This is a genomic window from Rhizobium sp. BK289 (assembly GCF_014193575.1).
GTDB classification, from domain to species: Bacteria; Pseudomonadota; Alphaproteobacteria; order Rhizobiales; family Rhizobiaceae; genus Rhizobium; species Rhizobium tropici_C.
Window position 1 is genome coordinate 57313 of record NZ_JACHZO010000005.1, and the last position, 222462, is coordinate 279774.

Annotated in this window: 225 protein-coding genes, 1 tRNA gene and 2 pseudogenes (2 of these 228 cut by a window edge); 114 read left to right on the plus strand and 114 right to left on the minus strand. The window is 61.2% G+C overall.

The features are described 5' to 3' along the window. Nucleotides 1-1427 carry the 3' portion of a phenylalanine--tRNA ligase subunit beta gene (gene pheT, locus FHT84_RS11080; protein ID WP_183762253.1) on the plus strand. Its footprint begins 997 nt before the window's first position, so only the last 1427 of its 2424 coding nucleotides appear in the window; the start codon falls outside the window, past its left edge; it ends in the stop codon at nt 1425-1427. A 263-nt stretch (nt 1428-1690) separates the two neighbouring features. Here pheT and FHT84_RS11085 read toward each other — a convergent pair whose 3' ends face one another. The 4 genes from FHT84_RS11085 to FHT84_RS11100 form a co-directional block, all read right to left on the minus strand. Continuing rightward, entirely contained in the window at nt 1691-2050 is a 360-nt protein-coding gene (locus FHT84_RS11085) for a nuclear transport factor 2 family protein (protein ID WP_015338486.1), read from the minus strand. A 94-nt stretch (nt 2051-2144) separates the two neighbouring features. Next, a complete protein-coding gene (gene pbpC / locus FHT84_RS11090; protein ID WP_113251303.1) occupies nt 2145-4232 on the minus strand; it encodes a penicillin-binding protein 1C in 2088 nt (695 codons plus the stop codon). Nucleotides 4233-4241: 9 nt separating this feature from the next. Continuing rightward, the gene (locus tag FHT84_RS11095; RefSeq protein ID WP_183762257.1) at nt 4242-9764 is read right to left on the minus strand and encodes an alpha-2-macroglobulin family protein; all 5523 of its coding nucleotides are present in this window, start codon (nt 9762-9764) and stop codon (nt 4242-4244) included. Nucleotides 9765-10018: 254 nt separating this feature from the next. Beyond that, nucleotides 10019-11014, minus strand: a complete 996-nt coding sequence (locus FHT84_RS11100; protein WP_113251305.1) for an aldo/keto reductase — start codon at nt 11012-11014, stop codon at nt 10019-10021. 131 nt (nt 11015-11145) lie between these two features. Here FHT84_RS11100 and FHT84_RS11105 point away from each other — a divergent pair, with 131 nt between their 5' ends. Continuing rightward, complete coding sequence (locus FHT84_RS11105; protein ID WP_095433686.1) at nt 11146-12039, plus strand: LysR family transcriptional regulator; 894 nt, start codon at nt 11146-11148, stop codon at nt 12037-12039. Between the two features lie 144 nt (nt 12040-12183). Continuing rightward, nucleotides 12184-12801: a hypothetical protein gene (locus FHT84_RS11110; protein WP_113251306.1), complete on the plus strand. Its 618-nt coding sequence runs from the start codon at nt 12184-12186 to the stop codon at nt 12799-12801. Here FHT84_RS11110 and FHT84_RS11115 read toward each other — a convergent pair. From FHT84_RS11115 to FHT84_RS11130, 4 genes are all read right to left on the minus strand, one after another. Continuing rightward, a complete protein-coding gene (locus FHT84_RS11115; RefSeq protein ID WP_112343546.1) occupies nt 12791-13234 on the minus strand; it encodes a GNAT family N-acetyltransferase in 444 nt (147 codons plus the stop codon). The two genes, FHT84_RS11110 and FHT84_RS11115, sit on opposite strands and share 11 nt — an antisense overlap. Nucleotides 13235-13248: 14 nt before the next feature. Then, on the minus strand, nt 13249-14199 hold the full coding sequence (locus FHT84_RS11120; protein WP_112343547.1) for an aldo/keto reductase: 951 nt from the start codon (nt 14197-14199) through the stop codon (nt 13249-13251). 104 nt (nt 14200-14303) lie between these two features. Beyond that, entirely contained in the window at nt 14304-15302 is a 999-nt protein-coding gene (locus tag FHT84_RS11125) for a helix-turn-helix domain-containing protein (RefSeq protein ID WP_113251308.1), read from the minus strand. Next, the gene (locus FHT84_RS11130; RefSeq protein WP_112343549.1) at nt 15299-15868 is read right to left on the minus strand and encodes an isochorismatase family protein; all 570 of its coding nucleotides are present in this window, start codon (nt 15866-15868) and stop codon (nt 15299-15301) included. Before FHT84_RS11130 ends, FHT84_RS11125 begins: the two co-directional genes overlap by 4 nt. 317 nt (nt 15869-16185) lie before the next feature. Here FHT84_RS11130 and FHT84_RS11135 point away from each other — a divergent pair, with 317 nt between their 5' ends. Further along, on the plus strand, nt 16186-17172 hold the full coding sequence (locus tag FHT84_RS11135) for a Gfo/Idh/MocA family oxidoreductase (RefSeq protein ID WP_183762260.1): 987 nt from the start codon (nt 16186-16188) through the stop codon (nt 17170-17172). A 66-nt stretch (nt 17173-17238) separates the two neighbouring features. Here FHT84_RS11135 and FHT84_RS11140 read toward each other — a convergent pair whose 3' ends face one another. After that, entirely contained in the window at nt 17239-17625 is a 387-nt protein-coding gene (locus FHT84_RS11140) for a GtrA family protein (protein WP_183762262.1), read from the minus strand. Beyond that, a complete protein-coding gene (locus tag FHT84_RS11145; protein WP_183762265.1) occupies nt 17622-18635 on the minus strand; it encodes a glycosyltransferase in 1014 nt (337 codons plus the stop codon). The genes FHT84_RS11140 and FHT84_RS11145 overlap by 4 nt, the downstream gene beginning before the upstream one ends. 242 nt (nt 18636-18877) lie before the next feature. Here FHT84_RS11145 and FHT84_RS11150 point away from each other — a divergent pair, with 242 nt between their 5' ends. Beyond that, nucleotides 18878-20716 (plus strand): hypothetical protein, encoded by a 1839-nt coding sequence (locus FHT84_RS11150; RefSeq protein WP_183762268.1) that lies wholly within the window; start codon nt 18878-18880, stop codon nt 20714-20716. Nucleotides 20717-20742: 26 nt separating this feature from the next. Here the strand turns inward: FHT84_RS11150 and FHT84_RS11155 are convergent, their stop codons facing one another. Then, a complete protein-coding gene (locus FHT84_RS11155; RefSeq protein WP_112343553.1) occupies nt 20743-20970 on the minus strand; it encodes a homogentisate export protein in 228 nt (75 codons plus the stop codon). A 238-nt stretch (nt 20971-21208) separates the two neighbouring features. Between FHT84_RS11155 and xseA the strand changes: the two genes are divergently transcribed. Both xseA and FHT84_RS11165 read left to right on the plus strand, forming a co-directional pair. Beyond that, nucleotides 21209-22822, plus strand: a complete 1614-nt coding sequence (gene xseA, locus FHT84_RS11160; protein WP_112343554.1) for an exodeoxyribonuclease VII large subunit — start codon at nt 21209-21211, stop codon at nt 22820-22822. After that, complete coding sequence (locus FHT84_RS11165; RefSeq protein WP_183762271.1) at nt 22822-23412, plus strand: NAD(P)H-dependent oxidoreductase; 591 nt, start codon at nt 22822-22824, stop codon at nt 23410-23412. Before xseA ends, FHT84_RS11165 begins: the two co-directional genes overlap by 1 nt. A 75-nt stretch (nt 23413-23487) precedes the next feature. On the opposite strand, the gene FHT84_RS11170 is transcribed toward FHT84_RS11165, so the two are convergent. From FHT84_RS11170 to FHT84_RS11190, 5 genes are all read right to left on the minus strand, one after another. Next, nucleotides 23488-24741, minus strand: a complete 1254-nt coding sequence (locus FHT84_RS11170) for an aminopeptidase (RefSeq protein WP_183762274.1) — start codon at nt 24739-24741, stop codon at nt 23488-23490. A 96-nt stretch (nt 24742-24837) separates the two neighbouring features. Further along, nucleotides 24838-25311, minus strand: coding sequence for a Cys-tRNA(Pro) deacylase (gene ybaK, locus FHT84_RS11175; protein WP_112343557.1), 474 nt, complete (start codon nt 25309-25311; stop codon nt 24838-24840). Between the two features lie 26 nt (nt 25312-25337). Then, entirely contained in the window at nt 25338-25565 is a 228-nt protein-coding gene (locus FHT84_RS11180) for a toxin-antitoxin system HicB family antitoxin (protein ID WP_112343558.1), read from the minus strand. A 1-nt stretch (nt 25566) separates the two neighbouring features. Further along, nucleotides 25567-25992 (minus strand): putative toxin-antitoxin system toxin component, PIN family, encoded by a 426-nt coding sequence (locus tag FHT84_RS11185; protein WP_183762277.1) that lies wholly within the window; start codon nt 25990-25992, stop codon nt 25567-25569. Nucleotides 25993-26041: 49 nt separating this feature from the next. Beyond that, complete coding sequence (locus FHT84_RS11190) at nt 26042-26395, minus strand: ArsC family reductase (RefSeq protein WP_183762280.1); 354 nt, start codon at nt 26393-26395, stop codon at nt 26042-26044. Between the two features lie 155 nt (nt 26396-26550). On the opposite strand from FHT84_RS11190, the gene FHT84_RS11195 reads away from it, so the two are divergent. After that, nucleotides 26551-27072 carry a MarR family transcriptional regulator gene (locus FHT84_RS11195; RefSeq protein WP_183762284.1) on the plus strand — a complete coding sequence of 174 codons (522 nt, stop codon included), beginning with the start codon at nt 26551-26553 and terminating at the stop codon, nt 27070-27072. A 290-nt stretch (nt 27073-27362) separates the two neighbouring features. Here the strand turns inward: FHT84_RS11195 and FHT84_RS11200 are convergent, their stop codons facing one another. From FHT84_RS11200 to FHT84_RS11210, 3 genes are all read right to left on the minus strand, one after another. Continuing rightward, the gene (locus FHT84_RS11200) at nt 27363-28424 is read right to left on the minus strand and encodes a succinylglutamate desuccinylase/aspartoacylase family protein (RefSeq protein WP_183762287.1); all 1062 of its coding nucleotides are present in this window, start codon (nt 28422-28424) and stop codon (nt 27363-27365) included. A 120-nt stretch (nt 28425-28544) separates the two neighbouring features. Continuing rightward, nucleotides 28545-29726, minus strand: coding sequence for an MFS transporter (locus FHT84_RS11205; protein ID WP_112343827.1), 1182 nt, complete (start codon nt 29724-29726; stop codon nt 28545-28547). Nucleotides 29727-29985: 259 nt separating this feature from the next. Then, a complete protein-coding gene (locus tag FHT84_RS11210; protein WP_183762290.1) occupies nt 29986-30960 on the minus strand; it encodes a quinone oxidoreductase in 975 nt (324 codons plus the stop codon). Nucleotides 30961-31018: 58 nt separating this feature from the next. On the opposite strand from FHT84_RS11210, the gene FHT84_RS11215 reads away from it, so the two are divergent. Then, nucleotides 31019-31933: a LysR family transcriptional regulator gene (locus FHT84_RS11215; protein ID WP_246698525.1), complete on the plus strand. Its 915-nt coding sequence runs from the start codon at nt 31019-31021 to the stop codon at nt 31931-31933. An 89-nt stretch (nt 31934-32022) separates the two neighbouring features. Beyond that, nucleotides 32023-33675: a SulP family inorganic anion transporter gene (locus tag FHT84_RS11220; protein ID WP_183762293.1), complete on the plus strand. Its 1653-nt coding sequence runs from the start codon at nt 32023-32025 to the stop codon at nt 33673-33675. 9 nt (nt 33676-33684) lie between these two features. Here the strand turns inward: FHT84_RS11220 and FHT84_RS11225 are convergent, their stop codons facing one another. Continuing rightward, a complete protein-coding gene (locus FHT84_RS11225; RefSeq protein ID WP_112343564.1) occupies nt 33685-34296 on the minus strand; it encodes a 2'-5' RNA ligase family protein in 612 nt (203 codons plus the stop codon). A 229-nt stretch (nt 34297-34525) separates the two neighbouring features. Here FHT84_RS11225 and FHT84_RS11230 point away from each other — a divergent pair, with 229 nt between their 5' ends. Both FHT84_RS11230 and FHT84_RS11235 read left to right on the plus strand, forming a co-directional pair. After that, complete coding sequence (locus tag FHT84_RS11230; RefSeq protein ID WP_162737052.1) at nt 34526-34663, plus strand: hypothetical protein; 138 nt, start codon at nt 34526-34528, stop codon at nt 34661-34663. A 139-nt stretch (nt 34664-34802) separates the two neighbouring features. Beyond that, nucleotides 34803-35366 carry a methylated-DNA--[protein]-cysteine S-methyltransferase gene (locus FHT84_RS11235; RefSeq protein WP_183762295.1) on the plus strand — a complete coding sequence of 188 codons (564 nt, stop codon included), beginning with the start codon at nt 34803-34805 and terminating at the stop codon, nt 35364-35366. Nucleotides 35367-35402: 36 nt separating this feature from the next. Here FHT84_RS11235 and FHT84_RS11240 read toward each other — a convergent pair whose 3' ends face one another. From FHT84_RS11240 to FHT84_RS11250, 3 genes are all read right to left on the minus strand, one after another. Then, nucleotides 35403-35954: a GNAT family N-acetyltransferase gene (locus FHT84_RS11240; protein ID WP_169644159.1), complete on the minus strand. Its 552-nt coding sequence runs from the start codon at nt 35952-35954 to the stop codon at nt 35403-35405. Between the two features lie 88 nt (nt 35955-36042). Next, on the minus strand, nt 36043-36546 hold the full coding sequence (locus FHT84_RS11245) for a hypothetical protein (protein ID WP_183762298.1): 504 nt from the start codon (nt 36544-36546) through the stop codon (nt 36043-36045). A gap of 48 nt (nt 36547-36594) precedes the next feature. Beyond that, nucleotides 36595-36936: a hypothetical protein gene (locus FHT84_RS11250; protein ID WP_183762301.1), complete on the minus strand. Its 342-nt coding sequence runs from the start codon at nt 36934-36936 to the stop codon at nt 36595-36597. A 137-nt stretch (nt 36937-37073) separates the two neighbouring features. On the opposite strand from FHT84_RS11250, the gene FHT84_RS11255 reads away from it, so the two are divergent. Together FHT84_RS11255 and FHT84_RS11260 are read left to right on the plus strand one after the other, a co-directional pair. Beyond that, nucleotides 37074-37985: a LysR family transcriptional regulator gene (locus FHT84_RS11255; protein WP_183762304.1), complete on the plus strand. Its 912-nt coding sequence runs from the start codon at nt 37074-37076 to the stop codon at nt 37983-37985. A 233-nt stretch (nt 37986-38218) separates the two neighbouring features. Beyond that, nucleotides 38219-38659, plus strand: a complete 441-nt coding sequence (locus FHT84_RS11260) for a hypothetical protein (protein ID WP_112343568.1) — start codon at nt 38219-38221, stop codon at nt 38657-38659. Nucleotides 38660-38888: 229 nt separating this feature from the next. Here FHT84_RS11260 and FHT84_RS11265 read toward each other — a convergent pair whose 3' ends face one another. Both FHT84_RS11265 and FHT84_RS11270 read right to left on the minus strand, forming a co-directional pair. Continuing rightward, entirely contained in the window at nt 38889-39581 is a 693-nt protein-coding gene (locus FHT84_RS11265; RefSeq protein ID WP_183762307.1) for a class I SAM-dependent methyltransferase, read from the minus strand. Between the two features lie 146 nt (nt 39582-39727). Further along, complete coding sequence (locus FHT84_RS11270; RefSeq protein ID WP_183762310.1) at nt 39728-40549, minus strand: helix-turn-helix transcriptional regulator; 822 nt, start codon at nt 40547-40549, stop codon at nt 39728-39730. Nucleotides 40550-41215: 666 nt separating this feature from the next. Between FHT84_RS11270 and FHT84_RS11275 the strand changes: the two genes are divergently transcribed. After that, nucleotides 41216-41560, plus strand: a complete 345-nt coding sequence (locus FHT84_RS11275) for a lipase family protein (RefSeq protein WP_183762313.1) — start codon at nt 41216-41218, stop codon at nt 41558-41560. Between the two features lie 163 nt (nt 41561-41723). Here FHT84_RS11275 and FHT84_RS11280 read toward each other — a convergent pair whose 3' ends face one another. Further along, nucleotides 41724-42446, minus strand: coding sequence for an SDR family oxidoreductase (locus FHT84_RS11280; protein ID WP_169644168.1), 723 nt, complete (start codon nt 42444-42446; stop codon nt 41724-41726). A 23-nt stretch (nt 42447-42469) separates the two neighbouring features. Here FHT84_RS11280 and FHT84_RS11285 point away from each other — a divergent pair, with 23 nt between their 5' ends. After that, nucleotides 42470-43540 carry an AraC family transcriptional regulator gene (locus tag FHT84_RS11285; RefSeq protein WP_246698526.1) on the plus strand — a complete coding sequence of 357 codons (1071 nt, stop codon included), beginning with the start codon at nt 42470-42472 and terminating at the stop codon, nt 43538-43540. Here the strand turns inward: FHT84_RS11285 and guaA are convergent. The 3 genes from guaA to FHT84_RS11300 all read right to left on the minus strand — a co-directional run bounded on the left by guaA (nt 43503) and on the right by FHT84_RS11300 (nt 46267). Then, nucleotides 43503-45065, minus strand: a complete 1563-nt coding sequence (guaA, locus tag FHT84_RS11290) for a glutamine-hydrolyzing GMP synthase (protein ID WP_069611063.1) — start codon at nt 45063-45065, stop codon at nt 43503-43505. The two genes, FHT84_RS11285 and guaA, sit on opposite strands and share 38 nt — an antisense overlap. 102 nt (nt 45066-45167) lie before the next feature. After that, entirely contained in the window at nt 45168-45809 is a 642-nt protein-coding gene (locus tag FHT84_RS11295; RefSeq protein WP_183762316.1) for a 5'-methylthioadenosine/S-adenosylhomocysteine nucleosidase, read from the minus strand. Then, nucleotides 45806-46267 (minus strand): PaaI family thioesterase, encoded by a 462-nt coding sequence (locus FHT84_RS11300; protein WP_112343573.1) that lies wholly within the window; start codon nt 46265-46267, stop codon nt 45806-45808. Before FHT84_RS11300 ends, FHT84_RS11295 begins: the two co-directional genes overlap by 4 nt. A 162-nt stretch (nt 46268-46429) precedes the next feature. Here FHT84_RS11300 and FHT84_RS11305 point away from each other — a divergent pair, with 162 nt between their 5' ends. Beyond that, on the plus strand, nt 46430-47506 hold the full coding sequence (locus FHT84_RS11305; RefSeq protein WP_112343833.1) for a DUF2252 family protein: 1077 nt from the start codon (nt 46430-46432) through the stop codon (nt 47504-47506). A gap of 17 nt (nt 47507-47523) precedes the next feature. Here the strand turns inward: FHT84_RS11305 and FHT84_RS11310 are convergent, their stop codons facing one another. After that, entirely contained in the window at nt 47524-48327 is an 804-nt protein-coding gene (locus tag FHT84_RS11310) for an alpha/beta hydrolase (RefSeq protein WP_112343574.1), read from the minus strand. Between the two features lie 386 nt (nt 48328-48713). On the opposite strand from FHT84_RS11310, the pseudogene FHT84_RS31430 reads away from it, so the two are divergent. Beyond that, nucleotides 48714-48842: pseudogene (locus FHT84_RS31430) on the plus strand (GntR family transcriptional regulator); the annotation flags it as partial. 17 nt (nt 48843-48859) lie between these two features. Here FHT84_RS31430 and FHT84_RS11315 read toward each other — a convergent pair. The 9 genes from FHT84_RS11315 to FHT84_RS11355 all read right to left on the minus strand — a co-directional run bounded on the left by FHT84_RS11315 (nt 48860) and on the right by FHT84_RS11355 (nt 59313). Continuing rightward, nucleotides 48860-49945, minus strand: coding sequence for a DUF1513 domain-containing protein (locus FHT84_RS11315; protein ID WP_183762319.1), 1086 nt, complete (start codon nt 49943-49945; stop codon nt 48860-48862). Nucleotides 49946-49950: 5 nt separating this feature from the next. Beyond that, nucleotides 49951-51162 carry an imelysin family protein gene (locus FHT84_RS11320; protein ID WP_246698527.1) on the minus strand — a complete coding sequence of 404 codons (1212 nt, stop codon included), beginning with the start codon at nt 51160-51162 and terminating at the stop codon, nt 49951-49953. Next, nucleotides 51162-52721, minus strand: a complete 1560-nt coding sequence (locus tag FHT84_RS11325) for a di-heme oxidoredictase family protein (RefSeq protein ID WP_183762322.1) — start codon at nt 52719-52721, stop codon at nt 51162-51164. The genes FHT84_RS11320 and FHT84_RS11325 overlap by 1 nt, the downstream gene beginning before the upstream one ends. Nucleotides 52722-52764: 43 nt before the next feature. Continuing rightward, nucleotides 52765-54051: an imelysin family protein gene (locus tag FHT84_RS11330; RefSeq protein ID WP_112343578.1), complete on the minus strand. Its 1287-nt coding sequence runs from the start codon at nt 54049-54051 to the stop codon at nt 52765-52767. Nucleotides 54052-54249: 198 nt separating this feature from the next. Further along, nucleotides 54250-55539, minus strand: coding sequence for an RsmB/NOP family class I SAM-dependent RNA methyltransferase (locus tag FHT84_RS11335; RefSeq protein WP_112343579.1), 1290 nt, complete (start codon nt 55537-55539; stop codon nt 54250-54252). Between the two features lie 211 nt (nt 55540-55750). After that, nucleotides 55751-56119: a septal ring lytic transglycosylase RlpA family protein gene (locus tag FHT84_RS11340; protein WP_169644179.1), complete on the minus strand. Its 369-nt coding sequence runs from the start codon at nt 56117-56119 to the stop codon at nt 55751-55753. 395 nt (nt 56120-56514) lie between these two features. Beyond that, on the minus strand, nt 56515-57387 hold the full coding sequence (locus FHT84_RS11345) for an SDR family oxidoreductase (RefSeq protein WP_112343581.1): 873 nt from the start codon (nt 57385-57387) through the stop codon (nt 56515-56517). After that, nucleotides 57387-58544: a tRNA epoxyqueuosine(34) reductase QueG gene (gene queG, locus FHT84_RS11350; protein ID WP_183762325.1), complete on the minus strand. Its 1158-nt coding sequence runs from the start codon at nt 58542-58544 to the stop codon at nt 57387-57389. Before queG ends, FHT84_RS11345 begins: the two co-directional genes overlap by 1 nt. A 76-nt stretch (nt 58545-58620) precedes the next feature. Beyond that, nucleotides 58621-59313: a glutathione S-transferase family protein gene (locus FHT84_RS11355; protein WP_112343583.1), complete on the minus strand. Its 693-nt coding sequence runs from the start codon at nt 59311-59313 to the stop codon at nt 58621-58623. Between the two features lie 148 nt (nt 59314-59461). Here FHT84_RS11355 and FHT84_RS11360 point away from each other — a divergent pair, with 148 nt between their 5' ends. Further along, nucleotides 59462-60262 (plus strand): undecaprenyl-diphosphate phosphatase, encoded by an 801-nt coding sequence (locus tag FHT84_RS11360; RefSeq protein ID WP_112343584.1) that lies wholly within the window; start codon nt 59462-59464, stop codon nt 60260-60262. A gap of 70 nt (nt 60263-60332) precedes the next feature. On the opposite strand, the gene FHT84_RS11365 is transcribed toward FHT84_RS11360, so the two are convergent. The 7 genes from FHT84_RS11365 to dnaN all read right to left on the minus strand — a co-directional run bounded on the left by FHT84_RS11365 (nt 60333) and on the right by dnaN (nt 65478). After that, complete coding sequence (locus FHT84_RS11365) at nt 60333-60497, minus strand: hypothetical protein (protein ID WP_169644184.1); 165 nt, start codon at nt 60495-60497, stop codon at nt 60333-60335. A gap of 289 nt (nt 60498-60786) precedes the next feature. Then, nucleotides 60787-61767, minus strand: coding sequence for a complex I NDUFA9 subunit family protein (locus FHT84_RS11370; RefSeq protein ID WP_113251314.1), 981 nt, complete (start codon nt 61765-61767; stop codon nt 60787-60789). Between the two features lie 112 nt (nt 61768-61879). Then, on the minus strand, nt 61880-62167 hold the full coding sequence (locus FHT84_RS11375; RefSeq protein ID WP_075856622.1) for a DUF1330 domain-containing protein: 288 nt from the start codon (nt 62165-62167) through the stop codon (nt 61880-61882). A gap of 27 nt (nt 62168-62194) precedes the next feature. Further along, complete coding sequence (gene pyrF / locus FHT84_RS11380; protein WP_169644189.1) at nt 62195-62887, minus strand: orotidine-5'-phosphate decarboxylase; 693 nt, start codon at nt 62885-62887, stop codon at nt 62195-62197. A gap of 1 nt (nt 62888) precedes the next feature. After that, the gene (locus FHT84_RS11385; RefSeq protein ID WP_183762328.1) at nt 62889-63476 is read right to left on the minus strand and encodes a histidine phosphatase family protein; all 588 of its coding nucleotides are present in this window, start codon (nt 63474-63476) and stop codon (nt 62889-62891) included. 19 nt (nt 63477-63495) lie between these two features. Then, entirely contained in the window at nt 63496-64089 is a 594-nt protein-coding gene (gene pmtA / locus FHT84_RS11390; protein ID WP_112343587.1) for a phospholipid N-methyltransferase PmtA, read from the minus strand. A 270-nt stretch (nt 64090-64359) separates the two neighbouring features. After that, a complete protein-coding gene (gene dnaN, locus FHT84_RS11395) occupies nt 64360-65478 on the minus strand; it encodes a DNA polymerase III subunit beta (RefSeq protein WP_112343588.1) in 1119 nt (372 codons plus the stop codon). A gap of 252 nt (nt 65479-65730) precedes the next feature. On the opposite strand from dnaN, the gene rsmI reads away from it, so the two are divergent. The 6 genes from rsmI (at nt 65731) to FHT84_RS11425 (ending at nt 71489) form a co-directional block, all read left to right on the plus strand. Continuing rightward, nucleotides 65731-66639 (plus strand): 16S rRNA (cytidine(1402)-2'-O)-methyltransferase, encoded by a 909-nt coding sequence (rsmI, locus tag FHT84_RS11400; RefSeq protein WP_169644195.1) that lies wholly within the window; start codon nt 65731-65733, stop codon nt 66637-66639. Continuing rightward, on the plus strand, nt 66632-67012 hold the full coding sequence (locus FHT84_RS11405) for a YraN family protein (RefSeq protein WP_169644197.1): 381 nt from the start codon (nt 66632-66634) through the stop codon (nt 67010-67012). The genes rsmI and FHT84_RS11405 overlap by 8 nt, the downstream gene beginning before the upstream one ends. Nucleotides 67013-67114: 102 nt before the next feature. Further along, entirely contained in the window at nt 67115-68110 is a 996-nt protein-coding gene (locus FHT84_RS11410) for an endonuclease/exonuclease/phosphatase family protein (RefSeq protein ID WP_169644199.1), read from the plus strand. A gap of 96 nt (nt 68111-68206) precedes the next feature. Then, entirely contained in the window at nt 68207-68710 is a 504-nt protein-coding gene (locus tag FHT84_RS11415) for a cupin domain-containing protein (RefSeq protein ID WP_183762331.1), read from the plus strand. Nucleotides 68711-68817: 107 nt separating this feature from the next. Further along, complete coding sequence (gene gshB / locus FHT84_RS11420; protein WP_112343592.1) at nt 68818-69765, plus strand: glutathione synthase; 948 nt, start codon at nt 68818-68820, stop codon at nt 69763-69765. Nucleotides 69766-69956: 191 nt separating this feature from the next. Then, nucleotides 69957-71489 (plus strand): YifB family Mg chelatase-like AAA ATPase, encoded by a 1533-nt coding sequence (locus tag FHT84_RS11425; protein ID WP_183762333.1) that lies wholly within the window; start codon nt 69957-69959, stop codon nt 71487-71489. A gap of 94 nt (nt 71490-71583) precedes the next feature. On the opposite strand, the gene cysK is transcribed toward FHT84_RS11425, so the two are convergent. Then, complete coding sequence (gene cysK, locus FHT84_RS11430; RefSeq protein WP_112343594.1) at nt 71584-72552, minus strand: cysteine synthase A; 969 nt, start codon at nt 72550-72552, stop codon at nt 71584-71586. Nucleotides 72553-72687: 135 nt separating this feature from the next. Then, nucleotides 72688-73305: a LysE family translocator gene (locus FHT84_RS11435; RefSeq protein WP_183762336.1), complete on the minus strand. Its 618-nt coding sequence runs from the start codon at nt 73303-73305 to the stop codon at nt 72688-72690. A 129-nt stretch (nt 73306-73434) separates the two neighbouring features. Between FHT84_RS11435 and FHT84_RS11440 the strand changes: the two genes are divergently transcribed. The 3 genes from FHT84_RS11440 to FHT84_RS11450 are packed head-to-tail and all read left to right on the plus strand — an operon-like array spanning nt 73435 to nt 75269. Continuing rightward, entirely contained in the window at nt 73435-73992 is a 558-nt protein-coding gene (locus FHT84_RS11440) for a cysteine hydrolase family protein (RefSeq protein WP_183762339.1), read from the plus strand. Between the two features lie 24 nt (nt 73993-74016). Then, nucleotides 74017-74649, plus strand: coding sequence for a LysE family translocator (locus FHT84_RS11445; protein ID WP_183762342.1), 633 nt, complete (start codon nt 74017-74019; stop codon nt 74647-74649). After that, nucleotides 74649-75269: a hypothetical protein gene (locus FHT84_RS11450; protein WP_183762345.1), complete on the plus strand. Its 621-nt coding sequence runs from the start codon at nt 74649-74651 to the stop codon at nt 75267-75269. The genes FHT84_RS11445 and FHT84_RS11450 overlap by 1 nt, the downstream gene beginning before the upstream one ends. Nucleotides 75270-75299: 30 nt before the next feature. On the opposite strand, the gene FHT84_RS11455 is transcribed toward FHT84_RS11450, so the two are convergent. After that, nucleotides 75300-76214, minus strand: coding sequence for a DMT family transporter (locus tag FHT84_RS11455; RefSeq protein WP_113249837.1), 915 nt, complete (start codon nt 76212-76214; stop codon nt 75300-75302). A gap of 108 nt (nt 76215-76322) precedes the next feature. Between FHT84_RS11455 and FHT84_RS11460 the strand changes: the two genes are divergently transcribed. After that, nucleotides 76323-76787 carry an Lrp/AsnC family transcriptional regulator gene (locus FHT84_RS11460; protein ID WP_183762347.1) on the plus strand — a complete coding sequence of 155 codons (465 nt, stop codon included), beginning with the start codon at nt 76323-76325 and terminating at the stop codon, nt 76785-76787. 9 nt (nt 76788-76796) lie between these two features. Here FHT84_RS11460 and dut read toward each other — a convergent pair whose 3' ends face one another. Continuing rightward, the gene (gene dut / locus FHT84_RS11465) at nt 76797-77267 is read right to left on the minus strand and encodes a dUTP diphosphatase (RefSeq protein WP_169644209.1); all 471 of its coding nucleotides are present in this window, start codon (nt 77265-77267) and stop codon (nt 76797-76799) included. A gap of 91 nt (nt 77268-77358) precedes the next feature. On the opposite strand from dut, the gene FHT84_RS11470 reads away from it, so the two are divergent. The 3 genes from FHT84_RS11470 to tsaA all read left to right on the plus strand — a co-directional run bounded on the left by FHT84_RS11470 (nt 77359) and on the right by tsaA (nt 80632). Next, complete coding sequence (locus FHT84_RS11470) at nt 77359-78942, plus strand: peptide chain release factor 3 (protein ID WP_112343600.1); 1584 nt, start codon at nt 77359-77361, stop codon at nt 78940-78942. A gap of 110 nt (nt 78943-79052) precedes the next feature. Next, nucleotides 79053-80078 carry an iron ABC transporter substrate-binding protein gene (locus tag FHT84_RS11475; RefSeq protein WP_183762350.1) on the plus strand — a complete coding sequence of 342 codons (1026 nt, stop codon included), beginning with the start codon at nt 79053-79055 and terminating at the stop codon, nt 80076-80078. 23 nt (nt 80079-80101) lie between these two features. Continuing rightward, on the plus strand, nt 80102-80632 hold the full coding sequence (gene tsaA, locus FHT84_RS11480; RefSeq protein ID WP_183762353.1) for a tRNA (N6-threonylcarbamoyladenosine(37)-N6)-methyltransferase TrmO: 531 nt from the start codon (nt 80102-80104) through the stop codon (nt 80630-80632). A gap of 33 nt (nt 80633-80665) precedes the next feature. Here the strand turns inward: tsaA and FHT84_RS11485 are convergent, their stop codons facing one another. Next, nucleotides 80666-80860 (minus strand): TOBE domain-containing protein, encoded by a 195-nt coding sequence (locus FHT84_RS11485; protein WP_183762356.1) that lies wholly within the window; start codon nt 80858-80860, stop codon nt 80666-80668. Nucleotides 80861-80867: 7 nt separating this feature from the next. Beyond that, nucleotides 80868-82382 carry a choline-sulfatase gene (gene betC / locus FHT84_RS11490; RefSeq protein ID WP_183762359.1) on the minus strand — a complete coding sequence of 505 codons (1515 nt, stop codon included), beginning with the start codon at nt 82380-82382 and terminating at the stop codon, nt 80868-80870. Nucleotides 82383-82543: 161 nt separating this feature from the next. On the opposite strand from betC, the gene FHT84_RS11495 reads away from it, so the two are divergent. After that, nucleotides 82544-83446, plus strand: a complete 903-nt coding sequence (locus FHT84_RS11495) for a LysR family transcriptional regulator (RefSeq protein ID WP_183762362.1) — start codon at nt 82544-82546, stop codon at nt 83444-83446. A gap of 10 nt (nt 83447-83456) precedes the next feature. Here the strand turns inward: FHT84_RS11495 and otsA are convergent, their stop codons facing one another. Further along, nucleotides 83457-84833, minus strand: coding sequence for an alpha,alpha-trehalose-phosphate synthase (UDP-forming) (gene otsA, locus FHT84_RS11500; protein ID WP_183762365.1), 1377 nt, complete (start codon nt 84831-84833; stop codon nt 83457-83459). Between the two features lie 51 nt (nt 84834-84884). Next, entirely contained in the window at nt 84885-85679 is a 795-nt protein-coding gene (otsB, locus tag FHT84_RS11505) for a trehalose-phosphatase (protein WP_183762378.1), read from the minus strand. A gap of 663 nt (nt 85680-86342) precedes the next feature. Between otsB and FHT84_RS11510 the strand changes: the two genes are divergently transcribed. After that, nucleotides 86343-87158 (plus strand): class II glutamine amidotransferase, encoded by an 816-nt coding sequence (locus FHT84_RS11510; protein ID WP_183762381.1) that lies wholly within the window; start codon nt 86343-86345, stop codon nt 87156-87158. Here the strand turns inward: FHT84_RS11510 and coaBC are convergent. Continuing rightward, a complete protein-coding gene (gene coaBC / locus FHT84_RS11515) occupies nt 87145-88356 on the minus strand; it encodes a bifunctional phosphopantothenoylcysteine decarboxylase/phosphopantothenate--cysteine ligase CoaBC (RefSeq protein WP_183762384.1) in 1212 nt (403 codons plus the stop codon). The genes FHT84_RS11510 and coaBC overlap by 14 nt on opposite strands. A gap of 214 nt (nt 88357-88570) precedes the next feature. On the opposite strand from coaBC, the gene FHT84_RS11520 reads away from it, so the two are divergent. Continuing rightward, nucleotides 88571-89017, plus strand: a complete 447-nt coding sequence (locus FHT84_RS11520) for an ester cyclase (RefSeq protein ID WP_183762740.1) — start codon at nt 88571-88573, stop codon at nt 89015-89017. A 151-nt stretch (nt 89018-89168) separates the two neighbouring features. On the opposite strand, the gene FHT84_RS11525 is transcribed toward FHT84_RS11520, so the two are convergent. Beyond that, nucleotides 89169-89933, minus strand: a complete 765-nt coding sequence (locus tag FHT84_RS11525) for an SDR family oxidoreductase (protein ID WP_169644233.1) — start codon at nt 89931-89933, stop codon at nt 89169-89171. 119 nt (nt 89934-90052) lie between these two features. Between FHT84_RS11525 and FHT84_RS11530 the strand changes: the two genes are divergently transcribed. Then, on the plus strand, nt 90053-90958 hold the full coding sequence (locus FHT84_RS11530) for a LysR family transcriptional regulator (protein WP_183762388.1): 906 nt from the start codon (nt 90053-90055) through the stop codon (nt 90956-90958). On the opposite strand, the gene FHT84_RS11535 is transcribed toward FHT84_RS11530, so the two are convergent. Further along, nucleotides 90959-91834: a LysR family transcriptional regulator gene (locus FHT84_RS11535; protein WP_183762391.1), complete on the minus strand. Its 876-nt coding sequence runs from the start codon at nt 91832-91834 to the stop codon at nt 90959-90961. It abuts the gene before it with no gap. Between the two features lie 98 nt (nt 91835-91932). Between FHT84_RS11535 and FHT84_RS11540 the strand changes: the two genes are divergently transcribed. The 5 genes from FHT84_RS11540 (at nt 91933) to FHT84_RS11560 (ending at nt 94925) form a co-directional block, all read left to right on the plus strand. Continuing rightward, the gene (locus tag FHT84_RS11540) at nt 91933-93216 is read left to right on the plus strand and encodes an MFS transporter (protein WP_183762743.1); all 1284 of its coding nucleotides are present in this window, start codon (nt 91933-91935) and stop codon (nt 93214-93216) included. 14 nt (nt 93217-93230) lie between these two features. After that, the gene (locus FHT84_RS11545; RefSeq protein WP_183762394.1) at nt 93231-93617 is read left to right on the plus strand and encodes a VOC family protein; all 387 of its coding nucleotides are present in this window, start codon (nt 93231-93233) and stop codon (nt 93615-93617) included. Nucleotides 93618-93707: 90 nt separating this feature from the next. Continuing rightward, a complete protein-coding gene (locus FHT84_RS11550) occupies nt 93708-94049 on the plus strand; it encodes a metalloregulator ArsR/SmtB family transcription factor (protein WP_112343615.1) in 342 nt (113 codons plus the stop codon). Continuing rightward, complete coding sequence (locus tag FHT84_RS11555; protein WP_112343616.1) at nt 94033-94515, plus strand: SRPBCC domain-containing protein; 483 nt, start codon at nt 94033-94035, stop codon at nt 94513-94515. The genes FHT84_RS11550 and FHT84_RS11555 overlap by 17 nt, the downstream gene beginning before the upstream one ends. 5 nt (nt 94516-94520) lie before the next feature. Beyond that, on the plus strand, nt 94521-94925 hold the full coding sequence (locus tag FHT84_RS11560) for a GFA family protein (RefSeq protein ID WP_183762397.1): 405 nt from the start codon (nt 94521-94523) through the stop codon (nt 94923-94925). Here FHT84_RS11560 and FHT84_RS11565 read toward each other — a convergent pair. The 11 genes and pseudogenes from FHT84_RS11565 to ubiE form a co-directional block, all read right to left on the minus strand. Beyond that, the gene (locus tag FHT84_RS11565) at nt 94922-95326 is read right to left on the minus strand and encodes a type II toxin-antitoxin system VapC family toxin (RefSeq protein ID WP_169644246.1); all 405 of its coding nucleotides are present in this window, start codon (nt 95324-95326) and stop codon (nt 94922-94924) included. The genes FHT84_RS11560 and FHT84_RS11565 overlap by 4 nt on opposite strands. After that, on the minus strand, nt 95323-95565 hold the full coding sequence (vapB, locus tag FHT84_RS11570; protein WP_112343619.1) for a type II toxin-antitoxin system VapB family antitoxin: 243 nt from the start codon (nt 95563-95565) through the stop codon (nt 95323-95325). The genes FHT84_RS11565 and vapB overlap by 4 nt, the downstream gene beginning before the upstream one ends. A gap of 65 nt (nt 95566-95630) precedes the next feature. Next, nucleotides 95631-96305 (minus strand): hypothetical protein, encoded by a 675-nt coding sequence (locus FHT84_RS11575; RefSeq protein WP_183762400.1) that lies wholly within the window; start codon nt 96303-96305, stop codon nt 95631-95633. Nucleotides 96306-96428: 123 nt separating this feature from the next. Next, nucleotides 96429-98090: a urocanate hydratase gene (locus FHT84_RS11580; protein WP_183762403.1), complete on the minus strand. Its 1662-nt coding sequence runs from the start codon at nt 98088-98090 to the stop codon at nt 96429-96431. Between the two features lie 254 nt (nt 98091-98344). Beyond that, nucleotides 98345-98674 carry a TfoX/Sxy family protein gene (locus FHT84_RS11585; RefSeq protein ID WP_037149213.1) on the minus strand — a complete coding sequence of 110 codons (330 nt, stop codon included), beginning with the start codon at nt 98672-98674 and terminating at the stop codon, nt 98345-98347. Nucleotides 98675-98784: 110 nt separating this feature from the next. Continuing rightward, nucleotides 98785-99906 carry a DUF917 domain-containing protein gene (locus tag FHT84_RS11590; protein ID WP_183762406.1) on the minus strand — a complete coding sequence of 374 codons (1122 nt, stop codon included), beginning with the start codon at nt 99904-99906 and terminating at the stop codon, nt 98785-98787. Next, nucleotides 99875-101184: pseudogene (locus FHT84_RS11595) on the minus strand (Zn-dependent hydrolase). The gene FHT84_RS11590 and the pseudogene FHT84_RS11595 overlap by 32 nt, the downstream one beginning before the upstream one ends. After that, nucleotides 101184-102566 (minus strand): amidohydrolase family protein, encoded by a 1383-nt coding sequence (locus tag FHT84_RS11600; RefSeq protein ID WP_183762422.1) that lies wholly within the window; start codon nt 102564-102566, stop codon nt 101184-101186. Before FHT84_RS11600 ends, FHT84_RS11595 begins: the two are co-directional and overlap by 1 nt. 27 nt (nt 102567-102593) lie before the next feature. Beyond that, nucleotides 102594-104177: an aromatic amino acid lyase gene (locus tag FHT84_RS11605; protein WP_169644260.1), complete on the minus strand. Its 1584-nt coding sequence runs from the start codon at nt 104175-104177 to the stop codon at nt 102594-102596. A gap of 205 nt (nt 104178-104382) precedes the next feature. Further along, on the minus strand, nt 104383-105957 hold the full coding sequence (ubiB, locus tag FHT84_RS11610; protein WP_112343625.1) for a 2-polyprenylphenol 6-hydroxylase: 1575 nt from the start codon (nt 105955-105957) through the stop codon (nt 104383-104385). Between the two features lie 62 nt (nt 105958-106019). Further along, a complete protein-coding gene (gene ubiE / locus FHT84_RS11615; protein ID WP_112343626.1) occupies nt 106020-106796 on the minus strand; it encodes a bifunctional demethylmenaquinone methyltransferase/2-methoxy-6-polyprenyl-1,4-benzoquinol methylase UbiE in 777 nt (258 codons plus the stop codon). A 245-nt stretch (nt 106797-107041) separates the two neighbouring features. On the opposite strand from ubiE, the gene mutM reads away from it, so the two are divergent. The 4 genes from mutM to dnaA all read left to right on the plus strand — a co-directional run bounded on the left by mutM (nt 107042) and on the right by dnaA (nt 111634). Beyond that, the gene (mutM, locus tag FHT84_RS11620) at nt 107042-107932 is read left to right on the plus strand and encodes a bifunctional DNA-formamidopyrimidine glycosylase/DNA-(apurinic or apyrimidinic site) lyase (RefSeq protein ID WP_183762426.1); all 891 of its coding nucleotides are present in this window, start codon (nt 107042-107044) and stop codon (nt 107930-107932) included. Between the two features lie 40 nt (nt 107933-107972). Next, nucleotides 107973-108746, plus strand: coding sequence for an enoyl-CoA hydratase (locus FHT84_RS11625; RefSeq protein WP_112343628.1), 774 nt, complete (start codon nt 107973-107975; stop codon nt 108744-108746). A 192-nt stretch (nt 108747-108938) separates the two neighbouring features. After that, nucleotides 108939-109214 carry a 30S ribosomal protein S20 gene (gene rpsT, locus FHT84_RS11630; RefSeq protein ID WP_004108374.1) on the plus strand — a complete coding sequence of 92 codons (276 nt, stop codon included), beginning with the start codon at nt 108939-108941 and terminating at the stop codon, nt 109212-109214. An 869-nt stretch (nt 109215-110083) separates the two neighbouring features. Continuing rightward, entirely contained in the window at nt 110084-111634 is a 1551-nt protein-coding gene (gene dnaA / locus FHT84_RS11635) for a chromosomal replication initiator protein DnaA (RefSeq protein WP_169644266.1), read from the plus strand. Nucleotides 111635-111724: 90 nt separating this feature from the next. Here dnaA and gcvA read toward each other — a convergent pair whose 3' ends face one another. Then, a complete protein-coding gene (gene gcvA / locus FHT84_RS11640) occupies nt 111725-112621 on the minus strand; it encodes a transcriptional regulator GcvA (protein ID WP_183762429.1) in 897 nt (298 codons plus the stop codon). A 156-nt stretch (nt 112622-112777) separates the two neighbouring features. Between gcvA and FHT84_RS11645 the strand changes: the two genes are divergently transcribed. Next, the gene (locus tag FHT84_RS11645) at nt 112778-113701 is read left to right on the plus strand and encodes a DMT family transporter (RefSeq protein WP_183762432.1); all 924 of its coding nucleotides are present in this window, start codon (nt 112778-112780) and stop codon (nt 113699-113701) included. Between the two features lie 105 nt (nt 113702-113806). Here the strand turns inward: FHT84_RS11645 and hemW are convergent, their stop codons facing one another. From hemW to rph, 4 genes are all read right to left on the minus strand, one after another. Continuing rightward, entirely contained in the window at nt 113807-114982 is a 1176-nt protein-coding gene (gene hemW, locus FHT84_RS11650; RefSeq protein ID WP_183762746.1) for a radical SAM family heme chaperone HemW, read from the minus strand. Between the two features lie 36 nt (nt 114983-115018). After that, nucleotides 115019-115663: an RdgB/HAM1 family non-canonical purine NTP pyrophosphatase gene (gene rdgB / locus FHT84_RS11655; protein WP_183762435.1), complete on the minus strand. Its 645-nt coding sequence runs from the start codon at nt 115661-115663 to the stop codon at nt 115019-115021. A gap of 11 nt (nt 115664-115674) precedes the next feature. Continuing rightward, nucleotides 115675-116091: a VOC family protein gene (locus tag FHT84_RS11660; protein ID WP_183762438.1), complete on the minus strand. Its 417-nt coding sequence runs from the start codon at nt 116089-116091 to the stop codon at nt 115675-115677. Between the two features lie 213 nt (nt 116092-116304). Next, a complete protein-coding gene (gene rph / locus FHT84_RS11665) occupies nt 116305-117021 on the minus strand; it encodes a ribonuclease PH (RefSeq protein WP_015338597.1) in 717 nt (238 codons plus the stop codon). 171 nt (nt 117022-117192) lie between these two features. Here rph and hrcA point away from each other — a divergent pair, with 171 nt between their 5' ends. Then, complete coding sequence (gene hrcA, locus FHT84_RS11670; protein WP_112343634.1) at nt 117193-118281, plus strand: heat-inducible transcriptional repressor HrcA; 1089 nt, start codon at nt 117193-117195, stop codon at nt 118279-118281. A gap of 23 nt (nt 118282-118304) precedes the next feature. Here hrcA and FHT84_RS11675 read toward each other — a convergent pair whose 3' ends face one another. Further along, complete coding sequence (locus FHT84_RS11675; RefSeq protein WP_183762441.1) at nt 118305-118739, minus strand: GFA family protein; 435 nt, start codon at nt 118737-118739, stop codon at nt 118305-118307. Nucleotides 118740-118950: 211 nt separating this feature from the next. Here FHT84_RS11675 and grpE point away from each other — a divergent pair, with 211 nt between their 5' ends. Further along, nucleotides 118951-119592 carry a nucleotide exchange factor GrpE gene (gene grpE, locus FHT84_RS11680; protein WP_112343636.1) on the plus strand — a complete coding sequence of 214 codons (642 nt, stop codon included), beginning with the start codon at nt 118951-118953 and terminating at the stop codon, nt 119590-119592. Between the two features lie 90 nt (nt 119593-119682). Here grpE and ptsN read toward each other — a convergent pair whose 3' ends face one another. The 6 genes from ptsN to lptC form a co-directional block, all read right to left on the minus strand. Continuing rightward, nucleotides 119683-120147, minus strand: coding sequence for a PTS IIA-like nitrogen regulatory protein PtsN (ptsN, locus tag FHT84_RS11685; RefSeq protein WP_015338601.1), 465 nt, complete (start codon nt 120145-120147; stop codon nt 119683-119685). Between the two features lie 88 nt (nt 120148-120235). Beyond that, nucleotides 120236-120811: a ribosome-associated translation inhibitor RaiA gene (gene raiA / locus FHT84_RS11690; protein WP_106996445.1), complete on the minus strand. Its 576-nt coding sequence runs from the start codon at nt 120809-120811 to the stop codon at nt 120236-120238. A gap of 250 nt (nt 120812-121061) precedes the next feature. Further along, a complete protein-coding gene (rpoN, locus tag FHT84_RS11695) occupies nt 121062-122621 on the minus strand; it encodes an RNA polymerase factor sigma-54 (RefSeq protein WP_112343637.1) in 1560 nt (519 codons plus the stop codon). Nucleotides 122622-122815: 194 nt separating this feature from the next. Then, a complete protein-coding gene (lptB, locus tag FHT84_RS11700; protein WP_112343841.1) occupies nt 122816-123595 on the minus strand; it encodes an LPS export ABC transporter ATP-binding protein in 780 nt (259 codons plus the stop codon). Nucleotides 123596-123641: 46 nt separating this feature from the next. Continuing rightward, nucleotides 123642-124292 carry an LptA/OstA family protein gene (locus tag FHT84_RS11705; RefSeq protein WP_183762444.1) on the minus strand — a complete coding sequence of 217 codons (651 nt, stop codon included), beginning with the start codon at nt 124290-124292 and terminating at the stop codon, nt 123642-123644. After that, nucleotides 124289-124975, minus strand: a complete 687-nt coding sequence (lptC, locus tag FHT84_RS11710; protein ID WP_183762447.1) for an LPS export ABC transporter periplasmic protein LptC — start codon at nt 124973-124975, stop codon at nt 124289-124291. The genes FHT84_RS11705 and lptC overlap by 4 nt, the downstream gene beginning before the upstream one ends. A 323-nt stretch (nt 124976-125298) precedes the next feature. Here lptC and sppA point away from each other — a divergent pair, with 323 nt between their 5' ends. The 3 genes from sppA to FHT84_RS11725 all read left to right on the plus strand — a co-directional run bounded on the left by sppA (nt 125299) and on the right by FHT84_RS11725 (nt 127086). After that, entirely contained in the window at nt 125299-126255 is a 957-nt protein-coding gene (sppA, locus tag FHT84_RS11715; RefSeq protein WP_112343640.1) for a signal peptide peptidase SppA, read from the plus strand. A 26-nt stretch (nt 126256-126281) separates the two neighbouring features. Next, entirely contained in the window at nt 126282-126587 is a 306-nt protein-coding gene (locus tag FHT84_RS11720) for an integration host factor subunit beta (RefSeq protein WP_004120746.1), read from the plus strand. Nucleotides 126588-126753: 166 nt separating this feature from the next. Beyond that, complete coding sequence (locus FHT84_RS11725) at nt 126754-127086, plus strand: lipopolysaccharide assembly protein LapA domain-containing protein (protein WP_183762450.1); 333 nt, start codon at nt 126754-126756, stop codon at nt 127084-127086. Here the strand turns inward: FHT84_RS11725 and FHT84_RS11730 are convergent. After that, complete coding sequence (locus FHT84_RS11730; protein WP_112343642.1) at nt 127078-127536, minus strand: N-acetyltransferase; 459 nt, start codon at nt 127534-127536, stop codon at nt 127078-127080. The two genes, FHT84_RS11725 and FHT84_RS11730, sit on opposite strands and share 9 nt — an antisense overlap. A 36-nt stretch (nt 127537-127572) precedes the next feature. Continuing rightward, nucleotides 127573-128025: a carbon monoxide dehydrogenase subunit G gene (locus tag FHT84_RS11735; RefSeq protein WP_112343643.1), complete on the minus strand. Its 453-nt coding sequence runs from the start codon at nt 128023-128025 to the stop codon at nt 127573-127575. Between the two features lie 184 nt (nt 128026-128209). Here FHT84_RS11735 and FHT84_RS11740 point away from each other — a divergent pair, with 184 nt between their 5' ends. The 5 genes from FHT84_RS11740 to FHT84_RS11760 all read left to right on the plus strand — a co-directional run bounded on the left by FHT84_RS11740 (nt 128210) and on the right by FHT84_RS11760 (nt 134115). Beyond that, the gene (locus FHT84_RS11740) at nt 128210-129286 is read left to right on the plus strand and encodes a class I SAM-dependent methyltransferase (protein ID WP_246698531.1); all 1077 of its coding nucleotides are present in this window, start codon (nt 128210-128212) and stop codon (nt 129284-129286) included. Then, on the plus strand, nt 129283-130134 hold the full coding sequence (locus tag FHT84_RS11745) for an RNA methyltransferase (RefSeq protein ID WP_183762456.1): 852 nt from the start codon (nt 129283-129285) through the stop codon (nt 130132-130134). The genes FHT84_RS11740 and FHT84_RS11745 overlap by 4 nt, the downstream gene beginning before the upstream one ends. A 9-nt stretch (nt 130135-130143) precedes the next feature. Next, on the plus strand, nt 130144-130662 hold the full coding sequence (lspA, locus tag FHT84_RS11750; RefSeq protein ID WP_183762459.1) for a signal peptidase II: 519 nt from the start codon (nt 130144-130146) through the stop codon (nt 130660-130662). 55 nt (nt 130663-130717) lie between these two features. After that, nucleotides 130718-133006 (plus strand): PAS domain-containing hybrid sensor histidine kinase/response regulator, encoded by a 2289-nt coding sequence (locus FHT84_RS11755; RefSeq protein ID WP_183762462.1) that lies wholly within the window; start codon nt 130718-130720, stop codon nt 133004-133006. A gap of 269 nt (nt 133007-133275) precedes the next feature. Next, nucleotides 133276-134115 carry a GNAT family N-acetyltransferase gene (locus FHT84_RS11760; RefSeq protein WP_246698532.1) on the plus strand — a complete coding sequence of 280 codons (840 nt, stop codon included), beginning with the start codon at nt 133276-133278 and terminating at the stop codon, nt 134113-134115. Between the two features lie 6 nt (nt 134116-134121). Here the strand turns inward: FHT84_RS11760 and FHT84_RS11765 are convergent, their stop codons facing one another. Then, nucleotides 134122-135531: an adenylate/guanylate cyclase domain-containing protein gene (locus FHT84_RS11765; RefSeq protein ID WP_112343649.1), complete on the minus strand. Its 1410-nt coding sequence runs from the start codon at nt 135529-135531 to the stop codon at nt 134122-134124. A gap of 67 nt (nt 135532-135598) precedes the next feature. After that, a complete protein-coding gene (locus FHT84_RS11770) occupies nt 135599-137887 on the minus strand; it encodes an NADP-dependent malic enzyme (RefSeq protein WP_183762465.1) in 2289 nt (762 codons plus the stop codon). Nucleotides 137888-138000: 113 nt separating this feature from the next. Between FHT84_RS11770 and mutS the strand changes: the two genes are divergently transcribed. The 20 genes from mutS (at nt 138001) to trmB (ending at nt 160043) form a co-directional block, all read left to right on the plus strand. Next, on the plus strand, nt 138001-140742 hold the full coding sequence (mutS, locus tag FHT84_RS11775; protein WP_183762468.1) for a DNA mismatch repair protein MutS: 2742 nt from the start codon (nt 138001-138003) through the stop codon (nt 140740-140742). A 28-nt stretch (nt 140743-140770) separates the two neighbouring features. After that, on the plus strand, nt 140771-141064 hold the full coding sequence (locus tag FHT84_RS11780) for a hypothetical protein (protein WP_169644336.1): 294 nt from the start codon (nt 140771-140773) through the stop codon (nt 141062-141064). A 149-nt stretch (nt 141065-141213) separates the two neighbouring features. Beyond that, nucleotides 141214-144129 carry a [protein-PII] uridylyltransferase gene (locus FHT84_RS11785; protein WP_112343653.1) on the plus strand — a complete coding sequence of 972 codons (2916 nt, stop codon included), beginning with the start codon at nt 141214-141216 and terminating at the stop codon, nt 144127-144129. Then, the gene (murJ, locus tag FHT84_RS11790) at nt 144126-145727 is read left to right on the plus strand and encodes a murein biosynthesis integral membrane protein MurJ (RefSeq protein ID WP_112343654.1); all 1602 of its coding nucleotides are present in this window, start codon (nt 144126-144128) and stop codon (nt 145725-145727) included. The genes FHT84_RS11785 and murJ overlap by 4 nt, the downstream gene beginning before the upstream one ends. Before the next feature lie 268 nt (nt 145728-145995). Next, nucleotides 145996-146388 carry a VOC family protein gene (locus FHT84_RS11795; RefSeq protein WP_112343655.1) on the plus strand — a complete coding sequence of 131 codons (393 nt, stop codon included), beginning with the start codon at nt 145996-145998 and terminating at the stop codon, nt 146386-146388. A 111-nt stretch (nt 146389-146499) separates the two neighbouring features. Continuing rightward, nucleotides 146500-147564, plus strand: a complete 1065-nt coding sequence (trpS, locus tag FHT84_RS11800; protein WP_112343656.1) for a tryptophan--tRNA ligase — start codon at nt 146500-146502, stop codon at nt 147562-147564. A gap of 75 nt (nt 147565-147639) precedes the next feature. Next, nucleotides 147640-148131 carry a universal stress protein gene (locus tag FHT84_RS11805; RefSeq protein ID WP_112343657.1) on the plus strand — a complete coding sequence of 164 codons (492 nt, stop codon included), beginning with the start codon at nt 147640-147642 and terminating at the stop codon, nt 148129-148131. 116 nt (nt 148132-148247) lie between these two features. Beyond that, nucleotides 148248-148814 (plus strand): NifU family protein, encoded by a 567-nt coding sequence (locus FHT84_RS11810; protein ID WP_112343658.1) that lies wholly within the window; start codon nt 148248-148250, stop codon nt 148812-148814. Nucleotides 148815-148838: 24 nt separating this feature from the next. Continuing rightward, nucleotides 148839-149495, plus strand: a complete 657-nt coding sequence (tsaB, locus tag FHT84_RS11815; protein WP_112343659.1) for a tRNA (adenosine(37)-N6)-threonylcarbamoyltransferase complex dimerization subunit type 1 TsaB — start codon at nt 148839-148841, stop codon at nt 149493-149495. Nucleotides 149496-149497: 2 nt separating this feature from the next. After that, entirely contained in the window at nt 149498-149992 is a 495-nt protein-coding gene (locus tag FHT84_RS11820) for an N-acetyltransferase (RefSeq protein ID WP_183762471.1), read from the plus strand. Between the two features lie 122 nt (nt 149993-150114). After that, entirely contained in the window at nt 150115-150543 is a 429-nt protein-coding gene (locus tag FHT84_RS11825) for a Fur family transcriptional regulator (RefSeq protein ID WP_112343661.1), read from the plus strand. Nucleotides 150544-150573: 30 nt separating this feature from the next. Next, the gene (locus FHT84_RS11830; RefSeq protein WP_183762474.1) at nt 150574-151371 is read left to right on the plus strand and encodes a 1-acyl-sn-glycerol-3-phosphate acyltransferase; all 798 of its coding nucleotides are present in this window, start codon (nt 150574-150576) and stop codon (nt 151369-151371) included. 61 nt (nt 151372-151432) lie between these two features. Next, nucleotides 151433-152845: a tRNA (N6-isopentenyl adenosine(37)-C2)-methylthiotransferase MiaB gene (gene miaB, locus FHT84_RS11835; RefSeq protein WP_183762479.1), complete on the plus strand. Its 1413-nt coding sequence runs from the start codon at nt 151433-151435 to the stop codon at nt 152843-152845. 30 nt (nt 152846-152875) lie between these two features. Beyond that, the gene (locus FHT84_RS11840) at nt 152876-153928 is read left to right on the plus strand and encodes a PhoH family protein (RefSeq protein ID WP_113249827.1); all 1053 of its coding nucleotides are present in this window, start codon (nt 152876-152878) and stop codon (nt 153926-153928) included. A gap of 19 nt (nt 153929-153947) precedes the next feature. After that, on the plus strand, nt 153948-154454 hold the full coding sequence (ybeY, locus tag FHT84_RS11845; protein ID WP_183762494.1) for an rRNA maturation RNase YbeY: 507 nt from the start codon (nt 153948-153950) through the stop codon (nt 154452-154454). A 25-nt stretch (nt 154455-154479) separates the two neighbouring features. Continuing rightward, complete coding sequence (locus FHT84_RS11850; protein WP_169644369.1) at nt 154480-155652, plus strand: hemolysin family protein; 1173 nt, start codon at nt 154480-154482, stop codon at nt 155650-155652. 78 nt (nt 155653-155730) lie between these two features. Further along, nucleotides 155731-157332, plus strand: coding sequence for an apolipoprotein N-acyltransferase (lnt, locus tag FHT84_RS11855; RefSeq protein ID WP_112343667.1), 1602 nt, complete (start codon nt 155731-155733; stop codon nt 157330-157332). 151 nt (nt 157333-157483) lie between these two features. Further along, complete coding sequence (locus FHT84_RS11860) at nt 157484-157903, plus strand: helix-turn-helix domain-containing protein (protein WP_112343842.1); 420 nt, start codon at nt 157484-157486, stop codon at nt 157901-157903. 188 nt (nt 157904-158091) lie between these two features. Beyond that, a complete protein-coding gene (gene metK / locus FHT84_RS11865) occupies nt 158092-159345 on the plus strand; it encodes a methionine adenosyltransferase (protein ID WP_112343668.1) in 1254 nt (417 codons plus the stop codon). Then, entirely contained in the window at nt 159342-160043 is a 702-nt protein-coding gene (gene trmB / locus FHT84_RS11870; protein ID WP_112343669.1) for a tRNA (guanosine(46)-N7)-methyltransferase TrmB, read from the plus strand. Before metK ends, trmB begins: the two co-directional genes overlap by 4 nt. Nucleotides 160044-160205: 162 nt before the next feature. Here the strand turns inward: trmB and FHT84_RS11875 are convergent, their stop codons facing one another. Both FHT84_RS11875 and FHT84_RS11880 read right to left on the minus strand, forming a co-directional pair. Then, nucleotides 160206-160463 carry a DUF1150 family protein gene (locus FHT84_RS11875; RefSeq protein WP_112343670.1) on the minus strand — a complete coding sequence of 86 codons (258 nt, stop codon included), beginning with the start codon at nt 160461-160463 and terminating at the stop codon, nt 160206-160208. A gap of 157 nt (nt 160464-160620) precedes the next feature. Next, a complete protein-coding gene (locus FHT84_RS11880; protein WP_112343671.1) occupies nt 160621-161052 on the minus strand; it encodes an Hsp20 family protein in 432 nt (143 codons plus the stop codon). Between the two features lie 230 nt (nt 161053-161282). Between FHT84_RS11880 and FHT84_RS11885 the strand changes: the two genes are divergently transcribed. Beyond that, complete coding sequence (locus tag FHT84_RS11885) at nt 161283-162227, plus strand: nucleoside hydrolase (RefSeq protein WP_183762497.1); 945 nt, start codon at nt 161283-161285, stop codon at nt 162225-162227. Nucleotides 162228-162290: 63 nt separating this feature from the next. On the opposite strand, the gene FHT84_RS11890 is transcribed toward FHT84_RS11885, so the two are convergent. The 3 genes from FHT84_RS11890 to FHT84_RS11900 all read right to left on the minus strand — a co-directional run bounded on the left by FHT84_RS11890 (nt 162291) and on the right by FHT84_RS11900 (nt 167011). Continuing rightward, nucleotides 162291-164636: a methyl-accepting chemotaxis protein gene (locus FHT84_RS11890; protein WP_113249847.1), complete on the minus strand. Its 2346-nt coding sequence runs from the start codon at nt 164634-164636 to the stop codon at nt 162291-162293. A gap of 193 nt (nt 164637-164829) precedes the next feature. Beyond that, nucleotides 164830-165729, minus strand: a complete 900-nt coding sequence (locus tag FHT84_RS11895) for a ribokinase (protein WP_112343673.1) — start codon at nt 165727-165729, stop codon at nt 164830-164832. Between the two features lie 103 nt (nt 165730-165832). Further along, on the minus strand, nt 165833-167011 hold the full coding sequence (locus FHT84_RS11900; RefSeq protein WP_183762500.1) for a DNA recombination protein RmuC: 1179 nt from the start codon (nt 167009-167011) through the stop codon (nt 165833-165835). A gap of 186 nt (nt 167012-167197) precedes the next feature. Between FHT84_RS11900 and def the strand changes: the two genes are divergently transcribed. The 6 genes from def to arsC all read left to right on the plus strand — a co-directional run bounded on the left by def (nt 167198) and on the right by arsC (nt 170680). After that, nucleotides 167198-167713, plus strand: coding sequence for a peptide deformylase (gene def, locus FHT84_RS11905; RefSeq protein ID WP_112343675.1), 516 nt, complete (start codon nt 167198-167200; stop codon nt 167711-167713). 66 nt (nt 167714-167779) lie between these two features. Next, nucleotides 167780-168040 carry a plasmid stabilization protein gene (locus FHT84_RS11910; protein ID WP_112343676.1) on the plus strand — a complete coding sequence of 87 codons (261 nt, stop codon included), beginning with the start codon at nt 167780-167782 and terminating at the stop codon, nt 168038-168040. 15 nt (nt 168041-168055) lie between these two features. Then, nucleotides 168056-168475, plus strand: coding sequence for a type II toxin-antitoxin system VapC family toxin (locus FHT84_RS11915; protein WP_183762503.1), 420 nt, complete (start codon nt 168056-168058; stop codon nt 168473-168475). Nucleotides 168476-168547: 72 nt separating this feature from the next. Next, nucleotides 168548-169495, plus strand: coding sequence for a methionyl-tRNA formyltransferase (gene fmt / locus FHT84_RS11920; RefSeq protein ID WP_183762506.1), 948 nt, complete (start codon nt 168548-168550; stop codon nt 169493-169495). After that, nucleotides 169495-170301 carry a tRNA pseudouridine(38-40) synthase TruA gene (gene truA, locus FHT84_RS11925; RefSeq protein WP_112343679.1) on the plus strand — a complete coding sequence of 269 codons (807 nt, stop codon included), beginning with the start codon at nt 169495-169497 and terminating at the stop codon, nt 170299-170301. The genes fmt and truA overlap by 1 nt, the downstream gene beginning before the upstream one ends. After that, nucleotides 170279-170680, plus strand: a complete 402-nt coding sequence (gene arsC, locus FHT84_RS11930; RefSeq protein WP_183762509.1) for an arsenate reductase (glutaredoxin) — start codon at nt 170279-170281, stop codon at nt 170678-170680. The genes truA and arsC overlap by 23 nt, the downstream gene beginning before the upstream one ends. Before the next feature lie 9 nt (nt 170681-170689). Here the strand turns inward: arsC and FHT84_RS11935 are convergent, their stop codons facing one another. From FHT84_RS11935 to dapD, 3 genes are all read right to left on the minus strand, one after another. Then, on the minus strand, nt 170690-171289 hold the full coding sequence (locus FHT84_RS11935) for a hypothetical protein (RefSeq protein ID WP_112343681.1): 600 nt from the start codon (nt 171287-171289) through the stop codon (nt 170690-170692). After that, nucleotides 171276-172469, minus strand: a complete 1194-nt coding sequence (gene dapE, locus FHT84_RS11940; protein WP_183762512.1) for a succinyl-diaminopimelate desuccinylase — start codon at nt 172467-172469, stop codon at nt 171276-171278. The genes FHT84_RS11935 and dapE overlap by 14 nt, the downstream gene beginning before the upstream one ends. 158 nt (nt 172470-172627) lie before the next feature. Next, on the minus strand, nt 172628-173485 hold the full coding sequence (gene dapD / locus FHT84_RS11945; RefSeq protein WP_113249815.1) for a 2,3,4,5-tetrahydropyridine-2,6-dicarboxylate N-succinyltransferase: 858 nt from the start codon (nt 173483-173485) through the stop codon (nt 172628-172630). A 214-nt stretch (nt 173486-173699) separates the two neighbouring features. On the opposite strand from dapD, the gene FHT84_RS11950 reads away from it, so the two are divergent. Beyond that, complete coding sequence (locus FHT84_RS11950; RefSeq protein ID WP_112343684.1) at nt 173700-174572, plus strand: LOG family protein; 873 nt, start codon at nt 173700-173702, stop codon at nt 174570-174572. Between the two features lie 62 nt (nt 174573-174634). Here FHT84_RS11950 and FHT84_RS11955 read toward each other — a convergent pair whose 3' ends face one another. Both FHT84_RS11955 and FHT84_RS11960 read right to left on the minus strand, forming a co-directional pair. Then, complete coding sequence (locus FHT84_RS11955) at nt 174635-175270, minus strand: calcium-binding protein (RefSeq protein WP_113249814.1); 636 nt, start codon at nt 175268-175270, stop codon at nt 174635-174637. A 113-nt stretch (nt 175271-175383) separates the two neighbouring features. Beyond that, complete coding sequence (locus tag FHT84_RS11960) at nt 175384-176088, minus strand: pyrimidine 5'-nucleotidase (RefSeq protein ID WP_113249813.1); 705 nt, start codon at nt 176086-176088, stop codon at nt 175384-175386. A gap of 217 nt (nt 176089-176305) precedes the next feature. On the opposite strand from FHT84_RS11960, the gene FHT84_RS11965 reads away from it, so the two are divergent. Next, nucleotides 176306-177076, plus strand: coding sequence for an isocitrate lyase/phosphoenolpyruvate mutase family protein (locus FHT84_RS11965; RefSeq protein ID WP_183762515.1), 771 nt, complete (start codon nt 176306-176308; stop codon nt 177074-177076). 48 nt (nt 177077-177124) lie between these two features. Here the strand turns inward: FHT84_RS11965 and argB are convergent, their stop codons facing one another. Then, nucleotides 177125-178012 carry an acetylglutamate kinase gene (argB, locus tag FHT84_RS11970; RefSeq protein WP_112343688.1) on the minus strand — a complete coding sequence of 296 codons (888 nt, stop codon included), beginning with the start codon at nt 178010-178012 and terminating at the stop codon, nt 177125-177127. 291 nt (nt 178013-178303) lie between these two features. Here argB and FHT84_RS11975 point away from each other — a divergent pair, with 291 nt between their 5' ends. The 3 genes from FHT84_RS11975 (at nt 178304) to FHT84_RS11985 (ending at nt 180220) form a co-directional block, all read left to right on the plus strand. Further along, nucleotides 178304-178843 carry a sigma-70 family RNA polymerase sigma factor gene (locus FHT84_RS11975; protein ID WP_113249811.1) on the plus strand — a complete coding sequence of 180 codons (540 nt, stop codon included), beginning with the start codon at nt 178304-178306 and terminating at the stop codon, nt 178841-178843. Next, nucleotides 178840-179553: an anti-sigma factor gene (locus FHT84_RS11980; RefSeq protein ID WP_113249810.1), complete on the plus strand. Its 714-nt coding sequence runs from the start codon at nt 178840-178842 to the stop codon at nt 179551-179553. Before FHT84_RS11975 ends, FHT84_RS11980 begins: the two co-directional genes overlap by 4 nt. Nucleotides 179554-179662: 109 nt before the next feature. Then, complete coding sequence (locus FHT84_RS11985; protein ID WP_183762518.1) at nt 179663-180220, plus strand: fasciclin domain-containing protein; 558 nt, start codon at nt 179663-179665, stop codon at nt 180218-180220. A gap of 74 nt (nt 180221-180294) precedes the next feature. Here the strand turns inward: FHT84_RS11985 and yihA are convergent, their stop codons facing one another. Next, nucleotides 180295-180954 carry a ribosome biogenesis GTP-binding protein YihA/YsxC gene (gene yihA / locus FHT84_RS11990; RefSeq protein ID WP_183762521.1) on the minus strand — a complete coding sequence of 220 codons (660 nt, stop codon included), beginning with the start codon at nt 180952-180954 and terminating at the stop codon, nt 180295-180297. Between the two features lie 119 nt (nt 180955-181073). On the opposite strand from yihA, the gene FHT84_RS11995 reads away from it, so the two are divergent. Further along, on the plus strand, nt 181074-181382 hold the full coding sequence (locus FHT84_RS11995; protein ID WP_183762524.1) for a hypothetical protein: 309 nt from the start codon (nt 181074-181076) through the stop codon (nt 181380-181382). Nucleotides 181383-181452: 70 nt separating this feature from the next. Here FHT84_RS11995 and yidC read toward each other — a convergent pair whose 3' ends face one another. From yidC to rpmH, 3 genes are read right to left on the minus strand one after another with little or no spacing between them, the layout of a single operon-like run. Further along, on the minus strand, nt 181453-183255 hold the full coding sequence (gene yidC / locus FHT84_RS12000; protein WP_112343695.1) for a membrane protein insertase YidC: 1803 nt from the start codon (nt 183253-183255) through the stop codon (nt 181453-181455). Next, on the minus strand, nt 183255-183656 hold the full coding sequence (gene rnpA / locus FHT84_RS12005; protein WP_112343696.1) for a ribonuclease P protein component: 402 nt from the start codon (nt 183654-183656) through the stop codon (nt 183255-183257). The genes yidC and rnpA overlap by 1 nt, the downstream gene beginning before the upstream one ends. Before the next feature lie 25 nt (nt 183657-183681). Further along, nucleotides 183682-183816, minus strand: a complete 135-nt coding sequence (gene rpmH, locus FHT84_RS12010; RefSeq protein WP_041677194.1) for a 50S ribosomal protein L34 — start codon at nt 183814-183816, stop codon at nt 183682-183684. A 419-nt stretch (nt 183817-184235) separates the two neighbouring features. Between rpmH and FHT84_RS12015 the strand changes: the two genes are divergently transcribed. The 3 genes from FHT84_RS12015 to FHT84_RS12025 all read left to right on the plus strand — a co-directional run bounded on the left by FHT84_RS12015 (nt 184236) and on the right by FHT84_RS12025 (nt 188136). Beyond that, the gene (locus tag FHT84_RS12015; RefSeq protein ID WP_183762527.1) at nt 184236-186245 is read left to right on the plus strand and encodes a methyl-accepting chemotaxis protein; all 2010 of its coding nucleotides are present in this window, start codon (nt 184236-184238) and stop codon (nt 186243-186245) included. 198 nt (nt 186246-186443) lie between these two features. Then, nucleotides 186444-187934, plus strand: coding sequence for a HAMP domain-containing sensor histidine kinase (locus FHT84_RS12020; RefSeq protein WP_246698533.1), 1491 nt, complete (start codon nt 186444-186446; stop codon nt 187932-187934). 125 nt (nt 187935-188059) lie between these two features. Next, nucleotides 188060-188136: transfer RNA gene (locus FHT84_RS12025), tRNA-Arg, on the plus strand. A 253-nt stretch (nt 188137-188389) separates the two neighbouring features. Here the strand turns inward: FHT84_RS12025 and FHT84_RS12030 are convergent. Beyond that, complete coding sequence (locus FHT84_RS12030) at nt 188390-188830, minus strand: MarR family transcriptional regulator (RefSeq protein ID WP_113249802.1); 441 nt, start codon at nt 188828-188830, stop codon at nt 188390-188392. Nucleotides 188831-188891: 61 nt separating this feature from the next. Between FHT84_RS12030 and FHT84_RS12035 the strand changes: the two genes are divergently transcribed. Continuing rightward, the gene (locus tag FHT84_RS12035) at nt 188892-189335 is read left to right on the plus strand and encodes an SgcJ/EcaC family oxidoreductase (RefSeq protein ID WP_183762530.1); all 444 of its coding nucleotides are present in this window, start codon (nt 188892-188894) and stop codon (nt 189333-189335) included. Nucleotides 189336-189428: 93 nt separating this feature from the next. On the opposite strand, the gene FHT84_RS12040 is transcribed toward FHT84_RS12035, so the two are convergent. Together FHT84_RS12040 and FHT84_RS12045 are read right to left on the minus strand one after the other, a co-directional pair. After that, nucleotides 189429-190985 (minus strand): MDR family MFS transporter, encoded by a 1557-nt coding sequence (locus FHT84_RS12040; protein ID WP_183762534.1) that lies wholly within the window; start codon nt 190983-190985, stop codon nt 189429-189431. Further along, nucleotides 190982-191431 carry a MarR family transcriptional regulator gene (locus tag FHT84_RS12045; protein ID WP_113249799.1) on the minus strand — a complete coding sequence of 150 codons (450 nt, stop codon included), beginning with the start codon at nt 191429-191431 and terminating at the stop codon, nt 190982-190984. The genes FHT84_RS12040 and FHT84_RS12045 overlap by 4 nt, the downstream gene beginning before the upstream one ends. 147 nt (nt 191432-191578) lie before the next feature. Here FHT84_RS12045 and FHT84_RS12050 point away from each other — a divergent pair, with 147 nt between their 5' ends. Further along, nucleotides 191579-192052 carry a BA14K family protein gene (locus FHT84_RS12050; RefSeq protein WP_113249798.1) on the plus strand — a complete coding sequence of 158 codons (474 nt, stop codon included), beginning with the start codon at nt 191579-191581 and terminating at the stop codon, nt 192050-192052. A gap of 47 nt (nt 192053-192099) precedes the next feature. On the opposite strand, the gene FHT84_RS12055 is transcribed toward FHT84_RS12050, so the two are convergent. Then, nucleotides 192100-193026 (minus strand): oxidoreductase, encoded by a 927-nt coding sequence (locus FHT84_RS12055; RefSeq protein WP_112343703.1) that lies wholly within the window; start codon nt 193024-193026, stop codon nt 192100-192102. A 226-nt stretch (nt 193027-193252) separates the two neighbouring features. Between FHT84_RS12055 and FHT84_RS12060 the strand changes: the two genes are divergently transcribed. The 5 genes from FHT84_RS12060 to FHT84_RS12080 all read left to right on the plus strand — a co-directional run bounded on the left by FHT84_RS12060 (nt 193253) and on the right by FHT84_RS12080 (nt 198773). Continuing rightward, complete coding sequence (locus FHT84_RS12060) at nt 193253-193900, plus strand: methyltransferase domain-containing protein (protein ID WP_183762535.1); 648 nt, start codon at nt 193253-193255, stop codon at nt 193898-193900. 59 nt (nt 193901-193959) lie between these two features. After that, nucleotides 193960-194604 (plus strand): TetR family transcriptional regulator, encoded by a 645-nt coding sequence (locus tag FHT84_RS12065; RefSeq protein WP_183762536.1) that lies wholly within the window; start codon nt 193960-193962, stop codon nt 194602-194604. Nucleotides 194605-194815: 211 nt separating this feature from the next. Next, nucleotides 194816-195697, plus strand: coding sequence for an aldo/keto reductase (locus tag FHT84_RS12070; RefSeq protein WP_183762538.1), 882 nt, complete (start codon nt 194816-194818; stop codon nt 195695-195697). A gap of 552 nt (nt 195698-196249) precedes the next feature. Continuing rightward, entirely contained in the window at nt 196250-197554 is a 1305-nt protein-coding gene (locus tag FHT84_RS12075; protein ID WP_183762541.1) for an alpha/beta hydrolase, read from the plus strand. A gap of 181 nt (nt 197555-197735) precedes the next feature. After that, a complete protein-coding gene (locus FHT84_RS12080) occupies nt 197736-198773 on the plus strand; it encodes a 4-hydroxyproline epimerase (protein ID WP_169644382.1) in 1038 nt (345 codons plus the stop codon). Between the two features lie 204 nt (nt 198774-198977). Here FHT84_RS12080 and FHT84_RS12085 read toward each other — a convergent pair whose 3' ends face one another. Both FHT84_RS12085 and FHT84_RS12090 read right to left on the minus strand, forming a co-directional pair. Beyond that, nucleotides 198978-199412 carry an RbsD/FucU family protein gene (locus FHT84_RS12085; protein WP_113249791.1) on the minus strand — a complete coding sequence of 145 codons (435 nt, stop codon included), beginning with the start codon at nt 199410-199412 and terminating at the stop codon, nt 198978-198980. Continuing rightward, entirely contained in the window at nt 199396-200643 is a 1248-nt protein-coding gene (locus FHT84_RS12090; protein ID WP_113249790.1) for an ROK family transcriptional regulator, read from the minus strand. Before FHT84_RS12090 ends, FHT84_RS12085 begins: the two co-directional genes overlap by 17 nt. A gap of 246 nt (nt 200644-200889) precedes the next feature. Here FHT84_RS12090 and FHT84_RS12095 point away from each other — a divergent pair, with 246 nt between their 5' ends. The 6 genes from FHT84_RS12095 to FHT84_RS12120 all read left to right on the plus strand — a co-directional run bounded on the left by FHT84_RS12095 (nt 200890) and on the right by FHT84_RS12120 (nt 207105). Continuing rightward, entirely contained in the window at nt 200890-201915 is a 1026-nt protein-coding gene (locus FHT84_RS12095; RefSeq protein WP_183762544.1) for a sugar ABC transporter substrate-binding protein, read from the plus strand. Nucleotides 201916-202093: 178 nt separating this feature from the next. Next, nucleotides 202094-203158 carry an ABC transporter permease gene (locus FHT84_RS12100; protein WP_113249789.1) on the plus strand — a complete coding sequence of 355 codons (1065 nt, stop codon included), beginning with the start codon at nt 202094-202096 and terminating at the stop codon, nt 203156-203158. Further along, on the plus strand, nt 203134-203943 hold the full coding sequence (locus FHT84_RS12105) for an ATP-binding cassette domain-containing protein (RefSeq protein ID WP_183762547.1): 810 nt from the start codon (nt 203134-203136) through the stop codon (nt 203941-203943). Before FHT84_RS12100 ends, FHT84_RS12105 begins: the two co-directional genes overlap by 25 nt. After that, a complete protein-coding gene (locus FHT84_RS12110; protein WP_113249788.1) occupies nt 203940-204572 on the plus strand; it encodes a nucleoside triphosphate hydrolase in 633 nt (210 codons plus the stop codon). The genes FHT84_RS12105 and FHT84_RS12110 overlap by 4 nt, the downstream gene beginning before the upstream one ends. Before the next feature lie 142 nt (nt 204573-204714). After that, the gene (pyrC, locus tag FHT84_RS12115; RefSeq protein ID WP_112343714.1) at nt 204715-205755 is read left to right on the plus strand and encodes a dihydroorotase; all 1041 of its coding nucleotides are present in this window, start codon (nt 204715-204717) and stop codon (nt 205753-205755) included. A gap of 198 nt (nt 205756-205953) precedes the next feature. Then, complete coding sequence (locus FHT84_RS12120; RefSeq protein ID WP_113249844.1) at nt 205954-207105, plus strand: GGDEF domain-containing protein; 1152 nt, start codon at nt 205954-205956, stop codon at nt 207103-207105. A 41-nt stretch (nt 207106-207146) separates the two neighbouring features. On the opposite strand, the gene FHT84_RS12125 is transcribed toward FHT84_RS12120, so the two are convergent. Further along, nucleotides 207147-207626 carry an anthrone oxygenase family protein gene (locus tag FHT84_RS12125; RefSeq protein ID WP_183762550.1) on the minus strand — a complete coding sequence of 160 codons (480 nt, stop codon included), beginning with the start codon at nt 207624-207626 and terminating at the stop codon, nt 207147-207149. A 2-nt stretch (nt 207627-207628) separates the two neighbouring features. Between FHT84_RS12125 and FHT84_RS12130 the strand changes: the two genes are divergently transcribed. The 4 genes from FHT84_RS12130 to FHT84_RS12145 all read left to right on the plus strand — a co-directional run bounded on the left by FHT84_RS12130 (nt 207629) and on the right by FHT84_RS12145 (nt 210328). Further along, nucleotides 207629-207784 carry a hypothetical protein gene (locus FHT84_RS12130; RefSeq protein WP_183762553.1) on the plus strand — a complete coding sequence of 52 codons (156 nt, stop codon included), beginning with the start codon at nt 207629-207631 and terminating at the stop codon, nt 207782-207784. Nucleotides 207785-207856: 72 nt separating this feature from the next. Then, a complete protein-coding gene (locus FHT84_RS12135) occupies nt 207857-208507 on the plus strand; it encodes a TetR/AcrR family transcriptional regulator (protein WP_183762556.1) in 651 nt (216 codons plus the stop codon). A gap of 124 nt (nt 208508-208631) precedes the next feature. Next, nucleotides 208632-209330, plus strand: a complete 699-nt coding sequence (locus FHT84_RS12140; protein WP_183762558.1) for an orotate phosphoribosyltransferase — start codon at nt 208632-208634, stop codon at nt 209328-209330. A gap of 71 nt (nt 209331-209401) precedes the next feature. Further along, nucleotides 209402-210328 (plus strand): carbohydrate kinase, encoded by a 927-nt coding sequence (locus FHT84_RS12145; protein ID WP_183762560.1) that lies wholly within the window; start codon nt 209402-209404, stop codon nt 210326-210328. A 143-nt stretch (nt 210329-210471) separates the two neighbouring features. Here FHT84_RS12145 and pgi read toward each other — a convergent pair whose 3' ends face one another. Beyond that, on the minus strand, nt 210472-212097 hold the full coding sequence (gene pgi, locus FHT84_RS12150; RefSeq protein WP_183762562.1) for a glucose-6-phosphate isomerase: 1626 nt from the start codon (nt 212095-212097) through the stop codon (nt 210472-210474). Between the two features lie 172 nt (nt 212098-212269). After that, the gene (locus tag FHT84_RS12155) at nt 212270-213967 is read right to left on the minus strand and encodes a long-chain fatty acid--CoA ligase (RefSeq protein ID WP_183762564.1); all 1698 of its coding nucleotides are present in this window, start codon (nt 213965-213967) and stop codon (nt 212270-212272) included. A 350-nt stretch (nt 213968-214317) separates the two neighbouring features. Here FHT84_RS12155 and FHT84_RS12160 point away from each other — a divergent pair, with 350 nt between their 5' ends. Next, on the plus strand, nt 214318-214710 hold the full coding sequence (locus FHT84_RS12160; protein ID WP_112343721.1) for a PRC-barrel domain-containing protein: 393 nt from the start codon (nt 214318-214320) through the stop codon (nt 214708-214710). 60 nt (nt 214711-214770) lie between these two features. On the opposite strand, the gene FHT84_RS12165 is transcribed toward FHT84_RS12160, so the two are convergent. Then, entirely contained in the window at nt 214771-215166 is a 396-nt protein-coding gene (locus tag FHT84_RS12165) for a VOC family protein (RefSeq protein ID WP_112343722.1), read from the minus strand. A gap of 177 nt (nt 215167-215343) precedes the next feature. On the opposite strand from FHT84_RS12165, the gene FHT84_RS12170 reads away from it, so the two are divergent. Continuing rightward, a complete protein-coding gene (locus FHT84_RS12170; protein ID WP_183762566.1) occupies nt 215344-215727 on the plus strand; it encodes a YciI family protein in 384 nt (127 codons plus the stop codon). A 47-nt stretch (nt 215728-215774) separates the two neighbouring features. Here FHT84_RS12170 and FHT84_RS12175 read toward each other — a convergent pair whose 3' ends face one another. The 4 genes from FHT84_RS12175 to FHT84_RS12190 form a co-directional block, all read right to left on the minus strand. Next, on the minus strand, nt 215775-216524 hold the full coding sequence (locus FHT84_RS12175) for an ABC transporter permease (protein WP_112343724.1): 750 nt from the start codon (nt 216522-216524) through the stop codon (nt 215775-215777). Next, on the minus strand, nt 216521-217468 hold the full coding sequence (locus FHT84_RS12180) for an ABC transporter ATP-binding protein (protein WP_183762568.1): 948 nt from the start codon (nt 217466-217468) through the stop codon (nt 216521-216523). The genes FHT84_RS12175 and FHT84_RS12180 overlap by 4 nt, the downstream gene beginning before the upstream one ends. Next, nucleotides 217465-218631, minus strand: coding sequence for an ABC transporter permease (locus tag FHT84_RS12185; RefSeq protein ID WP_183762570.1), 1167 nt, complete (start codon nt 218629-218631; stop codon nt 217465-217467). Before FHT84_RS12185 ends, FHT84_RS12180 begins: the two co-directional genes overlap by 4 nt. 121 nt (nt 218632-218752) lie before the next feature. Next, nucleotides 218753-219661 (minus strand): ABC transporter substrate-binding protein, encoded by a 909-nt coding sequence (locus tag FHT84_RS12190; RefSeq protein WP_112343727.1) that lies wholly within the window; start codon nt 219659-219661, stop codon nt 218753-218755. Between the two features lie 444 nt (nt 219662-220105). Between FHT84_RS12190 and FHT84_RS12195 the strand changes: the two genes are divergently transcribed. From FHT84_RS12195 to FHT84_RS12205, 3 genes are all read left to right on the plus strand, one after another. Further along, nucleotides 220106-221332: a LysR family transcriptional regulator gene (locus FHT84_RS12195; RefSeq protein WP_112343728.1), complete on the plus strand. Its 1227-nt coding sequence runs from the start codon at nt 220106-220108 to the stop codon at nt 221330-221332. Nucleotides 221333-221421: 89 nt separating this feature from the next. Then, on the plus strand, nt 221422-221655 hold the full coding sequence (locus FHT84_RS12200; protein WP_112343729.1) for a hypothetical protein: 234 nt from the start codon (nt 221422-221424) through the stop codon (nt 221653-221655). A 233-nt stretch (nt 221656-221888) separates the two neighbouring features. Further along, the gene (locus tag FHT84_RS12205; RefSeq protein WP_183762573.1) at nt 221889-222275 is read left to right on the plus strand and encodes a hypothetical protein; all 387 of its coding nucleotides are present in this window, start codon (nt 221889-221891) and stop codon (nt 222273-222275) included. An 81-nt stretch (nt 222276-222356) separates the two neighbouring features. Here the strand turns inward: FHT84_RS12205 and FHT84_RS12210 are convergent, their stop codons facing one another. Continuing rightward, nucleotides 222357-222462, minus strand: partial view of a putative quinol monooxygenase gene (locus FHT84_RS12210; RefSeq protein ID WP_285166269.1) — the 3' end only. 278 nt of this gene lie beyond the right edge of the window; 106 of the gene's 384 nt are visible here — the last part of the coding sequence; the start codon falls outside the window, past its right edge — the gene reads right to left on this strand; it ends in the stop codon at nt 222357-222359.

The following is a 222462-nucleotide window of genomic DNA, read 5'->3' on the forward strand; positions in this document are numbered from 1 at the left end:
TGATCGAATCCGCACTCTGGGACCCGATGAACATCGCCAAGACCGGCCGCAGCCTCGGCATCATCACCGATGCGCGCTATCGTTTCGAGCGCGGCGTCGATCCGGAATATATGGTGCCTGGCCTTGAGCGCACGACGGAACTGGTGCTTGCCTGCTGTGGTGGCACGGCCGCTAAGGCCCGCGTCGAAGGCTACAAGGGCTATGAGGCCAAGGTCATCGATTTCCCGCTGTCGGAAGTCAAGCGCCTGACCGGCCTCGACGTTTCGGCCGATGAGAGCAAGTCGATCCTGACGAAGCTCGGCTTCTCGGTCTCGGGTTCCGGTGAGCGCATTTCCGTTGCCGTGCCCTCCTGGCGTCCGGATGTCGATGGCAAGGCCGACCTCGTCGAAGAGATCATGCGCATCCACGGCGTCGACAATATCAAGCCGCAGCCGCTGGCAAGCCACACCGCTGTGAATGGCAAGATCCTGACGACGCTGCAGATTCGCACGCGCACCGCCAAGCGGGCGCTCGCTGCGCGCGGCATGCTGGAAGCGGTCACCTGGTCCTTCATCTCGGAAGATCAGGCCAAGCTCTTCGGCGGCGGCTCCAACGCGCTGAAGCTTGCGAACCCGATCGCCGCTGATATGTCCGACATGCGTCCCTCGCTGCTGCCGGGTCTGCTGTCGGCGGCGCAGCGCAATGCCGACAAGGGCTATGGCGACGTCGCGATCTTCGAAGTCTCCGGCACCTATGAAAACGATACGCCTGAGGGCCAGCGGCGCGTTACCGGCGGCATCCGCCGCGGCACGGCAACGCTTGCCGGCGCCGGCCGCATGTGGTCGAACGCCACCAAGGGCGGCGGCAAGCCGGTCGATGTCTTTGACGCCAAGGCCGATGCTCTCGCCGTCCTCGAGGCCTGCGGTCTGCCGATGGGCAATATCCAGATCGAGCAGGGCGGCCCGGCCTGGTACCACCCCGGCCGCTCCGGCACCATCAAGATGGGTCCGAAGGTCGTGCTCGGCTATTTCGGCGAATTCCATCCGAAGACGCTGGAATCGCTCGACGTGTCGGGCGCTCTCGCCGGCTTCGAAGTCTATATCGATGCCATGCCCGAACCGAAGAAGAAGGCGACCCGCACCAAGCCGGCGCTGGAGCTTTCCCCCTTCCAGGCGGTCAAGCGCGACTTCGCCTTTGTGGTCGACAAGTCGGTGGAAGCCGGAGCGATCATCCGCGCTGCCGCCGGTGCCGACCGCAAGCTGGTCACCGGCGTCAATGTCTTCGACATCTTCGAGGGCGCATCGCTCGGCGAAGGCAAGAAGTCCATCGCCATCGAAGTGCAGATCCAGCCGGCCGAGCGTACGCTGACCGACGAGGATTTCGAGGCTTTGACCCAGAAGATCGTGTCGAACGTCACGAAGTCGACGGGTGGGGTGCTGAGAGGGTAATCGCCGGCTTTCGAGTTCGCGGAGGGTGCGGCCACCCCCCCTCTGTCCCTGTCGGGACATCTCCCCCACAAGGGGGGAGATTGGTAACTCGCGGAATCCTTCCTGCCTCAATCAAATATCGAAGCTGCAGACGCTGAAGCTTTTTAGGTTTGAATGAGCGTGCGACAAACTCCCAACAATCTCCCCCCTTGTGGGGGAGATGTCACGAAGTGACAGAGGGGGGTATCAGAGGCTCGGCATAGATGGAGCCGCCTCGAAACACATCATCGATGCAGATGATACACCTTGTTCACCACACTCCAGCGCCCATCGATCTTCACCAGCGATAGATAGTCCGAAAACCGCATCCCGGCGAATTCGTCGACGACCTTGACGCTGGCTGCATCGCCTTCGATATCGATCAGTTCGATTTCCATCAGCGGTATGGTTCCGGGCGGCGCACTGCCTTCCTCGACGATCGCGGCGATGAATTCATCCCGCGTCATCCATTCCACAGCGCCCTGGTAATTGCCGATGATCGCTGCTCGCGGATGGAAGGCCTTGCGCAGTGCCGGCTCGTTCGCGAATGCCATTCCATCGACATAGAGATGAACGACCGCACGGATTGCCTGCTCTTCCGACATCTCGTCATTCCTCGTTTGAGTTATGCCTAAGATATCATAGACGCCCGCGGCTGACAAAAATGCTGGCGGCGTGATCGCAATGATTTGACAGATATCACTCGACAAAAACCCGCACGCTTGCCGCGCGACCCGCGGCATCGATGACGGTCAGCGTCGAATAGCCGGCGCCATCGGGTGTCCATTGATTGGTGCGGCGGCGAGACATGTCGGGCAGCGGCTTGCCGTTGGCGAGCCAGCGGAACGGCGCCCGTCCACCCTGCAGCTTCAGCGCCAGCGGCATGATCTGGTCGTTGCCGCTGCTGGCGCCGAGATCGACGCGCGCGCCTTCCGGCGGGTAGACGATCTGCGGCGCAGGTTCGCGGCTGGAGGCGGCCAGCAGCCCGGCGGCGGTCACGGAAAAGCGCCGCTGGCTGATCGGCAGCTCGGTCGGCGCGATGCGCACGGCGCCCATGGGAGCGGCAGGGAAGGGAGTAATGGCAACGCCGGATTTCGCAAAGGCCTCGAACAGGATGGGTGCGGCGGAAACATAGCCCGCCAGCCCCGGCACGGCGCCATTGTCCGGACGGCCGACCCAGACGCCGAGCACGTGCGCACCGTCATAGCCGATCGACCAGGCATCGCGGTTGCCGTAGCTGGTGCCGGTCTTGTAGGCGATACCGAGCTGCTTGCTGCCGCGCGGCGCGATGATGTCGGAGAGGATGTCGGTGATGTTCCACACCGCGATCGGCTCCATCAGCGGCTCGCCGTCTATCGACCCCGGCTCGTCCTGAACGCCGTCGCCAATCCGCATCGCCTTGCCGCGATTGGCAAGCGCGGCATAAAGCTGCACGAGATCCTTCAGCGTCACGCCGACGCCGCCAAGCCCGATCGCAAGGCCGGGCGCCTCGTTCGGCGGCAGCTTCGGCTTTACTTCGGCGCGGCGGAAGCGCACCAGCAGCCGCGTGGGACCTACGGCATCGAGCAGCCGCACGGCCGGCACATTCAACGACAGCTGCAGCGCCTGGCGCACGCTGACATCGCCCTGGTAGCTCATGTCAAAATTGCGGGGGCGATAGCCATAGAAATCGGCGGGGCGATCCTCGATGATCGTTTCCTGCGCCACATAGCCCTGCTCGAAGGCAAGGCCGTAGATGAAGGGCTTCAATGTCGAGCCGGGCGAGCGCAGCACGCGGGTCATATCGACCCAGCCGGCGCGCGAGGAATCGAAGTAGTTGGCCGAGCCGACTTCGCCGATGATCTCGCCGGTCTTGGCATCGGCCATGATCATGGCGACCGATACCTTTGGCCCGAGCCGCTTCGCCGCTGCATCGGCAACCGCTTCGAGGCCCTGCTGCACATCACGCCGCAGCGTCGTCTTGTGCTTGATGATGCCGGGCTGCTTGCGCAGTGCCAATTCGGCGATGTGGGCGGCATAGGCCGGCAGCTGTCGCCGCACGGCTGGAATAGGGGAAAGCGAAGCCCGCTCCGCTTCGCCTTCACCGATCACTGTCGCCACGGCGGCGCGCTCGAGCACGCGATGGCGGGCAGCCTGCGCTGCGGCAAGATTGCGGTCCGGCCGGCGCTTTTCCGGCAACTGCGGCAGCGCCACAAGCAGGCCAGCCTGGGCGACTGTCAGGTGTCGGGGCTCCTTGCCGAAATAGGCAAGGCTCGCCGCGCGCACGCCTTCCAGGTTGCCGCCATAGGGTGCATGCGTCAGATAGAGATCGAGGATCTGTTCCTTGCTCAGCCGCCGCTCGATCTGGATGGCACGGACGACCTGCAGGAGCTTCGCCGTCATCGAGCGCTCGGTGCGTGGCTCGATCAGGCGCGCCACCTGCATGGAGAGCGTCGAGCCGCCAGAGACGATGCGGCCATGGGTGAGGAGCTGCAGGAAGGCACGGCCGATCGCCATCGGGTCGACGCCGTGGTGGTCGTAGAAGCGCCGGTCTTCATAGGCGACCAGCACGCGCAGATATTGCGGATCGACATCGGCAACGCCGGTCTTCAGCCGCCAGCGTCCCTCGGGCGTGGCGAAGGCGCGCAGGAGATCGCCATTGGCATCGAGCACCTCGGCCGAGACCACGCGGGCATTGTCCAGCGGCGGCGGATAGGCGCGGTCCGCGGCTTCCAGGCCGAAGACCAGAGCCACCACTGTTGCGGCAGTGGCTCCAAAGCCGATCGCAATCTTCCAACGCGCCTTCATGGCTGCTTCTTACTGCTGGGCGCCCAGCACCTCCATGCGGCCCATCGCCGTGCGGGCCGAGAACTGCGGACGATACATGTCCTCGACGCTTGCGGCCGGATGATCGTAGACGCCTGGGGTCACGGCGCGCACGACGTAGGCAAAGGTCATGTCACGGTCCGCTCCGGAGCCCTGGTCGAAGGCGGCGACAAAGCGATCGTTGCGGAATTCGACATGGGCGGGCTGAATGTCGCTGAGCCAGTCGAAGTTCGACAACTGGGCGCTGTTGACGATGCTCGGATTGTCGATCTCGAAGCCTGCCGGCAGGAGATCGGTCACGAGGATGCGCTGTGGCCAGTCATTGTCCTCGGTCACATGCAGCACGACGACGTAGCGTTCGTTCTGCTGTGCCTGGCTGACATTCGCCTCTTCGCCATCGAGCGTGTAGTACTTGCGCTCGATCTTGAAGCCGTTGCCACCGGCCGGCAATTGCGCGACCGGAGCGGCGACCGTGGTCACGGCAGCCGAGAGCGGCTGGCGCGTCGTGTTGGTCACGGTCAGCGGATGGCCCATCAGCGCATCGCCCGACATCTGCGCCATATAGGTTCCGCTATGGGCGGCGCCGTTGACGTCGAGCGTCAGGCCGTCATCGCCGTTCTGCAGGGCGCGGGCTGCCAGCAGCATCCAGGTCTGTTCCTGGGTGCTGGTATATTTCCGGCTCTGCCAATCCTTGGCGACGACGCTTGCGAGTTCCGGAATGATCGGCGGCACGGGACGGCTTTCGGCGGCCAGCGCCAGCACGGCGGCGCCGTCGCGCAACGACGAGCCGTAATCCGAGCGGACGAAGCTAACCTTGGTGACGGCCGCCTTCTGCGACATCTGCAGCGAGTCCACGAAGATGTTGCGCGAGCGCTGAGCATCCCCATAGAGCGCGAGAGCAGCGGCAAGATGCGCCTTGGAGAGCGGCGTCGGGAAGTCGTTCAGCATCGTGTCCGCATAGTAGCGCAGATCGCTGATCGAGGCCTTCTTGTTGCGCGCCAGCACGTAGAGCGCATAGGCGATCTCGTTGCCGTTATCCTTGACGTTGGTGTTGGCGCTCAGCGCATTCTGGAGGTTTTCGAGCCCCTGCACCATCGCCTGATCCGGCACGTTGTACTTCTGCTCGCGGGCGCGGGTCAGGAAGTCCATGACATAGGCGTCGAGCCAGAGATCGCCCGAGCCCGGGCTCCAGAGACCGAAGCTGCCGGTCGAGGACTGGTAGGACAGTTCGCGATAAATCGAGTCCTGCACGCGCTTCTGGATCTCGGCGTCATCGGCAAGGCCGTTCTTGACCGCCATGTCGCTGAAGTAGAGCAAGGGCATGGCGCTGCTCGCCGTCTGTTCCGCGCAGCCATAGGGGTAACGGCTGAGGCTCATCAGAAGCGCCGGCACATCGAAGGCGCTGGAGCGGCTGACATTGACGCTGACCGAGGCGCCGGGCAGCACACTATCGGCGAGAAGATCGGCATTGACTGTCAGGCTCTTGCCGGGTGCCAGCGCGATGACGCGCCGTTCGGTGACCGGCAGCTGCGACAGGCGAACCGGGATATCGACCGATTGATCGAGCGACATGCCCGAAGCATTCGAGAGCTTGATCGAAACGGTGCCGTCGCCCGGCTGTCCGCCGGTCAGCGGCAGCGTGATGGCATATTTGCCGCCCGTTTCGAGCTTGATCTTCTGCTGGTTGGCGCTTGCATCCACCGTCACGGCGTTATTGCCAGTCACGGCGAGCGTATATTCGCCGGCCGGCGCATCGGTGTTGGCGACATCGAGACGCAGGTTGGCCTTGTCTCCGGGCGCCAGGAACTTCGGCAGGCTGGCGGTGACGACGACGGGATCGCGGATGATGACATCCTGTGTCGCATGACCGACGCCGGCCTTCGACCAGGCGACCGCCATCAGCCGCGCCGTGCCGTTGAACTGCGGAATGTCGAAACTGACATTCGCCTTGCCATTGGCATCGAGCTTGATGGGACCGGAGAAGAAAGCGATCAGCTTTTCCTTTGGCGGGCTTGCTTGTAAAGCCGCCTGTCCGCCGTCGCCGCCGGTGCGCAGCTTGCCAGTCGCGCCGAGCGAGCCATCGATAAGGCGACCGTAGATATCGCGGATTTCGAGGCCGAGCTGGCGCTGGCCGTAATACCACTCATCCGGTGCCGGCGGCTGGTAGCGCGTGAGGTTGAGAATGCCGACATCGACGGCGGCGATCGTGACATAGGCGTCCTCATTGGCGCCCGCGCCGGCGACCTGAAGGCCGATATCAAGCGGCTGACGCGGCAGCGTCTTTTGCGGCGCGTCGATCTTGATCTGCAGCTTGCGCTCGCCCGGATCGACCGGTGCCCATTTGATACCGATGGCGCGCATCGGCATGCGGCTTTCCTGGGCGTCACCAGGGCGGAAGAGGGTAGCCGTCAGATAAGTGCCGGCACCCCAATCGGCCGTGACGGGAACGTCGACTTCGCCGCCCGTCGCGCCGATATCGGCATTGGTGACCGAGATCAGCGTTTCCGAACCGGCAGTCACCATCAGCTGGCCGGCATAGCGCGAGGTCACCTTCAGCTTGGCCGTATCGCCGACATGGTAACTTTCCTTGTCGAGCGCGATCTCGAGCGCGTCAGGCGTTTCCGTCGAGGTGGAAGCGACATACCAGCCGGCATTGAACTCGACGCTCGATTCCGGGCCGTTCGCATCGGCGGTGGAGACTTCGAGACGGTAGCGGCCCCAGGTGACGGGCATGGAAATCGCCGCGCCGTCGGTGGTGGTGTTGACCGTGCCGACTGCCACCTGCTTGGTGGACATGATCGGCTCGAACTTCCAGCTGCTGCCGTCGCGATACCATTGATAATTGCGCTCGACGCTCAGCAGCTTCCAGGTCAGGCCCTGCATGGCCTGCTTCTGGCCATCGGCGTCGACAACGATGACATGGAAGTTGCCGACGGAGTTTTCCCCCAGATCGCCGTCGAATTCCGGCTTGATGCCGATGCGCGGGCCGTCCGCCTTGACGGGCAGGGTCAGCGAGCGCTCGACGGCGCGGCCGCCGGCTTCCTGCATGCGCACGGTGATATTGGCGTTCAGGAGCTGCGTGGTCGAAGGCGTGTCGTTGATGGTGACGTTGAAGGTGGTTTTGCCGTTTTCGTCCAGCGCCTGCAGGTCTTCGAGCGGCACCTGCGTGCTCTCGGCCTTGCTGTCGCCGCCGCTGCTGTCCTCGTCGTCATTGTTGGCGTCTGCCTTGCCGGCACCTTCGTCGGCGAGGCCGAACTGATAGCCCTTGAAGGCATCGCTCTGGCGCGTCGGCTTCAGCGTCACTTCGCCTTCCAGATTGAGGCCGGCCGCCGGTGCGCCATAGAGATAGCGCCCATCGACATTGACGGGCGTCGGCTGGCCGACTTCGATCTCCTTGGCGTCGCTCTTCATGTCGAATTCGATGCGATCCGGCACGAAGTCGTCGACGAGGAAGGTCTGCGAGCCGATGGAGGAACCCTTCGGGTCGGTGTAGATGTTCATCGTCCAGGTGCCGCGCATCGAGGTCTGCTGCAGCGGCAGGTCGACATTATAGCCGCCGAGCTTGCCGCCGTCGGTGACGATGCGGCGGTCCTCGACGCCATCCGGGCGCAGGAAGACGAAGGTGAGCGGCAGGTTTTCGACCGCAGTCGAGCTGACGTCGCGGGCAAGTGCGGAGGCATGCACGGTCTCGCCGGCACGGTAGATGCCGCGCTCGGTCCAAGTCAGCAGATCGATCGCGCCCGGCGCTGTTCGGCCTGATACGCCGCGGTCGGAAAGATCGAAGCCGGCGCGCGTCATGTCGAGGAAGACATAATCCTGATCGCCATTCTCAGCGGTAATGACGGCCGGCGTCATGCCCGCCGTGCCGCGCATCAGGCCGGCGCTGAAGACGGCGCGGCCATTGTCGTCGGTCTTGGCGGTCCCGAGGATTTCATTGTTCTTGGCGAGCAGCTGCAGCTGGATGCCGGCCAGCGGCTTGGCGCTGCCGAGCGAGCGGGCAAAGACATTCAAGCCGTCGGTGCCGGCATAGGTGGTGACGCCGATGTCGGAAACGACGAACCATTGTGTCGCCTGCGGGTCCCATTCATGGCCGCCGCTCTCCGGTGCAACAGCCGTCAGCACATAGACGCCGGGCTTGCGCTTCGGCAGTGCCTCGTCCACAGGGAAGCTGGTCGCGACTTCCTTGTTGAGTTCCTGCTTGATCTCGATGGAGCCCTGCCAGACCAGCTCGCCATTGGTGTCCTGGATGGTCTGGGCGCTGTAGCTGTCCACCTGCGTCAGGAACTGCGAATTGTTCAGAAGCTGCGCGATATTGCGGTCGCCGATACGGTAGAGCTTGAGATTGGCCGTAGTGGCGTTGACCGAAACGATCGGGATGCCGCGGCGCGCGGTCGAAGGCAGGACGAAATTGTCGCCAGTGAAGCGCAGCGAAGCCGTGCGATCCTTGACGTAGATGTCGACATTGACCTGCGAGGCGAGGTTTTCATCCACCGAGGAGGGCAGGCCGGCGCGCAGCGAAATGCGGTAGTGCTGTCCGAATTCCAGACCTTCGACACAGATTTGGTTGTCCTTGGCGTCGACACCCTTCGGCGCAGCGCCGTTGACAGTGACGAAGGGCGTATAGTCGGTGCCGCTCTTTACCAGCTTTTCGGAGAACTGCACGCAGGCGCGCGGCGATGCATTGTCGTTGTCGAGCGTATTGCCCGTCACGCGGAAGCCCTGGCGGGCCAGAAGATCGTTATAGGCTGCCTGGACGGCGGCCGAGCTAACGAGATTGAGGCTTGCCTTGTAGGCGCTGAGCGCCGGACGGTAGTTCTGCGCATTCTTCAGCGCTTCGGCGAGCACAGCCAGCGCATCGGCGCGGCTGCTCGTCGTGCGGGTCAGCTGGTAGCCGTTGAGCGCGGCATAGGCGGCCCGCGTGGCGACAGACGTGTCGTTCGTGATCGTATTGGCGGCGCGCGCCATTTCGATCCACAGATCGCCATTGTCGGGATTGATCGAGAGCGCGCCCTGGAAGGCGTTCAGGGCATCGTTGACATTGCCTGAGGTCAGCTCGATGCGGCCGAGCGCAATCAGGCTTTCGACGCCCTGGCCCTTCAGCTCGTTGCCGAGCGTCAGCGTGTTCTTTGCATCGCGCGCGCTCTGGACGAAATTGTCGGAAAGGAAGGAAAGGGCAGGGGCCGCGCCGATATCCGGCTCGCTGGTGGCGGCCGTTTCGACGATCTTGCCGGCGATCGCGCCGGGAAAGCTGTTGAGCTGGTTGAAGTCCGACTTCATGAAGCACCACTTCACCTTGGGATTGTAGGTGAAGGCCTTGCAGGACTTGTCGCCGATGCAGGAGGCGGAGCACTGATCCAGCGTCACATTCTGCTCGGTGCGCAGATCGAAGCCGAAGTAATCGCCATCCTTCGTGGTGACCACCTGGCGCTTGACGTCTGCGGCGGCCGAAGGGCTCAGAGATGCGAAAGTGGCGAGAAGAAAAGCAGAGAAGCCGATAAACGCGCGCTTAGACATAAGTCCCCCCAACGCTGCCCGTTTTTGATGGCGGCAATCTTCAAATTTCGGACCCGTTTGTCAACCGAGCGTGGAGCGTCAGCATGCGCTTTACGCCTATGACGTTTCGTCTAGATACTTGAAAGAGGCTGCAAATCAGGCGATTCGCATGTTCGGAGAGGCGTCGGTTGCGCTTCACTTTTCTTTTCAATTCCAAAATGACACTGGCCTCAACGGCCAGTGTCTTTGTGAAGGCGCCAGAAGCGGCTCGCTTGTCATATATTCGTCATCGCCAACGCGGCATCTGTATACCGCTTTCCGACGACGATCTCGGGCTTGATGATATCGCCGAGTTCCTTCACCTCTTGCGCGGAGAGGACGATATCGGCAGCCGCGGCGTTCTGCTCAAGATGGTGCAGCTTGCGTGCACCGGGGATCGGCACGATATCGTCGCCCTGATGCAGCACCCATGCGAGCGCCAGTTGTGCCGCAGTGACGTTCTTTTCTTCGGCAAGAGCTTGAAGCCTTGCGACCAGGGCGGCGTTGGCATCGAAATTCTCGCTCTGGAAGCGTGGCAGCGAGCGGCGGAAATCGTCGTCGGCGAGATCCTCCGTCTTGTGGATCGCTCCGGTCAGGAAGCCGCGGCCAAGCGGGCTGTAGGGCACGAAGCCGATGCCGAGTTCGCGGCAGGTGGCGAGCACGTCTTCCTCGGGATCGCGGCTCCAGAGCGAATATTCGCTCTGCACTGCAGCGATCGGATGTACCGCATGGGCGCGGCGGATGGTGGCAGAGCCGGCTTCGGATAGGCCGAGCGTGCGCACCTTGCCCTCTTTCACAAGCTCCGCCATGGCGCCGACCGTATCTTCGATCGGCACATTCGGGTCGACGCGATGCTGGTAGAAGAGGTCGATGACATCCGTGCCAAGTCGCTTGAGGGAAGCTTCGGCGACTTCCTTGACATGCTCGGGCCGGCTGTCGACGCCGATCATCGCCGCCGGGCCACTTTTCGTGAGATCGAGCTTGAAACCGAATTTGGTGGCGATGACAATGCGGTCACGCACGGACTTCAGCGTGCGGCCGAGCAGCTCTTCATTGGTGAAGGGGCCGTAGACCTCGGCGGTGTCGAAAAAGGTGACGCCGAGATCGACTGCGCGATGAAGCGTCTTGACGGATTCGGTCTCGTCGGTGGCGCCATAGGCAAAGCTCATGCCCATGCAGCCCAGCCCAACGGCGGAAACGGTGAGATCCTTACCTAGCCTGCGGGTTTTCATGATGTATTCCTTCTTGAGACGTATGGGAGCGACAGGGGCTCGTGTCCGCTGCCTACGAGTTCAAGTTAGGGTTCCGGACAATGAATGAAAATCCATGCAAATCCTTACAGGTTGTTCTATAATTTAGATCAATGAACAGAACACAACTCTCTCAGCTTGCGGTTTTTGCCGCCGTCGCCGCCCATCGCAGCTTCCGTGCTGCCGGCAAGGAATTGTCGATCGCGCCTTCGGCGGTTAGCCACGCCGTCTCCAGCCTTGAGGAAAGCCTCGGCGTGCGGCTGCTTGCCCGCACCACGCGCAGCGTGCTCCCGACCGAGGAGGGGCAGGCGCTATTGCAAAGGCTGGGGCCGGCACTGGAGGAAATCGATATCGCGCTGGAGGACACGCTTGCGACCCGCGGCCGTCCCGCGGGGACGCTGCGCATCACCGCCCCTCGCTTCGCTTCCGATCTGCTGATGGCCCCGCGTATCGGTGATTTCCTCAATACCTATCCCGATATCACGCTCGAAATCGCCAACGAGGACGGCTTCAGCAATATCGTCAAGGAAGGCTATGATGCCGGCATCCGGCTGGCGGAAAGCATCGAAGGCGACATGATCGCGGTGAAGATCTCGCCGGATATACGCACAGTCATTGCGGGGTCGCCTGCCTATTTCGAGAAGCATCCGAAGCCGCTGCATCCGCGCGATCTCGTCCATCACCGCTGCATCAAGCGGCGATTTACCGATGGCTCGATTTATCGCTGGGAGTTCGAGAAGGATGGGCGCGAGCTGGTCGTTGCCGTTGACGGTCCCCTGATCGTGATCGAGGATCGGCTCGGCGTTTTGGCTGCCCTCAATGGCGCCGGCCTTGCCTATCTCTTCGATATTCGCGTGCAGCAGGAACTGGCCGAAGGCAAGCTCATCCGCGTGCTCGAAGACTGGTGCCCGCCCTATCCGGGCTTCTGCATCTATTATCCGAGCCGCCGCCAGATGCGTCCGGCCCTCAGAGCCTTCATCGATTTCTTCAAATATACCGGGCCTTAGAGCGACTTCAGGAAAAGTGCGCAGCGGTTTTTCGTCCGGAATCGCGCAAAGCAAGGGAACGAAGCGACTGCTGACAGAAATCGGGTGGCGGCAATGCCATAACTCGTCTCGAGTGAATGATGATTTGAGAAGGGAAAAGCAGCGATGAGAAAACCGGGATCGATGAAGGGGCTTGAGGATCTCGGCCGCGTCAGGCTGTCGAAGAACTTCTTCTTTCGCGATTTCCTGCATTCGGAAATATCAGATTTCTATCGTATTCCCAACATTCCCGAGGATCCGGATCTCGCGATCGAGGCCGGTCGCCGGCTCTGCGAGGAATTGCTGGAGCCGCTGGAGGCGACCTTTGGCCGGCTACATATCCGTTCCGGCTATCGCTCACCCGAGGTCAATGCCTTCGGCAACAGGAATGGGTTGAACTGCTCGACCAATCCCCATACCGCCGCGCATCACATCTGGGATATGCGCGATCTCGACGGCTGCATGGGCGCGGCCGTCTGCATCGTCGTGCCTTGGCTGATCGATCATCACAGTCATGAGGGCGATTGGCAGAGGCTCGCCTGGTGGATCCACGACCATCTACCCTATGCATCGCTCTGCTTCTTCCCGAAGCTCTGGGCCTTCAACATCCAGTGGCACGAGCGGCCCAAGCGGACCATTCAGAGCTTTGTCAGCCCGCGCGGCATGCTGACCAAACCGGGCATGGCCAACTGGGAGGGCGACCATTCCGCCCATTACGAAGGCTTTCCGAAGCTTAGAAGCTGATGCGGTAGCGAATATGCCCGTCGCTCTCGACATAGCTGTCGTAAAGCTTGCGGGCGGTCGTATTGCCTTCTTCCGTGTGCCAATAGAGCCGCGCCCAGCCGTTTTTCTTGCAGAGCGCGACGAGATCGTCGAGCAGCGCCCGGCCGACGCCGTGGCCTCTGGCACTTTCATCGACGAACAGGTCTTCCAGATAGCAGTCGGGCGCGCGCACCCATGTGCCCTCATGCGTGAGGCTGAGGGTAAAGCCCTTCACTTCGCCATCGACCTCGGCCACGCGCATGAAGATCGCCGACGCCGGATCGAAGACCCGGCGCCACGTCGCATCGGTGATGTCTGGCGCGACGCTGACGCCGTAGAAGGCCAGATAGCCGTCCCACAGCGCACGCCAGCGCGCTTCGTCGTCGGGTCTGGCGTCTCGGATCGTCACGGTCATCGGCCAGCCTCCGTTTACTTGCCGGCTTCGTCGAGCAGGCGCATGGCATCATCGGAAAGCGAGAGCTTCGCCGAATTGATGAGCGCGTCAAGCTGGCTGAGGCTAGTGGCGCTGGCGATCGGAGCGGTGACGCCGCGTTTGCGCAAGAGCCAGGCAAGCGCGATCTCGGCGGGCTTGGCGCCGGTTTCAGCCGCGATCTTGTCGAGCGCTGCGAGAATCCGCAGGCCCTTGTCGTCGAGATAGGCGGCAACCCGATTCTCGCGTGCCCGTCCCTCCGTATCCGCCTTGGTGCGGTACTTGCCGGTCAGGAAGCCGGCCGCAAGGCTGAAATAGGTGATGACGCCGATCTCTTCCTTGAGGCAGAGATCCGCCAGCGGTCCTTCGAAACTGTCACGAGCGTAGAGATTATATTCGGGCTGCAGCACGTCGTAGCGCGGCAGGCCGGCCTTTGCAGCAGCACTGAGCGAAGCCTGGAGCTGCGTTGCATCAAGGTTCGAGCAGCCGACATGGCGGATCTTGCCCTGTTCCTTCAGCTTGGCATAGGCGGCGAGCGACTCCTCATGCGGCGTCTCGGGGTCCGGCCAGTGCGAGAGATAAAGGTCGATGTGATCGGTCTGCAGCCGCTTCAGCGAAGCCTCGGCCGCCTCGATGATATAGCCGGCCTTGAGGCCCTTCTTGCCTGGCCCCATCTCCGATCCGACCTTGGTGATGATGATGGCCTTGTCGCGCGAAACGCGGCCCTGCTTCAGCCACTTGCCGATAATCTCTTCGGAATCGCCGCCCTTATTGCCCGGAACCCAGCGGGAATAGACGTCGGCCGTGTCGATCGTGTTGAAGCCGGCGTCGAAGAAGGCGTCGAGCAGTGCATAGGAGGTTTTCTCATCGGCCGTCCAGCCGAACACGTTGCCGCCGAAAACGATTGGGGCGACAAACAGATCGGTTCGTCCAAGCTTGCGCGTGTCCATGCTATTTCTCCAGGTCATTTGAAAGATAGACCGGCGAGCGGACGCCGGAGGAAGGGACAAGGCAGGCTATCGGCCTTTCGCGGCGAAGACCACACACAATTTCTTTATTCCGCCGTTGAGCGCCGATAGTGGCTGGGCGGCAGCGCGTTGTATTTCGACCAGACGCGCCGCATATGCCGCGGCGAGGCGAAGCCGGATTTTTCCGCCACGCGCTCCATATCCAGCCGCGAATTGGCAAGCACGTCGCGCGCCAGCGTCACGCGCATCAGATTGACATAGGCCGTCACCGACAGGCCGGCATGCTCCTGGAACAGCCGCGAAATATGTCGTGCACTCATTGCGCCGATGCCGGTAAGCTCGGCAAGCGACCAGCCATGGGCCGGATCGGCCATGATCGCATCCTGAACGCGATGGATGGCAGGGTGAACATGGTTGCGGCCGCTGAGCCAGGGCGAAAGCTGCGGCTCGGCGCCGGTCCTGCGCATATAGACGACCATGTGCCGGGCAATGGTCAGAGCGGTCATCGGTGAAGTCAGCTTGGAGGCGAGGTGCAGCATCAGGTCGGTGCCTGTGGTGATGCCGGCGCTCGAATAGCGATCGCGGTCTTCGACGTAGAGCCGGTTGTCGAGAACCCTGGCCGTCGGAGCAAATTCCCTGACTTCGTCGAGACAGGCGGCATGTGTGGTGCAGGCATAGCCGTCCATCAGCCCGGCGCGGGCGGCGAGCACGGCTCCGGAGCAGATGGTGACGAGGGTGATGCCCGGACGGATCGCCCCGTTCAGCCAGGTCGCGAGCGTGGCGAGTTCCGGCTCTATATCCTCGGCATCGTCGGGCGGCGTGACGCTGCCGGACAGGATGACATAGGCGCCATCGGGAATGTGATCCGGCAATGGTTTGAGATCGGCAAGCGTCAGCCCGACCGAAGTCGTCTGCGATGGCTGGGCAGCGATGAATTGATAGTCGAACAGGACGTCGTCCTGTTCGATATTGGCACGGCGCAGCACCTCCACCGGTCCGGCTACGTCCATCAGCAGCGTATAGGGCGGCAGGAGGACGTAGACGGGAATGATCCGCCGATGGAGGTGCCGGTCGCTTTGGGTCATGCGGCATTCCGGATCGTTGCATCGGCGAGCGCCTCTTCGACCGTTGCGATACGGGCGAAACGGCCCGATAGCACCAGCTCGCTGCGCTTCTTGATATCGTCGGCGCTGAAGACCGTGCCCGAGGCATGCGTCATCGGAAAGGTCAGCGTCGCCTCGGTGACATAGTCGACCTCATAGCCGAGATCGGAGGCGTGCCGGGTCGTCGTCTCGCAGCACTGCTCGGTACGGATACCCGAGACGATCACCTTGCGGATGCCGTTTGCCACCAGCCAGACATCGAGGCCGGAGCCGACGAGTGCCGAATGGCGGCGTTTGTGGAAGACGGCATCGGCCTCGAGCGAGATCTCATCGAGCTTGCGCACATAGCCGCTGTTCAGGCTGAAATGCGCGTCGTTATCCTCGACATGGAAAATCTGGACGATGGGAATGCCTTTCGCCTTGGCGCCATTGATCAGCGCCTGCAGGCGGTCGGTAAAGACCGGCAGGTCGTCCGTTCTCCAGTAGGGACGCTGGCGAAAGGATTCCTGGACATCGATGACGAGCAGTGCGGTATCCGCATGGGACATTTTCGTATCTCCTGTGCTTGAAGGATAGCCGAGATTAGGCGTCGCTTGAAAGCTTCGAAAGCCATCTGGCAGACAGAAAAGGGACAAATACGGACACAGCCTGATGGTCCTTATGCCCTTGGGTTCGTGCCTGCGGGCCGCCTCGGGCGTTGCGCCTTTGGCAAGGGCCGAATAAGATTGGCGTCGATTTCGTCCAGAGCGGAATGCCCCGTTCCGCTTTACCCCACCGTGTTCACAAAGGATCCCGCCGGAAAGGCCGTGTTGCGATCATCGCCATGCGGCCGTCTGCTTCGGGACAATGCTTCAGGAGAGAGATCATGCTGCGTTTCGGAATTCTATCGACGGCCAAAATCGGCCGCGATCTGGTCGTCCCCGCCATTCAGGACGCGGAAAACTGCGTTGTGACGGCCATCGCCAGCCGTGATCTCGCCCGCGCCCGGCAGATGGCAGACCGCTTCTCCGTGCCGCATGCTTTCGGTTCCTATGAAGAGATGCTCGCCTCCGACACGATCGATGCCGTCTATATTCCCCTGCCGACTTCGCAACATGTCGAATGGACGGTCAAGGCTGCCGATGCCGGCAAGCATGTGCTGTGCGAAAAGCCGATCGCCCTCAAGGCGGATGAGATCGACAGCCTGATCGCCGCGCGTGATCGCAACAAGGTTCTGGTGACGGAAGCCTATATGGTCACCTATGCGCCGGTCTGGCGGAAGGTTCGCTCGCTGCTGGCGGACGGCGCCATCGGCCGGCTGCGTCACATCCAGGGCGCCTTCACCTATTTCAACCGCGATGCCGGCAACATGCGCAATATCCCCGCGCTTGGCGGCGGTGGCCTGCCGGATATCGGCGTCTATCCGACGATCAGCACCCGTTTCGTCACCGGCCGCGAACCGCTGCGCATCCAGGCGGTGACGGAGCGCGACCCTGAATTCGGCACTGACATCTACTCCAGCGTCAAGGCAGACTTCGGCGATTTCGAACTGACCTTCTATATCTCGACGCAGATGGCCAACCGGCAGGTCATGGTCTTCCACGGGACCGAGGGCTTCATCGAGGTGAAATCACCCTTCAATGCCGATCGTTACGGCGCGGAAGAGCTGGAGCTGACCAATCGCGGCCATTCGGAATCGCAGATTTTCCGTTTCCCAGACAGCCGCCAGTACAGGCGCGAGGCGGAGGCCTTCGCTTCTGCTGCGCTTGGTCAAGGCGCAGAGGTCGTGTCACTGGAAAGTTCGAAGCTCAACCAGAAGGTCATCGACGCCATCTACCGCGCCAGCGAGAAGGATGGCTGGGAGCCGATCTGAGGGCGGTCCTCATTTTCTGACGCAATTCCGCACGGAAAACCGCTGCGCACTTTTCCTGGAATTGCTTCAGGAATTTTGCCGGTGGCGGAAGACGAAGCGTGAATAGCCGAAGAAGCTGAACGCCGTTGCCGCCGCCGATGCCAGCGTCAGGGCGATGATCGGCCGCAGCGCCGGCTCTGCCATCAGCAACGAGCTGAACAGGGCATAGTTCAAGAGTGCCGAGGTCAGGCCGACCGAACCATAGCGGAAGCCTTCGGCTGCCAGCGACCGGTCGGACCGGCCGAAGGTGAAGTTGCGGTTGATAAACCAGGTGGCAAGCAGCGCACTCGGGATCGAAATGGCACGGCCGACGAAGGGGCCGAAGGGCGTGAACCACAGCAGCAGATGCAGCACGCCGGCGTCGACGATGAAGCCGACGCTGCCGGCGATCAGGAAGCGAAAGAGCTTCTTCATGCAGCCTTGGCCCTTTTCTTCCGGCTTGCCGGTTTTTCAAGCTCCGCCATATAGACCGTCCGGTCGTCGCCGTTTTCACGCGCGGCGGGCTTGGCGAGGCTCATATAGTGGATGCGCAGCTGCTCGGCGCGGGCGCGGGCGACCGAATCGAGGATCAGACCGGCCGTGAACAGCATGAAGGCGATCATTGTCAGTACCATGGAGAGTATCCAGGTCGGCACGCGCAATACCTGTCCGGTATCGAAATACTCGATGAAGACCGGTATGGAGAAGCCGATGCTGAGCTCCATGGCAACGGCGCTCAGGATGCCGAAGAAGGCGAATGGCCGCGTTTCCTTCATCAGCATCGCGAACATCCAGAGGATTTTCCAGCCGTCGCGGAAGGTGGAAAGCTTCGAATGCGAGCCTTCCGGCCGCCGGCCGTAGTCGAGCTCCAGTTCGCTGACGGGCAGCTTCAGCCGCGAGGCATGGACAGACATTTCGGTCTCGATCTCGAAACCGCCCGACACGGCCGGGAAACTCTTGATAAAGCGGCGCGAGAAGGCGCGGTAGCCGGAGAAAATATCGGTGAAGTCGGCACCGAAAATGCTGCGATAGAGCCAGTTGAAGATGCGGTTGCCGAAGGCATGGCCTTGACGCCCGGCATCGCTCTGAACGTTGCGACGGGTACCGACGACCATATCGGAGCCTTCCGTCAGCAGCGTGCGGATCAGCTCTTCGGCGTCCTCGGGCGCATAGGTGCCGTCGCCATCGGCCATGACATAGATGTCGGCCTCGATATCGGCGAACATGCGCCGCACCACATGTCCCTTGCCCTGGCGGCGCTCGCGCACGACGGTCGCGCCTGCGAGCATCGCATGCAATGCGGTGCCATCGGTCGAATTGTTGTCGTAGACGTAGACCGTCGCCTGCGGCAGCGCCTTGCGGAAACCGCGCACGACGTCGCCGATCGTCGCGGCCTCGTTATAGCAGGGCAGAAGAACAGCGATGCTCAGCTTCTCATTCCACATGGTCTTGGCCGGTTGTTCCTACGCGTAAAGTCAAGTTGAGGCCTGATGGACGATCCGGACGAGAGCTTATCCCGCTGGCTGTTAATAAGACCCTATGGTTGCGTAATAAAAATGGCGGCATCCCAGCTCTGCGAAAAACATTATCGTGATGAATTCGGCGGCTCACCGGCGCTTTACTGTTTTTTGATGTGCAGCCGCTAGCGTATCGCCTCGACTATAATTCCAGCATGGGGTTCATCGAGATGGCGCAGAGCTTGGCAATGCCGCCCGAAGCAGCCGGAGCGGCAGGGAAGGCGGTGCCACGGCACTGGTCCCATCCTGCCCTGGTTGCGCTCATCTATGCCGTCGTCGTCATCATCGCGCAGCTCGTCGTTCATCGTCACCTCACGGACTACGTCGGTCCCGACAACGACGATGCGATGCGCCTTGTCGAAGTGCGGGATTTCCTCGCCGGTCAGGGCTGGTTCGACATGATGCAATATCGTCTCGGCCTCGAAGGCGGGACACTGATGCACTGGTCGCGCTTCATCGACCTGCCGATTGCAAGCCTGATCCTCTTCTTCCGGATGTTCTTCTCTCCGGAAGGAGCCGAAGCGGCGGCGCTGACCGTCTGGCCGCTTGTGCTGATCCTGCCGCTGATGTTCTTCATGGGCCTTGCAGGCCGCCGCATCGCCGGCGTGGAAGGCATGCATTTCTCGCTGATCCTGACCTCGCTGTCCGTGCTCATCTCGCCGCGCTTCGTGCCGGGCTCCATCGATCACGACAATGTCCAGCTCGGCCTTGTCGCCCTCACGGTCGCCATGCTCACCGATGAGAGCTATCGGCCACGCAACTTCGCCATCGCCGCCATCGCTCTTGCGATCCAGCTCGGCATCGGTGCGGAAACCACACCCTTCGTCGCAGTCGCCTGCATGTCGGTCGCCTGCCTGTGGGCTTGGAAGGGCGAAGACTTCGCTCCTGCTGCCAAGGCCTTTGCTTTGACGCTGACGATTGCCGTCAGCGCCGCCTTTTTCTCGCTGGTGTCGCCGCGCCTCTATTCGACGATTACCTGCGACAATCTCTCGCTTGGCTTCTATGCCATCACCAGTGCCGGCTGCGTGGGGCTCCTCCTGTCGGCGCTCTTTGCCAGCCGTCTGCCCCGGCCATGGCGCATCGCGGTTTTGCTCGCCAACGGCGCGTTCGTGTTTGCCACCGCCATCGCGCTGGCGCCGCAATGCCTGCGCAATCCGCTTGCCGATCTGGACCCGATGCTGGTGGATCTCTGGCTCAGCAGGGTGACCGAAGCGCAATCGATCTTTTCGATGGCCCGCATTGAGCCGGATACGCTCGGCGTCTTCTATGCGACGGGCTTCCTGGCGATACTCGTGTGTGCATTCCGCATCTTGCGAGGCGACCGATCGGCTCTGCACGTGGTGCTGATGGCTCTGGTCGCCATCAACTGGGTGATTACGCTGGTACAGGTGCGGGGAGCCGAATTCGCCAATCTGCTCGCCATTCCGCCGCTCGTCCTTCTGCTTGCAGAATTGCGACAAAACTACATGGCCGACACAAGAAGCCTGCGTTCGGCGCTGCTTTATGTGATGGCGGTGTTGGCTTCGGTTCCGGCGGTCTGGGCCGTTGGCGGCGCCTTGGCAGGCAAGGGGGGCGTCCATGGTTTTACCGTCACTCAACCCACCAAAGCGGAGGAGACCGCCAACTGCGCCTCGAAGGAAGCGCTGGCGCCGATTGCCCATCTCGAGCCCGGTGTGATTGCCGCCGCCTCCAATATGGGCGCGCCGCTTCTGCGCTTCACGCCTCATCGCACCCTCTCCGGCCCCTATCATCGCGATCCCGACGGAATGCTGACCGAACTACATATCGGACTGGCGGAGCCACAGCAGGCGGAAGCGCTTCTGCGCAACGCAAAGGTAACGATCGTTGCCTTCTGCAAGGGTGATCCGCAGGTGGAGCTTGTGAGTGAGCGTGCTCCCAAGGGCCTCTATGCCCAGCTAAGCGCAGGTGATGTGCCGACCTATCTGGAACCCATTCCGGCACCAGCCAATTCCGACGTTAAGTTCTTTCGCGTCAAGCCGCAGAGCTGAGTGAAATTGAGAAATAGCCACGCGCTTCAGGCGCGGCGATGTTCCACCATGTCGATGGTGACGAGATAGCCGATGAAGCCGAGATTGTAGCCGCCGAGTGCGATGAACAGCGTCGTCAGCGGCGGCGGAACGATCGATGTGGCGACGGCGACCATGAAGGCGATGCTCACCAGTGCCACGCCGAGCAGCGCGCCGATCGTCGAGCGCTGCAGGCCGGCGGCTATTCCGATGATCGTGGCGGTCGCGAATATCATCGCTCCATATCCTCTTTACCAAGAACCAGTTTGCACAGGTTTACGCATGGATGGCTAAGAAAGCCTTTGCCAGTAAGGTTAACGCTTGATGAAGCGATAGGCTCCGCGACCTTTATGGGACACGCAAAGGCGGCGGCAACACCTCAAGTATGCGCACAATCCTGTCTTTCGATCGATTCAGACTTAAGCAGTACGCAGCAGGCTCCGCATTTACCGCGACATCGGGTAGAAGGAGGACATGAGCAGCTTTTTTGAGAATGATTCGCCTTCGAACCTGACGGAATACTCCGTCTCGGAACTATCCGGATCGATCAAACGCACAGTCGAGAATGCGTTCGACCAGGTGCGCGTGCGTGGAGAAATCTCCGGCTATCGCGGCCCGCATTCCTCTGGGCACGCCTATTTCTCCCTGAAGGATGACCGGGCGCGCATCGATGCCGTGATCTGGAAAGGCACATTTTCCAAGCTCAAATTCCGCCCCGAGGAGGGGATGGAAGTCATTGCGACCGGCAAGGTGACGACCTTCCCGGGCTCGTCGAAATACCAGATCGTCATCGAGACATTGGAGCCGGCCGGTGCGGGCGCACTGATGGCGCTTTTGGAAGAGCGCAAGCGCAAGCTGGGCGCCGAAGGCCTCTTCGATCCCGCGCGCAAGCGCAGGTTGCCCTTCCTGCCCAAGGTGATCGGCGTCGTCACCTCGCCGACGGGCGCGGTCATTCGCGATATTCTGCATCGCATCTCCGATCGCTTCCCCGTGCATGTGCTGGTCTGGCCGGTGAAGGTGCAGGGGGATGGCTCGGGCGACGAGGTGGCGAACGCCATTCGCGGCTTCAACGAGTTTGCGCCCGGTGGCCCGATCCCGCGTCCTGACGTGCTGATCGTTGCGCGCGGGGGCGGCAGTCTCGAGGATCTCTGGAGCTTCAACGACGAGGCTGTGGTGCGCGCCGCCGCCGCCAGCGATATCCCGCTGATCTCCGCCGTCGGCCACGAGACCGATTGGACGCTGATCGACTACGCCGCCGACGTGCGCGCTCCGACGCCGACGGGGGCTGCCGAAATGGCCGTTCCGGTCAAAGCCGAGCTGGACGCGCAGCTTGCCAGCCTTGCCGCCCGGCTGCAGGGCGGAATGACGAGACAGATGGACCAGCGACGGCAGGCCGTCCGCGCGCTGTTGCGCGCCCTGCCATCGCTCGACCAGATCCTGGCCCTGCCGCGCCGGCGCTTCGATGAGGCCGCCGCCGGCCTTGGCCGCGGATTGGAGTTGAACACGCTGAACAAGCGCCGCTCTTTCGAGCGCACGGCCTCGCACCTCCGCCCCGATATCCTGTCGAACCGGATCGCTGAGCGCCGCCAGCAATTGAGCGAACGAATGACCCGCGCGGAGCGGACCATCGAGCGCATGCTCGACCGTTCGCGTGCCCGTATCGAACGGGCCGATGCCGTCTTCGCCACGTTGCCATCGCGTCTCGAAGCGCAGACGGGCAGGGCTCGCGACCGCCTCGGCAATCTCGTTCGCCACGCCGATACCGCTATCCGCCATCAGCTGACCCGAGCGCGCAGCGAGCTTACGGCGCAGGAGCGGATCCTGCAGTCGCTCTCCTACAAGAATGTCCTGAAGCGCGGCTATGCCGTCGTGCGTGACGAAGATGACCGTCCGGTCTCGCTGGCGGCGGCCCTTTCGACGGGTGCAGCCATCTCGATCGAATTCGCGGATGGTCGCATCGCGGCGGTTACCGGCGATGATGCCTCCCCGCCGCTATCTTCATCAGCATCAGGCGCTCCGCCTGCGAAGAAGCGGGCGCCCAAGCCGACCGAGCCCGCTGTTCCGCCGAAACAGGGAAGCCTCTTCTGATGCGCATCCTGCTGGTGCTGGCCCATCCGCTGGAGGACAGCTTCGCCGCCGCCGTGGCGAAGGCTGCGCAGGAGACGCTTGCTGCCGGCGGGCACGAGGTCGATCTGCTCGATCTCTATCGCGAGGGCTTCGATCCGCGTCTGTCCGAAGCCGAGCGGCGCGGTTATTTCGACCAGCCCTATGATACCACCGGCGTCGATGCCATCGTCGCGCGGCTGAGAGCGGCCGAGGGGCTGATCCTCGTATTTCCACAATGGTGGTTCAATTTTCCGGCGATCCTCAAGGGCTTCTTCGATCGCGCCTTTGCGCCCGGCGTTGCCTTCACCCATGATCCCGCCGGCGGGCGCATCGTGCCGAAGCTCACCAATATCCGCCTGTTCTGGGCGCTGACGACGACCGGCTCGCCTTGGTGGATCGTGCATCTCTACATGGGCAATCCGGTGCGGCGCCTATTGAAGCGGGGCATTGCCGCCTTCTGTGCCAAGCGGCTGAATTTCCGTATACTGGCCCTGCACGACATGGACCGCGTGAGCGAAGCCGCACGCAAGACGCATCTCGCCCGTATCAGGAAGGCGCTGGCCGCGATCTGATCCACGTTTCCAGCCAAAAAAGATGCCGCGGCAGGGATACCGCGGCACGATTGCATTCAGAGTGTCGGGACCTCGTCAGGCCCACTCGCCCTTGCGCATGACGGGCACGCGCGAGCCATCCGCATTGATGCCATCAATATCGACCTTGTCGGAGCCGATCATCCAATCGATATGGATAAGGCTGGAATTGCCGCCCTGTGCCTTGATCTGTTCAGGGCTGAGCTTGGCGCCGTCGATGAAGCACTTGGAATAGCACTGGCCGAGCGCGATGTGGCAGGAGGCATTTTCGTCGAAGAGCGTGTTGTAGAACAGGATGCCGCTCGCTGAAATCGGCGAGGAATGCGGCACCAGCGCCACTTCGCCGAGCCGGCGGGCGCCTTCGTCGGTGTCGAGCACCTTGTTCAGCACTTCCTCGCCACGCGTCGCCTTGGCTTCGATGATCCGGCCGCCTTCGAAGCGCACCTGGATATTGTCGATGAGCGTGCCCTGATGCGACAGCGGCTTGGTGGAGGAAACATGGCCTTCGACGCGCAGCGCATGCGGCGTGGTGAAGACCTCTTCCGTCGGGATATTCGGGTTGCAGGTGATGCCGTTCTTGGCGGTGGAAGCGCCGCCGTGCCATTCATGGCCATCCGCCAGGCCGACGGTCAGATCCGTGCCCGGTCCCTGGAAATGCAGGGCGGAAAAGCGCTGGCCGTTCATCCATGCCGAACGCTTGTGCAGATTGGCATTGTGCTCCGCCCATGCCGCGATCGGATCTTCGACGTCGACACGCGAGGCCGAGAAGATCGCCTTGGCGAGCTTGGCGACTGCGATCGCTTCCGGATCATTCGGGAAGACCAGCTTCGCCCAGGAGACGTTCGGATAGGAGACGATGTTCCAGTTGGTGTCGAAATTCGAGATCTTTTCCAGCGCCGGCTTGTAGGCGGCCGAATTGGCGCGGTTTGCGCGTGCCACCTTGTTCGGGTCCTGGTTGGAAAGCAGCATCGGATTGTCGCCGGCGATGGCGAGGCGGGCCGTATTGTTGGAGAAAGCCTTGGCCATGCCCTCGTAAAGCCATGTCGCTGCGCGGTCGAAGCTTGCATCCTGGCCGTATTCGTAACGGGCAAGCGTCGTCTCTTCGTCCGAATAGAAGGTGGAGACGAGACCAGCGCCGGCCTTGTAGGCCTCACGCGTGATCAGCCGCACCAGCGGCATCGCCGCCACCGGCGCCGTCATCAGCAGCTCCTGACCTGCCTGCAGCTGCAACCCGACCCTTACGGCTACTTCCGCAAGCTTTTCCAGCTTGGCGTGATCGACGGGATATTGGTGGGGGGAGGCTGATGTCATGGCAGAACCTGCTTGGCTGATATCGAAAGAATGGTCTGAAGACTTAGACCGGTTTGCGGCAAAATTGAAGGCGCTTTGTCCGACCTTGGGAGATCGTCAGGCGATCAGCGGCGCAGCTTTGGCCTTCAGAGCAGCCAATGCATCCTGCGGACTGAGACGCACCTGCAGCCCGCGCTGGCCGCCGTTGATATAGACGTAGGCTTCGGTCATAGCCTGCGCCTCTATGGCCGTCGGCACAAGCTTCTTCTGGCCGAAGGGGCTGATGCCGCCGACATGATAGCCCGTCAGACGCTCGGCATCGGCGGGCTTCATCATGGCCGCCGACTTGCCGCCGAAGGCCGCGGCGAGCTTCTTCATGCTGACTTCGTGATCCGAGGGCACGACGGCGCAGACAGGCTTGCCGTCCACCTCCGCCATCAGCGTCTTCAGCACGCGATGTGGCTCCTCGCCCAGCGCCTCCGCCGCCTGCAGGCCGACACGCTCCGCATTCGGATCGTAGTCATAGGCATGCACGGTGAAGGCGACTTTCGCCTGGGCCAGCACTTGCGTGGCGCGGGTGGTTTTCGACATGAGGCAATATTTCCCGGCGTCCGGTTTTAAGTGCGTTGGGAATGAGCACGATCGAGCTTTTCGAGAATGTCTAAACCGCGAGCTTTGTCACCTTTGGCTGCCCTGAGCCGAAACCGTGTCTCGGCATCGAACTCTGTAAGTGCTTTTGTGGTCAGTTCTTCGAAAAGCTTGTTGAGACTCGTGCCGCGAGATGCCGCAAGAGCCTTCAGCCGTTCGTGCTGATCGTTTGGAAGGCGAATTGTCAGCGTGCTCATGTCAAAGCTTCCTTCGAATAAGGAATTCACCTGCTGTATGAATTTCCAACTGCGGAAATAGCAATTCCGCTTGAGCGAAATCTTTCTTGTTTGCTGTTATCAGCGCTGAAGCGCCGCCACCAACCGCGAGTTCAACCAAATGATTGTCTCCTTCGTCGCGCAAGTTTGGACGCCATAAGTAATATATGGGAGTCCACACGCAGCTTGAAAGGAACGCATCGAGCAGCGTGATGCGCTCTTCTTTTGAGATGAACCGATCATCGAAAAGAACATCTCTTCCGCAAACATCTTCGTATTCGACAAACAAAGCGTTGCTGATCAGCGGAACCAGGCGTTCTTCAAGACAGAGGCGGATGACCTGTCGCGGCGCGCCATCAGCGTTCATGATCGCAGAAACGAAAATGTTAGTGTCAATGACAACCTTCATGGGAATTTGATAGCATATACGCTATCAAATTCAAGGATGTGGCGGCTGATTATGCCTTGCCGAATGCGGCCGCATAAACATCCGGCTTGAAGCCGATGAGCAATTTGCCGTCAACCTCCAGCACTGGACGCTTGATCATCGAGGGCTGCGCCATCATCAACTGAATGGCCTTGTCCTTCGAAAGATCGGTGCGATCTGCTTCCGGCAGGGCCTTGAATGTCGTGCCGGCGCGGTTGAGGACGACTTCCCAACCGGCTTCCTTCGTCCAGCGCTCCAGATGATCCCTGTCGATGCCGGCGGCCTTGTAGTCGTGGAAATCATAGGCAATGCCATGGCTTTCGAGCCAAGTCCGGGCCTTCTTCATCGTGTCGCAGTTCTTGATGCCGTAAATGGTGATCGTCATGGCGAATCCGTCTTTTGCTGTCTGATAGCGCATAGCATGCGGATAAAGGCGGATGAAAGCCGCTCGGATGGGGAAGCGGTTCTCTCGCCCGTTGCAGTTGCCAGCGATAATCGCATAAATATGCAGCATGCATATTTATGGTGCGGGTTGGAAGCATGGCGACGGACAGGGAAATATTGCGGCTGGAAAACCTCTTTGGCGCCACGAGCCTTGCTCTGGTGGACAAGATGGAGAAGGCTTTTGCCGATGAAACCGGCCTTGGCCCAAGCGCGACGGCCGCAATCGTTCAAATCGGCACCGAGCCGGGTCTGACGATCGAGAGCCTGCGGCGGATGATCGCGCTCTCCCATTCCGCCACGGTGCGCCTGGTCGATCAGCTGGTGGCGTCCGGCCTCGTACTGCGGGGCGGCGGCGTCGAGGGAGACAAGCGAGCCCGCGCGCTGGAACTGACAGAAAAAGGCCACCTGCTCTTTGATAGATGCCTCTCCGCCCGCCGGGCCGTCATTCATCGGGCTTTTGGCGTTCTCAGTCCGGAGGAGACGGCCGAGTTCGGCCGCTTGGTCGAAAAGCTGCTTCCGGCCTTGGTCGATCTCGGCGATGACCAGGATGTGGTCTGCCGCGTTTGTGATCAAGGCGTTTGCGACCAGGATCGTTGCCCGATTGCCTTCATGACATAGGCCTGGGATCGGGGCATTGACATTTTCATCATATATATGCAGACTGCATACATATATTTCGAAGGAAGATAGTTGCTGCCTTCGGTGATCTGAACATTGCCTGCATCAACTCGATCGGAGGCATGATCGTGATGGAAAATCGTTCAATGTTTGCCCGGCTAACGAATATGGTACGTGCGTTCCTTGCTGGCGCGCGGTGTCACATTCGCTATTTGGGTGCACTTCTGCGGGAATCAGCGGCGATCGCCTTCACCGTGCGCTGCAAAGTGATCGATCGTCGCTAAAGGAAATCAATCCTCGAGTGTTCCCGGCTTGCGGGTGACGGAGCTTGGTCTGTCCGAGCCGATCTTCATCAGATCGCCGCGCCGACGCACCAGCCGGTCCGAAACACGGGTCACGATCAGGCCTGCCTGTGGCGCGCGGACATCGATAGTCCCGTCCGGCATGCCGGGCTTGGTGATGATGGTCGCCAGCAGGTCACCCTCTTCGACCCGCTCGCCGATATTGCGATGGAAAAGCACGGTGCCGGCTTGTGGTGCACGGATCATCTCGACATTGTCGAGCGGCACGGCCGGGCCATCGAACCCGGCGAGCGTCACGCTTTCGTCCTGCACTGCGCCGCGCGCGGCCAGGAAGCGCCAGAGCCCTGCGGCATCTTCCTTTGCCATCTCGGGATAGACATCGCGGGTGCCGCGCAACTCGACCGTCACCGAAAGCTTGCCCGGCAGTTTCACCTTCTTTTCACCGGGTACTTCATATTTCCACGCGAAACTGACCGCCTCTTCGAAGGCCGAGCTTTCGCCATCCGACAGCAGCACGGCATCCGTTTTCAAGGCGGTTGCAAGGTCTGCCGCCTCCGGCCAGAAGGCCTCGTCAATATAGGCATATTGCAGGGATTCATCGTCGCAATGCAGATCGATCACCAGATCGGCACCCAGCGCCATGTGGATCAGCTGGCGCTTCAGCCGGTCGACAGCGGGATAGCGTTCCAGATTCTCGATGAGGAGATCGCGGTCGCGCAGCGAAATCAGCGGGAAGTCGCGGTTGAAATTGGTGCGCGAGCCCAGGTCGAAGCGGCCCTGCATCTCGCCGAAATGCGATTGGGCCGCGCCGATCGGATTGGCATGCGGCACGACGATGATATCGCTTAGAATGGCGCCTTCGGCTTCCGCTTTCCGAAGCCGCTCACAGAGGAAATGAACCAGCGCCGTGCCGGGCAGCTCCCCGGCATGCAATGCCGCCTGAATGTAGGTTTTCGGCGCATCGGTCTTGCTGCCGGCAAAATGCAGAACCGGCAGGCGCCAGGCAATTCCTGGAGTGTCGCCTTCGATGACAATTTCGGTAACGTTCATGGGCGGTCCTCCTGCGCATTATCATTATAATGAGAGACGCATACCAAGCCTCGACCGCAAGCCGCAACCATTTGTCGTTACGCACGGGAATAAGCATTGGGACGAGCGGCGAAAATGGCGTCAGAGATTGCGATTTCTGCGCAGGCAGGAACTCAGGATCAGGCTGAGCAGGACCGCGCCGACCCCGAAGGAGAAGGGGGCGGCATAGCCGAGATGATCGGCGAACAGGCCGGCGATCGGGCCGGTGCTCCCAAGCGACACGTCGAGGAAGATCGAATAGAGCCCGAGCGCGACGCCGCGGTTCTGTGGTGGGATACGTTCCATGGCCTCGTTGCCGAGCGCTGGAAAGACGGGCGCGAAGCCGGCGCCGGCGAGAGCCGCGCCGATGATGGCAACGGTTGGGGAGGGCGCAAGGGCAAGCGCCGCCAAGCCGATGATCTCGATGACAAGCGAGATGCGCACCAGCGGCAGACCGCCGAAGCGGGCGACTGCCTGCGCAAGGCCCAGGCGCACGCCCATGAAGGCGATGCCGAAAGCACTAAGGGCGAACGAGGCGCCGTCCCAGTTGCGGCTATGGAAAAACAGCGCGACGAAGGCCATGACGACGCCAAAGCCGCTGGAGGCGAGCGCAAGCGCGACGCCGTATGGCGCCACACGGCTCAAGACTTGGCCGGTGCCGATGCCCTTTTCCTTCACGCCAGGAACGGGTGGGCGGGTCTGCGCCAGCAAGAACCCGGCAACCGCAAGGATGATGGTGACGGCACCGATGGCGAAGAAGCCGTATTGCCCCTGTAGCCAGGCGCCGAACGGAGCTGCGAGTGCAATGCCGCCATAGGTGGCGATGCCGTTCCAGGAGATGATGCGGACTGTTTCGCGCGATCCCATCAGGCCGATCGCCCAGGTGATCGCCGCGGTGCTCACCCAGCTTTCGCCGATGCCGAGCGCCAGCCGGCCGGCCAGCAGAAGGGCAAGGCTCGCCGTCGGAACATGGACAGTAAACGTAGAGGCGATCGTCAGTGCGCCGGAAAGCCCATAAGCGAGGAACCCGAGAAAGACCGAGCGGCGCGGTCCATATTGATCGCAGAGCCGTCCGACCTGCGCCCGGCTGACGATGGTCGCGACATATTGCGTACTGACGGCGATGCCGGCCCAGACGACGCCGAAACCGAGGCCGCTGTCGACATAGGTGGGCAGAACCGCAAGCGGAAGACCGATGGCGGCATAGCCGAAGAATGTCAGCGCGACGATCGAGAGGAGGGATAGGGTGGAGGTGGACCGGATGGTCTCGGAGGCAGTGTTCACGGGATATCGCCTGCGGACATCGATGACGATGTCCATGCTGTTTGCCACGAAGGAACGGGTTTGGTATCGGATAGCCATGACGGTGGCGGCCGGAGGGCCATGCATCGCCACGGATCACCGGTATCAGGCAAAAGCAGCCGCGGTCAACGAATTGCTGCCTTGCAGCAAAAGCGATTGACGGGATGAATTGATTGTGCGTGCGAGCCGAAGCCAAGCATTGCGTAAGCGGGGCCGGTTTGCAGGCCCCGCTTGAAAGGCTTCACATCGTCAAGACGACACTCGCCGTCGTTCGCCCCGCCTCGAGATCGGCATGGGCTCTTGCCGCATCCTTCAGCTCGTATTCGGCGCCGATCGGGTTGATGAGCCCGTCCTGCAGCGCCGCCATCAGCGCGGTTGTGCCCTGGCGGTAGAGCTCGGGATCGTTGGCATAGGTCAATACGCTCGGGCGAGATAGGCCAATGGCTCTGGGCGCCGTCAGCTCCTCTATCTGGATCGGCGGAATGGGGCCGGCCGCCTGGCCGAGGCTTGCGACCATTCCGAAAGGACGGACGGCGGCAAGCGTCTGCGACAGCATGGTGCCGCCGATGCCGTCGACGGCGAGATGCACGCCGCGGCGATCGGCGATGCGGCGAGTTTCCTCAACCCAATCCTCTGATGTGTGCAGGAGAACCACATCGGCGCCTGCTTCGTAGGCGAAGCCGGCCTTGGCTTCGGAGCCGACCGTTGCGATGACATTCGCGCCAAGTCGCTTGGCAAGGCGCGTGACGAGCTGGCCGAGACCGCCCGCTCCGGCGTGGACCAGCACCCATTCGCCGGCTTTCACGGGATAGGCCTTCTGCAGCACCATTTGCGCCGTCAGGCCGCGCAGCATCGTGCTGCCGGCAACCCGCTCGCTGACGCCATCGGGCAATTTCACCAGCCGCGTTGCCGAAAGCGTGCGCACCTCGGCATAGCTGCCGAGCGGATGGCCAATATAAGCGATGTGGTCGCCCACCTTCAGGTCGCTGACGCCGGGGCCTAGCGCCTCGACGACGCCCGCGCCCTCGAAACCGAGCACGCTCTGGCCGGGCGGCAGCGGATAGAGCCCGGACCGGACATAGATATCGACGAAATTCACGCCTGAGATGCTTTGGCGGATCCGAGCCTGGCCGGGGCCTGGTTCGGTGACGGGGAGATCGACGGCTTTCATGGCTTCGGGGCCGCCGGGGCCGGTAATGGCAATCGCTAGGGGCATGCGGAAGTCTCCTTTCGGGAGATCTTTGACCACAAACATCGGCCTGAATAAATTCGGTATGAACTCACCGCATCTGTGCAATAATGCACCGATGATCGACTGGCAGGACCTTCTTCATTTCGCCGCCCTGGCACGAACCGGTTCGCTTTCCGCTGCGGCGCGGGAGCTTGGGGTGGATCATGCAACGGTTGGTCGCCGTATTGCCGCGTTGGAGCGTTCGCTCGATCTGCGCCTGATCGATCGGCGGCCGCGCACCTCGCCGCTGACGGCCGATGGCCGCGCCATTGCCGAACTGGTGACGGGAATGGAGGAGAATGTCGAAGCGATCAGGCGCTATTCGAAGAGCGCCGTTGCCGGGCTCTCCGCTGCGGTCAAGGTCAGCGCGCCGCCGTCCATCGCCGCCCATCTTCTCGCGCCGAAATCGGCCCTCTTTCGTGAAGAGCATCCGGACATCACCTTGACGATTGCCGGCGTCACCCGCCGCGCCGCGCTCAACTACGGAGAGGCTGATATCGCCGTGCGCATGACGCGGCCGGAGGAGAGCGATCTCCTGGTCCGCCGTATCGGAGTCATGCGCTTCGGCCTCTACGCCATCCCGGCCGTCGCACAAAGACCCGAGGAGGAGTGGGTTTTCATCGGTTACGATGCGGCGATGGAGCATCTGACGCAGCAGACCTGGCTTCGAAGTCTGCTGGATGGCCGCCCGATCGTGTTTCGCGCCACCGATGTCTTCGGCCAGCTCGAGGCGGCCCGCGCCGGCCTCGGCGTCGTGGCGCTTCCAGCCTTTCTGGGTGATAGCGAAGCGGGGCTGACGCGCCTGCCGGTCGCGGTTCCCTCACCGACGCGGGACCTCTGGCTCGTGACCTATCCTGATCTGCGCCGTTCGCCGGCCATTCGCGCAGTAATGGATTTCGTCAGCGACATCATCGGCCGAAGCTGCCCGTTACGTGGCGGTGCGGAGACAGCCGGCTAAGGCCAGGTTTAGACTGCATTTTCCTATTGCAGGCCGGCGGCGAATCTCTATCCATTAGATAGGTGGGTCATACCTACGGTCGGTGATCGATGACGAAGCTGGGCAGTTGGTTCGTGATGGGCAGGGTGGATCTCGTCGCGGGCATATCGGTTGCAGGCCTGATGCTGCCTGAAGCGGTTGCTTATGCGGGCATTGCCGGCTTGCCGCCGCATCGGGCCATTCTGGCCGGCATTGCCGGATGCCTGGTCTATGCCATATTCGGCCGCAGCCGCTTTGCCATCGTCTCCCCCACATCCTCGTCGGCTGCCATTCTTGCCGCCACCTTGGCGGTGGTGCCGGGCGATGCCACGATCAAGGCGGGCCTTGCCACGGTTGCCGTGGCGCTTGCCGGCATTCTGTTCGCCGTTGCCGGCACCTTGCGCCTCGGCGGCATCACCGGTTTCATCTCGCGGCCGGTCCTGCGCGGCTTCGCGCTCGGGCTGGCGATCACCATCATCCTGCATCAGCTGCCGATCATGGTCGGCGTGCCCGTGCAAGGTTCGAACATTCTCACCTATGCCGCAGCACTCTTCGGCGCGATCCTGCAATGGAATCCACTCAGCCTTGCCGTCGGCGTTGTTGCGCTGGCGGCATTGCTGCTGCTGAAACGGCTGCCGGGCGTTCCCGGCGCCTTCCTCGTGCTCGCCGCCGGTATCCTCGCCTCCCACCTCTTTGGCCTTGAGGGCTACGGCGTCAAGCTGGTCGGCCCTATCGAGATCCTGCCGCAATGGCCGTCGCTGCCGGATGCTGGCTGGGCCGCCTATTCGCGTCTGGTGCAGTTCACCGTGCCGCTCGTCCTCATCCTCTTTGCCGAATCCTGGGGCACGATGCGAGCCTTGGCGCTGCGCTACGGCGAGACGCTGGAAGTCAACCGTGAGCTTCGTGCGCTCGGCGCCGCCAACATCGCCAGCGCCGTTGTCCAGGGCATGCCGGTTGGTGCGGGCTTTTCCGCCGGTTTTGCCAGCGAGGCGGCCGGGGCGAAGACGCGGGCGACCACCGTCTTTGCCGCGATCGGTCTTGCGATCCTGATTGCCTGTGCCGGGCCGCTCGTTGCGCTTCTGCCTGAGCCGGTGCTGGCCGCCGTCGTGATCGCGGCCCTGACGCATGCGCTCGACCCCAGTCCGATCCTGCGCCTGCGCCGCCTGCATCGCGATTTCTACGTGGCGCTGGGCGCGGCCGTCGGCGTGCTGGCCTTCGGCGTCCTCAACGGCATGCTGCTGGCGATCGCCCTTTCGCTCGCCGCCATGATGCATCGCCTGGCCTCGCCTTATATCGCGCGCCTAGGCCGGCTGGACGACAGCCATGACTTCGTCGATATCGGCAGGCATGACGATGCCTCGGAGATACCGGGCATTGCCATCTGGCGCCCCGGTGAGACCCTGTTTTTCGGCAACGCCGATACGATCTTCGGCGAGATCCTGTCGGGCACCGGCGGTGAAACCGGTTTGCGGGCGGTTATCCTCAGCCTGGAGGAAAGCTCCGATATCGACAGTACGGCGATGGACGCCCTCATGGAATTCGACAGCGCCATGCAGCGCAGGGGTCTGCGTGTCCAGTTTGCCCGCGTGCATGACCGCGTCCGCGATCTGATGACGGCCGCCGGTGTTGCCGACGTCGAGCACCGCTGCAGCTTCAGTGTCGATGATGCGGTGGCTGCGGTGATGGCGTCTTCGGCAACCGTTGAACCTGTTCCAAAACCGTAAGCGCCAGATTTAGAACAATGGCCAGTGCCAGACATGGCCGTGTTCGCCGGCGCCCTGGAAGCTGTTGACCAGCGTGAACGTTTTCACTGTCCAGGCGACGGGCTTGTCTAACCTCACTTCGGGAAGAATGCGGTCGCAATAGAACAGCGTCATATGGGGTTGGAACGAGCTGGATATGCGGCTTTCAAAGCCCATGCTTTGCATGGCAGCATCCAATTCCCGACGAAGTGTCGTTAGCCCCTCATTTCCTTCCCTGCACCAGAGTACATATTGACGATTGTTGCCGTTGCCGAATGTGCCCGCCCGATCGAATATCAAGGGAAACGATTTTAGGCAGATGGTTGACCCGGCCTCCAATGCAGCGAAGGTGGCTTCCTCTTGTGAGCGGGAGACAATATCGATGGCATAGATGGTAGCATGGTAGAGATCATGCTTTCTCGCTATGCGCGTCAACCCGTTTCGACGACTTTGGTCGACGGTCATTTCAGCAGTCAATTTAGCGATTTCCGGGTCCGGCAATGCCGCAAAGTAGAGAGCTTGCCGGCGCTTTGGCGGGCTTTTGCCCTTGCGATTAATTGGCGGTTTGCCGAGATCAAATGACAACTGATCCATGTGTTGCATGGCTTCATTCAAAGCTGGCTTGGCTTTGCCTCCTTTTGTTTTCCGATCTCGAAAGCATATGACTCGATGGCTACGATTTCAAGAACAAAACAAGAACATATGGCGGAATCGCAATTCCAAAATTCTGCAATCCTCACGTTAAAAATGCGGATCGAATAAAATGCAGGCCTGATCTGTTCATTCCAAGCGAGGCTTATTCTCCATTCTCTCCAACAGGGAATGACCGTCCATGTTTACCAGAGCCATCTTTTCAGCCTTATTTCTCGCCGTCATCGGGCTCGGCATTTCCGCTTGCTCCACGTCGGGCGATCATAATTCCGGCGGCGGCATGACGCTGAACGCGCCTCCGACTGGCGGTGGATATTGATCCTTCAGCTCGCAATCGCCTTGAAGCCACCCCGCTGTCGCTAAAACAGTGGCAATTGCCGATCTTCGCAAGAATCGGGTTGAATTCGACGCCTCCGAGGACGATTTTCATGACAAGTGGAAACACAGGAGCTTTCGTCATGAATGAGACAAGGCAGAATTACCTGATCTTCGAAACCGCCGGCGGCTTTTGCGGCATCGCCTGGAATGATGTCGGCGTGCTGCGCTTTCAATTGCCGACGAAGGATGCGGCGGCAACCGAACGCCTGCTGCGCCGGCGCCTGTCGAATGCGCAGCCCGGCACGCCGACGCCGGAGATTGCGGGAGTGGTCGCCAAGGTGAAGCGCTATTTTGCCGGTGAGAAGATCGACTTTTCCGATGTCACGCTCGACCTCGGCGATCAGGACGCTTTTTTCACGCAGATCTACGCCGCCGCCCGGCAGGTCGGCTGGGGTCACACGACAACCTATGGAAGTTTGGCCAAGCAGCTTGGCGCAGGGCCGGAAGCCGCGCGCGATGTCGGGCAAGCCATGGCCAAGAACCCGGTGGCGCTGATCATCCCCTGCCATCGCGTTCTGGCTGCGGGCGGCAAGATCGGCGGCTTTTCCGCGCCGGGCGGCTCCAACTCCAAGGCTCGCATGCTGGAGTTGGAAGGCGTCCAGCTGGCACCGCCGAAGCCGGTGCAGCAGTCGCTGGCGTTTTGAGCCGGACGATCGGGTGTACGGCTAAAGCTGCTCGCCTTATTCCTTCGGCCCCTGACGGGCTCGGGAAAACAACAGCGTCTGCTTGTCATTGAGGCGCATTGGCATCGGATCGCCATAGCCGACTTTTTCGGCGACTCGGATCGAGGCCCTGTTATCGGGCGAAATCAGACAGACGCTGCGCTCGAACCGCGGCTGCTCGTCGAGCCAGGCGAGGGCGGCGGCAAGCGCCTCCGTGGCAAAGCCCTTGCCGTGCGCCCATGCCGCCAAAGCCCAGCCGGCCTCGGGAATACCCTTGATCGGCGGCTCCATCACCCGATGAAAATCGGCAAAACCGAGATCGCCTGCATATCGGCCTGACGATTTCTCACGGATTGCCCAGTAGCCATGTCCCAGCAGCGGCCAGAGGCCGTGATAGGACAGCATCCGCATCCATGACTCCCTGGAGGTGGATACGACATTGCCGAAAATATGCTTCACGACCAGAGGGTCGCTCCACATGCCGGCAAGCGGTTCGAAATCATCGAGCGTATGACCCGTGAGAATGAGCCGTTCGGTTTCCAGTCGCGGCGGCGAGAGCGTGGGTTTCATTCAGGTCACTCTTTGGGTTCGGCATCGGGAAATCTGCTGCAGGCGTCCGGCCAGACCTTGCGTCGGTTATTTTTACTCATACACGAAATCATGCCGCTCGTTCCAATGCTCTCTTCCGCCATAGAATTGTGAAGGCGAGACCATGGTTGACAAGCAGCAATGGCACGAAAAGCGCGGGTATATAAATGCCGGCGCCAAAGAGGCCGGGATTTCCGACCCTCGTTATGCCCATGTAGTAGGCGTTCAGAAGATCCATGGTTCCCCAGACATTGAATATCCAGACAATAGGAATAGCGATCGGCCACCGCCAGGAAAGTGCGGCCATTGAAACAAGCGCGAGAACGGCTGCGATGAAATCACCCCATCCGACCTGATAGGCGAAATCTGAACTCAACTCCGAAGATACGATTCCGGATACCAGAAAGTTCATCCCCAGGAACCTGAACGCATGGAAAGCCGCGAGAAGTCTCAACGCCTCATAGCGCGGCACTGCACGTATCGCAGGCCAGACATAGACGTAAGCCACAACCGAACTCGTCAGGAAGGCGCCGGCAACGCTGAGAACGAATGGAAGATTGAAGTCCGGTGGCATGCTGGGATTCCTTTATGTTTGCGGACATGTTTCGACATCTGCGGGTGCTCAGGGATTGGCCATGAGCAGGCGCAGCGGCAAAAGCGGGCCGATTGCGATGTATTCGTGATCCATGAGATTTTGCCTGGCTAAGGGCAGGTCCTCCATGATTGCCTGCGCCTCGGCGACGTCCCTGGAATTCAGCAGGAAGATGGCTCCACGTCCGTCGCCCCGCGAATACCATTCACGAATCTTCCCGCTGAGATAGAGCAGGACCGTCTGCCGGATTTCAGCCGGCATGACGCTCATGACTTGTTCGCGTGTGACGCCCGCCTTCACGGTAAGGATGATCATTACCCCTGTGGTTGCCGGCGAGACGGCCTGTGCCAGGTCAGCGGTTGGATGGGTCATGGAAGCAGCTCCTGTGAGAGTGAGTCAGGAAGCGGCTACAGATCGCTTTCACGGTCTCGTTTCGGCGACGTCCTGAACATAACGCAAACATAAGTCCGCTTTTCACGAGCGACTATTCTCGATAATGTCGACGAGTTATGAAGCAGAACTTCACAGTCAGACAGGGAGCCCTCGATGGCGTCGAGGCCTTCCTGAGTGTCGCCCAGCACCGCAGTTTTCGCAAAGCAGCCGTAGCGCTCGGGGTAACCCCATCGGCGATCAGCCAGGCGGTGCGGGCGCTCGAGGCGCGCATCGGCGCGGCACTTTTCATCCGCACGACGCGCAGTGTCAGCCTAAGCGAGGCCGGCGAGCGATTTCACGCCCGCGCAAAGCCGGCTTTCGAGGAGCTCATTGCCGCCAGCCATGGCGCGCGCGACCTTGGACAGCGACCCGCCGGACTGTTGCGCCTCACGGTGCCGCAGGCGGTGGTGCCGATCCTGCTGGAGCCGCTGATCGCATCCTTTTGCCAAGTCTACCCCGAGATCGAGGTGGAGATCGCCGCCAGCGCGGACCTTGTCGATATCGCCGCCGAAGGGTTCGATGCGGGCATCCGGTTCGGCCAGTTCATCGCCGCGGATATGGTTGCGGTTCGGCTGACGCCGCCTTTCCCCTTCGTGGTCGTCGGCAGCCCCGAATATCTGCGCCGGCAGGGAAGGCCGGAGCGTATCGACGATCTGCGTCAGCATGCCTGTCTGCGCATGCGCCGCTCAAACGCGTCGATCGCGCCCTGGTCCTTTGTCGACAACAACAAGTCGATCGAAGCGATCGTCTCCGGTCCGCTGATCGCCCACGATTTTCCCACCATTCTTGGTGCGGCAGCGGAAGATATGGGGCTCGCGCAAGTGCCCGAGCCGATCGCGGCGAGCCTGGTCAAAGCAGGCAAGCTCGTGCGTGTTCTGGAGCCATTCGCACCCACGGTGCCGGGCATGTTTCTGTACTATCCCAGCCGCCATCAAATGATGCCGAAACTGCGAGCCTTCGTTGACCACATCAAGCGCCGAAAACCTTAGGTTGTGCGGCATCGAGAAAGGAAGACGTCATGCAATATCCGTGGTCTTCCTGGATGGAAGGTAGCGCCATCCCTCACCTTTCCTTCCGGCTATTTGGATAGGTTCTAACGCTTTGTTATTGCCTTGCTTCGGAACTAAAGGTCGTGCGAGATCGTTTATCTTGAACTTTGATGCGACGTTGACGTCGTACCCGGCCGGCTGGGTTAAGCGGCGCTCTTGAGGAGTATCTCACTATGAAGATTTCGTCCGGATTTCGTTCAGTCGCGGTGGCCGCCATTGCCGCTGCGGGAATTGGCTTTGCCAGCGCTGCGCATGCCGACAGCGGCACGATCCGTTTTGCCGTCTACAAGGCGGCTTTCTTCGTCGGTGGTTCCGGAGGGGAGGGCACGCTGACCTTCCATGGCCGGCGCTATCCCATCTCGATCGGCGGCATCTCGGGCGGCCTCGCCTTTGGTGCTTCCAAGACCTATTTCAGCGGTACCGTGCGCCACATTCGCCGCGCCCAGGATGTCAGCGGCGTCTATGGTGCAGCGGGCGGCGGCGGCGCCGTCGGCAAGGGCGCCCAGATGATCGTCATGACCAATGATAAGGGTGCCCAGCTCGAACTGACAGGCCGGCAGGTCGGCCTGCAAGTCAACGCCGATATCAGCGGCATGAGCATCCGGGTAAAGTAAGGGCCACTTAGCTCGCCACTCCCCTGGACGGGCCCGATTTGCTGAATTGGCGATCGGCACGTCCAGGAAAATTACGTGCGGAGCGCTGGTCGTGCTCTATTCCCGTCCCATTGTTTCTTGGCCTCAGAACGCATCGAAATCCAACCGACCTTGCCTCGCGCTCGATATGCCTTGGTTTTGATCAGCGCAGATGTAACGCCGGCAGTTCCGGCGTCGGTGTCTGCGCCGATCATTTCGTCTTGACAGTGAGCTCATTACCGCGTCCCGGATCGAGCGACAGCGAGAGTGAGAGATAACCGTTCCGAGGATCGCGGACATAGTCGATGTAGCCACCCGCCTCCGCGAACGCATTTTCGCCGATGATGATAGCGCCAGGTTTCAGATGAGGCTCCAGCAGCTTCAAGATCGGAAGATAGAGGGTGAAGGCGCCATCGAGCAGTACCATGTCAATGTCGCCGCCGACGCTGGGCTTCAAGGTTTCCCGCGCATCGCCGATCCGAAACTCGACCAGGTCGGCCAGCCCCGCGGCCATGAGGTTCGCCTTTGCCCGCTCGCCCTTGCTGGGTTCGAGCTCGGTGCCGATAAGGGCACCGCCGCCCATATCATGCAGCGCTGCCGCCATATAGATGGCCGAAATTCCCATCGAGGAGCCGAATTCCACGATGCGCTTCGCTTTGCAGCTTCGTGCGGACATATAGAGAAAGTGCCCGAACTCCGGGGAGACGCTAAGGAAATTATCGGCGTAACCGTGATAGAGCCCCGCCATATCCCTGGTTTCCGCCTCGATAACCTGGGTCATCGCCTGTTCGACAGTGCTGGCGTTGCTCTCGAAGGTCTGCATCAACGGAGCATCCGCCGCGTCCGCTTCCTGATGAAGACGTTGAAGAACGTCCGCGATCGGGCCGTTGCTGAGTGAATCCATGTTTCGGGCTCCTTTGAAATGCGCAGCCGAGGCATCGGCGCTGTGTCTCGGAGCCAGCATACGAAATCATCGCCTGACCGCATTCCGCAAACAGGACAATATATTGCGATTTCTGGTCAATCCCTGGGATGGTACGAAGACAGCGATCAGGAGGCGATGCGGCGGTCCGCCAGATACCGCGCGGGCGGCTTGCCCAGGGTCTTGCGGAACATGGTGACGAAGGCGCTGGCGCCTTCGTAGCCGAGATCAAGCGCCACGGTCTGGACCGACGCGCCCTGGTCGAGCCATTGCAGGGCAAGAAGGATGTGGAGCTGCTGGCGCCAACGGCCGAAGCTCATGCCGGTTTCGCGTTTCAGGGTACGGGTCAAGGTCCGCGGGGCGACGGTCATGCGCTGAGCCCACTCCTCGATCGTCGCGCGCTCGGAGGGATCGGTCATCATCGCGGCGGCAATCTTCCGCAGCTTCGCATCTGCGGGCATCGGGAAGTTCAGCTTCTCGACGGGCGCCAGTGACAATTGATCGAGAAGCACGGTGGCGATGCGGCCGTCGGCACCGTCGATATCGTACAGCACAGGCATCTCGGTGACATGCAGCAGCAAACGCTCCAGCAATGGCGAGATCGACAGCGTGCAGCAATGCCGGGGCAGCGCCGGCACCGCACCCGTTTCGACATAAAGGACGTAGACCTCGACATTTCCGGCCATGATCACGCTGTGTGAGACGTTGTCGGGAATCCACACCGCACAACGCGGCGGCACGATCCAGACGCCCTGATCGGCTTCGCATCTGACAACGCCCCGCAAGGTCAAAATAAGCTCGGCTTTCCGATGCTTGTGCATGGCCAACTCCATGCTCTTCGTGACCATGTAGCCGCCGAGGGCGACGACCGCGCGGGGAACATCATCGGGAGCGAAATCGACACCATCGGCAAAGTCGAGGTCGTTTTCCTTGGCACGATAGAATGGCATGTGCGTGACAATCGATTCGAGGGAAGTTGGCTGGATTGGACAATATCAGTCTGCAATTGCGATTTTCAATGCGGGCAGATCCGAGCGCGACGGCTCAAACCACCGCGATCCGTCAGGAATTCGCACGCTTGAATTCCAAGCAGAATTTTGTCGATTCAGAATCGGCCAAGTTTCAGGTACTATCCCCGCCAATCGGTCGGTTCTTGCTGTCTCCACGAGGAAGGGTCGAGACATCCGGGTCGGGAAAAGACCACCAGTCGTGCCTTCAACCCCGACTATATGACCCGGCTGGATAAAAAATCCGCCGCCGGTTAGTATGCAGCTCTCGCCGAATGAGTGGTCAGTTTTCATGCGCGCAATCGCCTTGGCCTGCCTCATCATTATGTTTGTATCGCCGCAAGCCGCAGCAGACCCTGGACGGTTGGTCGAAGCCAAACCCGCTTCAGACGCACCTGCGGGCGCGATAGCCTGGCGCATCCTGTACGAGACAAGCGACAAGGATGGCCGCCCCACGCAATCGACCGCGCTTCTCATCGCCCCCAATACCCCTGCACCACCCGGTGCAGGCCAGTCGTTGCCTGGGCCCATGGGACCACCGGTATCGCGGAAGAATGTGCACCCTCGCTCGGCCCGCATGCCTTTTCATCAATACCCGGGCTTACGCTGATGCTGCACGAGGGCTGGGTGGTCGTCGCCACCGACTATCCCGGCCTCGGGACATCCGGTCCTCACGCTTATCTGGTCGGCAATGCCGCTGGATATGCTGTCCTGGATGCGGTTCGCGCAGCGCAGGGCGTGCCGCGCGTCGGCGCCGGATCGCGCTTTGCCGTATGGGGCTTGTCACAGGGGGCGCACGCGGCCCTTCTTACCGGGCAAGTCGCCGGACGGTACGCGCCTGACCTGCAGCTCGCAGGTGTGATTGCCGCGGCGCCGTCCGCCAATCAGGCATCGAGCTGGATGAAGGACCGGTTTGCGGGCATACCGGCAAAGACGACGTGCCGGGGTCATTGACCAAGCGAGCGCGCCGCGTGCGGTTCGCCAATACCCCTACCCCACTCTATTGTTCAAAACCCAGGTCGATCATTGAATTGGTTTGGCTTTTCTTACCTTCGACGCCGAAAATCGACCCTTGGCACGGTACGCGACTCAACAGCTGCTGTTTGCGCTGAGGGCTTTAGATAAGCACAGCACCGCCATCTACGACTACGGATTGGCCGGTGGCATAGGCATTGCGCATGAACGACAGGTACGCTTCAGCGATATCCGAAGGCTCGCCGATACGTCCCACGGGCAGCTTCCCGGCTGCCGAGCGGAAGATCTGGTCCCGTGCCTCGGATGGAATACCGGACCACAGATCGGTGGCAACCATCCCGGGCGTCACAACGTTGACGCGCAGAGGCGCGAGCTCGAGGGCGAGCGCGCGGGTCAATGATTCGATCGCGCCGCAAATGCTTGCCGCGAAGGCAAAACCTGCCGGCGGCCGCCGGGCCGAGGTTCCGCTCGTCAACACGATGGACCCGCCATCGCGCATGTGTGGCCGCGCCGCCTTCACGGCAGCGACCGCACCCCAATAACGCAATTCAAAAAAGCTGCGCGCAGTTGTCAGATCGATTTCGGCGACGGGCTTGCCGAACGGCAAAGGCTCGCCGGCGGTGAAGACCAGATGGTCGAACGCGCCGAGTGTCGTGAAGAATGCCGAGAGGGACTCCATCGACCTCACATCGACGACCGCACCTGTGGCGGTCCCTTCCGGTAAACGCGTGATGGCGCTCGCGACATTCTCTTGTTGGCTGGAGGCGATGATGACATGAGCCCCTTCATGGACGGCTCCTTGAGCGACCGCAAAGCCGATCCCCCGCGATCCGCCAAGGATCGCGACCCGCTTGTTGTGCAACATGACTTTTCCTTTCGCAGATGCGGATGGATTGCCCGCCAGATGCGGCCCGCCTCTTGAAGGAAAGACTACTTCGATCTAATCATTCGATCGATAATGTATCTTCCATATTAATTTATCAATCGGCCAAAAATTTGGATCCGTTTCTCGACCTCATCCACCTGCTTCGCCCAAGCGCCACGCTCTGGGGCGGAATCGAGGGCTATGGCCGATGGGCCGTGTCGTTCCGCAAACGGGACGACCTGTTGTTCTGCTGGCTGGAGCGCGGCGCCTGCCATTTGATCCGAGCCGATAAGGAACCGCTCCTGCTGCAGGAAGGCGACTTCGTCCTCATCAGAACCGACAAAAGCTTTGTCCTTGCCTCGGACGTCCAAGCTGTTGCTCAGGACAGCGAGGCGATGGTCGCAACCACAGGTAAAACGCTTCTGAGGATGGGTGCAGGCTCGGAAGCGCCTGTGGTATTACGTGGCGGGCGGTTTGTCTTCGACACGGCGAACGAGGGCCTCCTCACCTGGCTAATGCCATCCTTTGTCCATGTCATGCGTGATGACGTCTCCTCTTGGCGTGTTCGCAGTTTGCTGAGTTTGAACCTGTCGGAGTCATCGCAACCGAGAGCCGGTAGCGACTTCGTCATTACGCGTTTGATGGAATTGACATTTGTCGAGATTCTTCGTGGCGCCGTCCCTGACGCAACCCGGGAGCACAGGGGCTTGCTCGCCGGATTGAACGATCCCGTGATAGCCCGGGCGCTGACGGCACTACACGAAGACGCCGCGAAAGACTGGACGCTGGCAGACTTGGCGCGGCTCTGCGGCGTTTCCCGATCCAGCCTTTCCAGCCGGTTCCGCAGCGTCGTCGGCATGGCGCCGATCGGCTATCTTCAGCACTGGCGCATGGCCGTTGCGAAGGATGCGTTGCGTCGCGGTGACAAAACTATTGGGGAGATCGGGCTCGCCATAGGCTTCCTGTCACCAAGCGCCTTTAGCACCGCCTTCACCCGATTTGTCGGCGTCTCGCCCAAGACGTTCGCCGCACGAGAGCGCCAAGCCCCATCCCCCGTCATTCCCACTCGATCGTGCCGGGCGGCTTCGATGTGACGTCGTAGACCACGCGGTTGATGCCGCGGACTTCGTTGATGATGCGGGTCGCGGCGCGGCCGAGGAATTCCATGTCGTAGTGATAGAAATCCGCGGTCATGCCGTCGACCGAGGTGACGGCGCGCAGCGCGCAGACGAATTCGTAGGTGCGGCCGTCGCCCATGACGCCGACGGTCTGGACCGGCAGCAGCACGGCGAAGGCCTGCCAGATGGCGTCGTAGAGGCCGGCCTTGCGGATCTCGTCGAGATAGATGGCATCGGCTTCGCGCAGGATTTCCAGCTTCTCGCGGGTGATGCCGCCTGGGCAGCGGATGGCGAGGCCCGGGCCGGGGAAGGGATGACGGCCGATGAAGCTGTCCGGCAGGCCGAGCTCCTTGCCGAGCACGCGTACTTCGTCCTTGAACAGTTCGCGCAGCGGTTCGACGAGCTGCATCTTCATGCGCTCCGGCAGGCCGCCCACATTGTGGTGCGACTTGATGGTGACCGAGGGGCCGCCGGTGAAGGAAACGCTCTCGATGACATCGGGATAGAGCGTGCCCTGGCCGAGGAAATCGGCGCCGCCGAGCTTCTTGGCTTCATCCTCGAAGGTTTCGATGAAGAGCCGGCCGATGATCTTGCGCTTGGTCTCGGGGTCGGAAACGCCTTCGAGCTCGCCGATGAAGCGGTCGGAGGCATCGACATGGATCAGATGCAGATTGTAGTGCTCGCGGAACATGGCGACGACGTTTGCCGCCTCGTCCTTGCGCATCAGGCCGTGGTCGACGAGGATGCAGGTCAGCTGGTCGCCAACGGCCTCGTGGATCAGTAGCGCGGCAACGGAGGAATCGACGCCGCCGGAAAGCGCGCAGATGACGCGCTTGTCGCCGACCTGATCGCGGATCGCCTGCACCGCCTTGGCGCGATAGGCCGACATCGACCAGTCGCCCTTGATGCCGGCAATGTTATGGATGAAGTTGCCGATCAGCTTGGCGCCATCGGGCGTATGCACGACTTCCGGATGGAACTGCACGCCGTAATATTTGCGCTTCTCGTCGGCGATGAAGGCATAAGGCGCGTTCGAGGACGTCGCGACCACTTCGAAGCCTTCCGGCAGCGCGGTGACACGGTCGCCGTGGCTCATCCATACCTGATGGCGCGAACCGTTCGACCACAGCCCTTCGAAGAGGGCGCAATCCTTGTCGACTTCGAGGAAGGCGCGGCCGAATTCGCGATGGTGGCCGCTCTCGACCTTGCCGCCGAGCTGCATGCACATGGTCTGCTGGCCGTAGCAGATGCCGAAGACCGGAATGCCGCTGTCGAAGATGATCTGCGGCGCCCGCGGCGAGCCTTCGTCCACGGTCGAGGCCGGGCTGCCTGACAGAATTACGGCTTTCGGCTGCAGCCGCTTGAAGCCGGCTTCGGCGGATTGGAAGGGAACGATTTCGCAGTAGACGCCCGCTTCGCGCACACGCCGTGCGATGAGCTGCGTCACCTGGCTGCCAAAATCGACGATGAGAACGGTGTCTGGATGTGCTGTCTGGGTCATGGCGAGCCTTTAATGAAAAGCGCTTTCCCTGGCAATCGGGCAAATCACGCGAGCGGCGATTTTATTGTCCCGATTGTCCTTAATTCTCGTCGTTTCCGGCCTTTAGAACCAGAATACGCCGTCTTCCAGCGCCGTAAACAGCCCATCGACGGCGTAGGATAGTTTGCGGTCGATCACATGCAGATATTCCGTCCAGTCGGAAATGTGCTGCAGATCGACCTTGCCGTCGGAAATGCCCCGCAGGCCGATCAGCGGCAGATCATAGGTCTGGCAGGCGCGCAGTACTGCGAAGGTTTCCATGTCGACCATATCGGTGCCGATGCGTTCATAAGCTTCCGAGCCCGAGACAATATTGGCACCTGTCGAAAGGCTGCCCTCGGCAATGGTCGGGATGCGCAAGGGCAGCTCGATCGTCGCTGGCAGATCGAGGAAAGGCGTGCGGCCTTTTTCGAAGCCGAGCGGCGAGGCATCCATGTCGCGATAGGAAACCGAGGTGATCTGGTAGACCTCCGTCTGCTCCAACTTGGCGGAGCCCGCCGAACCGAGCGACACCACGAGATCGGGCAGGTCACCCTGCGCCTCGAGCTGCGCAAAGGCGCGGGTGAGCGCGATCGCAGCCTCGACCGGGCCGACGCCCGTCATCAGCGGATCGATGCGCGAGCGCAGGAAGGGCCCGTATTCAGCCTCGGCCGCCATGACGAACAGGATCGATTTGCCCGATACCCGCTTCAATTCGAATTTCATCCGCTAATTCCCTCTCTGCCCCGGATGACCATCATCGTTCCCGTCATCGAGGCAATCAGCTTGGCCGGCCCATCACCGATGGCATAGCCGCGCCCGTCGGCGACGATGATCGTCGTGCCGGGCTTGGTGACATCGCCGCGAAACAGGAAGCGCTCGCCGCGCCCGGGCGACATCAGGTTGACCTTGAATTCGATCGTCAGGATCGATGCCGAGGGGTCGATGACGCTGTAGGCGGCAAAGCCGCAGGCCGAATCCAGCGCGGCGGCGATGATGCCGGCGTGCAGTATGCCGTGCTGTTGCGTCAGCTTCATATCGAACGGCAGCTCGATTTCCACCGTGCCATGCTCCACGCGCGTCAACTCCGCGCCGATCGTCGCCATCGCCGCCTGCCGTTCGAAGCTCGTTCGGATGCGCGTTCGAAAATCGCCGCTGGTCCCCGTGTCGTCTGGCCGTGTCATGCCGTCCCCTTTCGCGGGTGCGAAATTGGCACGGAGAGGCCGTTTGGACAAGGGTTATCCGGTGGAAAAGCGGAGGCGTCCCGGCCTGCCGTGCCGACATCGAATTTCCACGATCGGATCGCCATGCTATCCGGAACTGGGATGCTGACGGCGAGGGCGAAGATGACGACGATCCTGCAATCGGTAGCGGCTTATGAAACCTGGATGCGGGCGCAGCTCGGCGCCGATCTGGTGGAAGCGGGGCTGGCGAAGAAGCATAAGCTGATGAAGGCCGACAGCTTCTCTTTCCTGCGCGGAACCTATTGGCGCTGGGCGGAGACCATCCTCGACATTTGCCCCGACCTCAGGAATGCCCCGCAGCTATTGGCGATCGGCGACACGCATCTCGAAAATTTCGGCACCTGGCGCGATGATGAGGGAAGGCTCGTCTGGGGCGCCAATGATTTCGACGAGGCTGCTGTCATGCCCTTTGCGCTGGACCTCGTGCGCCTCGCGACGAGTGCCATCCTGGCGCGCGGCGAAGACGGCCCGACGCCGCGCGTCGTTGCCGACAGCATACTGGCGGGCTATCGCCGCGGCTTGCGGCAACCGTCTCCCGTCGTTCTCGAGCGCGATTACAAATGGCTGCGCAATGCCGTGCTGCTGCCGAATGCCGAGCGCAAGGCTTTCTGGGAAAAATATCGCAATCTGCCGCCAGCGACGGATCCCGTGGCGGAGCGCTATCTCAAGGCACTGCACGAGGCATTGCCGGATCCGGTGACGGCATTCGAACCGAAGCCGCGTCTGGCCGGCACCGGCAGCCTGGGCCGTCCGCGTTTCGTCGCCTATGTCGAATGGCGCGGCGGGCCGGTATTGCGCGAGGTCAAGGCACTGCTGCAATCCGGCTGGTCGTTGAAGCACGATGCATCGGATAGGAATATCCGCACCGGGATCATCGCCGGCGGCCGGGCGCGTTCGCCTGATCCGCGTTATCAGGTCGCCGGAACCCTGCTGGTGCGCCGCCTGTCGCCCAACAGCCGCAAGATCGAAGTCGAAGGCGACGCGCAGGTGCTGCTGTCGCCCGAGATGCTGGATCTCATGGGCTTCGAGATCGCCAACTGCCATGCCAATGATGCGTCGCTCATCCCGGGCGTTCTGGCTGATCTCGATGCGCGTGGTTCGGATTGGTTGCGTGCGGCGGCCAAGGCGGCCACCGTCGCGGTCGGTGCGGAACAAGCCGAATTTGCCAGGAAGGGCTAGGCCGGTAAAAAGATCGATCAATGCCCGGCGGCTTCCACAATCAGATGGGCGATCGTATCGGGATGCGAGATCAGCGAGAGATGGCTGGCCTTCACTTCGATGGTCTTGGCGCCCATGCGCTTGGCCATGAAGCGTTCCAGATCCGGATTGATCGTCCTGTCTTCGGTGGAAACGGCATACCAGCTTGGCTTGCTGCGCCAGGCGGCCTGGGTGGTCTTGCCCGTCAGCAAAGCCTTATGGAAAGGCTCTTGCACGGCGTAAAGCACCTCTGCCTTGGCCTTGGGCAGGTCGCCGGCGAAGTCGCGCAGGAAAGCTTCCTCGGTCAGCCGTCCTTCATCGCCATCGAAGACGATGCCGGCTGATGCCGGTGGTGTCGGATATGTCTTGGCGAGCGCCGTATAATCTTCACCGGCATCCGGTGCGCGGGCTGCGACATAGACGAGCGCCGAAACCTTCGGATGAACGCCGGCTTCGGTGACGAGCATGCCGGAGAAGGAATGGCCGACGAGAACGGTCGGACCGTCCTGGCGATCGAGCACGCGCTGCACCGATGCGACCGCTTCGGGAAGCGTCGTCAACGGGTTCTGCACTGCTGTGCAGTTCAGCCCCTTGGCCTGCAGCCGGGCAATGACCTCGGTCCAGCAGGAGCCGTCCGCGAAAAGCCCATGCGCCAGCACGACGTTGCGAGCCTTCAATGGCACGGACTTAGCCGCGCCGGAGGCCGCAGCCGGATTGCTGGCGGCCATGCCGTGCGTGGAAATGAGGGAGGCGGCGGCGCCGGCAACAATGGCGGTCGAGAAATTCCGTCTGGTCATCATCATGATCGTGATCCTTATGGTGTTGAGATAAATGGGCACCAGAAAGCCGTCCGCGCCGAATGTCGGAACGGTGAAGCTTCTGAAATCTTGTATGTCTCGGAGCGGCATATGACCGAACGCGTGGGTCGAATTTGCCCCATCCTGTATTCCGGTTCAGCGTCGAGCTTTCCTTGTGTACGCAAAAGCGAGGCTGTTGATCGTTTTGTATTCCAAATAGCGTCGTTAGTCAATTATTGGATGCGTAACTGTTGCGTGATTGGTTATTTGTATGCGTAAGCGGTGAAGGCGGATGCTTTTGCATACGGCGCAGGTCGATCTTGGGAAACTCGGAGTGGTGGATGGGCTGCGTGACGCGGCTGGGGATCGCGAGTTGCTGCCCGCCGTATGCGCAGCATGAAACGGCCATCATGCAGGCCATCGCGAAAGGAGGAGGATATGACGTCAGGCGCATGCGAGCGCCCATGCTCAATGCAGCGACGGCGTTGCGGCGCTTCATCGAGGCCGGCGAGCTCGCTTAGGGCAGTTCAGCCACCGATCAGCCGCGGGCGATGCGCACGATGTGCTGGTCCCAGGCGACATCGCTGTGCTCGCCGAGGAAATCGCCTCCATAGGAGGAAACGGCAAAGCCATGGCGGGTCGGCGCGATGCCGGCCGCATCGGCGATGCTCTCCACCCTTAGCACCTTGCCGGTCTTCGCATCGAGCGTCACCGAAGTCCCTTCGATCGGTGAAGTGACGCCAACGAGATTCTCGGTGCGATTGACCGCGATGGCTCCGACATAATTGCCAAGAGCCCGGGTCGTCTCGTCGGGCAGGGCAACGAAGGTCAGGTCCTCGCCCCTCGCGAAATGGCCGACAAGCGGCGGCAGGTCGTTGCGGTGGCCTTCATACTGGCAGGCGAACCAGACCCGGCCGCTGGCATCGATGTCGACATGACGGGTCGAGACCTGGGCATATTGCGACGGTAGCGTGTGCTTCTCGATCAGCCGGCCGCTCGCGGCGTCGATCAGCGTCAGCGACGGTTCCATATGGTCGAGATTGAGCTTGGTGCGGCCGAAATCCGGATGGGTCTCGATGCCGCCATTGGCGACGACCAGGAACCTGCCATCGTCCGAAACCGTCATGTCGTGTGGGCCGACGCCATAGGTCTCGTATTCGCCGATGCGGGCAAAGCGGTTGTTGCTGTCGTAGAGCCCGATGATACCGCGATTATTGTCGAAATCATTCTCGCTGGCATAGAGCAGCCTGCCATCGGGCGAAAACGTGCCGTGGCCGTAGAAATGCCGGCCTTCTCTAGCGGAAATGACGATCGGCTCGGCCTTGTTCCAGGGATCGAAGATCATCGCATAGGTACCGGGCCGGCGCGCAAAAGCGACGGTCTTGCCGGTCGCCTTCGAAAAGGCCATGCCGTGGGCGCGGGCGGGTAGCGCCACCTGATCGATGATACGCCCCTGTTCGGTCACCGTCGCTACGGCAAAGGAGCCGTCAGTGGCGCGGATGCCGGAGGCGTACACCGCATCGGCTCGTTCCAACGCCATCAAGGCCCCCGGCTTCAACGCTGCGAGGAAGGTCAGCCCTGCCGCCTTGACGAAGGTTCTCCGATCGATCATGCTGCTACGCATCGCCTTCAGTCTCCATCTGCGAAGGAAAAGCCGGCTGAAAGGCCGATGGCGCCGCCATACTCGTCGCTGAAGCTGGTGGCGAGATCGCGGCTGACGGAGAGCAGCTTGTCGATCTTGGCGCGTTCCGCATCGTTGCCGATGGCTGCCTCGATATCCGGATTGATCGTCGGTGCTGTAGCCGCGAGTTCGTTCAGCAGTCCGTCGATCTTGGTGGCGACGGCGCGCTTGTCCGATGGCAGCAGGTTTGCCATGTCGGCATTTTCCCAAAGCGTCTTCAGGCCTTCGATGTTACCGGTAAACGAGGCCCAGGTGTTGGCCGAGCGCCAGTAGATCGCCATCTTCGGCCGGGCCGCCGCCGCATCGCCCTTGTAGAAGGTTTCCAGCCGCTGGTCGCGGACATTGGCCGCGCCATGCACGAGGATGCCCAGCAACGCCGTCACGGCCTCCTTGTTGTCCATGAAATCGTCACTGGACTTGCCAGGAAACTTCCAGGATTTCTGCACGCCGTCGGGCGCATCCCATTCGTCGGCGATTTCCTTGGCCGTATTTTCGATATTGCCGGCGACCGCCGCGCCATAGCGGCAGCGGAAACTCTGCTTGTCCTTGCCGAGAATGTCGGAACCGTTGCCGAAGAGCACATATTCCAGCGCCGTCATGCTCATCAGCGCCACGCTCTTGCCGGCGACGGCCTCGACGGTGGTGTCCTGCTCGTCCGCCCTGGCGATCAGCGCCTGCACCTGCCTGAGACCGACGCCCTTGCGATCGGGATAGAAGAGGATGTGCTCGAAGCGGTTCTGTTCGATGATCGGGCCGGTATCGACGATCTCGATGCGCGACCAGTCCTTCACCGTATCGCCGAAGGCGGCTTTAGCGCCGGAAAGCGTCGCGTTCGTGGGGTCGGCGCAAAGCGCCTTCATTGCCGCCGTCAGCTTCGATGCGGAGTCGTGCATGGCGCGGTAGCCTGGGCGGATGACGTCGTCCACCGCCTTCTGCAGAGTGGCCGGCACCGCCGCCTCGTTCAGGCCGGCGCCAGCGGTCGCCGCGTCCTCGGCATGGGCAGGCAGGGCTGCAACGGTAAGCAGAAGGCTGGCGGCCAGAGCAATTCCAGCAAAAATGCGCAGCGGTTTTGCGTCCGGAATTGCGTGAAAACAATGGGACGGAACATTTCGGTGACTCCGTTCAGAGCGGAAATGCTCCGGGCGTTTCCAATGGCGCATCAAAGGGACTCCAGAAAGTTGACGAGGGCTTGCCGGTCGTCCTTCGAAAGACCGGCGAATGCGTTGCGGGCTTTTTCCGCCTCTCCTCCGTGCCAGAGGATGGCTTCGGTCAGCGTGGCGGCGCGGCCGTCATGCAAGTAGGCCTGCCGGCCGCTCACCGTCTGCGTCAGGCCTATACCCCAGAGCGGCGGCGTGCGCCAATCGCGACCGGATGCCACGCCCACCTGCTGCCCATCCGAAAGACCTTCGCCCATGTCGTGCAGCAGGAAATCGGAATAGGGCCAGATCAGTTGGAAGGCCTGCGGGGAGTCCTTGCCATCGCTGCCCTTGAGGTCGTCGCGGGTCACGAATTTCGGCGTGTGACAGGCCGCACAGCCGGCGCTGTAAAATAGTTCCTTGCCATGCAGCACATCGGGAAAGCTCGCCTTGCGGCGAGCCGGCACGGCGAGATTTTCGGAATAGAAGGTGACGAGGGGAAGGACGGGATCCGACGCTTCCGTATCGCCCAGCCGCTTCTGGATGCCGTTCGGCATGACCAGGCAGCGCGGCTCCCTGGACGTGCAATCGCCATAGGCGTCCGGCCGGTCTGGCGTCGAAATGCCGATATCGGCCGAGAAGGCATCCGCCACCTGGTCGCGCACGGTGGCATTCTGCGCCTTCCAGCCAAATCGGCCGAGCGCGATTTCACCTGTGCGATGATCGCGGACGATGGCGGGGCGGCCGCGAATGCCGGTGCCTTTCCTGTCGTCAGGGTCGGCATTGGCAAGGATATCGGCATCCGCAATGGCCTCGATCAAGCCGAGGCCGATCATCGGCGGCGCGATACGCGCTGAAATCGTTGTCGTAGTGTCGAGCGGTCCATAGGCAAGATCGCTCATGCCGTATGTCGGCTTGCGCAACGTCACTGTCTCACCGCCCGCAAGCGTCACCGTCTCCTCGCTATAGCTGAGCGTCACCTTGCCTTCGGCGGCAAGTCCGGGCACGGCGAGATCCTGCAGTTGCGCCCCATAGGTGGAGTCCGGAAAATTCAGCGCGCGGAAGTCCCTGACCGCCTGCTCCTCTTCCGGCGTGACGGCGGTCCGTGCCAGGCGCAGGACCATCGAGGTCGCAGCCGTTCCGGCGGCATCCGGCGCATGGCCGCGGCCGTCCCGGATGTGGCAGCTCTGGCAGGAGCGGGCATTGAACAGCGGCCCCAGCCCATCGGAGGCCTGTGTCGAAGAGGGAGCCGAAACCCAGAGCTTGCGGAAGAGGGCGTTGCCGAGATGGAAATCCTGTCCGCGCTCCGAGCTCAGATTGGCCGAGGGCTGCGAGAAGATATCGCGGCTGACAGGATCGATCGAGGTCAGCGCACCGCCCTGCATCGCTTCATAGGGCTCGGCCTTGGAGAAATCCGTAGTCGCGCGGGTGACGTCGCGCACCCGCTTCAGCTGTTCGGGTGCAAGATCGGTGCGGGTCGCCGGAAAGTCGAGAATGCCGGCGGTGGCCAGCGTGATCGAAAAAACCAAAAAACCCGCAGCGAAGGCGGGCAGCAGGGCGCGGTTGGCCGGAATGCTTGTCATGGGTGTCGGGGTGGCAGCGCGGTGCGCGCTGCCACCGTCCCTATTACTTCTTGAAGACGGCGTTAGGATTGTCCAGGCTGTCCGAACCTTCAAGCTTGATCGTGCCGAGGTCGAGAGCGGCGATGACGCGCTGGATGCTCTTCGTCTGGTCGAGCAGGCCGTCGATGGCCTTCTGAACCGTCGCGTTGCCTTCCTTGTTGCCCTCGCCGATCATCTGGTCGTATTTTTCGACCGTTTCGCCGCGATGCACCAGCGCCTTCATGGCCGCAAGCGTCGTGTCGAGCTTGCCTTCCATTTCCTTGTCGAGCGCCGGATCCTTGGCCTTGACCAGATCGTGCAGCGACGGACCCTTCATCTTGGTGCCGTCGGCGCGGGTGTAGGTGCCGGTATAGGCGGAGGCGATGCCGATCGCGTCGCCATTGTGCTCGTTATAGGTATTGTCGGAGAAGCAATCCTGCTCTTCTTCCGGATCGTGCAGAAGCAGGCCGAGCTTCATGCGCTCGCCGGCAAGTTCGCCGTAGGAGAGCGAGCCCATGCCGGTCAGGATGGCGGTGAGGCCAGCCTTCGGATCCGCTTCGAGATGCTTGGTGGCTTCGCCGTCCGGCTCCCACTTGTCCGTCATGTCCTGCAGGTCGGCAACGAGCAGCGTCGAGGCGGATTTCAGATATTCGGCGCGGCGGTCGCAATTGCCGTGCGTGCAATTCTTCAGATCGTAATCGGTTGCCGGGCGTTCGCCGGCGCCCGCCTTGGTGCCGTGCAGGTCCTGACCCCAGAGCAGGAATTCGATAGCGTGGTAGCCGGTCGCGACATTGGCCTCGACACCGCCCGCCTGATGCAGTGTGCCCGACAGGAATTCCGGCGTCAGATGCGAGGCATCGACATCCTTGCCGTTGATCTTGATCGTCTTGTTGGCGATGACATTGGCGACATAGAGCGCGTTCTCGTCGCTTTCCGTGCCATAGGAGGCGTCGACATAGTCGATCAGGCCTTCGTCCAGCGGCCAGGAATTCACCTTGCCTTCCCAGTCGTCGACGATCGGGTTGCCGAAGCGGTAGACTTCCGTCTGCGCATAGGGAACGCGAGCCTTGATCCAGGCTGCGCGCGCCGCCTTCAGCGTCTTGTCGCCGGGATTGGCGAGCAGGGCATCGATCGCCTTGTCGAGCGCCTTCGCCGTCGTCAGCGAGTCCTGATATTTGGCATGGGCAAGCTCTGCATAATGCTTGAGAACGGCAGCCGGTTCAGGGGCAGCAGCGAGGGCGGGCAGGCCGGATGCGGCAGATGTGGCAACGGCCACCGCAAGCACGGCGCCAAAATTGATCTTAAATTTCATGTTCCTCTCCTGGTGACGGTGGGGGCACCGTCAAAAACTTGGCGTTTTGTGTCATGTATGAAAAATAAACTTGTGTCAAACGCTCTAGTTTAGAATGGTTTTAAGCCGAACCTTGCGGGTTCGGCCTTAAAAACAGAGTGGATTGTTGAGAAGAAGAGGCGTCCGCTCGCCGTCCATCGCGGGCGGATGGATTGAGCCTCATCCCTTCCGCTGCAGGCGGCAGAAGAAGAAGCCATCCGTATCGGTGGAGGCGGGCGTCAGCGTGATAGTCCGGCCGTCGGAAGAATGGGGCCGCGGCATCTCCTTGCCGAACAGCTTTTCCCAGGAATTCAAGGCTTCGACGACCTCGAAATCCGGATTGAGGCTGGCGAAGCGGTTGACCTGCGCCTCGTTCTCCTCGGGCAGGACCGAGCAGGTGACATAGAGCAGCGAGCCGCCGGGGCGGACGAATTCGCCGGCCTGGGCGAGAGCTTCCTGCTGCTGGCTGGTGCGCTCGTCGAGATTCTTCTGCGTGAGCCGCCATTTCGTGTCGGGCCGACGTCGCCAGGTGCCGGTACCGGTGCAGGGCGCATCGACGAGAACCTTGTCGAACTTGCCGCGCAGAGGAAGCAACCCGTTGCGTTCGTCATGCACTTGAACATTGCGGGTCCCGGCCCGCTTCAGCCGCTCGATGATCGGTGCCAGCCGCCGGCGATCGGTATCATAGGCGTGGACCTGGCCCTTATTGTGCATTGCCGCCGACATGGCGAGCGTCTTGCCGCCGCCGCCGGCGCAATAGTCGAGTACTTGGTCGCCTTCCTCCGGCAGGACGAGATCGGCGACGATCTGCGAGCCCTCATCCTGCACCTCGAACCAACCCTTCTGGAAGGAGAGCTCGGCGGTAACGTTCGGCAGGCGCGATGCGCCTTCGCCAGCGGGAATGCGGATGCCGAAGCGGGCGATCTTCGATGCCTGCGCGCCTGCGCGTTCCAGCGCCTTCACGACTTTGGCGCGGTCTGCTTTCAGGGCATTGGCACGAAGGTCGAGCGTGGGGCGTTCGGAAAGAGCCTTCGCCTCGGCAAGCCAGCCGTCGCCGAAGGCGTGCTGGAATGAAGGCTCGACCCATTCGGGGATATCGCCCTGGATGTGAAGCGGCGCGTCTTCGAGCTTGCGGGCCGCAAAGGCGGCCAGATTTTCGGCGCTCGGCGCTTCGGGAGCGAATTTATCGCCCTCAAGCTCGGCGGCCAGCGCCTCGGGTGTCAGTCCCCATTGGCGAAAGAGTACGGCATGTGCAAGCGCCGAGGGGCTGTCGTCACCCATCAGCCAGGCATGGGAAAGCCGCATACGCAGGGCGTCGTAGACGATATTGCCGATTGCGGCCCTGTCGCCGGAACCGGCGAAGCGATGAGCAAGGCCCCAATCCTTCAGGGCGTCGGCCACCGGTCGCTTGCGCGCTTCGATATCGGCAAGAACTTCGATGGCCCCCTGCAATCGGCCGCCCAGACGCATTCACACTCTCCTGCTTGCGCACCGTCCCGAACTCAGCGGAGTTTACCGGGAAGCGTTGCGCCCTATCAAAATAGCCGACACCTCATCAATCCGCACGAAAAATGCACGTGGCGGCGGATTATTGAGACGTCCCAACCGCGTCGTAGCCGCGATTGACGGAGAGAGCAAGCGTCGCGCCGAAATGCCTGACGGATCCGGCTTGATCGAGCGATTACTTCGAGGCGACGACGTCGTAACAGACCTTGGCCGTACCGGAGGCGACCATGCCGATATTCTGTGCGGCGGCGCGGGAGAGATCGAGAACGCGGCCGCGAATGAAAGGTCCGCGGTCGTTGATGCGAACGACGACGCTGCGGCCGTTATGCTTGTTGGTGACCCGCAGGCGCGTGCCGAAGGCGAGCGAGCGATGGGCTGCGGTGAGATTTTTGGAACTCATACGTTCACCGGAAGCTGTTTTGGAACTTCCTCCGTACCATGAGGCGCCTCCGCATCCGGTGGATGCAGATGCCGGTGTCGAAACGACAATAATGGAGGCGGATATAGTTGCGGCGATTGCCAAAGAACGTGCGATTTTCTTCAAACCGATTTTTCCCTCAAGCTATTGAACTTGCGCCCTGGGTAGGCGGCGGGCTTAAATCAGGCCAAAAATGGCGAAAAAGTGCCACTATCGATCACGGAATGTTACAAGCTGTAACATTTGTGATTCAAGGCAAATACTGTGACTAATCAACGGCTTTGCTTGATTGTGGAAAAAACCTAATAAAATCAGTTAAAAATGGAATAAATTTTCCCATACGCGAGGCGCGTTGTCGGAGATCACGAAATTCGGAAAAATAATTTTCCGAATTTGCCATAATTGCTGCCTCATTTGTGCAATTTTAGAGGTCGTTAACCATAAATACGGAGTAAATTGAACTAGGTCAGCCGGCTAAGTAGGAATTTTCGTGCGATTTTTCTCCGCGCGGAGAAGGGCCTTTAGCCGCGCCACCGTCCAGACGACCAGAGCTCGGCAAGCGACATACGATATTCCGGATAGCGGAAGGCAAAGCCGAGTGAACGCAGCTTCTTGTTCGAGACCCGCTTGTTCTCGCCATAGAAGGAGCGTGCCATCGGCGTCAGCTCGGCTGTCTCGAAAGCCTGCTCCGGCGGTGGTTCGACACCCATGAGGCGGGCAGCCTCGGCGACTACATCCTGCGGAGGCGCGGGTTCGTCGTCGGTGACATTATATATGCCGCCTAGCTTGTGCTCGGACAGGAAGCGGGCGCAGGCGCCGATATCCTCGACGCGGATACGGTTGAAGACCTGGTTCGCCTTGATCAGCCGCCGTGCCGTGCCCTTTTCCAGGTTGCAGAAGGCGTTGCGGCCCGGGCCGTAAATGCCGGAAAGCCTGAGCACGGCAACGGGAAGATCGAGCCTGATGCCGACGCGCAGCCAGCCGTCTTCGGCCTCGACGCGCTCGACCGAACGATCCGCGATCGGATGCAGCGACGTCTGTTCGCTGACCCAGGCGCCCTTGTGGTCGCCATAGACGCCGACGGTCGAGAGATAGCAGATCCATTCCAGCTTCGGCATCAGCGCCTTGAGATCGAGCTGCGCCAGCCGCAGCAGCGGATCGCCTGATTTGCCCGGCGCGATCGACTGCACCAGATGCGTCGCGGTTTGCATGGCCTCGGTCAAGGCGGGATCGAGCGTCTCGCCGTCGAAGACGAAGGCCTCGATGCCTTCTTTCGTCAGCAGCTCGGCCTTATCGGCGGAGCGGGTCGTGCCCGTGATGTGAACGCCTGCGCCGGCGAAAGCCTTGGCGATGGCTGTTCCCGAATAGCCGCAGCCGAAAATCATCACATGCATCATACTACTCCCGCCAATGTCCATTCCGCGCGAACCTCTTCGTTCGCTTCGTCGTCCCTTTCTGCCGCAAATGCTCGGAGCTCGCCAGCCGTCATCAGTCGCGACAGCGCCCAGATCGCCATGCCGCGTACGACGGGTGAGGGATCCCCAGCCAGTTGGCGGCATCTCTCGATAAAGGAACGCTCGCCCGAATTGCCGGCCGCGATCAATACATTGCGGATGAACCGGTCCCGGCCGATGCGCTTGACCGGCGAGCCGCTGAAGAATGTGCGAAAGGCCGCGTCGTCCAGATCAAGCAGAAAGGCGATCGACGGTTCCTTCAGATCGTCGCGGGCGACCAGCTTCATTTCCGAAGCGGCGCTTGCGAACTTGTTCCAGGGGCAGGCGGCAAGACAGTCGTCGCAGCCATAGATGCGGTTGCCGATCAATGGTCGTAGCTCAGGATCGATCGGTCCCTTGTGCTCGATGGTGAGATAGGAAACGCAGCGGCGCGCATCGAGCTGGTAGGGCGCAGGGAAGGCTGCGGTTGGACACACGTCGAGGCAGGCCCGGCAGGAGCCGCAATGGTCTATCTCCGGCTCATCGAGCTCGAGATCGGCCGTAGTGAACATCGAGCCGAGGAACAGCCAGGAGCCGAAGGCGCGGCTGACCAGATTGGTGTGCTTGCCCTGCCAGCCGAGGCCGGCAGCCTCTGCAAGCGGCTTCTCCATGACCGGCGCCGTATCGACGAAGACCTTGACGTCCTCCTTCGAGCGCGCGGCAAACCGGGTGGCGATCTCCTTCAGCCGGCCCTTGATGATGTCATGATAGTCGCGGTTTCTGGCATAGACGGAGATTGCCGCCTTGTCCTTCTTCTCCAGGATGCCGCGCGGATCTTCGTCGGGGCCGTAATTGAGGCCGAAGACGACGATAGAGCGTGTCTCGCTCCAGAGCACGTGTGGATTGCCCCGCCGGTCGCGCGTTTCCTCCATCCAGCCCATGGTGCCGTGATGACCCTGGTCGAGGAACTGCCCGAGCCGGACAGCCGCTTGCGGAATGGCATCCGGCCTGGTGATGCGACAGAGATCGAAGCCGTGCGCGCGCGCTTCCTCCCGCAGGAAAGCCGTCAGCGTGCTTCTGCGCTTGTCCGCTTTTTCCGTTTCGCGATCATCGGGCATGTCGAGCCCTCGTCATGGCAATTCCAGGATAAGATGCGTTAGCGGTTTTCCGGCCGGAATTGCGCAAAAAAACGCTCTAGAAATCCAGGTCGGCGTAGTGCGAGACCGGAGTGACACCGCGCACGCGCTCTGCCAGGATCGGGCGGAAGGACGGGCGCGATTTCAGCCGCTGATACCATTCCTTGGCCACAGGCGATTCCGTCCAGTCGATCTCGCCCAAATAGTCTAGCACCGAAACCGAGGCTGCGGCGGCAAGATCGGCATAACTCAGCCGTTCGCCCGCGAGCCACTGCCGCGAGCCCGCAAGCCAGGACAGATATTTCATATGCTGCCGGATATTGCCGCGCGCCATGCGCATCACCTTGGAATCCGGCGCGCCGCCGCCCTGTTCGGCGGTCATCTGCAGCTTGAACACACGCTCGCGCGTGAGCGGGCGGGTGACGTCCTGCTCCATCTTCTGCATGAACCACTCCGTCAGCCGGCGAATCTCAGCGCGCTGGAACGGATCTTCGGCCAGAAGCCGGCGATCCCGTTTCAGCACTCCATGCGTCTCGTCGAGATATTCGGAGATCACGGTTGCGCCACAGAGTGCCCGCATGCTGTCATCGACATACACGGGCAGGGTGCCGGCGGGATTGAGCGCCAGGAAATCGCGTCGCTTTTCCCAGGTCTGTTCCTCGATCAGTTCCGTCTGATAGCCGTATTCGGTCAGGATCAGACGAACGAACCGTGAGGAGGATGACATCGGGTGGTGATACAGCGTCGGCATTGGTACTCGGGTGTTTCTGATTGATGCTACGGAGCTTTTGGTCGCTATTCTGCGGCCCTAGTCATTTGTCATCGGTTGAAGCTATAGGATCTTGGCCTAGTTTGCACAAGCGAATCGGGCCGCCCGGCCGTTTGACAAAGGACACGATATGGCTGAACAAATTATTATCGCGCTGGTTTTGGGCCTTGTGGAGGGGCTTACGGAGTTCATTCCGGTCTCCTCGACGGGCCATTTGATATTGCTCGGACATTTTCTCGGCTTCAAGGAAGCCGCCACTTTCGACGTTTTGATCCAGCTCGGTGCGATTCTCGCCATCCTGCTCGTCTATTTCAATCGGCTCGTTCAGATTGCCAAGGCACTGCCCGTCAGCGTCAAGGCCCGCCATTTCGTTCTGGCCGTCCTGTTCGGCTTCCTGCCGGCCGCCGTCATCGGCGCCCTGGCGCATGATTTCATCAAGACCGTGCTGTTCGACTCGCCGAAGGTCATTTGTATCTCGCTGATTCTCGGCGGCATCGTCCTGCTTGTGATCGACAAGATCCAGTTCAAGCCGAAATACACCAGCGCCTATGAATTCTCCTGGCCGATGGCCATCAAGATCGGCTTCTTCCAGTGCCTGGCCATGATCCCGGGAACCTCGCGCTCCGGCTCAACTATCGTCGGCGCGCTCCTGCTCGGCGCCGACAAGCGCTCCGCCGCCGAATTTTCCTTCTTTCTCGCCATGCCCACAATGGCGGGCGCCTTTGCGCTCGATCTCTGGAAGAGCCGTCACGACCTGAGCATGGATCAGGGGCTGCTGATCGTCGTCGGCTTCTTTACCGCATTCATTTCGGCGCTGTTCGTGGTGCGCGCGCTGCTCGATTTCGTCTCGCGTCGCGGCTACGCGCCTTTCGCATGGTGGCGCATCATCATCGGCGTACTCGGCCTGATCGGTCTTTATACGATCGGCTGAGGCGAATCGCCTGATACCAGGATACCGAAGAGCAGGAAGGCCGGTGAGAACCGGCCTTTTTCGTGCCTGATCAGTTCTGGGAGGACGTGTCGATAGAGCCCGTTGTGCAGGGATCGACGCCGTAGGTCGGCGCACATTCGCCCTTTACCGAGGCGATGCTGCCGCGGGCTACGAAAGAGCCGGCGAGAATCACCAATGCCGCGCACGCAAACAAAAGCGCGATAGACTTGCCCATCGAAAAATGCCTTTCCGCAGAAGTGTGAAGCGCGCCGCGGACCGGTTCATTGTCCAAGCCTGAGACGCGCGGCTGTGTTAGTCAGTGAGATGAGCAATAGCAATAAATGTTCATGTTAAATTTGACGTTAATGCGACTATTTCCGCAGTGCGTCTTTTAGGCAACGCTAAGCTGTGAATGAGAGCGGGATTGCGGGGCACGCAAGCCCTCTGCCGCGGCATTCGAACGACAAAAAAAACACCGCGCGGCGGAGCCGGCGGCGTTTTGAATTCGTTGAGCTGCCGAATCGTCAGGCAGCCTTGCCGGAACCGGTGAACTGACCCTGCGGACGATAGCGGACGAGATAGGACGGCAGCACGGAGATGAGCAGCGTCGGCAACAGGCCGATGCCCTTCAGCGTGCGTCCTTCCGCTTCCGCCTGCTTGGAAACGACGTTGTCGCTCTTCAGCAGCGTGACCTGATCGGAGGTGATCGGCGGCGTAATGAGCGGCACGAGCGAAGCAACCGAGCCGATCAGCGAAGCCAGGCCGAAGGGAATGGAGACGAGCGACTTCTTGCGGTTGATGACGGAAAGCGTGGTCTCGAGACATTCGCGGAAGGACAGCACTTCCGGGCCGCCGAGCTCATAGGTCGTGCCGGCCTTCAGCTTGCCGTCGACGCTGCGGGCAACGGTCTCGGCAATGTCCCCGACGTAAACAGGCTGGAACTTCGTCTTGCCGCCGCCGATCAGCGGCAGGAACGGCGCGGTGCGCGACATGTCAGCGAACTTGTTGAAGAATTCGTCTTCCGGTCCGAACACGATCGAAGGGCGCAGGATGATTGCATCCGGCTTGATCGATAGGATCGCGGTTTCGGCGCGAGCCTTGGTTCGGGCATAGACCGAAGGAGAGTTGGCATCGGCGCCCAGTGCCGAAATATGCGTCAGCGAGGCACCGGCATTGCGGGCGGCTTCCGCAATCGCCTTGGCGCCGAATTCCTGCACGGCGTCAAAGGTGTTGCGGCCGCTTGGGGCAAGGATGCCGACGCAGTTGACGACATGCTGAGCGCCTTCGACCGCGCGGTCGATGGAATTGCGGTAGCGCACATTGGCCTGAACGATCGAAATCTGGCCGAGATTGCCGAGCGGCTGCAGGAAGCCGGCAAGATCGGGACGGCGCACGGCAACGCGAATGCGATAGCCGCGCTTGGCGAGCGCACGCACGACATGCCGCCCGATGAAGCCTGATCCTCCGAACACGGTCACGAGCGGCGGGAGGTTGGACAGGGTCATGGTAGGCTCCTCGAAAGGCTTTGATTGGGCTGATCTGGTTTCGTCTTAGCCGATCCCGGCGCCGAGGTGAAGTGCTATCGCGCTGCGTTGCAGCGTCGCGTTTTCAAAGGGTTTAAACCCCTTCGACGACGACCATTTCTGCATCCGCGACCTGCTGGCGGATTTTGGCGGCGATCTGGTATTCCGGCGAATTGTAGCAATCGACGGCATGCTGCAGCGATGGAAATTCGATGACGACGTTGCGGCCGCGTGCCTGTCCCTCAAGCGGGGTAAACGCTCCGCCGCGGGCAAGGAAATTCGCGCCGTATTTCTCGAAGGCAGGCTTCGCGGCGGCGACATAATCCTTGTAGCGCTCGGGGTCGCGGACATCCACGCGCGCGATCCAATATCCCTTTGGCATGTTTTCCTCCCTGATTGTTGTCGTGGTTTAGAGCGCGGCGTCCATCTCGGCGAGGATGGCGCGGACGGCTTCCTTCGGATCGGCCGCCTTGACGATCGGCCTTGCGACGACCAGATGGCTCGAGCCGGCCTTGATAGCAGCGGCCGGCGTCATCACGCGCTTCTGGTCGCCCTTGTCGCTGCCGGCTGGCCGGATGCCGGGGGTCACCAGCGCCATATCAGGCCCGATGATCTTGCGAACGGCGGCCGACTCCTCCGCCGAACAGACGATACCGCCCATGCCGGCGAGATGCGCCTGTTCGGCCCGGCGCAGCACCAGCGTATGCGGATCATATTCATATCCCGCGGCGATGAGATCGCCTTCGTCCATCGAGGTCAGCACGGTGACACCGAGCAGGCAGAGGTCGGAGCCCTTGGCCGCTTCGACAGCCGCCTTCATGGCTTTCGGATACGCGTGCAGCGTCAGCATCGACATGCCCATCTTGACGATATTCTCCACGCCGGAGGCGACCGTATTGTCGATGTCGAGCAATTTCATATCGAGGAAGATCTTCTTGCCGCTGGCGGCAAGGTCGCGCGCGAATTCCAGGCCGCCGGCAAAGGCGAGCTGATAGCCGATCTTGTAATAGAGGATATCGTCGCCGAGGGCGCCGACCACTTTTTCGGCCTCCTGAAGGTTTGGAACATCCAGTCCAACGATCAAGCGGTCGCGTGCGGTCATCTCAGGCCCATCCCATCCAATCTTCCATGGGTGTCCAGTCGCATGAGACGGCGCGCTTCGCAAGATCGAAACAGAAAAGATTGCCGCCACCCGGCGGCTGATCACCCTGGCGCGCGATCGGCTTTCCCTCCAGATGGCATTTCAGCAGCGTGCCGACGCCGCCATGGCCGACGAAGGCGATCGGCACGTTCGGATCGTGGCGCGCAAGAACGGCCTCGACATTGGAGACGATTCTCGCCTGCGCGTCGATGGCGCGCTCCCAGCCGTTGAAGCTTTCATGCGGGTTGGCGAAGAACCAGTCCGCTGCTTTCTCGAACTCCGGCGGCGCCAGAAAACCTGTGGCACTGCGATCGTTTTCATGCATGGCCTCGATGATCTCGATCGGCGCACCGCTTGCCGCCGCCAAAGCTTCGGCCGTTTCGATCGCCTTGCGTTCGCCGCTGGAGACGATCAGGCTCAGCTTGCTGGCCCAAGGCCGGCTCGCCGCCAGCCGCGCACGCTCGGCGCCAGTGTCGGACAAGCCCCATTGCGGCACCGGCACATTCGGGTCGATCCGCACCTGCGGGTGCGTGACATAAAGAGCGTACATGGATTTCTCAGCGATTGTCTCAGCCGCGGCTATAGACCCAGAGCTGGGCCGGCGGAATATTGCGGACGATGAAATCATAGTGGCGGATATGATAGCGGTCCGGCTTGGCGATAATAGGCGAAACCGGCCCGTAGGAAATCTGCACCACCGGCCGGCCAGGCGGAATGCGGTCCAGCAGGTTTTCCAAAAGCGCGACACGCGCCTTCATGGGAAAATTGAGCAGAGGAATGCCTGAGACGACGGAATCGAAGGTCTGGCCGCGCAGCACGCCAAGCGTCGTATCGAGATCAAAGGCGTCGCCATTGATGAAATGCACGCCGGGATAAAGTTTGACGAGGTGGTTGTAGAAATCGGTCGAGTATTCGATGGCGACGAGGTTTTGCGGCTCGACGCCACGTGCCAGGATCGCCTTGGTGATGGCGCCAGTTCCCGGCCCGAGTTCCAGCACGGGCAGGCCCGATTGCGTGTTGATGACACCAGCCATCTTGCGCGCCGTGATCGATGAGGTGGGAACGATCGATCCCACGGTCTTCGGCCCTTGCATCATGCCCTTGAAGAAACGGATCTCCTCGTCGAACTTCTTGCCCAACCGTTCCTTGAGACGCAGCGCCATGCTCTCCCCCACCAGATGTTACGATCGCGACTTACATACCGCTTCTCTAGGATCTTGCAATGCGATGACGTAAAAACAAGAGAAAATGTCGCAATTCACAAAGGATCAAATAAAAGCGCCCTTGCGTTGCATAAACGCATGAAAGGGCGCTTTGGTTTCGCAGAGCCGGATGATTTCAGGTCGAACAGACCTGAAATCATCCGGCTCTTGAATCAAAAAAGTGGAGCATGATGTCGTCAGAAAACAGCTCACACTTTTCGGCATCATGCTCTACACGCGCATCGGCATCAGCACATAAAGCGCGTCGTCGCCGGCCGTGTCGCGGATGAGCGTCGGCGATCCGGCATCGGCCAGCAGGAACACGGCCGCGTCGCCGGAAAGCTGCGCGGTAATGTCGAGCAGGTATTTGGCATTGAAGCCGATTTCCATCGGATCCATCTCATAGCCGACGGCAACCTCCTCGGTCGCGCTGCCCGAATCCGGATTGTTGACGGTCAGCAGCAGCTGGCCGTCGGATAGTGCCAGCTTCACGGCACGGCCACGCTCGGACGAAATCGTCGAGACGCGGTCGACGGCCTGGGCGAAGGTCTGGCAATCGACCCGCATTTCCTTGTCGTTGTTGGCCGGAATGACGCGCTGATAGTCCGGGAAGGTGCCGTCGATCAGTTTCGAGGTCATGACGATGGAGCCGATCGTCAGGCGGATCTTGGCGTCGGAGACTTCGACGGTGACGATCGCATCCGGCGTGTCCACGAGCTTCTGCAGCTCGCCGACTGTCTTGCGTGGGATGATGATGCCGGGCATGCCTTCGGAGCCGGAAGGGGCGCTGACATCGGCGCGGGCCAGGCGATGGCCGTCCGTGGCGACAGCCCTGAGCTTCAGGTCGCCGCCGCTCTCGATCGTGTGGAAGAAAATGCCGTTCAGGTAGTAACGAGTCTCTTCGGTGGAGATCGCAAATTGCGTGCGGTCGATCAGCATCTTCAGATCCGAAGCCTTCAGCTTGAACGAATGGCTGAAGCTACCGGCGGTGAGATCCGGAAAGTCCGATTCCGGCAGGCATTGCAGCGAAAACTTCGAACGGCCGGAGGCGACCGTCATCGAGCTGCCGTCGGTGTTGGTGGCGAGAAGCACTTCCGAGCCGTCGGGAAGCTTGCGCACGATGTCGTAGAGCAGATGCGCAGGAACCGTGGTGGCGCCGGCCTGTTCGACATTGGCGGGCGTCGCCTCGGTGATTTCGAGATCGAGGTCGGTCGCCTTCATGTCGAGGTTCGTGCCATCGGCCTTGAGCAGCACGTTGGACAGGATCGGGATCGTGTTGCGACGCTCGACCACGCGATGCACGTGGTTCAGCGACTTCAGGAGGTTCGACCGCTCTATTGTAATACGCATGGATGCTACCGCTTTCGACCGTGACTAGCCGGGCGGCCCGAGGCGCCCGAGCGACATGTTTTCGGACAAGGCCCGAAAGATTGGACAGGCAACTTGGCAGACTTCTCCATCCGAATGCAAGAGGCATGGATCAATTGCCAGGCGTCAATTCGCCATTTCGTCGGCAATGCTCCACAGGAATTGCACCGCTCTTGCCGTCCGTGCGCGCCTCGCCCATAAAGGCTGCTTATCCCAAGTGAATTCAGGACCGGCATGAACGAAGAGCAATCAGACGGCGGGACACGCAGTTTCCGCCTGCATAACAATCAGATCCCGGCCCGCCCCCTCGAACCGGCGCTCTATCTGGTCGCTACGCCAATCGGTAATCTCGGCGACATCACGCTGCGGGCGCTGGAAACGCTGGCCGGTGCCGACGTGCTCGCCTGCGAGGATACGCGTGTGACGCGCGTCCTGCTTGATCGCTACGGCATCCAGAACAAGCCCTACTCCTATCACGAGCACAATGCCGACGAGGCCGGCCCGCGGCTGCTGCAGGCTTTGGAGGCCGGCCGCTCGGTGGCGCTCGTCTCCGATGCCGGTACGCCGCTCGTCTCCGATCCCGGCTATCGGCTGGCCGTGCAGGCGATCGAGGCGGGTTATAAGGTTGTGCCCATTCCAGGCGCCTCCGCGCCGCTGGCGGCCCTTGTCGGTTCCGGCCTGCCGAACGATGCCTTCTTCTTCGCCGGTTTCCTGCCCGCCAAGGACAAGGGCCGCCGCGACCGCCTGGCCGAGCTGGCAACCGTCCCCGCGACCCTCATCTTCTTTGAATCGCCGCATCGCATCGCCGCGACCCTTGCCGCCGCCGCCGATGTGCTTGGCGGTGAGCGCACAGGCGCCGTCTGCCGCGAGCTGACGAAGACCTTCGAGGAATTCCGCCGCGGCACGTTGTCCGAACTCGCGTCGTTCTATGACGCCGTCGACAATGTGAAGGGCGAGATCGTCTGGCTCGTCGGCCCGCCCGGCGAAAGCGTTGCGGCAGAGGCCGATGTCGATGCCATTCTCGCCGATCTCTCAGGGACGATGCCGACCGCCAAGGCGGCAACCGAAGCCGCGCGTCTGACCGGCCTGCCGCGAAAGGAGCTTTATCAGCGCCTGCTGGATATGAAGGAGCGTCATGGCTGAGCCGAGGTTTGAGGTTGGCGAAAAGCTCAAACGGCAAAAGGCCTGGCGTCGCGGCCATATGGCCGAATATCTCGCCGCCGCCTTCCTGATGCTCAAGGGCTATCGCATTCTCGCCATCCGCCACCGCACCAAGCTCGGCGAAATCGATATAGTCGCCCGCAAGGGTGATCTCGCCATCTTCGTCGAGGTCAAGTCGCGGCGCGGCGCACAGGAGGCGATCGACGCGGTTTCCTTCTCCTCGCAAAACCGCATCCGTGCCGCGAGCGACCTATGGCTCGCCCGACAGCCGGATTTTGCCCGCCTGTCACAGCGCTATGACATCGTCGCCATGTTGCCCGGCCGCTGGCCGCAGCATTTTCCGGATGCGTTTTGAGCACGGCGTTACAGGACCGTCACAAAATCATCCTATTGCCGAGCGATCAACGCTCGCGATTTTCCCGCCGGCGCGCATCATCTCGTTTCGACAGGCCTTATCATGATCCGCAACATCGTTTCCGCCTTTACCGTTCCCTCACAGGAGGAGCGCAGGGGCTTCGTTTCGCTTGAAAAAACCGCGGCCATTCATGCCGAGAAGCTTGCATCGCTCGCCTGCCTGAATGCGGTGCGCATCGGCGGGGCGGGCGCCAGGATCGAGGCTCTGTCCTTTCCGTTTACGGTCGCGGCCTGGAATCTCGAGCGCTGCCTGTTTCCGGAGGAAAGTGCGGCCAAGCTGCGGGAAACCGGCGCACCGCTGGTGCTGCTGTCGGAAATGGATCTGGGCATGGCCCGCACAGAACAGCGGGATCCGACCACCATCATCGCCGGCGAACTCGGCATGAGCCATGCCTATGGTGTCGAGTTTCTGGAGTTGAGCCTCGGTTCGGAGATCGAGCGCTCTTACTGCCGCGATGATTTCAATGAGAAGGGCTTTCATGGCAATGCCTTGATGGCTTCGGTCGCCCTGAAGGATGCTTTCTTGTTCCGCCTGCCGGGCGAGGCCGTCTGGTTCAACGACAGCAACGAGCAGCCGCGCATCGGCGATCGCTGTGCCGTTGGCGCGATCGTCGAGACCGAGGCGGGTCCGATGGTCGCCGTTTCCGTTCACCTCGAAAGTGTTGCGACCGCTGCCTATCGCGAGCGGCAGATGGCGGCACTGATCGATGAGGTCGAAGCCTTCGCACCCGGCCTGCCGATCCTGATCGGCGGCGATCTCAACACCGGCAACCATACCGGCGGCGATTATTCGACGGATACGCTTTTCGCCATGGCCGAAGGCCGTGGTTTCGAATGCCATGGCGGGCCGCTCGATCAGACGAGCACGCGTCCGAGCCTGATCACGCGTTTCCCTGACCGCGCCATGAAGCTCGATTGGTTTATCACCCGCGGCTTGAAGATCGGCCAAAGCCATCTCGTGTCTTCTCTCAATGGTGAGGGCAAGCCGCTCTCCGACCACGATATGGTCGTATGCACGATCGAAGGCTTTTCAGCCTGATCGCTGCAATCGTTAAAATGCGCTGGGTTTCATGAACCGCGCCGTTACCGCTTCCATGCGATGAGGTCGCAGACGCGCATGGAATTGGGGGATTGCATGGTCTTGAAACTGATGTTGGCGAGCATGGCGGCTTTTGCCGCGCGTGCCGTCCCGGCCGTAGTCGCGCTGCCGCAGTCGAAAAGCTTCGTAGCTGGCGCCAGCAACGAAATGGAAATGAAGCCGTCGCCGATCGAACCCTCCTGGGTTTTGTCGGGTAATCCGGTCGCCCGCATCGCCGAGCATTCGCGCGGGCAGGACGATGCCGCGATGACGGCGTTGTGGGATTGCACCGCTGGCGAGTTCCGCTGGTATTTCGGCTGGGACGAAACGGTGATGATCCTCGAGGGTGAGGTGCATATCACTACGGAAGACGGCGTCGAGCGGACGCTCAGCGCCGGCGATGTCGCCTATTTCGCCGGCGGCACCTGGGCGACATGGCGCATCGATCGCTACCTGCGCAAGGTCGCCTTTCTGCGCAAGCCGTTCCCGAAGCCTCTGACGATGGCTTATCGCCTGCGCAACTTCGTCCGCCAGGGCGGCGCACAGGGTCTTGCCGCCTGAGTGCGGCAGGCCTGTCGAGCAAACCTCCGGCGGAAGCCCTTGAATAGTCGTTGCGTTTGGATGCGGGCCGACCTACATCTGTGCGCAAATCCGAGCGAGGGCTGATTATGGCTGGTATCAAGAATGTTGCGGTCCAGATGGACCATGTGAAAAGCATCAACATTGCGGGTGACTCCACCTTCGCCATGAGCCTCGAGGCGCAGAACCGTGGCTACAAGCTCTTCCATTACACGCCAGAGCGGCTGAGCATGCGCGACGGCAGGATCTATGCCTCCGTCGAGCCGATGATCCTGCGCGACGTCAAGGGCGATCACTTCGAACTCGGCGAACCCGAGCGCGTCGATCTCTCGACGATGGACGTGGTGCTGCTGCGCCAGGACCCGCCCTTTGACATGGCCTATATCACCTCGACACATCTGCTCGAACGCATCCATCCGAAGACGCTCGTCGTCAACGATCCGGCATGGGTGCGCAACTCGCCTGAAAAGATCTTCGTCACCGAATTCGCCGATCTCATGCCGAAGACGCTGATCACCCGCGATCCGGCTGAAATCCGCCGTTTCCGCGATGAAATGGGCGATATCATCCTGAAGCCGCTCTACGGCAATGGCGGCGCCGGTGTGTTCCACTCGACCCGCGACGACCGCAATCTCTCGTCCCTGCTCGAGATGTTCGGCCAGCTCTTCCGCGAACCCTTCATTGCCCAGCAATATCTCCCCGACGTGCGCAAGGGCGACAAGCGCATCATCCTCGTCGATGGCGAGGCCGTCGGCGCGATCAACCGCGTGCCGGCCGAGCATGACGCCCGCTCCAACATGCATGTGGGCGGTCGCGCCGAAGCGACCGAGCTGACAGCGCGCGAGAAGGAAATCTGCAAGCGCATCGGACCGGCCCTGAAGGAGCGCGGCTTCCTGCTCGTCGGCATCGACGTCATCGGCGACTATATGACCGAGATCAACGTGACGTCGCCGACCGGCCTCCGCGAAGTCAAGCGCTTCGGTGGCGCCGATATCGCCAGCCTGCTCTGGGATGCGATCGAAGCCAAGCGATCCTGACCGGCAGTTCCCGCCACGCTTTCAGCTGAATGATCTATTTACCCCCGCATGTCGATAATTTCGACATGCGGGGTGAAATTTTTGTTCGTTTATTGTTCTTGTTTCATTCCTTGTCTTATGCCAGATTGCAACCCGAAGTTTGCTGATCGGGGCACGTAACGGCAAACGGGTTCGGCGACAGGGGATAGGGCATGGTAGCGCGCGTCAGTACGGTGGCGTTTCAGGGGATCGAAGGCGTACCCGTCGAAGTGCAGGTGATGATCGCGCCGGGCAAGGTGCTGATGCATATCGTCGGCCTGCCCGACAAGGCGGTGGCCGAGAGCCGGGAGCGGGTTCAGGCGGCGCTGCACGCCTCCGGCCTTGCCCTGCCGCCGAAGAAAGTCACGGTCAATCTCGCGCCGGCGGACCTGCCCAAGGAGGGCAGCCACTTCGATCTTGCCATCGCGCTTGGGCTGATGGCGGCGCTCGGCGCGATCCCCGCTGATGCCCTGTCGTCCTACACCGTTATCGGCGAACTCAATCTGGATGGCACGATTGCACCCGTTGCCGGCGCGCTTCCCGCCGCGATCGCCGCCAATGCCATGGGCAGAGGGCTGATCTGCCCGGCCGAAAGCGGCCCCGAAGCCGCCTGGGCCGGCAAGGAGATCGATATTCTGGCGCCGCGTAGTTTGATCGCGCTCGCCAATCATTTCCGTGGCACACAGGTCCTGTCACGGCCGGAACCGTCAGTCCGCGCCAATGCCGCCAACCTGCCCGACCTCGCCGATATCAAGGGGCAGGAAAGCGCCAAGCGCGCCCTGGAAGTGGCGGCCGCCGGCGGCCATAATCTGCTTTTCGTCGGGCCTCCCGGCTCCGGCAAGTCGATGCTCGCCTCGCGCCTGCCGTCGATCCTGCCGCCCTTGTCGACGAATGAACTGCTGGAAGTGTCGATGATCCATTCGATCGCCGGTCAGCTTTCCGGCGGCAAGCTCTCGGACCGGCGGCCTTATCGCGCGCCGCATCATTCCGCCACTATGGCGGCGCTCGTCGGTGGCGGCTTTCGCGCTCGGCCAGGCGAAGTGTCGCTCGCCCATCACGGCATTCTGTTCCTTGACGAACTACCGGAGTTTTCGCCGCAGGCGCTCGATGCGCTGCGCCAGCCGCTGGAAACCGGCGAATGCGTCATCGCCAGAGCAAACCACCGTGTCTCCTATCCGGCCGGCATTCAGCTCGTGGCGGCGATGAACCCGTGTCGTTGCGGCATGGCCGGCGAGCCGGGGCATACCTGCGCCCGTGGGCCGCGTTGCGCATCCGATTATCAAGGCCGCATTTCCGGCCCCTTGCTCGATCGTATCGATATCCGCATCGACGTGCCGGCGGTCTCCGCCGCCGACCTCATCCGGCCGACAGCCTCGGAAAGCAGTGCTGATGTCGCGCTCCGCGTCGCCCGCGCCCGCGAACGGCAGCGGGAACGCTTCGAACGAGCCGGCATGAAGGACGTCGCCACCAACGCCCGCTGCTCGACAGCGGTGATCGAAACCATCGCCGAGCCGGATGCCGCCGGCCTGCAATTGCTGCGCGACGCGGCCGAGAAGATGAAATTCTCCGCCCGTGGCTATCATCGCATTCTCAAGGTGGCGCGTACCCTTGCCGATCTCGATGACAAGCCGACCGTCGGGCGCATCCATCTTGCCGAAGCCATCTCCTACCGGATTGCCGGCGAGCGACTGACCGCGCATGCCTGACAATTCGAGACTCTGCAGCACCCGATCGCCTTCAGCCTGCTCAAATAAAAAGGGCGCCGCAGCACCCCTTTCTCAATCAATTACTGCCGTTAACTCAGCCGCCAAGTCCTTCGAACAGCGCCGTCGAGAGATAACGCTCGGCGAAGGACGGGATGATGACCACGATGGTCTTGCCTTCGTTTTCGGGACGCTGGCCGATCTTGATCGCGGCCGTCAATGCTGCACCCGAAGAAATACCGACTGGCACGCCTTCGAGCTTGGCGACGAGCCGCGCCTGCTGGAACGCCTCGTCATTGCTGACGGTGACCACCTCGTCATAGACATGAGTGTCGAGGATCTTCGGCGCGAAGCCGGCGCCGATGCCCTGGATCTTGTGCGGGCCGGGATTGCCGCCGGAGAGAACAGGCGAATCCGTCGGCTCGACAGCGATGACCTTGATGTCGGGCTTGCGGGCTTTCAGAACTTGGCCGACGCCGGTGATCGTGCCGCCAGTGCCGATGCCGGCAACGAAGATATCGACCTTGCCTTCGGTATCGTTCCAGATTTCCTCGGCTGTCGTCTTGCGATGGATTTCCGGATTGGCGGGATTTTCGAACTGCTGCGGAATGATCGCATCCGGCAGGCTCGAGGCCAGCTCTTCCGCCTTGGCGATCGCACCCTTCATGCCCTTCGGTCCCTCGGTCAGCACCAGCTCGGCGCCGAGCAGCGCCAGCATCTTGCGCCGCTCGATCGACATGGTCTCGGGCATGGTGAGGATAAGGCGATAACCCTTGGCGGCGGCGGCGAAGGCGAGCGCGATGCCGGTATTGCCCGAGGTCGGCTCGATCAGCACGGTCCTGCCGGGAGCAATCTTGCCCTGCGATTCCAGGCTCTCGATCATGGCGACACCGATGCGGTCCTTCACGGACGCGATCGGATTGAAGAACTCGAGCTTTGCCAGGAGGTTGGCCTTGACGCCCTTCTCCTTCGCCAGCTTGTCGAGGCGGACGATCGGCGTGTCACCAATGGTCTCGGTGATCGAGGTATAGACGCGGCCGCGACCGGGTTTGCGGGTGTCGGACATGGGTAGCTCTCCCTACGTTTGAATTATGCGGTGACAATAGGATCAAACGCCTGCGGACACCAGAGTGCGCGCCCTTTGTGCCGCATCGGCCGTGAGAAAAGAATCTCCGGGAACCTTTCTCCGGGGATGTTTATTTCACGCGGCACGTGCCGCGATGAAGGCGGCCGTAGCGGCGAGGATGCTGGCCGCGACCCGGTTCAGGATCTGCAGCGCCCTCGGCTTCTTGAGGAAGGTGCGCGCCCGCGACGCCAGCAACATATAGGGCACGAGAACGATCAGAAGGACGACGAAGGTCGCCGCCACCAGCGTCGCATATTCGCGCAGCCCGATGCTGCCGATATCGATCAGGGTCGGCACCAGCGCGACATAGAAAAGCATGGTCTTGGGGTTGCCGAGCGTGACAAGCAGGCCGGAGAGGAAGGACATGCCGGCGCCGTTCGATTTCTTCGCGGCAACGTCGGTTGCAAGCAGGCCCGCTGTCCAGAGCTTCCAGGCGATATAGCCGAGATAAAGCGCACCGGCGATCTTGATGAGGATGAAGACCTCGGTGAAAGTCTGCGCGACAAAGGCAAGCCCGAGAACGACCGCCGTCAGGTAGATGGTGTCGCCGAGCACGAGGCCGAGGCCCATGAAGAAGGTCTCGCGAAAGCCGGAGCCGAGGGCGCGCGCCACGATTGCCGTGATGCCCGGGCCGGGAATGGCCGCCGCGACGAAGAGCGCGCCGCAATAGGCGAGCAGGGATGCGAGCGTCATGACTATTTCCTCCTCAGATGGTGCCTGCTCTATCGCACCACCTTTGCGTTTTCAAGCGATTGCGCTGATGCTGCGAACATACTACCAAGGCGTTGACGACGCGTCGAAACCGCTCTGCCCAAGGATATCATGTCTTCCGCATTGCTCCTGATCGATCTTCAGAATTCCATCCTGACCGGCCTCGGCACGCCGGAGCGTCAGCCTGATATCGATGCTGCGTTGGAGGCTGTTATCGCCAAGCTCGCGGCGCTGAAGCACAGCGCCCGCGCCGCTGGCATTCCCGCCTTCATCGTCCAGCATGACGGCACCCCAGGGCATCGCCTGGCGAAACGCGGCGAAGGCTGGCAATTGCGCCGGGAAATCGCCCCTGAAGCCGGCGATGTCGTGGTGCACAAGACGAGCTGCGATTCCTTCTTCGAGACGGATCTGGAGGTGCGGCTCAAGGGCCGTGGCGTCACCCATCTCATCGTCGGCGGCTGCATGACCCAATTCTGCGTCGATACGACCGTGCGGCGCGCCGTTTCGCTCGGTTTCGACGTCTCGCTGATATCCGACGGGCACACGACGGCGGATATGGGCAAACTGAGCTTCGAAGAGATTGTCACCCACCACAATATGCTGCTTGACGGCTTCGATGCCGGGCCGCATGAAATCAAGCTGGTCGCATCCACCGACATCTCCTTCTGAAGCCCTCTCTCCGCCGGAGTCTCCATGCCGCATCTGACCAGTATCATCACCTTTGCCCTGATCGCCGTCGGAATGGTGGTGACGCCAGGGCCGAACATGATTTATCTGGTGTCGCGGTCGATCTCGCAGGGGCCGGCGGCGGGACTGATCTCGCTTGGCGGCGTGGCGCTCGGCTTCGTCTTCTATATGCTTTCGGCTGCGCTCGGTATCACGGCCTTCCTGTTCGCCGTGCCCTTTGCCTATGACGCGCTGCGTCTTGTCGGTGCGGCCTATCTCGCTTGGCTCGCCTGGAATGCCTTGAAGCCGGGCGGTCGGTCCGCCTTTCAGGTCCGCGATCTCCCAAAAGATGGGCCGCGCAAACTCTTCGCTATGGGCCTGGTGACCAGTCTGCTGAACCCGAAGGTCGCGGTCCTCTATCTTTCGCTGCTGCCGCAGTTCATTGATCCCGCTAACGGCAGCGTCTTCAGCCAATCCGTCATTTTCGGCTTTACCCATATTGCTGTCAGCCTCACGCTCAATTCCATCTTTGCGCTGACGGCCGGCTCCGTCTCGCTGTTCTTCTCAAGCCGCCCGTCCTTCATGCTGGTGCAGCGCTGGCTGATGGGCACGGTGCTGGCCGGGCTCGCCGTACGAATGGCTTTCGAGGCGCAGCGCTGATGCGAGCCGTCATCGTCGGTCTTCTGACGCTCGCCTCGCTCGCAAGCCTAGCGCCGCTCGCTTTGGCGGCAGAGAAGGGAACGCAGACGATCGTCTTCATGCGCCATGGCGAAAAGCCAGAAGCAGGTCTCGGCCAGCTGAGCTGCCAAGGTCTTAACCGGTCGCTTGCCCTGCCGCCGGTGCTCAGCAAGCTCTTCGGCAAGCCTGCGGCGATCTTTGCGCCGGATCCGTCGAAGCGGAAGGAGGATTCAGGCATCTCCTACGACTATATCCGTCCGCTCGCCACCATCGAGCCGACTGCCGTTGCGTTCGGGCTGCCTGTTGATACCAGCTTCGGCTATGAGGACATCGATGATCTGAAAGCCGAGCTGAAGAAGCCAGTCTATGCCGGCAAGCTCATCTTCGTCGCCTGGGAACATAAGCAGATCGTCGATCTCGCCCGCCAGCTGATGAGCGAGAATGGTGGCGATGAAAAAGCAGTGCCGAAATGGCATGGCAAGGATTTCGACAGCCTCTATGTGCTGCACATCGGCGGCAAGGCTGGATCAGGCGCGACCTTCGAGAAGATGGCTGAGGGGCTCGATGGCCAACCGCAGAGTTGCCCGCAGCCGGCTAAGTAAACCTGGAACACCGGCCACATGAGCAGGTGATCATTCGGCGGCGCCTTTGGAAAGATGGTGATTTCTATTCCAGGGCAGGGGGATCGTCCATCCCAGGTTCATGCCGGCGGCAGCCGCGAGGATGATGATCGCGCCGATGACCTGGGCTGCGCCGAGCACATGGCCGAAGGCGAAGCGATCGACCACGATGGCGGCGATCGGATAGATGAAGGATAACGCGCCGGTCAGATGCGTCGGCAGCTTCTGGATGGCGCCGTAAAGCAGCACATACATCAACCCGGTATGGACGACGCCCATGGTGACGAGGATCGACCAGCCGCCGACATCCTGGGGTGCGGCCGAGAAATTGGTGAAGGGCGCCAGCATCAGGATGCCGGTCGAAACCTGGATGAGAGCGATCAGGTGCGGCGGCGTGCCCTTCAACCATTTGGCGGCGATGGCTGCCAGCGCATAGAAGAAGGCCGCGCCCAGCGAAAGCAGGATGCCGATCGTATAACTACCGGTGCCGGCTCCCTCGCTCGGCTTGCCTTCGACGATCACAGCCATGCCGGCAAAGGCGAGAGCCAGCCAGAAGAGCTTGGTGAAGGTGATCCGTTCGCCGAGGAACAATGCGCCGAGCCCCAGCAGCATGAAGGGCTGCGTATTGTAGACGGTCGTGGCAATAGAAATGGAGGCGTGCGAATAGGCGGCGAACAGCAGCAGCCAGTTGAGGACGATGGCAATCCCGCCACCGACGGCGATGGAAAATGTCTTGAGATTGACGATGCCGGGGCGGAGCAGGCCCATGGCAGCGCAGATGACGAGCAGTGTCAGCGCGCCGAAGAAACAGCGCCAGAAGACGACCCCGCTCACCGCCTGTCCGGACATCAGCACAAACCAGCCGATCGTCCCTGAAATCAGCATGGCTGCCGTCATTTCCACTGTGCCGCGTTTTATCTCGTTCATCACCTTGACTCCCATCTATCGGAGCCAATCATATTGCGACGGGAGCATGGATAATATAGATTTATTTAGGCAAGGAAATCTCATCACCTAATTAAGTAAGGCTATATCATGAGCGCCCCTAACGCTTCCCTCAATCTCGACGAGATCGATCAGCGAATGCTCGAGGCATTGGCGCGCAATGCCCGGATATCCTTGAAAGAGCTGGCGGAAGTAGCCGGCCTGTCGTCGCCGAGCGCGGCGGAGCGGCTGCGGCGGCTGGAGGAGCGGGGCATCATCTCGGCCTTCACCGTCGATATCGCGCCGGAGGCGATCGGCTATCCGCTACAGGCGATCGTCCGCGTCCGGCCTTTGCCCGGTCAGCTCCATGTCGTCGAACGGATCATCCAGGAGACGCCGGAATTCATCGAATGCGACAAGGTCACCGGCGACGATTGCTTTATCGGAAGGCTTGTGGTGCGCTCCATGGGCGAACTCGATGGCATACTGGACAAGATCACCGAGCGCGCGGAAACCAACACCTCGATGATCAAGGCGACACCGGTCAAGCGCCGGCTGCCGCCGCTTTCCCGCTAAATTCTTGCGTCAAACGCCGGTCGAGCCGAAACCGCCTGCGCCGCGCGTGGTTTCGCTGATCTCCGCAATCTCGGCGATACGCACTTGCATGACTGGCGCTATGACCATCTGCGCGATGCGCATGCCGCGGGTGATCTCGAACGGCTCCTCGCTGAGGTTGGCCAGCAGCACCTTCACTTCGCCGCGATAGTCGCTATCGATGGTACCGGGAGAGTTCAGGCAAGTGATGCCATGCTTGAAGGCAAGCCCGGAACGGGGGCGGATCTGCGCCTCGAAACCTTCGGGAACTTCGAAAATAAAGCCCGTTGGAACGAGAACCCGATTCCACGGCGCGATCGTCAGCGTCGCACCGTCGTCGATGGCGGCGCGCAGGTCCATACCGGCCGCGCCCTTGGTTTCGTAGGCCGGCAGTTCCAGGCCCTCGCCATGCGGCAGGCGGATGAGGTTCAGGGTCGGAGTGATATCGGTGTGAATGGTCATGCCGCAATAGTTTGCGCTCGAAAGCCGGAGGTCAATTGCATTTAGGACTTTGAGTCGCTAGATACGGCGCCAATTCACAGGATTCACAAGCATGGCCGAAAGTCTCGCCGAGGCGGTCTCCCGCCGCCGCACATTTGCTATTATCGCTCACCCGGACGCGGGCAAGACGACGCTCACCGAAAAGCTGCTGCTGTTCGGCGGCGCCATCCAGCTCGCCGGTGAGGTCAAGGCGAAGAAGGATCGCATGCAGACGCGCTCCGACTGGATGAAGATCGAGCGCGAGCGCGGCATCTCGGTCGTCACCTCCGTCATGACCTTCGAGTATGAAGGCAACGTCTTCAACATCCTCGACACACCCGGCCACGAAGACTTCGCCGACGATACCTATCGCACGCTGACGGCCGTCGATGCCGCCGTCATGGTCATCGACGCCGCCAAGGGTATTGAGCCGCGGACGCTGAAGCTGTTCGAAGTCTGCCGCATGCGCGACATCCCGATCATCACCTTCATCAACAAGATGGACCGCGAAAGTCGCGATCCTTTCGAAATCCTCGATGAGGTCGAAGAGAAGCTGGCGCTCGATACGGCGCCGGTCACCTGGCCGATCGGTCGCTCCAAGACGTTCTGCGGCTCTTATCATCTGGCTGACAATACGGTTCGCGGTTCCGATACCGAGGTCGAGGCGACGAAGGTGAACGGCCCGCAGGCGGTCGCCGACCGGTTGCCGGAAAACGAGCGCCAAGCCTTTATCGACGAAACGGAACTGGCGATCGAAGCCTGCCGCCCCTTCGACCGGGACTCCTTCCTGGAAGGTCATATGACGCCGGTCTTCTTCGGCTCGGCGCTGCGCAATTTCGGCGTTCGCGATCTCATCAATGCGCTCGGTGCATTCGCGCCGCCGCCGCGCGATCAGGTCGCCGACATCAGGACGGTGCACGCGACCGACGACAAGATGACGGCCTTCGTCTTCAAGATCCAGGCCAACATGGACCCGAACCACCGCGACCGCATTGCTTTTGCGCGCATCTGCTCCGGCAAGCTGGAGCGCGGCATGAAGGCGCGGTTGTCGCGCACCGGCAAGCAGCTCGGTCTCACCGCGCCGCAATTCTTCTTCGCCTCGCAGCGCCAGCTCGCCGATACCGCCTATGCCGGCGATGTCGTCGGCATTCCGAACCACGGCACGCTGCGCATCGGCGATACGTTGACGGAAGGCGAATCGCTGGTCTTCCAGGGCGTACCGAACTTCTCTCCGGAAATCCTGCGCCGCGTGCGCCTTGAGGATGCCATGAAGGCAAAGAAGCTCAAGGAAGCCCTGCAGCAGATGGCCGAAGAAGGCGTCGTGCAGCTGTTCTCGCCCGAAGATGGCTCGCCCGCCATCGTCGGCGTCGTCGGTGCCCTGCAACTCGACGTCTTGAAGGAGCGGCTGATGGCCGAATACGGCCTGCCGGTTTCCTTCGAAATGTCGCGCTTCTCCGTCTGCCGCTGGATCTCGGCCGATCAATCCGCCGACCTCGAAAAGTTCGTGACCGCACGCCGCGGCGACATCGCCCGCGATCTCGATGGAGACCCGGTCTTCCTCGCTCAGGACGGTTTCTCGCTGCGCTACGAGGCGGAACGTTACCCGGCTATCAAGATGGCCGCGATCAAGGAATATCATGCCGTCAAGGCGGCATGACCGGTTCGGATGCGTTTCGTTTTGGAATAGTGCCTTCGCGATGTTCCATCCGATATAGCGCTATGCCATAGTGCCGCCCGATGATCTCCTTGATCGGAACAGGCATTTTCATGATGAAATTTCTTGCGGTTCTTGCTCTGGCCTTCGTCGGCCTGATGCCGGTCGCAGCCGAGGCGCGAATCATTACCGATGCGGCCGGACGCACGGTGTCGGTGCCGGACAAGATCAACCGTATTTTGGTGGCCGGGCCACCCGCCGCCGCACTGGTCTATGTGCTGGCGCCGGAAAAACTGGTGGGTTGGGTCCATGCGCCCGATGATGCCGCCAAGGCCTATCTGATGCCGTCCGTGCGATCGCTGCCGACAGTTGGCCGTTTGACGGGCAAGGATGGAACCATCAGCTCGCAGACGGTCGTGGACGCCAAGCCCGATATCATCCTCGATGCCGGCACGGTCGATCCCACCTACAAGGCGTTGGCAGACAAGGTGCAGAGCGAGACGGGCATTCCCTATATCCTCATCGACGGCAGCTTTGCCCGCACAGCCGATACGCTTCGCGACGTCGGCGCCCTGATCGGCGTCGAGGGTCGCGCCAACAAGCTGGCCGATTATGCCGATGCCGAGATCAAGGATCTGAACGAGAAGCTTGCGACATTGCCCAACGATCCGCGCCCGCGCGTCTATTATGGTCGCGGCGCCGATGGGCTGGAGACAGGCCTTTCCGGCTCGATCAATCTGGAAATCCTCGATGCCGTCGGCACGATGAATGTTGCCGCCGCCGCCGGCAAGGGCGGCCTTGCCAAGGTGACCGTGCAGCAGGTCGTCAGCTGGAACCCGGATATCATCATTGCCGAGAGCCCCGCTTTCGCCGCTTCGGTGAAGAGCGATCCGCAATGGGCTGGGATCAAAGCAGTCAAGGACGGCAAGATCTTCGTGCCGCCCTCCTTGCCCTTCGGCTGGTTCGGTTCCCCGCCCGGCGTCAATCGGCTGCTCGGCGTGCGCTGGATGGAGAAGCTCATTTATCCGAAGCTCTTCCGCAGCGATTTTTCCGATGATGTGAAGCAATTCTACCAGCTGTTCTATCAGGTCGATCTGACCAATGATCAGTTGGCAGCGCTATTGAAGGGCATGAAGTAAGCTCTGTAGTCGAGGAGGCATTCATGGTCCGGGAAAACGAAATTCGCGAAAATGAGGTGGCCGTCGAGCCGCCCGCAGTTGTGGATGCCGGTCTCACCTTCATCGGCCGTATTTTCACGCCCTGGACCTCGCGCATGGAAACGCCGCGCCAGGGTCGGCATGATGGCCCCATCTGCCGGATCGAGATCTTCGAGCCTTGGGTGGCGGCGCTGCAGGGCGTGGAAGCCTTCGAGCGGCTGGAGGTTCTCTATTGGTTGGATCGGTCGCGCCGGGACCTCGTGCTGCAGAGCCCGGCCAATAGCGGCAAGGTGCATGGCACCTTCTCGCTGCGCTCACCGGTTCGGCCCAATCCCATCGGTACATCCATCGTCAAGCTGGAAGCGGTCGAGGGGAACGTATTGCTGGTGCGCGGCCTCGATTGCCTGGATGGTACGCCCTTGCTGGACCTGAAGCCGGACCGCACCCTGTTCAAACCGATCGCGCCGCCGCAGCCCGGAGATTTCCAGACCGGCGACGGCGAGACGGCACATTACTGCCGGAAGCGAGATGCTTAGGGCGCGTCATGAAACCGCTCCAAGCTATTGCTATCAGTCCACCGCGACCATGACGTCCGATGCCTTGATGACGGCATAGGCCGAGGAGCCCGTCGTCAGGCCCAGCTCGTCCACGGCCTCGTTGGTGATCGAGGAGGTGACGATCGAGCCGTTGCCGATGTCGATGCGGACATGCGCCGTCGTCGCGTGACCGGCGCGACAATATCGTCCTCTCCGGCGACAGGCCATCGAAATCCTACTCGCCGCGCGGATAGCGCTGGTTCTCTTCCAGCACGTTGAGGTCCATATGGTTGCGCATGTAGCGCTCCGATGCCTTTTGCAGCGGCTGGTAGTCCCAGGGATAGTAGGCGCCGTTGCGAAGCGCGGTGTAGACCACCCATCGCCGTGCCTGGCTCTCGCGCACGGCAGCGTCGAAGCTTGAAAGATCCCAGCGCGCCATGGCCTGCGCCGTCAGCCGGCTCAGCGTTTCCACGTAGGCCGGATCGCCGGCCAGATTGGTCAGCTCCTTCGGGTCGGCGTCGATGTCGAAGAGCATCGGCGGATCCTTCTCGCAAAGGATCAGCTTGTAGCGGCCGTCGCGCAGGCCTACGAGCGGCGCCTCGGAGCCCTCTGCGGCATATTCCATCGGCACGGGACTGCGGCCTCCGGTTCCAAGAACCAGCGGCGTCAGGTCCTCGCCATCGGTCCAGCGGCGCAGCGATGCGATGTCGATGCCGGCAAGGGCGGCGAGCGTCGGCGTCACGTCGAGCGTCGAAACCGGCTGGTCGATCCGCTTCGGCTGCCAGCCGGGCGCTGAGATCATCAGCGGCACGCGGGCGGAACCTTCGAAGAAGTTCATCTTGAACCACAGGCCGCGCTCGCCGAGCATGTCGCCGTGGTCGGAGACGAAGAGGATGATCGTGTTGTCGGCCATGCGGCCGCGCTCGAGCGTGTCCAATATCTCGCCGATCTTCTCGTCGACATAGGAGATGTTGGCGAAATAGCCGCGGCGCGCCCTGCGGATCTGTTCCGGCGTGATGTCGAAGGCGGTGTGGTCGCAGGCCTTCATCAGCCGCTGCGAATGCGGGTCCTGCCGTTCGAAGGGAATTTCGCCGACTTGCGGGTCGAGCGCCGGGCAATCCTCATAGAGATCCCAGAAGCGCCGGCGCGCGACATAGGGGTCGTGCGGATGCGTGAAGCTGACGGTCAGGCACCAGGGCCTTTCGTCTTGGCGGCGGGAGAGATCGTAGAGCTTGCGGGTCGCGTGATAGGCAACCTCGTCGTCATATTCCATCTGGTTGGTGATCTCGGCGACACCGGCCCCGGTGACCGAACCGAGATTGTGATACCACCAGTCGATACGCTCGCCGGGCTTGGTATAGTCCGGAGTCCAGCCGAAATCGGCGGGGTAGATGTCTGTGGTCAGCCGCTCCTCGAAGCCATGCATCTGGTCCGGGCCGACGAAATGCATCTTGCCGGAGAGCGCCGTCTGATAGCCGGCGGCGCGCAGGTGGTGGGCGAAAGTCGGAATATCCGAGCAGAATTCGGCGGCATTGTCATAGACGCGCGTGCGGCTCGGCAACTGCCCGGACATGAAGGAAGCCCGCGCCGGCGCGCAGAGCGGGCTTGCCGTATAGCTGTTGGCAAAGCGCACGGAACGCTTCGCCAGAGCCTTCAGGACCGGAGCATGCAGGAACTCGGCCGGGCCGTCGGGAAAGAACGTCCCGTTGAACTGATCGACCATGAGGATGAGGATATTCGGGCGGGACATGCCGGTGTCTTTCTCGATAATCAGAGGCCGATGGCTGCGAGGCGGCTCATTGCAGGCAAGCGCATGGCGGTGATTCCTTGTTATTGGATTATTTTATTGAACATCACTGGAGTTCCCGCTGTGAAGCAGGCATTTTTCGATAGATGCCAAAAGGAAATTTTATGGTTGAACGTCTCGTCGATCTTGGTTGGCTGCGGATATTTCTGGAAGTGGGCCGCTCCGGCAGCCTCTCCGCCGCCGCTGCAGCGCTTGGCCTGACGCAACCGGCCGTCAGCTATCAGATCCGCCGCATCGAAGAGCAGATGGGCGTATCCCTGTTTCGCCGCCAGCATCGCGGCGTCGAGCTTTCGCCGGAGGGCCGGCGCCTGTTCGAGATCGTCGAAAAATCCGTCGGCAGCGTCGACCATCTGGTGCGCAGTTTCCGCGCCGAGGCGGAACGGCCATCCGTCCGCCTGCGCACGGATTATGCTTTTTCCGCGCTGTGGCTCATTCCGCGCATGCATGCATTCCGGTTGCTTCACCCGGAAGTGGATATCCAGATCGTCGCCACACAGCGGCTGGATCGTGGCGGGCCGGAAAGTGGCGATATCGCCGTCTTCTTCGGCACGCGCAACGAATTCGGTCCTGACGCCACCTTGCTTCTGCCGGAAAAGGTCGTGCCGATCTGCACCAGGGGTTTCGCGGAGCGCCACGGCCCGTTCACTGATCCCTCGCAGCTAGCAGGCACCACGCTCGTCCATCTCGATACGGAGATCCCGTCGCCCTGGTTCGACTGGGAAAGCTATCTTTCTGCCTTCAGCATTGCCCGCGACGCCTATGCCGGCCGCGGCGATCTGCGCTTCAACACCTATTCGCTGGTCGTGCAGGCAGCGCTCAGTGAGCAGGGCGTTGCCATCGGCTGGATGGGCCTTGTCGATTCCCTGCTCTCCGCGCGGACGATGGTGACGGTGGGTCCCATGCTGGAGGCGCCGGAGCGCGGCTATTGGCTGCTGCCACCGGCCGCCGCGAACCCGGAGGCGGAGCAGCTGGTGCAATGGCTGCTCACCGAAGCCGCCACCGGATGATCATCATGGTCTATTCCGCCGTAAGATCGGCAAGAAACGTCTCGCACCAGCGCGATACGTCATTTTCCAGCAGATAATCCATCATGCCGCGCCAGCGCTCCTGCCGCTCCTGTAGCGGCATGTTGATGGCGCGCGCCAGCGCGTTGGCGGTGCCGTCGACATCATAAGGATTGACCAGCAACGCGCCCTTCAGCTTGCGCGCGGCCCCGGCAAAGCGCGATAGCACCAGCACGCCCGGGTTTTCAGGGTCTTGCGCCGCGACATATTCCTTGGCGACGAGGTTCATACCGTCGCGTAGCGGCGTCACGAGCCCGACCTTCGCAAGCCGGTAAAGGCCTGCCAGGATCGGGCGGCTGATCGAACGGTTGATATAGCGGATCGGCACCCAGTCGACCGTCCCGATCGCGCCATTGACCCGGCCCGCCTGTTCGGCAACCGCGTTCTGCATCGCCTCATATTCGGGGACTTCCGAGCGAGATTTCGGCGTGATCTGCAGATAGGTGATGCTGCGTTGGTGAGCGGGGTTGTTGGTGATGAAGCGTTCGAAAGCGTCGATGCGCTGCGTGATGCCCTTGGAGTAGTCGAGCCGGTCGACGCCGAGGATCAGGTCGCGGCCTTCAATGCTTTGCCGCACCTTCTGCACCATGCTGTGCGACGCGGCCCTGCGGGCAAATTCGGCAAAACCCGCCGTCTCGATACCGATCGAGTAGGCGCCGCCGCGAAAATCATGGCCGTGGGCGCTGAAATGGCCGGGACTTCTCTCGATGCCCATCCCCTCGCGCTTCAGGCAGCCCGCAAAGTTTTCAAGATCGTAATCGGTTTGGAAGCCGAGCAGATCGTAGGAGGAAAGGCCACGCATGATCTCCTCATGCACCGGCATGGCAAGCACGACATCAGCCGGCGGCCAGGGAATGTGCAGGAAGAAGCCGATGCGGTTCTTCAAGCCCATCTGCCGCAGCTCCGCCGCAAGCGGAATGAGATGATAGTCATGCACCCAGATGATGTCGTCAGGCTCGATCAGCGGTGCAAGCCGGTGGGCGAAGAAGCGGTTGACCCGGAAATAGCCGGTCATTTCCTTGCGGGCATATTCGGCGAGATCGAGCCGGTAATGGCAGATCGGCCAGAGCACGCGGTTCGCAAAGCCCTGATAATATTCTTCGACATCGGTCTGGGTCAGATCGGTCAGCGCATAGGTGATGTTGCCGTCCTGCGTCATCTTCAGCGGCTCGGGCTCGACGTCGCCGCTCGATTTGCCGGACCAGCCCATCCAGATGCCGCCGCGCTCGGCAAGAGCTGCTTGCAACGCCACGGCAAGGCCGCCCGCAGCTGCTGCACCCTTGTGATCGGGCACGGAAACGCGGTTGGAAACAATGATGAGACGACTCAACGGTAACTTCCTTTCGAGAAGGCTGGGATCGGTGTCGACGTGATCGACTGATTACTTGACGAGCGTTCCCAGCACGTCCCTTAAACGCGCAGGCGAGCCAATGGATGCACGCGCAAGCGTTTTTCCGTTGGCATCGCCGATGCGCACGGATTGGCCGCCGAGACGGTTGGCGGCGGCAAACATCGTCTCGTCGGTCACGTCGTCGCCGATCGCAACCGGGCGGCGCCCTTCGAAGGGCGTTTCGGCAAGAAACGCCTCGACGGCGTATCCCTTGCTGGCATGCGCGGGGCAGATTTCGATCACCATCTTGCCGCGCTGCAGGTTCCAGTCGGAACCGGCTTCCTCCAGATGGCGTTGCATGACCTCGCCGATTTCGGCCTCGTATGCGGGTGCATGCCGGAAGTGAACCGCAACCGCGGCCCCCTTGTCCTCGACGATGGCGCCGGGCCAGGCTTGGGCCTCGTAGGAGATGGTCTGCTTCATTGCTTGGAAGGCTGGCGGAATATGCGCTCGCCGCAGCCGCCCGGCCGCATCACGCCGCTCCGCGCCATGCAGGCCGGCGACAGGAAAGCGGAAGGGCGCGAAAAGGGGATCGACGAATTCGATGGCGCGGCCCGTCACCAGGGCGAGCGCGCCGCCGAGCTGGCGGGAAAGCGCATGCAGCGTGCCGGGCAGATAGTCGGGCACGACGATCGCCTCCGGCCTTTCGGCGAGATCGAGCAGGGTTCCGTCGATATCGAGGAACAAGGCCCAGTCCTGCGGATACAATGAGAGTGCGGTAAGGGCCGGCTCATTCAGCGGCCTCGGTTTGGCTTCACCCTGTTCGGGCCGTTCCTGAGAAGACATGCTGGGTTAGCTAAGGCGCTCTTCCCATTTGGCAAGACAAAAAATAGCAGCTCAAAATCAAAAGGGGCCGCCTTAAGCGACCCCCCATGAGCTTTGGCCCGTAACTGGCCTGAAGCGACGAACGCTTCGGGAAGGTGCTGGTCAGAGCGAGGGCTGCCTCGCAACGTTCACAACCATTTCCATGCCGTATACAAAGACCGAAATCTCACTAGACATTGGATCACCTTCCTTTCGTTACGTTTCAGACAAGCTAAACGTAGCTCAAATTTGACCTGATGCAAGAGGCACGGTCTTGAAGAGCTTCACACTTATTGTCGCAGTGAAATGTGTTGCCCGCCGCATGTCGGGCAAGAGCCCTGCCGCAGCGGCCTTCACAAAGAAAATGTTGCGATGCGAAACGTGAACGGACGAAGCGTCAAATATCTGTCATCTTGCACCGCGCGGCATGGAAAATTAAGACTTTATTATCCATTCCGCATAAACAATCGTCCTAGAGCCGGATGATTTTAGGTCGGCTCGACCTAAAATCTGAATCCGCTCTAGAATCGAAGAAGTAGAGCGTGATGTCGTCCGAAAACCGCCTACACTTTTCGGCATCACGCTCTGGATTTGCCATTCTCCCGCGAGACAGGAACACAGGCGGGAATCGGAGTATTAAGACACATGTGTCGCTGGGCAGCCTATCGTGGAGACCCCCTCTATCTGGAGGAGCTGGTGTCTTCGCCCGCCCACTCCCTGATCGAACAATCCCATTGCGCCACGCGCGCCAAGACGGCGACCAACGGTGACGGCTTCGGCATCGCCTGGTATGGCGACCGACCGGAGCCTGGCCGTTACCGCGATATCCTGCCGGCCTGGTCCGATTGCAATCTGAAGAGCCTGGCGCGGCAGATCCGTTCGCCGCTCTTCCTCGCCCATGTCCGCGCGGCCACCGGCGGCGGCACACGGCGCGACAATTGCCATCCCTTCGTCTTCGAGAACTGGTCCTTCCAGCACAATGGCCAGATTTCCAATTTCGACCGCCTGCGCCGGCCGATGGAAGCCATGCTCGACGACCGGCTGTTCCATGCCCGCAGCGGCACAACCGATTCCGAACTCCTGTTCCTGTTGGCGATGCAGTTCGGTCTTACGACGAACCCGACGGCGGCGATCGCTCAGACCATTGGTTTCGTCGAGGGCTTGTCGCTGCATCTCACGGGCTCGGTGCTGGTGCGCTTCACGGCGGCCTTCTCCGACGGCAAGTCGCTCTACGCCATCCGCTATGCGACAGACCGCAAGGCGCCGACGCTGTATGCCTCGCCTGTCGGGTCAGGCTACTGCCTCGTATCGGAGCCGCTGAACGACGATGTCGATGCCTGGCGCGAGATCCCCGATGGCAGCGCCGTTCTGATCGACGACACGGGCGTCCATGTCACGCCCTTCCAGCCGGAAGAGCATGCCGTCGGAGAGATCCGGACACCGGCTGCTATCCCTGCTTGAACTGTTCCGATATCAGCGCCGCCAGCCGCACCGCCACTTCATCCTTGTCGAGATCGGGCCACTGCTCGACGCCGCCGTGACTGACAATCTTCACGCGGTTTCGTGTACCCCCCATGATGCCGGTTGCTGGCGAGACGTCGTTGGCGACGATAAAGTCGGCGCCTTTGCGTTCGAGCTTCGCGCGGGCATTGCTCTCGACATCCTGGGTTTCGGCGGCAAAGCCGATGACGAGTTTCGGCCGCTGCGTATGGTGGCCGACCGTTTTCAATATGTCGGGATTTTCGGTGAGCGCCAGCGTTGGGATCGATTCGCCCGGATGTTTCTTGATCTTCTGGTCCGATGCGGAAGCGACGCGCCAGTCCGCGACCGCCGCCACCATCACGGCGATATCAGCCGGAAGGGCCGCAAGCACCGCGTCGCGCATCTCATCCGCCCGCTCGACATGGATGACGTTGAGGCCGACCGGATCGGGTATGGTGACCGGGCCGGAGACGAGCGTGACATCGGCGCCGAGCGCAGCAAGCGCCGCGGCGATCGCATGTCCCTGCCGTCCCGACGAGCGGTTGGCGATGTAGCGGACCGGGTCGATCGGCTCATGTGTCGGTCCCGAAGTGACGACCGCCTTCTTGCCGGCTAGCGGCTTGGCGCCGTCGTCCAGCCGACGCTCGACGGCTGCGACGATATCGAGCGGTTCCGCCATCCGGCCAGCGCCGCTTTCGCCGCTCTCGGCCATTTCGCCGGTCATAGGGCCGATGAAGGCGATGCCGTCGCTGCGTAGAGTTTCGACGTTGCGCCTAGTCGCGGGATGGGCCCACATCTTGGGGTTCATGGCGGGGGCTGCGAGGACTGGTCTGTCCGTGGCGAGCAATATGGTCGAGGCGAGATCATCGGCCAGCCCGTTTGCCATCTTGGCGAGCAGATCGGCAGTCGCGGGCGCGATCAGCACGAAGTCGCAGTCGCGCGCCAGCCTTATATGGCCGACATCCTGCTCATCCTGCCGCGAAAACAGATCGGTGAAGACATGGTCGGCGGCAAGCGCGCCGACGGCAAGCGACGTGATGAACTCCTGTGCGCCCGATGTCATAACGGGCCGCACGCTTGCGCCGCGCTCGCGCAGCCGGCGGATGAGATCGAGGCTTTTATAGGCCGCGATACCGCCGGAGATGATGAGGAGGATGCGCTTTCCTGCGAGAACCATGCCTGAACCCGTCGCCTGTTCTTTTGTTCACAAGCCTAAGCCTTTGGCGTGTCATAGGCAATCGGGGCATTGCCATATGATGGTTGTGGGCCACGCTCGCCTCCATTTTCAGCGTGTAATCACGTGGGTCTCACGTCCTTGTCATTTGCGAGTGCCTTCCGTCCCGAACAACACTGAACGCATTAACGATCGAAGGAGTAACGTCTTGAAACTGATGAAAGTCGCTGTCATCGCCCTGCCAGTCATGGCTGCCGCCGTGCCGGCCTTTGCCGAGCGTGCCTATTCGCCACAGGAGCAGAAGAACAAGGAAATCGTTCTGGATTTCTACCAGAAGGCGCTGAACGACAAGGATTTCGACGCGGCTTCCAAATATCTCGGCAAGTACATCCAGCATAATCCTCTTGCAGCCGATGGCCCCGAAGGCCTGCGCGGTTTCCTGGATTACCTGAAGAAAAATTATCCGCAGTCGAAGAGCGAGATCAAGCGCGTGATGGTCGATGGCGATTATGTGATCCTGCGCGTCCACGCCATTCGCCAGCCGGGCGATCGCGGCAGCGCCATCGTCGATATCTTCCGCGTCGAGGACAACAAGATCCAGGAACATTGGGATTCGGTGCAGCCGATCCCCGAGACCTCGAAGAACGACAATACGATGTTCTGAGCGGAGGGGTCGCAAGGGATATAGAATCCACGGCTCATTCAAAGCATTCAAGCAACATGATCCCGCAACCATTTCATATGTTGCGGGATCATGTCCGCGTTCCGATCATCGCCGATGTGGGCGACGATAATCGCGCCGAGAAAAGGCGCCGTCAGGTACGTGTGATCGAAAGGCCACCGTCCACCAGCGAAGCGGTGCCGCTGACGAAGCTTGCGTCATCGGAGGCAAGATAGAGAACCGAGCGAGCGATCTCTTCGGGGCCGGCGACGCGCTTCAGCGCATGCAGATTGGTTATGAAAGCCTGCTTTTCGGCCGTATCGTTCATGTCGCGATACATATCGGTATCGACCGCACCCGGCAGTACGGCATTGACGCGCACATTCTGCGGGCCGAATTCCGCAGCCAGCGTTTGCGTCAGGCCGATCAGGCCGGATTTGCTGGCGGCATAGGCGGCGACGCCCGGGAAGCTGACGGTATGGCCGACAAAGGTCGATGTGAAAATCACGGAGCCACCGCCGTGCTTGATCATTTCGCCGATCTGGTGCTTGGCGGCCAGGAAGGACGCAGTGAGGTTGATCGCCAGCGCTTCGGAAAAGCCTGCCTCCGAAACTTCGGTGCTGGGGCCGGCCTCGCCGATTGTGCCGGCATTGTTGAAGGCAATATCAAGCTTGCCGTAACGCTCGACTGCAAGGGCGACCAGAGCTTTGTGATAGTCTTCCGAGCGTACATCGCCGGCCAATACGGCTGCTTCACCGCCGGCTGCCTTGATCTCGGCGGCAAGGCTTTCCAGCTCTGCCGCGCGGCGAGCGCCGACGACAACCTTGGCACCTTCGGCGGCGAAGAGCTTCGCGGTGACGCGGCCGATACCGGAACTGGCGCCGGTGACGATTGCGACTTTTCCATTCAAGCGGTTCATTGTTCCATCTCCTGTGTGAGAATGTGTCTTTCGGTTTGTCCGATACGAGGAAGATGGCCTTTTCCGATCGTTCGGATTAGTCTTTAAAAAGAGGAATTCGAATTCGGAGTTTCCGAACGATGCTGAAGATCGACGGGATCGTGACGTTCGTGACTGTAGCCGAGGCCGGCTCGATCAGCGAGGCGGCGCGGCGCCTGCGCCTGTCGAAATCCGTGGTCAGCGAGCGCCTGTCGGAAATGGAGAAAGCATTGGGGGCAACCCTGCTTCACCGCACGACCCGCAAGCTGACCCTAACGGAGGACGGCACCGCTTTTCTGCAGCGCGCGACGCGCATCGCGCAGGAGGTTCGTGAGGCGGCGGCCGATCTTGCCGAACGGCGCGGCACGCTGATGGGACCGCTGCGCATCGCCGCACCCGTCACCTTCGGCCGCCTGCATCTGGGGCCGGCCCTCTATCCGTTTCTCGCCGATCATACGGAGATCGAGCTGACGCTCGATCTCGATGATCGTCGGGTCGATGCCGCTTCGGATGGCTATGATGCGATCATACGCCATGGCCTGATCGCCGACTCGCGCCTCGTCGCATGGAAGCTCGCCCGCAGCCGCCGCCTTCTCGTGGCCTCGCCGGATTATCTGAGCCGTCACGGCAAGCCCGCTTCGCTCCCCGATCTTGGGGATCACCGCGGGATTTTCTACACGAATCGCGGCGTCGCGGACTGGCGTTTCGAGCGACCAGAGGGCGCTGTGGTCATCCGTGCGAAGCTGGCACTGGGCGTCAACAATGGCGATGTCCTCCACGATGCAGCGATTGCCGGGCTCGGCATTGCCCTGCTGCCGGCCTTCATTGCCGGGCCTTCGGTGCGGGAGGGGCGCCTCGTCGAGATCGATGTCGGCTACCGCCCGGAACCGGAATTCATCTTCATGGCCCATCCGGAAGGCCGCAATCCCTCGGCCAAGCTTCGAGCCCTCGCCGATCATCTGAAAAAAGCGTTCGGCGATCCACCCTATTGGGAGCGGAACAAATAATTACGCAATCAGGCTCATGAGGTTGGCGATGACGGGCGATCGCTGCGCCTTAAGGCTGGCAAGGCCGAGCCGCGCCACGACGGGCGGCCCATCGATTTGCCGATAGGCGACGCCGTCGAGCTTGATCTGTGCGATCGAAGCCGGAACGATGGAAACGCCCAAGTTTGCGGCGACGAGATTGACGACAGATGGGATCTGCGGCGCTTCCTGCGTCACCACGAGGTCGAAGCCGGCTTCGCGGCAAGCGGCGACGATATCGTCATAGAGGCTGAGCCCCACCATGCGCGGGAAGAGAATGAAGGGCTCGCCCGCGAGCGCCGCAATCGGCACGCGTTCCTTTTTCGCCAGCGGATGATGGGCCGGCAGCGCGATCAGCATCGGTTCGTCGGCAAAGCGTTTCAGGCGTACGTCTCTGGGGTCTTCAAGGCCTGGCCGAATGAAGGCCGCGTCGATCTCACCGCGCATCAGCCGCTCCATCAGCGCATTGGTATTCATCTCTGTGAGCGATATCAGCACTTCCGGCCAGTGCCGCCGAAACTCGCGAATGGTCGATGTGACGATTGTGTTGAAGGCGGAAGAGGCGGTGAAGCCGAGCGACAGGCGGCCGATCTCGCCGCGATTGGCGCGCTGGGCGGCAAGCTTCGCCTTTTCCGCCGCATCGACCGCCATTTTCGCTTCCGCGAGAAAGGCCTCGCCCGCCGCCGTCAGTTCTGCGCCATGCGGTACGCGGTGGAACAGTTGGGCGCCCACCTCGTTTTCCAGGTCCCGGATCTGCTGGCTGAGCGGTGGCTGGCCGATGCCGAGACTGGCCGCCGCACGGGTGAAGTTTCCCGCTTCCGCCAGCGCTAGAAAATAGCGGATATGACGCAGCTCCATCGCTATCTCCAAAAGCTATTAAGATCGCCTGTTCCATATATTGGACTAATGGAGTGGGTCTGGCTAGATTCCAGGGCAAGAAAGGTCAGGTGCCACCGATGTTTCGCGCCGTAAGTCAGCAGCAAACCACTGCGTCCGAAGTTCCTTCCCGCCCCGAATTGACGCTCGTCAGGAACGAGCCGCCAACCGAGACCCGCCAGTTTCTGACGCGCGGCACGCCTGCCTTCCGCCGCGCGACCATTGGGCTGTTTCTCTCCGGTTTCGCCACTTTCTCGCTGCTCTATTGCGTCCAGCCGCTGATGCCGATCTTCGCCGAAGATTTCGGCGTCACGCCGGCAGCAAGCTCGTTATCGCTCTCGCTTTCCACAGGCTTCCTGGCCTTCGCGATCTTCGGCGCTGCCGCTGTTTCCGAAAGCCTCGGCCGCCGCAGCCTGATGTTCATCTCGCTGCTCGGCGCGGCCATCTGTACGATCGTCTGTGCGGTGTCGCCGAGCTGGCATATGCTGCTCGTCGTTCGTGCGCTCGAGGGCTTTCTGCTGGGCGGCGTGCCGGCTGTCGCCATGACCTATCTGGCTGAGGAAATCGAACCGCGCGGCCTCGGCGGCGCCATGGGCCTCTACATCGCCGGCAATGCCTTTGGCGGCATGGCCGGGCGCGTGGTGACCGGTACGATCGCCGAATATCTGAGTTGGCGGCCGGCGCTGGCAACGGTCGGCATTCTCGGCCTGATCGCTGCTATCGGCTTCCTCTATCTCCTGCCGCCGTCGCGCAATTTCACCCCGCGCAAGGGCTTTGATGTGGCCTTCCACCTGAAGGCTTGGAGCGGTCACTTCGGCAATGCGGCGCTGCCGCTGCTCTTTGCCATCGGTTTTCTCGTCATGGGCTCCTTCGTCACAGTCTATAACTATGCCGGCTTTCGTTTGGTCGCTGACCCCTATGATCTCAGTCAGACCGAATTGGGCCTGATCTTCACCGCCTATCTCTTCGGCATCGGCGCCTCCTGGGCGGCTGGTCTGCTCGGCGATCGCATCGGCCATTTCGTCGTGCTGCCGGTGGGCGTGCTGATCGCCGCGCTCGGGGCGGCGGTGACGCTTTCCAGCTCCTTGCCACTGATCATTCTCGGCATCGTTCTGGTGACGATCGGTTTCTTCATGACGCATTCCGTTGCCAGCGCGCTGGTGGGGCGGCTCGCCCATGGCTTCAAGGGGCACGCCTCCTCGCTCTACCTGCTCGCCTATTATCTCGGCTCCAGCATAGCGGGCTCGGTCGGCGGCTATTTCTGGCTTGCCGATGGTTGGAATGCCGTGGTTGCCTTTATCCTCGTCATGCTGGCACTCTGTCTCGTCAGCGCTTTTGCCGTTGCCAGGCTGGCGCGTGGTTGAGTCAGGAGGCCGCCATGATCCGCATCGACCATCTCGATCATCTGGTGCTGACGGTCGCGAGCATTGAGGAGAGCTGCGATTTCTACACCCGGGTTCTCGGCATGGGCATAGAAACCTTCGCAGAGGGCCGCAAGGCCCTGACCTTCGGTAACCAGAAGATCAATCTGCATCGCGCCGGACATGAATTCGAGCCCAAGGCCGAACGGCCGACACCGGGCTCGGCCGATCTTTGCTTCATCAGCACAACGCCTCTGGGTGATGTCATCGCTCACTTGCAAGCTGAAGGCGTTGCGATTGAGGAAGGCCCGGTGCGCCGAACCGGCGCGACCGGCCCCATTCTCTCGGTCTATTTCCGCGATCCGGACCAGAACCTGATCGAAGTGTCCAATATCATTTCCTGAGATTGCGCGGCGGTCGGCGCTTCTTGACACAGCTCGTTGCAGCCTGTAGTAAACCAGTAAGTTAATTAACTTTTTGGTTTAATAAGTCCTATGGATGTATTGAGCATGACCCTCTCGGCCCTTGCCGATCCGACCCGCCGGGCAATCCTGGCGCGGCTGGCGGCCGGCGAGGCATCCGTCTCCGAGCTGGCCGAACCCTTCGACATGTCGCTGGTCGCCGTCTCCAAGCATTTGAAGGTGCTGGAGAAAGCCGGCCTGATTTCGAAGGGCAGGGAGGCGCAGTGGCGCCCCTGCCGGCTGGAGCCCAAGCCGCTCCGGCAGGTGGACGACTGGCTGGAGAGCTACCGGCTATTCTGGAGCGACAATCTCGATCGCCTGGAAGCCTATGCGGCACTATTGCAAAAGGGAGAAAAGAATGACCCCAGCAACTGAGGGCGGCAGCATACGCTCACCGCGCGAGATCGTGCTGACCCGCGAAATCGCCGCGCCGCGCGCTCTGCTGTTTCGTCTCTGGACGGAGCCGGAGCATATGGTGCGCTGGTGGGCGCCCCAGAACATGACCGCGCCATCCGTCTCTGTCGATTTGCGGGAAGGCGGTGCCTGGCGGCACTGCATTCTGACACCGGAGGGCAAGGAATATTGGAGCCATGGCCGCTATCTGGAGATCGTCCCACCCGAGCGCCTCGTCTTCACCTTCGCCTGGGAAAACCAGGAGGGGAGGCCCGAACATCCGATGCAGGTGACCGTCGAATTTCACGAGCGTGGCGAGAAGACGTACCTCGTCTTCCGCAAGGTTGAGCTACCCGACGACACCGAGCTGAAGCTGCAAACCGGCGGCTGGGAACAGGCGCTCGACAAATATGTCGCTTACGCAGAAGCCACCTCAAGGGAAGGATGAGAGTGATGAAGAAGACTTATCACGGAAGCTGCCATTGCGGCGCCGTCGCTTACGAAGCCGATCTCGACCTGCAGGGCGGCACCTTCAAGTGCAACTGCTCGATCTGCAAGAAGAAGCGCAATTGGCTGGCTGTCGCCACACCCGCCGATTTCCGCCTGACCTCGGGCGAGGAGAGCATCGGCGAATATCAGTTCGGCCCGCGCATCCTGCATCACCTCTTCTGCAAAAATTGCGGCATCAGTTCCTTCAACTGGGGTGAAAACCCGGCACTTGGCGGCAAGTTCTATGCGATCAGCATCAGCTGCCTGGACGATGCCACCGACGAGGAACTCGCCTCGCTTCCCGTCGGCTATTTCGATGGCCGCGACGACCGCTTCGATCGTGCACCGGAAGAAACGCGTTATCTTTAGCCGCTCGACGAGGATTCCCAGTCTTCGAAACGTAGATTGGGAACGCGTTCAAACTCTCTGACATTGTGCGTTATCAGGATCAGATCGCGGGCGACGGCTTGTCCCGCGATCAAAACGTCATAGGCACCGATCGGTGTGCCGAGAGAAGCAAGGCCTGCGCGAATTTCGCCGGCCGCACGGGCATCTTCCTTATCGAAATCCAGCGTCTCGAATTGCAAGGCATCGACACGTGCCAGATTGTCGGAAACGCGCTGACCCTTGTAGGCGCCATAAAACAACTCATGTACGACGATGGCCGGAATGGCGAAATCCTGCGGCTTGTGTCTGCGAAGCTCGCTGACGAAGCCGGAATGTCCTTTCATCAGGGCGATGACAGCATTGCTGTCGAGTAGATATTTCACTTGAAGATATCCAGCTCGGGGCGTTGCTGCTCAGCCGGCTCTTCCTCGGTTGCTTCTACGAAGTCTTGATCAACTGGCCCCGTAACAGACTCCAGCCAATCCCAATCTTCGGCGATCGGCTCCAGAATGATTGCTTTTCCCTGCCGGCGGATGCGCACTTCCTCGCCATCGAGCCGGAATTCCTTCGGCAAGCGTACGGCCTGCGAGCGGCCGGACCAGAAGATCTTTGCGGTGTCCATGCCATGGCTCCCTTGAGATATGACATTGATATATAGCATCTCGAGCGCTATTTCAATTCGAGGCGTTATGATCCCGATTTTGTCGCCAGCCAGATGACATGGCGTGCACCAGTCTTACCATTGGCGCGCGTGTTGACCACCTCGGCGGTAAAACCACTGTCGCGCAACCGCCTTGTGAAGCGCTCGTCAGGCCCTGAAGACCAGACCGCGAGCACGCCTCCCGGGCGCAGCGCATCGCGCGCTGCCTTCAGGCCCTGATAGTCGTAAAGGCCGTCATTGGCCTCCGACGTGATGCCATCCGGGCCGTTGTCGACATCGAGCAGGATGGCGTCGTAAGCTGTCTTTCTGGCACGGATGAGCGGACGCACATCGCCTTCGTGGATCGCGACGCGCGGATCGTCGAGACAGCCGTCGAAGACCGTTGCCATCGGTCCGCGTGCCCACGTCACGACAGCCGGAACCAGCTCCGCAACGGTGATCTTGGCGTCCGCACCGAGTTCGCCGAGTGCCGCGCGCAAGGTAAAGCCCATGCCGAGGCCGCCGATCAGGACGTGCGGCGCCTTCCGGCCCTTGATCTTCTCGCAGGAAAGCGTGGCCAGCGCCCGCTCGGAGCCGCTCAGGCGACTGTTCATCAGCTCGTTGGTGCCAAGCATGATGGAAAATTCCTGGCCGCGCTGCTTCAGGCGCAGCTCGCCGCCGCCGGGGATTTTCGCAGTATCGAGCAAGGTCCAGGGGATCACGGGCAAATTCTCCAAAGCAATTCCAGAAAAACTGCGTAGCGGTTTTCCTGGAATTGCATGCAAACAGGTCGTTTCGAATTGCCCGGGACCATAGTCTCTGGAAGCTGCTAAGAACAGACGCGCCTATCCCAAACGGATATAGGGCACATCCTTTTTCGCGACTTCGTCTAGCGCTTCCTCATAGCCGGCATCGGCGTATCGCATGACGCCTAGCGCGGTGTCGTTGGTCAGTGCATGATCGAGCCGTTCGTCGGCGGCAGCCGTGCCGTCGGCAACTACGGTGACGCCGCAGCTCGTCATATAGCCGGCATAGCCGCCGCCGCCGGAGTGGACGACGACGAGATCGGCCATCGAGGAGCAGAGCATCATGGCGTCGATCAGCGGCCAGTCGGCGATGGCGTCGGAGCCGTCCTTCATGCGCTCGGTCATGATGTTCGGGTGTGCCATGGCGCCGGCATCCAGATGGTCGCGCGAGAAGGCGATCGGACCTTTGAGTTCGCCGCTCGCCACGAGCTCATTGACGCGGCGGGCAAGCGCTGTCCGCTCGCCATGGCCGAGCCACGCGATGCGTGCCGGCAGTCCTTCGAAAGGCACGTGCTGACGGGCAAGCTTGATCCAGTTGGTGATAATCTTGTTGTCCGGGAACATGTCCAGCAGCAGATCGTCGATGCGGGCGATATCGCTCTCCTCGCCGGAAAGAGCCATCCAGCGGAAAGGCCCGATGGCACGGCAAAAGAGCGGCCGCAGATAGGCTTCGGTAAAGATCGGAATATCGAAGGCATTGGCGACGCCGCCTTCCTTCGCCTGCGTGCGGATGAGGTTGCCGTTGTCGAAGACTTCGGAACCCTTTTTCTGGAAATCCAGCATGGCCTTTACATGCTCGACGATCGAGGCGCGGCTTGCCGCCATGAGCTGGCCCTGACCGTCGTCGCGCAAGTCCCGAACCTGCTGCAGGTTCATGCCTTTCGGCACATAGCCATAGACGAGATCGTGCGCCGAGGTCTGATCGGTGACGATATCGGGCACGATGCCGCGGCGTGCAATCTCGGGATAGATCTCGGCCGCATTGCCGACGAGGCCGACGGAAAGCGCCCGCTTCTCCTTGACGGCCGCATCGATCATCGCCAGCGCCGAATCGAGATCGGGTGCGATTTCCTGCAGATAGCCGATCTCCTGACGCTTCCTGGCGCGCTCCGCATCGATATCGACGCAGAGGATAGCGGCCCCCGCCATGCGGCCGGCGAGCGGCTGCGCGCCGCCCATGCCGCCGAGACCGGCTGTGAGTACGAAACGGCCGAAGAGATCGCCGCCGAAGCGGCGCTCGGCGATGCGCATGAAGATTTCATAGGTGCCCTGGATCACGCCCTGGCTGCCGATATATTGCCAGGCGCCGGCCGTCAGGCCGCCCCAGCAGATCAGGCCCTTGCGCTGCAATTCGTAGAAGACTTCTGCCTTCGCCCACTGCCCGACGATATTGCAGTTCGCCATGATGACGAGCGGCGCCTTGTCATGCGTGCGAATGAGGCCGATCGGCTTGCCGGACTGGATGAGCAGCGTCTGGTTCTCATCCATTTCGGTGAGCGCCTTGACGATGCCCTTGTGCGCAGCCCAGTTGCGGGCCGCCTTGCCGAGGGCGGCGTAGACGACGAGATTGTCGGGATCTTCGCCGACCGAGAGCACGTTTTCGAGCAGGCGCAGCAGAGCCTCCTGCCGCCAACCCCTGGCACGCAGCTCCGGACCGCCCGGAATGGGGAATTTCGGGTGACGTGGATTGGCTTTCGGCATGATTGCTTTTCCTCTTGTTTGATAGTCTCCCCTTCTCCCCGGCGGGGGTCCGAAGGACGGTCGAGACGAGTGGCTCGACCCCGGTTGGTGGCCCGCCCTTCGGCAGGCGCAGTGTCCGGATGAGGGGGCGATGCGGCACATATCGTCTTCGCGTACCGCTCAGACGTTCGCTCCTTAGTCGCTCACCCCCTCATCTGTCCTGACGGACATCTTCTCCCCGCTGCGGAGAAGAGGAGTGTTCTTCAATACTCATTTCATTTCGGCGGCAGGCCTTCGACGAAGTCCAGCGCGGCCAGAAGCAGCCGCTTGCGCAGCATGTCGTTGCCATAAGCTTCCGGCCCGGCGCGCACCCAGCCCTGCATTGTCCGTCCGCCCATCTGCATGCGGTTGACGTCGTGCTGCTGAACCGCCCAGCTATCGTTGCCCTTGCCGAGGCGGATCAGCATCCCATCTTCGCGCGCGCCGCACAGTAGATGGCCGTTGAGAAGAAAAGCCCAGCCGCCGAACATCCCTTTTTCGCTAAGCCCGGGCCGTGGTCCGAGCTCCTCTCTCAGCAATTCTTCGAGACCTGCGTCACGCGCCATCTGCGCCTCCTGCGCTTTTCAGGCTTTCTTGCCGGCCAGAGCGTGATGCCGAAAAGTGTATGCGGTTTTCGGACGACATCACGCTCTACTTCTTTGTCTCGAGAGCGGATTCAGATTTTAGGTCGAACAGACCTAAAATCATCCGACTCTAGGGCGTATTTGGCGATCTCGATCCCCATGGCCTTTTCGACGGAGGGATAGACCGTTGGGTCGAGCACGCTGGCAGACAGCGGAATGATGTCCATCGGCACATGCAGGATGAAGACCTTCATGCCTTCATGCAGCTGGCCGACGCTCAAAGGTTCGCCTTCCGGCGACAGCGTGGTGATGACGGAGGGGAAGGTTGCCAGCCGCTTTCCGCCGGCATCCTCGACCGCCATGTACTCGTTCATCACATGCATGATGACGGCCTTGTCGCCGCTGCCGACCGTGATGGTGCCGATGTCGAAGGCTTCCTTCGTATAGACGACGTCCTTCTTGGTGATCGTGCCTTCGGCCAGGATATGGCCGCCGGTGGTCTTGCAGATGGCGTCGATGACGGCGCTGCCGCCTTTCTTTTCCGCCTCGATGATCGCCTCGCCGAGCGAAAGCGCCATGGAGATGCCGCCGAGCGCCGCATGCGTGCGGACGTAGGAAGCGCGAAGTGGGTTGCGGCAGGAGGCGATGAAGCCGCCGGACTGGTCGGAGGCCGCACGCAGGATCGGCGAAATCTTTGCCGTCGCGCCCTTCACGACGAGCTCGATATAGCGGTTCTCGGCGCGATTGCCGCCGACGGCGGTCTGGATCATCTGCTCGGGCGAACCGGCCATGCCGATCGAGCCCATATCACCAGTCGGATGGGCACGGATGTCGCCGACCGCGTCCACCACCTTCGTTCCGAGAATGGCCGACGGCAGCCAGCCGTTCAATGTTGAAGACCGGCCATTCTGGCCGATGATCAGGCCGGAAAGCTTTTCGCCAAGCTCGTCCTGCAGGAGTTGCACGGCTTTCACATAGTCGATGCCCTGCATTTCCCACGGAGTGGTGGAGGCCGGCGCGCCGATGGCTGCGGCCGTCGCGATCCAATCGCTATCGTTCAATTCCTCGATCGACACCAGTTCCGGCTTGCCGACATTGACGGCTGCGTAGCCGAGCATGCGGCCATGATCGGCCCAGCCGCCACCGCCTGCTGCGTAAACGGAGCCGCCCTTGACGGCCGCTTCAACATCCTTGGCAACGAGTATGCGTCCCATCGGCTACTCCCGGTTCTGTGTGAGATTCTTGTCCATGTCGCGCACCGCTTCGAAAAGCACGGCGGCACCCATGGCGATGTCGTCATTCTCGGCCCATTCCTCGGCACAATGGCTGCGGCCTTCCTTGCAGGGCACGAAGATCATGGCGGCAGGGGCGACCTTGGCGATCCAGGCCGTGTCGTGGCCGGCGCCGGAGGCCATGCGGCGATGCTTGGCGCCGACAGTCTCGCAGGCGCTCTCGAGCGTTTCGAGCAGCACCGGAGCACCCGGCGTCGGCATATTGTCGGAGACGCGAACCGGCGGGTTGATCGTCACGCCATAATCGGCGGCAATCGTCTTCACCTCATCGTCGATCCAGGCCAGGAAATCCTCCATGTCGCTGCGGATTTCGGCGCGGCCGTCGATCAGGAGCACGACCTTGGACGGCACGACATTGGCAGCATTCGGCTCGATGCGGAATTCGCCGACGGTTGCAGCAAAATGGCCCGGCGTTTTCGCCTGCTCGGCAGCGCGTTGACGAATATCGAGTACCAATTGCGAGGCCGCTACCAGCGCATCCGCACGGCGATCCATTGGCGTCGTGCCGGCATGGTCGGCGCGGCCTTCCACGGTGATTTCGATGCGGGTGATGCCGGCGATCGCGGTGACGATGCCGATGTCCTTATTCTCGGCCTCCAGCACCGGACCCTGCTCGATATGCAGCTCCAGGAAGCCGGCGAGATCCGGCCGCTTCTGGGAGAGCAGCACGGAGGGATCGCCGCCGACTTCGGCAATGCCTTGAGAAAGCGTGCGGTCGCCGCTGACACGGGAGAGCCACGCCTCGGGGATCTGTCCGGTCATGCCGCGGCTGCCGATGCAGGAGACGCCGAATATGCTGACTTCTTCGGCGAGGAAATCGACGATCTCCAGATCATGGTCGAGCTCGATGCCGCGATCCCTAAGGGAGCGCGCGACTTCGAGCGCTGCGATCGTGCCGGCGATACCATCGAAACGGCCGCCATCGGGCACGGTATCGGAATGTGAGCCGACAAGGATCGTGCCGAGGTCAGGCTTGGCGCCGGCGCGCCGGCCGATCAGATTGCCGGCGGCGTCGATGCGGGTCTCAAGTCCTGCCGCCTTCATCCGTGCTTCGATATAGGCACGCCCTTCGAGGAAGAGTGGCGAGAAGGCGCGGCGCGTCCACGGGTGGCCCGGATCGGTAATCCTTGCCAGCGCATCGATATCCTCGGCGATGCGATCGGCGTTTACGGGCAGGTTGTGGCGCTTGGGGTCGGTCATCAGGCTGCATCTCCGGCAAGAATTTGGCGAGGCAAGGGACGGACGAAGCTGCCGGAGCCAGGTTCGGCCAGCACCTTCTGTCCCTCGGTGATCTGCTTGCCTCTAAGATAGGCGGCGGACACAGTCCAGGGCAGGCGAATGCCGTTATAAGGGCTCCAACCGACGACGTTGTTATCGCTGGCCGCCGCGTCATAAACCATTTCGCGCGGTTCCAGCACGACGATATCGGCGTCCTTGCCCGGCGTCAGCGCGCCCTTGATATGGTCGAGGCGGAAATGCTTAGCCGGGTTTTCCGCCATCAGCTTCGCCGCCCAGGTCAGCGGCACGCCGCGCTCCAAGGCTCCCTTGATGAAGAGCGGCACCATGACCTCCAGTCCCGGCACGCCGGAAGCATTCGCCAGCATGTCCGGATTGGTTTTGCGGTTTTCCGACCAGCTGACGTGGTCGGTCGAGACGAGCCAGACATTGCCCTCCGCCACCTTGCGCCACAAGGTTTCCACTTCGGCACGCGGGCGGATCGGCGGATTAATTTTCGCCTTGCCGCCAAGGCGCCGCACATCGTTTTCCTCGTCGAGCGTCAGGTAATGGATGCAGCACTCGACCGTTGCTTGGAAGCCGTCGCGGCGATAGGCGCGGGCGATGTCGTAGCCGCGCCCCAGCGAGCAATGCACGACATGCGCCGGGCAGCCGGTATCCGCGCCCGTTTCGAAGATCGTGTGCATGGCCAGAAGCTCTGTGATAGGCGGACGGGACAGGCCGTGAGCGCGATAGTCGGTGATACCGCTCGCCTTCACCTGCTCCATGTAGGTGCGGACTGCTTCATCATCCTCATTGTGCACACCGGCGGTCAGGCCCGTGGGCGCGATGGCAGCAAAGCAGGCCTCGAGCAGGGCGGGCGGAATGCGGGGAAAGCGCTTGGGATCGGTGCCGAAGGTGGAGAATTTGAAGGCGGAAACGCCGGCCTCGACCATCTCGGCGATACGCGCCGGACCTTCTTCCGGATCGATCGTGCCGTAGAGGGCGAAGTCGACGCGCGATTGCGGCGCGGCATGGTCGATCTTCTTCTTCACCGCTGCTGCCGAGCAGACGAGATTGCCTTCGTCATAGGGCATGTCGACGATGGTGGTGACGCCGCCGGCGGCTGCCGAACGCGTCGACCAGACGAAATCCTCCTGGTCCTTCTGCGAGAGCGAATGCACTTGCGCATCGATCGCGCCGGGCAGGATCAGCGCCTTGCCGAGCAGGTGCCGCTCGCGTGCGGCCGGCGGCACGCCGATGCCGACCTCGGCGATTTTGCCGTCGCGCACGGCGACATAGCCGGCTTCCACGACGCGTTCAGGCAGAACCACGGTGCCTTGCAGAACAAGATCGAAATCGGCCATGTGTATTCTCCCCGCTCGTAGGTTGGTTCAGATGGCAACGGTGTCGCGATAAAGCCGCTCTTCGACCCGCTCCAGCGAGCCGAGCGCGAAGAAATCATCATAGGCGAGGATCGGCTTGTGGGCGATCAGTTCAGAGACGAAGGATTCCGAGCCCAGCTCCTCCTCGATCGCCTCGACTTCGGCCGAAAGGGGACGGTCGACGACATAGAAGTCGGCATGCTTGCGCACGACGTCGTAGAGCATACGTGCGACGCCTTCCGGCTTGTCGCCGAGAATGTCCATCGCTTGGGCCGACAGCAGGGCCTCAAGGGCGGCAAGGCGCTTCAGTGCCCGCATCTGCCGTTCGAAACGTTCGATGACCAGCGGCAGGAAGGCGGCCTCGTCTTCCATGCCGGCCGCAACCACCAGCGACTGTGCCGAGACCGGATTGGACATGGAGAGAACGCGCGAGAAGATCTCGCCGGCGAGCTTGATGATCGGGCCGAAGCCGGTCGCGATCCTGCCTTCGGGTACGAGATTGACAGGCAGGCCGCGCCGCTGGCCGTTGCCGAGCAGGACGCAACGATTGAAGGCATTGCGGGCCGCATGCGCCATGCAGATGACGGCCGCTTCCAGAAGCACGGTGACATCGAGCGGAAGAGAGCCGCCGGAGGTCATCACACGCCCATCGACGATGACCGGGTTGTCGTCCGAGCGGCCGGTGGCGGCCAGAATCTTGTGGCCGGCGGTCAAGAGGTTTTCGATGACGGCACCGAAGACCTGGGCGATCATGCGCAGGCTCAGCGGGTCCTGCACGTGGGTCGCGACCGGCCAGGGCCATTCATCCGAAGCATTGCAGAGCCAGGCGCCGATCAGGGCCTCGCGGGCGGTGCCGACATGGCGCACGGAAATCCATGGATCGCGTGAGGCGCCGAGCGCGCCGGCGGCCATCATGCCGGTCGCGAGCAGCACGCGGATCGAGGCGGCGGCATTGCGGGTCGTCTCGGCAGCGGCGGCGAAGCTGACCGCATTGACGCTGAGCGAGGCCAGACTGTCGCGCGGCATCATCCTGACGGGAGCGATACCGGCGGCATCGAAGGCATCGGCCGCCTGCATGCGGCGGCCGCGATAGACGGCCTCGCCCACGCCGGTCAGAACCGCGCCGATCTGGCCCATCAGTCCGATATCCGCACAACCGATCGAGCCCGTACGCCTGACGACAGGAATGACATCCGCGCTCAACAGCTGCAGATAGGCTTCGATCAGTTCTTGCGAGCATCCGACCTGACCGGTGAGAGCCGTGTTAACCCTGATCGCCATGGCGTTGCGCACCACCGACATGGAGAAGGGCGCCCCGGTGCCGAAATGGTGGGCGCGCACGAGGCCCAGATTGAAGGCATCGAGATCTTCAGGAGACCATTCGACATCTTTCATGGCTCCGACACCGGTCGTGGAGCCATAGACCGGCATGCCCGATTGAATGGTGCTTTCGAGAACGCTGCGTGCCAACCGTATGCGAGCCATGCCGTTTTCCGATGCCGACGGCAGGACGGCGCCCGCTCCGATCCGCACCAGATCGCTGAACCCGAGGGGTTGCCCGCTGAGTTCGATACCGGCTCTCTGACGCTCCATCTTTGCTGTTCTCCTTTTTTACAAGGCTATGCGAGCCTTATCATCAATGGGATATCCCAAATGGCGAACACCTTGATCTGTGCCGGACGACTGATTTTGAGGCGAGCGCGCGCATCGCGCAACTCTATGTTTGCGCGCGCATATGGCTTCCCGCGCCGGCCAACTATTTCGGCCGAGGCGAGAAGAGCATCAGAAGGCTGGGCGATCAGCCGAGGTGCCAGGCGATATAGAGAAGCGTCAGCGCGATCACCCAAAGCGCGAAGCGGCCGGAGCGGCTGTGCTTGGCCTCGGCCTTGCCGATCGCTTCGGCGGTCTGCGGATCGAAACGCAGGCCGTTTTCGCTCATGTGCAGCAGTTCGTGATGGAATTTTTCGGTCTTGGCGGCAATCTCGGGCGCAGCTTCGGCAAGCTTAACGGCTGCCTTCAAACCATCCCTCAGATCGGTCATGATCCGTTTCGGGCCGAGATTGGTGCGGATCCAATCGCCGACGACCGGTTCGGACGCCTTCCACATGTTGAAGCGCGGATTGAGCATGCGCGACACGCCCTCGACCACAACCATGGTCTTCTGCAGCATCACCAGTTCGGGCCGGGTTTCCATGTCGAAGAGTTCCGTCACTTCGAAGAGCAGGGTCAGAAGCTTACCCATGGAGATGGTTTCGGCCGGCTGGCCATGGATCGGCTCGCCGATCGCGCGGATGGCCTGCGCAAAGCTCTCCGTATTGTGATGGGCGGGCACGTAGCCCGCCTCGAAATGCACCTCGGCGACCCGGATATAATCGCGGGTGATGAAGCCGTAGAGGATTTCGGCGAGGAAGCGGCGCTCCTTCTTTCCGAGACGGCCGACGATGCCCATGTCGACGGCGACGATCATGCCCCTGGGATCGACGAAGAGATTGCCAGGGTGCATGTCGGCATGGAAGAAGCCGTCACGCAGCGTATGGCGCAGGAAGGACTGGATCAGTGTATCGGCGAGCGCGTTAAGATCGTGGCCGGCGGCCTTCAGCCCCTCGACGTCGGACATCTTCACGCCGTCGATCCATTCCATGGTGATGACGTCGCGGCCGGTGCGCTCCCAGTCGACCTTCGGAACGCGGAAGCCCGAGTCCTTCTCGGTGTTCTCGGCGATCTCGGAAAGCGCGGCTGCTTCCAGCCGCAGATCCATCTCGACCTTGGTGGTCTGCTCAAGCGTCTTGGTCACTTCCACCGGCCGAAGGCGCCGGCTGGAGGGCATGAATCGCTCCTGCATCCCCGCCACGAGATACATCGCCTTGATATCGTTTGAAAAACGTTGGCGAACGCCAGGCCGGACCACCTTGACGGCGACGCGCTTGCGGCCTTCTGCCGTCTCGATTTCGGCCGGATGCACCTGCGCTATCGAAGCGGCGGCGATCGGTTCACCGAAGCTGACATAGAGGTCCTCGATCCGCCGGCCGAGCGACGCTTCGATGGCCGCCGTTGCCATATCATGCGGAAAGAAGGCCATGCGGTCCTGGAGCTGCGACAGGTCGTTGGCCATGTCGACGCCGACGACATCGGGGCGCGTTGCCAGGAACTGGCCGATCTTCACATAGGAAGGACCGAGCCGTTCGACCGCCTTGGCAAGCCGGTCGCTACGCGCCTGGCTCTTCGCTTTCCTGCGGGCGAAGATGCTGACGAAGGATTTGGCGAGGCTGACGGAGGGCGGCAGCCCTTCCGACGGCAGCGCCATGACCACGCCTTCGCGCACGAGCACCCAGCCGACCCGAACAAGGCCGAAATATGCGCTGAAAGCACTCATATCGTCTCAAGGTCTCGGAACACGGAGGCCATAAGCCGGATCAGATGACTGGATATCATGCTTCAGAGCTTCCAGCCTGAGTGCAGCGCGGCGATGCCGCCGGTGTAATTGGTGAAGCTTACGCGCGAGAAGCCGGCCTCGCGGATCATCGTTGCGAAGTCCTGCTGATTCGGGAACTTGCGGATCGATTCCACCAGATATTGATAGGGCTCTGCCTCGCCTGTGATCGCCTTGCCGAACTTTGGAATGGCGTTGAAGGACCAGGCGTCATAGACGCGGTCGAGCAGCGGCAGATCGACTTCGGAGAATTCGAGCACGAGCAGCCGGCCGCCGCGCTTCAGCACGCGATAGGCTTCCTTCAGCGCGACATCGATATGCGGCACGTTGCGGATGCCGAAAGCGATCGTATAGGCGTCGAAGGAGTTCGGCTCGAAGGGCAATTCCTCGGCATTCGCTTCGACGAAGGTGAGATTGTCGGCAAGCTTCTTCTTTTCTGCGCGTTCGGCGCCGACGGCAAGCATCGAACCGTTGATGTCGAGCACGGTCGCATGCGCCAGCCTATTCGAGGCCTCCACGATGCGGAAGGCGATATCGCCCGTGCCGCCGGCAACATCGAGTATCTTGTAACCGGGATCCTTGCGGGGATTGAGCGCCGCGACCATCGCATCCTTCCAGGCGCGATGCATACCCATGGACATGACGTCGTTCATGACGTCGTAGCGCTTGGCGACCTTGTGGAACACCTCGTTGACGAGGCCCTGCTTTTCGCCATCGGCCACTTCGCGGAAGCCATAGGATGTTTCCATGCCGCCATTGGCGGAGGTGCGGCTTTCTGCCATCGGCTCAACTCCATTACACGACAGCGCCGCGCGTCATATGCGACGCGCAAAGGTCGCTACAGCACTTTAAATCTGCTGCATAATTTATTCCTTAAATCGATTCCGATTTAAGGAATTACACAGTATTGAGCGGCGGACCATAGCGAAATCACGTTTGCCACGCTATCTCATCAGCCTGATCACCGCCGCGATGCCTTGGGCTATAGCTCAGATCATAAGCGGTTGAAACATAAAGATGGATAGCCATGCCGGAATTACCAGAGGTCGAAACCGTCAGACGGGGGCTCGCGCCTTCCATGGAGGGCGCCGTTCTGAAGGAGTTGGAGCTGCGCCGCAACGACCTGCGCTTTCCTTTTCCGATCGATTTCGCCCGGACGGTTGCGGGGCGCGGCATCACGTCGCTGTCGCGCCGCGCCAAATACCTGCTGATCGATCTCGATGATGGCAAGACGATCATCGCCCATCTCGGCATGTCCGGTTCGTTCCGGGTCGAGGCGGGGGCTGGGGCCGGCACGCCGGGAAGCTTCCATCATCCCCGTTCCAAGGATGAGAAGCACGATCATGTCGTTTTCCATCTGGCTGGCGATAACGGCGATGCGCGTGTCATCTATAACGACCCCCGCCGTTTCGGCTTCATGGACATCGTCAGGCGGGCCGACATGGTCAGTCACCCCTTCTTCAGCGATCTCGGCCCGGAACCCACCGGCAATGAACTCGACGCTGATTATCTGGCTAAGCGCTTTGCCGGCAAGGCGCAGCCGCTGAAAAGCGCGCTGCTGGATCAGAAGAACATCGCCGGTCTCGGCAATATATATGTGTGCGAGGCGCTTTGGCGTTCGCATCTGTCGCCGTTGCGCGCCGCCGGCACGCTGGTCACGGATGCCGGCAAGCCGACAGAGACGCTGCGGATGCTGGTCGATGCCATCCGCGAGGTCATTGCCGATGCGATCGCCGCGGGCGGCTCGTCACTGCGCGATCATATCCAGACGGACGGCTCGCTCGGCTACTTCCAGCATTCCTTTTCCGTTTACGATCGCGAAGCCCAGCCTTGCAGTACGCCCGGCTGCGGCGGTACGGTCAGCCGGATCGTGCAGGCGGGACGCTCTTCTTTCTACTGCGCCTCCTGCCAAAGCTGATGGAAGGCCGAAGCTGATTCAAGAGAAAAGGGAGAGACAGGTGGCTTACGAAACCCTCATCGTCGAAATGCATGGGGCTGTCGGCCTCATCAAGCTCAATCGGCCACAGGCGCTGAATGCGCTGAACTCCACCGTGCTTTCGGAGCTGAAGCAGGCCTTTGCCGCCTTTCACCAGGATGATGCCATCGGCGCGATCGTGCTCACCGGTTCGGAAAAGGCCTTCGCCGCCGGTGCCGATATCAAGGAAATGCAGTCGCTCGATTTCGTCGACGCCTACAAGAACGATTTCTTCAGCGGATGGGCTGATATCGCCAATGCCCGCAAGCCGGTTATCGCGGCGGTCAGCGGCTTCGCGCTCGGCGGCGGCTGCGAGGTGGCGATGATGTGCGATTTCATCATCGCCTCGGAGACGGCCAAATTCGGCCAGCCGGAAATCACCCTCGGCGTCATCCCTGGCATGGGCGGCTCGCAGCGCCTGACCCGCGCCGTCGGCAGGGCAAAAGCGATGGATCTGGTGCTGACCGGCCGGATGATGGATGCAGCCGAGGCCGAGCGTTCGGGCCTTGTGGCGCGCGTCGTGCCTGCCGACAAGCTCCTGGACGAGGCAATGGCGGCCGCCGCCAAGATCGCCTCTCATTCCCGCCCATCCGTGCTCATGGCCAAGGAAGCGGTCAATCGCGCTCTCGAGACTACCCTCGAGGAGGGGTTGCGCTTCGAGCGCCGCCTGTTCCATAGCCTGTTTGCCACAGAGGACCAGAAGGAGGGCATGGCCGCCTTCATCGAGAAGCGCAAACCGGAGTTCAAGAACCGGTGAGGCCGAGATTCCGGAATTACGCGGCTTTGGCGAGAATCCGCGTTGACGACGGGGCTCATTCCGGTTATATGCCCGCCACAGTTTGGAAAGCCGCTCTGGTTTTCCGCAATTGCTCCCGCATTGCTGGATGAAGTGGCCGCAAGGCCCGCGCCGCAACGATGGAGTTTTGTTCGAATTCTAAGAGAGGCATACATGGCCAATACTACCTCGGCGAAAAAAGCGACCCGCAAGATCGCCCGCCGCACCGATGTCAACAAGGCTCGTCGCTCGCGCGTTCGCACGTTCGTTCGCCAGGTCGAAGAAGCCATCGCATCGGGTGATGCGGATCGCGCAAAGGCAGCTTTCGTTGCTGCCCAGCCGGAACTGGCTCGCGCAGCCACCAAGGGCGTGCTTCACGCCAACACCGCTTCCCGCAAGGTTTCGCGTCTTGCCAAGCGTGTGAAGGCCCTTTCGGCCCCGACCGCATAACTTTCCATTAACGATTTCGTCGTTAGACTTAAGCCCGGCCCTTGTGCCGGGCTTTTTGGATTCGGCCAAAAAATTGCCGCATTGCCAAAAAAGACCGGCTGTTCATGTCATTGGCGTGACAGAAATATACTTTTAAAAACAAGAGCTTACGGCAGGATATCTCAGCGCTGGGTGATCTGCGTGACGCATTGCCGGCTCACAAGTGAGTCAAGGGATTTTTTATTTTTTTTGTTTTGAAAGCTGTGGGAATCGCGTTTGTCGGGAATCTCTTTGATTCAACAGCGATTCTTTTTTGAAGGGCTTGTGACAGTCAAAAATGGCTTCCAGAGTCAATGGCCGCCTCTTAATTTTGTGTAAAATTCATCGTTGATATCTGCCCGCGATCCTGCCTAAATGCATTTCAACAAGGGGCGCGGATTTCACCTTAAACGGCTTCGGCAAACACCGTCATCTACGGCGGCGTGGGTGGTTTTGTCTCTTGTGACGGAGCAGTTCAGCTCCGTTTTTTCAAACAGTTGACGAGTTAAAGCTGGAAGCGGCAACGCTTGCGGAACGAGGAAGCTTGTCTGTCCTTTGCAGCCGGAGTTAGTGGCGTGGCTGTGGAGAGGGGAGAAAATTGACAGCCATGGGGCAGCGGTCGGAATACGAGGGCCGATCGATGCTCCAGTTGCAGATAGTCGGGTGAAGGCTGCTTGAGAGCGGTTTTCGCCACAGTTTTTCTGTAACGCCCGTTGGCAGGGCATGGCTGATGAACCGGTATGCGGCGCGGCTTGGGACAACGGGCGCGATTGTCATGCTATGGCGAAGAACCTAGGGGCGGCGGTGCATTGCTCTCCCGCCCTATAAGAGACTGTGGAAGGCGGCATTATATGCAGATACATACGAGGGCGACGGGTGCGTTGGAGAATGGGGACAATGCGCAGGCGTTCGGTGCGGTTTGCTTAGAAGCGGCGGGGGAAAAGGGAGACGTGGCGCAAAATAATCTGTTCGAGCGCGTTAGCGCGCGCTTGAAGGCCCAGGTCGGACCTGATGTCTACGCCAGCTGGTTCGCACGGCTCAAGCTCCATTCGGTATCGAAGAGCGTTGTTCGTCTCACGGTTCCGACAACCTTTCTGAAGTCGTGGATCAACAATCGTTATCTTGATTTGATCACCAGCCTGTTCCAGGCTGAGGATGCCGAGATCCTGAAGGTCGAAATTCTGGTCCGCACCGCGGCACGGCAGGGCGCGAAGCCTTGCGCCGACGAGCAGCCTGCGCTGCCGGATCAGGCGGCCGTGGCGCCGATCCGCCGTCCCGCCGCACAGCCGGCGGGCCATGCGGTGGCGCAGGCCGTAAGTGCTGTCGCAGCCGCGCGGCCCGCAACGGCAGGTGCGCCGTTGTTCGGCTCTCCGCTCGATTCCCGCTTCACCTTCGATACCTTTGTCGAAGGCAGCTCGAACCGTGTCGGCCTTGCCGCAGCAAAGACCATCGCCGAAGCGGGTACCGGCGCCGTGCGCTTCAATCCGCTCTTCGTCCATGCGACGGTCGGTCTCGGCAAGACGCATCTTCTGCAGGCGATCGCCAATGCCGCCGTGCAGAACCCGCGCGGTCTGCGCGTGGTCTATCTAACGGCGGAATACTTCATGTGGCGCTTCGCAACCGCGATCCGCGACAATGATGCGCTGACGCTGAAGGACTCGCTGCGCAACATCGACCTGCTCATCATCGACGACATGCAGTTCCTGCAGGGCAAGATGATCCAGCATGAGTTCTGCCACCTGCTGAACATGCTGCTCGACAGCGCCAAACAGGTCGTCGTTGCTGCCGATCGTGCTCCTTGGGAGCTGGAATCGCTCGACCCGCGCGTGCGTTCGCGCCTGCAGGGCGGCGTGGCGATCGAAGTCGAGGCGCCGGATTATGAAATGCGCCTTGAGATCCTCAAGCGCCGCCTCGATGCTGCCCGTCAGGATGATCCGTCGCTGGAAATCCCGGCCGAGATCCTCTCGCATGTCGCCCGCAACGTCACTGCCAGCGGCCGCGAACTGGAAGGAGCCTTCAACCAGCTCATCTTCCGCCGCTCCTTCGAGCCGAACCTGACGGTGGAGCGCGTCGACGAACTGCTGGCGCATCTGGTCGGCTCCGGCGAGCCGCGCCGCGTCCGCATCGAGGACATCCAGCGCATCGTCGCGCGTCACTACAATGTCTCGCGCCAGGAACTGGTTTCGAACCGCCGCACGCGCGTCATCGTCAAGCCGCGCCAGATCGCCATGTATCTGTCGAAGACCCTGACGCCGCGTTCCTTCCCGGAAATCGGTCGCCGCTTCGGTGGCCGCGATCATACGACCGTGCTGCATGCCGTGCGCAAGATCGAGGAACTGATCTCCGGTGACAGTAAGCTGTCGCACGAGATCGAGCTGCTGAAGCGCCTCATCAACGAGTAGGCCCAGCGGTCATCATTGACGGTATATTCTTCGGCCGGCTTCATCGCCGGCCGTTCCTTTTGTACGATCAGGCAGAGCGGAGAAGCACGCCTATGCGGATGGCACCGTGCGGGACACTTCGGAAAACAGCCAGGATCGCAGGGCCGCAATAGCCGGCCGCTCCAATGCGCCGGGCGGATAGACGAGGTGATAGGCGAGCGCGCTCGCAAATCCGATGGGGAAGGGCGCGACGAGCGTACCCTCAGCCAGCTCCTGCTCCACGAAGGACCGGCGCATCAGCGCGATGCCGAGCCCCGCCTTCATGGCGTGATAGGCACCCGTCCCGTCGGTAAAGACCGGTCCATGCATCGCGTCCACGCGCGTCGCACCGGCAGCTTGCAGCCAGAGCTCCCAGTCCCGTCGATAGACATCGTGGATCAGCGTCAGATTTGCCAGAGCGTCGACTTCAGGAGAAGGGCCGAGGGTCGCCGCCGTCTCGGGCGTGCAGACCGGTACATACTCGTCATCCAGCAGCCTTTCGCTCGCCAGCCCCTCGTAGCCGCCGAGGCCGTGGCGGATGGCGATATCTATCCCATCCCGTTGGAAATCCATCATGCGGTGCGAAGCGCTGATGCGCAGGTCGATATCCGGATGCGCTTCCTCGAACCGCCGCAGCCGCGGCACGAGCCAATGCGTGGCAAAGCCGGCGGTACAGGTGACGGTCAGCACCGTGTCCTTCGAGCGCATCGCCAAGGCCGCTGTCGCCTCGCGGATGAGGCGGAAGGCCGTTCGCATCGTCGCGAAATATTCAGCGCCTTCGCTCGTCAATGCGAGGCTGCGGGTCCGCCGCTCGAAAAGCCGCACGCCGAGCGCAGTTTCAAGATCGCGGATCTGCAGGCTGATGGCGCCTGGCGTCACATGCAGCTCGTTTGCCGCCAGTGTCATGCTGAGATGCCGGGCGGAGGCCTCGAAGGCGCGCAGCGCCGAGAGGGATGGCAGTTGATCCATGATAATTGAGCTCAGCTAAATCATGATCTGAAAAAGACTCGTTTGTCAGAGTCCAAGAATAGCGGGATTATTCCAGCAATTCGAAAGGTTGGCAATCATATCGAGATCCGGCCATCGATAAGCAAAACTCAATCGGCAGATGCTGGAGATAATCAGATGTCTCAGAAATCCATGGGCGCAGTCGAATGGAGCATGTTGATGGGGCTGTCCGTCCTTTGGGGCGGCTCCTTCCTGTTCAACGGCATTCTGGTGCGCGAACTGCCGCCCTTCACCATCGTTACCGCGCGTGTCGCGCTCGCCGCCATTGCTCTGCATGTCATCGTGCGCGCCACCGGACATTCCATGCCGAAAGACGGCAAGACCTGGCTTGCCTTCTTAGGCATGGGCTTCCTCAATAATGTCATTCCCTTCCTGCTGATCGTGTGGGGGCAGACGCATATCGCCAGTGGTCTCGCATCCATCCTCAATGCCACCACGCCGCTCTTTGCCGTCGTCGTCGCCCATTTCCTGACGGAGGATGAGAAGATGACTGGCAATCGGCTGATCGGGGTCATCGTCGGCTTTGCCGGTGTGGCGCTGATGATCGGCCCGTCGGTGCTGGCGAGCCTCGGTTCCAACGTACTGGCGCAGCTCGCCGTGCTGGGTGCCGCCTTCAGCTATTCCCTGGCCGGCATATTCGGGCGTCGTTTCCGCCGCATGGGGCTGGCGCCGATCATTCCGGCCGCCGGTCAGGTGACAGGGTCGGCCATCCTGCTGTTGCCGATCGCGCTCTTCGTCGACCGTCCCTGGACGCTCACAATGCCGTCGTCGGAGACCTGGCTTGCTCTTGCCGGCCTAGCCATCCTGTCGACCGCCATCGCCTATATGCTGTTCTTTCGCATCCTTGCGACGGCCGGCGCCACCAACCTGATGCTGGTGACCTTCCTGATTCCCGTCAGCGCGATCCTGCTCGGAGCCCTCGTTCTCGGCGAGAGCCTGCAGCCGAAGCATTTCATCGGCATGGCCCTCATCGCCGTCGGTCTTGCCGCAATCGATGGGCGTTTGCTTACCCTCCCCTTGAGGGGGAGGGTCGGCACGTAAGTGCCGGGGTGGGGTGATCTCGGCAACAACCGAGTCATCATCGCACATACGCGGGTCACCCCCACCCGCCGCTGTGCGGCGACCTCCCCCCTCAAGGGGGAGGTGTCAACAAGCGAGATCGGCGACGACCGAATCGAGAACCAGCATTCCCGCCGGCGTACAGCGCAGGCGGGAATTGCCGATCCGCTCTATGAAACCGTGTTCCAGTAAAAAGGCTTCGCGCTGCGGATCGGGATCGCGGCCGGAAAGCTGCTGCCAGCGGGCGAGATCGACGCCTTCGCGAAGCCGCAGGCCCATCAGCAGCAATTCGTCGGCCTGTTCGTCGAACCCAAGCATTTCCTGGTCGATCATGCCGTGGCCATCGCGCTCGACCATATCGAGCCAGCTCTCCGGCTTGCGCTCGGTGGCCGTCGCCAGCTTCTGCGGCCCTCGGGTCAGGCGGCCATGCGCGCCGGGGCCGATCCCGGCATAGTCGCCATAGCGCCAATAGGTGAGGTTGTGCCGGCTCTCGGCGCCGGGCTGCGCGTGATTGGAAACCTCGTAGGCCGGCATGCCCTCGCGTTCGGTAATCTCCTGCGTCGCTTCATAAAGCAGCGCCGATTGATCGCCATCGGGCACGATCAGCTTTCCGGCCTTGTGCAGGCCATAGAAGGGCGTGCCCTCCTCGATCGTCAGTTGATAGAGCGAGAGGTGATCGACCGCATAGGAGATTGCCTCCTTCAGCTCGCGCTCCCATTCCTCGACGGTCTGGTTGGGGCGGGCATAGATGAGGTCGAAGGACATGCGCGGGAAGATCTCGCGCGCCAGCCTGATCGCCTTCAGCGCATCTTCGACATTGTGCAGACGTCCAAGGAATTTCAGGTCGCGGTCGTTCAGCGCCTGCACGCCCATCGACACGCGATTGACGCCGGCGGCGCGATAGCCGCGAAAGCGCTCCGCTTCGACGCTGGACGGATTGGCTTCCATGGTGATCTCGATACCATCAGGCACATGCCAGGTTTTGGCGATACCATCGAGCACCGCACCGACTGTTTCCGGTTTCATCAGCGACGGCGTGCCGCCGCCGAGGAAGACACTGGTGACGGTCTTCGGGCCGCTGATCATCCGCATCGTCGCCATTTCCTTCAGAAAGGCGGCGGCAAAGCGTTCTTGATCGACAGGCTGGTGGCGCACATGGCTGTTGAAATCGCAGTAGGGACATTTGGCCGCGCAAAAGGGCCAATGCACATACACGCCGAAACCGGGTTCGCCGGTATCGGGCAGCAATTGCGCGCCGTGCATCAGATCCTGTGTGTCCACGATTTCCACGGGATTAGCTTACGCCTCCAGGCAGGTTTCGACAAAGATCTTGAAGGCGCGGGCGCGGTGCGACAGCGCCTGCTCGTCGCCGGGCTTCCAGCCATGCTTCTGCTCGGCGCTCATTTCGCCGAATGTGGTCTCGTAGCCCTTGGGCTGGAAGACCGGGTCGTAGCCGAAGCCCTGGGTGCCGCGCGGCGGCCAGACGACGGTGCCTTCCACTTCGCCGCGGAAAAGTTCGGTATGCCCATCCGGCCAGGCAAGGCAAAGGACGCTGACGAAGCGCGCCGTGCGGCTTTCCGGCGAGGTGGCGCCGGCTTTCTCCAGGGCGGTCTCGACCTTCTGCATGGCCATGGCGAAGTCGCGCGTACCGTCAGGCCTCTCCGCCCAATTGGCCGTATAGACGCCGGGATCGCCGCCAAGCGCATCGATGACCAGACCGGAGTCGTCCGAGAGTGCCGGCAGGCCGGAGGCATTGGCGGAGGCGAGCGCCTTGATCGTCGCATTCTCCTCGAAGGTCGTGCCCGTCTCGTCCGGTTCGATGAAGTTGAGATCGGCGGCGGACTTGGCGGTAAAGCCGAGCGGACCGATGAGATCGCGGATTTCCTGGATCTTGCCGGCATTGTGGCTGGCGACGACGATGGTCTTGGTATCGAGCTTGCGCATGTGCTGTCCTGTCATAGCCCCCAGATGCGGGGTTCGGCGCATTCCAGGCTGTTGCCGGCCGGATCGCGGAAATAGATCGATCGGCCGCCGTTCGGCCAGTGAAAATCGGCTTCGATATCGACACCGGCAGCCTTCAGCCTCTCGGCCATGGCCTCGATATCGTTGCTATCGACACGGAAGCAGACATGGCCATGGCCCTTGGTCCCATGCGGCGGCACGGGCAGGGCGCCCGGTTCGTGCGGCTTGAGCGTTTCTCCGCTGTTGAAGATCAGGAGCACACCTGGCCCACAGCGATAAAAGACATGGCGATTGCCGCCTCGCGATATCTTCTCCAGCCCGAGTATGCCGCCATAAAAGGCTTCGACTGCATCGAGATCGTCCGCATAGAGCGCAGTTTCAAGAACGCCTGTGAGTGTCGCATCGCTCAACGGATCAGCCCCTCACCCTAGCCCTCTCCCCCATGCGGGGAGAGGGGACGACCTCAGGCTCGATCGTCGTCCGATTCCAGCGTGGTGAAGAGGGATAACAAAGGGTGCATCTAGCCCCTTCTCCCCGTCTCGGCGGGGAGAAAGTGGCCACCCATCGATGAACTCGGGGGCCGGATGAGGGGCAGGCTGCACGCTCCGCATTCGTTGATATCCTCAGGCGATGGCCTGCTTCTGCAGCTCCACCAGTTCGGCGATGCCGTTCTTGGCAAGGTGCATCAGCGTGGCGAATTCCTCTTCGCTGAAGGGGGCGCCCTCAGCCGTTCCCTGGATCTCGACGATGCCGCCCTTGCCCGTCATGACGAAATTGGCGTCGGTCTCGGCCGAGGAATCCTCAAGATAGTCGAGATCGATGACAGGCTGATCGGCAAAGATACCGCAGGAGATGGCTGCGATGTGGTCCTTCAGCACGCGTTCCACCTTGACCATGTTGCGGCTTTCCATCCACTTCAGGCAGTCATAAAGCGCGATCCAGCCGCCGGTGATCGAGGCCGTGCGCGTGCCGCCATCCGCCTGGATGACGTCGCAGTCGACGGTGATCTGGCGTTCGCCGAGTTCCTTGAGGTCGACGACGGCGCGCAGCGACCGGCCGATGAGGCGCTGGATTTCCTGCGTGCGGCCGCCCTGCTTGCCCGCGGCGGCTTCGCGCTTCATGCGCTCGCCGGTGGCCCGCGGCAGCATGCCGTATTCGGCCGTGACCCAGCCCTTGCCGCTGTTGCGCAGCCATGGCGGCGTTTTGTCCTCCAGGCTTGCCGTGCAGAGCACATGCGTATCGCCGAATTTCACCAGGCAGGAGCCTTCCGCATGCTTGGAAAAATTGCGCTCGAACGACACCTTGCGCATCTGGTCGGTTTTTCTGCCTGAAGGCCGCATTCCACTCTCCTGAAAGTTCGTTGACCGCTTCTACGACCCACAGCCTGCTTTTGCAAAGGAAAAGCAGGCTGTGAGACCTGTCCGCGCCTCCAGCGGCATTTTCCCTTTTGCCATTGCTAACCGAATGATTATATTTTGCCTAAGGCTCAACGGAATGGATCTGACAGCGAAATGGTATTCACGACATCGTCGGTCTCGGATGTCATTGCTGCACTGGACGAACGCTCCAAGGAAATATTCCGCCGTATCGTCGAAGGCTATCTGGAAAATGGCGAGCCGCTGGGTTCGCGCAATCTCTCGCGCCTGCTGCCGATGTCGCTCTCGCCGGCCTCGGTGCGCAATGTCATGAGCGATCTGGAAGAGCTGGGACTCATCTATTCGCCGCATGTGAGTGCCGGGCGATTGCCGACGCAGGTGGGCCTACGCTTCTTCGTCGATGCGTTCATGCAGGTCGGTGATCTCTCCGCCGAGGATCGGGCCAATATCGACCGGCAGGTGCGCGGCAGCAATCGCGATCAGCCGATGGAATCGATGATGTCGGAGGCGAGCCGGGTGCTCTCGGGCATTTCGCGCGGCGCCGGTCTCGTCATCACCTCCAAGAGCGACCCGGTGCTCAAGCACGTGGAATTCATTCGCCTGGAGCCGACCAAGGCGCTTGCCGTGCTCGTCGGCGATCACGATCAAGTCGAAAACCGCATCATCGAACTGCCGGCAGGCACGACGTCGTCGCAGCTGACGGAAGCCGCCAACTTCCTTAACGCCCATATGACCGGCCAGACGCTGCCGGAGCTGCGGCGGCAGTTGCAAAGTCTTAAGGAAAGCGTGCGCCAGGAACTGGACAGCTTGTCTCATCAGCTGGTCGAGCGCGGCATTGCCGTCTGGTCCGGCGGCGATGACGAAGGCAAGCCGACGCAGCTCATCGTGCGCGGCCACTCCAATCTGCTGGCCGAAATCGGCGGCGCGGAGGATCTGGATCGCCTGCGCCTTCTTTTCGACGATCTCGAAAAGAAGGACAGCCTCATCGAGATTCTCAATCTTGCCGAAAGCGGCCCGGGGGTGCGCATCTTCATCGGTTCGGAAAACAAGCTTTTCTCGTTGTCCGGTTCCTCGCTGATCGTCGCTCCCTATCGTGACGACGATGATCGTATCGTCGGCGCGGTCGGCGTCATCGGCCCGACGCGGCTGAACTATGCCCGCATCGTGCCCATGGTCGATTATACGGCGCAGCTGATTTCGCGGCTGACCCGGCCGGGGATTTGACGAGACGGATCCGACGGTGACGGTCAATCGGCAAGCAGCATCCCAGATCCGCCCATCTCGGCCGGAAGGTCCTTCTGCTTCGGAAGCCCGTCGCCCATGTGCAGCACTGTCGTTTCATAGTTGACGTGCAGCGCCGGCTGGAAATCGAGGCCGGGCAGGATGGCGGCGTAGACATCGGTCACGCCCCATGTCGGATGCTCGGTCAAGAGATGGCCGCCGCAGACCGTGCACCACTTGCGCACGCTCGTCTCGGTTTTCTGGTAGCTGCCGATCTTGTCAGCACCTCTGGTGATGTGAACCGCTTGCGGCGGCCAGAGCGAAAAGGCATTGACCGGGCCTGCCGACCATTCGCGGCAAGAGTCGCAATGACAGTAGCCCATCGCCACTGGCTCGCCATCGACAGTAATTTCGACTGCCCCACAGAAACACTTGCCTGAAAGGGATTTGCCATTAGACATTGATCTCACCCCTCGCTGTGCTGCATCTCAGCATACCACCGGGGAGGAGGGCTGAACAGTCGATGTCTCGAACGGCATTCAAGAGCGGGGAGGCATATTGCCGCCGCCCGCAAAGCCGCGAATTGGCTGTTCTTCTCGACAAAGCCTTGATTTTTTCCGGGCAAACCTCGATATCGGGCACATCCAAAGACCAAGCAATTCGGAGACCGTCATGACCGACGAAACAACAAAAACCGGACCTGACGCCACGGCGGCCGACACGTCAGCGGATTTCGCGCAGGATGCAGCGGAAACCGTTGATGCGGCCGAGCCGTCTCAGCCAGATCCGGTTGAGCTGCTGAAGGCCGAGAACGGCGAACTGCGCGATCGCTACCTGCGCCTTGCTGCCGAGATGGACAACCTCCGTCGCCGCACCGAGCGCGACGTGAAGGATGCGAAGTCCTATTCCGTGGCAAGCTTTGCCCGCGACATGCTCTCGGTGGCCGATAATCTGCGCCGCACGCTGGACGCCATTCCGGCTGAAGCCCGCGCTGGCGGCGACGCCGGCCTGAAGACGCTGATCGAAGGCGTCGAGATGACCGAGCGTTCGATGCTATCGGCCCTCGAGCGCCACGGCGTGCGTCAGCTCGAACCGATCGGACAGAAGTTCGACCCCAATTTCCACCAGGCCATGTTCGAAGTGCCGAACCCTGAAGTGCCGAACAACACGGTCGTCCAAGTGGTGCAGGCCGGCTTCGTCATCGGCGACCGCGTTCTGCGCCCGGCCATGGTCGGGGTCGCCAAGGGTGGGCCGAAAATCGTGGAAAATGCCGAGCAGGGCGCCAACAGCCCGCTGGATGAAAAAGACGCCTGATCTTTCAGAGCGATAGCGAAAAAGACAGAGCCGGATGATCTGAGGTCATCCGGCTCTTATTTTTGCCTTGGTCAGATGCGACGCAGGTCGTCACGCGGCGTTGGATGCCTGCTCCTCGTTGAGGAAGGCGTAGATGGCGGAGGCGGAGTCGGTGGCGCGGAGTTTCGCGACGAGATCCTGGTCCCGCAGAACGCGGGCGATGCGCGAGAGCGCCTTCAGGTGGTCCGCGCCGGCACCTTCGGGCGCGAGCAGCAGGAAGACGAGATCGACGGGCTGATCGTCCAGCGCCTCGAAATCGACAGGCGCTTCAAGGCGCGCGAAAATGCCGGCGATGGACTTGATGCTGGCAAGCTTGCCGTGGGGAATGGCGATCCCGTTGCCGACGCCGGTCGAGCCGAGGCGCTCGCGCTGCAGCACGACGTCGAAGATTTCGCGCTCGGGCAATCCGGTGAGCTTGGAGGCTTTGGCGGCCAACTCCTGAAGCAGTTGTTTTTTGGAATTTGCCTTCAAGGCGGGGATGATCGCATCTTGCTGTAGCAAATCTGCCAATGCCATTCTCTTTATCCTTCGTGTCGCCGAGAACCGATGACGGGCAAGCGGCGGCCAGCTGCCATGATGCGCAGCCGCCGCTTATCTTCTATTCTCAGCCTTTGATATTGGCCGCGTCGATCCAGCCAATGTTGCCGTCCTGACGGCGGTAGACGATGTTCAAGTGTTCGTTGCCGGGGCTGCGGAAGAGCAGCAGCGGTTCGTCGGTCATGTCGAGCGCCATCACGGCAGTCGCCACCGACATGGTCTTCAATTGCTTCGTGCTTTCTGCGACGATCGCCGGTGCGAAATCGGAAGGAACCTCCTCATCGTCGTCCGGAACGCCGTCCATGACGGTATAGGCAACTTCCGCCTGCCCGTTCACATGATTGCCGGCCTGATGGTCCTTGAGTTTGCGCTTGTAGCGGCGCAGGCGTTTTTCGATGCGCTCGGACGCGGCGTCGAAAGCGAGTTGCGGGTCCATGGCTTCCCCTGCGGCATGCAGCACCACGCCGCTGTCGAGATGAAGCTTGCAATCGGCCGCAAAGCGCGAGCTGGACTTCTGCACAGTTACCTGACCCGAATACCCCCCGTCGAAGTATTTCGTCACGGCCATACCGATCTGGTCTTCAATCCGTTGGCGGAAGGAATCACCAATTTCCATATGTTTACCGGAGACACGCACACTCATGGAGTTTCCCTTCTTGTAGTGGTTATTGCGCGTATCAGTTTACGCCAAGCCTCAAGCTCATCCAAGCACTTCACGCAGTCAAAGGCAAATTGCGTATATCGACCGCCTTTTGGATGGTGGGGATAAGTTTCATGGTCGTGCTGTCCTGCAGCGATTGCGGCGGGCTTCTAGCCCTGCCGCTTGCGAAAGTCAACTGCATCTTAACGGACCGTTAGGAGTTTGACATCCTATGGTTGAGGGTGGCCGACCGTCAGAAACCGGAAACTTTGGCCAGCGCCCGCTTTTCCCGGCGCCTTTGAACGGAGGAGGGGATGTTCATGGCTTCCCGGTATTTTGCAACCGTGCGGCGAGCGAGCTCTATCCCGCCCTTCTTCAGCGTATCGACAATATCATCGTCGGACAGCACCGCATCCGGGCTTTCGCTGCTGATCAGCAGGCGGATCTTGTGGCGCACGGCCTCGGCGGAGTGGCTGTCGCCGCCTTCCACGGCGCTGATCGAAACCGTGAAGAAGTATTTGAGCTCGAACAGCCCGCGCGGCGTCAGCATATATTTGTTCGAAGTCACGCGGCTGACCGTGGACTCGTGCATCTTGATGGCGTCCGCCACGGTTTTCAGATTGAGCGGCCGCAGATGGTCGACGCCGTGTACGAGGAATGCATCCTGCTGCCGGACGATCTCGCTCGCCACCTTCATGATCGTCTTGGCGCGCTGGTCCAGGCTGCGGGTCAGCCAGTTGGCATTCTGCAGGCATTCCGACAGGAAGGCATGGTCTTGACTGGTCTTGGAGACGGAGGCGAAATAGGACTGGCTCACCAATACCCGCGGCAGCGCATCGGGATTGAGCTCTACCAGCCAGCTCCCGTCCGCTGAGGGGCGCACGACGATATCCGGCATGATCGCCTCGGATATGTCGGCCTCGAAGCCGCTGCCGGGCTTGGGGTTCAGCTGGCGGATTTCCGCCATCATGTCGAGCAGGTCTTCCTCGTCGACGCCGCAGAGGCGCTTCAGCGTGGCGAAATCGCGCCGGGCAAGCAGCTCGAGATTTTCGATCAGCCGCTCCATGGCGGGATCGAAGCGATCCTTCTGCCGGAGCTGGATTGCCAGGCATTCGCTGAGGGAGCGGGCAAAGACGCCGGGCGGATCGAGCTGCTGCAAGGCATCCAGCACGCGCTCGACGTCGGCAAGCGTCGCACCGAGGCGTTCGGCCGTCTCACCGAGCTCGCCGCGCAGATAGCCACAATCGTCGAGCTGGTCGACGAGATGCTGGGCGATCAGCCGGTCGCCCATGGAAGGCAGCGAGAAGGGGATTTGTTCGTTGAGATGATCGCGCAACGACACCTGGCCGGCGACGAAGTCGTCGAGGTCGTAGCTTTCGCCGGCCTCGCCGCCAGGCATGGATTTCCACTGACTCAGCAATTCCGGCGCGTCGGCGCGCTGCGGAACGCCGTCGTCCGGAAAGACATCGTTGAAATTGGTATCGAGCTCGTCGCTCAGCCGTTTGGCGTTGCCGGTATTGTCGTTTTCGTACCAATCGCTCGCGAGGTCGCCGCCACCTCGTTCGAAGCCATCTTCGCCGTGCGATTCTTCCGAGGCCTCGAAATGATCATCCTTGGCTTCGCGTTCGCCGCTACTGCCTAGATCCTCGTCATTTGACGCAAATTCCAGCAGCGGATTTTTCTCGACTTCCTGCGCAATGAACTGACTCAGCTCGAAATGGGTCATTTGCAGCAACTGAATGGATTGCATCAGTTGCGGAGTCATGACCAGGCTCTGGCTTTGGCGCAGGAAAAGATTGGCCGATAGTGCCATGGCGGACGCAGGACTCCCTTGAACTCCTCGGGATTCCGCGTCTTCTGTTAATAAAACCTTCGCGAAATTCCAACTGGCCCAAAAATTGCTTTTTTATGGGATTTGGTCAAGCGGAACTGTGAAACGAAAGTAAATTTCCGGCGCTCGCCGGCATTCGATAATATTGTGGGATGAAAGGATCGAATTTCAGCCTATCAGAGGCTGAAATTATCACCGAGATAAAGCTTGCGAACTTCGGGATTGCTGACGATGTCGTTCGCCCTGCCATGGGTCAGCACCTCACCCGCATGGATGATATAGGCGCGGTCTATCAGGCCGAGCGTCTCGCGGACATTGTGGTCGGTGATCAACACGCCGATGCCGCGTGCCGTCAGGTGATGCACGAGGTTCTGAATATCGGCGACCGAGATCGGGTCGACGCCCGCGAAAGGCTCATCGAGCAGCATGAAGGTCGGGTCGGTCGCAAGCGCGCGGGCGATTTCAAGGCGACGGCGCTCACCGCCCGAAAGCGCGATGGCCGGCACGGTGCGCAGATTGCGAATGTGGAATTCCTCCAGCAGTTCGTCGATCTTGCGCTCCCGCTTGGTCTTGTCCTTTTCATGGACTTCGAGCACGGCGCGGATGTTTTCTTCCACCGTCAGGCCACGGAAGATCGATGCTTCCTGCGGCAGGTAGCCGACGCCGAGCCGCGCGCGGCGGTACATCGGCATCGAGGTGACATTGTTGCCGTCGATCTCGATCGTGCCCTCATCGACCGGCACCAGTCCGGTGATCATATAGAAACACGTCGTCTTGCCGGCGCCGTTCGGCCCGAGCAGGCCGACGGCTTCACCGCGCCGCACCACCAGCGAAACGCCGTTGACGACACGGCGTGTCCGGTAGGTCTTGGTGAGGCCGCGGGCAATCAGCGTCCCCTTATAGCGTGCCTTATCTGCGGCCGGTGCGCCCGATGCCGCAGAAGACGGCCCGGGCACGCCGGGCAAAGTGGAAGTGGTCGTTGTGGTCACGAGAGGGCCGGTATCAATTTTTCTTTTGTTGCTGCTGCACTTGCTGCGACTTCGGATCGAGCTGGATCTGAACGCGGCCGCCGCAGGAATCCAGCTGTGCTTCACCCGTCGCCATGTGCACGGTGAGTTGGCAGCCGGTGAAAACGTTCGGTCCGTCCGTCAGAACCACTTTCTTGCCCTTGAGGATCGCAAGCTGGCTGGCCATGTCGAAGGAGCCGTCCTCCGCCGTCGCCGTCTGCGTGCCGGAAACGAGATAAACCTTGTCGGTGACCAGAATATGGTCGATGTTGGCATCGCCCGATACCAGCGACTGGTTCTGCTCCTTGGCTGCCTTGGCGACAGGATTGTCGGCCTGCTTGGTATCCGCCGGTTGCTTCTTCTTGTAGAAGACCGTCATCTTGCCCGCCTGCATCGTCGTGGTGCCCTGAACAACCTTGACGTTGCCGGTGAACACGGCCTGGCTTTCCTGGTCATGGATTTCCAGCTTGTCGCTTTCGATCTGGATCGGCTGATCGCTGGAAAGGGCAAGGCCCGGCATGGAGCTGGTCGTCGACTGCGCACCTGCCTCTGCGGCTGCGAAGAAGGCGAGCGCGCTGAAGGTAGCAAGAAGACCCGCCTTGCGCAGGCCAGAGTTGAAAATTGAATTTGGCCAATACTTTATCATGAACCGCCCGGCTTCTGTTCGCTAGCTGAATTGTGGAGAGCGGACGGTTCGATATGCATCCGAACCTGCCCGTCGAATTCGATTACGCTCCCCTTATCCGTCATCTTGAGCGAACGCGCAACAACCGACATGCCGCCTCTGTTGATTGCAACCTCATCCTGGCTGGACAGGTCGCCTTTCTTGACATCGAGGAACGCGGTCTTGAATGCTGCACGCAGGCCATTGTCCATCTGGACGATGAAAGGCTCCGTCAGTTTCAGCGTGTCGGCCTGGCGATCGAAATCCGCGCTCTGGGCCGTCACATGGGCGATCACGTCGGTATTGACGGGCATGGATGCCTTGATGGCCTTGAGCGTGATCATGTTCGGGTTCTTGAGATCCTGCAGCGCTTTCTCCGCCAGCAGGGAATAACTGATGCCGTCCTTGTTGCGGCCGGCGATGGCCGGACGCTCCATGACCACCTTGCCGTCCTCGATCTTGGCGCCCTCGATCTGTATGTCCGCCGGCAGATAGGCGCGGATCAACGAGACGGCAATGAAGATGAGCGAGACGATGAGGGCGGCAAGCGGCAGCATTACCCTCAGCCGCTTCACGCGCGCAGAGTGGAAGATTGCGTCCTTATACGCATTCCGTTCCGACAGCGGGCGGATTGCCTCTCCGGGGGTCTCGATCGTATTGAGCATGCAACAGGTCCGTCTTCTTTGATCCGAGAACCGCATTCACGCTAATGCGAGGCTGCGCCAAAAGCCCATCGGATCGTTTCGCATTATTGCACTGGCTTGCCAATATGGATTTTTCTCCGCAGCCGAGGAATTTCGGCAGAAAAATATCCGATTGGCCCGTGCATCAGGTCGAGCAATGTCCTATCTGATGAACAACAGAGCGGCCACCGGCCAAGGACATCGAGAACGGGAAACGCTTTTCTCTAAGGATTGTGCCCGTTTCAAGGTGTCATTATCCGGGTTTCGTAACGCATTCGATTTGTTGCAGGGAGAAATAAGGCGTGATGGACAGTTCTGCAATCGCAGATCGGCGACAATTGCGTCGCAAGCTTGGTTTTTGGCGGGTTGTTGCCGTTTTGCTCCTTGTGGGGCTCGGCTTCGCGCTTTATCGCTTCGTCGCCGGAGACCTTCCCGACACCCGCGGCCCGCAAATTGCCCGCGTCAAGATTTCCGGGCTCATCCAGGACGATCAGGAGCTCCTCGAACGGCTGAAGAAGATCCGCGACAATGATCAGGTCAAGGCGCTGATCGTTTCGATCTCGTCGACCGGCGGGACCACCTATGGCGGCGAGCGCATCTTCAAGGCGATCCGCGCCGTCGCCGCCAAGAAGCCTGTCGTATCGGATATTCGCACCGTTGCCGCCTCGGCCGGCTATATGATCGCGACGGCCGGCGACGATATCGTTGCCGGCGATACCTCGATCACCGGGTCTATCGGCGTCATCTTCCAGTATCCGCAGCTCAAGGATCTGCTCGACAAGCTCGGCGTTTCCCTCGACGAGATCAAGTCGGCACCGCTGAAGGCCGAACCTTCGCCCTTCCATCCGGCAAGCGAGGAAGCCAGGAGCATGATCCGCAACATGGTCATGGACAGCTACGGCTGGTTCGTGGATCTGGTGGCGGATCGCCGCAAGCTGCCGCGCGAAGACGTGTTGAAGCTTGCCGACGGCAGCATCTTTACCGGCCGGCAGGCGCTGCAGAACAAGCTGATCGATAAGCTCGGCGGCGAAGACGAAATCCTTGCCTATCTCGAAACGCGCAAGGTCAAGAAGGACCTGCCGATCGTCGACTGGAAGCCGGAAGACAAAACCTCGTCCTTCTTCTGGCCGGGCGCCGCTTCCTGGTTGCTAAATCGTCTTGGTTATGATGATTTTGTAAAAGGAGAAGCTCTCCAGAAAATCATGACCGATAAGTTGTTTCTTGACGGCCTGCTTTCTGTTTGGCAGGGTGCAGCCAATTGATAAATCAATGATTTAAGGGGATAGCTGTGATCAAGTCGGAACTGGTGCAGATTGTTGCCGCCCGCAACCCGCATCTCTATCACCGCGACGTCGAAAATATCGTCAATGCCGTCTTGGATGAAATCACCGATGCACTCGCTGCGGGAAACCGGGTTGAGCTTCGCGGCTTTGGCGCTTTTTCCGTCAAGAACCGGCCTTCGCGCTCCGGTCGCAACCCGCGCACCGGCGATACGGTCTTCGTCGAGGAAAAATGGGTTCCCTTCTTCAAAACGGGCAAGGAATTGCGCGAGCGCCTGAATCCGGGCGCAGGCGACGAGGAAGACGACAACTGATCGGCCCCATCGCGCCGAACTTTCCCGAAAATGCTCCGGCGAGATAGCGTCGGACATGATTGTGCCGCGACGCGGTGGCACTTGAATTCAGCCGCCTCTTTTCTATTCTGCGGCTGAAGGCGGCTTGGATGCGGGCATCCATGGCTGCGGATAAAGGAGCTGCGCAATGGCCAAGAAGATCGTCAATCTGCTGATATTGCTGCCGCTCGGCATCATCCTCATCATATTCTGCGTTGCCAACCGGCAGTCCGTGACGCTGGCGCTCAATCCGTTCCGGCCGGACGATCAGGTTCTGTCGCTGAATGCGCCTCTGTTCGCCCTGCTGTTTGTCGCTCTGATCCTCGGCATGATCGTCGGCGCCGCGGTGACCTGGTTCAATCAGGGAAAATACCGCAAACGCGCTCGCAACCAGTCTCGAGAGGCGGTCCGCTGGCAGGCCGAGGCCGACAAGCACCGCACGCGTGCCGAAGAGATCACCGGCCAGCTTCCGTCAAAATGACGGGCTGCCGTTAAGCCGCATCTCCTTGTAGTCACCCTCGGGCGAGGCGCCGTCGCCGATAATCTCGAAGCCGAGTTTTCGATAGAAGGTCATGGCGTGCGTATTCTTGACCAGGCACTTCAGCCGGTAGCGGCGCATGGGCCAGTCCGGCAGGGCGGCGAGCAGGGCCTTTCCGGCGCCGCGCCCCTGGAAGGCCGGCAGGATGTAGAGCATATGGATGAAGTCATCCGGCTCCCACACGGCGGCAAAGCCCGCAACCAGACCATTCTCGTTTTCGCAGACGAACAGCCGTTCGCCATTCGTATGAACGGCGAAGTCCTCAAGGCTGAAGCGGTCGGGATCGACCCATCTGAATGTCTCGCGGCGGACGCGGAGGTAGATCTCCGCAAGCTCCCCCATGTCTTGTTCGCGTGCAGGCCGGACGGCCCAGGTCTCGAATTTCGATGTCATGATCGACTATATGGGCGCCAGATGTGCTTGCGGCAATCAGGCGTCGGCCTGGCCGTTGATGGCAGCGGTGAAATCGGCGAAAAACTGCTGCGCCAGCTTCTTCGCGCTGGAATCGACCAGGCGGGAGCCAAGCTGCGCAATCTTGCCGCCGACCTGCGCCTTCGCCTCATATTGCAGGATGGTTTCGTTGCCGTCTTCCTTCAGGATGACGTCCGCGCCGCCCTTGGCAAAGCCGGCAATGCCGCCCTTTCCCTCACCTGATATCGTGTAGCTCTCCGGCGCGTTGATGTTGGAAAGCGTGACCTCGCCATTGAAGGAGGCGGAAACCGGGCCGATCTTCAGCTTCACGGTCGCGGTCAGTTCCGTCGGGGAAATCCTCTCCAGGCTTTGACAGCCCGGAATGCATTGCTTGAGGATCTCCGGATCGTTCAGCGCCGCCCACACCGCGTCCCTGGGTGCCGCAATCCGCTCCTCGCCGGTCATGTCCATGCGCAATCCTCCCAATGTGACATTTTATGCATGGATCATCGCAGATCGGAAAGCGCTTTGCCAAGTGGCGGCCAGATGCTATTTGCACGCACATATCAATTTTGAGACAAGCATGGTGAAACACAGGGAAAACCGCCCCGGCCAAAAGGCCGCCGGCGGTCTTGGGGCAAAACCCCGGCGCGATATGCCCGGCAAGCCGCCGGCAAAGGCCGCGCATGCTTCAAGGCCAGCCAAGCCTTCGTACGATGCCAAACCTTCGCGCAATCATGGCGAGCGGGCGACCGAGCCGCGTGATGCGGCGTCCGCTCCTGCGGCGCCCGAGCGCCCGCTGCTGACGCGAAGCGGCGAACGGCCGGCCGAACGCGTGCCCGTCATCCTCGAATCGCTGGGTGCCGGCGATTTTCACCTGATCGACAGCGGCAATGGACAGAAGCTCGAGCAATACGGTCCCTATCGCATCGTCCGGCCGGAAGCGCAGGCACTGTGGCCGCCGTCGCTTGCCTCCCATGTTTGGGACAATGCCGATGCCGTCTTTACCGGCGATACGGATGAAGACGGCATGGGCCGCTGGCGTTTCCCACGCGAGGCGCTCGGCGAGACATGGCCGCTGCAATTGCTCGGCGTCGATTTCCTTGGCCGCTTCACCGCCTTTCGCCATGTCGGCGTCTTCCCGGAGCAGATCGTGCACTGGGCATGGATGAAGGAGCAGGTCGAGGCGGCGAAACGGCCGCTGAAGGTTCTGAACCTCTTTGGCTATACCGGCGTGGCGTCGCTGGTGGCGGCCGCAGCCGGCGCGGAAGTAACTCATGTCGATGCCTCCAAGAAGGCGATCGGCTGGGCGCGCGAAAACCAGGCTTTGGGCCGCGTGGAAAAGCTGCCGATCCGCTGGATCTGCGAGGATGCGATGAAGTTCATCCTGCGTGAGGAGCGGCGCGGCAACAAATACGACATCATCCTGACCGACCCACCCAAGTTTGGCCGCGGCCCGAACGGCGAGGTCTGGCATCTGTTCGAGCATCTGCCGCTGATGCTCGATATCTGCCGCGAGATTCTGTCGCCGAAGGCACTCGGCCTCGTGCTGACGGCCTATTCCATCCGCGCCAGCTTCTATTCGATCCATGAGTTGATGCGCGAGACGATGCGCGGCGCCGGCGGCGCCGTCGAATCCGGCGAGCTCGTCATCCGCGAAGCCGGTCTCGACGGCCATACGCCGGGCAGGGCGCTTTCCACCTCTCTCTTTAGCCGCTGGGTGCCGAAATGAACCAGGATTTTCGCAATGACGGCCCGCGCAAGGTCGGACAGGTCAAGGAGGTCACCTCGCTTGCCAATCCGATCGTCAAGGATATCAAGGCGCTGACGGTCAAGAAGTCCCGCGAGGAAAGCGGCGCCTTCCTGGCCGAGGGCCTGAAGCTCGTCATCGACGCGCTCGAGCTCGGCTGGACGATCCGCACGCTGGTCTATGCCAAGGCCGCCAAGGGCAAGCCTCTCGTCGAGCAGGTCGCCGCCAAGACGGTTGCGGCCGGCGGGCTGGTACTCGAGGTCAGCGAAAAGGTCATCGGCTCCATCACCCGCCGCGACAATCCGCAGATGGTGGTCGGCGTCTTCGAGCAGCGCTGGCGACAGCTTCGCGACGTCAAGCCGAAGACGGGCGAAACCTGGGTCGCGCTCGACCGCGTGCGCGATCCCGGCAATCTCGGCACGATCATTCGCACCGCCGATGCGGCCGGTGCCTCCGGCGTTATCCTCGTCGGCGAGACCACCGATCCGTTTTCGCTGGAAACCGTACGCGCCACCATGGGCTCGGTCTTTGCCGTTCCCGTCGTCAAGGCGACACCGGAGGAGTTCCTGGCCTGGAAGAAGAAGGCTGAGGTTTCCGTTGTCGCCACCCACCTGGCCGGCGCCGTCGATTACCGCACCATCGATTACAAGAGGAAGCCCGTCGTCATCCTGATGGGCAACGAGCAGTCCGGCCTGCCGGATGTCCTGGCGAAAGAGGCCGATGCACTCGCCCGCATTCCGCAAGCCGGCCGTGCCGACAGCCTCAATCTGGCGGTTGCAACTGCGGTCATGCTGTTCGAGGCCCGCCGCCATATTCTGTCACTTAACTAGCGAGACCCGATGACCGAAAGCGAGACCAATGAACAGCCGACTGCGAGGCCGGCCTTGTTTTCCCGGCCCCTGCCGATCCTGATCTTCATCGTGGTTGCGGTCATTCTCGATCAGGCCGTCAAGGTCATGGTCGATCACTGGCTGCCGCTGCAGGAGATGGTGCCGGTCATTCCGATGCTGGCGCTCTATCGCACCTACAATCTCGGCGTCGCGTTCTCCATGCTGTCAGGCATGGACGGCTGGTTCATCGTCGGCATGCGGCTCGTCATCGTCGCTTTCGTGCTGTGGCTCTGGTGGCGCACGCCCGACAATCGCTGGCTTGCCCATGTGGGCTTTGCCCTGATCATCGCCGGGGCGCTCGGCAACCTGATCGACCGCTTTCTGTATGGCCATGTGATCGACTATATCCTCTTCCACACCCAGACCTGGTCTTTTGCGGTGTTCAATCTCGCTGATAGTTTCATCACCGTCGGGGCAGGCTGCGTCATTCTCGACGAGCTTCTAATGCCGAAAAAGGCGAAAGCTTAAAATTCTAGCGAATCCCTGAAGGCATCGGGAAGAGTGCATGTGTTAGCCAGGTTGCATGAGCACTCTGGCAAATCTGCAGCAAAAGCTTGCCGCAGCCCAAATCCGCGGCCACACGGGACCGATCGAAGGAGCGGCCGAAACCGAGCCGCCGCCTGCGAAACCGATCCCATCATCCCAGGATGCGCTCCGCCAGCCGGCCTCGCCGGCAAAGGCGTGGTGGCTGGAAGGCCATTGGCTGAATGGCGGCGGCCTTCTGGCGGGCGCGGCCCTTCTTGCGATCGGCTTTGCCGGAGGTCCGCTGACGCTTGCAGGCGTTCTCGGTCTTGTTGCAATCGTGCTTGCCGCTGTCGGCATCTTCAATGCCCGCAACGCATCGCGCAAACCTGGAGTCATCCCAGCCGATTTCAGCGAAAGCGAGCACGACCGTCTTTGGGAACACAGGGAAAGCACCGGCCTGCTTGCTACCGTTCATGATGCGCTCGGCGACATCGCGGTCACGCGCAGCATCGATCGCCGGATTCTGCATGCCAACGCCACTTTCCGCAAACTGACCGGCAAGCCGCATCCGGAAGGCCTGACTCTGGAAGAAGCCGGTCTCTTATTCCGTGCCGTCACCGATGCAAAACATCAGGATGCCGAAATCGCCACGCCCGAAGGGCGGCGCGTCTTTGCCTGGCACGATGTCATGTTCCGCGATCCGGCGACGGGGCAATTGTGCATCCAGAGCATTGCGCGCGACGTGACGGAAGAGCGGCAGGCGGCTCGCCTGCGCGAGGATGCGCGGCTGAAGGCCGAATATAACAGCGCGGCCAAATCGCGGCTGCTCGCCACCGTCAGCCACGAGATCCGTACGCCGCTGTCGGGCATTCTCGGCATGAACCATCTGCTTGCCCAGACGCCGTTGACCTTGGAGCAGGCAAATTACCTGACGGGCATTCGCCAGTCGGGTCATGCGCTGGTGCAGCTGGTCGAAGACCTGCTGGATTTCTCCACGATCGAGGTCGGTCGCTTTCAATTGCATCCGCGCAAGGAGGCGTTGCGGCCTCTGCTGGAAGGCGTCATCGAGATGCTTGCCCATCGCGCTCATGAAAAGGGCATCGAAATCGCTGCGAGCGTTGCGGCCAAGGTCCCTGAGAGCATGGAATTCGATCCGGCCCGTCTGCGCCAGATCCTGTTCAATGTCATCGGCAACGCCGTGAAGTTCACCCAGACCGGCGGCGTGCTTGTCCGTGTCGATATCCGGGAACAGGATTTGACGATATCGGTGCGGGATAGCGGCCCCGGCATGACCGAGGAAGAACAGGCGCGTGTCTTCGGCGAGTTCGAACAGGCCGGCACGATCGTGGAAAAAAGCGCCGGCACCGGCCTGGGTCTGGCCATTTCCGCCCGCATCCTGCGCGAATTCGGCGGCAGGCTCAGCGTCGCCAGCGAACGCGGCAAGGGCAGCGAGTTCATCATTTCCTTTCCGGTCGGCCTGGATGCCGGGGAGAACGAACATGAGTGGCGCGACATCATGCTCAAGGGATCGCGTGTCCTGCTGCTGGCGCCGGAAGGGGCCGCAAGCGAGGCAATCACGCAAACCATCCGTACCCTTGGCGGCCATTGCCGGCTGATCTACGCCGGCGATATGGACGACCTGCTGCGCTCGTTCCCAATGGGCGAGGAGGGAGCGTGGACGGATCTCATCGTCGACCACCGCATGGCGCCCTGGTATTTCAGCGAGGGAACCGCGCTTGCCGTGCCCGGCCTGCGCAAGATCTTCCTGGTCAATCCGGAGGAGCGCAACACCCATCCGCTCGATCTCTTCGACGCCTGGCTCATCCGGCCGCTGCGCGAACAATCGCTCATCGATGTGCTGAGGGGTCGCATGCGAGGCATGGAAAAGCGCGATGCTTTCATCGAAGCGGTCTCCGAGATCGGCATCACGACGCCGGAGGCGGAGGACCGCACGCTCGATATCCTGCTTGGCGAAGATGATCCGGTCAATGCCATGCTGGTCAGGGCCATGCTCTCCAAGGCCGGCCACAGAGTCCGCCTCGTCGAGGATTTCGACGGTCTTCGCGTTCGCGTCGAAAACGCCGAAGCGCGGCCCGAGGTGCTGGTAACCGATCTCAACATGCCCGGAGGCTCGGGTGCCGCCGTGCTTGCGCAATTGCGGGCCTACGAGCGTCGGCACGGTTTGCCTCCACTTCCGATCGTCGTATTGACCGCAGACAGCCGCGACTCGGTCCGCCGTCAGGCTTTGCTGGCCGGGGCCGATGCCGTCATCGTCAAGCCGGTCGATCCCGAAAAGCTGACGGCAACGCTGCAGGGCCTGTCGAGGTCGGTTTTCGAACGCGCCTAGACATGAGCACCGATCTTCGGATGAAGGTTAAGGAAGCCGGCTCATCAATGCTCGATAGCGGCCGGCAATAAGGCTCAACCTATGGCAATTGCTGCTGCTAAGTTGGGGACGGTGCGTTCATTCGAAAATTGAAATGGGCACACTTCTTGCTTTTAGCAAAGCTGCGTGTCACTTTCCTGTCGCACGAATTTGGTTTATGGCGCTATATCGGCCCGTAGGGGAGAATCGCCATGTCCATCGAAATCTTGAATCGCGAAGCTCAGGGCGAAATGGTTCAGTCTTCAAAGGCAACGGTTGCACCAGTTGCCAGCGATGTGCTCGGACGCATCGGAAATCTAGAAACGCGCCTTGCCCGCACGGCGCGCGAAATCGATGCCGCTCAGGCCGTCCGCTACCGCGTTTTCGTCGAGGAGATGAACGCGCAACTGCCGGCTGAGGCCATGCGTCGCCAGCGTGATATCGACAATTGGGACGCCATTTGCGACCATCTTCTGGTTTTGGACCATTCGATCGAAGGCGACCCGGAAGACCAGATCGTCGGCACCTATCGTCTGTTGCGTCAGGAAGTGGCCATGGCCAATGGCGGCTTCTATTCCTCTTCGGAATTCGACATCGACACGCTGCTGGCCCGTCATCCGGACAAGCGCTTCATGGAGCTTGGCCGTTCCTGTGTGTTGCCGGCTTACCGGAACAAGCGCACGGTGGAATTGCTGTGGCAAGGCAATTGGGCCTATGCCCTGAAGCACGGTATGGGCGCGATGATCGGCTGCGCCTCTTTCCCGGGCATCCTGCCGGAGCAGCATGCGCTGGCCCTGTCCTTCCTCTATCACAATGTTGTCGCCAAGGACGAATGGACAGTCGGTGCCTTGCCGTCCCTTGCTCGCAACATGGACCTGATGCCTGTTGAAGCCGTCAATCCGAAAAAGGCGCTCATGGCGATGCCGCCGCTGATCAAGGGTTATCTGCGCCTTGGTGCTATGGTCGGATCGACCGCCGTTGTCGATCATGCCTTCAACACGACCGACGTGCTGATCGTCCTGCCGATCGCCAGCATCTCGGACCGCTACGTCAATTACTACGGCGCGGATGCCGGTCGCTTCGCAAGCTGACAGATCTCAAGGGATCACAAAAATATCGATCGCATCGGTGATGCCGCGAAGCGCGACATGATGCGATTGCGGTTTCAAGCCGCGTGTCGTCAGCAGTTCGGCGGCGCGGGCATTCTCCAGCACCGCACCCGTGGCAAATATCTCGCTCGATGTCGCCAGATGCTGCACGCGTGAGGCGATATTGACCGTTTGTCCGAAATAATCCTGCCGCTCGTTCAGGCTGACCGCGATGCATGGTCCCTCGTGGATGCCGATCTTCAGAAGAAGATCGTCGTTGCCGCGTTCCTCGTTGAGGCTGGACATGGCCTCGCGCATCCGCATTGCCGCAGCGAGCGCCCGGTCTGGCGTCGGGAAAGTGGCCATGACCGCGTCGCCGATGGTCTTGACGACCGCGCCGGCTTCCGCACCTACGATTTCATGCAGGATGCTGAAGTGTGTTTTGACCAGATCGAAGGCCGCAAGATCGCCAACCCGCTCATAGAGTTCCGTCGAACCACGAAGATCGGTGAAGAGAAAGGTGAGGCTCGCGATTTTCAGCCGCTGGTTGATGTCGATCGTATCGGTCCGGTATATGTCGCGGAAGGTCTGATTGGAGAGCAGCCGCTTGGCGGTCAGGAACGGCCGGCGTTGGCCGAGCAGGGTATGAAGTGCATCATTGGCGATGCACACGGACGGCAGGGTGCGCACTTCCGTATGGTTCTCTATGACGATGCGAAGCGGGCCCGGTCTAAGCTCGATCGTGTCGTGGTGCCGATGCATGCGATCGAAGACGAGCGATATGCTCTGCCGTTCCTTGGATGGTTCGCCCTTTACGTCGATGAACTGCGCGCTATGGGTAACCGGCTCGAAAACAATGACGAATTCGGCCGGCAGTTGCAGCGACAGGACAGCCTTTTCGCCCGCTGGCAGCTCCAAGGCTTCCAATAGGAATTCATCGACCTTTTCCTCATAGCCGTCATCGGGAAGATCGACGCCCGAACTCCAGTAGACCTGGCGGAAATATTCATGAGGCGGCAAATCATGCGGATTGTGGGCGTCGATATGGCGCAGCCGCGGACTGACGGTGAAGGTGACCTCGACCATCTCGTCGAGCGTCGGTTCGTAGCCGGCTGCACATAAGGTACAGCTATAGGTTTCGCTCTGGACCGACTTCAGCGATGTATTGGCATCCAGCACCCCGCCGCATCCCGGGCAAAGCACGTTCCAGGACATCTCGAACAGGCCAAGGCGCGCGGCGTGGAGAAAGGCACTGATGGTGTGTTCGTCGTCGAAGCCATGGTCGCCCGCGAAGGCGAGCGCATTCATGCGATTGAGCTTGCGGTCGGGCGCCTCGAGCACCATCCGCTCGATTGCGTCGACGATGTCAGGCCGCGCTGAATGGCGCAGCACTTCGAACAGGGGCTGAGCGTCAGTCATCCCCCATTCTACACCTAATTCCCAGGGCAGCCATCATCTTTGTTCGGCTGCCCTAGGAATGCAAGGGTCAGGCGCCGGCACCATAGGCCGCGATGGCGGCCATATTGACGATATCGGAATCCTTGGCTCCCATGGAAGTGATCTGCACCGGCTTGTCGAGGCCGACGAGCAGCGGCCCGATCACCGTGGAGCCGCCGAGTTCCTGCAGCATCTTGGTGGAGATCGCCGCAGAGTGGAAAGCGGGCATGACAAGCACGTTTGCCGGTCCGGAAAGCCGCGAGAAGGGATAGAGGCTTTCCATGAGCTTCCGGTCCAGCGCCACATCCGCCGCCATTTCGCCGTCGAATTCAAAATTGACGTATCGCTTGTCGAGAATATCAACCGCTTCACGCACCCGCTCGGAACGTTCGCCCGGCGGATGGCCGAAGGTGGAATAAGCGAGCATGGCAACGCGGGGTTCATAGCCCATGCGCCGTGCGAAACCGGCGGCTTCTTCAGCGATATCGGCCAGTTCTTCGGAGGTCGGCATGTCGTGCACGGCGGTATCGGCAACGAAGACGGTTCGGCCGCGAGCAAGCACGATCGATATGCCGATGACCCGGTGTCCCGGCTTGGCGTCGATGCAGCGGCGCACGTCTCCAAGCGCAGTCGAATAGTTGCGCGTCACGCCCGTTACCATGCCGTCGGCGTCTCCCAGCGCCACCATGCAGGCGGCGAAGTGATTGCGGTCGTTGTGGATCAGGCGGATGACGTCGCGATGCAGGTAGCCCTGGCGCTGCAGCCGGGCATAGAGATAGTCGATATAGGCGTCGCCCCGCTTCGAGATGCGCGCATTGACGATTTCGAGGCCGGGGCGATTGAGATCGATGCCGGCGCGTTCGGCGGTGGCCTCGATCAGATCCTCGCGGCCGAGCAGGATCGCCGTGCCGAGTCCCTGGTTGGCATAGGAGAGGGCGGCGCGCATGACCTGTTCTTCTTCCGCCTCGGCGAAGACAATGCGCTTCTGATGCCGGCGCACGCGCTCGTAGAGCTGGGCCAGCGTCGAGGCGATCGGATCGCGCCGGGCCGAGAGTTCGCGCGCATAGGCGGCCATATCCGATATTTCGCGGCGCGCGACGCCGCTTTCGATCGCGGCTTTCGCGACAGCCACCGGTATTGCCGAGATCAGGCGCGGGTCGAACGGCACCGGGATGATGTATTGCGCGCCGAAGCGCGGCCTTGCGCCCTGATAGGCGGCGACCACGTCGTCGGGCACGTCTTCGCGCGCCAGGCTCGCCAGCGCGTTGACGGCGGCGATCTTCATCTCGTCATTGATGGTGGTCGCGCGCACATCGAGCGCGCCCCGGAAGATATAGGGGAAACCGAGGACATTATTGACCTGGTTCGGATAGTCCGAGCGCCCCGTCGCCATGATGGCGTCGTCGCGGATGCGGGCGACTTCTTCCGGCGTGATTTCCGGATCGGGATTGGCCATGGCGAAGATGATCGGCTTGTCCGCCAGGGAGCGGATCATCTCTTCCGAGAAGGCATCCTTCTGCGACAGCCCGAACACCACATCGGCACCCTTCATCGCTTCCGCCAGCGTGCGCTTGTCGGTCTTGACGGCGTGTGCCGACTTCCACTGGTTCATGCCTTCGCTGCGGCCCTGGTAGATCACGCCCTTGGTGTCGCAGAGGACGATGTTCTCAGGGTTGAAGCCCATGGCCTTGATCAGCTCGATGCAGGCGATGGCGGCAGCGCCGGCGCCGTTGCAGACGAGCTTGGTGGTCTTGAGATCGCGGCCGGTCAGCTCGAGCGCGTTGATGAGCCCGGCGGCGGCGATGATCGCGGTACCGTGCTGGTCGTCATGGAACACGGGGATATCCATGAGCTCGCGCAGTCGCTGCTCGATGATGAAGCAGTCGGGTGCCTTGATATCTTCCAGATTGATGCCGCCGAAGGAGGGGCCGAGATAGCGCACGCAATTGATGAATTCGTCGACGTTCTCGGTGTCGATCTCGAGGTCGATCGAATCGACGTCGGCAAAGCGCTTGAAGAGGACCGATTTGCCCTCCATGACCGGCTTGGAGGCCAGAGCTCCGAGATTGCCGAGCCCCAGAATGGCCGTGCCGTTCGAGATGACGGCGACCATGTTGCCACGCGAGGTATAGTCGTAGGCCGTCGCCGGATCGGCGGCGATCGCCTTGACGGGAACGGCGACACCGGGCGAATAGGCAAGGGAAAGATCGCGTTGTGTCGCCATCGGCTTGGTCGGGTTGATCTCAAGCTTGCCGGGGCGGCCGTTCTTGTGGAAGTCCAGTGCTTCCTGATCGGTGATCCCCGTTCCCGGACGCGACTTGCTCTTGCTGTCAGCCATTGTTCCTCCAAACCTCCTGTGGGCGACCGGTCCCTCTTGTCCGATAGCTGTTGTCTTCTATAGCGGCGCGCGGATAGGGTGGCACCTCATTTTTTTGGAAAAACTGCACCTCCGTGAACGAACGTATTAACGCCAGCATCGATGCTTTCTCGGCCGCCGAGCTTGCCTCGGAGGAAAGCCGCGCCTCGGCCACTCCGATGATGGAGCAATATATCGAGATCAAAGCGAACAATCCCGGTTCGCTGTTGTTCTATCGCATGGGCGACTTCTACGAACTGTTCTTCGAAGATGCCGTCGATGCGTCGCGCGCGCTCGGCATCACGCTGACGAAGCGCGGCCAGCACATGGGGCAGGATATCCCGATGTGCGGCGTGCCGGTTCACGCCGCCGATGACTACCTGCAGAAGCTGATCGCGCTTGGTTTCCGTGTCGCCGTCTGCGAGCAGGTGGAAGATCCGGCGGAGGCTAAGAAGCGCGGCGGCAAATCGGTGGTGCGACGCGATGTCGTGCGTCTGGTGACGCCGGGCACGATTACCGAGGAAAAGCTGCTTTCGCCTTCGGAATCCAACTATCTGATGGCGCTCACCCGCATCCGCGGCGGCGCCGAGCCGCAGCTGGCGCTTGCCTGGATCGATATTTCGACAGGCGTCTTCCGCCTCGCCGAGACGGAAGCCTCAAGGCTGCTGGCCGACATCCTGCGCATCGATCCCAGAGAACTGATCCTGCCGGATACGATGTTCCATGATCCCGAGCTGAAGCCGGTTTTCGATATCCTCGGGCGGACCGCTGTACCGCAGCCCGCGGTGCTCTTCGACAGCGCCAGCGCCGAGGGACGGATCACACGTTACTTCGGCGTGTCGACGCTCGATGGTTTCGGCACGTTCAGCCGGGCAGAGCTTGCCGCCGCTGCCGCTGCCATCGCCTATGTCGAAAAGACCCAGCTTGCCGAGCGGCCGCCGCTGGGGCTGCCCGAGCGTGAAAGCGGCGCTTCGACGCTCTTCATCGATCCCGCCACCCGCGCCAATCTCGAACTGGTTCGCACGCTTTCCGGCGACCGCAACGGCTCGTTGTTGAAGGCGATCGACCGCACCGTGACCGGCGGTGGTGCCCGCCTTCTCGCCGAACGGCTGATGTCGCCGCTCACCGACCCCGCCCGCATCAATGAACGCCTGGATTCGATCGGCTTCCTGACCGAGGAGCCGTCGCTCTGCAGCGATCTGCGTTCGGCGTTGAAGCATGTGCCCGACATGCCGCGCGCGCTATCGCGCCTTGCGCTCGATCGCGGCGGCCCGCGCGATCTCTGGGCGATTCGTCAGGGGCTTGCGGCGGCGGCCGATCTCGCCCGTCTTCTCGGTGGCGCCTTGCTGCCGGAGGAGCTTGCCGCTGCATTGGCCGGGCTTAAAGCTTTGCCAGCCGATCTTGAAGCGATGCTCGCTGCCATGCTTGCCGAAGAACTGCCTCTGCTGAAGCGGGACGGCGGCTTCCTGAGGGAGGGGGCGAATGCCGAGCTGGACGAAGTGCGGGCATTGCGCGACCAGTCGCGCCGCGTCATCGCCGGCCTGCAGCTGCAATATGCCGAGGAGACCGGCATCAAGTCGCTGAAGATCAAGCACAATAATGTGCTCGGCTATTTTATCGAGGTCACCGCCGGCAATGCCGGTCCGATGACGGATACGAGCGAAGCCAAGGCGCGCTTCATCCATCGTCAGACCATGGCGAACGCCATGCGCTTTACGACGACCGAGCTTGCCGACCTCGAAAGCCGCATCGCCAACGCCGCCGACAAGGCGCTGGCGATCGAGCTCGAGGCTTTCGACCGCATGGTCGCGGCCGTGGTGGCTGCTGCCGAGGCGATCAAGGCCGGTGCCCGCGCGCTGTCGGTAATCGATGTCGCAGCCGGGCTTGCGCTGCTTGCCGAGGAGCAGGCCTATTGCCGGCCCGTCATCGATGGCAGCCGCATGTTCGCGATCGAAGGCGGCCGTCATCCGGTCGTCGAACAGGCACTGCGCCGTCAGGCCGGCGGTCCGTTCGTCGCCAACAATTGCGATCTCTCGCCGAAAGCCGACGGCAAGGATGGCGCCATCTGGCTCCTGACCGGCCCGAACATGGGCGGTAAGTCCACCTTCCTGCGCCAGAATGCTTTGATCGCCATTCTCGCGCAGATGGGCTCCTTCGTACCCGCCGCTTCGGCCCATATCGGCATTGTTGACCGGCTCTTCTCGCGCGTCGGCGCTTCCGACGATCTGGCACGGGGACGTTCGACCTTCATGGTCGAAATGGTCGAGACGGCTGCGATCCTCAACCAGGCGACGGAACGCTCCCTCGTCATCCTCGACGAGATCGGTCGCGGCACCGCGACCTTCGACGGTCTCTCGATCGCCTGGGCCGCAGTCGAGCATCTGCATGAAGCCAACCGATGCCGCGGCCTCTTCGCCACCCATTTCCATGAGCTGACCGTGCTATCCGAGAAGCTCGGCCGGCTTTCCAATGCCACCATGCGCGTCAAGGAATGGGATGGCGACGTCATCTTCCTGCATGAGGTCGGACCGGGAGCTGCCGATCGCTCCTATGGCATTCAGGTCGCGCGTCTCGCCGGCCTGCCGGCTTCCGTGGTGGCGCGCGCCCGTGATGTCCTGACGCGGCTCGAAGATGCTGACCGCAAGAATCCGGCAAGCCAGCTTATCGATGATCTGCCTCTCTTCCAGGTGGCCGTCCGCCGGGAGGAAGCCGTTGGCCGGCGCGAGCCGTCCAAGGTCGAGGAACGGCTGAAAATGCTGGATCTGGACGATCTGACGCCGCGCGCCGCTCTGGATGTGCTCTATGAACTGAAGAAAACGCTTACCAAAAGCAGCTGACCGCAGGCGATATTCCAAGGGCAATATGATGTATCTCGAAGTTCTTCTCGCCGAAGTCCGCATTCTGGGCGAGCGCTTCTCTCCGATCGCCGCGCGCGGCAAGATCTGTGGCGAGGGGGAGCCCCCGGACTGCGAATCCGATCGCGGCCTGCTTGACATCACTCTGTCCTGCAGCCGCATTTCCGACATCTGCTCGAAGATCGCCAAGGCCGGTTATTGGGAATGCGAGCGCGAAATGGTGACGCAGATCGGCGCCCAGTCGCGCAACATATTATATAGTTTGAACGAGCTCAGGCGGGTGATCGAGCCGGCAAGGCCCTAAAACTGCCGGCTTCTGCGTCGATTGCCGTCACGCTTCGTCAACGTCGGCCTGGTAGACATCATAGGGATCGTCGATTCCATGCAATCTACCCTCGAGAGACGCGGGCGTAGAATGCCTTTGTCAATCACCGGCCAAAGGGGCTATAGCGCATGCAGACGAGAAGACAGGCGCACCGGCAACGGGCCGCTGTCAGTGAACAGAAAGCCGATCGGCACAGCATGGAAACGCATCATATCGATTTTTCGACCATTCTCGATGTCTCCGCGCTAAGGGCGGAATGCGAGGCTCTCGCCAAACGCGGCCTGGACAAGAATGAGGAGCGCTCCGCTCTCCTGGCGCTGTTGAAAAAGGCGAGCCAGGAAGGCCGCGAGTCGGCGCGTCGGTTGCTGATTGAGGAAGGCGGCGGCCTCGATTGCGCGCACCGGATTTCCTGGCTGCAGGACCAGATCATCACCATTCTCTACGACTTCACCGTCCGTCACGTCTATCCGAAGCAGGCGGGTGCCTTCTCCGTGACGGCGGTCGGCGGCTATGGCCGCGATACGCTGGCGCCGGGATCCGATATAGATCTTCTCTTCCTCTTCCAGCCGAAGCCTGAGAGCGACACGCACAAGGCGGTCGAATTCATCCTCTATATGCTCTGGGACATGGGCTTCAAGGTCGGCCACGCCACGCGCACGGTCGAGGAGTGCATCCGAGAGGCCAAATCCGACATGACGGTGCGCACGGCCATTCTCGAGACCCGCTATATTTGCGGCAATGCGCCGCTCGCCAAGGAATTGGAGGCGCGCTTCGATAAGGAAATCGTCACCAATACCGGTCCGGAATTCATCGCCGCCAAGCTCGCCGAACGCGACGTACGTCATCGCAAGGCCGGCGACACCCGCTATCTGGTCGAGCCCAACGTCAAGGAAGGCAAAGGCGGCCTGCGCGACCTGCACACGCTGTTCTGGATCTCGAAATATTATTACCACGTCCGCGATCCCGCCGAACTGGTGAAGCTCGGCGTGCTTTCGAAGCAGGAATATCGCCTCTTCCAGAAGGCAGAGGACTTCCTTTGGGCCGTGCGCTGCCACATGCATTTCCTGACGGGCAAGGCGGAAGAGCGGCTTTCCTTCGATATCCAGCGCGATATCGCAGAAGCCCTCGGCTACAATGCCCGCCCCGGCCTTTCGGCGGTCGAGCGCTTCATGAAGCACTATTTCCTCGTCGCCAAGGATGTCGGCGATCTCACCCGCATCCTCTGTGCCGCACTTGAAGACCAGCAGGCGAAAGCCACCCCCGGGCTCACCGGCGTCATCAGCCGCTTTGCCAACCGTTCGCGCAAGATCGCCGGCACCGTCGAATTCGTCGAGGATCGCGGCCGCATCGCGCTTGCCAATCCCGACGTCTTCAAGCGCGATCCGGTCAGCCTCATCCGGCTGTTCTTCGTTGCCGACATCAATGGCCTGGAATTCCATCCGGATGCGCTGAAACGCGTCACGCGGTCGCTGAACCTGATCGACAACGATCTGCGGGAGAACGAGGAGGCGAACCGGCTGTTCCTCTCCATCCTCACCTCGAAGCGCGATCCAGCTCTGATCCTGCGCCGCATGAACGAGGCCGGCGTGCTCGGCCGCTTCATTCCGGAATTCGGCAAGATCGTCTCGATGATGCAGTTCAACATGTATCACCACTATACAGTGGACGAGCATCTGATCCGCGCCGTCGAGGTGCTGTCGGAGATCGACAAGGGCAAGGCCGAGGATATCCATCCGCTGACCAACAAGCTGATGCCCAATATCGAGGATCGCGATGCGCTCTATGTCGCCGTCCTGTTGCACGACATCGCCAAGGGCCGCGAGGAGGACCACTCGGAAGCCGGCGCCGCGGTTGCACGCAAGCTCTGCCCACGCTTCGGCCTTTCGCCGAAGCAGACGGAGCTGGTGGTCTGGCTGATTGCCGAGCATCTGACCATGTCGATGGTCGCCCAGACGCGCGACCTGACCGACCGCAAGACCATCATCGATTTCGCCGACCGGGTGCAGTCGCTCGACCGGCTGAAGATGCTACTGATCCTCACCGTCTGCGACATCCGCGCCGTCGGCCCCGGCGTCTGGAACGGCTGGAAGGGCCAGCTGCTGCGCACGCTCTATTACGAGACCGAACTGCTGTTGGCGGGCGGCTTCTCCGAAGTGTCGCGCAAGGAGCGGGCCGAGGCGGCCGCCGAAGCGCTGGGACAGGCCCTTTCGGATTGGAGCCAGAAGGATCGCAAGGCTTACGTTAAGCTGCACTACCAGCCCTATCTGCTGTCCGTGCCGCTGGAGGACCAGGTCCGCCACACGCAGTTCATTCGCCAGTCGGACAAGGCGGACAAGGTGCTTGCCACTATGGTGCGCACCGACAGCTTCCACGCCATCACCGAGATCACCGTTCTATCGCCCGACCATCCGCGTCTGTTGACCGTGATTGCCGGCGCCTGTGCCGCGGCCGGCGCCAATATCGCGGACGCGCAGATCTTCACGACATCGGATGGCCGCGCGCTCGACACCATCCATGTCAGCCGCGAATTTCCCGACGACGCCGACGAGCTGCGGCGTGCCGCCACCATCGGCAAGATGATCGAGGATGTTCTGGCCGGCCGCAAGCGGCTGCCTGAGGTCATCGCAACCCGGACGAAGAACCGCCGCAAGAACAAGGCTTTCGTCATCCCGCCGTCGGTGATCATCACCAACAGCCTCTCCAACAAGTTCACGGTCATCGAAGTCGAATGCCTCGATCGCCCCGGCTTGCTGTCGGAAATCACGGCCGTCCTTTCGGACCTGTCGCTCGATATCCAGTCGGCCCGCATCACCACTTTCGGCGAAAAGGTCATCGACACCTTCTATGTCACCGATCTGGTCGGGCAGAAGATTTCCAACGAGAACAAGCGAGCCTATATCACCGCGCGCCTGAAGGCGGTCATGGCCGGCGAGGAGGATGAGATGCGCGAGCGCATGCCTTCAGGCATCATCGCGCCCGCCGCCACCCGTGGCGTCGCCGTCGAAAAGTCAGACACTGAGAAGAAAGCCGGTTCCGCCGCATGAGCCTCGTCAAGAAATTCATCACGGTCGGTGGCGCGACGCTTGGCAGCCGCATCTTCGGCTTCGCCCGCGAAACGCTGATGGCCGCTGCTCTCGGCACCGGCCCGATGGCAGACGTCTTCTACGCCGCCTTCCGCTTTCCGAACCTCTTCCGCCGTCTGTTTGCCGAAGGCGCCTTCAACGCCGCCTTCGTGCCGCTCTTTGCCAAGGAAATCGAGGCGAATGGCATCGACGGCGCCAAGCGCTTCTCGGAAGAAGTGTTCGGCGTTCTCTTCTCGGTCCTGCTGCTGATCACCATCGTCATGGAACTGGCCATGCCGCTCCTGGTGCGTTGGGTCATCGCGCCTGGTTTCGCCGACGATGCCGAGAAATTCGACCTGACGGTCCGGTTGGCGGCCGTGATGTTCCCCTATCTCATGTCGATGTCGCTGACGGCGATGATGAGCGGCATGCTGAATTCGCTGCATCATTTCTTCGCCGCGGCCGTGGCTCCGATCTTCCTGAACCTGGTGATGATCAGCGCGCTGTTCTACGCGATCTATTTCGGCGCCGATCCGCTGACCACCGCATGGTATCTGTCCTGGTCGGTGCTGGTGGCAGGCGTGCTGCAGCTGGCCGTCGTCTATATAGGCGTGCGTCATGCCGGCATCAGTATCGGCCTGCGCTTTCCGCGCTTCACACCCAATGTCAAGCGGCTCCTGCTTCTTGCGATCCCAGCAGCCATCACCGGCGGCGTCACTCAGATCAATCTGGTGATCGGCCAGGCGATCGCCTCGGGCAAGGAAGGCGCGATCGCTGCCCTGCAATATGCAGACCGCATCTACCAGCTGCCGCTCGGCGTCGTCGGCGTCGCGGTCGGAATCGTGCTTTTGCCGGAATTGGCGCGTTCGCTGAAGTCGGGCCATATCAAGGAAGCCGCCAATATCCAGAATCGCTCGATCGAATTCGTGCTGTTCCTGACCCTGCCGGCTGCTGTCGCCCTGTGGCTGCTCTCCGACGATATCATCCGCGTGCTTTACGAGCGCGGCGCCTTTAACGCGAACAATACAACGCTGGTCGGCTCCATCCTCGCCATCTTCGGCTTGGGTCTGCCGGCTTTCGTGCTGATCAAGGCCTTGCAGCCCGGCTTTTATGCCCGAGAAGATACAAAATCGCCGATGCGCTACACGGCGGTCGCGGTCGCCGTCAATTCGGCGCTGTCCATCCTGCTTTTCCCGGTGCTGGCCGAACGCGGCATTGCGCTCGCCGAAGCGGTTGCCGGATGGCTGAACGCTGTACAGCTCTTCGTTACGCTCTATCGCCGCGGGCATCTCGTCTGGGAATGGTCGCTGGTGCGACGCACCGCCATGCTGCTCGTCTCCTCCGCCGTCATGGGTGGCGTCATCCTATATTTATCTCATCGGTGGGAGCCGCTTCTGGGGTCCGGCTCGACGCTGCTCACCAAGACCGGCGTCCTGGGTTTGCTCATATTGATTGCGATGGCAGTGTATTTCATTGTCGCCTTCCTGATCGGCGGCGTGGATTTGGGCATGGTGCGCCGCAATTTGAAGCGCAAGCGGGCGAAGCCAGCGCCGGATGCCGAGGTGGTGAACGGGGAGTAGACAGCGACGCCGGCTGTCGCGCGAGCTGAGATCGCGTAACCCCCCTCTGTCGCTGCCGCGACATCTCCCCCACAAGGGGGAGATTGTTGGGAGTTTGCCGCGCCCTTTGTAAACCAGTAGGCCCACCCCTATGAGCACGTTAATGATTAGATATGAGTAGGTGCCACACGCTACCGATCTCCCCCCTTGTGGGGGAGATGTCCCGATAGGGACAGAGGGGGTGCGCACCCTCCACATATGCGCAGTTTATTTTGTTCGCGGAGCCCCTATGCCTCAATCCCTCTTCCTCGTCACCCTCGTTGTCGACGATTACGATCGTGCCAAGACCTTCTATTGCGATGCCCTCGGCTTCGATTGCCTGCAGGACGAGGTGCAGCCGGAGGGCAAGCGCTGGATCGTCGTGAGGCCGAAAGGCGGGGAAGGGGCCGCGCTCCTACTCGCCCAGGCCGCCAGCGATAGCCAGCGCACCGCGATCGGCAACCAGACCGGCGGCCGCGTCGGCTTCTTTCTCAAGACCGATGATTTCGCTCGCGATCATGCCGCGATGAAAGCAAAGGGCGTGCGTTTTTTGGAGGAACCGCGCCATGAGGTCTATGGCACCGTGGCAGTCTTCGCCGATCCCTATGGCAACACCTGGGATCTGATCCAGCATTCTTCCTGATGCAGCCTCATATAGCCTCTTGATCCCAACCTGTCCGCCGTGCATAAGCCGCTCGAAACCAAGGGTCGAGCGCCGCTCGCCCAGGCCCTCCACAAGCCTTTTGAGGACGACATGACCGAATTTAAGCCGCTCGTATTCTCCGGCGTCCAGCCCACCGGCAATCTCCATCTCGGCAACTATCTCGGCGCAATCCGCAAGTTCGTGGCCCTGCAGGAAAACAACGACTGCATCTACTGCGTCGTCGACATGCATGCGCTGACGGCGCAGCTCGTTCATGAGGACATGCCGAACCAGACGCGTTCGATCACCGCGGCCTTCCTTGCCGCCGGCATCGATCCGGAAAAGCACATCGTCTTCAATCAGTCGGCCGTGCCCGGCCATGCCGAGCTTGCCTGGATCTTCAACTGCGTCGCCCGCATCGGCTGGATGAACCGCATGACGCAGTTCAAGGACAAGGCCGGCAAGGATCGCGAGCAGGCTTCGCTCGGCCTTTACGCCTATCCGAGCCTGATGGCCGCCGACATTCTGCTCTATCGCGCCACCCATGTTCCGGTCGGCGACGACCAGAAGCAGCATCTGGAGCTGACCCGCGACATCGCCATGAAGTTCAATCTGGACTACATGGAGCATATCCGCCGCACGGGCTATGGCATCGACATCACCGTCGGCGACGAGCCGGTGCATGCCTATTTCCCGATGGTCGAGCCGCTGATCGATGGCCCGGCGCCGCGCGTCATGTCGCTGCGCGACGGTACGAAGAAGATGTCGAAATCCGACGCCTCGGACCTTTCGCGCATCAACCTGCTCGATGACGAGGAAAACATCTCGAAGAAGATCCGCAAGGCCAAGACCGATCCGGATGGCTTGCCGAGCGAAACCGCCGGTCTTGCCGGCCGCCCCGAGGCTGACAATCTGGTCGGCATCTATGCGGCTCTTGCCGATAAGTCGAAAGCTGAGGTTCTATCCGAGTTCGGCGGCCAGCAGTTCTCCGTCTTCAAGCCGGCGCTGGTCGATCTGGCCGTGCATGTGCTTTCGCCGATTACGATGGAAATGCGCCGCCTCATGGCCGATCCCGGCCATATCGACGCGGTGCTCCGCGATGGCAGCGCCCGTGCTCGTGCCCGCGCCGACGTGACCATGAAGCAGATTCGCGACATTATCGGCTTTCTCTATTGATGTTGTCGTAATAGAGGGCTCCCGTTACGAAACGGGGACTTGCAAAACATCGCCTTCGGGTGTCAGAGTCGGCCTATGGTTTCAAAACGTCTCTCACGGCTCGAAGGTCATCGCCGCAAGTTCATGGCGGTCATCGATGGCACGCCCGAATGCCAGCGTGCCGTTCACTATGCCGGACGGCGCGCCAAGAATTCCAATGGCGGCCTCGTGCTGCTTTATGTGATCCCCGAGGGCGATTTCCAGCAATGGCTTGGCGTCGAGGAGATCATGCGGGCGGAAGCGCGCGAGGAGGCCGAGTCGGCGACCGCAAAGGCAGCGCAGACCGTCCGCGAAAATATCGGCATCGATCCCGAGATCGTCATTCGCGAGGGATCGGCCGCAGAGCAGATCAATGCGGTGATCGAGGATGACCGGGACATCGCGCTTCTCGTGCTTGCCGCAGGTTCGGCGAAGGAGGGACCTGGCCCGCTGGTCTCGTCGATCGCCGGTCGTGCCGCTGCCTTTCCGATCCCGGTGACGGTGCTTCCGGATACGCTGAGCAACGAGGAAATCGACGCGCTGAGTTGATCGCGTGTGTCATTTCTTGAGAAACACTCTCTTGAATAGAATGGCCAAAAGGCCTATTTTCTTTTGAAATATTCTAAAGTCGGGACAGGGTTTTCGCCCGCCGCATGGAGATCAAGATGTTCATTCAGACCGAAGCGACGCCGAACCCCGCGACCCTCAAGTTCCTGCCGGGCAAAGTGGTGATGGAAAGCGGCACGGCCGAGTTCCGCAGCGCCGAAGAAGCCGAAGCTTCGCCGCTCGCTGGCCGCCTCTTCGAAATCCCGGGCGTGATCGGCGTTTATTTCGGCTATGACTTCATTTCCGTCTCCAAGGAAAATCAGGAATGGCAGCATCTGAAGCCCGCCATCCTCGGTTCGATCATGGAGCATTTCATGTCCGGCAAGCCGGTCATGGGCTCGGCGTCTGTGCTGTCCGAAGTGCAGGATGCCGGCGGTGAATTCTTCGACGAGGGCGACGAGGCGATCGTGCTGACCATCAAGGAACTGCTGGATACGCGCGTGCGCCCGGCCGTTGCCCAGGATGGCGGCGATATCACCTTCCGCGGCTTCCGCGATGGCAAGGTCTACCTAAACATGAAGGGCTCGTGCTCGGGCTGCCCGTCTTCCACGGCAACGCTGAAGCATGGCGTGCAGAACCTGCTGCGCCATTTCGTCCCGGAAGTGCAGGAAGTCGAAGCCGTCTAATCCCGGCCTAACGGAAAAATTGACATGATCGTACTGGCGCTCGACACGGCAGGTGTGGATTGCGCTGCCGCTGTGTATGATAGCGGCAGTGATTCTGTGATGGGGGAGGTCACGGAAACGATCGGACGAGGCCATGCCGAGCATCTGATGCACGTTGTCGACGAGGCGCTGGCGAAAGCCGGTACGGCGCTTTCGGCGATCGAGCGTGTCGTCGTGACCGTTGGCCCCGGTTCCTTCACCGGCATCCGCATCGGCGTTGCAGCCGCACGCGGTTTTGCACTTTCCCTCAATGTTCCGGCAATCGGCGTCACGACCCTCGAGGTCATGGCGGCGACTGCCAGAGCGCAGAATCCGGGCAAGTCGGTTCTGGCTGCCATCGATGCCAAGCGCGAGGAGATCTATCTCCAAAGCTTCGCTGCCGATGGCAACCCGCTGGACGAGGCTCGGGCCGTGACGATCGACGAAGCGCGGGCAATCGCCGGCGCATTCGATGGCATGGTCACCGGAACGGCCGTCGCCCGGTTGAGCGACGCGCCGCCGGCGGAGCGGCCAGACGCATTTCCGATTGCCACCGTCGCCCGGCTGGGCGCTGGCAAGCCTGCCGGCGAAAAGCCGAAGCCGCTTTATCTTCGCGGACCCGATGCCAGACCGCAGGCCGGATACGCAATTGCCAGGCAATAGACATGCTCGAATCCTACCTGACCTTGAAAGCCGAATACGAAATCGTCCCGATGGAGCCGAAGGATTGCGCCGAGGTGGCGCTTCTGCATGGCGAGCGGTTCCCGCGGGTCTGGGACGAGAGTGAATTTCAGAGCCTCCTTGGGCAGGAAACGACCTTCGGCTTCGTCGCCCGCCAGACCAATGCCATCCTGAAGAAGGCGCTTCCCGGCTTCGTGCTGGCGCGGCATGTTGCGGGGGAGGGCGAAATCCTGACGATCGCCGTCAACGCCAAGCTCGGACGCTCCGGTCTCGGCTGGAGGCTGATGCAGGCCGCTCTTCGCGAGGCCCGTAGCCGTGGCGGCGAAACCATGTTCCTGGAGGTCGACGGCGGCAATCAGCCGGCGCTCGGCCTCTACCGCAAGCTCGGTTTCGAGACCGTCGGCGAGCGCAAGGCCTATTATGTCGGCGAAGACGGCCAGAAGTCGACGGCGCTTGTCATGCGCCGCGTTCTTCGCTAGAGCATTTTGCAGCCAGGTGGCATCATCTGGCGTCGCACAAATGCGGCAAAACAAATAGATAGAGCGGCAATTCGGCGCTCTGGCCCCTTGTCACAGTCCCAGCAGACCGAAGACAGCGATTGATGGAAGACGCCGTAAAATCCCTGGAGGAGCTTTGCGCCGAGCGCGGCATGCGCATGACGGAGCAGCGACGGATCATTGCGCGCATCATCGAGAGCTCCGGGGATCACCCCGATGTCGAAGAGTTATACCGGCGGTCGGTCGAGGTGGATGCGAAAATCTCGATCTCGACGGTCTATCGCACCGTCAAATTGTTCGAAGATGCCGGCCTTCTCGCCCGCCACGATTTTCGCGATGGGCGGTCCCGTTACGAAACCGTGCCGGAAGAGCATCATGATCACCTCATCGATCTGAAGAGCGGCAAGGTGATCGAATTCCATTCGCCGGAGATCGAGGCATTGCAGGAGCGCATTGCCCGCGAACACGGCTTCAAACTCGTCGACCACCGGCTGGAGCTTTACGGCATCCCGCTGAAGAAGGACGAAGGTTGACGTGAAGGCTTTCATGCAGGAGCGAGCGATTTGATGACCTGGCTGCGCATCGGCTGTGCGGCCGTGGTCATTGGCATCGTCAGCGCCGTGATGCTGCCGCTGCAGATCCTCTGCCTGCGCTTCGACTGGAAGCTCAGGCGCTATCTGCCGCGCTACTGGCATCGCATCGTCTGCTATTGGCTTGGCGTACGCATCCATGTTGTCGGCAAGATGGAGACGAGCCGGCCGTTGATGCTGGCGTCCAACCATTCGTCCTGGCTCGATATTCTCGTACTCTCGGCGGTGGCCGACGTTGCCTTCATCGCTAAGTCGGAAGTGCGCGACTGGCCGATTTTCGGCCTGTTTGCGCAGTGGCAGAAGAGCGTGTTCGTCGAGCGCGAGCAGAAGCGCAAGACCGGCGAGCAGGTGAACGAGATTGCCGATCGCATGGCCGACGGCGAAATCATGGTGTTGTTCCCTGAAGGAACCACGTCCGACGGCAATCGGCTGCTTGAAGTCAAATCCTCGCTGTTCGGCGCGGCCGCTGCCGCCCTGCCGAAGGCGCCGGATGCCGTCGTGCATGTTCAGCCGGTCGCGGTCGCCTATACCCGCGTCCATGGAACGCCGATGGGCCGCTACTATCGCCCGCTGACGGCATGGCCCGGCGATATCGAGCTCGTGCCGCACCTGAAGGGCATCATCCAGTGCGGTGCCATCGATGTCGATGTCTGCTTCGGCCAGGCGGTCGACTATCGTGCCGGCACCAACCGCAAGGAAGTCAGCGCCACCATTGCGCGGCGCATCCGAGCGATGCTCGCCAGCCGGCTGCTGGGTCGCGAGATCGCCTGATTTCCAGGTGATTCCAACTTTTTCATTTTCTCCGAAAGCAAAAGCCACTACATAGCGGCCCATGACCAAGGATAGCCTGACCCTCGACGCCCCGGCGACCGACGCTTTGCAGCTCGGTCCCCGCGATGGCTCCAACAGCCGCAAGGTCTTCATCAAGACCTACGGCTGCCAGATGAACGTCTATGATTCCACACGGATGAGCGATGCGCTGTCCCGCGACGGCTACGAGCCGACAGAGGACATGGAAGAGGCCGATCTCGTCCTTTTGAACACCTGTCATATTCGTGAGAAGGCGGCCGAAAAGGTCTATTCCGCGCTTGGGCGCCTGCGCGAGATGAAGAAGCGCAAGGCTGCCGACGGACGCGAGATGATGATCGGCGTCACCGGCTGCGTCGCGCAGGCCGAGGGCGAGGAAATCCTGCGGCGCGCGCCTGCCGTCGATGTCGTCATCGGCCCGCAGACCTATCATCGCCTGCCGGACGCGCTTCGCCGCGCCAAGGAAGGCCAGCGCGTCGTCGATACGGAATATGCGATCGAGGACAAGTTCGAGCATCTGCCGATCGCAGAGAAGACGAAGATCCGCGCCCGCGGCGTTACCGCCTTCCTGACGGTGCAGGAAGGCTGCGACAAGTTCTGCACCTTCTGTGTCGTGCCTTATACCCGCGGCTCCGAGGTCTCGCGCCCGGTCTCGCAGATCGTCGAAGAGGCCGAAAAGCTGGTCGATGGCGGCGTTCGCGAGATCACGCTGCTCGGCCAGAACGTCAATGCCTGGCATGGCATCGGCCCGAAGGGCGAAGCCTGGAGCCTCGGCGATCTCCTTTATCGCCTGGCGGAAATCCCCGGCCTCGCGCGGCTGCGCTACACCACCAGCCACCCGCGCGACATGGACGATCGGCTGATTGGCGCGCATCGCGACTTGCGCACGCTGATGCCCTACCTGCATCTGCCGGTTCAGGCCGGTTCGGATCGCATCCTGAAAGCCATGAACCGCCGGCATACGGCTGCGGAATATTTGACGCTCATCGAGAAGATCCGTACTGCACGCCCGGATATCGCCCTTTCGGGCGATTTCATCGTCGGCTTCCCGGGGGAGACAGATCAGGATTTTGAGGATACATTGAGACTGATCGAGGAGGTGAATTATGCACAGGCCTTCTCGTTCAAATATTCCACGCGGCCGGGTACGCCCGGCGCGGAGTTGAAGGATCAGGTGCCCGAAGAGGTCAAAACCGAACGACTGGAGCGTTTGCAGGCATTGTTGCTGAGGCAGCAGCATGCGTTTGCCGAGGCCTGTGTGGGCAAAACAGTGGATATCCTTCTGGAAAAGCCGGGCCGGATGCCAGGCCAGTTGATTGGACGCTCTCCCTGGCTGCAATCTGTGAATGTTGATGCAAAAGCATCGCAAATCGGTGACATTATTAACGTACGAATCACCGGAACCAGCACGAACAGCCTTTTTGCTGAATTGCTCTAGGTTCCGGACGGGCACAAGGAGCCGCACCGCTTGAACGGACAGGAATTGGTTTCTTCTTCATCGCGCCAGCCCCGCACCGCGAGCGACGCCAATCACTTCACCCTGACGTTCGAGAATAATCGGTTCGCCAGCGAACTTTTCGGGCAGTTCGACCAGAATTTGAAGCTGCTCGAGGAGCGGCTCGGCATCGATGCCCGCGCCCGCGGCAATTCCGTCGTCATAGCGGGCGACGTGCTGGCCACCAATCAGGCACGCCGGACACTCGATTACCTCTATGACAAGCTGCAAAAAGGCGGCAATGTAGAGCGATCCGACGTGGAAGGGGCAATCCGCATGGCGGTTGCCGCCGACGATCAATTGACGCTGCCGACTATGGAGAGAAAAGCCAAGTTGACGATGGCGCAGATTTCGACGCGCAAGAAGACGATCATCGCCCGCACGCCGACGCAGGATGCCTATATGCGGGCGCTGGAACGGTCCGAGCTCGTCCTCGGCGTCGGCCCTGCCGGTACGGGCAAGACCTATCTCGCCGTGGCACACGCCGCCCAGCTTCTGGAGCGCGGTGCCGTGGAAAAGATCATCCTGTCGCGTCCGGCCGTCGAAGCCGGCGAGCGCTTGGGCTTCCTGCCCGGCGACATGAAGGAAAAGGTCGATCCCTATCTGCGTCCGCTCTATGACGCGCTCTACGACATGATGCCGGGCGACAAGGTCGAACGCGCCATCACCGCAGGCGTCATCGAGATCGCGCCGCTCGCCTTCATGCGTGGACGCACACTCTCCAACGCCGCCGTCATCCTCGACGAGGCGCAGAATACGACATCCATGCAGATGAAGATGTTTCTGACGCGCCTCGGCGAGAACTCGCGGATGATCGTGACCGGCGATCCGAGCCAGATCGACCTGCCGCGCGGCGTCAAGTCCGGCCTGGTGGAAGCGCTGCAGCTGCTGGATGGCGTCGAGGGCATCACCATCGTCCGCTTCAAGGATACGGACGTCGTCCGCCATCCGCTGGTGGCGCGCATCGTTCGGGCCTATGATTCCACCTATGCCGCAAAGGCAGAGGAAAACGATCCGCAGATCTGATCTGCGGTTACGAAAGCTCATGGCCGAACTCGATATACAGATCAGCGTGGAGGAGGGCGATTGGCCTTCCGAAGAGGTATTGCAGTCGCTTGCCGAGCGCGTGCTAGGCGAAGCTGCAAATTATCTCAGGAAATACGAGAAGCAGCGATTTCCAAAAATGGCTCCTGAATTGTCGCTGGTCTTTACCGATGACGCTTCAATCCGCGAGATCAATGCGGAGTGGCGCTCGCAGGACAAGGCGACGAATGTGTTGTCCTTCCCGGCCTTCCCGCTTCAGCCCGGCGGCAAGCCAGGTCCTATGCTGGGTGATATCATCATCGCCAGGGAGACTGTGGAGCGCGAGGCGATCGATCTGGAAAAGAGTTTCGACGACCATCTGACGCATTTGATGGTGCATGGTTTCTTGCATCTCTTCGGCTACGACCATATGAATAATAGCGAAGCCGAAAGAATGGAGGGGCTGGAGACTCGCATTTTGGCGAAGCTTGGCCTATCTGATCCCTATGCGGGACAAGACCCCATTTGATCTGAACCCTGTCTGACCAGGAACAATGAGCGACTTTACGACAAGATCGGCCCCTGAGGCCAAAGACGGAGCCGAAGCAGCCTCCTCCGACGAGGTAGGCAGTAGTAGCAACGGCAAGCGATCCCATTCTTCATTCTGGGCACGTGCCGCGCGCATTCTGCGCCCGGCACAGGACGCCGCCCGCTTGCGCGAGGACCTTGCCGACGCGCTGATGACCAACGCCGCCGGTGATGATGCCTTTTCGCCCGATGAGCGTGCAATGCTGCACAACATCCTGCGCTTCCGCGAGGTGCGCGTCGAGGATGTCATGGTGCCGCGCGCCGATATCGAGGCAGTGGATCAGAATATCACCATCGGCGAGCTGATGATCCTCTTCGAGGAGAGCGGCCGTTCGCGCATGCCCGTTTATGCCGATACGCTGGACGATCCGCGCGGCATGGTGCATATCCGCGACCTGCTCTCCTATGTCGCCAAGCAGGCCCGCAACAAGCGCCGCAGCGGCAGTGCCAAGACGGCGGCCGCTGCAACGGCAGCCCCTGCGGCCGAAAAGCCGGCGCGCTCGGCCAAGCCGAATTTCGATCTTTCGCGCGTCGATCTGCAGAAGACGCTGGCCGAGGCTGGCATCATCCGCAAGATCCTGTTCGTGCCGCCCTCGATGCTCGCCTCCGATCTCCTGCGGCGCATGCAGGTCAACCGCACGCAGATGGCGCTCGTGATCGACGAGTACGGCGGCACGGACGGTCTGGCTTCGCATGAGGACATCGTGGAAATGGTCGTCGGCGACATCGACGACGAGCACGATGACGAAGAAGTGATGTTCAAGCGCGTCTCAGAGGATGTCTTCGTGGCAGACGCCCGCGTCGAGCTCGAGGAGATCGCAGCCGCGATCGGTCCGGATTTCGATATCGCCGAGCAGGTCGACGAAGTGGACACGCTCGGCGGCCTGATCTTCTCAGCGCTTGGCCGCATTCCTGTACGTGGCGAAGTGGTGCAGGCGCTTCCAGGCTTTGAATTTCACATTCTCGATGCCGATCCGCGCCGCATCAAGCGGGTGCGCATCACGCGCAAGCGCCATGCCGCTCGCCGCCGGCCGACCGTCAAGCAGGAAGGCGAGGCAGGAGCGCCCGAGCGCGATTTGCCGGCACCGGAGGCGATCGCCGAGGAACCGCCGGCCGAGCGCAACGCCGCCAGCCAATAAATGGCGCGAAAGCGGGACAAATCGCTCCGTTTTTGAAAGACTGCGGCCAGTTGATTCGCAGTTGAACGGAGCTGGCGCATGGAATGGCTTTCGGGCCGGGTGATCCTCGTCTGGGGTTTCAAACGTGCGTTGCTTGTGATTCTTGCCGGTGCCGTCGGCGTTCTGGCGCTGCCGCCTTTCGGCTTTTTCGCCGCGATGTTTATCTCCTTCACGCTGCTGGTCTGGCTGCTGGACGGTGTTGCCGCGGGCCCGGACAGCGGCCTGCTCGGACGGCTGTGGCCGGCCTTCTTCACCGGCTGGCTGTTCGGCTTCGGCTATTTCGTCGCCGGCCTTTGGTGGCTCGGCCATGCGCTGCTGATCGATGCCGACGAGTTCGCCTGGGCCTTGCCGCTGGCGATCCTCGGCCTTCCCGCCTTTCTCGCGGTTTTCTACGGCGTGGCGACCGTGCTTGCCCGCGTCCTCTGGTCGGACGGCATCGGGCGCATCGCCGCGCTCGCCTGCAGCTTCGGTATAGCGGAATGGTTGCGCAGCTTTCTCTTCACCGGCTTTCCCTGGAACGCCATCGGCTATGGCGCCATGCCCATTCCGCTGATGATGCAGTCGGCGCATGTGATCGGCATGCTGGGCGTCACCGTACTTGCCGTCTTCGTTTTCGCGGCACCGGCCTTGCTCGGCACGCGTCAGGGGCGGCTGCCGGGGATCGGCCTTGCCGTCCTCATTGCCGCTGCTCATTTCGGCTATGGCTATTATGCGCTCAGCCAACCGGAAGCTCCGCTCACCGATGCCAAGACCGTGCCGGTCGTGCGTATCGTCCAGCCCTCCATCGACCAGGAAGCCAAGATGGATACGGCTGCCGATCGCGCCGCCATATTCGACAGGCACCTGGCGCTTTCGGTTCAGCCGCCGGCAAACGGCGGCAAACGGCCTGACATCATCGTCTGGCCCGAGACCGCCGTACCCTTCATCCTGACCGATAACCGGGATGCCCTTGCCCGCATCGCGGATCAGCTCGACGATGATCAGATCCTGATCACCGGCGCCGTCCGCGTCGAAGACATGGGACCGGGCGTCGAACCTCGCTATTACAATTCGATCTATGTCATCGACGGCCGCGGCCAGATCATCGGCGCATCCGACAAGACCCATCTCGTGCCCTTCGGCGAATATGTGCCCTTCGAACACATCCTCAGCTATCTCGGCATCGAGAATGTCGTGGAACTGCCGGGAGGATTTTCCGCGGCGGCCAAGCGGCAATTGCTGACCTTACCCGACGGCCTCAAATTTTATCCGCTGATCTGCTATGAGATCATCTTTCCGAATGAGATGACGCCGGAGATCCGGCAGGCCAATGCCATCCTCAATGTCACGAATGATGCCTGGTTCGGCGACACGCCCGGTCCATACCAGCATTTCCTCCAGGCAAGGGTGAGGGCAGTGGAACAGGGACTGCCGCTGATTCGAAGCGCCAATACCGGCATTTCAGCTTTTGTCGACCCTCATGGGCGTGTGCTTTCTGGTATTGATTATAATCAACAAGGCTTCATCGATACCACTTTGGGTGGCGCAACCCTGTCGCGCATAGACGACAAAGCCAGGAAAATATACTTTTGGTTGATTGTCGGGGTAGTCGCCTTGACGGCGCTGATTTCACGCATGGGTTTTATTTCCAGGGTGAATTGACCAAAAAACCCTAAAATTGCATAGTGCTTAGTGTCCGCCTTTCGAACGTAGACTGGAGGCCTTGGGGGTGTCGGCTGCAACGTGGCGTTATAGGGGTGGTGAAGGGTACCGGGTGGCAGGTCCTGAATTCAACCTATGTTAGGGTATTATGATGATTGAAAACAAAAAGAAGCCTAACCCGATCGACATCCATGTCGGTAGCCGCATACGCCTCCGCCGCACGATGCTTGGCATGAGCCAGGAGAAGCTCGGCGAAAGCCTGGGAATTACGTTTCAACAGATTCAGAAATACGAAAAAGGCACCAACCGCGTTGGCGCCAGCCGCCTGCAGAATATTTCCAGTATCCTCAATGTCCCGGTTTCCTTCTTCTTCGAAGATGCGCCGGGTGAACATTCGGCCACCGCCGGCGGTATGGCCGAGGCGTCCAGCTCCAACTACGTGGTCGACTTTCTGTCCTCTTCCGAAGGATTGCAGCTCAATCGCGCTTTCGTGAAAATTTCCGATGGCAAGGTCCGACGCAAGGTCGTCGAGCTGGTCAAGGCGCTCGCAGCCGAGGCGGATGCCGAATAGCCCTTCGAAGCAAGGTTAAAACCGGTAAAGTCGAGAGGCGGTCATTTTGGCCGCCTTTTCCGCATTTGCGGCAAAATTTTATCACTTAGGCGGGGATATAAAGATATATTTATGTCCTTGTGCGACTTGTTTTTCGAGCTGGAGACGAATATCAAAAGCAGAGATTTGTTCTTTGAGGGGAATCCCGCATGCGCGCGAATTATCTGTTTACGAGTGAGTCTGTTGCCGAAGGTCACCCGGATAAAGTCTGTGACCGCATCTCCGATGAAATCGTCGACCTGGTTTACCGCGAGGCCACGAAGACCGGCGTGAACCCATGGACCGTGCGCATCGCATGCGAGACCCTCGCCACCACCAACCGTGTCGTCATCGCCGGTGAAGTTCGCCTGCCGCCGAGCCTGATGAAGAAGGACAAGGATGGCAACGACGTTATCAATCCTTCGAAGTTCAAGGCCGCCGCCCGCCGTGCCATCAAGGACATCGGCTACGAACAGGATGGCTTCCATTGGAAGAAGGCCCGCATCGACGTGCTCCTGCATTCGCAGTCTGCCGACATCGCCCAGGGCGTCGACAATGCCGCCGACCAGCAGGGCGATGAAGGTGCCGGCGACCAGGGCATCATGTTCGGCTATGCCTGCCGCGAGACTCCGGATCTCATGCCGGCACCGATCTACTATTCGCACAAGATCCTGCAGCTGCTCGCCGCCGCCCGCAAGAAGGGCGATGGCGAAGTCGCCAAGCTCGGCCCGGACGCAAAGAGCCAGGTGACCGTCCGTTACGTCGATGGCAAGCCGTCGGAAGTGACCTCGATCGTGCTTTCCACCCAGCATCTCGATGATAGCTGGGATTCGAAGAAGGTTCGCTCCGTCGTCGAGCCCTATATTGTCGAAGCGCTCGGCGATCTGAAGATCGCCTCCGATTGCAAGTGGTACATCAACCCCACAGGCAAGTTCGTCATTGGCGGTCCAGACGGCGATGCCGGCCTCACCGGCCGCAAGATCATCGTCGACACCTATGGCGGCGCAGCCCCGCACGGCGGCGGTGCCTTCTCCGGCAAGGATACGACCAAGGTCGACCGTTCCGCAGCCTATGCCGCCCGCTATCTCGCAAAGAACGTCGTTGCCGCCGGTCTTTCCGATCGCTGCACGATTCAGCTGTCCTACGCCATCGGCGTTGCCCAGCCGCTGTCGATCTATGTCGACCTGCACGGCACGGGTAAGGGCGTCACCGAGGATCAGGTCGAAGCGGCCATCCGCAAGAACATGGATCTTTCGCCGACCGGCATTCGTCGTCATCTCGACCTCAACAAGCCGATCTACGCCAAGACCTCGGCTTACGGTCACTTTGGTCGCAAGGCCGGCCGTGACGGCTCCTTCTCCTGGGAGCGTACGGACCTGGTGAAGGCTCTCAAGGAAGCCGTGAAACTCCGGGAAGCCGCATGATCGATACCGAGCGCCGGTCGCGGGCGACGGAAGCATTCTTCGGCCGGCGCAAGGGCAAGGCCCTGCGCGGCCAGCAGGCTGAAAAGCTGGAAGCATTGCTGCCGCAGTACATCGTCGATCTTTCCGCCCCGGCGCCGCAGCCGCTGAATGATCTTTTCCCGGTGCCATCAGAGCGTCTGCGCTTGGAAATCGGCTTCGGCGGTGGTGAGCATCTGATCCACAGGGCGCTGGAGCAGCCGAAGACCGGCTTCATCGGCGTCGAACCCTTCGTCAATTCGATGCAGAAGCTGCTTGCGCGCGTCGACGAAGCCGGCGCGCACAATATCCGTGTCTACAATGACGACGCGACGCAGGTGCTGGATTGGTTGCCGGACGGCTGCCTGGATCAGATCGACCTGCTCTATCCGGATCCCTGGCCGAAGAAGAAGCACTGGAAGCGCCGCTTCGTCTCCCAGGTGAACCTTGCCCGCTTTCATCGCGTCCTGAAGCCAGGCGCCCTTTTCTGCTTCGCCTCCGACATCGATACCTATGTCAATTGGACGCTGCAGCATTGCCAGGCGCATGGCGGCTTCGAGTGGACCGCGCAGAATGCCGCCGACTGGCTGACGCCTTACGAGGGTTGGCCGAGCACGCGCTACGAGGCCAAGGCCAGGCGCGAAGGGCGCTCGTCGGCCTATCTGACCTTCAAGAGGGTCTGATTGCTCGTTTCCGGGGGCAGAAATTTGAGGTCTCGGTGATCGCATCACCCTCGTGAGGACCGCCTCTCGAGGCGGTCTGGATCATGCGCATGCGTCGCAGGATGGGCCGGTTCGATGCGGTCCTTGCGAACGGTGAATTTCACCGTTGGGCGACGCCTCAGGTCAGTGCAGGCTGACCGTCTTCAATTCGTCTTCGGCAGCACGGTAGAAGGTGCTGGAGCGATTGTCCGTCAAAAGGATCGGCGTGCCGTCGGCTCCGAAAAGTGCCCAGAGATCGACATCAGGATCGATATCAGGCGCTTCCGGGAAGCAGCGGGATACTTCGGACCAGTCCATTTTTCTGATGTAGGCGACCTCGCCGGTGCCGATATCGGCAAGTTCGGTTTGGGTCAGGCGGGCGGTGGCTTCTTTCAACAACATGCTCGTACCTCCAGTATGAGGGACCAACGGCTCCAAAGCGCAATGCCGAAAGCTGCAAGCGGCTTTCAGACGGCATCATGCTCCAGCTATTTGATTCCAGACCGGATTCAGATTTCAGGCCGATTCGGTCTGAGATCATCCGGCCTGGGCCGTTGTCCTACTGTGAGACCGAAATGTTAATTTTCTTTACTATGCGGTCCGGTTCCGGCCGGATGAGGTCGACAGAGAGCAGGCCGTTCTTCAGCGTGGCACCGAGCACCTGCATGCCGTCCGCAAGCACGAAAACGCGCTGGAACTGCCGGGCGGCGATACCACGATAGAGATAGTCGCGCTCACCCTGTTCGATCTGGCGGCCGCGGATCAGCAGCTGGTTTTCCTCCGTCGTGACATCGAGCTCATCTTCGGAAAAGCCGGCGACAGCCAGCGTGATGCGCAATCGCTCAGGCTCGCCAGACAGGCGGTCCGCACGCATGCGTTCGATATTGTAGGGGGGATATCCGTCACTGACCTTGGAAATCCGCTCCAGCGTCTTTTCCATAGTATCGAAGCCCAGAAGCAGCGGGCTGGCAAAGGGAGTCGTCCGGCTCATTGTCTCAAAGTCCTTGGGTGTCAAGCGACCGTTCCGGACCTGATCTTCAGCACCCGGTTGTCCCTAATATGGGAGTACGCGCTTGTGAGTGCAAGCCATCGTGCTTTCGCATTTGCGAGAGGGAAATCCGCCGTGACGATTCGTTCGCCACACGGCTGTCCAGCGCTTGACAAAGCCTGACCGGACCCGCGACAAAGCCTGTCGATCTTTACCGGAGGAAAGCCACAGATATGACCGAACCTAGAAAAATCATCATCGATACCGACCCCGGTCAGGACGATGCCGCGGCGATCTTCCTCGCCTTCGGCAGCCGTGAGGAGATCGACGTGCTTGGCATCACCACGGTCGCCGGCAACGTGCCGCTGCGGCTGACGAGCCGTAATGCCCGCATCGTCTGCGAACTCTGCAATCGACGCGACGTCAAGGTTTTCGCCGGCGCCGACGCGCCGCTCAAGCGCAAGCTGGTCACGGCCGAGCATGTACACGGCAAGACCGGTCTTGACGGCCCGGAGCTGTCAGAACCGACCATGGAGCTGCAGGCCGGTCACGCCGTCGATTTCATCATCGACACGCTGCGCAGGGAGCCGGAAGGGGCAGTTACCGTCTGCACGCTTGGACCGCTGACCAATATCGCGATGGCCTTCCAGAAAGCGCCCGACATCGTCGGGCGCGTGCGCGAACTTGTCATGATGGGCGGCGGCTTCTTCGAGGGTGGCAACATCACGCCGGCAGCCGAATTCAATATCTATGTCGACCCGGAGGCCGCGGACGTCGTATTCCGCTCCGGCGTGCCCATTGTCATGATGCCGCTCGATGTCACGCATAAGCTGCTGACCCGCAAGGATCGGGTCGCGCGTATCGCTGCCGTGGGCACTCCGCCGGCCAAGGCCATGGTCGAGATGCTGGAATTCTTCGAGCGCTTCGACATCGAGAAATACGGCTCGGACGGTGGCCCGCTGCACGACCCGACCGTTATCGCTTACCTCTTGAAACCCGAGCTGTTCAAGGGGCGAGAGTGCAATGTCGAGATCGAGGTTACGTCGGAGCTGACGGTGGGCATGACCGTTGTCGATTGGTGGCATGTCACCGATCGTAAGCACAATGCCAAGGTCATGCGCGATGTCGATGCGGACGGCTTCTTCGCGCTTTTGACGGAACGGTTCGCTCGCATCTGAAAGGGGCAACAAAAAGCCGCCGGATCGCTCCGGCGGCTTTTTTATTCATCAAACTGAGCCGGCTTAGAATTCTTCCCAATCGTCCTGGGCCAGCGCATTGGCGCCCTGGGTCTGAGGAATGGGCTTGCGCATCGGTGCGGCTGCGGGCGCCGTCGCCTTGCGTGGGGAGACAGGCGCCCTCATCTGCCGGGCGGTGGCCCGCAAAGCGCCGGCATTGTCCTGCGCGGCGCCGGCGGTGCGGAAGCGCGCGACAAGGGCCTTCAGCGTCTGGGCTTCCTCGGCAAGCGCCACGCTGGAGGCCGTGGTTTCCTCGACCATCGCGGCGTTCTGCTGGGTCACCTGATCCATCTGGTTCATGGCGGAGTTGATTTCCTTCAGCCCGATGGCCTGCTCGCTCGCGGAGGCGGAGATCTGCCGGATCAGCCCGTTGATCTCCATCACCTGCTGGGCGATCTTGTGCAGGGCATCGCCCGTGCGGCCGACCAGATCCACGCCTTCCTTGACCTGACCCGCAGAAGCATTGATCAGGGTTTTGATTTCCTTGGCGGCATTGGCCGAGCGCTGGGCGAGCTCTCGAACTTCCTGTGCTACCACCGCAAACCCTTTGCCGGCCTCACCCGCACGGGCAGCTTCGACGCCGGCGTTGAGCGCCAGCAGGTTGGTCTGGAAGGCGATCTCGTCGATCACGCCGATGATGCGCGACACTTCCTGCGACGATTGCTCGATGCCATGCATGGAGGAAATGGCACGCTGGACGATCTCGCCGGAATGCTCGGCATCCTGGGACGCGGCATTGACGCTGCTTGCGGCGATGCGGGCGTTTTCGGCGCTCGAATTGACCTGCGCAGTGAGCTGGTTGAGGGCCGCCGCCGTCTCTTCGAGGCTTGCCGCCTGCTGCTCCGTGCGGCGGGCGAGATCCGAGGCGCTGTTGCTGATTTCGCCGGTGCCGCCGCCAATGTTGCCGACGCTGACATTGACGGTATGAACGGTTTCTTCGAGGCTGGCTAGCGCGGCATTGAAGTCCTGCTTGAGCTGGGCGTATTCGCCCGGGAACTCGTCGGTGATCCGCTGGCTGAGATTGCCTTTCGAGAGTTCGGCCAGGCTTTGCCCCAGAATGCTCACGATCTGGCGCTGCAGCGCGACGCTCTCGCCGCGCTCGGCTTCCGAACGGCGGCGCTCGCCCTCGGCCGCCAGGCGCTGATCGTTGGCCTCGCCTTCGAGGCGCTTGGTATCGGCCAGCTTGAAACGGAAGCCTTCCAACGCCTTGGCGACGGAACCGACTTCGTCGGCGCGCACCTGACCGGCAACCGGCTCGGCGTAGTTGCCGGCGCTGAGGCGATTGACGCTGGCGACGAGACCGGCGAGCGGCGTCTGCACGAAGCCGCGCACGGCGGCATAGAGAGCCAGCATGACGGCGGCGAGCACCAGAATGCCGGCGACGATCATCATATAGGTCTGGTCACGCACCGGCGCTGCGATCGCGCTGTGCGGCACGTCGATCAGAACGACCCAGGTCGCGTTGAGGCCCGGAACGGCGAAGGGGTAGACGACGCGATCGAATTCTTCGCCGCCGTTTTCCGAAAGGTTTCTGAGGACGTTTGCGGAAGAGGAGGTCAGCGCAGTCTTGATGACGTCAGCGCCCGAGCCGTTATAATCTTTCATCAGCAGGTCGGGTGCCGGCGCGACAAGCCACTTGTTATCCTGGGAAACCAGCAGAACACGGCCGGTGCCGAAAGGCTGAAGTTTCTGCAGCTTGGAGGAAAGCGAGGCAAGAGAGATGTCGACACCGGCAACGCCGATCAGCTTGCCGCCTGACATGACCGGATAGGCGATCGAGCTCATGGTCGTGGGAACGTCGGTGCCCTGAGCGAGATAGGGCGGGGTGATGGCACCCTTGCCGCTGTCGGCGGCGAGCTTCCACCAGGCAGCGGTGTAGTCGTTGTCGAAGGTAGAGAACTGGATGCCGCCGTCCTTGGTTTTGGACCAATAGGGTGTGAAGGCGCCCTTGTCGTTGACGCCTTCATCCTTGTTGTTGGCGAGCTCGGTCGTCTTGCCGTCCAGCGCGCCGAGCTGTTCGCAGAACCAGCTGCCGAAGGCAAAGGCGTTCTGTTCGACATTTGCCTTGAGGATGTTGATCATGCCCTTTCGGTCGAAGGTATGGCCTTCGTGGCCGCGGCCGATGATGGCGGCCATGGAGCGGGCGGCACTGGCCATTTCGCCGACATTGGCGGCGATTTCATGGGAGATGGATTTGGCTTCGGTATTTGCCTGATCCATCGTCAGCGCCTCGACACGATTGCGAGTCTGGGAAATCAGTAGAAAGTTGGAAACCAGCAATACGAGCGCAATCGCCAGCCCGGTGACCAAGATCAGCTTGGCCGCAAGCGACTTCATACGAAAGATGAACATCATTTCCTCGAAAAAACGATGCGTCGGATACACATTATCCAGATGCAAGGTCGGCGCAGGATGGCCCCGTCATGGGGCCGCCGTTAAAATTCCTGCCGCAGCCGGAAGGCCATACACGCCAGGCCAGAGGAGAATGATATGGAAGCGCAAAAATTTAATTAATTGCGCTTCGCGAGAGTTGTAAAATTTAGGCCTAAAGCTTTTCGGCGACTTCGCTGGCAATCGGGATGGAGGGCTGCGCGCCAGGCTTCAGGCAGGCCAGCGAACCGGCGACGGCAGCGCGGCGCAGGCTGGCATGAAAATCCAGGCCCTGATCGAGGCTTGCGGCAAAATAGCCGCAGAAGGTATCGCCGGCGCCGACCGTATCGACCGGCTCGATGACGAGGCCCTTGGCACGCGAAAGCTCGCCGTCACGGATGGCGATGACGCCGTCGCCGCCAAGCGTGACGATCAGCGTCTGGCCGGTTTCGCCATGCAGGCGGACGAGAGCAGCCTCGCGCTCGGCTGCCGACATGTTGTCCTGGCCGGCCAGTCTTTCGAATTCCGTCTCGTTGGCGATGACGATATCGGCAAGCCGGCCGAGGCGCGCCGCCTCCGGGATCAGGGGCGCGAGGTTGAGCACGGTGCGCACGCCCTTCGCCTTTGCCGCATTCAGCGCCATCTCGACGGCAGCGACAGGGATTTCGAGCTGAAGCATCAGCGTATCGCCGGGGTTCAGCGCCGCCACGGCAGCTGTTGCGTGTTCGGCCGTATTCGTGCCGTTGGCACCGGGAACGACTGCGATCATGTTCTCGCCGTCGCCTCCCACCAGAATGAGAGCCGTGCCGGTCGGCTCGGACACGCGCCTGACGGTGGAAAGATCGGCGCCGGCCGCATCGAGCAAGGCAAGCGCAGGCTCCGCAAAGCCGTCATTGCCGACTGCCCCGGTCATGCGCACGGTTGCCCCGGCGCGGCGCGCGGCGAGCGCCTGGTTGGCACCCTTGCCGCCGGCGGCGGTGGAAAAGCCGTTGCCGGCGACTGTTTCGCCCGGCTTCGGCAAACGATCCGTGGTGGCGATGAGGTCCATATTGATGGAACCGAAAATAGTGATCATGCGGTGTCCTGCCCTGGGTGTTGATCCCGCATGATCCTGCCCGAAGGCCGCCTCATGTCTTTGTGGATCATGCGTCGATTGGGCGCGACACTGCCCGAAGCGATCAGTCCTCGTCAACTACCCTGAGCTTGAGTTGGTTGGTGCGGTTGTCGACAGGCTTGGGCCTGTCCTCCGTGCGCGCCTTCATCGGCTCTTTGGCGGTCTCGAATTCCAGCGCCTCTATGCGCTCGCCGCGCCTCGCCAGCTTGTCGGCCGAGGTCACGATCATGTCGACATCCTTCTGCGCCATGGCGAAGTGGCCCTGCAGCTTGCGCACGCGTTCATCCAGGCGTGAAAGATCGTCCATCAGATGCGCCACTTCGCTCTGGATGACATGAGCCTGCTCGCGCATGCGCTGATCCTTCAGGACAGCCTGGATGACCTGGATCGACAGCATCAGCAGCGAAGGTGAGACGATGACGATGCGGGCACGCTGAGCCTTCTGCACGATCGCCTCGAAATTCTCGTGGATCTCGGCGAAGATCGACTCGGACGGCACGAAGAGAAAGGCTGTATCCTGTGTTTCCCCAGGGATCAGATATTTCTCCGAAATGTCGCGAATATGCAATTCCAGATCCCGGCGGAACTGCTGTGCGGCGATCTTGCCATGTTCGGGACTGCCGGCGCTGCGGATGGCGTTCCAGGCCTCCAAAGGAAACTTTGCATCGATGACAAGCGGTGGCGAGCCGTTGGGCATGCGAACGGTGCAGTCCGGCCGCGAGCCGTTCGAAAGCGTCGCCTGGAATGTATAGGCACCCATCGGCAGGCCGTCGGCAATAATAGTCTCCATGCGCGCTTGACCGAAAGCGCCACGCGTCTGCTTGTTGGAGAGAATGGCCTGCAGGCCGACGACATCCTTTGCGAGCGTCTGGATATTGGTCTGCGCCGCATCGATGACGGCAAGCCTCTCCTGCAGGCGGCGCAGGTTCTCATGCGTCGAGCGCGTCTGCTCACCGATCGTCGCCGTCACCCGCTGCGACATGCCGTCGAGACGCTGACCGATGGCCTGATTGAGCTCGGCCTGCCTGGAGCCGAAGACTTCGGCCATGGTGGCAAGCCGCCCCTGCATCTCCGCCTGCGACCGCAGCAGCGCCGCCATCGTGTGCTCGGTATCGAGCTCATCGTCCTCCGCCCTTGCCTTGCCGCGGACGAAAAGGACGATGACTGCGATCGCAAGCAGGATGACGAGGCCGGTCAGGACCTGAACCGTGGAAATGGCTTGACCGAAGATGATGAAGGACATGAAACCTGGGGCGCTGATGGAGTTCTTTGCGCAAGCATAGCAAAATTGTTGTGAATATCCAGATCAAACCGTGAACAAAATTTCGAGGCCACCCGCTGCCGTTCGGATTGCTGCCGTTGAAAAAACACCGCCTCACCGCCATCTTGGCGATTCCATCGCACAACAAGATGCGTTATGGGAAACGTCATGACGATCAAGCCACTCATCATTTTGCCCGACCCGCTGCTCCGCCAGGCTTCCAAACCCATCGAGCAGATCGATACCGAAATTCAGCGCCTCGCCGACGACATGCTGGAAACCATGTATGACGCGCCGGGCATCGGCCTTGCCGCGATCCAGATCGGCGTTCCCCGCCGCATGCTGGTCATCGACGTTGCGCGCGAAGGCGAAGAGAAGAAGCCGCTGGTGTTCATCAATCCAGAGATCGTCGCGTCTTCGGATGAGCGCTCGGTCTATGAAGAGGGCTGCCTCTCCATTCCGGATTACTATGCGGAAGTGGAACGTCCCGCGCGCGTCACCGTCAAGCATCTCGACCGCGACGGCAAGGAGCTGGTCACGGAAGCCGAGGGCCTGCTTGCAACCTGCGTGCAGCACGAGATCGACCACCTGAACGGCGTCCTCTTCATCGACCATATCTCGCGCCTGAAGCGGGAGATGGTGATCAAGAAGTTCACCAAGGCTGCCAAGTCGAAGGCTCTATAATCCCCGGCCATTGAAAGATCGGCCTGAGACGCCTATGATATCATTGATATCAAAAAGGAGGCGCGAATGAGTGATCTGTTGTTGCGCGGCATCGACGACAGCTTGAAGAAGCAGTTGCAGGCCAATGCCAGCAGGCATGGCCGCAGCCTCTCGGATGAGGCAATCTCCCTGTTACGTCAGTCGCTCGGGCGCGAGCGGGATGGAAGCAAGTCGGCGGGGCAGCGATTGAGAGCCGTTCTCGGCGTAGAAAAACTTAGCGAAGAAGAAATCGAGGCGATCAACGCGTTTCGAAATGCGCCGGATCGCGAGCCGCCCCATTTCGAATAGCCCTGTGGCCTGCGCATGATCGTTCTGGACACGAATGTCGTATCGGAGCTGCAAGGGCGGCTGCATAGCGAACGTATATTGTCCTGGCTTGATAGCGTCGCCATCGAGGCCGTTTTTCTGACAACCATCACCATCGGCGAGATCCGGTTCGGACTGGAGCTCCTGGCTGACGGGAAGCGCAAGGCGGCATTAATTGCGGAGCTGGACGCGATAGAGGCAGAGTTTTCGGGCCGCGTTCTGGGATTTTCGAGCAATGCTGCCCATCAATACGGAATAATCGCCGCTCAGCGCCACAAGATTGGGCGAAGGATGGAAACGAAGGACGCCATGATCGCCGCCATCTGCCTTGCAAACGGCGCGGCATTGGCGACGCGCAACACAAAAGACTTCGAGGGGCTTGATCTCGAGCTCATAAACCCGTTTGAAGGCGGCTAGCGTCTGACCCCGATGGCGCGTGCCGTCGCTACCGGGTCATTCGAAACTTGATATCTCAGCCGGAGGGATCGCATGTCGCTCGACATTATTTTCATGGGAACGCCCGAATTTTCCGTGCCGACACTGCGGTCCTTGATCGATGCCGGACATAAGGTTCGCGCCGTTTACACGCAGCCACCGCGCCCCGGCGGCCGGCGCGGGCTCGACCTGCAGAAATCGCCGGTGCATCAGGCGGCCGAATTGCTGGGCCTGCCGGTCTTCACGCCCGTCAACTTCAAGGATCCCGACGAACGCCAGCGCTTTCGCGATCTGAATGCCGATGTCGCCGTCGTCGTGGCCTATGGCCTGCTGCTGCCGGAGGCAATCCTGACCGGTACGCGCCTCGGCTGCTACAACGGTCACGCCTCCCTGCTGCCGCGCTGGCGTGGTGCGGCTCCTATCCAGCGGGCGATCATGGCTGGCGACACCAAGACCGGCATGATGGTGATGAAGATGGACAAGGGGCTCGATACCGGGCCGATCGCTTTGACACGCGAAGTGGAGATCGGCGACACCATGACTGCGGGTGAACTGCATGACAAACTGATGCTCGTCGGCGCAAAGGCCATGGCCGAGGCCATGAACAAGCTGGAGCATGACGAGCTGCCATTGACCGCGCAGCCATCCGAAGGCGTTCTCTATGCCGCAAAGATCGACAAGAGCGAAACCCGCATCGATTTCGGCAAGCCGGCGGCCGATGTTCACAATCATATTCGCGGCCTGTCGCCTTTTCCCGGTGCATGGTTCGAGGCCGACATCGCCGGTCGTCCCGAGCGCATCAAGGTTTTGGGCTCGGAATTGGCAGAGGGCAACGGAGCCTCCGGTCAGGTCCTGACGGATGATCTCGTCATTGCCTGCGCTTCCGGCGCCGTCAGGCTGACAAAGCTGCAGAAGGCCGGCGGCAAGCCCCTGGCAGCAGCCGATTTCCTGCGCGGAACGCCGATCGCGCCGGGCACCGTGCTCGCCTCGGAGCAAGCCTGATGCCGCGTTACAAAATGACCGTCGAATATGACGGCATTCCCTATGTCGGATGGCAGCGCCAGGAAAACGGCCCCTCTGTGCAGGGCGCGATCGAGGGCGCCATCCTGTCCTTGACGGGCGAGACGGTTTCGATCCGAGGAGCAGGGCGTACCGATTCCGGCGTGCATGCCATGGGTCAGGTCATGCATGCCGACCTCTCCAGGGAATGGAAGGCCTATACGCTGCGCAATGCTCTGAATGCCCATCTCAAGCTTGCCGGTAACCGTATTGCCATTCTCGATATCGTCGAGGTCGACCAAAGCTTCGATGCACGCTTTTCAGCCATTCGCCGTCACTATCTCTATCGCATCATCGCCCGCCGCGCGCCTCTCGCATTGGAAACCGGCCGTGCATGGTGGGTGCCGAAGGATATGGACCACGAGGTCATGCATGCCGCGGCGCAGACCCTTGTGGGACGGCATGATTTCACCACCTTCCGTTCGGCACATTGCCAGGCGAATAGCCCGGTGCGCACGCTCGATAGGCTGGACGTGACGCGCAGCGGCGAGCTGATCGAGATCCGCGCCACGGCGCAAAGCTTCCTGCACAACCAGATCCGCTCCTTCGCCGGCACCTTGAAGCTGGCGGGCGAGGGCAAATGGACGCCCGGCGATGTGCGCGCGGCGCTCGAAGCTAAGGATCGCAAGGCCTGTGGCCCCGTCGCCCCGCCGGACGGGCTCTATTTCATGCAGGTGGATTATCGCGACGATGCCGGTCTGCCGGGCGGCGAGAGGGAGGCTGCCGATGACGGTGACGATCTATCATAACCCCGCTTGCGGCACGTCGCGCAACACGCTGGCGATGATCCGGCAGTCCGGGGAGGAGCCCGTCGTCATCGAATATCTGAAGACGCCGCCCAGCCGGGAAGAGCTGGTGAAGCTCGTCTCTGCCATGGGCCTGACCGTGCGCGACGTTCTGAGGGAAAAGGGAACGCCCTATGACGAGCTTGGTCTCGGCGACCTCGATCTCACCGACGATCATCTGCTTGACCGGATGATCGAATATCCGAGCCTGATCAATCGCCCGATCGTGGTCACGGAAAAGGGCGTGCGCCTCTGCCGCCCTTCCGAACGCGTGCTCGATATCTTGCCGAATCCGGATATCGGTCCCTTTGCCAAGGAGGATGGTGAGGTCGTGGTCCGGTAGACACGGGCCTCAACCCGGCGGATAAACCCCAAGGAAACGCTGCAGGAAATCCGTCAGCAGCAGGTTTGGAATGAGCAGCATCAGCGTCAGCGTGCCGACGAAAAGCGGATGCGTGCCGCAGATCATCCTGAGGATGCGCGCTAGCGCAAAGATGGTGGCCATCGTCAGCGCCAGTGATAAAAGTGCCGCCAAGGCCTTCGAACCGGGGACGAAGACGATCATGGCGACGAGCAATGCGTTCAGATAATTCGCCGGCACGAAAAGCCAGTTCACGGTAACGACGATCGGTGTGAACTTGTCGCCGAAACGGAAGACCAAAAGCAATAAGCCAGCGAGAATGGGGGGTGTCAGCCAGTTCGCAGCCTCGACCAGCGCAAGACGCAGAAAGAAGGCGAGGCCGGTGGATGTTTCGGGCGGCATGGCCGTCAGATAGGCCTGCTGCCACCATAACCATGAAATGCCGATCGACGGCAGGCTCCAGAGGATGGCCCAGAAGGAGCGCAGCATGCCGCGGTCCGATATGTCCAGATACTGGAAGCCGCGCGCATCCATGCGGATCAGCAGCCATAGACCGGATAGATAATATTGGACTTCCCTAAAGGTCGGCATTCTCGAACCAGCGCTGGATGAAGGTCTGGTAGATCTCGGTCAATGTTTCGAGATCCGAGAGCGCCACTCGTTCGTCGACCATATGCATGGTCTGGCCGACAAGCCCGAATTCCACGACGGGGCAGTAGTCCTTGATGAAGCGTGCGTCGGACGTGCCGCCGGTCGTCGACAGCGCCGGCCTTTGACCGGTGATGTTTTCGATGGCGGAGGAGAGCGAGGCGATCAGCGCATTGTTGCGCGTCAGGAAGACCTGGCTCGGACGCTCCGACCAGACGATGTCGTATTTCGCCGGCGGACGGCCGGGGCGCAGCGTCTGATCTGCCGCGGCCGCATCCAGGCGTGCGATGATTTCAGCCTTCAGCGTATCGGCAGTCCATGTGTCGTTGAAGCGGATGTTGAAGGCAGCGGTTGCCTTGGCGGGAATGACGTTGGTGGCGGCATTACCGACGTCGATGCTTGTCACTTCGAGGTTCGACGGCTGGAAGCTGTCCGTACCCGCATCAAAGGGTGGATCGAGCAGCGCTTCCGTCAGCTTGATGATGCTGCGCACCGGGTTGTCGGCAAGATGCGGATAGGCGGCGTGGCCTTGAACCCCGTGAACGGTGATGGTGCCGGAGATCGAACCGCGGCGGCCGATCTTGATCATGTCGCCGAGCCGGTCGGGGTTGGTCGGTTCGCCGACGAGCGAGGCATCCCATGTCTCGCCGCGCTCGGCCGCCCATTGCAGCAGCTTGACCGTGCCGTTGATTGCTGGCCCTTCTTCGTCGCCGGTGATGAGGAAGGAGATCGAGCCGGCGGGCTTGCCATGCTTCTCGATATGACGCGCAACCGCTGCCACGAAGCAGGCAATGCCGCCCTTCATGTCGACGGCGCCACGGCCGAAAAGCTCGCCATCGGCGATTTCGGCGGCAAAGGGCGGATGGCTCCAGGAAGCGGCATCGCCGACCGGAACGACATCTGTATGGCCGGCGAACATCAGATGCGGTCCGTCTGTGCCGAGCCGCGCATAGAGATTTTCGATATCGGGCGTTCCCGGCTCGCTCGCCGTCATGCGCTCGATCTTGAAGCCAAGCGGTGCGAGCATGTAGGCAAGCGCGGTCAGCGCGCCACCCTCGGCAGGGGTAACGGAGGCGCAGCGGATCAGGGTCTGCAGGTTTGTGATGGGATTGGTAACAGTCATCGGAGGCAACTTATCCGGCGGGAAATGGCAAAGCGATGGCAAAGGATCGGTGACGACTCGAAAATCTTTGCAGCGATTCCAGCAATCGCACAGGCATGCTCACCCGGCAAGCATGAGGGAAGCGCGATATGGCAACCGCGCTTCCGAAAATTCCAAAATCAGTCGCGCAGCAGCTCGTTGATGCCGGTCTTCGAGCGGGTCTTTTCATCGACGCGCTTGACGATGACAGCGCAATAGAGGCTCGGGGCCGGCTGGCCGTTCGCCATGGTATTGCCGCTCGGCAGCGCGCCGGCGACGACGACCGAGTACGGCGGAACTTCGCCATAGGTGATCTCGCCGGTGGCACGATCGACGATCTTGGTGGACTTGCCGATGAACACGCCCATGCCGAGCACCGAACCTTCACGGATGATGCAGCCTTCGACGACTTCGGAGCGGGCGCCGATGAAGCAATTGTCTTCGATGATGGTCGGGCCGGCCTGCATCGGCTCCAGCACGCCACCGATGCCGACGCCGCCGGAAAGATGCACATGCTTGCCAATCTGGGCGCAGGAGCCGACCGTCGCCCAGGTGTCGACCATGGTGCCTTCCCCGACATAGGCGCCGAGATTGACGAAGGACGGCATCAGGATGGCGTTGGGGGCGATATAGGCGGAATGACGCACGACGGCGTTCGGCACGGCGCGGAAGCCGGCTTCGCGGAAGCGGTTTTCACCCCAGCCTTCGAACTTCGAGGGAACCTTGTCCCACCAGGTGGCGCCGCCGGAGCCGCCTTCGACGATCTTCATGTCGTTGAGGCGGAAGGAGAGCAGAACCGCTTTCTTGAGCCATTGGTTGACGGTCCAGTTACCATCCGCACCACGCTCGGCGACGCGAACCTTGCCGCTATCGAGGAGATTGAGCGCCGTCTCGACGGCGTCGCGCACTTCGCCGCGCGTCGACGTGTTCACATTGTCGCGATTGTCGAAGGCGGCCTCGATGGACTTTTCGAGGGAGGCGAGATCGTTAGCGCTCATGGGAATTCCTTAAAACGTCAGTGCCTATCGTGATTTCCGGCAACGGTCCGGAAGCGGTCGATTGGTCCTATAGCATGGAGTTTGAAAATGGAATGTCTTTTCCGCGCCGATTGAGCTTGGATTCAAGGCGTTGTAGGGGCATATGCAAGAGCTTGGCGGTTTTCGTCCAAGGGCGGGAACGGCCCGTCATGATCGTTTCGAAAGGCATGAATAGATGAGCAAGGCGAAGAGCGGCAGGCTGAGGCGTAAGGACGGGGTTTGGGACCCGTTGAAGACGAGCTCGGCGGACAAGCAACGGGCCGAGTCGGTGCCGCGCACGCCGCAGTCGATGTCGCCGTCCTACCGTCTTGCCTATGCCGATGAGGATTTCCTGTGCCGTGAGGAACTGCGGCCGATCCGCTTGCAGCTGGAGCTGCTGAAGACCGAAATGTCGCTCACCGAGCGTGGCATCAAATCGACCGTCGTCATGTTCGGTGGCGCGCGCATTCCCGCCCCCGGCACCAATGCCTGGGCCGCCCGCAACGAGGTGCAGCGCGCCAATCTCGAAGCGGCATCGGTCTATTATGAAGAGGCACGCAAGTTCGCCCGGCTTTGCTCCCGCTATTCCGCCGGCTTCGATTTCCATGAATATGTCGTCGTCACCGGCGGCGGCCCAGGCGTGATGGAAGCAGGCAATCGCGGCGCGGCCGAAGAAGGAGCGCCCTCGATCGGCCTCAATATCGTGTTGCCGCACGAGCAGGCACCGAATGCCTATGTGACGCCGGAACTCAGCTTCAATTTCCACTATTTCGCGATCCGCAAGATGCATTTCATGGTGCGCGCCAAGGCGATCGCGGTATTTCCGGGCGGCTTCGGCACGCTCGACGAATTATTCGAGTGCCTGACGCTGATCCAGACCGGCCGCATGGAGCGCCTGCCGCTCATCCTATTCGGCGAGAAGTTCTGGCGCAGCATCATCAATTTCGAAGCGCTGGCGGAGTTCGGCACCATCGCGCCAGACGATGTCAACCTGATCAGCTTCGTCGATACCGCAGACGAGGCCTGGAAGATCGTCGCGGATTTCTACGAGCACGATAACGGGCACTGACAAGGAGAAGCCCGCCGTCGCATGGGCGAGGGCGGGCTCCCGGAGCGGACTGATCGATCGGTTTACAGCAGTGGGCGGTCCGGCATGTCGTCCAGCGAGATCACGCCGTCATGGTTGCGATCCATACGGTCGAAGAGCTTGTTGGCGGCGTCTTCGGCTTCCTGCTTGCTGATCTGGCCGTTTTCATCCTTGTCGATGCGATGGAACATCATCATTCCGCGCATCAGGCCTGCTTCGTGCATGAAGCGGCCATGGTGTCCGTGATGGCGCGGTTCGTTATTGCCGCCATTGTCGTCGGCCCCAGCCTGATCGCCCTTGCTCTGATCGTTCTGGGCCTGACTATTGCCCTGATCGCCATCTGCCTTGGCGCGCTCGGCCTTCCATTCCTTGATGCGTTCCTGGCGATAGGCGCGCAGTTCGCCGGGCGTGATTTCGCCGTCGTGATTCGTGTCGATCTGGTCGAAGATCTTGTCGACGCCGGCCTTCACCTCATCCCGCGTGACCTTCGTGTCGCCGGGCTGGCCGAATTGCTTCAGCATGCGCACATAGACGATTTCCGGTGAAAAGCGTGGTCCGTGCCAGCGTCCGCCATGCCCGCCCCGTGCTTCCTCGCTCTGCGCTGCAAAGCTTGCCTGGGCGGCAGCACCCACCAGAAGGGCGGCGGAAAGTCCCGCAAGAAGAAATTTTTTCCCGTTCATCGTTTTTCCTTTCGTGTCGAGGAATGGTCAAACGATACGGCTGATGGTCGAAAGCGACCAATTAAACCTCTGTAAGGCGGATGAAACTTTCGTAACCCCGCCCTGATGAGTGGTTAAATCAACGCCTTGAGGAAGCTCGTCAGGTCGTCGGTTACATAGTCGATATGATCGTCCTCGCCCGTGGTGCGCTCCCACCATTCGACGACGGTCGTCTCGAGGTTTTGGGGCACCAGCAGCACGGTTTTCATGCCAAGTGCCTTGGGTACGGTGAGATTGCGCGGCAGGTCCTCGAACATGGCCGCTCTCTTCGTATCCACGCGGTTGAGGCTCATGAACTTGTCATAGGTCGAGCCGGCGGGTTTCGGCACGTAGTCGGCCGCAACGATATCGAAAATGTCGTCGAAACTGTCGAGAATGCCGAGCGCACCGGCCGTCGCCTGGGCATGCTTGACGCTGCCGTTGGTGAAGATGAACTTGCGTCCCGGCAGCGCTTTGATGGCGGCGGCCAGCTCCGGCTGCGGCATCAGCGCCGAATAGTCGATCGCATGCGCCTTTTCGAGAAAATCATTGGGGTCGATTCCATGATGGATCATCAATCCCTGCAGGGTCGTGCCGTGCTCGAGGTAATATTGCTTCTGCAGCTTGCGCGCGTCCTCCCTCTCCATCTGGAGGAGGGTGGAGACATAGGCGGTCATGTTCTTGTCGATCTGGGCAAAGAGATCGACATGATGCGGATAGAGCGTGTTGTCGAGATCGAATACCCAATCGCGGATATCGGAGAAATCTGACGGTTCGGATAATGTTTTTGCGTGGTTCATGGAGAGCTTATCGCACGCTCTCTCCTGAAAGGGGAAGGAAAATATACATGCCGCAGCATGCGGACCATATCGAGGAGATTGCCGTCCACTTCAATGCCAGCTATGATTTTACTATTGATTTCCGGGCTTTTACTCTATTTTCCATGTGAGGGAGGGCTTACGCTTTCTTGGGTTATGGAGAGAAACTTGCCCGGCCGGGCTTTTCGGAGGGGATACGATGAGTCAGGTGGAAAAGGCACAGGAATTCGCGCGGCTGCACAAGAAGGGTGAGCCGGTGATCCTTTTCAATATATGGGATGCGGGCTCCGCCAAGGCCGTTACGGAAGCAGGTGCGAAGGCGCTGGCGACGGGAAGCTGGTCGGTTGCCGCGGCCAATGGTTTCGGCGATGGTCAGGCGATACCCTTGTCGCTGCTGGCGGTGACCGCCAAACTGATCTCGGTGACGAGCCCGCTGCCCCTGTCGGTCGATTTCGAGGGCGGTTATGCAGTCGAACCCGAAGACGTCGCCGCCAATGTCGAAAAGATCATGGACCACGGCGCCGTCGGCATCAATTTCGAGGATCAGGTGATCGGCGGCCAGGGCGTTCACCCCATCGAGACGCAGGCGGCACGCATCCGTGCAATCCGCGACATGGCCGATCGCCGCGAGATGCCGTTGTTCATCAACGCCCGCACCGATCTGTTCCTGCAGGAAAGCGATACGGCGCATCATCAACTCCTGCTGGATGATGCCTTCCGTCGCGCCGATGCTTTTGCCGAAGCGGGTGCCAGCGGCTTCTTCGCGCCCGGGTTGGTCGATCCGGAATTGATCGGCGCGCTCTGCGAACGCTCCCCTCTGCCCGTCAACATCATGGTGCGTCCGACCACGCCCGATAACGAGACGATGGCAAGATTGGGCGTCAGCCGCATAAGCTATGGGCCAGCGCCCTACCGATCGGTCATGGGAATGTTGAAAAGCGAGGCCGAAGCCATCTACCGGTCGTCCTGAACGGCCTGGAGGCGCTCCACAGCTCTTCCGCGGAGCGCCTGAACCGCATCACGGAACGATCAGCGTGCCGGCGCCGTGCTCGGTGAAGATTTCGAGCAGCACGGAGTGAGCTGTCTTGCCGTTGAGGATGACGACGCCCTGAACACCGGCCCTGATGGCGTCGATGCAGGTCTCGACCTTGGGGATCATGCCGCCGGAAATCGTGCCGTCGGCGATCAGCGCGTGCGCCTGTGCCACAGACAGCTCCTTGATGAGCTGGCCCTGCTTGTCGAGCACGCCCGGGACGTCGGTCAGGAACAGCAGGCGCGTGGCGCTGAGCGCGCCGGCGATCGCGCCGGCAAAAGTGTCGGCATTGATGTTGTAGGTCGCACCGTCGCGGCCGGGAGCGACCGGGGCGATGACCGGGATCATCTCGGACTTGGCAAGCAGGTCGAGCAGGGTGCGGTCGACTTCGACCACCTCGCCGACGAAGCCGAGATCGAGCACGCGCTCGATGTTGGAGTCCGGATCCTTGATGGTCTTGTGCGCCTTTTCGGCGAAGACCATGTTGCCGTCCTTGCCGCAAAGGCCGATCGCCCATTCGCCGGTCTGGTTGATCAGCGCGACGATTTCCTTGTTGATCGAGCCGGCAAGCACCATTTCGACGATCTCGACCGTCTTCTGGTCGGTGACGCGCAGTCCGCCTTCGAACTTCGATTCGATGCCCATCTTCGTCAGCATGGCGCCGATCTGCGGGCCGCCGCCATGGACGACGATCGGGTTGACGCCCGATTGCTTCAAAAGGGCGATATCGGCGGCAAACGCCTTGCCGAGTTCGACGTTGCCCATGGCGTGGCCACCATATTTCACGACGATGGTCTTGTTTTCATAACGCTGCATGTAGGGCAGCGCCTGTGCGAGCAGGTTGGCTTGGAGTTCGCTTTGGGCTTCGGACATGGTGCACCCTTCGAAATTGTTCGCGGGCCTTTTATCTCAAGTTCTTGACAGAGGGAATAATCATATCGGGATTAAAGCATGTCGTTGTTGCAAAGGTGTGCAGCGCTTTTGCGACAACGACATGCGCAAAATCAAATACCTGGAGCGCGAAAAGCGTATCCGGATAGATCGCTCCGCGCTTTCGTTGACGCTATGTCACATCAGCGTCGCCGAAATTGATGGCCTCCGCACGTTTGCCGAAGCGATTTTTTCTTCTAAAGATGGTGCAGGCGTCGCACCCCGGGGATTTGGATGGCGAGCGAGGAGACGGAAGCGCTGATCGGCCGCATCGCCATGCGCGACCAGAAAGCCTTTGCGGCACTCTACAAGCGTACCAGCCCGAAACTTCTCGGTGTTTGCCTGCGTATCGTCGGCAACAAGGCGGATGCGGAAGAGGTTTTGCAGGAAGCCTATATCAAGGTCTGGCAGCGGGCCGAGCAATTTGCTGTTGCGGAAGGGTCGGCAATGGCCTGGCTGATGACGATCGCGCGCAATCGCGCCATCGATTTCGTGCGGGCACGCAAGCCCATAGCCGACGAAATAGATACGGCGTACGATCTTGCCGACCTGGAACCCGGTCCTGAAGAGCAAGCAATCGTGAAGGGAGAGGGAAGGCGGATTGACAGGTGCATGGAAGAGTTGGAAGCTGATCGTGCACGGGCCGTTCGCAGCGCCTATGTCGAGGGCTTGAGCTACCAAGAGCTCGCCGACCAACACGCTGTCCCATTGAATACTATGCGCACCTGGCTGCGCCGAAGCCTGATCAGACTGAGAGAGTGCATGGACCGATGAGTACGCCCGATCAAAGCAAGGGAGGCCGCTCCCGCGATGAAGTCCTGGCCGGAGAATATGTGCTTGGCGTGCTTTCCCTGGAGGATCGGCAGAAGGTCGAGCGCCGCATGCGCAGCGACCGCCAGTTTGCCGCCATCGTCAGCCGCTGGGAGCAGAACCTCTCGGAATTCAACGAGGAATATGAGGCGGTGACGCCTGCGGCCGCCGTGTTCCCGAAGATCGAAAAGAGGATTTTCGGAGAAGTGGCGTTCGGCGCCCATCTGTGGAATTCGCTGATGCTATGGCGCTCGGTCGCTTTCGGCTCGCTGTTCTTGGTCGCCGGCGTACTCGTGTTCGCCATCACGAATGAAGGCAGCTTGCGCACGAACCCTGGCAAACAGCTCACCGCATCCCTTGCCGGCCAGAACAGTCCCTTCAATCTCCTCGCCAATTACGACGTCGCCAATGGGCGCCTGAAAATTACACCGGTCGCCGCCGGCAAGCCCGAGGAGAAATCGCTGGAGCTCTGGCTGATTCGCGGCAGCGATCCCGCCGAGGCGCTGGGCATACTGCCACCGACCGGCGATGGCGAAATCGTCTTGTCGCCGGAACTTCACGCCAAATTGACTGAAGGCGCCATCATCGCCGTTAGTGTGGAGCCCTTTGGCGGCTCGCCGACCGGCAAACCGACGGGCGATGTGGTCGCTTCCGGTACGATCCACTTGCCCTGAGGAATTTCGGCTCCCGAAAAACGATCGCGGCTGAAACTCTCTGCCAGCGTGCTCCGTATCTTCTTCCGACCCCGCCTGATCGGGGCAACAGAGAGGAAGAGGAGACATTATGATCAAGACCGTTTTTCGCATTGCTGCCGCTGCCGCAATGCTGTCGGCCGCAAGCAGCCTAGCCTATGCCAAGGACCCGATGGTGGGCGGTGCTGCGATGTATGCCAGCAAGAACATCATCCAGAATGCCGTCAATTCCAAGGATCACACGACCCTGGTCGCAGCCGTCAAGGCGGCCGGCCTCGTCGATACCCTCGAAGGAAAAGGCCCTTTCACCGTCTTTGCGCCGACCAATGAAGCCTTCAAGCAACTGCCAGCAGGCACGGTCGAAACCCTGCTGAAGCCCGAGAACAAGGAGAAGCTGGTCAAGGTGCTGACCTGCCACGTCGTCGCCGGTGATGATATGGCTGCCGCCATCAAGAAATGGGCAATGAGCAAGGGCGACGAATACGATCTGAAGACGGTCGGCGGCTGCACGATCAAGGCCATGGACAAGGGCGGCAAGCTGACGTTGACTGACGAGGCCGGCGGCATTGCCCATATCACCATTGCCGACGTCAAGCAGTCGAACGGCGTGATCCACGTCGTCGACAAGGTGTTGTTGCCGAAGATGTAATCCTTAGCGGCAACACGGCCGCCGTCGCCTTATGCGGGGTCGGGCGGCGGCGGCCTCATTCGACCGGTCGGTCTTCAGACCTGGATGCCGACCGTCAGGCCAATGGCCTCGCGCAACTCCTGAAGACCAACGCCTTTTTCCGATGAAGTGGCGAGGATGCCGGGATAGGCGGCGGGGCGCTTGCGGATTTTTTCAGCGGTATCAACCAGCAGCTTCGGTATGCCTGCTTCCTTGATCTTGTCGGTCTTGGTCAGCACGATCTGATAGGAAACAGCAGCCTTGTCGAGCAGGCCCAGAACTTCCTCGTCGTTCTTCTTGATGCCGTGGCGGCTGTCGATCAGCACATAGACGCGCTTCAGCGTCGTGCGCCCGCGCAGGTAGTCGAAGACGAGCTTCGTCCAGGCATCCACCTGATCCTTCGGCGCTTCGGCATAGCCGTAGCCAGGCATGTCAACCAGAGCCATCGGCGGCAGGTCGCCGCTCTCGCCGGAAAAACCATCGGGAACGAAATAATTGAGTTCCTGCGTGCGGCCCGGCGTGTTGGATGTGCGCGCCAGTCCCTTATGTCCGACCAGAGCATTGATCAGCGACGACTTGCCGACATTCGAGCGGCCGGCAAAAGCGATTTCCGGCGGCCCTTCCGGCGGCAGAAACTTCATGGCCGGCACGCCGCGGATGAAAATCCACGGACGTCCGAAAAGCGGCTTGTCGTCTTTGGTCGTCTGGTCTGCCATTTGCTCAGTCTTTTATCTGGTTTGATGGTCTGGCTTCGGGGTTTTGCCCATGAAAGTCAAGTTTTGATCGAAATGTGTGACGCGTTGCGGACCTGCACGTAGCCTGTCATGGTGCGCAGATGGAGCAAGATGCGCTGAAAGATGACGATGCGGTGGATATACGCCTCGATGTGAAGGAGGCACTGGTTCTATTCGAGCTTCTTTCCCGCTGGTCCGATCCGAACGCAACGCATACCCCCGGCAGCGAGTATTTCGAGAGCCCTGCCGAATGTGCGATATTGCACGGTTTGCTCGTGGAACTCGAGAAGCAGCTTCTTGCTCCATTCAGGCCCGAATACAGGCAGATTCTCGCCGAGGCACGCAACGTACTGGCGGAACGATGGGACGTCCAACCCTCAGCGGCCGAGTTACCGCCCAAGGCTCCCTGATGCCGGAGCCTCTATCGTTAATATCCAAGGCCGAGAATGAAAAAGCCCCACCGAAGCGGGGCCTTTATCGTCATTTCGATGGTGCCGGTTTTCGTTTGAAGAGGCCCTTCAGATTGTCGAAGAGCTCCACCTTCACGCCATGGCGTTTCATGATGATCGACTGCTGGATGACAGAGAGCGTATTATTCCAGGCCCAGTAGATCACGAGGCCGGCCGGGAAGCTTGCCAGCATGAACATGAAGACCAGTGGCATCCAGTTGAAGATCATCGCCTGGGTCGGGTCCGGCGGGGTCGGGTTCATGCGCATCTGCAGGAACATGGTGACGCCCATGATCAGCGGCCAGACGCCGAGATGCAGGAAGGTCGGAGCCGCGAACGGCAGCAAGCCGAACAGGTTGACGATCGAGGTCGGATCCGGCGCGGAGAGGTCCTGGATCCAGCCGAAGAACGGCGCATGGCGCATTTCGATGGTGATATAGATCACCTTGTAGAGCGAGAAGAAGATCGGGATCTGCAGGAGCACTGGCCAGCAGCCCGCGATCGGGTTGATCTTTTCTTCCTTGTAGAGCTGCATCGTCGCCTGCTGCAGGCCCATGCGGTCGTCGCCGAACTTGGCCTTCAGCTCCTCCATCTTCGGCTGCACGCGCTTCATGTTCGCCATGGAGGCATATTGCCGGCTGGCGAGCGGGAAGAAGAGCGCCTTGACCACGATGGTGGTGCAGAGGATGGCGACGCCGAAATTGCCGAAGTAGCGGAAGAAGAAGTCCATCAGCTTGAACATCGGCTTGGTGATGAAATAGAACCAGCCCCAGTCGATGAGGCGGTCGAAGCGCGGGATCGAATAGCTGGTCTCATAGCGGTCGATGACCGGGACTTCCTTGGCGCCGGCGAAGACGAGGTTCTTGAGGTCGATCGACTGGCCGGGAGCAACCGTGACCGCATCTTCCTTGTAGTCGGCCTGGTAGCGCGGCGTACCGTCGGTGAAGTGCGAGAAGCGGGCATCATATGCGGTCGACTGCGGCGGCACGATCGTTGCAGCCCAGTACTTGTCCGTCATCCCGAGCCAGCCACCGGTCGCCTTGGCGGGCGTTGTGGCTTCCTTTTCAGTTGATGCGTACTTGGTCTCGATCAGGCCGTCATCGCCGATGACGCCGATAAAGCCTTCGTGCAGGACGTAGGCGGAAGGCGTCTCGGGCTTGTTGTAGCGGGTGACGCGGCCATAGCTCGACAGCGAAACCGGCGCCTGGCCGCTATTGGCGATCTTGTCGCTGATCGTGAACATGTAGCGATCGTCGACCGAGATGGTGCGGGTGAAGGTGATGCCCTTGTCGTTGGTGTAGGAGAGCGTCACCGGCGTCTTGTCGGTCAGCTTGTCGCCGCTCGTGAGCTTCCAAAGGGTCGAAGGACCTGGGACTGCGCCGGTTGCATCGCTGCCGACATAGCCGAGTTCGGTGAAGTAGCCGTCCTTGGTGTCGGCCGGGCTGAACAGCGTGATGATCGGGCTGCTCTTGTCGACAGTCTCGTGATAGGCCTTGAGACGGAGATCGTCGAGGCGGGCGCCTTCCAGGTTGATGGAACCGGCAAGTGCCGGTGTATCGATGACAACGCGCGCGGAAGCCGTCTTCTCGACGGACTGATCGCGGCTGAGAACCGTCGGCGCCGTCTGGCCGTTTGCCGGCAGCGAACCGTTTACAGCGGTGCCCGCGGCAGGCGACTGCGTCGTCTGAGCCTGCTGCGCCTGCTGGTGCTGCTTGGCGGCCTGTTCGGCCTGGCGCTGCGCTTCGAGGCGCGGGTTCATGTAGAAAAACTGCCAGCCGAGAACAATCAGCACAGACAGTGCAATTGCAACGATGTAATTGCGGTTGTTTTCCATCATACTTTCCTGGAGCGGTCCATTTCCGACCGCCGGTGTTTCGGCCTGGTTTCGATGCGGCTTACGAGTTCGCTCGCCAGTTTTTCGAAAGGCGCGGTCAGCACCTCGCGTCGCGCGACAACCACATAGTCGTGTCCGGGCTGCATTGCAAATCCGGCATGAAGCCGCACGGCTTCTTTCAGCCTGCGCCGCATGCGGTTGCGCTCCACCGCGTTGCCATGTTTTTTGGTAACGGTAAAACCAACGCGGGGTTCGGCGTCGGCGATCTTGCGGTCCAGCATCTCTATCAGGAAGAAGCTGCCTCGGCGCTTCTCGCCTTCGCGGACGGCAAGAAACTGCGGCCGGCTTTTCAGCCGCCCGACAGTCTTTTTGGGTCGTTCATTCGTCAATTTGCCCGCCATCCTGGATCATCGGGCATTTCGGCCCTTAGGCCGAAAGACGCTTGCGACCACGGTTACGGCGAGCGGAAAGAACCGCGCGGCCGCCCTTGGTGGCCATGCGCGCACGGAAACCGTGGCGACGCTTGCGGACAAGCTTGGATGGTTGGTAGGTACGCTTCATTTATTTAAACACCGCGGAGTGCGGCCCTTCTTGAGCTTTGCTTTGAGTAGCAAGGAGCGTTGTTGATTATGGCGAACGGACTTGGCCCGCAAAAGCAGGCACGGTGACCGAACGTGCGCGGGCTTATACGGATCAAGGCCCCGGAAGTCAATTATATGGGCGCAGATTCCTTGAGCTCCGGCAATTTCGCGCGATCGGCGGCGGCTGATTGCTATCTGGCTGCTGCTCCCCGGCGGAATGTGCGCAACCTTGAATATAAATTGCATAATTCCTAAAATATACAATTAGTATAGTGAAGAATGTCGGACGCTTAGATTAAAGATAACTCAATATAACATTAATGATTTTAGTCGATATCTAGCCCTGTGTGGTAAAACCCATCGATTTATGGGGGATGGGATCTGCGCCGGAGGGGTATTGTGAGAATTCGCGGCAAAATAAATCTGCTTGTATCTGTCATGGCCGGGGCGGCGCTTCTGATCGGCGCCACCGCGCTTTATGCGTTGCATCAATATGACCAGAAATTACAGAGCTACGAGCAGACGGCGAGCCGCGCTTACATGGGCGAGCGCCTGAATCGCTACGTGACCGCAGTGGTCATGGAAGCGCGCGGCATCTATGCCGCGGCTGCGGCAAAAGATTCCAAACCCTTTGCCGATGGGCTGATGGCCGATCTCGGCGAAATCGACAAGGTGCTGGCAAGCTGGGCGCCTCTGGTGCCGGAGACGCAGAAGCCGGAATTCACCAAGCTGCAGGCGCGCGCCCAGGAGTTTCGCGCCTTTCGCACGGAAACGGCCAGGCTCGGCGTGACCGATGGCCCGGATGCCGCCGGCAAGCAGGGCAACAACGAGGCGAACCGCGCCAACCGCAAGGCTTTCCAGGCTGAGATCGATGCGATCGTCCAGACCGATAAGGCGGAACTTGCGAAGGCGGAGGCCGAGATCGCAACCTTCCACAGCACTGTGCTCTGGGTGGTCCTCTCCATCATGATCGTCGGTATCGTGGCCGGTGTCGGCCTCGGCGCCTATATCGGAACCGTCCATCTGAGCCGCCCGATCCGCAAGGTGACCGATGCGATAAAGAATGTCGCCGACGGCCATTTCGATATAGAGGTGCCGTTTGCCGGCCGTGGCGACGAAATCGGCGAGATGGCCGCGGCCGTCGACATCTTCAAGGAAAACGGCAATGCCGTGCGCCGCATGAATGCCGAGGAAACGGCCATGCGCGCCAAGAGCGACGAGCTTCAGTCGAGCATGTCTCTCGTCGTCTCGGCCGCGGCGGCCGGCGATTTCAGCCACCGCATCGAGAAGGACTATGGTGACGTCAACCTCAATCGCTTCGCTGGCAACGTCAACGAGCTGCTTGTCAGCGTCGACAGAGGCATCGGTGAAGTCCGCCGCGTCATCGCGAGCCTGGCGGACGGTGATCTGACCCAGGCGATGAAGGGCGAATTCCAGGGCGCCTTTGCCGAACTGCAGCAGAACGTCAATGCGACGCTTGCGACGCTGAAGAGCACCATGAGCGAGGTGCGCGGCACCACCGGCTCGATCAATTCCAACACCAATGAGCTGCGCCACGCCAGTGACGACCTCTCCAAGCGCACCGAACAGCAGGCGGCGGCACTGGAGGAAACCTCGGCAGCGCTCGACGAGATCACCTCTGTCGTCCAGAATTCCACGGAGCGGGCGCGCGAGGCGAGCGTCATGGTCAGCGAAGCCAAGGACGACGCGGCTCGTTCCGGCACGGTGGTTCGCAATGCGATCGACGCCATGGGCCGTATCGAGCAGGCATCGGGCGAGATCAGCCAGATCATCGGCGTGATCGACGACATCGCCTTTCAGACCAATCTTCTCGCATTGAACGCGGGCGTCGAAGCGGCTCGCGCCGGCGAGGCAGGTAAGGGTTTCGCCGTCGTCGCTCAGGAAGTGCGCGAGCTTGCTCAGCGCTCGGCCACCGCGGCCAAGGATATCAAGGCGCTGATCGGCAAGTCCGGCGACGAGGTGCAGGTCGGCGTCAAGCTCGTGCAGGCAACCGGCGAGGCGCTGTCCTCCATCGAGGCCCGCGTGCTGAAGATCAACGATCACATTCATTCGATAGCGACGGCGGCGCGCGAACAGGCAACGGGCTTGTCGGAGGTGAACAAGGCCGTCAACCAGATGGATGAAGTCACGCAGCGCAATGCCGCCATGGTCGAGGAGACTTCGGCCGCGACCCATCGCCTGGCGGCCGAGGCCGATGGCCTTGTCCATCTCGTTTCGCGCTTCAAGGTGGATGCCGTCAATGTCACAGCACCCGTGCCCGCGCGCGCTGAGACGCATCGTCCTACGGCATCGCCGGCACGCCGGATGATCGATAGGGTCGCTACCGCCTTCGGCGGCGGGGCGGCGGCCGCACCGGCCACCGCGACGCAAGGCTGGGAAGAGTTCTGATCGTTCAACCATGAGGCCAAATCCAAGGCCGGCCTCGCCCGAGTAGCGCGGCCGGCCTTGTTTGTTTGTCCAAGCGCAGAGCCGATTGGAAAAAAGCCCACAATCGCCTATTATCTGGTTTCGATCAGATCGCATCGGATCGCTTTGCAGCGAAGCGGGACAATTGAAATGGACAGTGGGCAGGATAAGGACGCCGCAATGGGCGATAAGGTCGCCAAGGGCGGCCTGTCCCAGTCTTGCCGTCCCACGGGCATCTTTGGCGGCCTTTCCGGCAAGCTCCTTATTCTGACTGTCGTTTTCATTTCCGTGGCGGAAGTGCTCATCTTCGTGCCCTCCGTCGCCAATATGCGGCTGCGCTGGCTGGAGGATCGGCTGAATACTGCCGCCGCCGCCGCGATCGTCATCGATGGCCTGCAGCCGGCCGAACTCCCCCGTGCGCTGCAAAAGGAGACGTTGATGGCGACGGGCACGCGGGCCATCGTCCTGCGCAAGGACGGCACTTCGCGCCTGTTGGCCACAGCCGAAATGCCGGCCTCCGTCGATGAAAAATACGATCTTAGTGACGTTTCCCAGCTGACTGCGATCAAGGACGCGCTCGATACGCTGCTGTTCGGCGGCAACCGCATCATCCGTGTTTTCGGTCCTGTCGGCGGCGATGCCAACACCGGCATCGAGGTGGTGCTGAAGGATACCCGCCTGCGCAATGCGATGCTGGCCTATTCCGTCAGCGTGTTCTTCGTCTCCATCCTGATCTCGCTGTTCACGGCGACGCTGATCTTCTTCGCGATCAACCGCATGATGATCCGCCCGATCCGCAGGCTGACGGACAGCATGCAGGCCTATTCGGACGATCCTGAGGATCCGGGCCGCATCCTCGTTCCCGACAGGGGAGGCGATGAGCTTGCCGTGGCCGGCCGCCACCTCGCCTCCATGCAGTCGCAGCTGCAGAAGACCCTGAAGCAGCAGAAGAATCTCGCCGCTCTCGGGCTGGCGGTTTCGAAGATCAATCACGACATGCGCAACATCCTCTCGGCGGCACAGCTGATGTCGGACCGGCTTGTCGATGTGGATGACCCGATGGTCAAGCGCTTCGCGCCGAAACTGCTGCGGACCATCGACCGTGCCGTCGGTTATACGACCGAAGTTCTGTCCTACGGCCAGACCTCCGAGTCCGCGCCGCGCCGGCGCAAGATCCGTCTCCTCGAACTCGTCGGCGAAGTCCGCGATATCCTCGCGATCGATCCCGATAGCGGCATAGAATTCGCCGAGCAGCTCAGTCCGGATCTGGAGGTCGATGCCGACAGCGAGCAGCTGTTCCGTGTCATTCACAATCTCTGCCGCAATGCCCATCAGGCACTGATCGCTTTCGGCGAGACGGATCCGGACAGTGTCAGGCGCATCACGGTATCGGCGCATCGAATCGGCAGTGTCGTCAGCATCACCGTCGACGACACCGGACCCGGCATGCCGCAGAAGGCGCGCGAAAATCTCTTCACCGCTTTCCGTGGCTCGGCCCGCTCCGGCGGCACCGGCCTAGGTCTGGCGATCGCCCGTGAGCTCGTCCTTGCCCATGGCGGCACCATTGCGCTCGTGGAAAAGCCGGTGGCCGGCACGCAGTTCCGCATTGAAATTCCCGACCGCCCAGTATCCCTTGATGACTATCGCAGCAGAAGCTTCCAAGAAAGATGATTGTTTTCAGGCGCTTGGCGTCAATATGCACGAAAATCGCGATCTTTTTCACAAATCCACTTGCATTCCCTCAAGGGAGGCTTTAGAGAACCGCCCACGCCAACGGTTTCTTCCGTTTCGGCCACGCACCCGTAGCTCAGCTGGATAGAGCACCAGACTACGAATCTGGGGGTCAGGAGTTCGAATCTCTTCGGGTGCGCCATTTCTTCACTATTCTAGACCAAGCTTGGCATCTTCTTGTCTAAAGCGTATCGCGATCCTTGAGATTCGTTTCTCGCGCGTTGAGTCTTTGATATTGCGCACGTCGCTGCAGCAAAGCTGCCGAACACTTCTGCGCGACATGTCTTAGCTTCGACCCACGCAAGCATTCGCAACAGCTTGTGATGTCCATGCCGCTGCGCGGTCGGCGCTGTCAGCGATGTTGCGCCGCCTGAATATCTGCCTGCTTCTTTGCATTAACGAATTATGGGCTGCATGTCCTCCTTTGCCGCGATGGTCCGCAGGGCGGTGCGCAATATCCGATAGGCTTGCTCTCCCAACAGCTCACGATATCGCCGTTCGATCCCGTCGTTAAATTCGTGAACGATTTGCATCACCTGCCGCGCCTCCGGCCTGGCGGTGACGAGCTTGGCGCGCCTGTCCGTAGGATCCGGCACCCGCTCGACATAGCCAAGACGTTCCAGATCATCGATCAGTTCGCCCATTGCGGCCTTGCCCATGCCCGCCCTTTCGGCAAGCAGGCTGGCTCTGGTTCCTTCTTCATCGATATTGGCAAAGACTGCGCCATGCTTCGGTCGGATAGCTGGATGGCCGCGTTCGTGTAGCGTCTGGGTGAGCGCCCGTGCGGAAGCCTGGTAGGCATAGAGCAGAAGTGATTGCGTGTAGGGTGTTGCCATATTTCCAATTAAGTCCGGTTGCCATATAGTATGGCATTCATAATAAAGGAGGGAACGTGAGATGTCACTGCATCCGGACGTTGGACAAGCCGCACAACAAATCGTTGATGCGTTCGTCGCCGCATGGAATAGCCACGATGCCAGCGCCTTTTCCGCGATATTTGCGCAAGACGCCGATTTCACGAACGTATTTGGAATGAAGGCAACGGGCCGATCATTGATCGAGCAGTTTCACAGGCCCATATTCGAGACGATGTTCAAGGACAGTCAGCTCAAAGCCATCAAAACCCAAATGCGTCCTATCCGCTCCGATGTTGCCGCACTCGACATTCACTGGAGCATGACAGGGGCGCGCGATCCGCAAGGGAATGAATGGCCTGAACGCTATGGGCTGATCAACATGGTGATCGTGCGCGAACACGATGTCTGGTCGATCGCCGTCATGCACAACATGGACCTGCCCGAGGACGGCAAAGCGGAAGCTCAGCGTAAGCTGCAGAGTTGACGCGCTCTTCGGAACCCGGAGCGAAGGGGGGCGGCCCTGCGAATAAGCACCGGGATGCCGGGCTTCTGCTTCCGTAGCCATATCGTGCGCAGCTCAGCTTGGGCGTACCTTTTCCGGCCCATGCTCCATCTTCAGCGGCAATTCCGGCAGAAACAGCAGCACGATCAGCGCCAGCGCTACAATTGCCGTGCCGGTCGCAAAGGTCATGGCGATCGCGTGACGATAGAGCGCTATCGCGGCGGCATGAGCCTCGGGGGAGGCGGTGGCGAGCTGCTTCATGCCGGCTTCGGTCAATGAGGAGCCATGCATCCCGTCGAGGACGCCGCCGGCATTCTGTACGCGGTAGGCCAGGATGGCGCCGGAGCCGGTGACGCCGATGAGGCCGCCGAGCGAGCGGAAGAAGGCGAGCGTCGCCGTACCCACACCACGATGGGCAAGGGGCAGGGCATTCTGCACCGCGATCGTCATCGTGGGCATGACGAGGCCAAGGCCAAGGCCGAGGGCAAAGACCGTCGGCTCGATGATCCAGAAGCCTTGGCTGGTGGCGGCCGCCCAGGCGAGCACGGCAAAGGCGGCGGTTGCCAGGCTGAGGCCGCAGAGCTGCGCCGGCTTGTAGCGCCCGAAGCGATGCAACAGCACCCGCCCGTTGACCATGGAGGAGACGACGACGCCGATCATCAGCGGGCCGGTGAGCAGGCCCGAATGTGAGGGGCTGACGCCCATGACCATCTGAAAGAACAGCGGAAAGAACAGGCTCGCTCCCAGCATACCCATGAAGGTCAAAGCCAGTACGAGGCAGGCGACGACGAAGAGCCGATTACCGAAGAGATCGGGCGGCAGCACCGGCTCGGGCTCGCGCCGGATGTGAAGGATGAGAAAGACGAAAAGGACGAGCGCGAGAACGGAGAGGCCGAAGATCTCAGGCGAGTTCCAGGCCCATTCATTGCCGCCGAGGGCGAGCACCAGCAGGAAGCTTGTCGTACAGCCGGTCAGCAGCGCCGCGCCGAGGTAGTCGATGCGGCGGATGCGTGCTTGATGCGGCCGCTTCAGCGCCCGGCCGATCATGACGAGCGCGACGGCGCCGATCGGCAGGTTGACGTAGAAGATCCAGTGCCATGACAGGAGATCGGTGATAACGCCACCGGCAATCGGGCCGATGACGCTGCAGACGGCGAAGACGGCCGCGATCGAGCCCTGATTGCGGCCACGTCTCGCCGGCGGTACGATATCGCCGATGATGATCTGCGCCAGCGGCAGCAATCCGCCGGCGCCGATGCCCTGGATCGCCCGGAAGATGATCAGCTGCGGCAGCGTCTGCGCCATGCCGCTCAGCACCGAACCCAGAAGGAAGATGAGGATCGCCGCATAGATCATCGGTTTGCGGCCGTACTGATCGCTGAGCTTGCCATAGAGCGGCATGGTGCTGGTCGAGGCGAGTACATAGGCGCTGACCACCCAGGAGAGATGCGTCAGGCCGCCGAGATCGCTGACGATGCGCGGCAGCGCCGTTGCGACGATGCTTTGGTCGAGGGCGCCGAGGCCGAGAACGATCATCAGCCCGAGGATGACGGCGCGGATCTCGCGGCGATCGGGCGGGACGTCTGCTGCCGGCGCCGATGGCGCGGCGCTGTCCGGAAGAGTCGCATTCATTGCCCGATCTCCATGAGCGGTTCGATGGCGGCGCGAATGGCGTCACGCTGCTGCGGCGACAGTTTGGTGAGTTCGGAGGCGAGCCAGTCCGTTCGCCGTTGTTTCAGGCGCCGAATGAATTCCTGCCCCTTCTCGGTGGCAATCAAGCCATTGCGGCGCCGATCGTTCGGATCGGGGTCCGCGCGCGCAATGAGGCCATCCCGCTCCATCGCCTTCACGTGCCCTGAAATCGTCGGTCCGCGCAGCCTCTCCATCCGCGCCAGTTCGGCTACGCCGATGCCTGGCTGCTGGATGATAGCGACCAGGAGCAGGGCATGTAGCGGCGACAACTCGGCCTCGTCGCTCTCGCGTCGCAATTGCCGATAAAGACGATGGAGGGCAGGACGCAGCGCTTCGGCAAGCGCGTAGGCGTCGTCGCTGCCATGATGGTGGTCGGCTTCACTCATTGCGTCTCGCTCGGTGATAGATAGATAGGCTTCCTATCTATATGCCTATCGCGTGGCATGTACTTGCGCAAGCGATAATATTGTGAAAGGTTTTCAATCATTGCGCGTTGTTCATCAGTATTACGACTCGACAGGAGGAGAAGAGCTGTGAAACGATTCCTGACAACCGTGACAGTGACCGTCCTGAGTGCCTTGCTTGCCGTTACATCTTTCGATCCGGTGGCGGCCGCGCCAATTCAGCCACTGATCCAGCCGGCCATCCAGCAGACGGGTGAGCAGCCTGCCGGCCTAACCGAAGTCCAATATCGGCACCACAACAGATACTATCGCCGGCATCACCGTCCGCACTATCGACCACACTATCGTCCGCATCATCGCCCGGGCTATTGGCATGGCCATCGCGGCTATCGTTATCACCGCCCGGGCTACCGGCGCCATAATGGCTGGTGGTATCCGATGGCCGCCTTCACCGCCGGCGCGATCATCGGTAGTGCCGTTTCACAGCCGCCCCGCGGCAGCGCGCATGTCCGCTGGTGCGCAAGCCGATATAAGACATACCGCGCGTCCGATAATACCTACCAGCCAACCAGCGGCCCGCGCCGCCAGTGCGTGAGCCCGTGATCTGACAGCCTTGGATCCCTCCCTGCCGAGCAGAGAGGGATTCTGTTTCAGGCCGCTGCGGTCAGTTGCTCCGAAATGTCCCATAACCGCCGCCAGATGGCTTGGTCACGGGCATGCGACGCGATCTTGGCTCGCACCGGCGGCCCCTTGAGTTCGTAAAAGCCGTCAGGGCCATACATGGCGCCGCCTTCTGCCGTGGGCGAGGTGGCCGCAAAGAGGGTCGGCAGGGCGCCGGCTGCCGCCGTATGCGATAGAAGCGGCCCCAGCAATCTCGTCGCGATTTCGAGGCTGCCGGCCCGGTCGCGACCCATGCGCGGACCCGTGGTCTGCAGGCTGGTCGCGGCATAGCCGGGATGGGCGGCAACGCTTTTCAGCTTCCAGCCTTCGGCGCGGGCGATGCGATCGAGTTCCAAACTGAACAGCAGCGTTGCGAGCTTCGATTGGCAATAGGCGGACCAGGACCGATAGCGCCTGCGCCACTGCAGATCGTCGAAATTGATCCTGCCGCTGCGATGGGCAAGGCTGCTGACGGTGACGACGCGCGGGCTGTCGGCGGCGAAGATTTTCGGCAATAGCCGCATGGTCCAGGCAAAATGTCCGATATAATTGGCGCCCATCTGCATCTCGAAACCGTCTTCCGTCTCATGACGATCGGGAATGGCCATGACGCCGGCATTGTTGATGAGCAGATCGACACGCGGCACAGTGGCGGCGATGCGGCCTGCCGTGCGGGCGACGGAATCGAGGCTGGCGAGATCCAGCGGTTCGAACGTGACGTCCGCTGCGGGTGTCGCCCCGCGGATCTTGGCGAGCGCTTCATTGGCCTTGGTCTCATTGCGAGAGGCGATGATCACCTTTGCACCAGCGCCCGCCAGCGCCTTTGCCGTTTCGTAGCCTATGCCGCTATTGGCGCCGGTGATGACTGCGATGCGGCCTGTTTGGGGTGGAATATCCTTCACTGTCCAGTCTGGCATTGCGGAAACTCCTGTGGGAGAGATTGGCATTGCCCATTGTATCTGGTAATTTCTATACTAAATGCAAGTTTGCAATAGATGAAAAAATGTAAGCGCGAAATTCATGGTTTCGCCTGCATATCAACGATTTCGACGGCCCATTGGCGCGGCATGCCTTTGAATTGCCACGCTGCTCGGCCCTCATCGCCATATATTTGATATCGTGTCCGAAGATTGGATTTGCGGAATGACGACAAAGACTTCATGCGCTGATTTTGTGCAGTTCTTCCGCTCCTGGGTCAGCGATCCCCTGCGCGTGGCGGCGGTTGCCCCCTCGGGCGAACGGCTGGCGAGATTGATGACCCAGGAGATCGAGCCGCTCGATGGCCCGATCCTCGAGCTCGGTCCGGGCACGGGTGTATTCACGCGCGCACTGCTGGCGCGTGGTATTGCGGAAAGCGCGCTCACGCTCGTCGAGTTCGGCGAGGAGTTTGCCGTTCGGTTGCGCGGGCGCTTTCCCGAGGCGCGTATCGTGCAGATGGATGCGGCGCAGCTCGGCCAATGCGGCCTTTTCGATGACGCGCCGTTCGGCGCCGTCGTCAGTGGTTTGCCGCTGCTGTCCATGCCGCCTTCGAAAGTCGAGGCCATCGTTGGCGGTGCCTTCGAAGCGATGAAGCCGGGAGGAGCTTTCTATCAGTTCACCTATGGCCCGCGCTGCCCGGTACAGAAAGCGATCCTTGAAAGCCTTGGGCTTACTGCAAAGCGCATCGGCGGGACGGTGCGCAACATTCCGCCGGCCGGCGTCTACAGGATATCGCGGCAAAATCCTCTGGAGCTCTCGATCATCGGCTCCAAATATCGTAGCACCGGAGAGAATGCTGGAATCAGCGCTTAGGCGCAGGGAGCCGGCAAGGCCGATTTGGGGCGGCCCGAAGCGAGTGCCGGGGGTAGCGGATGGCGAAAAAGCCGCATGTCGATAGCGCGGTAACGGAAGGCCGGCGCGAGCGTAAGCGCCGTCAAACCCGCGAACGCATCGAAGCCGCAGCCTTGAAGCTTTTTCTCGAGCGCGGCTTTGATGCCACGACAATCGAAGACATCACCGAGGCGGCCGACGTTTCCAAGCGTAGTTTCTTCGATTACTTCCCAAGCAAGGAAGAGGTCGTTGCCGCCTGGCAGGATGGTTTCGCCCGCGAGCTGATCGGCGCGGTTGCCGTCCAGCCCGAAGATGCGTCGGTCGTCGACGTCATCGAGGCGGCTGTCAATTCTGCCCTTCGTACTGCCATCGCCGATCCGCAAAGCCTTGCTCTGGCCGCCCTCATTCACAATACGCCGACGCTTCAAGCCCGCGACCAACTCAAATATGCCAAACTGGAGAAGAAGCTCGCGGATGCGCTGTTTGCCCGTGGCAGCGGCAGCCAGGAGGAGCGTCTTCGCCTTGGCATGCTTGCCGCCGCGGTCGTGACGATGCTGCGCATCGGCAGCGAGCGCTGGATGCAATCTCCGCAGGACGTTTCCATGGAGCAGTTCGCTCGCAACCTGTTCGATGAGCTTTGGGCCACGCTTGCCGATATCGGCAAACAGGTGCAACGGCGCACGTGAGGGCGCAAGACCAAACCAAGGACAAGCCGACTGGCCGGTCCTGGCGCATCATGCATCGACACATTGCATAAGCTGCGATGCAGACCCATCTAGTATCGGTCGCGACACCTGTTTTCCCCTCGCGGGACGTTCGATTTGCCCGTCGGATTCCGGCTCCTTTCGGAGGCCGAGACGCATAAGACATTTCACATCAGCAAAAGGGACTATAACCATGTCAGCATTCGATGCAGCCAAGTCCGGTCAGTTCAAGATCGGCGGTGATCTCCCCGTCCATCGTCTCGGTTTCGGCGCTATGCGCATTACCGGTTCCGGTATCTGGGGCGAGCCAGAGGACCATGATGAAGCCGTCCGCACGCTGAGGCGCCTGCCGGAACTCGGCATCAATTTCATCGATACGGCCGATTCCTATGGTCCGGACGTTTCCGAACGCCTGATCAAGGAGGCGCTCCATCCCTATGGCCACGGTCTCGTGGTCGCGACCAAGGGCGGACTCACCCGAACCGGCCCGAATGTCTGGGTGCCTGTGGGTCGTCCTGAATATCTGATCCAGCAGGCGCACAAGAGCCTGCGCAACCTCGGCGTCGAGCGCATCGATCTCTGGCAGCTCCATCGCATCGATCCCAAGGTGCCTGCAGCAGAACAGTTCGACGCCGTGAAATCTCTCTTGAATGACGGTCTCGTCCGCCATGCCGGCTTGAGCGAAGTCTCCGTTGCCGACATCGAAGCCGCATCGAAGCATTTCAAGGTGGTGACGGTGCAGAACCGCTACAATTTGGTCGATCGCACCAGCGAAGACGTGCTCGACTATTGCGAAAAGCATGGCATCGGCTTCATCCCCTGGTTCCCGCTGGCCGCCGGCGATCTTGCCAAGGAAGGCTCGCTGCTCGATACCATCGCGAAGAAGCACAATGCCGCGCCGAGCCAGATCGCGCTTGCCTGGGTGCTGAAGCGCAGCCCGGTGATCTTGCCGATCCCCGGCACGGGTAAGGTCAAGCATCTCGAGGAAAACACCGCAGCGGTCGACATCGTCCTTTCCGACGAGGAATTTGCCGCGCTGGATGCAGAAGGCAAGAAGGCGTTCAAGGCGGCCTGAACCGAAAGTCATCTAGCCGGCGGGAGATTGCTCGCCGGCTGGATGTCAGTGAGAAGCGCTTCCAATGCAAAAACGCCGATCACAATCATGTGAATCGCGGAGTTTGAGTAGATAACGACTGTAAAATAGGCGCTTCTCCCCAGAAAATGCCGGCGATATGCGGTATTTTTGGCGTCTACGAAGAAAGCAATGCATCCAGTGCATTGCTGCATTGCGAAAGACGGTCTGTTCATCCCGATCCGCTCGTTATATCTAATCCCTCGAAGGCAGCGCACTCCTCCTCCCAGCGCTCCTTCAATGATTGGCAACACTCCTCCTCCTCCTCCCAGTTGCCAATCCGGATCAAGAGCCCGATGCATCCTCCTCCCGCATCGGGCTCTTTTTTATTTTCAGCCAGATTATCGGTTAGCGGTGTTGGACGATTGCGTTGCGCCTTTGCAATGCCGTCGCGAATTAGCATTACGTCATGAGCCCAAGAACCGCGGGAGCAGCTTGCGCCGTGGACATGCATGCGTAGAGTGGCGCAACATTCTGACGGTAAGGAAAGGTTGCATGATGCAGCTCATGGCGGGTTCGCACCGATTGAGAAGGGCGTTTTTCCGAACCGCGGCCATGGTCGTTACCTTGTCTCTGGCCGCCTGCGGCCGCCCGATCGGCGTCATGCAGCCTGTTTCCGAAAATGTGCCGGGCACATCGAAGATCGATCTTCTCGTTGCCACGACGCGCCTGCCGGACCAGGATCCGGCAATTCTCTTCTCGGGCGAACGTGGGCCAGGGCTGAAGGTGGATGCGGTCAGCGTCTCCATCCCGCCCGAAGCCAATCGCAAGGTCGGCCAGGTCCAATGGCCGAGCCGTTTACCCGGCAATCCCCTGAAGAATTTCGTCACCATCGGCGTCAAGCCGCTGGCGGGCGAAGCGGATGGGCGCGCCTGGCTGCATGCCGAGCTGCCGAAGAACAGGCGGGTGCTGATCTTCGTGCATGGTTTCAACAATCGCTATGAGGATGCAGTCTATCGCTTCGCGCAGATCGTGCACGATTCGCATGCCGACGTCGCACCGATCGTGTTCACCTGGCCGTCGCGCGCCAGCATCTTCGATTATGCCTACGACAAGGAAAGCACGAACTATTCCCGCGATTCGCTGGAGGAATTGCTGCGGCGCGTAGCCGCCGACCCCTCCGTCGGCGATATCACCGTCATGGCGCACTCCATGGGTAGCTGGCTCGCGGTCGAATCCCTGCGGCAGATGGCGATCCGCAATGGCCGCGTCGCGCCGAAGATCAAGAACGTCATCCTGGCGTCTCCCGATCTCGACGTCGATGTTTTCGGGCGCCAGTTCGCAGCACTCGGCAAGGACAAGCCGCACTTTACATTGTTCGTCTCGCGTGATGACCGCGCGCTCTCCCTCTCGAGACGCATTTCCGGCAATATAGATCGCCTCGGCCAGATCGATCCTTCAGCCGAACCCTATCGCAGCGAGCTGGAGAAACAGGGCATCACCGTCCTCGATCTCACCAAGCTCAAGACGGGCGATGGCTTGAACCATGGCAAGTTCGCCGAAAGCCCGGAAGTGGTGAAGCTGATCGGCGCCCGGCTGATCGAGGGCCAGACGATCACCGATTCCGATGTCGGTATCGGCGACGCAGTCGGCGCCGTCGCCATGGGGGCCGCACAAACGGTCGGCAGCGTAGCGGGTGCGGCGGTCAGCGCCCCGATTGCCATCTTCGATCCGCGCACCCGCCGGAACTACGGCGAACAATGGCGCCGTGTCGGCGCTTCCGCCGGCAACACCGTCGGCTCGCTGGGCGATAGCGTCGAGGCCACCGGCAGCAATGTCGGTGAAGCGCTGAAGCAATAGCGCTATCATGGTCTAATTGAAAACCGGCGGGTTCAATGCTGCCGCAAATCACCATAGCCACCTTGCCCGATCTGATATATCAGAGAGTGCGCTGGGGGAATGGCGCTGGCTGGCCTCGCCGGTCAGCTCATCCGCCTCGGGCGACGATATTATGCGACGCATCTGATTGGAGCATATCGAGATGAGATGGAAGCGCACGATCCAGCTGCTGGATGTTCATTGCGAGGGGGAAATCGGCAAGGTTGCCATCGGCGGCGTGCCGAAGATCCCGGGCAACAGCATTGCCGAGCAGCTGCATTGGCTGAATAGCGATCCGAAGGGCCAGGAGCTGCGGCGCTTCCTTGTGCTGGAGCCGCGCGGCGCGCCGATCGGCTCCGTCAACCTCCTGCTGCCGGCCAAGCACCCCGAAGCCGATGCCGGCTTCATAATCCTGCAGCCGGATCAGGCGCATGCGAGCTCGGGTTCGAATTCCATCTGCGTGACCACGGCCCTGCTCGAATCCGGCATCATCGAGATGAAGGAACCGGAGACGGTCGTCACGCTCGACACGGCCGCTGGCCTGGTACGCGCGACTGCGACCTGCCGCGACGGCCGCTGCGAGAAGGTGCGGCTGACCATGGTGCCGTCCTTCGTGCATGAGCTGGATGTCGAACTCGACACGGCGCAATGGGGCAGGATCAAGCTCGATCTCTGCTATGGTGGCATCTTCTATGCGCTGGTCGATGTCGGCCAGATCGGCTTGAAGATCGAAAAGGCGAATGCCGCCGCCCTCGTGCAGGCCGGCATGATTCTCAAGGATGCGATCAATCGTGCAATGACCGTGGTTCATCCGGAAATTCCGGCGATCTCGGGCGTCGCCTATGTCATGTTCCGCGACATCGATGCCGATGGCGCCATCCGCACCTGCACGACCATGTGGCCCGGCCGCGCCGACCGCTCGCCCTGCGGCACCGGCAATTCGGCCAATCTGGCGACGCTGCATGCCCGCGGCAAGGCCAAGGTCGGTGATGTCTTCAAATCCCGCTCGATCATCGGTTCGGAATTCGAAGTCGGTCTGCAGGCCGAGACCGAAGTTGCCGGCAAGCCGGCCATCATCCCGACGATCACCGGTCGTGGCTTCACCTTCGGCCTCAGCCAGGTGGCGCTCGATCCCTTTGATCCGATGGCGGAAGGTTTCGCCATGACGGATGTCTGGGGGCCCTCTGCGGGCGATATTTGAGGTGGGTGGATGATTAGCTCCTGCCATCTGGAGAGTTTTGCCCCTCACCCTAATCCTCTCTCCGTTTTGACGGGGAGAGGGAACTAGCTCTGCATTCTCGTCTGGGTAATTTGCCGGAGGGAAGGCTGTGGGTGCGCCCATCCCCTTCGCCCCGCAAGCGGAGAAGTGGCCGAAGGCCGGATGAGGGGCCTTTGGGATAGTCTTTTACACTTTCGGATAAATCACACCCTTGCGCAGAATGATGTTGCCATAAAGCCTTGGCTCGCTGGTCTGTATCAGCGCATGCGCTTGCTGCACCCGCTCATAGAATTCCGCCGGCAGCAGTGGCACGACCTTGATCTCGGGCACATGCCGGGCGCAGCACTCGATCATTTCGGCATGGACGGGATCGACGGCGTCGCGATCCTGGCGGACGGTGGCGCGGAAAATCGCCTGCGGCACGAAATCGTCGATCGGCAGTACGCTCAGCACGGCATCGAGCACCGGGATGACACCATGGCCGTCGAGACGGATAAGGCGGCGGCCATGCTCGAGGCCGGGATAATTGCCGTCGACAAGGGCGATTTCATCGCCATGGCCCATGGCGCGCAGCGTCGCCAGCAGCTCGGGGCTCAATAGCGGGTCAATGCCCTTCAGCATGCTCAATCTCCTTGAAAAGAACGTTTTGATCGATCAGGTAGCGCGCAAAGATCGGCAGGCTGGCGGCGCCGATGGCGCGTGCCTGCGGCCCGACGGCCCCCTCGATAATCTCCGGCATGACGACGCCCTGCAGATCGAGTTCCGCAGCGGCCCTGATGGTTGCGCGCACCACGCGCTCCCGCACCCAATCGGGAAAGCCGCCATCGATGACGGCGGCGCTGAAATCGATGACCGAGGCGGCCGCGACAATCGCCTGCGCCAGGGCCTTGGCCGTATCCTGGATCCAGATTTCCAACGGCTCGCCGAAATCGATCCAATTGTCTGCCGAATACCAGAGGGGACGTGGATCGAAGCCATGGTCGCGCAGAAGGTTCTCGAGCACGAAGATCGAGGCGATTTCCAGAAGCTGGCGGTTCTCGCCATTGCGGCCGCGCACGGGCAGCGGGCCGAGCGCACCGGCTGTGCCCGTCCTGCCGACGAAGGTTGACGAATTGAGGACGATGCCGCCGCCGAGGAAGGAGCCGATGAAGAAATAGACGAAGTCCGGATAGCGTGGACCGACGCCGAAGACGAGTTCGGCGCCGCAGGCGCTGGTGGCGTCATTCTGCAGCATCACGGGGTAGGGCGCGCGCGAGGCGATTTCGGCCCGCAGGTCGAAACCGCGCCATGCGTCCATAGCCCCGGGCGGCGATCCGACCTGTTCGGCCCAGTTCCACAGTTCGAATGGCGCGGCGACGCCGATCCCGGCGATCTTCTGCCGCTGTTCCTCGCTGAGGCGCCCTTCCAGCTCGCGGACGCCGGCTGTGACGAAGGCGATGATGTCCTGGGGCAGCGGGTAGGGATAGGTTTGATGGAGCTGCATCCTGATACCGCCGACGAAATCCATCAGCACGAGATCGGCACTGCGCCGGCCGATCTTGACGCCAAAGGAGAGCACCGCGTCGGGGTTGAGCCGCATGGGGATGGATGGCTGCCCGACGCGTCCGCGCACAGGCGCGTCGCGAGACAATAGCCCGTCCTTCTCGAGCTCCCGCATGATGACGGAGACGGTCTGTGCCGAAAGTCCGCTGCGCCTGGCGATATCGGCCTTCGAAAGCGCGCTATGACGACGCACGAGCGACAGGACGAGCCGTTCGTTATGGGCGCGCACGCCGAGTTGGTTCGCGCCCCCGCTGTGGTCGAGAATCGCTGGTGCTGTGGGTGTTTCCTCAGGGTCGTGCACAAGAGACATGAGCCTGCTCCTTCCATCATGGCCATGCCTTATTTTTTTCCAGAATGCCATATCGAATTAATAATTCAATCCGATTTATTTATTGACAGGCCGAAATCTTTAGGCTCAGATATAGGCGTTGAGGATGCGTACATGGCCTTGGAGGAGGTCCACCGAAAATAATCCGACAGGCATTGCGCATCTCCACGCCGGGCTCGGCTCTGTGATTGCCGGACAGTCCGGCTTTTCAAACATCGGGAGGATTGAATGAAGAAATCTGTTATTTCCGCCACGCTCGCCGCTTTGGCGATCGGCGTTGCCTTTGCCGCACCTGCCAAGGCTGCCGGCGTATCCGCCTGCCTCATCACCAAGACCGATACCAATCCCTTCTTCGTCAAGATGAAGGAAGGCGCGACGGCCAAGGCCAAGGAACTCGGCGTGACGCTGAAGTCCTATGCCGGCAAGATCGACGGTGACAGCGAAAGCCAGGTCGCCGCCATCGAAAGCTGCATCGCCAGCGGTGCCAAGGGTATTCTGATCACCGCTTCCGACACGAAGGGCATCGTTTCCTCGGTCAAGAAGGCACGCGATGCCGGCTTGCTGGTCATCGCGCTCGACACGCCTCTGGAACCGGCTGACGCTGCCGACGCGACCTTCGCAACCGACAACCTTCTTGCCGGCAAGCTGATCGGCGAATGGGCCAACAAGACGCTGGGCGACAAGGCGAAGGATGCCAAGATCGGCTTCCTCGACCTGACGCCGTCGCAGCCTTCCGTCGACGTCCTGCGCGACCAGGGCTTCATGATCGGCTTCGGTATCGACCCGAAGGATCCGAACAAGATCGGCGACGAAACCGATCCGCGTATCGTCGGCCATGATGTCACCAACGGCAACGAGGAAGGTGGCCGCAAGGCCATGGAAAACCTCCTGCAGAAGGACTCCAGCATCAACGTCATTCACACGATCAACGAACCGGCTGCTGTCGGCGCCTATCAGGCCCTGAAGGCCGTCGGCTTGGAAAAGCAGGTTCTGATCGTGTCCGTTGACGGCGGTTGCCCGGGCGTCAAGTCCGTCAAGGAAGGCGTGATCGGCGCAACCTCGCAGCAGTATCCGCTGATGATGGCTGCCCTCGGCGTCGAGGCGATCAAGAAGTTCGCCGATAGCGGCGAGAGGCCGAAGCCGACCGAAGGCAAGTCCTTCTTCGACACCGGCGTCTCGCTGGTGACGGACAAGCCGGTTCCCGGCCTGAAGTCGATCGACACCAAGGAAGGCACGGCAAAGTGCTGGGGCTAAGCCCCCGCGAAATGTGATATAATCCCTTCGGGAGCCGCGTCATGCGCCTGCTGGCGCGGGTCTCCTTATAAGGGAGAGCAGACCATCGCAACAGTCACGTCGGCCGGGGTTCATCCTCTCGGCTGACCCTTAAACAGCCGGCGGTTTCCGCGCACGAGCGCGGTGGCGGAGGAATAATATGTCCGGAGCACAGGAATTCGAACGTGTTCTCGATGGCAGCGACAAGAACGTCGCGTCGTTCGAGCAGCACGATGTCTCTTTTCTCAAGCGTGTGCAGCACTTTCTGCATTCGACGCCGGCCGCTGTGCCGTTGATCGTATTGGTAATGGCGATCGTGATCTTCGGCATCGCGATCGGCGGGCGGTTCTTTTCCGCCTATACGCTGACGCTGATCCTGCAGCAGATCGCGATTGTCGGCATTCTCGGTGCTGCCCAGACGCTGGTCATCCTGACCGCCGGTATCGATCTGTCGATCGGCGTGATCATGGTCATTTCCTCTGTCGTCATGGGCAACGTCGCCGTCACTTACGGCCTGCCCGCGCCGATCGCCATCATCGCCGGCATGGCTGCCGGCGGCATCTGTGGGCTGCTCAACGGCTTCCTCGTCGCCAACATGAAGCTGCCGCCGTTCATCGTGACGCTCGGTACCTGGAATATCGTCATGGCGACGAATTTCATCTATTCCGCCAATGAAACCATCCGCGACACCGATGTCGATGAAAAGGCGCCGCTCCTGCATCTCTTCGCGATCAGCTTCCGGCTCGGCGGCGCGGTGCTGACCCTCGGCGTCATCGCCATGGTGCTGCTGGTGCTGGGCCTATGGTATATTCTCAATCACACCGCCGGGGGACGGCATGTCTACGCTGTCGGCGATGATCCGGAAGCCGCGAAATTGTCGGGCATCCAGACCAAGAAGGTACTGCTCGCCGTCTATGGCGTTTCGGGACTGATCGCGGCCTTTGCCGCCTGGGTTTCGATTGGCCGCAACGGCTCGGTCTCACCGTCTTCGGCCGTGACGGACTTCAATCTTCAGGCGATTACCGCGACCGTGATCGGCGGCATCTCGCTCTTCGGCGGCCGTGGCTCGATCCTCGGCACGCTCTTCGGCGCCATGATCGTCGGCGTCGTCTCCATGGGCCTCAATATGCTCGGAGCCGATCCGCAGTGGAAAGTCCTCCTGACCGGCGTGCTGATCATCGGCGCCGTCGCGATCGATCAATGGATCAGAAAGGTATCGGCATGACCACGACTGGCGAACCCATTCTCACCGCGCGTGGCCTCGTCAAGCGCTATGGACGCGTCACCGCGCTCGACAACGCCGATTTCGATCTCTATCCCGGCGAAATCCTTGCAGTCATCGGCGACAACGGCGCCGGAAAATCCTCGCTGATCAAGGCGATTTCCGGCGCGGTGACACCCGATGAAGGCGAGATCAAGCTGGAAGGCAAACCTGTTCATTTCAGGTCGCCGATGGAAGCGCGCGAAGCCGGCATCGAAACGGTCTACCAGAACCTGGCGCTGTCGCCGGCGCTCTCGATTGCCGACAACATGTTCCTCGGTCGCGAGATCCGCAAGCCCGGCTTCCTGGGCTCCGTCTTCCGCATGCTCGACCGGCCGGCGATGGAAAAGCGCGCCCGCGACAAGCTCAGCGAACTCGGCCTGATGACGATCCAGAACATCAACCAGGCGGTGGAGACGCTCTCCGGCGGCCAGCGCCAGGGTGTGGCCGTGGCACGCGCCGCCGCCTTCGGTTCCAAGGTCGTCATCATGGATGAGCCGACGGCCGCACTCGGCGTCAAGGAAAGCCGCAAGGTTCTGGAACTCATCCTCGATGTGCGCGCCCGCGGCTTGCCGATCGTTCTGATCTCGCACAATATGCCGCATGTCTTCGAGGTCGCGGACCGTATCCATATCCATCGGCTTGGACGACGCCTGACCGTCATCAATCCGAAGGAATACACCATGTCCGACGCCGTTGCCTTCATGACCGGCGCCAAGGCTCCGCCGGTCGAGAATGTCGCTGCATGAGCGTCTCTCTTGACGATGTTGCCGGCGAGATCATCGCGCGCGCCGGCAACGCGAAACGCTTCCTGGTGGCGATCGCCGGCCCTCCCGGCGCCGGCAAATCGACGCTGGCCGACAATGTCGCCAAGGCTTTGAAGGCGAGGGGCGAAAGCGCCGAAGTCCTGCCGATGGACGGCTTCCACATGGATAACGCCGTCCTGATCGAGAAGGGACTTCTGAAGCGGAAGGGCGTGCCTGACAGTTTCGACGTGCGCGCCTTTCTCGATATCGTCAAGGCCGTGCGCGCCGCCGACCAGGAGGTGCTGGTACCGGTCTTCGACCGCTCGCGCGAGCTTGCCATCGCCTCCGCCCGCATCGTCCCGGCCGATCACCGCTTCATCGTCGTCGAAGGAAACTACCTGCTGTTCAGCCAGGGCAAATGGGCGGAGCTGGAAGGCCTGTTCGACTATTCGATCATGCTTGCTCCACCCATGGAGGTGCTGGAAGAGCGGCTATGGGCGCGCTGGAGGGGCTACGATCTCGACGAAGAGGCGGCCAGCGCCAAGGTTTATGGCAACGATCTCCCGAATGGCCGGCTGATTCTGGAAAACCGCCGCCGCGCAGACGTTACCATCGATATCGTGCAGGATTGAGTTTCTCCATCATTTAACTGCGCTCGCGGATTGTTTTGCGGTGGCGGTTGGTGCTATCGAAGCGCACTATCAAAGAGCGCGATCCCGAAAGGGCGAGGCAGCTTTCGGGCTGGATGGCGCTCACATTCCAGAGGTCGCGCCCATGCAAAAGCTCACCATCCGCCGTCCCGACGACTGGCATCTGCATTTGCGTGACGGAGCCATGCTCGAAGGTGTGATCGGCGATACATCCAGGCATTTTGCCCGCGCCATCATCATGCCCAATCTCGTGCCGCCCGTCGTGACGACAGCGGACGCCGCTGCCTATCGCGAGCGTATCCTCAAAGCGCTGCCGGCGGGCGATCGTTTCCAGCCGCTGATGACGCTCTATCTGACAGAACATACCAGCCCCGATGACGTCGAGGAGGGCAGGAAGAGCGGCCTGATCACGGCGGTCAAGCTCTATCCGGCGGGCGCAACGACCAATTCCCACGGCGGCGTGCGCGATCTGAACAAGGCAATGCCGGTGCTGGAGCGCATGGCGAAGATCGGCCTGCCGCTCTGCGTCCATGGCGAGGTGACGACCCCGGAGGTCGATATTTTCGATCGCGAAGCCGTGTTCATCGAAACCGTGCTCGATCCGCTGCGCAAGCGACTGCCGGAATTGAAGGTCACGATGGAGCACGTGACCACGTCGGATGGCATCAACTATATCAAATCGGCGAAGGCAAACCTCGCCGGCTCGATCACGACGCATCATCTCATCATCAACCGCAACGCCATCCTCGTCGGCGGGATTCGCCCGCATTATTATTGCCTGCCGGTCGCCAAGCGCGAAAGTCATCGCCTGGCGCTGCGCGCGGCTGCAACGAGCGGCGATGCCAGGTTCTTCCTCGGCACGGATTCGGCTCCCCATGTCGATCCGTTGAAGGAGTGCGCCTGCGGTTGCGCCGGTATCTATACTTCGATCAATACTATGAGCTGCCTTGCCCATGTCTTCGAGCAGGAGGGTGCTCTGGAGAGGCTGGAAGCCTTCGCATCGCTGAACGGACCCGCCTGGTACGGGCTGCCTGTCAACGAGGACTGCATCACTCTGGTGCGTCGCCCCGAGGCCGTGACATTCCCGGCCAAGATCGAAACAGGCGCCGGTCCGGTCACCGTCTTCGATCCCATGTTCCCCCTGCATTGGGATGTCGAAGTTTGATTTAGATTTACATTATATAAGTAAATTCAAATTTACACAAAATATTGTAGTAACGCATCCGTATTTGCCGCGATATGGAACGTATATTTTACTGATATATATTTTCTTTATTATTTGCTGTAACCAATTTGATACCCCTTGAAGCCTAGCGTGTCATCGATCCCCCGCGGTAGAAAGTGAAACCGTCGAAAGAGCATGATGCTGGTTGATTATAATTCCCTACTTCTGGCTCTCGGCGTTTCCGCGTCCTGCCTCGCGGTCACACTGGTCGGAAGCTGGTTTTCCCGCCGGCCCGATACTTTTCTTCTGACGTGCTCCGCCGGCCTTGTGCCGCTCGTCGCCGGGATTTTCATCTACGGCGCCTATGTCGATCGGCCGCAACCGCTTCTTGCCATCCTGACTTTCGTGTTGTTTTTCATCGGTTTTGCGACCATTTGGATGGCGGGCCACCAGTTCCGCACGCGCCACCTCTCCAAAACTCGCTTCGCTCTCGGCTGCCTGACCGGCATCTGCGCTTCGGTGGGACCTATGCTCGCCGGCTACGACGGGCTTGCCTTCATCGGCGACAATGTCGTCATCTGCGTCCTCCTGCTTCTGACGGCGCGTGAATATTGGCTGAGCCGGCGTGAAGCGCCCACGCCTCTCTACGGCATCACCGCGCTTTACACGCTGACCGCCATTTCCTTTGCCCTCTGCGCGGCTGTGTTGATCGGCGATGGCAAGCTCGTGCTGGGTCATGCGCCGGACAATTGGGCGGAGGATGTCAGCCTTGCCGTCTGTATTGCCGGGATGACCGGGATCGGCGCATTGTCGCTTGCGCTGCACCAATGGCGCCAGGCCGCCTTCCACCGTCAGGAGGCGATCACCGATTCTCTGACCGGGCTGCTGAACCGCCGAGCCTTGTTCGATCTCCACGGCCACCGCAGCTTCGGCCCGTCCATGGCCGTCATCATCTTCGACATCGACCGTTTCAAGACCATCAACGATCAGCACGGCCACGCCACCGGGGATCTTGTGCTCAAGCTTTTCGGTCAGGAGCTCGCCTTCGGTTTGCGGCCTTCCGACACCGTGGCACGCCTGGGCGGCGAGGAATTTGCGCTCGTTCTCGACAATGCACTGCCGGGGCGCGCGGAGCAGGTCGCAGAGCGGGTGCGTGATGCCTTTGCGGCGCGGGCGATCAGCATCGACGACAAGACCTTGGTCTGCACCGTCAGCGCCGGGGTTGCCACCGGCACGGCCAAGGGTCTGGGTTTCGATGATGTCCTTCGTGCCGCCGACAAGGCGCTCTACGAGGCCAAGCGCAACGGCCGCAACCGTGTCGAGGTTGCGGCCTATCTGCATGCCGTCTAGCCAGTCATTTCCAGGGGCGTATGGGTGCTCTTCCGATGCATTCAGAACAGAGCTTTCACGAAGGCGCAGACGGCCAATAGGGAAGCCACCGTGCGCACATGGTTCCACCAGACCCAGTCGCGGAGATAGGTCGACCATAGCTGTGCCGACTCTGCGGAATGGCCGTCGACCTTGTCGAGCGCGTCGTTCAGCGGCACATTGAACACCATCGTCGAAAGAAAGCTTGCGACGACATAGAGCGCCGCACCCGCCAGCATCATCATGCTGACGCTGCCCCGCCAGTAGAGAATTGCCATCACCGCGATGAAGAGCGACAGCGCGGCCGTCAGCAGGAACAGCACGATGAAGGGCGAGCGCACGATTGTCGTGTTGATCGACTGCATGGCAGCGATCCCCTGATCGACTGGCAGACGGGCGAAGGCCTGCATGATGAAGGTCGAAAAAGCGAAATAGACGCCGGCGAGAAGGCCGCTGCCGAGTGCTGCGACGACGAGGGCGATATTCGTGATCGGAAAGGTCATGAATGGACACTCCAGATGCCGGTTGCGGCGGTTTGCCGGGCATAAGCGAAAAAATCTTTCGGTTGCCTGCCGAGGATCCGGCGGTCGATTTTTCCCGATCCGCCAATGATGGCAATGGTCGAGATCTGCATTTCAAGCTCCTCCAGCACAAAATGTGATAAATTCTCTTATTTGCGAAATGTGATAAACTCTCTTATATTGCTTGTCAACAGTGACAGGCAGGGGAAGGCATGACGCAGGACCAGATCGCGAGACGCAGGCGTAGCAAGAATGAGGCGGGCACACCGCGTCGTATACCCAGCCAGCAGCGCGGCCGCGAACGGGTGGAGCTGATCCTTTCGGTGGCATCCGAGTTGATTGCCAAGAACGGCAGCGACGCGCTGCGCATGGGCGAGATCGTCGAAAAGGCCGGTGTCTCCTTCGGCTCGCTCTATCAATATTTCCCCGACAAGACGGCGATCATCCGCGTGCTGGCCGAGCGTTTCAACGAGCAGGGCCGGCAATGCGTCGAAGACGAGCTGGCGGCAATCGAAAGTCGCGATCAGCTCCAGGAGGCCCTTGGGCGCATCGTCGATGGCTATTACGCGATGTTTCTCGATGAGCCGGTCATGCGCGACATCTGGCATGCCACCCATGCCGACAAACTGCTGCAGCAGGTCGATGCTGAAGACATGGAATGGCATTCGCAGGCGTTTCTGACCGTCCTAAAACGCCTATGGCCGGAGCGCGACGATTCCGAGCTTGCAAGAACAGCCCGATTGACCATGCAGTTGGTCGCCGCCGCCGTGCGTTACGCGATTTCGATCGAAAGGGAAGAGGGCGACAAGGTCATCGCGCTGTTCAAGGCGATGCTTCCCGCCGATCTCGGTGCATTGCGGTAATCGCCTGCGGTTGCCTTTACCGGCAGCGGCCGTGACGATACCGCAAAAGCTTCTATTCGTCTGGAAACTCGCGCCGCTTGCTGCTATTGCCGCTGGGACATTAGCGCTGCGAAGGAGGCCCTGCATGACCCAGATGACTTTTACCGATCGCGCCGTCATGGCTGAGCTGGTGGCCAGGATGCTTTGGGAGATCAAGGCGGTCCATTTCAGCGCCGACAAGCCCTATAAGCTTGCCTCCGGCATGGCGAGCCCGGTCTATATCGACTGCCGCAAGCTGATCTCCTATCCGCGCATCCGCTCGACGGTCATGGATTTCGCCGCAAGCCTCATCGTGCGCAATGCCGGCTTCGAACGGTTCGATTGCGTTGCCGGCGGCGAGACGGCGGGCATTCCCTTCGCCGCCTTCCTGGCCGAGCGGCTGAACCTGCCGATGATCTATGTCCGCAAGCAGCCGAAGGGACATGGCCGCAACGCCCAGATCGAAGGTGATATGAAGGACGGCGCCCGCGTGCTCGTCATCGAGGATCTGACCACGGCCGGCGGCAGCATGTTCACCTTCATCGACGCCATCCGCGCGGCCGGCGGCATCGTCGACCATGGCATGGCGCTGTTCTATTACGGCATCTTCCCCGAAGCGGAGGCGCGCTTCGCTAACGGAAAAGTTCGCCTGCATCACATCGCCACCTGGCGCGACGTGCTCGCCGTCGCCAAGGAACAGAAGCTGTTCGACGACAAGACGCTGGAAGAAGTCGAGGCCTTTCTCAATGCGCCGCTCGCCTGGTCCGGCCGGAACGGCGGTATTTCGGAGTTGCCCACAAACTGACGCTTTGCTTTTGCACTGAATCTATCTAATCGATTTATGGATACGACAGACGCGCTCTTTGGGAGGCCGGAATGATATTGTGCTGTGGCGAAGCTTTGATCGACATGCTGCCGCGGGAGACGACGCAGGGCGAGAAGGGCTTTGCTCCCTATGCCGGCGGCGCGATCTTCAATACCGCGATAGCGCTTGGCCGTCTCGGCGTTCCCACGGGCTTTTTTACCGGTCTCGCCGACGACATGATGGGCGATATCCTGCGCGAGACGCTGTCGGCCTCCAAGGTCGATTTCAGCTATTGCGCCATCACGCCCCGCCCGAGCACGATCGCTTTCGTCAAGCTCGTCAACGGCCAGGCAACCTATGCCTTCTACGATGAAGGCACGGCCGGCCGCATGATCGCCGAGGCCGATCTTCCGGCGCTTGGCGACGATTGCGAAGCCCTGCATTTCGGCGCGATCAGCCTGATTCCCGACCCCTGTGGCGCGACCTATGAGGCGCTGATGAAGCGCGAGCACCAGAGCCGTGTGATCTCGCTCGATCCGAACATCCGCCCTGGCTTCATCAAGGACAAGGCCTCGCACATGGCGCGTCTCAATCGCATGGTCGCCATGTCCGATATTCTGAAGTTCTCCGATGAGGATCTGGCATGGTTCGGCATCCCTGGCGATCACGATGAACTCGCCGCGCATTGGCTGGCCAAGGGCGCCAAGCTCGTCGTCATCACCAAGGGCGCGGAAGGCGCAACCGGCTACACCAAGTCGCTGAAGGTCTCGGTGCCGAGCGAGCGCGTCACCGTCGTCGATACCGTAGGGGCCGGCGATACCTTCGATGCCGGCATTCTGGCGTCGCTGAAGATGAACAACCTGCTGACCAAGGCGCAGGTGGCTTCACTTGACGAAAAAGCCCTGCGAGATGCGCTGGCTCTGGGCGCCAAGGCTGCGGCGGTGACGGTGTCGCGTGCGGGCGCAAATCCGCCCTGGGCGCATGAGATCGGGCTTTGACCCACCCTCCCCTTGAGGGGGAGGGTCGGCACGTAGTGCCGGGGTGGGGTGAGCCTTTAAATCACTAACGCAGAGAGCCTAGTCACCCCCACCCGCCGCTTTGCGGCGACCTCCCCCCTCAAGGGGGAGGTGGGTGAACGCTTTTACTTCGCGCGGCTTGCCAGCGCAGCCACCAGCCCTTGCGTCGAAGAATCGTGGCTGGCGGCGCTTTCCTTGCCTTCGATGACGGGCAGCAGGCCCGTTGCCAGTTCCTTGCCGAGTTCGACACCCCACTGGTCGAAGGAGTTGATGCGGAAGAGCACGCCTTCGACGAAGACGCGGTGCTCGTAAAGCGCGATCAGGCGGCCGAGCGCATAGGGCGTCAGCTTGTCGTAGACGAAGGTTATCGACGGACGGTTGCCGGTGAATACGCGGTGCGGCGCGACGAAATCGGCCTTTTTATCATCCATGCCCTTGGAGGTGAGCTGTGCCTTGGCTTCCTCGAAAGTGCGGCCCTTCATCAGTGCTTCCGACTGCGCCAGGCAATTGGCCATCAAGAGCTGGTGCTGGTGGCGCAGGTCCGGCTCGAAGCCGTTGGCGGCGATCATGAACTCGGCCGGGATGATGCTCGTGCCCTGGTGGATGAGCTGATAGAAGGCGTGCTGGCCGTTGGTGCCGGGTTCGCCCCAGACGACCGGGCCGGAATTGCCTTCGACCGGCGTGCCGTCGATGGTGACGCCCTTGCCGTTCGATTCCATGTCGAGTTGCTGCAGGTAGGCCGGGAAGCGCGACAGGCGCTGATCATAGGGCAGGATCGCGCGGGTCGGATAGCCGAGCACGTTGCGGTGATAGAAGCCGATGAGGCCGAGCAGCATCGGCAGGTTTTCCTTGAAGGGCGCCTGGCGGAAATGGTTGTCCATCGCATGCGCGCCGTCCAGGAACTTGCCGAAGTTTTCCGGGCCGATGGCGATCATCAGCGGCAGGCCGATGGCCGACCAGATCGAGTAGCGGCCGCCGACCCAATCCCAGAAGCCGAAGACGCGCTCGCTGTCGATGCCGAAGGCGGCGACCTTGTCGAGCGCCGTCGAAACGGCGGCGAAGTGATGCTGAACGGCAGCTTCGCCGAGTGAATCGGCGATGAACTTGCGCGCCGTCTGGGCGTTGGTCATCGTTTCGATCGTCGTGAAGGTCTTGGACGCGACGATGAAGAGGGTCGTTTCCGGCTTAACGAGCTTCAGGATATCGGCGATATGAGCGCCGTCGATATTGGAGATGAAGTGCGAGCGCGGGCCATCGTGGAAAGGCGCCAGCGCCAGCGTTGCCATGACCGGGCCGAGATCGGAGCCGCCGATGCCGATATTGATGACATCGGTGATTGCCTTGCCCGTGGAGCCCTTCAGTGCGCCCGAGCGGATGCCGTCGGCAAACTTGCCCATGGCGGCCAGAACCGCGTTGACGTCAGGCATGACATCCTTGCCGTCGACGAGTACCGGCTTGTTCGAGCGATTGCGCAACGCGGTATGCAGCACGGCGCGATTTTCGGTGAAGTTGATCGCGACGCCCGAGAACATTTCCTCGCGCTTGGCAGCGATGCCGCCTTCGACTGCGAGTTTCTCGAGCAAGGCGAGAATTTCATCGTTCACCGCCGTCTTGGAATAATCCATCAGCAGGTCGTCGACCGAAGCGCTGAAACGGGAAAAGCGCTTGGGATCGGCGGCAAAGGCGGCGCGGATATCGGTGGCCTTCGTTGCCGATGCGGCGCTCTTCAGTTGATCGACGAGGGCGTTCATGGGGACTCCTTGCGGTTCGCGCCGCTTGCCGTCCGGAGAGGGCAGGGCACTCTGAGTTGGTCGCGGAAACTATTCCCTATGTAGGGCGCAAATCAAGTTCACGTATCGTCCAAAACGAAAAAAGCCGCTCGCCAAAAAGGGCGAGCGACTTCCTGAATGGCAGGGATTTATGTCAGCCGCGCAACTCCTTGCGCAGGATCTTGCCGACATTCGATTTCGGCAGTTCCGAGCGGAATTCGATGAAGCGCGGGCGCTTGTAATTGGTCAGATTGGCTGCGCAATGGGCCTTCACGTCGGCCTCTGTCAGGGCCGGGTCCTTCTTGACGATGAAGAGCTTCACCGCCTCGCCTGAATGCGGATCGACCACGCCGATCGCAGCGGCTTCCAGAACGCCCGGATGCATGGCAGCCACTTCCTCGATCTCGTTCGGATAGACGTTGAAGCCCGAGACCAGGATCATGTCCTTCTTGCGGTCGACGATCTTGGTATAACCGCGCTCGTCCATGAAGCCCATGTCGCCGCTTCGGAAGAAGCCGTCCAATGTCATCACCCTCGCGGTTTCGGCCGGCTGCTTCCAATAGCCGGCCATAACCTGCGGCCCGCGAATGCAGATCTCGCCAACTTCGCCGAGCGGCAGCGAATTGCCGTTCTCGTCGCGAATGTCGAAATCGGTGCCGGTGATCGGAAGGCCGATCGTGCCGGTGAATTCCGGGCTGTCGAAGCGATTGGCGCTTGCGACCGGCGATGTCTCGGACAGGCCGTAGCCTTCGGTGATCCAGGCTCCCGTCATTTTCTGCCAGCGCTCGGCGACCGGCCGCTGCACCGCCATGCCGCCGGCAAGCGTTGCCGTGTTGGAAAGATCGAGCTTGGCGAATTCGGGGTTGTTCATCAGCGCATTGAACAGCGTGTTCAGGCCGGGGAACATGTCGAACTTGTATTTGCCCAGTTCCTTGATGAAGGCCGGTATGTCGCGCGGGTTGGCGATGAGCACGTTATGGCCGCCGAGCGACATGCCCATCAGCGAATTCACCGTCAGCGCGAAGATGTGATAGAGCGGCAGCGCACAGACGAAGGTCAGCTGTTCCGGGCGCGGCTTGTTGATGTAGGCGGATTGCAGCCAGAGCAGCAATTGCAGCTGGTTGGCGAGCAGATTGGAGTGGGTGAGGATCGCGCCCTTGGCAACGCCTGTCGTACCGCCGGTATATTGCAGGAAGGCGATATCGCTGCCGGTCAGCTCGGAAGGCTTCAGCGGCAGGCGCGCGCCTTCGTCAAGAACGCTCCTGAAACTGCGGTGGCCGGGGATGGACCACGCCGGCACGAGCTTCTTCACCTTGCGCACGACGAAGTTGACGATATGGCCCTTGACGCCGAGCATGTCGCCAAGCGCGGTGACGACGACGTGGCGAACATCCGTATGCGCCAGCACCTGCTCCACCGTATGGGCGAAATTCTCCAGAACGAAGATCGCCTTGGCGCCGCAGTCGCGCAGCTGGTGTTTGAGTTCGCGCGGTGTATAGAGCGGATTGACGTTGACGACGACGAGGCCCGCGCGAAGAATGCCGTAAACTGCGATCGGATTTTGCAGCACGTTCGGCATCATGACGGCGACGCGGTCGCCCTTCTGAAGGCCGAGGCTCTGCAGCCATGCGGCAATCTTGCGCGTCTGCGTGTTGAGATCGCGATAGGTGACGGATTTGCCCATGCTGGTAAAGGCGAGCCGGTCGGCATAGCGCGCGCAGCTTTCCTCCAGCAGCTCGACGAGTGACGCATGCTCCAGCGGCGGCAATTCCGCCGGTACGATGTCCGGGTAAGAGGCGAGCCATATTTTCTTGACCTGCGGTCTATCCGAAGGAGCGGAGACTGAATTCATGCGCACTTCCTCCTTTACGCATCATCACCACGCCCCGCCGTCCTCGGGCGGCGGTCATGTAAAGTGTCACTGCGCGATCGAAAAGTCTCCCGCTTTTCACATCGTCGCAGCCTTTGCTCTCAACTAAATTATTGGAGCATCATGGAAGCTACAATAACCTTGACGTAAACGTCAATAAATGTTCTGCGCTCACGTTTTTTTACAATCTTGAAAAAAGTACTGGAACTTTTATGACAACGGAGCGTTAATAGGCCCGTGGGTGTAAACCCATCGGAGCATCGTGCTGCCCCAAAGAGCAGATCGGACGCTCCACGATTTTATGTGACGCGTATCCAAAAGGAGGTGCGCATATGCATAAAGAGAGTGCCGAGATCTCGGGCCGTGACCTTTACATCAAGGACATGTCGATGCTGGTCGCCTGCGACCGCGTCGAGGGATCCAGGGTATTCGGCTCGGACGGTAAGCAGATTGGTCATATTGAACGCCTGATGCTCGAGAAAAGTGATGGACGCATCGCTTTCGTCATTTTGAGCTTCGGCGGCTTCTTCGGCATCGGCCAGGAGCACTACCGGCTGCCGTGGGAGAAGCTGCGCTACGATGCCCGCATCGACGGCTATCGCGTCAGCATGACCAAGAACGACATCGAAAAGGCATGCCGTTTCGCCGCCAAGGACGATCACGACCATAAGAATCATGGCCACAAGAGCCACGATTATTTTGGCGTGCCGCCCTATTGGATGTGAGCGCGCTGATAAAGCCGGTTCGGCAGGCCCCGCAGACGCGGGGTGCCGATATGCGTGGTTTTATTGAAACCGCCCATGCCTTTGCACCACTTCGATCTTGTAACCGTCAGGGTCGGTGACGAAGAAGAAGAGCGCAAAAAGCTTCCCATCCCGATTGAGTTCGACGATCTTGCCAGGGTTCAGCCCCAGCGCGGTCATCCGCGCATGTTCGTCTTTCAGCTCCGTGACCGAGACCGCGAGGTGACCGTAGGCCTCCCCCAATGGATAGGGCGCGGTGCGGCCCTGATTGATCGTCAATTCCAGTTCGAACCCGGTTTCAGCATTGCTGAGATAGATCAGCGTGAAGGTCTCGAAGGCGATCCGGTCGGCGGTCTTCAGGCCGAATGCCTTGTCGTAGAATTCGATCGAGCGCGCTTCGTCGAGCACGCGGATCATCGAATGAATCATCTTGGCCATCGGCGCCTCCATCGGTCTTTGGAAGATATAGCCAAAGCCAATGCCACCGCCGGGTTGTCAAGGCAAGCATGTCGCAAATCGCTCCACCTTTGTTTGCGTGCAGATTCGGGGTTTCTGGATTTCGATCCGTCTGCTTAACTCCCCGGCGCTCAAGTATTCGGCTCAAAGGGGGAAACCATGTACTATGCCATTCTGGCTTATCACGAGGAAGGTATCGTTGAATCCTGGAGCAAGGAGGAGGATGCCGCGCTCATGACGGAGCTTTTGGAGATCAATGATCGCCTGGTCGCGCAGAAATCGCTGGGACCAGCCGCGCGGCTCGGCCCGACCCAGAGGGCCGTCACCTTGCGCGGGCCGGGTGCGGGACTGGTCATCGATGGCCCATTTGCCGAAACCAAGGAACAGTTGCTCGGCTTCTACGTCGTCGATTTTCCGACGCTCGATGCGGCCGTCGAAGCTGCGCGCGAGCTGCGCCGCGCCAATCCCACGGCCGTCTATGAAATCAGGCCGGTCTCGCTTTACCTGCCCGGCGCGCCTTTGCCTTCCGGCGAAGGCACTTGATAAACCTATGTGCGGCGCCGGCCTTGAAGGGGCTGGCGGTCGCCTTATCAATGGGATTGCAATCCGATCTTGCTGGTGACCGACCGCTCGATCATCTCCATGCCGTCATAGATTAGCACCGCCATCAGGCCGACGATCAGGCCGCCCTGCAGGATGAAGGCAGTGTTGTCGTTGATCAGCCCGGCGATGATGACTTCGCCAAGCCCCTTGGCGGCAACGGTGGAGCCGATCGTCGCCGTGCCGATATTGATGACGGTCGCGATCTTCAAGCCCTCGATGATCAGCGGCAAGGCGAGCGGCAATTCGACGCGGAAGAGCCGCTGCCAGCCGCTCATGCCCATGCCGTCGGCGGCGTCGAGCACCGAGGCCGGCACCTGCTGCAGGCCGGCTACCGTGTTCTCGAAGATCGGCAGCAGCGCATAGAGAAACAGCGCGATCAAGGTCGGCACCGCACCGAAGCCGGTGGTCGAGATCGCAAGCGCCAGCACGGCAACGGGCGGGAAGGTCTGCCCGGCATTGGCGATCGCCCGCGACAGCGGCAGGAAATCGGCGCCGATCGGCCGTGTGACGAAGATGCCCCCAAGCACGGCCAGGATCCCGCTTGCCGCAATCGAGATCAGGATGAGTTCGAGATGGCTGAGCGCCAGGCTCGGCAGGCTGTTCTGCGTATAGATCGGCGACGCCCCGAACTTGGTCAGCGGCGCAAGGACAGGCGTCAGCCATTCCGGATAAAACAGCAGCACCAGCAGCAGCGCCAGCGCGAGAAGGCGGAAGAGATTGGCGGCGAGAAATTTCATGCTTTGCGGCCCAGCTCGATCAGATGCTGGATCGAGATCGAACCGACGGGCGTCTTGCGCTCGTCCTCGACCGTCGCCTCGTCCGCGCCCTGCCAGATCAATTCCGCCAGTGCATCGCGCAGATTGAGGGTTTGCGGCAGGCTGTGACCGAGCCCGGGGCGCGGCGGCTGCATGCTTTCCTTCAGCGGCAGCAACGACATCAGCTTCAAGGCCCGGTCGGACGTACCGGTCAGCTGCTGCACGAAAGGATCGGCCGGCTCGGTCAGGATCTTCTCGGGTTCGGAGCATTGCAAAAGCTTGCCTTCGCTCATGACGGCGATCTGGTCGCCGAGATGGAAGGCTTCGTCCATATCGTGGGTGACGAGGACGATGGTGGTGCCAAACTGCTTCTGGATGGCAAGCAGATCGTCCTGTGCCTTGCCGCGGATGACCGGGTCGAGCGCGCCGAAGGGCTCGTCCATCAGCAGCAATTCCGGTTCCGCCGCGAGTGCGCGTGCGACGCCGACGCGCTGCTGCTGGCCGCCGGAAAGCTGGCTTGGATATTTGCCGGCAAAGGTGCCGGGGTCGAGATGGAAGAGATTGAGGAGTTCTTCCACGCGACTATCGATGCGCGTCTTTTCCCAGCCGAGCAGCTCGGGGACGGTGGCGATATTCTGCGCGACCGTGCGATGCGGAAAAAGCCCGTGCCCCTGGATGGCATAGCCGATGCGGCGGCGAAGCTCGGTCGCCGGCACATTCATGATGTCCTCGCCGGCAACGGAGATGTGACCTTCGGTGATTGGTACCAGCCGGTTGATCATGCGCATCAGCGTCGACTTGCCGGAGCCGGAGGTGCCGACGATAACGGTGATCGTGCCCTTTTCCATGCTCATGCTGACATTATCGACCACAGTCGCGCTGCCATAACGCTTGGTGACGCCCTTGAGCTCGATCATGCTGGTCATGCGCGTTGTCCCCGAATGCTGTCGATGACCGCATCGAGGATGACGGCCGATGAGAAGGCGAGAAAGACCGTCGGCACGGCGCCGAGCAGAACGAGGTCATTGGCTGTCTGGCCGATGCCCTGGAAGATGAAGAGACCGAAGCCGCCGCCGCCGATCAGCGCCGCCACGGTGACGAGGCCGATTGCCTGCACCAGCACGATACGGATACCGGTGAGAATGACCGGAAAGGCGAGCGGCAGGTCGATGCCGGTCAGGATCTGCCGGCGTGTCAGGCCCATGCCGGCGGCGGAATCGCGCACGGAAGGATCGACGCCGGCAAGGCCGACGACAGTATTGGCGACGATCGGCAGCAGAGAATAGATAACGAGCGCTACCAGCGCCGGCGCCACGCCGATGCCTTTGACGCCGATCTCGGCAGCGAAAGGAACGTTGGCGGCGATATAGCCGAGCGGCAGCATCAGGATGCCGAACAGCGCCAGGCTCGGAATGGTTTGCACCAGGCTCAGCGCCCGCAGCACCACGGCACGGATGCGCGGCTGCCAATAGCAGAAGATGCCGAGCGGCAGCGCAAGCACGATGGCGATCGCAACCGAGCCGATGGAAAGGAATACATGGCTGAGCGCTTCGTGCCAGAACTTGTCGGCATTGTTGGCATATTCCTTCATGATCGAGAGATTGTCGAGCAGGCCGGAACGCAGGACGACGGTAAGCAGGGCGGCATAGAGCGCCAGCGCCGCGACCCTCAGCCATGGCGTCAGCCGCAGCTTCACCAGAGCATCCGAGATCATCAGCCCCACGACGGCCAGCAGCACCCAGAAGGAGCCGCCGGGTGTGATGCGGGCCACGGTGCTGCCCGCTGGCGTCGCGGCGGTCGAGACGAAGCCGAGCGTGAGGATCAGTGCGGCGATCGCAAGCGTGGCAATGCCGAGGCGGATGATCTGATTGCGTAGGAACAGTGCTGCAAGCGCTGCTGCCGTCAGAAGAATAAGCAAGACCACAGCGGCCGGCTGCGCAATGAGTTGCGTCAGCAGCTGCGGCTTGCCGGCGGCGATGCGGTTTGCCTTGACGATGATGAAGGGCGCCCAGGCCATTGCCAGCGCGCCGCCCGCCACCAGCACCACTCCGAGACGGTCCACTCGACGGACCGCTAGTGCATCTTCCATCAGGCAAGCTCCGTCAGCGCATGAGCCCAGAATTCAAGGCGGGTTCGGACAAAACCATGCCCATTCAAATGTCCGCGGCTCCACCTTATCAAAATGGAGCCGCCAGAGCAGCGTCGATGCCTTACTTCAGAAAGCCATTGTCCTTGAGGTAGGATTCGGCGACAGCCTTGGCCGGCTCGCCATCGACCTGGATGCGGCCGTTCAGCTTGCGCAGCACATCGGCAGTCAGGCCCTTGAAGATCGGAGCTAGAACCTCTTCGATCTTCGGATTGGCCTTCAGCACAGCCTCGCGGATGATCGGCGTCGGCGCATAGACCGGTTGCACGCTCTTGTCGTCCTCGAGCACGGTCAGTTCGGCCGCTTCGATGGCGCCGTCTGTGCCGTAGACCATCGCCGTGTTGACGCCGTTGGTCTGGTCGGCCGCAGCCTTGATCGTCGCGGCGGTATCGCCGCCCGAGAGCACGACTTCCTGATCCGGCTTCAGCTTGAAGCTGTAGGTGGTCTCGAAAGCCGGCAGGGCTGCCGGAGAATTGACGAATTCGGAAGAGGCCGCGATCTTGATTGGGCCGCCGCCAGCGACCCACTTGCCGAAGTCCGACATGGTCTTCAGCTTGGCTGGGCCGGCGACATCGTTGCGCACGGCGATCGCCCAGGTATTGTTGGCGGGCGAAGGCGTCAGCCAGACGATCTTGTTGGCATCATAGTCCAGCTTCTTCGCCAGATCGTAACCCTGCTGCAGATTCTTCCAGGCCGCATCGTCGGCCTTGTTGAAGAAGAAGCCGGCATTGCCGGTATATTCGGCATAGATGTCGATTTCGCCCGCGGTAATCGCCTTGCGGACCACAGGCGTCGTGCCGAGCGCGATGCGGTCCTGCGCCTTGATGCCGTTGGCATTGAGTGCTGCGAGAATGATGTTGCCGAGCAGCGTGCCTTCAGTGTCGATCTTCGAAGAGACGACGACGTCGGCGGCGTTGGCGCCGCTGGCAAGGAGCGCCGTCAGCGTGGCGGCAAGTGCAAGCTTCTTGAACATGATGTTTCCCTTTGTACCCCGTTAAATCTTTGCTCTGCTTGTCCGCGTCGCCTGGCAAGGCCGCTACCCGGACAGGCAGGCTTCGAGTGGGCCGGCGGCCCACAGGCGAATTCGTGGCTGCTTCAGGCACATAGCGCGTATCGCGGAAAAATCGATGTCGCCCGATTCCCGTTGCAGTCGCGCGATTATGACGAGCGTACTCGACATTCGCGCGAAATTGGATTTCTTTTTTCGGGGGCAAGTGCGTTTGTTTTTGTTCCCCTTACCCGTTTGGCGCTGTTCCGATCTCATTTTTGCGGCTGGATCAGTGAGGCGACCAGGAAACGATAGCTGTCGCTTTTCGGCTTAGGGATATCTTTTTTCAAGAACACATCATATCGTCGGGATATCGTTGATCTTCTTGCGGCCGAGCCAGGATGCGTGCTGCGGATAAGGGGATGGGATTTGTATCTCGGTGCTTTGTTCGTAGCCGATATGGTATTCTCCATTGGCTCCGTGAGGGAAACTGCGCGGCGTCTGTCCTTTTCAGCGTCGACCGTCTCCGGTGCGCTGCGCCGGCTCGAGACCGAGCTTGCCATGAAGCTGGTCGAGCGGGCATCCGGCGAGCTTGCGACCCTGTTGGCGAGCTCGAAGGTGCAGAAGGGGCTGCAGCCTATTCTCGGCAGCATCCGCCGGCTTTCAGTCCTGATGAAAGAGCCGCCGGCGCCGGCGGATTATGACCAGTGGGCCGCGCGGCTGCCGTTGAAGATCGCCACCATCGAACGTTTTCTCGAAGTCGCCGATCAGGGCAGCATCAATCGCGCCGCACGACGCCTGCGTCTCGGCCAGCCGCAGCTTTCCTTGCAGATCGCCAATCTGGAGGAGTTGTTCGGCTGCCGCCTGTTCGAGCGGCAGGCACAGGGCTCGGTGCTGACGGAAGCGGGGCAGGAGGTTCACGCCATTCTCGCCGCGATCGCACAGGCCTGGGACGAGATGAAAGCGGCGGCGGACGAGCGCTTCCAGCGCACTGCGCGTGCGGTCCGCATCGGATCGATCATTCCCACAGGTTCGGAGAGTTGGGTGGCGCGCTCGCTTGCAAGCCTGGTGTCGCGCTGGAACATCGGCGGTAACAGCAACATGCTGTCGCTCATGCTGATGACGGCCGACGATCTGCGCGAAGCGCTCCGGTCCGGCCGCATCGACGTCGCCATCGTGGATTCCGTCTTCGGCCTCGACGCTTTCGAACATATGGAGCTGGTGGCGACGGACATGGTGGCGATTGCGCCGCCTGATAGCACTGAGCAGACCTTTGCCGCGCTCATGGAAAACCATCCGCTCTGCGTGCCGAGCCCGCGCACCGGCATCGGCAATGCCGCGACTGCTTTCGGCTATGACAGCCGCGATCGCCGCCGGTTTCGCGGTCGCGATATCACCTCGGCCGACTCGCTGCCTGTCATCGTCGATCTCGTCGCCAACCACGGCTATGTCTCGTTCCTCGGCCGCGTCAGTGCCTTACCGATTGCCGACAAGGTGCGCATCGTCGATCCGGATGAGCTTTTGCCGCTCTCCTACCATCTCGCTCATAATGGCCGCAAAGCTTCGGTCGAAGCCTGCCGGCTGATCCAGCAGGCGGTTCGCGAATTGATCGGCGATATGGTGACGCCGCGAAAGCGCCTGCCCTCCCGAAGCTAGCGGAACTATTGCGCCATTTTCGCGTTCAGGTAGGTTAGTCCGGGCGTACATAGCCGGGGGGCACGTTCGGCACCCAAGGAGACCATTAGATGAAAATTCTTGCAACGGCGCTTATCGCATTTGGTATTCTCGCTTTACCCGCTACTTACGCGGAGGCGCGTGATCATCATCACCGCTGGCACCATCATCGGCCTGTCGTGAAGCATCATCACCATCGCCGCCACTATTACCGCCCTCATCACGGCTGGCATCACCATTACGGCTGGCGGCATGGCTCACGCCATCATCGCTGGCACAGCCGGCCGCATTTCTCGCATAACTGACAGTCGCGGATAGATGAGAAAACGGCGCCTTGAGCGCCGTTTTCGACAGCCGGCGCGATTGACCTTGCCTCGCGTCCTGACCGTTAACGTCGCGGCGCGATAAAGCGCACCGCGAAAGTGCCTGCGGCCACCCCAAAGTGGAACCATCAAAGGCTCGGCTGCGTTTATATACTGGTCCGGACGACGCGAATGATCCGAGTCGCGTTTGCGTCCGGCATTCAAGGAGGCTGGAAATGAAAATTCTGGCAACAGCGCTCATAGCGCTAGGCATGCTCGCGCTGCCTGCAACCCACGCCGAGGCGCGTCGTCACCACCATCATTGGCACCACCATCACCACCGAGTGATGGTTTATAGTCACTACTATTATCCTCGCCATTACTATCGCCCGTATTACCGTCCGTATTACTACCGGCCCTATTACGGTTATGATGAACCCTATTATGGCGGTTATCAGCCACTTTACTCGTTCGGTCTGTTTGGCGGTTTCGGCGGCTTTCACCACCACCACCATCACGGCTGGTACGGTGGAGATGGATACCGTCATGGCGGCTATTACGGCTGGCATGGCGGCGGCAGACATTGGCGGTATTACAGCCAGCCGCACTTCTCGCACAACTGACCAGCCGGCCGATGGCAAAACGGCGCCTTTCGGCGCCGCTCTTTGAGGAGATTACTACCGGCTTGCCAGGCTTTGGCCGGCTCAAGCCGGGGTCAGAACGTGAACGGCGCGATCGGCCATCAAATGGCTCACCTTCTCGCCGTAAGCGGCCATGTGCGCGGACGCCGCATGGGCTTTCAGCGCCTCC

Excerpts from the sequence above, each read along its gene's own strand:
- FHT84_RS11085 (WP_015338486.1), bottom strand. The coding sequence starts at position 2,050 with ATGTCGGAAGAGCAGGCAATCCGTGCGGTCGTTCATCTCTATGTCGAT.
- pbpC (WP_113251303.1), bottom strand. The coding sequence starts at position 4,232 with ATGAAGGCGCGTTGGAAGATTGCGATCGGCTTTGGAGCCACTGCCGCA.
- FHT84_RS11095 (WP_183762257.1), bottom strand. The coding sequence starts at position 9,764 with ATGTCTAAGCGCGCGTTTATCGGCTTCTCTGCTTTTCTTCTCGCCACT.
- FHT84_RS11100 (WP_113251305.1), bottom strand. The coding sequence starts at position 11,014 with ATGAAAACCCGCAGGCTAGGTAAGGATCTCACCGTTTCCGCCGTTGGG.
- FHT84_RS11105 (WP_095433686.1), top strand. The coding sequence starts at position 11,146 with ATGAACAGAACACAACTCTCTCAGCTTGCGGTTTTTGCCGCCGTCGCC.
- FHT84_RS11110 (WP_113251306.1), top strand. The coding sequence starts at position 12,184 with ATGAGAAAACCGGGATCGATGAAGGGGCTTGAGGATCTCGGCCGCGTC.
- FHT84_RS11115 (WP_112343546.1), bottom strand. The coding sequence starts at position 13,234 with ATGACCGTGACGATCCGAGACGCCAGACCCGACGACGAAGCGCGCTGG.
- FHT84_RS11120 (WP_112343547.1), bottom strand. The coding sequence starts at position 14,199 with ATGGACACGCGCAAGCTTGGACGAACCGATCTGTTTGTCGCCCCAATC.
- FHT84_RS11125 (WP_113251308.1), bottom strand. The coding sequence starts at position 15,302 with ATGACCCAAAGCGACCGGCACCTCCATCGGCGGATCATTCCCGTCTAC.
- FHT84_RS11130 (WP_112343549.1), bottom strand. The coding sequence starts at position 15,868 with ATGTCCCATGCGGATACCGCACTGCTCGTCATCGATGTCCAGGAATCC.
- FHT84_RS11135 (WP_183762260.1), top strand. The coding sequence starts at position 16,186 with ATGCTGCGTTTCGGAATTCTATCGACGGCCAAAATCGGCCGCGATCTG.
- FHT84_RS11140 (WP_183762262.1), bottom strand. The coding sequence starts at position 17,625 with ATGAAGAAGCTCTTTCGCTTCCTGATCGCCGGCAGCGTCGGCTTCATC.
- FHT84_RS11145 (WP_183762265.1), bottom strand. The coding sequence starts at position 18,635 with ATGTGGAATGAGAAGCTGAGCATCGCTGTTCTTCTGCCCTGCTATAAC.
- FHT84_RS11150 (WP_183762268.1), top strand. The coding sequence starts at position 18,878 with ATGGCGCAGAGCTTGGCAATGCCGCCCGAAGCAGCCGGAGCGGCAGGG.
- FHT84_RS11155 (WP_112343553.1), bottom strand. The coding sequence starts at position 20,970 with ATGATATTCGCGACCGCCACGATCATCGGAATAGCCGCCGGCCTGCAG.
- xseA (WP_112343554.1), top strand. The coding sequence starts at position 21,209 with ATGAGCAGCTTTTTTGAGAATGATTCGCCTTCGAACCTGACGGAATAC.
- FHT84_RS11165 (WP_183762271.1), top strand. The coding sequence starts at position 22,822 with ATGCGCATCCTGCTGGTGCTGGCCCATCCGCTGGAGGACAGCTTCGCC.
- FHT84_RS11170 (WP_183762274.1), bottom strand. The coding sequence starts at position 24,741 with ATGACATCAGCCTCCCCCCACCAATATCCCGTCGATCACGCCAAGCTG.
- ybaK (WP_112343557.1), bottom strand. The coding sequence starts at position 25,311 with ATGTCGAAAACCACCCGCGCCACGCAAGTGCTGGCCCAGGCGAAAGTC.
- FHT84_RS11180 (WP_112343558.1), bottom strand. The coding sequence starts at position 25,565 with ATGAGCACGCTGACAATTCGCCTTCCAAACGATCAGCACGAACGGCTG.
- FHT84_RS11185 (WP_183762277.1), bottom strand. The coding sequence starts at position 25,992 with ATGAAGGTTGTCATTGACACTAACATTTTCGTTTCTGCGATCATGAAC.
- FHT84_RS11190 (WP_183762280.1), bottom strand. The coding sequence starts at position 26,395 with ATGACGATCACCATTTACGGCATCAAGAACTGCGACACGATGAAGAAG.
- FHT84_RS11195 (WP_183762284.1), top strand. The coding sequence starts at position 26,551 with ATGGCGACGGACAGGGAAATATTGCGGCTGGAAAACCTCTTTGGCGCC.
- FHT84_RS11200 (WP_183762287.1), bottom strand. The coding sequence starts at position 28,424 with ATGAACGTTACCGAAATTGTCATCGAAGGCGACACTCCAGGAATTGCC.
- FHT84_RS11210 (WP_183762290.1), bottom strand. The coding sequence starts at position 30,960 with ATGCCCCTAGCGATTGCCATTACCGGCCCCGGCGGCCCCGAAGCCATG.
- FHT84_RS11215 (WP_246698525.1), top strand. The coding sequence starts at position 31,019 with ATGAACTCACCGCATCTGTGCAATAATGCACCGATGATCGACTGGCAG.
- FHT84_RS11220 (WP_183762293.1), top strand. The coding sequence starts at position 32,023 with ATGACGAAGCTGGGCAGTTGGTTCGTGATGGGCAGGGTGGATCTCGTC.
- FHT84_RS11225 (WP_112343564.1), bottom strand. The coding sequence starts at position 34,296 with ATGCAACACATGGATCAGTTGTCATTTGATCTCGGCAAACCGCCAATT.
- FHT84_RS11230 (WP_162737052.1), top strand. The coding sequence starts at position 34,526 with ATGTTTACCAGAGCCATCTTTTCAGCCTTATTTCTCGCCGTCATCGGG.
- FHT84_RS11235 (WP_183762295.1), top strand. The coding sequence starts at position 34,803 with ATGAATGAGACAAGGCAGAATTACCTGATCTTCGAAACCGCCGGCGGC.
- FHT84_RS11240 (WP_169644159.1), bottom strand. The coding sequence starts at position 35,954 with ATGAAACCCACGCTCTCGCCGCCGCGACTGGAAACCGAACGGCTCATT.
- FHT84_RS11245 (WP_183762298.1), bottom strand. The coding sequence starts at position 36,546 with ATGCCACCGGACTTCAATCTTCCATTCGTTCTCAGCGTTGCCGGCGCC.
- FHT84_RS11250 (WP_183762301.1), bottom strand. The coding sequence starts at position 36,936 with ATGACCCATCCAACCGCTGACCTGGCACAGGCCGTCTCGCCGGCAACC.
- FHT84_RS11255 (WP_183762304.1), top strand. The coding sequence starts at position 37,074 with ATGAAGCAGAACTTCACAGTCAGACAGGGAGCCCTCGATGGCGTCGAG.
- FHT84_RS11260 (WP_112343568.1), top strand. The coding sequence starts at position 38,219 with ATGAAGATTTCGTCCGGATTTCGTTCAGTCGCGGTGGCCGCCATTGCC.
- FHT84_RS11265 (WP_183762307.1), bottom strand. The coding sequence starts at position 39,581 with ATGGATTCACTCAGCAACGGCCCGATCGCGGACGTTCTTCAACGTCTT.
- FHT84_RS11270 (WP_183762310.1), bottom strand. The coding sequence starts at position 40,549 with ATGCCATTCTATCGTGCCAAGGAAAACGACCTCGACTTTGCCGATGGT.
- FHT84_RS11275 (WP_183762313.1), top strand. The coding sequence starts at position 41,216 with ATGCTGCACGAGGGCTGGGTGGTCGTCGCCACCGACTATCCCGGCCTC.
- FHT84_RS11280 (WP_169644168.1), bottom strand. The coding sequence starts at position 42,446 with ATGTTGCACAACAAGCGGGTCGCGATCCTTGGCGGATCGCGGGGGATC.
- FHT84_RS11285 (WP_246698526.1), top strand. The coding sequence starts at position 42,470 with ATGGATTGCCCGCCAGATGCGGCCCGCCTCTTGAAGGAAAGACTACTT.
- guaA (WP_069611063.1), bottom strand. The coding sequence starts at position 45,065 with ATGACCCAGACAGCACATCCAGACACCGTTCTCATCGTCGATTTTGGC.
- FHT84_RS11295 (WP_183762316.1), bottom strand. The coding sequence starts at position 45,809 with ATGAAATTCGAATTGAAGCGGGTATCGGGCAAATCGATCCTGTTCGTC.
- FHT84_RS11300 (WP_112343573.1), bottom strand. The coding sequence starts at position 46,267 with ATGACACGGCCAGACGACACGGGGACCAGCGGCGATTTTCGAACGCGC.
- FHT84_RS11305 (WP_112343833.1), top strand. The coding sequence starts at position 46,430 with ATGACGACGATCCTGCAATCGGTAGCGGCTTATGAAACCTGGATGCGG.
- FHT84_RS11310 (WP_112343574.1), bottom strand. The coding sequence starts at position 48,327 with ATGATGATGACCAGACGGAATTTCTCGACCGCCATTGTTGCCGGCGCC.
- FHT84_RS11315 (WP_183762319.1), bottom strand. The coding sequence starts at position 49,945 with ATGCGTAGCAGCATGATCGATCGGAGAACCTTCGTCAAGGCGGCAGGG.
- FHT84_RS11320 (WP_246698527.1), bottom strand. The coding sequence starts at position 51,162 with ATGCGCCATTGGAAACGCCCGGAGCATTTCCGCTCTGAACGGAGTCAC.
- FHT84_RS11325 (WP_183762322.1), bottom strand. The coding sequence starts at position 52,721 with ATGACAAGCATTCCGGCCAACCGCGCCCTGCTGCCCGCCTTCGCTGCG.
- FHT84_RS11330 (WP_112343578.1), bottom strand. The coding sequence starts at position 54,051 with ATGAAATTTAAGATCAATTTTGGCGCCGTGCTTGCGGTGGCCGTTGCC.
- FHT84_RS11335 (WP_112343579.1), bottom strand. The coding sequence starts at position 55,539 with ATGCGTCTGGGCGGCCGATTGCAGGGGGCCATCGAAGTTCTTGCCGAT.
- FHT84_RS11345 (WP_112343581.1), bottom strand. The coding sequence starts at position 57,387 with ATGCATGTGATGATTTTCGGCTGCGGCTATTCGGGAACAGCCATCGCC.
- queG (WP_183762325.1), bottom strand. The coding sequence starts at position 58,544 with ATGCCCGATGATCGCGAAACGGAAAAAGCGGACAAGCGCAGAAGCACG.
- FHT84_RS11355 (WP_112343583.1), bottom strand. The coding sequence starts at position 59,313 with ATGCCGACGCTGTATCACCACCCGATGTCATCCTCCTCACGGTTCGTT.
- FHT84_RS11360 (WP_112343584.1), top strand. The coding sequence starts at position 59,462 with ATGGCTGAACAAATTATTATCGCGCTGGTTTTGGGCCTTGTGGAGGGG.
- FHT84_RS11365 (WP_169644184.1), bottom strand. The coding sequence starts at position 60,497 with ATGGGCAAGTCTATCGCGCTTTTGTTTGCGTGCGCGGCATTGGTGATT.
- FHT84_RS11370 (WP_113251314.1), bottom strand. The coding sequence starts at position 61,767 with ATGACCCTGTCCAACCTCCCGCCGCTCGTGACCGTGTTCGGAGGATCA.
- FHT84_RS11375 (WP_075856622.1), bottom strand. The coding sequence starts at position 62,167 with ATGCCAAAGGGATATTGGATCGCGCGCGTGGATGTCCGCGACCCCGAG.
- pyrF (WP_169644189.1), bottom strand. The coding sequence starts at position 62,887 with ATGACCGCACGCGACCGCTTGATCGTTGGACTGGATGTTCCAAACCTT.
- FHT84_RS11385 (WP_183762328.1), bottom strand. The coding sequence starts at position 63,476 with ATGTACGCTCTTTATGTCACGCACCCGCAGGTGCGGATCGACCCGAAT.
- pmtA (WP_112343587.1), bottom strand. The coding sequence starts at position 64,089 with ATGGCGCTGCGTCTCAAGGAACGGTTGGGCAAGAAGTTCGACGAGGAG.
- dnaN (WP_112343588.1), bottom strand. The coding sequence starts at position 65,478 with ATGCGTATTACAATAGAGCGGTCGAACCTCCTGAAGTCGCTGAACCAC.
- rsmI (WP_169644195.1), top strand. The coding sequence starts at position 65,731 with ATGAACGAAGAGCAATCAGACGGCGGGACACGCAGTTTCCGCCTGCAT.
- FHT84_RS11405 (WP_169644197.1), top strand. The coding sequence starts at position 66,632 with ATGGCTGAGCCGAGGTTTGAGGTTGGCGAAAAGCTCAAACGGCAAAAG.
- FHT84_RS11410 (WP_169644199.1), top strand. The coding sequence starts at position 67,115 with ATGATCCGCAACATCGTTTCCGCCTTTACCGTTCCCTCACAGGAGGAG.
- FHT84_RS11415 (WP_183762331.1), top strand. The coding sequence starts at position 68,207 with ATGGTCTTGAAACTGATGTTGGCGAGCATGGCGGCTTTTGCCGCGCGT.
- gshB (WP_112343592.1), top strand. The coding sequence starts at position 68,818 with ATGGCTGGTATCAAGAATGTTGCGGTCCAGATGGACCATGTGAAAAGC.
- FHT84_RS11425 (WP_183762333.1), top strand. The coding sequence starts at position 69,957 with ATGGTAGCGCGCGTCAGTACGGTGGCGTTTCAGGGGATCGAAGGCGTA.
- cysK (WP_112343594.1), bottom strand. The coding sequence starts at position 72,552 with ATGTCCGACACCCGCAAACCCGGTCGCGGCCGCGTCTATACCTCGATC.
- FHT84_RS11435 (WP_183762336.1), bottom strand. The coding sequence starts at position 73,305 with ATGACGCTCGCATCCCTGCTCGCCTATTGCGGCGCGCTCTTCGTCGCG.
- FHT84_RS11440 (WP_183762339.1), top strand. The coding sequence starts at position 73,435 with ATGTCTTCCGCATTGCTCCTGATCGATCTTCAGAATTCCATCCTGACC.
- FHT84_RS11445 (WP_183762342.1), top strand. The coding sequence starts at position 74,017 with ATGCCGCATCTGACCAGTATCATCACCTTTGCCCTGATCGCCGTCGGA.
- FHT84_RS11450 (WP_183762345.1), top strand. The coding sequence starts at position 74,649 with ATGCGAGCCGTCATCGTCGGTCTTCTGACGCTCGCCTCGCTCGCAAGC.
- FHT84_RS11455 (WP_113249837.1), bottom strand. The coding sequence starts at position 76,214 with ATGAACGAGATAAAACGCGGCACAGTGGAAATGACGGCAGCCATGCTG.
- FHT84_RS11460 (WP_183762347.1), top strand. The coding sequence starts at position 76,323 with ATGAGCGCCCCTAACGCTTCCCTCAATCTCGACGAGATCGATCAGCGA.
- dut (WP_169644209.1), bottom strand. The coding sequence starts at position 77,267 with ATGACCATTCACACCGATATCACTCCGACCCTGAACCTCATCCGCCTG.
- FHT84_RS11470 (WP_112343600.1), top strand. The coding sequence starts at position 77,359 with ATGGCCGAAAGTCTCGCCGAGGCGGTCTCCCGCCGCCGCACATTTGCT.
- FHT84_RS11475 (WP_183762350.1), top strand. The coding sequence starts at position 79,053 with ATGATGAAATTTCTTGCGGTTCTTGCTCTGGCCTTCGTCGGCCTGATG.
- tsaA (WP_183762353.1), top strand. The coding sequence starts at position 80,102 with ATGGTCCGGGAAAACGAAATTCGCGAAAATGAGGTGGCCGTCGAGCCG.
- FHT84_RS11485 (WP_183762356.1), bottom strand. The coding sequence starts at position 80,860 with ATGGCCTGTCGCCGGAGAGGACGATATTGTCGCGCCGGTCACGCGACG.
- betC (WP_183762359.1), bottom strand. The coding sequence starts at position 82,382 with ATGTCCCGCCCGAATATCCTCATCCTCATGGTCGATCAGTTCAACGGG.
- FHT84_RS11495 (WP_183762362.1), top strand. The coding sequence starts at position 82,544 with ATGGTTGAACGTCTCGTCGATCTTGGTTGGCTGCGGATATTTCTGGAA.
- otsB (WP_183762378.1), bottom strand. The coding sequence starts at position 85,679 with ATGTCTTCTCAGGAACGGCCCGAACAGGGTGAAGCCAAACCGAGGCCG.
- FHT84_RS11510 (WP_183762381.1), top strand. The coding sequence starts at position 86,343 with ATGTGTCGCTGGGCAGCCTATCGTGGAGACCCCCTCTATCTGGAGGAG.
- coaBC (WP_183762384.1), bottom strand. The coding sequence starts at position 88,356 with ATGGTTCTCGCAGGAAAGCGCATCCTCCTCATCATCTCCGGCGGTATC.
- FHT84_RS11520 (WP_183762740.1), top strand. The coding sequence starts at position 88,571 with ATGAAAGTCGCTGTCATCGCCCTGCCAGTCATGGCTGCCGCCGTGCCG.
- FHT84_RS11525 (WP_169644233.1), bottom strand. The coding sequence starts at position 89,933 with ATGAACCGCTTGAATGGAAAAGTCGCAATCGTCACCGGCGCCAGTTCC.
- FHT84_RS11530 (WP_183762388.1), top strand. The coding sequence starts at position 90,053 with ATGCTGAAGATCGACGGGATCGTGACGTTCGTGACTGTAGCCGAGGCC.
- FHT84_RS11535 (WP_183762391.1), bottom strand. The coding sequence starts at position 91,834 with ATGGAGCTGCGTCATATCCGCTATTTTCTAGCGCTGGCGGAAGCGGGA.
- FHT84_RS11540 (WP_183762743.1), top strand. The coding sequence starts at position 91,933 with ATGTTTCGCGCCGTAAGTCAGCAGCAAACCACTGCGTCCGAAGTTCCT.
- FHT84_RS11545 (WP_183762394.1), top strand. The coding sequence starts at position 93,231 with ATGATCCGCATCGACCATCTCGATCATCTGGTGCTGACGGTCGCGAGC.
- FHT84_RS11550 (WP_112343615.1), top strand. The coding sequence starts at position 93,708 with ATGGATGTATTGAGCATGACCCTCTCGGCCCTTGCCGATCCGACCCGC.
- FHT84_RS11555 (WP_112343616.1), top strand. The coding sequence starts at position 94,033 with ATGACCCCAGCAACTGAGGGCGGCAGCATACGCTCACCGCGCGAGATC.
- FHT84_RS11560 (WP_183762397.1), top strand. The coding sequence starts at position 94,521 with ATGAAGAAGACTTATCACGGAAGCTGCCATTGCGGCGCCGTCGCTTAC.
- vapB (WP_112343619.1), bottom strand. The coding sequence starts at position 95,565 with ATGGACACCGCAAAGATCTTCTGGTCCGGCCGCTCGCAGGCCGTACGC.
- FHT84_RS11580 (WP_183762403.1), bottom strand. The coding sequence starts at position 98,090 with ATGCCGAAAGCCAATCCACGTCACCCGAAATTCCCCATTCCGGGCGGT.
- FHT84_RS11585 (WP_037149213.1), bottom strand. The coding sequence starts at position 98,674 with ATGGCGCGTGACGCAGGTCTCGAAGAATTGCTGAGAGAGGAGCTCGGA.
- FHT84_RS11590 (WP_183762406.1), bottom strand. The coding sequence starts at position 99,906 with ATGGGACGCATACTCGTTGCCAAGGATGTTGAAGCGGCCGTCAAGGGC.
- FHT84_RS11600 (WP_183762422.1), bottom strand. The coding sequence starts at position 102,566 with ATGGCCGATTTCGATCTTGTTCTGCAAGGCACCGTGGTTCTGCCTGAA.
- FHT84_RS11605 (WP_169644260.1), bottom strand. The coding sequence starts at position 104,177 with ATGGAGCGTCAGAGAGCCGGTATCGAACTCAGCGGGCAACCCCTCGGG.
- ubiB (WP_112343625.1), bottom strand. The coding sequence starts at position 105,957 with ATGAGTGCTTTCAGCGCATATTTCGGCCTTGTTCGGGTCGGCTGGGTG.
- ubiE (WP_112343626.1), bottom strand. The coding sequence starts at position 106,796 with ATGGCAGAAAGCCGCACCTCCGCCAATGGCGGCATGGAAACATCCTAT.
- mutM (WP_183762426.1), top strand. The coding sequence starts at position 107,042 with ATGCCGGAATTACCAGAGGTCGAAACCGTCAGACGGGGGCTCGCGCCT.
- rpsT (WP_004108374.1), top strand. The coding sequence starts at position 108,939 with ATGGCCAATACTACCTCGGCGAAAAAAGCGACCCGCAAGATCGCCCGC.
- dnaA (WP_169644266.1), top strand. The coding sequence starts at position 110,084 with ATGCAGATACATACGAGGGCGACGGGTGCGTTGGAGAATGGGGACAAT.
- gcvA (WP_183762429.1), bottom strand. The coding sequence starts at position 112,621 with ATGGATCAACTGCCATCCCTCTCGGCGCTGCGCGCCTTCGAGGCCTCC.
- FHT84_RS11645 (WP_183762432.1), top strand. The coding sequence starts at position 112,778 with ATGTCTCAGAAATCCATGGGCGCAGTCGAATGGAGCATGTTGATGGGG.
- hemW (WP_183762746.1), bottom strand. The coding sequence starts at position 114,982 with ATGCACGGCGCGCAATTGCTGCCCGATACCGGCGAACCCGGTTTCGGC.
- rdgB (WP_183762435.1), bottom strand. The coding sequence starts at position 115,663 with ATGCGCAAGCTCGATACCAAGACCATCGTCGTCGCCAGCCACAATGCC.
- rph (WP_015338597.1), bottom strand. The coding sequence starts at position 117,021 with ATGCGGCCTTCAGGCAGAAAAACCGACCAGATGCGCAAGGTGTCGTTC.
- hrcA (WP_112343634.1), top strand. The coding sequence starts at position 117,193 with ATGGTATTCACGACATCGTCGGTCTCGGATGTCATTGCTGCACTGGAC.
- FHT84_RS11675 (WP_183762441.1), bottom strand. The coding sequence starts at position 118,739 with ATGTCTAATGGCAAATCCCTTTCAGGCAAGTGTTTCTGTGGGGCAGTC.
- grpE (WP_112343636.1), top strand. The coding sequence starts at position 118,951 with ATGACCGACGAAACAACAAAAACCGGACCTGACGCCACGGCGGCCGAC.
- ptsN (WP_015338601.1), bottom strand. The coding sequence starts at position 120,147 with ATGGCATTGGCAGATTTGCTACAGCAAGATGCGATCATCCCCGCCTTG.
- raiA (WP_106996445.1), bottom strand. The coding sequence starts at position 120,811 with ATGAGTGTGCGTGTCTCCGGTAAACATATGGAAATTGGTGATTCCTTC.
- rpoN (WP_112343637.1), bottom strand. The coding sequence starts at position 122,621 with ATGGCACTATCGGCCAATCTTTTCCTGCGCCAAAGCCAGAGCCTGGTC.
- FHT84_RS11705 (WP_183762444.1), bottom strand. The coding sequence starts at position 124,292 with ATGATAAAGTATTGGCCAAATTCAATTTTCAACTCTGGCCTGCGCAAG.
- lptC (WP_183762447.1), bottom strand. The coding sequence starts at position 124,975 with ATGCTCAATACGATCGAGACCCCCGGAGAGGCAATCCGCCCGCTGTCG.
- sppA (WP_112343640.1), top strand. The coding sequence starts at position 125,299 with ATGGACAGTTCTGCAATCGCAGATCGGCGACAATTGCGTCGCAAGCTT.
- FHT84_RS11725 (WP_183762450.1), top strand. The coding sequence starts at position 126,754 with ATGGCCAAGAAGATCGTCAATCTGCTGATATTGCTGCCGCTCGGCATC.
- FHT84_RS11730 (WP_112343642.1), bottom strand. The coding sequence starts at position 127,536 with ATGACATCGAAATTCGAGACCTGGGCCGTCCGGCCTGCACGCGAACAA.
- FHT84_RS11735 (WP_112343643.1), bottom strand. The coding sequence starts at position 128,025 with ATGGACATGACCGGCGAGGAGCGGATTGCGGCACCCAGGGACGCGGTG.
- FHT84_RS11740 (WP_246698531.1), top strand. The coding sequence starts at position 128,210 with ATGCCCGGCAAGCCGCCGGCAAAGGCCGCGCATGCTTCAAGGCCAGCC.
- FHT84_RS11745 (WP_183762456.1), top strand. The coding sequence starts at position 129,283 with ATGAACCAGGATTTTCGCAATGACGGCCCGCGCAAGGTCGGACAGGTC.
- lspA (WP_183762459.1), top strand. The coding sequence starts at position 130,144 with ATGACCGAAAGCGAGACCAATGAACAGCCGACTGCGAGGCCGGCCTTG.
- FHT84_RS11755 (WP_183762462.1), top strand. The coding sequence starts at position 130,718 with ATGAGCACTCTGGCAAATCTGCAGCAAAAGCTTGCCGCAGCCCAAATC.
- FHT84_RS11760 (WP_246698532.1), top strand. The coding sequence starts at position 133,276 with ATGGTTCAGTCTTCAAAGGCAACGGTTGCACCAGTTGCCAGCGATGTG.
- FHT84_RS11765 (WP_112343649.1), bottom strand. The coding sequence starts at position 135,531 with ATGACTGACGCTCAGCCCCTGTTCGAAGTGCTGCGCCATTCAGCGCGG.
- FHT84_RS11770 (WP_183762465.1), bottom strand. The coding sequence starts at position 137,887 with ATGGCTGACAGCAAGAGCAAGTCGCGTCCGGGAACGGGGATCACCGAT.
- FHT84_RS11780 (WP_169644336.1), top strand. The coding sequence starts at position 140,771 with ATGTATCTCGAAGTTCTTCTCGCCGAAGTCCGCATTCTGGGCGAGCGC.
- FHT84_RS11785 (WP_112343653.1), top strand. The coding sequence starts at position 141,214 with ATGCAGACGAGAAGACAGGCGCACCGGCAACGGGCCGCTGTCAGTGAA.
- murJ (WP_112343654.1), top strand. The coding sequence starts at position 144,126 with ATGAGCCTCGTCAAGAAATTCATCACGGTCGGTGGCGCGACGCTTGGC.
- FHT84_RS11795 (WP_112343655.1), top strand. The coding sequence starts at position 145,996 with ATGCCTCAATCCCTCTTCCTCGTCACCCTCGTTGTCGACGATTACGAT.
- trpS (WP_112343656.1), top strand. The coding sequence starts at position 146,500 with ATGACCGAATTTAAGCCGCTCGTATTCTCCGGCGTCCAGCCCACCGGC.
- FHT84_RS11805 (WP_112343657.1), top strand. The coding sequence starts at position 147,640 with ATGGTTTCAAAACGTCTCTCACGGCTCGAAGGTCATCGCCGCAAGTTC.
- FHT84_RS11810 (WP_112343658.1), top strand. The coding sequence starts at position 148,248 with ATGTTCATTCAGACCGAAGCGACGCCGAACCCCGCGACCCTCAAGTTC.
- tsaB (WP_112343659.1), top strand. The coding sequence starts at position 148,839 with ATGATCGTACTGGCGCTCGACACGGCAGGTGTGGATTGCGCTGCCGCT.
- FHT84_RS11820 (WP_183762471.1), top strand. The coding sequence starts at position 149,498 with ATGCTCGAATCCTACCTGACCTTGAAAGCCGAATACGAAATCGTCCCG.
- FHT84_RS11825 (WP_112343661.1), top strand. The coding sequence starts at position 150,115 with ATGGAAGACGCCGTAAAATCCCTGGAGGAGCTTTGCGCCGAGCGCGGC.
- miaB (WP_183762479.1), top strand. The coding sequence starts at position 151,433 with ATGACCAAGGATAGCCTGACCCTCGACGCCCCGGCGACCGACGCTTTG.
- ybeY (WP_183762494.1), top strand. The coding sequence starts at position 153,948 with ATGGCCGAACTCGATATACAGATCAGCGTGGAGGAGGGCGATTGGCCT.
- FHT84_RS11850 (WP_169644369.1), top strand. The coding sequence starts at position 154,480 with ATGAGCGACTTTACGACAAGATCGGCCCCTGAGGCCAAAGACGGAGCC.
- lnt (WP_112343667.1), top strand. The coding sequence starts at position 155,731 with ATGGAATGGCTTTCGGGCCGGGTGATCCTCGTCTGGGGTTTCAAACGT.
- FHT84_RS11860 (WP_112343842.1), top strand. The coding sequence starts at position 157,484 with ATGATTGAAAACAAAAAGAAGCCTAACCCGATCGACATCCATGTCGGT.
- metK (WP_112343668.1), top strand. The coding sequence starts at position 158,092 with ATGCGCGCGAATTATCTGTTTACGAGTGAGTCTGTTGCCGAAGGTCAC.
- trmB (WP_112343669.1), top strand. The coding sequence starts at position 159,342 with ATGATCGATACCGAGCGCCGGTCGCGGGCGACGGAAGCATTCTTCGGC.
- FHT84_RS11875 (WP_112343670.1), bottom strand. The coding sequence starts at position 160,463 with ATGTTGTTGAAAGAAGCCACCGCCCGCCTGACCCAAACCGAACTTGCC.
- FHT84_RS11880 (WP_112343671.1), bottom strand. The coding sequence starts at position 161,052 with ATGAGCCGGACGACTCCCTTTGCCAGCCCGCTGCTTCTGGGCTTCGAT.
- FHT84_RS11885 (WP_183762497.1), top strand. The coding sequence starts at position 161,283 with ATGACCGAACCTAGAAAAATCATCATCGATACCGACCCCGGTCAGGAC.
- FHT84_RS11890 (WP_113249847.1), bottom strand. The coding sequence starts at position 164,636 with ATGTTCATCTTTCGTATGAAGTCGCTTGCGGCCAAGCTGATCTTGGTC.
- FHT84_RS11895 (WP_112343673.1), bottom strand. The coding sequence starts at position 165,729 with ATGATCACTATTTTCGGTTCCATCAATATGGACCTCATCGCCACCACG.
- FHT84_RS11900 (WP_183762500.1), bottom strand. The coding sequence starts at position 167,011 with ATGTCCTTCATCATCTTCGGTCAAGCCATTTCCACGGTTCAGGTCCTG.
- def (WP_112343675.1), top strand. The coding sequence starts at position 167,198 with ATGACGATCAAGCCACTCATCATTTTGCCCGACCCGCTGCTCCGCCAG.
- FHT84_RS11910 (WP_112343676.1), top strand. The coding sequence starts at position 167,780 with ATGAGTGATCTGTTGTTGCGCGGCATCGACGACAGCTTGAAGAAGCAG.
- FHT84_RS11915 (WP_183762503.1), top strand. The coding sequence starts at position 168,056 with ATGATCGTTCTGGACACGAATGTCGTATCGGAGCTGCAAGGGCGGCTG.
- fmt (WP_183762506.1), top strand. The coding sequence starts at position 168,548 with ATGTCGCTCGACATTATTTTCATGGGAACGCCCGAATTTTCCGTGCCG.
- truA (WP_112343679.1), top strand. The coding sequence starts at position 169,495 with ATGCCGCGTTACAAAATGACCGTCGAATATGACGGCATTCCCTATGTC.
- arsC (WP_183762509.1), top strand. The coding sequence starts at position 170,279 with ATGACGGTGACGATCTATCATAACCCCGCTTGCGGCACGTCGCGCAAC.
- FHT84_RS11935 (WP_112343681.1), bottom strand. The coding sequence starts at position 171,289 with ATGCCGACCTTTAGGGAAGTCCAATATTATCTATCCGGTCTATGGCTG.
- dapE (WP_183762512.1), bottom strand. The coding sequence starts at position 172,469 with ATGACTGTTACCAATCCCATCACAAACCTGCAGACCCTGATCCGCTGC.
- dapD (WP_113249815.1), bottom strand. The coding sequence starts at position 173,485 with ATGAGCGCTAACGATCTCGCCTCCCTCGAAAAGTCCATCGAGGCCGCC.
- FHT84_RS11950 (WP_112343684.1), top strand. The coding sequence starts at position 173,700 with ATGAGCAAGGCGAAGAGCGGCAGGCTGAGGCGTAAGGACGGGGTTTGG.
- FHT84_RS11955 (WP_113249814.1), bottom strand. The coding sequence starts at position 175,270 with ATGAACGGGAAAAAATTTCTTCTTGCGGGACTTTCCGCCGCCCTTCTG.
- FHT84_RS11960 (WP_113249813.1), bottom strand. The coding sequence starts at position 176,088 with ATGAACCACGCAAAAACATTATCCGAACCGTCAGATTTCTCCGATATC.
- FHT84_RS11965 (WP_183762515.1), top strand. The coding sequence starts at position 176,306 with ATGAGTCAGGTGGAAAAGGCACAGGAATTCGCGCGGCTGCACAAGAAG.
- argB (WP_112343688.1), bottom strand. The coding sequence starts at position 178,012 with ATGTCCGAAGCCCAAAGCGAACTCCAAGCCAACCTGCTCGCACAGGCG.
- FHT84_RS11975 (WP_113249811.1), top strand. The coding sequence starts at position 178,304 with ATGGCGAGCGAGGAGACGGAAGCGCTGATCGGCCGCATCGCCATGCGC.
- FHT84_RS11980 (WP_113249810.1), top strand. The coding sequence starts at position 178,840 with ATGAGTACGCCCGATCAAAGCAAGGGAGGCCGCTCCCGCGATGAAGTC.
- FHT84_RS11985 (WP_183762518.1), top strand. The coding sequence starts at position 179,663 with ATGATCAAGACCGTTTTTCGCATTGCTGCCGCTGCCGCAATGCTGTCG.
- yihA (WP_183762521.1), bottom strand. The coding sequence starts at position 180,954 with ATGGCAGACCAGACGACCAAAGACGACAAGCCGCTTTTCGGACGTCCG.
- FHT84_RS11995 (WP_183762524.1), top strand. The coding sequence starts at position 181,074 with ATGGAGCAAGATGCGCTGAAAGATGACGATGCGGTGGATATACGCCTC.
- yidC (WP_112343695.1), bottom strand. The coding sequence starts at position 183,255 with ATGGAAAACAACCGCAATTACATCGTTGCAATTGCACTGTCTGTGCTG.
- rnpA (WP_112343696.1), bottom strand. The coding sequence starts at position 183,656 with ATGGCGGGCAAATTGACGAATGAACGACCCAAAAAGACTGTCGGGCGG.
- rpmH (WP_041677194.1), bottom strand. The coding sequence starts at position 183,816 with ATGAAGCGTACCTACCAACCATCCAAGCTTGTCCGCAAGCGTCGCCAC.
- FHT84_RS12020 (WP_246698533.1), top strand. The coding sequence starts at position 186,444 with ATGGGCGATAAGGTCGCCAAGGGCGGCCTGTCCCAGTCTTGCCGTCCC.
- FHT84_RS12030 (WP_113249802.1), bottom strand. The coding sequence starts at position 188,830 with ATGGCAACACCCTACACGCAATCACTTCTGCTCTATGCCTACCAGGCT.
- FHT84_RS12035 (WP_183762530.1), top strand. The coding sequence starts at position 188,892 with ATGTCACTGCATCCGGACGTTGGACAAGCCGCACAACAAATCGTTGAT.
- FHT84_RS12040 (WP_183762534.1), bottom strand. The coding sequence starts at position 190,985 with ATGAATGCGACTCTTCCGGACAGCGCCGCGCCATCGGCGCCGGCAGCA.
- FHT84_RS12045 (WP_113249799.1), bottom strand. The coding sequence starts at position 191,431 with ATGAGTGAAGCCGACCACCATCATGGCAGCGACGACGCCTACGCGCTT.
- FHT84_RS12055 (WP_112343703.1), bottom strand. The coding sequence starts at position 193,026 with ATGCCAGACTGGACAGTGAAGGATATTCCACCCCAAACAGGCCGCATC.
- FHT84_RS12060 (WP_183762535.1), top strand. The coding sequence starts at position 193,253 with ATGACGACAAAGACTTCATGCGCTGATTTTGTGCAGTTCTTCCGCTCC.
- FHT84_RS12065 (WP_183762536.1), top strand. The coding sequence starts at position 193,960 with ATGGCGAAAAAGCCGCATGTCGATAGCGCGGTAACGGAAGGCCGGCGC.
- FHT84_RS12070 (WP_183762538.1), top strand. The coding sequence starts at position 194,816 with ATGTCAGCATTCGATGCAGCCAAGTCCGGTCAGTTCAAGATCGGCGGT.
- FHT84_RS12075 (WP_183762541.1), top strand. The coding sequence starts at position 196,250 with ATGATGCAGCTCATGGCGGGTTCGCACCGATTGAGAAGGGCGTTTTTC.
- FHT84_RS12080 (WP_169644382.1), top strand. The coding sequence starts at position 197,736 with ATGAGATGGAAGCGCACGATCCAGCTGCTGGATGTTCATTGCGAGGGG.
- FHT84_RS12085 (WP_113249791.1), bottom strand. The coding sequence starts at position 199,412 with ATGCTGAAGGGCATTGACCCGCTATTGAGCCCCGAGCTGCTGGCGACG.
- FHT84_RS12090 (WP_113249790.1), bottom strand. The coding sequence starts at position 200,643 with ATGTCTCTTGTGCACGACCCTGAGGAAACACCCACAGCACCAGCGATT.
- FHT84_RS12095 (WP_183762544.1), top strand. The coding sequence starts at position 200,890 with ATGAAGAAATCTGTTATTTCCGCCACGCTCGCCGCTTTGGCGATCGGC.
- FHT84_RS12100 (WP_113249789.1), top strand. The coding sequence starts at position 202,094 with ATGTCCGGAGCACAGGAATTCGAACGTGTTCTCGATGGCAGCGACAAG.
- FHT84_RS12105 (WP_183762547.1), top strand. The coding sequence starts at position 203,134 with ATGGATCAGAAAGGTATCGGCATGACCACGACTGGCGAACCCATTCTC.
- FHT84_RS12110 (WP_113249788.1), top strand. The coding sequence starts at position 203,940 with ATGAGCGTCTCTCTTGACGATGTTGCCGGCGAGATCATCGCGCGCGCC.
- pyrC (WP_112343714.1), top strand. The coding sequence starts at position 204,715 with ATGCAAAAGCTCACCATCCGCCGTCCCGACGACTGGCATCTGCATTTG.
- FHT84_RS12120 (WP_113249844.1), top strand. The coding sequence starts at position 205,954 with ATGCTGGTTGATTATAATTCCCTACTTCTGGCTCTCGGCGTTTCCGCG.
- FHT84_RS12125 (WP_183762550.1), bottom strand. The coding sequence starts at position 207,626 with ATGACCTTTCCGATCACGAATATCGCCCTCGTCGTCGCAGCACTCGGC.
- FHT84_RS12130 (WP_183762553.1), top strand. The coding sequence starts at position 207,629 with ATGGACACTCCAGATGCCGGTTGCGGCGGTTTGCCGGGCATAAGCGAA.
- FHT84_RS12135 (WP_183762556.1), top strand. The coding sequence starts at position 207,857 with ATGACGCAGGACCAGATCGCGAGACGCAGGCGTAGCAAGAATGAGGCG.
- FHT84_RS12140 (WP_183762558.1), top strand. The coding sequence starts at position 208,632 with ATGACCCAGATGACTTTTACCGATCGCGCCGTCATGGCTGAGCTGGTG.
- FHT84_RS12145 (WP_183762560.1), top strand. The coding sequence starts at position 209,402 with ATGATATTGTGCTGTGGCGAAGCTTTGATCGACATGCTGCCGCGGGAG.
- pgi (WP_183762562.1), bottom strand. The coding sequence starts at position 212,097 with ATGAACGCCCTCGTCGATCAACTGAAGAGCGCCGCATCGGCAACGAAG.
- FHT84_RS12155 (WP_183762564.1), bottom strand. The coding sequence starts at position 213,967 with ATGAATTCAGTCTCCGCTCCTTCGGATAGACCGCAGGTCAAGAAAATA.
- FHT84_RS12160 (WP_112343721.1), top strand. The coding sequence starts at position 214,318 with ATGCATAAAGAGAGTGCCGAGATCTCGGGCCGTGACCTTTACATCAAG.
- FHT84_RS12165 (WP_112343722.1), bottom strand. The coding sequence starts at position 215,166 with ATGGCCAAGATGATTCATTCGATGATCCGCGTGCTCGACGAAGCGCGC.
- FHT84_RS12170 (WP_183762566.1), top strand. The coding sequence starts at position 215,344 with ATGTACTATGCCATTCTGGCTTATCACGAGGAAGGTATCGTTGAATCC.
- FHT84_RS12175 (WP_112343724.1), bottom strand. The coding sequence starts at position 216,524 with ATGAAATTTCTCGCCGCCAATCTCTTCCGCCTTCTCGCGCTGGCGCTG.
- FHT84_RS12180 (WP_183762568.1), bottom strand. The coding sequence starts at position 217,468 with ATGACCAGCATGATCGAGCTCAAGGGCGTCACCAAGCGTTATGGCAGC.
- FHT84_RS12185 (WP_183762570.1), bottom strand. The coding sequence starts at position 218,631 with ATGGAAGATGCACTAGCGGTCCGTCGAGTGGACCGTCTCGGAGTGGTG.
- FHT84_RS12190 (WP_112343727.1), bottom strand. The coding sequence starts at position 219,661 with ATGTTCAAGAAGCTTGCACTTGCCGCCACGCTGACGGCGCTCCTTGCC.
- FHT84_RS12200 (WP_112343729.1), top strand. The coding sequence starts at position 221,422 with ATGAAAATTCTTGCAACGGCGCTTATCGCATTTGGTATTCTCGCTTTA.
- FHT84_RS12205 (WP_183762573.1), top strand. The coding sequence starts at position 221,889 with ATGAAAATTCTGGCAACAGCGCTCATAGCGCTAGGCATGCTCGCGCTG.